We start from the raw sequence: 172,186 nt of genomic DNA on the forward strand, positions 1-172,186 counted from the left end.
ACGGAATCTGCATCGCAATCTGAAATCCGATGATGATCGCAATGACACCGAGAAGAGCCAGCAGCGCCGTCTGCCACTTCGGGTTCACCGCGTAGCTGTGCATGTGCTTCTTCCGCGATGTCAGGAGCAGAATGCAGACGACGATGATCGGCAAGCTGAGCACGGTCGAGATCGCGGTGCCGACGATGTTGAGTGAGATCAGATCCGGTGCGCCCGGTATGGTCGAGGCCAAGGGAACGATGATGAAGACGATCGCCTGAATCCAACGGAACGCAGGGTTCTCCTCATCTCGGCCGAGGAACTTCCGCATCGAGGGCACCGAATGGTTGATGCCGTTGATCGCAAGCTGCGCGAACCCACGAGACTGCGGTGGGAAGCTCGTCATCGCGGCGAAGAAGATGCACATCCACAGCAGGAAGGGACCCGCCGGCCCCACCGCGACGGAGAGCATGTGCGAGAGATCGAACTCATCAGCGATCGAGAATCCTGGATGTGCGGCGCTGAACTCGGCGGCGACGATCCAGAACAGAAGGTTGATGACGAGCAGAGGTGCCATTCCGGCGATGAGGTCGAACTGCTGAAGGCGACGATATTTCGGTCCGACCCAGCCTTTGTCCCGCATGAAGCCGGAATACAGCAGGTTCGGCATGTTGCCGGCAATCGTGCCGATGGTTGCCGAAGCGATGACGATGGGAGCGAAGGCGGAGGTGTTCTGCTCCTCAGGGATCTCGAATGCGAGTCCCTGGACGAAGCCCCCGATGTCGAAGGTGCCGATCTTGATCAGCGCATAGACGAACGCAACGATCATAGCGACCGAGGCGAAGCGCGCGAAGTACTCGAGGACGACGAACTGCTTACGCAGCATCACCAGCGACAAGGTCAGCACTACGATGATGATCGCGCAGAAGAAGCGGCCCCAGCCACCGCCCCATTGACCACCGGTGAGCTCATGCAGTCCGGTGGACGCCGCGAGAACGAAGGTCGCCTGGGTGATGAAGCCGGCAACGATGACGACAGCGGCCATGATCCCAGGAAGCACTGGGGCCAGTCGTGCGAACCCGTCGAGGATCTGCGTGTCTCCGTGCCGATTCATCAGCGTGTACTTGGCGATGGAGGAGATGATGAAGGTGCGAGCGATCAAGGACAGCACCAGAGTCCACAACAGCGCATATCCGTACGATGCACCTGAGACCGAGGAGCTGACGAGGTCACCTGTGCCGAGGAAGGACATTGCCAGCACGAGGCCAGGCCCCACCGACGTGACGAGCCCGAGGCCGCGGGGCAGAGGAAGCTGACTCGGCTTCGGAGAGCCGGAACTGCCGTTCATGCTATGGACGTCCGTGGCCATGGCGTGCACTCCAGTGTGTAGACGATTGTATGGCTGGTGACCGCGGTCTCAGGATCGCTGACACAGCGTAGCGATGCAGCAAACAATCTGCGCGGTCTACGTAGAGAGTAGACCATAGTTGCGTGTTTCGCGCAACAATTAGTCCAGATGCCGGACGTTTGGCTCATTTTGCGCACAGTGGTGGAAGACTGTTGGCTTGATAAGAGCTCGAGGTTGATTCCGCAGTTGAGTTCGCGGCGTTCCCCCGTCTCGACGACGCAATGCGAAGGAGCAGAGTCCCGATGGAGTTGATCCACTACCTCATCATCGGCGCAGTGGTGCTGGGGTCTTCCTGCGTGCAGGGTTCCGTCGGGTTCGGGCTGGGAATGATTACGGCCCCGGTGCTCGTACTGCTCAAACCGAACCTGCTTCCTGCCGCACTGCTTCTGCTCGCCACTCTCACTTCGTTCACCGCCTTCATCCGCGAACGTGCCGACGTCGACTGGAAGCTCGTCGGCTGGGGCGCGCTTGGCCGATTGCCGGGAATCGTCATCGGCACGACTGCAGTGGTGCTGCTGCCAGATCAAGGACTGTCCCTGCTCCTAGCGGTCACAGTCCTGGCCGGAGTCGGTTTCAGCCTGGTGGGCTGGTCGCCGGCTGCCAGCAGCCGCAACATGTTCTTCGCCAGCAGCGTCTCTGGCATCTTCGGCACGTCGACAAGCATCGGCGGCCCGCCCATCGCCCTGGTCCTGCGCTCTCTGGATCCTTCATCGATGCGGTCCACTATGAGCGCCTACTTCACCATCGGCAGCATCCTGTCCCTGACCGGTCTGACGATCGGAGGCGAGGTCCGAAGTGAACACCTGATCGCGGCGGCCACTCTGCTGCCATTCATGCTTGCAGGATTGTGGCTGTCGAACCTGGTGATCCGACGAGCGAACAAGACAGTTCTCTATCGTGTGGCCGTCGGCGCATCGATCCTTGGGGCGATCCTGGTCATCGGCGAGGTTGCGGCTTCCCTGCTCAGACCTTGAGGTACGACAGAAACATCGACACCAATGTCGCAACGACGACCGAGTTGAAGCCGAAGGCGACGATGACGTTCGAGCGGACCAGTCTCCATCCTGCGCGAGTCACGGCCCGGCCCGGCAGAGCTGCCGTCATCGTCGAGGACAGCACCGCGAACGTGAGGTAGTCACTGAAGACTCTCTCCTCTGGCATGTCGAATTCGAGTTGTCTGGCACCGGGACTTCCACCGCCGCCGAAGTCGAGCCGCATGAATTCGAGAGCGAACGAATACACCATGACCGACCACGAGGCGACGACATTTGCCAGGCCGAGGGTGACTGCGAGGCCGATGTTGGTTTCGGACCCCATGGTGACGAGGTAGACGTTGAGGATGATCGCGACATACGCAGCGATGGCAGCCCACGACACTGCCCCTCCCATGCTGAAATATCGTGCCCAGAATGTTCGCCTTCGCGCGAGCGCCCATCGAGAGTGGACCATCAGTTCGGTCTCGCTCAATTCGTTCAGCCCGGCGTGGGTCCACAGGAGGTAGACGAGGGCGAACACCGGCCAGGCCACGAGGAAGAGCGCGATGAGCTTCGCGAAGAGCTCACCCAGCTGCGAGGACTCAGGTCCGAGTGGGCTGAAGCCGAACCCCAAGACCAGAACAAGTCCGACGATGAGTGCCGGCACCATGGCCACGTTCGCGCGCGTGTCGTCGGAGATCGTGATGACTTGACTGTGCGTGGGCCTCATGACAGGACGGTTCCGCTTCGGTTGTGGCTGATGAGCTCGATTTCAGCTTAGCCCAAGGAGTGGTCCGAGCATCCGGCTTCCTTGCCCAATCCGTCTTCGGCTCAGAGCATGGAGACAAACGCGAGGAGCTTCTCGTCGCTGTGCGGAGAGCCGACGATCTGCACCGACTCGGGTCTCGCGGGCCTTGTCGACGCAGTTTCGTCTCCTCCCACGACCACCCCGATCGGCACCGTCACTGCCGGCCACCCGAGAACGTTGAACGGCAGCGAGTAGCGCATGAATTTCGCGGCCGAGTCTGATCCGAGTTCATCCCACGCGATCACGTCACCGTCCATGGCCGGTGTGATGATGAAGTCAACGTCGTCGAAGAACGATTCGGCGGAGGCACGCAGCTCTTCGAGCGCGGCAACATTGGACTGGTATTCAGCCTCGGTGATGTTCTGCCCCGACAAGATCTTCGCCCAGACCCCCGGCTGGTACTGCTCTCCCTGGTCACCCAGGAACTGCTTGTGCAGAACATAGGCTTCATAGCGGCGCACAATGTCGTAGTAGTCGATTCCTCGCTCAATGAGCTCCGTCAAGTGTTCAGTATTCTCTGAGGTGATTGAGGCGATCGCTGAATCACCGAGGTGCTTGTCGACCCACGTCAGCACTTCTGCCGATGACTCGTCGGTGGGGTTGAGCAGGCTCAGATCGACGGTCGGCAACTTCGCCGGTGAGGAATCTGCTGGGGTTGAGCCAGACCTGTTCCCACACATCACTCTGAATGCGGCGGTGAGCAGCCGCAGATCGCGTGCGAACAGGCCCACAGTGTCGAAGGACGGCGACAGAGGGAACACTCCCTCGACCGGAACCATGCCGAAGGTCGGCTTGAACCCGATGACGCCCTGGCAAGCGGCCGGAACTCTCACGGAACCCGCAGTATCCGTCCCCAGTGCCAGCGGCACCACCCCGGCAGCGACAAGGGCTGCCGAACCCGAGCTCGACCCGCCAGTGCACAGCGTGGGGTCGATCGGGTTGATGACTCGCCCGAAGGCGCTTTCATCGCCGAGGATGCCGTAGGAGTACTCCTGGCAGTTCGTCTTCACCACCGGCAGCGCGCCCGCCTTCTCTAGGAGGCTCACGACGGGGGCGCTCGTGCTGGGGTCAGGTCCGCTGCTGACGTTCGACCCCATTGTCGTGGGGATGCCCGCCACATCGATGACGTCTTTGATGGCGACGGGAACACCATCGAGAAGACGATTCGGCTCACCGACTGCGGCGCGCTCCGCAGACTTCCGCTCAAGGGCACGTGCGCGCCCCCGCATCACCGAGGTGACCGCATTGAGTTCTCGCCCGATTCCTTCGACTGCGGCCAGTGTCTGTTCGAGGCTCTGCATTGAACCCTGCTCCCCTAGTGTTCCGTTGGATTCGCCCACGATCCTCATCGTGCCAGAAGGCTGAATTCCGTATCGGACGACATGCCAGCACTCACCCCGGCGCGAGCCCCGTCCACGGCACCAATTGCTCGACCGCGGCCGCAACGTCGAACGCGGCGCGGTCGTCGAAGGCGTGGGCGATGACCTGCAGGCCTGTTGGGATCCCGCAGTCAGCCATGCCGCTGGGCACGTTGACGATCGGCACCCGGTTGCAGATATTGAACGGCATCGTCATGTGCGCCTGCCAATAGTGCTCGAGCCGCACTCCCTCACTGCCGACACCCCCAGCGCCGACGCCGGTGCCGACGCCAGTGCCCTGAACACCCCCGGAGGACTCACGCCCGATACCCGACGAGTCGACCGTGATCCCGTCCAAGTAGCTCGAATCGGCCTCTAGACCTGCCACCGCCGAGGTGGGAGCCAGGAGGACATCGAATCCCTCAATTGCGGTCGCGAGTTCCGCCTGAATCTGTGCCTCCGCGGCCAGCCCCTCGTAGAAGGTATGACGGCTGGCGACCGCCTCGGCGTCGGCCATGAACTGCAGCGTGTAATCGGCGAGAGTATCCTCATGCCCGCGGGTCGAAGTCCGCATCGCAGGCGCGAGGAGATGGCCGAAGTGAGTGAAGGCGGTTTCGAAGATCCGCTCCGCCGTCCACGGCAACTCGATCTCCTCGACGATGGCACCCGCAGCTTCCAGCGCCGAGGCGACTGCACTGGTATTGGTAATGATGTCCTCACCGACGGGGAAGTCGCCCAATCGCAGGCACATTGCGATCCGTGTTCCCTTCAATCCGTCGACCACCTCGGCGGAAGAGGCGTCGAAGCCGTCGAGGAATCCAGACGATTCGATCGTTGCGTGATCACTGGGATCGACACCGACCATCACACGGGCCAGCAGGGCGGTGTCGGCGACGGTGCGCGCCATCGGCCCGTCCCCGCGGTACCAGTCCGCGGCCAATGGCTGCAGGCCGGGGATCCGGCCGTAGGGTGCCTTGAACCCGACCGTGCCGGTGAATGCGGCGGGCAGCCTCGTCGATCCGGCGATGTCCGATGCCGTCGCCATGGGACCGTATCCCGCTGCCAGGGCGGCACCGGAACCGCCCGATGACCCTCCGGGTGAGAGTTCGGGGTTCCACGGGTTGCGGGTCACGCCCCACATCGGCGAATGGGTGATCGTCGCACAGCTGAGTTCCGGAGACGTCGCCCTGGCATGCACGAACCCCCCGGCCAGACGGATGCGGCGGATGATCGCAGCCTCGGCGGCGGCCACCGTATCTCGTTCGTGCATGAGGCCCTGGGTGAGTGTGCGGTTGGTGATCGCGTGCTTTTCCTTGGCGATCACAGGCAAGCCGAGCAGGGGCTGGGAATCGGCCGCCTCGGTGAGGTTATCGGGTGTCGCTGATGCGTAGAACGCCTCCGCCTCCCGCGCCGAGGTGACCGCCTCCTCCACGACCTCCGTGACCGCATTGATGCGATCGTCTTCGGTGGTGATGCGTCCGATCTGCGCGCTGAGGTACTCGACCGGGGAGAGTTCCTTCGACCGGAACATCGCGAGCGCTTCAGTCGCGGACAGCGCCCACGTTTCGCTGCCGCTCATGCCCGGGCCTCGGCGACGGACTTACCGACCCACACATCGCCTTCGCGTTCCTCACTGAGTTCACCGTTGACCAACTCCGTGGCGACCGAAGTCAGTACCCCGAGACCGCGGATCATGTCCTCGTCGGTGGTGAACTCGCGTTCGCAGTGGGAGACGCCGTCGACGCTGGGCACGAACATCATCACGGCGGGTACCCGGTGGTTCATGGCCACGGAATCGTGTCCGGCCATGGTCTCGAGGCGCCGGATCGACAGCCCCTCATTGGCCACGGCCTTCTCGGCCAGCTCGACACCGGTCTCCGGGAAGTAGAGCTTGCCGCGGACATCGAAATCCTCAACCTTGATGGTGATGTCGTGTTCCAAGGCGATGTTCGCGATCTGCTGGTGCAGGGAGTCCCGGGCAGCCTTGACGATGTCCGGGTCGGAGGAACGGAGGTCGGCGACCATGTGCACTCGGCGGGGTACGACGATGGGTGAGTTGGGTTCGACGACATGCTGGCCGACCGAGGACACGAGCGCCTCGTCGGCGAACTCGTTGACCACCTCGGCGACGGCCAGGACGATCTTGGAACCTGCGACGAGCGCATCGTGGCGATCGGCCATGGCGGTGGCGCCGGTATGGGACTGTTCGCCGAGGACGTCGATGTCGAGCTTCTGCGTGTACCAGCTGGATTCGACGACGCCGATGTCTGTGGCCTCGCGCTCCAAGATGCGGCCCTGTTCGATGTGGATCTCTGCGTAGGAGATCGCCTCGGGCGGGGTGTCGGTGCCGTCGTAGCCGATGGCGGCGAGCGCCTCGGCGACGGAAGTGCCCTGGAGATCCTCCACGGCGAGCATCTCTCTAAGGTCGAAGAGTCCGGCGTAGACGGAACTGCCCATGATGGATGGGGCGAAGCGTCCGCCCTCCTCGTTGAACCAATTGACGACAGCGATGTTGAACCGAGGCTTCTGCCCGGACTCGGCGACGTTCTCCTTGACCCGCAGAGCTGCGAAAAGGGCAGCGATGACTCCGTAGGCACCGTCGAAGCGACCGCCAAGGGGCTGGGAGTCCAGGTGTGAGCCGATGAGGATGTAGGGGGCTTCGGGGACGAGTTCGAGGCAGGCGAACATGTTGCCGATCGCATCCACGCGGATCTCGAAGCCGTTGCCTTCGGCCCAGCCATGCATCCAGTCACGCGTCTGCTTGTCCTCCACCGTCAGCGCCTGCCGGTCGACGCCGTCGTTGTCGGTTGCGCCGATTGCGGCGACCTGATGGAAGTCGGTGAGGAAGGCGGCATCGGACGAAGAAGCCGGGGTCGAGTCCGGGGTCGAGTCGCTTGCTGTCGTGGATACGTCGCTCGTGGCCGAGGGGGAGGGGGAACGGTCGGAGGCGTCACGCACTGTCGAGGGGCGAGAGGATGGTTCTGTCATGGTGCTTCTCTTTCACTGGTACTCAGAAGTGGATGGTGAAGCGGCGCCGATCACCTTTGGTGCAGGCGATGATCACCTTTGGTGCAGGAAGGCAGTTTGCAGACTGGCCCCCTGCACCAAAGGTGATCGAGGTCCGCGGAAACGTAGGGCTCGTGAGCATCTGTCGCTCATCCCAGCCGGCCCCGGGTCTCCGGGAGGCGGGTGATGAAGATGAGGACGAGGACGATCACGGCGCAGATGGTCATGTAGTAACCGGGAGCGGTGTTGACTCCGGTGATGTCGACGAGCCAGGTGCCGACGAACGGAGCGGTTCCGCCGAGGACGGCGTAGGAGACGTTGTAGCTGATCGCTGCCGAGGTGAACCGGGTCTTCGTTGAGAAGCGTTCGCAGAAGAAGGTGTAGCAGCCTCCGCCGTAGCAGCACAGGGAGATGACGAAGATCGTCTGCCCGAGGAACGCCAGGCCCATATTTCCGCTGGTCACCAACCCGAAGGCGGGAACAGAGGTGACGGCCAGAAGGATGGAGCCTGCGATGAGCATCGGCTTGCGCCCGACCCGATCTCCTATGGCTCCGGCGATGGGCAGGAAGATCGTATAGCTGGCCATGGCGATGGCGTTCGTCAGCAGCGACTGTTCGCGAGTGAGGTCGCCGGTGGTCTGGATGTAGGTGACGAAGTAGGCGGAGAGCATGTAGAAGCCCAGGGCGGTCAATCCCAGGACGAAGAAGACCTGGAGCATTCCCACCGAGTTCTCGCGGAAGGAGTCGCGGATGGGGCTGAATTCCTTGGGGCGTTCGGCCGCGGTCTTCTTGAAGAGTTCGGACTCGTCGGTGCGCGAGCGGATCCAGAGACCGACAGCTGAGAGCGGCAGAGCCAGGAGGAAGGGGATCCGCCAGCCCCAGGAGTCGAAGGAGGCATCGCTCATCACCGTCGAGAGCAGCAGGATGAGGCCGCCGGCGAAGACCGAGGGTAGTGCGGTGGCTGCCAGGGTGATGTTGATCCACAGGCCGCGCTTGCCTACCGGTGCGTGTTCGTAGACGAAGGAGGGTCCGCCGACCGATTCGCCGCCGGCGGAGAAGCCCTGGCCCAGGCGGGCGAGGATGAGCAGGATGGGTGCGAACCAGCCGATCTGGTCGAAGCCGGGCAGTACGCCGATGAGGGCGGTGCAGATCCCGACGAGGAAGATCGTGATGGTCAAGGTCTTGCGCCTGCCGACCTTGTCACCGAGGGCACCGAAGAACAGTCCACCCAGCGGCCGCATGACGAAGGCGACGCCGAAGGTGGCGAAGATGACGAGCAGACCAGTGACCTTGTCGCCGTTGGGGAAGAAGTACTCGGAGAGGATGACGGCCGAGAGCCCGTAGAGCGTGAAGTCGTAGAACTCGACGAACTGGCCGATGCTGCCGCCGACGAGAACCTTCTTCTGCATGCTCGTGGTCTTGCCGGTGTGTTTCGGTTGTGTCTTCGGCGTCGCAGGTGTCGCGGACATAGAAGCTCCCTTGCCTAGTCCTCAGGTGTGGGAACCATTGTTGCCTGCCACCAGAAATCAGTCCAACAGATACTAGTTGGATCAGGCATCAGCTCAATCTATGAGCCTGCGGCTGCGGGTCCCAGGATTTCGCGGGTCAGTTCGTTGAAGGCGCGTGCGCGCTTGCTCAAACGCACTTCCTTGGGCCACACCATGGACAGGTCGATGCTCGGGAAATCGTCGAGCAGCGGTACGTCGACCGTCATCGACCCGATGTACGTTCCCGAGGACACGCTCTGGCTCAGCAGCGAATACCCGTGGCCCATCGCGACGAACGACCGGACCGTCTCGTAGCCCGCGAAGCTGTGCCGCACCCTCGGCACGATGCCGGCGATGCGGAAGAGCTCATCGTAGTACTGACGGGAGAACGGCAGATCGAGCTGCACGTAGTCTTCGTCGGCGAGCTCACGCAGATGGACCGGACGCGGTCCCTCCGCTCCCCCAGCGAGGCGGTGATCGAGAGAGACGAGTGCGTGCGGTTCGACGACGTCGACGAGGAATGAATCGAATCGGTCGGTCAGTCCCAGCGTATAGGTCAGTGCGATGTCGCAGACTCCGGCGATGACCGCTGTCTGCAGTTCGTGGAGGTCGGCCTCGAAGTAATTGACTCTCACGTCGGGGTAGCGTTTTTCGAACTCCGCGTGGATGAGCGGCAGTCGGGTCGGGGCGATGGGTGAGAAGACCCCGACCGTGAGGTTTCCGCTCAGCGACTGGGCCAGTCCGTGCGCGGTCTCCCCCAGTGCGTCGGAAGATTCGAGGAATGGATTGACTTCGAAGAGAAAACGCCTGCCTGCTGGTGAGAGAACCACGGAGCGGTTCTTCTGCCGGATGAACAGGTCGATGCCCAGGGTCCTCTCGAGCTGAGCCATGGCTGTCGAGATCGCCGACTGGGTGACGTTGAGATGCTTGGCCGCCTCCGTCATGTTCTCGCGGCGGGCAACCTCTTGGAAGTACCGGAGTTGAACGAGGGTGAAGTCGAGGGCCATAGTTCACATCTTCCCATGAGCAAGCTGCGGAGGTCGCTCAACTGTCGGTCTGAGGGGGTTGGAAATAGACTGACCACGTGCTTGCCTTTTCAGCGGTCAATGACCTGCCCACGCTGCCCCATGATGTCCTGGCCTCCATTCCGAGCCCGAGTGTCTCCAGCTTCTCGCTGGGCCCTCTGACGATCCACTTCTATGCGCTGTGCATCCTCGCCGGAATCGTCATCGCCATCGTGCTGACCAATCACCGTCTGACCAAGCGCGGAGTCGAGGAATGGCAGGTCCTCGACATTGCAACTCTGGCCGTCCCGATGGCCATCATCGGAGCCAGGATCTATCACGTCATCACGCACTACACGGACTACTTCGGCCCTGGTCGCAATCCGTGGAACCCCTTTGAGCCGGGCTCCGTGTGGGCGATCTGGGAGGGTGGAATCGCCATCTTCGGATCGTTGATCGGCGGAACCTTGGGCGCGCTGATCATGTGCCGCCGACTCAACATCAAGCTGACGGCACTCCTCGACGCCATCGCCCCGGGACTCATTCTCGCCCAGGCCTGTGGACGCTTCGGCAACTGGTTCAATCAGGAGCTCTTCGGTCAGCCGACGACTCTGCCCTGGGGTCTGGAGATCGACCCGCACAATCCGGCCTTCCCTCCCGGACTGCCCGTCGACACCCTCTTCCACCCGACGTTCCTCTACGAAGTCATCTGGAACAGCCTCGGCGCCCTGGTTCTGCTGTGGCTGGGACGCCACCTGTTCTTCCAGTGGGGACGCCTCTTCGGCATGTACCTCGTCTGGTACGGCGCCGGCCGCATCGTGTGGGAATCCATCCGCCTCGACCCCAGCTTCGTCGTCCTGGGTCTGCGCACCAATGTGTGGGCAGCGATCGGTGCGGTGGCCCTCGGTGTCCTCATCATCGGTGTGCAGCGACTGCGCCACCCTGAACCCGAAGAGTCACCCTTCGTCAATGACCGGAAACCCGAGGCCGAAACCGCCGACTGAACTGCACCACTGATGGACTCAGCTCGCGTTGCCCGACCCAACACCACGCCTGAAGGTACCAACCAGTAACATACATGTTATGCACTTCACGCGAATGCTCTTTCACCTGCTCAGATCCCGCCGCCGCCCCGCGCAGGACATCTGGGATGGCTACTCCCTCCCTCTGCGGGTCCTGCCGTCCGAGATCGACATCTTCATGCACGTCAACAACGGCATGTACTTCTCGATCATGGATCTGGGTCGGATTGACCTGATGGTCCGCAGCGGAGTCTGGAACGCCCTCCGCGGCAAGGGGTGGAGCGGCGTCGTCAGCGCCGAGACCATCAGCTTCCGCAAGTCGCTCAAGCTCGGCCAGCGCTACAGCGTGGAAACCAAGATCATCGGGATCGATGAACGTGCCGTGTACTTTGAGCACCGCATCGTGGTCGACGGTGAGATCTATGCCCGCGCCTTCGTTGCCACACGGCTGCTCTCCGAGAACGGCACGGTCTCCAAGGACGAAGCCATCGAGGTCTTCGGGCCGCCACCGGAGGGTCTGGAACTGCCCGAATGGATCCACGACTGGCGACTGCACAATTCACTGCCCAGTTCCAGGCGGCCGGCCTCACATAGTTGGGCCTAGCCGCACGACCTACTCGTGCACAGCAGACACTGCAGAACCAGCGGCAGACTTCACCCCTGTGTGATCCAGTCGCGCAGCTTACCGAGACCCTCGTTGATCTCGTCGAGTCCGATGCCCGAGTAGGCCAGGCGAATGTAGGACTGGTCCTCCCCCGGCTGCGCTGACCCGAAGTGCTCACGGGTGCAGAAGGAGACTCCGGTGTTGTGCAGCGCCTCGGTCGAGAAGTCGGCCAGGGTGGCAATCCCCTTGGCCTCCATCGCCTCGGTGACATCGGGGAAGACGTAGAATGTCGACCCGGGAGTAGCTACGCTCATTCCGGGGATCGAGTTGATGATCGAGCATGTGGCATCACGGCGTTTGCGCAGCACCTCGAGCATCCGCCCGACGGAGTCCTGCGGTCCTTGGAGCGCGGCGATGCCCGCCCACTGGACGTATTGTGTGGTGCAGGATTCGTCGTTGGTATTCATCGTCGAAATCGCCTCGGCCACCTCCGGTGGTGCGACCGCGCAGCCGAGTCGGGAGCCGGTCATCGCGAACTTCTTGCTGAATGTGTAGAGGATGACGGTGCGCTCGCGCATACCGTCGAGTGAGGCGATGGACGTCGAACGGCCCTTGTAGCGCATCTCGAAATAGGCTTCGTCGGACAGAACCCAGAGGTCGAATTCCTGTGCGATCGCGGCGATCGCCTCACGTTCGGCATCGGTGGACTCGGCCGAGATCGGGTTCTGCAGGTCGTTGTAGATGATGGCCACTGTCTTGTCATCGATGGAGGCCCGAAGATGGTCCAGGTCGATGGCGAACCCGTCGTCAGTGGGCACATACCTGTAGGGAAGCGCGGTCCCGCCGAGGTACTCGATCTGGGATTCATAGATCGGGAACCCTGGGTTGGGGTAGAGCACGCCTTCGCCCGGATCCATGACCGCCTGGAGGAACTTCGTGATCACCGGCTTGCCACCGGTTGTGACGATCACCTCGGCGGGGTCGATGCTCATGCCGCGCCGGGATCCGATGTCTGCTGCCAGTGCCGCACGCAGCTCCGGAATTCCGGGGCCTGGGCAGTACCCGGTCTTGCCATCTTTGATGGCCTGATCCATGGCCTCGACGATGTGCCCGGCCATGGGGAAATTGAGGTCGCCGAGGTGGAAGGGATAGACCTGGTTGCCCTGAGCCTTCCAATCGGCGGCGGCCTGGGCGACCCGGAACGCGGTCTCGGTGCCCAGGTTGTCCAGGCGTTGAGCAGTCTTCATTGTCGGCTCCTTCGTGCAGATCACTGACGGTCCGGTTGTCCCGGGTCTTGAGTCCGTTTCCCGTCGCTTCCCTCACGATAGAGCACAGTCGCCCCGGATGTCAGCGGCGACCAGGCCATTAGTTCACGGCCAGCGCGCTGCGACCGGCCAACAGGCACCACAGACCGATGGCAAGGAACACTGGCGCACCGATCATCCCGCCCCAGAAACTCGCGGCAGCGACGTCTCGGGGCAGTAGAAACGCCACGACCGCGAGCAGCGTGATGATCACTCCGGTGAGGTGGAGGACTGGCTGACCGAAAACGACGGCCAGAGCGAAGAAGTGGATTCCAACCATCGCGAGGATCAGTGGCGCGACCCAGTCCGAGTGGCCGGAGCGGATCGCCAGAACACTCAGCACCCCTCCGCCGATGATCTCCGCCCAGACCACCACGATGTAGACGATGAAGGCCGTCGTGCCAGTGCTGATCGCACTCGGCTGGCTCCAATGACTGATCGCCAGGAGAACGCTGGGCACCGTCAGCGCCAGTCCGGCCACCGAGAGACCGCCGAGGATGAATCGGCAGGAAGGGTGACTTGGCGGCTCCTCCTGCGCCCACCCTGACCAGATGAAGGCTGCGAGTCCGAATACCGCCCCGATCATTACGAGGTCGCGCGGATAGGACAGGTCGATCATCATTGACCCTTTCAGTAAGGTCGGCCGTGCCTCGAGTCTAGCCAGAGTTGACGCGGATGCGCAGGATGCCGGGACGACCGTGCAGAATGCCGCCGAGGCGACCGCACAGATCACTGCCTAGACTGGCGACCATGGATCTCACAATTTCCACCTTGGATCAGCGCCCAGATCTCAAGGATGAACTCCTCGACCTGGAGAATACGTGGCCGGAATTTATCCGGCACGATCCTCTCGGCAACCTCTACTATCATCCGGATGTTCTCGCCCAGTTTGCCGATCACTTACTCATCGCTCACACCTCGGCGGACGGGATCGTGGGCAAGGCCCATGGGATACCCTTGCTTTTCCAGGGTGAGTGCCTGCCCGAAGACGGATGGGACGGGGCGATCCGACGCGGAATCCAGACAAAGGTTTTGGGCGCTGCACCGAACATGTTGGCCGCGCTCGAGATCTTCGTTCGTTCTGACAAGCAAGGGCTGGGACTGTCCGGAAAGATACTCACCGCACTGCGAGAACATGCGAAGGACCAAGGATTCGCCGAGGTGGTCGTTCCGGTCCGCCCCAATGGCAAGGACGACATCCACGATCCAATGATGTCGTATGCCTATCGCACACGGGAGGACGGCCTGCCCGTCGACCCGTGGTTGCGCACCCATATTCGCGCCGGCGGGACGATCGAGGGCGTGGCGCACCGCTCGATGGTCATCGCCGGGACTCTTGAGGAATGGCGGAACTGGACCGGTCTGCCGATGGACACCTCGGGGCCGGTCGAGGTTCCGCAGGCGCTCACACCCGTACTCTGCGATGTCGAGCACGGCACTGCGGTCTACATCGAACCGAACGTGTGGGTGCGGCACCGAACTGGGGTGTAAAGAGTAGGTTGCTTGGTTCGGGCTCTCAGTATTCTGACGATCCGATTCTTCGGCGCAGACATGACATACGCAGAGCCACCATCGAAGAATTTTCGATGGCGGCTCTGCGTAGGATTGTGCGCTCAGCAGGACAGATCCGACGAGAACCGCGGAACCTGACAACGGATCTATCTCATTGGAGCTTTATGAAATCAGAGCGCCATTGTCACAGACTTCACCTGTGTATAAAGCTCAATGCTCTCAGGCCCGAGCTCACGTCCCCAACCCGACTGGTGGAACCCGCCGAACGGAAGTGCACTATCGAGTGCATGGTAGGTATTGACCCACACCGAGCCGGCATTCAATCTGCTTGCGACTCGATGTGCCCGGCTGAGATCTGTGGTCCATAGTCCCGCAGCCAGTCCGTATTCGCTCTTATTGGCAGCCTTGATCACTTCGCTCTCGTCGGAGAAGGGAATTGAGACGGCAACCGGCCCGAAGATCTCTTCTCGCACGATCGACATGTCCTCAGTCGTGTTCGTAAAGATAGTCGGTTCCACGAAGTAGCCTGAATCGCCGTGGCGATTGCCGCCCACCAACGCGTGCGCTCCCTCCTCCTTACCCGCATTGAGGTAGCCAACGACCCTGTTCAGCTGTTCTTCCGACACCAGCGGCGTGATTGCGGATTCGGGGTCGTTGCCCGGGCCCACTTTCAAGGTCCCGAACGACTCTCTACCGGCGGCTGCGGAGCTTGAAGATCGACTCCTAGTCTCGACGGTCCGGACGTGGCCTTGTTCCGTTGAGCAGATCGCCTGCTCGGCAGCGTTTACATTGCCGTCCGCGATGGGATGGAACCGGTTCCATGTTCTCGAAATACCCGTGGGTCCACGATCAGGCGATGCTCCAGGTCCTCCCTCAACGGTGAGGCGTCCCGCTGGCTGTCGTAGTCGCCCGCCGAGGCACTCGACCGCGGCTTCGGCGATCCGACCGCACTGTCACAAGTCCGAGATGCCGACAGCGAGTACACCGCTGGTCGCAGCCTGCTCATTGAAGCTCTCGACACCCACGGGATCGAGTCTCACGGTAGCAGTGGAATGAATGTCTTGGTTCCCGTCGACGATGAGACTGCCATCAGCTCTCACCTGCTGGTGGCCTGCTGGAGCGTCCGGTCCGGAGCGCCCTTCCGATTGTCGGCTTCTCCCTTCCTTCGCGTCAGTGTCTCTCAGCTCGCTCACCATGAGATTGAGGACTTCGCCGATACTTTTGCCGGCATCATGGCCAGTGGTCGTTCCTCGAGGTACTGAAGCCACTCGAGGTACTGACCTCACGGGGCGTCCACCGCCTCAGGCCGACAGCGCGCGGACGACCGAGGAAGGAGATGTGCGGCGGAGGAGCTTCGCCATCCACTCGCTGGTCGCGGCCAGGGTCGACAGATCAACTCCCGTGGAGATTCCCATCCCCTCAAGCATCCAAACGAGGTCCTCGGTAGCCAGGTTCCCCGTCGCGCTTCCGGCGAACGGGCATCCTCCCAAACCGCCTGCCGCAGAGTCGAAGACCCGGACTCCGGCGTCGAGTCCGGCGAGAACATTGGCAAGTGCCTGTCCGTATGTGTCGTGGGTGTGAAGAGCGAGACGATCCCGCTCCTGCCCGGTGAAGCCCCCAAGCAGCTCTCGCACATGGCCGGGAGTGCCGACCCCGATCGTGTCCCCCAGACTGACCTCATAACATCCGGCAGCCAACAGGCGGCGAGTCACGGACAGGACGTCCTCGATCGGCACCCTCCCCTCCCACGGATCACCGAAGCACATGGATACGTAACCGCGCACCGAGATGCCGGACCCGAGTGCCTCGGCGGTGATATGTTCGGCATCAGCCAGGGCATCCTCCCTGTCGGTGTTGAGATTCTTCCGTGCGAAGGTCTCCGTTGCGCTCACGAAGACGGCGATCGTCTGCGCGTCGGCCTCCTGCGCACGCTCAAGCCCACGAGCATTGGGCACCAGCACCGGCATGCGCAGAGGCGCAAGGTCGCGAACGCCGGCGAGCACCTCGGCGGAATCCGCAAGCTGCGGGACCCAGGCAGGTGAGACGAAGCTGGTCACCTCGATCGGATCGAGACCGGTGGCAGCGAGACGTTGGATGAAGTCGATCTTGTCAACCGTCGCCACCGATTGCGCCTCTGCCTGCAGACCATCGCGGGGCCCGACCTCGTAGATGCTCACCTCCGGGCGCTCTGTGCCACCGGGATGAGGATCCGGGAAGGCAGGGTTCATTGCCGAATCCCAGTCAGAATCTCGGTGGCATGTTCAACCCTGACCGCGCCGTCGGCAATGAGCCGTTTGACCACCAGGTCGACCTCCTCGCCTTCTGCCCCCGCGGCGACAGCGACGTTGCGGGCGTGTAGAGACATGTGGCCGCGCTGGATGCCTTCGGTGGCCAGGGCTCGCAGCGCCGCGGCGTTCTGGGCCAGGCCGACCGCCATGATCACCGAGGCGAGCTCAGCGGCGGTTTCGACTCCCAGCACCGATACGGCGGTCTTTGCCCCGGGATGCACGCTCGTCGCACCGCCGACCAGCCCGACAGGCATCGGCAGCTCCATCGTTCCGACGAGGTTGCCCTGCGCATCGGCTTCGTAGCGAGACATCGCGGTGTAGAGTCCATCTGCCCCGACGGCATGAGAATGAGCCCCGGCCTCAACGGCTCGTGTGTCATTGCCCGTGGCGAGGACGGCCGCGGTGATGCCATTCATGATCCCCTTGTTGTGCGTCGCCGCCCGGTAGGGATCGGCAACGGCGAATTCCGCGGCGTCAAGCATGTTCTCCACCACCTCGGGGCCGCCGAGGAGTTCAGCATCGAAGACTGCGCGAACACGAGTCAGTCTCCGGTCCGCCTTGTTCGTGAGTATTCGTAGGAGCGTCCGGCCGCCAGCGATCTCGGCCAGTCGTGGCGCCACCGCCTCGGCCATTGTGTTGACCGCATTCGCACCCATCGCATCCTTGACGTCGACGACCAGGTGGACGACGACGTAGGTCTGCCGTCTGCTCGGCACGAGGCGAACGATGATGTCGCGCACACCGCCTCCGACCTCGACGAGTCGCGTGTCCTGAGCGTCGGCAAGTGCACTGATCTCCTCGCTCGCTTCGAGAAGACGCAGGCGAGCTGCCTCGGGATCGGCGACATCGAGAATCTGTATCTGGGCCTGCATGAGCGGCGGTGTCTGCGAAGTCTGAAATCCGCCGAGTTCGCGGGTCATCCGGGCAAGGTTGCTCGCGGCAGCAACGACCGATGGCTCCTCAGTGGCCATCGGAATGAGCACCTCCCGACCGTCGACACGAAAGTTCGTCGCGATGCCGATCGGAATCCCCAGCACTCCGAGAACGTTCTCAATCATCCGATCGGCCTGCTCGAGGGACAGCCCCGTCTCCGGACTCCAGGCTTCCAGCGCGGTGACCGGCACTCCCGAGATCCTCGCCACCTCAGCGCGCCGTTGCTCGATCGAGTACTTCCTGAATCCTGAAATCCTGCTGCTGTGCGCCGCTTCGCTGCTCACGCTTGCCCTCCGGTGACGTATCGATGGCCTCAGTTGTGGTTACCCAGCTCACTGTAGGTGCCGATCCGGGCCCATCGGTATGGTCTATTGCCCAAGCCCAAGCCCGTCGAGGTGGTCGCTCGTCTATAGGTTCTTCGGTGCTGGCTTGGAACCATGGCACCGTCCCCTGCCTATCGAACCATCTCAATGAGGAGAATCATGACAGCGAACATCGCCGACGAACCGGCGGACAGGACCAGCAGACGGTCGAGCGAATCGGAGGGTGCCGACAACCAGGCACATCAGCCCAGCATGCGGACCATTGCCCTGTCGAGTCTGCTGGGCACCACCGTCGAGTGGTTCGATTTCTTCGCCTATTCGACGGCCGCCGCGCTTGTCGTCAATACGCTGTTCTTCCCCGAATATGATCCGCTGGTCGGCACAATACTTGCCTTCGGTGGAATCGCCGTCGGCTATTTCGGACGGCCCCTCGGGTCGATCGTCTTCGGCCACTTCGGTGATCGCATCGGTCGCAAGACCATGCTCGTGCTGTCCCTGATGCTCATGGGAGGGGCGACCTTCGCCATCGGTCTGCTTCCCACATACGCTCAGATCGGTGTGGCCGCTCCGCTGCTGCTCATGTCTCTGCGCTTCATCCAGGGATTCGCCCTCGGCGGTGAATGGGGTGGAGCCGTGCTCATCGTCGTCGAGCATGCACCCGCCAATCGCAAGGGTCTCTACGGGAGCGTCCCTCAGATCGGGCTCGCTCTCGGGCTCACATTGGCAACGCTGATCTATCTGGGACTCAATCAGCTCCCCGCTGCCGCATTCGAATCATGGGGCTGGCGTGTGCCGTTCCTCGCGAGCGCCGTGCTCGTGGTTCTTGGGCTCCTTATTCGACTGAGAATCTCCGAGACGCCTGAGTTCGAGGCAATCCGAGCTCAGGGGCGAAGCGCTCGGGTGCCGATCGCGGAGACGCTGAGCACTCATTGGCGCGAGGTCTGCCTCGCGGCGCTGAGCTTTGCGGGGATCGGCGCGGTCTTCTACATGCTCTTCACCTTCAGCCTGACCTACGGCACCGAGTACATCGGTTTCGATCGCGGCCAGATGCTGCTCATGGCGACTCTGTGTTCGGTCGGTGCCGCGATCGGCATTCCGATTGCCGGTCATCTGGCGGACAAGCATGGTGCTCGCCGGATCTTCACCATCGGCTCGGCGGCCATCGTCATCACCGCGTTTCCCTCATTCTGGCTCATCGACACGGGCAACCTCATGCTCGCTTTCTTCGGCTACGTGCTTGCCACCATTGCCTTCTGCGCCTCCTATGGCACCCTCGGGGTCCTCTATTCTGACGCGTTCGACGTGCGCATCCGCTACACCGGAATTTCGCTCGCCCTGGGCATCGGAACCATTATCGGGTCTGCGTTCGTCCCGATCATCTACCTCGAGCTGCTCTCAACATACGGTGGCTCATGGGCCATCAGCCTCTACATGATCATCGCCGGAGCAATCTCGATGATCTCAGCGCGGCTTCTGCGCCAGCGCGGACTCTAAGAGCTCTCCTCGGAGACGCAGGAGACGAACGGCCGCATTCAACCGGAACCGATATTCCGGGTCGGACAGTGCACCACCGGTGAGTTCGTGGATCCGTTCGAGGCGCTGCTGGATGGTGTTCTTATGGACCTGGAGCATTCGTCCGGCTCCGCTGCCGCTCTCGCCGGCGTCGAAATAGGCGCCGAGGGTGGCGATGAGTTCTGTCCCTCGGCGTTCGTCCCAGGCAATGATCGGATCGAGCATCTGCGCGATGAACTGCACCGCCGCATCTGGATCCGTTGACACCAACGCCTGGTAGGGGACAAAGGAACCGGCAGAAACACTCACTCCGCCGATCCCCAACGACGGGAGAATTTCCAGGCAACGCGCAGATCGTTCGGCCGAGGCCACGAGAGAGTCACCGTGGACGGGCGCGAAGACCGCTGTGATGGCCGAAGGCATCTCGGCAGCAAGCTGTCGTCGCAGCCGTTCCGTACGCTCCGGCCCGTCCGCGACCGCCCACAGGACGATCAGCTGGTTGCCTCGCAGGGTGAAAATTGCCTCATCACCGACGAGCTGGGCGATCCGTCGTGTCGGGCGGACCGTCTCACCACCGGGGATGCTCAGTGCCGATGCCCATCGAATCTGACCGGCGAGCGTTGAGATCTCCGAGGTGGGATCGGCTCGTTCGAGTTCGGTTCCGTCAAGGAGATCCCGGAGGATGCGTGATCGACGGTCCGCGCGAGCGGTGTCCACGGCGTCGCGTTTCAATGACAGCAGCGCCGCCACATGCGCCGCACGCTCGAGGAGTCGATATTGGACGGCACTGTGACTGCCGGACTCCGCCGGCATGATGAGGGCTCCAGTCAGGGAGTCGGCTCCCACGATCGCGATGGTGATCCAATGAGTGTCGTCGATCGTCGCCTCTGCGCAGTGCCCGGTCTCCCGGCTCTCTGCCACCGCGGCGGCGAGCTTGTGTCCGGCCGGCACGGGAACCTCGTCGTTCGGATTGGCCGTGAGTCGGCGCAGGCGGGCGTCTAGGGCGATCACCGGATTCGCGAGGGCCTGTGACATCGTGGTCACGATCTCCCCGATCGAACCACCCGCGACCACGGCTGCCGTGAGCGTCTCATGGACTTGATTCGCCCGCTCCATCTGCGCCACGTGTTCGGCGAGCTCACGGTAGGCGGTTTCGGCCGCCTCGGCGGCATGGTGACTGTTGCGCAGGTGACGGGCGGAATTCAGGGCGACCGTGGCATGATCGGCGAAGGCCGACAGCAATGCGACCTGATCCGGAGTGAAATCGTGTCCGAAACGGTTGCAGGCGAACAGGGCACCGAGGACCTCATTTCCGACGATCATCGGGACACCGAGGAAGGAGCTCAGTCCCTCAGCCTCGACCGCTGCATCGATACCGGGATCACGAGGCGCCTCGATCATCTCCTCGTAACGGGAAACCCACACTGGAGCACGCGCCTCGACAACCTTGCTGGCCAGCCCTTTCCCCATGGGAACGACGAGGTCGCGGAAGAGTTCTGAGACGGTGCCGACGGAATGGCGCACGCGCATTCCACCGGTGCCAGCCTCGATCTCGGACAGATAGGTGACATCCGTTCCGATCAGGTCATGGGCGCGCTGGACCAGACGCTGGAGCACCGTATCGACATCGTGCAGCGCCACGAGTTCTCGGGCAGAAGACAACAGCCCCGCGAGCTCCTGAGATCGGCGGTGCAGATGCGAGTGCGTATTCTGCAGCTGTCGCGCCTCGGCGGTGATCCGCTGCGCCGCACCGGGGTCAAGACCTTCAGCGCGGATGCGCGAGTCGATCTCCTCGATCGCAGCAGTGTGGTCCGCAGATGTCGCTCTGAGGAGCGCCAGCACCGCGTCGGCCGATACCTCATCGTTGAGTTGAGATGCTCCTACAGGTCCGTGGTGATCCATGCCCTCATGATAGATCGCCGCATCCTCCGCCCGGTTCGACTATTCACCATCCCTGTCGTCGATCCCGGGCTCGGACGCCGAGGCTCGACTGGGGAACTGTGGGGTGCGACCCTCGGCGAACGCGGCGAGGCCCTCCTTGGCATCGGGGCTGGCGAAGGCCTGCTGCCCGTAGAGCGCTTCCGCGTGAAATGCGGCGCTCAGCGGCATCTCCGCCAGTTGCGAGACCGAGGATTTGATGACCGAGAGCGAGTTCCCGCTGCGTTGCAGCAGCCGGTTCGCCAAGCTCACCGCATTGTCAAGAAGATCGGCCGCAGGCACCACTCTGTTGACCAGACCGCGCTGCAGTGCCGTGTCCGCATTGATCGGATCGCCCGTGAGCAGCAGCTCCATGGCCCACGGATATGGCATCTGCCGAGTCAGCCGCGCCAGGGTCCCACCTGCAGGAACGACTCCGACGCCGGGCTCGGGCAGCCCGAAGCTCGCCGAATCGGCGGCGATCCGCAGATCGGTGGAGAGCATGATCTCGAAGCCGCCTCCCAAGCAGAGACCGTTCACCGCGGCGATGACCGGCTTGAACAGCCTGCTGTGCTTCTGGTGAGCGCCGTCCCATTCGGAGATGTCGAACCGCCCCTCGGCGAGTGCCGGGATCGACTCCTTGAGATCGGCGCCGACACAGAACGCCCGCTCACCGGCGCCGGTGAGGATGGCCACTCCGAGGTTCGGATCATCGCGAACCTCGTCGAACGCCGCAGACAGCTCTTCGTACATCGCCAGCGTCAGCGAGTTGAGCTTCTCGGGCCGGTCTATTGTGATGATCCCGATCCCCTCAGAGCGTTCGAACCGGATCCCACTCATCGCACTGTCCCCGAGGCCCGCAGAATCGCAATGGCGTCGTCATCGAGTCCCGCCAGTTCACGCAGCACGGCATCGGAGTGCTCACCGGTCCCGGGGGCGAGTGCTCGCGTGAGCGGCGGTGTGTGGCTGAGTTTGATCGGTGAACCGAACATCCGCACCGAACCATGGTCCGGGTAGTCGACCTCGACGACCATGTCGCGAGCAATGATCTGGGGATCGTCGATCACCTCGCCGATGTCCTTGACCGCACTGAGGGGAACAAGATCACCGGCCATCTCCTCGAGCTCGACCTTCGTGAGATCGGCGAACCATTCGTTGATGATCGGTCTGATCCGACGCTCGTAGGTCTCCTCGTCGAATCGTTTGGCCATCGAGTCGATCTCAGGATCAACGGCCTGGTCAGCGGTGCCGAAGATCTCGCAGCTCAATGTCCAGAACTTGTCGGTGTACCCGCCGAAGAAGACATAGCCATCCTGGCAGGGGAATAGTTCATAGGGGCGCACGAAGGGATGCTGGTTACCCAACGGCTCCGGCACAGTGCCTTCCGCGGTGTAGGAGACAACGGCATTCTCGGTCAGGCTGAGAACCGAATCCTGTTGGGAGATGTCCACCAGCTGGCCCTCGCCGGTCGCCTCGGCATGTCGAAGCGCGGCCAAGGTGCCGATGACGCCATAGAGACTAGCCGAGAGATCGCCGATGATCGTGCCTACGCGGGTTGGCGGTCCCTCGCGCTCACCGTTCATCGACCACAGTCCTCCCGTGGCCTGTGCACTGTTGTCATAGGCGGGTTTGCGCCGATAGGGACCGGTCTGGCCGTATCCGGAGAGAGCGGTGTAGATGAGTTTCGGATTGACCTCACGCAGCTCGGTCCACCCGAGTCCCAGTCTGTCCATGGTTCCAGCCCGAAAGTTCTCCACGAGCACATCGGCACGTTCGACAAGCCTGCGCAAAGCATCCTTGCCCTCTTCGTGACGAAGGTTGAGTGTGAGACCGAGCTTGTTGCGGTTGTACTGGGCGAAGAACCCGCTCACCGACTCCCCGTCTGCCTCGCTCGGCAGTTCCGGAGGAAACGCCCTGGTGTAGTCCGGATCGTCGGGGTGTTCGATCTTCACCACGGTTGCTCCGAGGTCGGCGAGCATCGTGGAACAGTACGGTCCTGCCACGACGCGGGTGATGTCAAGGACAATGACGCCGTTGAGCGCTCCCGGGCTCACTGCTTCCTGGCGCAGCTGACCAAGCAGCGAATCGATCTCGCTCATGCTCTGACCTCCTCTGATTCGATGACGACCCGCGCCGAGAGCAGCGTGCCGCACTCCGGACTGAACAGCTCTTCGACGAGGAGGCTTTCCGTGTCCGATTTGCGTTCACGTGCGCGTACACCGAGTTCCTTGAGTCGACGTGCCGCAGGGGTGAGAGTCCGTACGGCCGATGACCGCCAGTCCTCTCCAGTACCCAGTCGAGCGCCCGAGGCGGGGCAGTACCATCCGCTGCCATCGTGCTTCGGCGCGGAGAACTCCCCCGTGGCGGCTGGGTGCGATGTCTCTATCGTGAGGAGATCCCCTGGTGCTTTCGACACACGCGATGCGCGAATGCGAGTCCGTTCTGCGGCCGTCGCCTCGACATCGACGACGACCTCGGAACCGACACGACCAGGGGCAGAATCGTCCGGGCTCAGAATGACGCCATAGACGTCATGGGCGACGGCCGGGGTAACGTATCGGTCGACGAGGTCGGACCGGACCGCTTCGGGATCGCGAAGCAATGGGTCTCCATAGCCTCCGCCTCCGGCGATCCACTGGACGAGCACGTCGTTCTTCCGAATCGGCACCGACTGCTGGTTGATCTCGAGCAGCTCGTCCGCGCTGTAGCGCAGGTGCTCGAGCTGGGGCACTCGCCCTTCCCGGTAGCCGTCTGCGGCGTCGGTTTCACGCAGGACTCGGTGTCCGCTGCCTCCTCCGGGCAGTCCGCCGGCAAACCCATCGGCGACGACCGCCGAATTCGGTGCGAATACGGTCTGGGTGACTTCCTGAGCTCCGTGCAGCGTCCATGCGAACTCGAGTCCGAGCCCGCCTCGGTGCGCTCCGTGCCCGGCGCTGTCGATGTTGAGTCGCTTCCACAGGTAGAGAACGGGATAGAGCATCTCATTCATCTCGACATCGGGAAGCATGTTGTTGACCTGCGTCATCATTCCGGCGCAGTCAAGGCCGTCGCGCACGGGTTGCGCCCCGGCTCCCATTCCTCCGCCGTCCATGTTGAACAGGACGAAGAACTCATCGTTGTCGTCGGTTCCGGCAGAGATCCCGCCGGTCCAGGAGTCGGCCCACACTCCCTGTGACCGGCCGAGGATCTCCTCATCGCTGCTTCGGCTGCAGGCTTCGCTGAGCAGCTTCGTGATCACCCGGCTGACTCGGGCGCCTGTGGTCAGATGCCCGTTGCTGATCGGCGCTGGGGGGACGGGATTGACGATTGATCCTGTCTCGGCCTTGACCTCGAATGCTGTCATCACTCCCTCGTTGAAGGGAACGTCCCAGGCGAGGATCGGCACCACGGCAGAGGCGACGCTGCCGACGAGGGCACCGTAGCTGCAGTTGACGAATCCGTCTGTCTGGGGGCTCGAACCGGTGAAGTCGAAGTCGATCTGTCCACCGGATTTGGTCATGGTGCAGGCGACTCGGAACAGTTCGTCGACGTGCCCGTTGTGTTCGGTCCATTCTTCGGCGCTGTAGACGCCGTCGGGGATCTCGGAAATACGTGAGCGGACAACCTTCTCGGCAAGCTCGAAGCTCAACCGAGTGCATTCTTTGAACTCCGTGATCCCGAATTCGTCGATCGTCTCCAGCAGGCGCCTGATGCCCGTGTTGTTGCTCGCAATGAGAGAGCGGACGTCGTTCCAGAACAGCGCCGGCACGCGAACATTGTTGAGTATCAGTCGCCTGATCGCATCCACCGGTTCGCCGCGGTCGAAGATCTTCACTCCTGGAGGCAGGCGAATCGCTTCGCTGTAGCAGTCATAGGCTCCGGGAGCGAAGCCGCCTGCGGTCATGCCGCCGACGTCGACGAGGTGGGCCTGGGACTGTGCCCATCCGATGAGTTCCTCCCCGGCGAAGATCGGAGAGATGATGTTGGTATCCGGCGGGTGGCTCGCCCCCGAGGTGTGGGGGTCATTGCTGATGAATGCGTCGCCGGGGTAGATCGGATCGTCTCCGATGACTTTGACGAGTTCCTCGACCGCGACGCTGCCGGAACCGATATGGAACTGTACGAAATCCGAATAGGCGTAGATTCGGCCCGTCGGGTCGAACAGCGCGGTGTTGAAGTCACCTGCTTCGGTGATGACCGGGGATCCGGAGGAACGGATCATTGCAATGCCCATTTCCTCAACTATCGAATCCAGGCGCATGCGGATGACTTCGAGGCGAACAGGGTCAACCTTTGAGTGCTGGTGTGTCGTGGTCATGGTGTGCTCCTAACGGACGATGAGTCAGGCCTTGGCGCCGAGGCGGATGAGGAAGTGTCCTTGCGGTGTCATCTCGACCGAGGCACCTGAAGGGACGTAGATGGTGGTGTCGGGTTCTTCGAGCAGGCACGGGCCCTGCGCGGAACCGATTGCGGAGAAGTCCCGATAGACATCGGCCTCGACCCGATCTCCGTGTGGTTCGAGGATTGTGCGGGTGAAGGTGGCCGCATCATTGCGTTGATCCACGACCGAGGACAGGGACTGCGTGCTTTGGATTTCGCTGTGGCCCACCGCCCTGACCCGCGAGTTCACGAGAAGCAGTTCGGCTTCTGTCCACGCTGTTCCAGTTCCGAACTCGGACTCGTAGTCTTCGACGAAGCGTCGGTGCAGTTCGGCCTTGTCCGCTTCGGTGAATGGTCCCGGTGGGAGGGTCGTGGTCACCTCGAAGATCTGACCGACGAACTTCATATCGGCCTCGCGGGTGAGTTCTCTGCGCTGGGTCGGAATGTTCTCGGAGGTGAACCATGCCTCAGCGTGGTCCTCGAGCTGGGAGAATTCCGATTCGAGAGCCTCGGCGTCCATCCCCATCGTCCACGGACTCGTTCGTACGGCCGAGTACACCGAATCGGCGTGCATGAGACCGTATGCGGAGAACACTGCGGCATTGCGGGGTATGACGATCTCGGACACCCCGGCCTCCTTCGCCAGGGCGGCAGCGAACAGGCCCGTCGCTCCGCCGAATCCGACGAGAGTGAACTCGCGCGGATCGTGACCGCGGTTCACGGTGATCTTGCGCAGTGCGTTCGACATCTGAGAGCTGGCAAGTCGATAGATGCCCTGGGCAGCTTCATCGACATCGAGCCCCAGCGGGGTCGCCACATGCGATGCGATGGCATCGCGTGAAAGCTCCGGGTACAACGGCACCGTACCCGCCAGGTAGTACTCGGGATTGATGAGCCCCAAGGCGAGTGCTGCATCGGTCACGGCGGGATGATCTCCGCCGGATCCGTAGCATGCTGGACCTGGAACCGAGCCTGCACTGTGCGGCCCGACGCGCATGAGTCCGCGCCCGTCGACCCAGGCGAGACTTCCACCGCCGGCGCCGATAGTCTCGATGTCCACGGCCGTCAGGCTCGTCGGCATTCCTCCGACCTCAGCGCGGGGAAGGACCCGGAACTCACCGTCCATGATCGCTGCGGCGTCGAGGCTCGTTCCGCCCATGTCTGCTGTGAGGATGCGTGATCGGCCTAGTTGCTCACCGAGGAGCCGGGCACCTGTCACGCCTCCCACAGGTCCGGAGTTGAACATGGAGATCGGCGCCTTGGACGTCTCTTCGATGGAGAGGAACCCGCCGTGGACCTGCATGATCTGGACCGGCGCTTGGAGTCCGGCCTTCTTCAATTGGGCGTCGAGCTCCCGGAAATGTTCGGTGACCAGCGGTTTCACGGCGGCGTCGAGTGTCGTGGTCACCATTCGCTCGTACTCGCGATAGACCGGGGTGAGGCGACTCGAGAGCGTATAGGGAACATCAGGGTGATGCTCGTCGAGGTAGCGTGCGATCGCCTCTTCGTGTGCCGAATTCCGAAATGACCACAGCAGGCACACGGCGACCGACTCCGCACCGGTCGACAGTGCGCTTTCGACCGCTATGCCCACGGCCTCGTCAGTCAGTTCGAGCAGCACCGAGCCTTGGGCGTCGATGCGTTCTGGGACTTCGACGATGCGCCTGCGTTCGACGACGTCCGGAGGGGACGTCATCGCGTGGGGGTTTCGTTCATCGGTTCGGGCGGACCGTGCGATGCGCAGCGTGTCGCGGAATCCGGCGGTGGTGAGCAATGCGACTGGCGCGTACTTCTGCTCGTCGACGGCGTTCGTCACGATCGTGTTGCCGAGGACGAACCGATCGATCTCGGGGACAAACTCCGATTCGCTGCGTCCCAGTCGGCCCCGCAGCACCTCAAGAGCCTTGAGGATTCCTGTTGTGACATCTCGGGTGGAGAATGCCTTTGCCGTGTACGCGTGTCCGTCGTCGAGTGCCACGGCGTCGGTGAATGTTCCCCCGACATCGATTCCCACATGCAGCGTCATGCTGTACTCCTGTCTCGCCTTTGAGGTCGCATCTTCCGTCGAGCAATACGTTCAACTGCTCAGACAAGTCGAGCCTAGAATGGAAAGACCTCGTTGAGTATGTGACAAAACCACAGGGTCGACCATAGGAATATGGGCAATCTTCTAAACAACGTCGTTTACCAGGGAATCCCTGATGGAGCCGAGGCCCTATGGAAGGTGGAATCGAACCACCCTCGCTGACATTTAGCTATTGATTTGAGGGCCCGTCTGAGCTTGAGCCAATAACCGTGCACCTGCATACCGAGCGGTTAGATAGAGCGCTTCTAGTCAATCGCGCGGAGAGATGAAGAGCTTGCGCAGCGGTGCCGCGTTGACGTACCACCGGGTCTTCATTCCAGGTTCGAGGCGGACGAGCCTTCCCGGTGATAGCACGACCGGTGACAGTTCCGGTGAGTCGAATTCGATCCGACCGGTTCCGCTGATGACGAGGAAGACTTCCTCGCCTTCGACGTCGCGCATCGCCCCGGCACTCATCTCCCACAACCCGTATTCGGCTCCGGCGATCGTGCCCAACTCTGCGAATGCTGTCGTCGTGCCCGCGGCAGTCTTTGCGCGCCGGAAGTCGTGAAATCAGAACCCTTCGGGGCGGATTTCATATGGCAATACACGGCCCCGCGACCATTTACTTCGCGTCAGACGTGAGATAGAACTGTTTCCGTACACTGTCAGCACGACAAGCCGTCATCGCTCGCCAGTACCCACAATCAGGAGAGAATGAATGTCGTACCTCAACGGTGAGGCGTCCCACTGGCTGTCGCAGTCCCCCGCCGAGACCACCGCCCCTTCCCCGCTTCCCACCGAAAAGCAGGACCTCGTCATCGTCGGCGGCGGAATGACCGGTCTATGGTCGGCCTACTATGCCCGCCGGGCTCATCCTGACTGGCAGATCACCATCATCGAAGCCAAGCACATCGGCTATGGCGCATCGGGTCGCAATGGCGGGTGGCTCTCGACTCTGCTACCCGGCAACCGAGCCAAGTACGCCGAGGCGGTCGACCATGCCCGCACCACCGACCCCACGGGTCCGGTGGGCTCGGCAGACCACGACGGGGTGGAATCGGTGAGGTCGTTCCAATCAGCCCTGTTCGAATCGATCGACGAGGTCCTCGAGATTCTCGATCGGGAGACTATCGACGCACACCAGGTCCGCGGTGGCCACATCGACATCGCGCAGACCGAAGCGGGAATGACCAGAGTCCACGAACTTTTCGACGCCAACCAGAAATACGGCTATGGCCCGCAGGACATGCAGCTCCTCGATGCGGAGGAGACACGGGCACGCATCAATGTCGATGGCGCGCATGGCAGCGTATTCGTCCCCGGCACGGCCCGCATCGACCCGGCGCTGCTGGCCCAGGGACTCGCACGCGTGCTCCGGGCTCAGGGAGTGACGATCTGCGAAGACACGACCGCCGGCCACATCGGCAAAGGCGTCGTGTCGACAGATCGCGGTCCGGTCACCGGGAACACGATCTTCGTGTGCCTCGAGGGCTACTCGGACACCGTCACCGGCGACCTGCCGGGGCTGGAAGGGCGCCAGTTCATTCCCGTGTTCTCGTCGATGATCGCGACCAACCCGCTCCCCGCCTCGGCGTGGGAGGACATCGGTTGGCAAGGCAGGGAATGTCTGGGCGATACCGCGCACACCTTCATCTACGCCCAGCGCACCGACGACGACCGGATCGCCCTGGGCGGGCGCGGGGCACCGTACGCATTCGGTTCCGGTCTGCCCGGTCAGGGTCAGATTCCCGCCGAAGTGGTCGACCTCCTCCGCACGCGACTGTCCTCACTCTTCTCCGACCTCGAGTTCGAAGTCGCCCATGCGTGGAGAGGAGCACTTGGGGTCACGCGGGACTGGTGTGCCGGGATCTTCTTCGACAGCAGTCAACGCATCGGTGTCGCCCGCGGCTACGCCGGACACGGTGTCACGGCCACACACCTGGCGGCGAAGACCCTGATCGACCGGGCAGCGGGCGTCTCAACTCCTCTGACCGCTCTGCCGTGGAACGACCATTATTCGGGGCAGTGGGAACCGGAGCCGATCCGGTGGCTGGGCATCCGCTCGATGTACAAGATCCTCAACATCGCCGACGACTGGGAACGCATCACCGGCGCAAAGAAGACGAGCCTCCTCGCGCAGTTCGGCTCACGGCTGGCCGGACTGCACGAGTAGCGACATCAGCGGGCCTCGCCGTGGAGCAGTTCACCGCCGATGACGGTCGCGGAGGCAACGACCGAAGAGATCTCAGGGGAGTCAACGGCAAGAATGTCCTGGCTCAGGCAGACGAAGTCGGCGAGCTGTCCGACCTGAAGTGTCCCGACCTCGTTCTCCCGATCGACGGCATAAGCGGATCCATAGGTGTAGGCCCGAAGCGCCTCGGCAATCGTCACCTTCTCGCTGGGTGCGAAGTCCGCGCCTGAGGAGGTCTTCCGGTTGACGAGGTCGTGCATGGACACGAAGGGGTTCGCATCGGAGACCGGCGAATCGGTCGAACCCGGCACGACGATTCCGGCATCGAGAAGAGACCTCATGCGATAGGTGCCCTGGGAGCGTTCGGCACCGATGGCGGAGAGGATCCCATCGCCGAATTCGGAGATGAAGACGCCCTGCGGAACGGGAATGACACCCAGATCGGCGGCGCGTTTGACCTGCTCATCGGTGGCGATCGCGAAGTGCTCGATGCGGTGTCTGACAGTCCTCGGTGAGTCCGCGAGCGCGGCGGCGATTCCGTCGAGAGCATGGTCGATCGCCCGGTCCCCGATGGCATGAGTGGCCACGGTCCAGCCGGCGCGGTGGTAGGCCGGGATGATCGTCAGCAGCTCTTCGGGTTCGACGACCATGAGTCCTCGGTTCGCGTTCTCCCCGCAGTAGCATTCGTGCACGGCAGCGGACCGGCCGATGAGTGAGCCGTCGGAGACGATCTTGACCGGGCCGAATTTCAGTCGTTCGTCGCCGAAGCCGGTGCGAATACCCAGGTCGAGTGTCTTCATGCCGTCGGCATTGAGCTCGAGTTCGTGAAGGACCTGGTGGAAGGGCATGACCGTCATGCGCGGTCGCAGGACGTTCTCAGCAATGGCCTTCTGGTAGATGCTGAGGACCGGGGAATTGATGCCCGTCGCTCCGCCGACAAGGATCCCGGGCTCGGTGAGACTGGTCAGTCCGTACTCGAGCGACTGCTGGGATGCCAGTTGCAGGGCATTGATCGATTCCGCCTCGGTGACCTTTGCCGCTTCGAATTGGATCGGCTCACCGGCGGTCTCCTGCAGCAGACCTTCGGCACGTCCCTCACCGTCGCGGACGACCCGTCCGCCGGGGATGTCCGCATAGTTCCTTCGCCCCGTGGCTCCGACGCGTTCGAACGCCGCCGTGTTCGCGACGATCATGTGGTGCGAGACATGTTCGATGATCGCCGGGCGCCCACCGGTGACCTTGTCCAGGCCCTCGGCGGTGGGATGTCCGCCGAGGCGGTTCTGATCGTAACCGCTGCCCCGCACCCAGGCACCGGCGGGCAGTGACTGCGCCCGCTTCTCCAATACCGCATAGAGTTCGTCGAGGTTCGTGACGGCTGGGTAGCGCAGGTCGACGTTGGCGAGCTGTTCACCTGTGCCCATCGTGTGGTGGTGGGCATCATGGAGACCAGGGATGACACGTGCGTCACCGAAGCTGAACTCCGCCCTCGCGCTCAGACCGTCCACCTCGTCGATGGCGATGATTCGACCGTTGTGGACGGCGACGGTCTTTGCTTCTGGCCGTTGGGGATCACCAGTCCAAAAACGTCCGTGCCAGATGCTGTCGATCTTCATTCCTGCCCTGCTTTCTTCATTTGACGCACTGACGGTGCAGATTTCGAGTGAGTCAGACCGATGAGGTCTGTGCAGTCTCCGATTGTTGCCGAGACTTCGTTCGATACAGTCCGATGACCCCGACAATCGAGAGCACGACTTGGATGATGTAGAAGGCCATCACCGACCAAGGACTGTTTCCGGTCGAGTTGAGAAGCCATTGCGCGACGATCGGCGTGGACCCACCGAAGATCGTCGCACAGAGCTGATAGGCCAGGGAGACTCCCGTATAGCGAATCCGTGCCGGGAAGGCATCGGATAGGGCGGTGGCAAGCATTGCATAGTACGCGGTCGCGCCGATCGTGTTGATGACAAGAGTGATCGCCAGGAAAAGTTCGTTCTTCGACTGGATCGCCATGAAGAACGGTGGGGTGACGATCAGGGTGAGGACGAGACCCCAGATGAGAATCGTCTGAATCCCATACTTCTCCGACAGTTTCGCGGCCACGGGTTGCCAGAGGAACTGAACGACTGCAGCGAGCAGGATGAGATTGAGGATGACCGTGCGATCCATGCCGAGGATCCCAGTCGTCCACGACAGCATGAACGTGTTATTGAAGTACGCCGAGGCGATTCCCACTATCGAGGCGAGGACGCCGAAGAATATGAAGAGTCCGGCAACACTGAAGGCCTCGACCAAGGGAACCTTCGGGGTCTCACCGGCGGCCTTCACTTCGCTGAACTCCTGAGATTCCTCGACCCGAGACCGGATCAGGAGGGCCACGATGACGAGAACTGCGGAGAACAGGAACGGGACTCGCCATCCCCAGGTCATGAACTGGTCGTCGGGAAGCAGACCGACGAGCATGAACGCAGCCGTCGAGAGGATCGATCCTGCGGGTGAGCCCTGCTGCACCCAGGCTCCGGCGAGTCCTCGTTTGTCCGACCTCGAGTTCTCGGTCGCCAGGACGACCGCGCCTCCCCATTCACCGCCCACAGCGAGACCTTGGACGGCGCGGAGGACGACGAGGAGGATGGGCGCGGCGAGTCCGATCTGCCCGTAGGTGGGCAGGAGGCCGATGCAGGTCGTGGCGATGCCCATCATGAGCAGGGTGACGATGAGAGTGTTCTTGCGTCCGAATCGGTCACCGAAGTGGCTGAAGATCAGACCGCCGATGGGGCGAGCGAGGAACCCGACCCAGAAGGTGGCAAAGGAGGCGAGCAGCCCCGATCCCTGCGCCATGTCAGGGTAGAACACGGTGCTGAAGACGAGAGCGGCGGCCGTGCCGAAGGCAAAGAAGTCGTACCATTCGATGGCGGTACCGACGAAGGCGCCGGCGATCGACCGTTTCTGACGCTGCTGGGCACTCTGGGCAGTCTGGGCTGTCGCTGACATGGGTGGTGGTCTCCGTTGACGAATGGCTGAGTGAACATGCGAATGGTTGAGTCAAAGCACGTTGGACAGCCCCACTCTAGAGTCAACCCTTCCATACACTCCAATACTAATTACTGAGGATTGTGATAACTTCCGTGCATGGATATTGCTGCATGCGAGAGTTTCCTCGCGGTCTTCGACACCGGCACTGCCACCGCAGCCGCGACCGCGCGTTTCGTTTCTCAACCGGCGCTCTCCCGCCAGATCCACGCCCTGGAACAGCGATGTCGAACGGTGTTGTTCACACGGTCGAAGACCGGAATGAAACCCACCCATGCGGCGCGCCAACTCGAGCCGGTCTTTCGGCGACTCATCGAGGAGGTGCGAACGGCTGAGTCGGCGATCTCGACCTTCGGCCAGGAGCGGGTTCCCCTCTCAATCGCGTGCCCGACGATGGTCGCCGAAGGTGTGATCCTTCCCTTTGTCGCTGATTCGAGAACCGAGGTGGCGAATATCGTCGAACGTCCCACAAACACAATCTTCGACGCTCTGGCTCGGCGCGAGGCCGATCTCGCTCTTGCCCCAGCGGTCCCGCCCCCGGAATTCACGTCCAGAATGATCTACCGGATCCCCTTCACGGTCCAGGTCGCAGAGTCCTCGCAGCTGGCCGAGCGTGATTCGCTCGATATCCGCGAACTCGACTCTCTGCCGGTGATTGTGCCGGACAAGTCCAATGGCACACGAATCAACCTCGACCGGCAGCTATCTCGAGCACACGTCAACTACCGTCCACTGCAGGATGTCTCACGTGCTCACATTGGCCAAGCTATGGTCAAAGCCGGGAAAGGGGTCGTCATCACGGTCGACCCGCCCAAATACGGTCTTGTCGCACTCATGCTCACCGACGGCAATTCCCCGCTGTCGATGGAAGAGTGGGCCGCCTGGCCGTCCGAACATTTCGCGGAGGACTCCATCGACCATTTCATCGACGAACTCCTTGACTGGATGCAGACCAGGCCACTGTTCGACAACTTGGACTTCTCGCCTTCTGCCCGGGCCGAGCCGGATCGTGAGGAATCGGACGCGGGAGACCAGCCTCCGGAGGTCAAGATACCGTTGCAATCACCGATGCCTGCAGAAGGAAGAGTGACCCAATGACGCACACATACCGCCGCATCGCCCCGATGGCACAGAACTACCCGGCCTCTAATATCCGCAAGATGTTCAATCTGGCACTGGAGTACCCCGACGCTGTGAAGCTGACGGTCGGCGAGCCCGACTTCAATACTCCCGACCACATCAAGGCCGCCGGCGTCCGCGGGATCGAGAACAACCAGACCCGGTACGTGGCCAACGCCGGGATCCCACCGTTGCGCATAGCGATCGCGGCGAAGTACGCGGGCCGGTGGAATCGCGAAGTGACGGCCGACAACGTCATGGTCTCCTTCGGTGCGATGGAGGCGCTGACCTTCGCCCTCGACGTCACTGTCTCCCCTGGTGAGGAGGTGATCATCCCCGATCCCAGCTTTCCGAACTACGTGGGACAGATCCACCGCCTCGGCGGAGTTGCGGTGCCGGTGCCGGTTCGTGAGGATGCGGGGTTCAAGCTTCGCGCCGAGGATATCCGTGGCGCGATCAGCGACAAGACCGCGGCGATCATCATCAACAGCCCGTCGAATCCCCTGGGATCGGTCATGGACCGGGCCGAGTTGGAGACGATCGCCGATCTGGCCGAGGAATTCGGCTTCACGGTCATCTCCGATGAGGTCTATGACCAGATCACCTTCGACGATGCCCAGTTCACCTCTATCGCCGAGGTGCGACCTGGCTTCGATCGGTTCCTCGTCGTCAACAGCTTCTCGAAGACCTATGCAATGACCGGGTGGCGCTGCGGTTTCGTCATCGGATCGGTCGATCTCATCGCACCGATGGCCTTTCTCCAGGAGGGAATCACCTCGAGCCTGCCCGGATTCGTGCAGGAGGCGGCACTCGCTGCGATCGAAGGTCCACAGTCCGACGTCGACATGATGGTGCAGTCCTATGCGCGACGCCGCGACCTCATCACCGAACGCATTGCAGCCATCGACGGGATCAGCATGCTGCGCCCCGAGGCCACGTTCTACGCCTTCGCCAACATCAAGGACTGGGGACTGACCTCGTGGGAGGCGGCCACCGCACTGCTTGAGAACCATGGGCTGGCGACGATTCCCGGTTCGGCGTTCGGCGCCCAGGGCGAGGGTTACCTGCGGCTGACGTTCTCTGTGTCTCCGGAGACCATCAATGAGGCGTGCGACCGAATTGCCGACTTCGCTGCAATGCGGTGAGCACAACGGCTCTGTGGAATACACCGACGCTCATCTGCCTTGATACCAGTGAGACCAATAAACGCACCCAAGCATTCGAGAGGCAAACATGTCGACAATCACCATCATCGGCGGCCACGGAAAAATAGCGCTCCTTACGGCACCGCTGCTCAACAAGGCGGGCCACACGGTTCGTTCGGTCATCCGCAAGGAGGAGCAGTCGGCCGATATCGAGGCAGCGAACGCGACGCCGATCGTCGCCGACGTCGAACAGCTCGGCGCTGACGACATCGCCGAGGTGCTGGCTGGCAGTGACGCAATCGTCTGGTCGGCGGGTGCTGGCGGAAGCGGTGAGGACCGCACCTGGGCGATGGATCGCGACACTGCCATCCGGGTGATGGGTGCTGCCCAGAAATCGGGTATCCGCCGCTTCGTGATGGTGTCCTACTTCAATTCCCGCCTCGTCGACGGCGAGGTTCCCGGTGTTGAGAAGGGCGATGGAATGTACGCCTACTACAACGCGAAGTCGCAGGCAGACGAGCATCTGCGCACGAAGACCGATCTCGACTGGACGGTCCTCGGGCCCTCGGTCCTGACCCTGGAACCCGCGACACATTCGATCACCGTGGACAGCTCCGGGGAGACCCGCGATCTGGAGGTGCCCTCGACGTCTCGGGAGAACGTCGCTCATGTCATCGCTGCGGCCCTCGGTGAGCCCGCTGCTATCGGCAAGACGCTCAACTTCCACGACGGTGACACTCCGGTCGCCGAGGCGGTCGCTCAGGGGGTCTGAGACCTGACCGTTCCCCGGTCACCCCGGCAGCAACTCCCGCGGGTCTTCGCCCGCCGCAATCCTCGCCAACATCAAAGACTTGGGACTGGCCTCGCGGGAGGCGGCTGCTGCCCTGCTGGAGAACTACGAGCCGGTGCGACCGGCTGGAGAGGCTCGCTGCCACGCGGTGAGGGCCTGACGGCGAGTTTGCTGCGAGATTCAGACTGAGCTCAGTGTCGAGTGCCCTGTGGCGAGAAGACGTCCGGGATGGCTCCGCGTTTGCCACCCGCTACGCCGGCGTACTCGCCTTCAGACAGTCCCCTGCTCTGAATTGATCAACGAGTTTCGACCCCATCTCCCACCCGTCGGTCATATTCTGCTCTCACATGTGGGAATTCTCTGCGCGATTCTGAAAGTAATTACATTCGATCTATTGCAATGACATATATCGGTGACTAGGGTCACAGTATGGCCGCAGCGAAGCACCTGGAAATCCGCGAGAGCATCGAATCCGACATCCACCGCGGAATCTATGAGGTCGGTCAGAAGCTGCCACCTGAACGCGAAATCATGGAACGCTTCGGGGTCAGCCGAAACCCGGTCCAAAAGGCTATGAGCGCGTTAGTCGAGGCTGGTTTGGTGACCAGGCGGCGAGGTGCAGGCACGGTAGTCGCCTCTGCAGGCCTAAGAAGCAACCTGCTCAGGATGATGGACCCAACGCTCACAGGTCCCGAACTCGACGGCGACCACCGCGTTCTCAATGTGCAAGTCTCCTCTGCGGAGTCCTTCGATCTGAGCCGGTTCGTGTTCGATCACGGTCAGCCGACTGCCTTGCTGACTCGCTTGAAATTGAGCGGCGAGGGCGCACCCTTGGCTCTCGAGAGGTGCGTCATCAATTTGGTTCACGCACCTGAACTTCTCTCCCAGAATCTCGAGTCGCTGACGACCATCGCCTATTACAACTCTTTGGGGCTTGGGATTCGCCGCGCCAACACAGTGCTCACAGCGGTACATCTGAGCTCGAGTGATGCCGGAAATCTGGAGATCTCCACAAAGGAGCCAGTGATTCGACAGGAACGCACAACACATCTGCTTGACGAGTCCGTCGTCGAAGTTGCCGAGTTCCTCATCCATCCGCACAACATGACCTTGGAGGTCAGCCAAATTGACAACAGTTGAGAAGCAGAAGATCGCCGTCATCGGAGCCGGCATCATCGGCACGATGTCGGCATGGCAACTGGCCAAACGCGGATTCGATGTCACCGTGTTCGAACAATGGAACTCTCCCAATGACCGCGGAGCCTCCGCCGGTGAGTCCCGCATTTTCCGGACCATCTACAAAGAGGGACCACAATACGTTCCGATCCTGAAGAAGTCGCACGACTTGTGGCAGGAGTTGGAACACAACCAGTCCTCGCAGGTCTTGCAGATGTGCGGCGGGCTGATGATCGGCCACCCCGATCAGGCAGATGTGGCCGCCGTGATCTCATGTGCGCAGTCAGCCGATCTCGACCATCGGGTCCTCGATGCCACCGACATGTCAGCAGAGTTCCCTCAGTACCGACTTGACGACGATGAGGTCGGGGTCTTCGATCCGGCCTCCGGGGTCTTTCGTCCAGAGGCCGCCGTCCTGTCCGCACGCAAGGAAGCCGAACGCCTCGGCGCCGTTTTCCATCCTTATACTCGCGCGCTCAACATTCGCAGCCACAGCACCGCTGTCATGATCGACACTCAGAACGGGGCCCAAGCCTTCGACAAGGTCGTGGTGTCGACAGGACCATGGGCAAATGAGCTGACGGGCTTTGACCATAAGGTCCTCACACCTCAGCGCTTGGTCGCACTCTGGTTCCTGGCCAGGGACGTTCCGCTGCACGCTCCCGAGCACATGCCGGTCTCCATCCGACGCCACGCCGAAGGCGGATTCTCCTGCTTCCCGGCCCTCGACGGATTGTCCGTGAAGATCTTGCCCCATCACCTGGCCTGGACGGAACTCGACACCGTCGAAGACCTACCCCGGTTCATCGAACCCGATTTCGTCAGGGCCGCAGAACGCGCTGTGGCCCGCCTGATGCCCGGGCTCGAACCGATCCCTATCCGTGTCTCGACGTGGACCGAAGGCTTCACCGTCGATGAGACACCGATCCTCGGCCCGATCGATGCCGATCCTCGCATCATCCTTGCCGTCGGCATGTCCGGCCAGGGATTCAAGTTCTCTCCCATGATGGGATCCATCGTCACCGACATGGTGGAATCGGGCACATCGGCCGACACTCTCGCGGCCATGGATGCGAACCGATTCGAGGGGAGCCGATCATGAACCTGGGCACTACCCTCCTCATCTCTCTCACTGCTGCCCTTGTCATCGGCATCGGCGCGTTCATCTCCTTCAGCGTCGCGAAGAAGGCGAACTCCAATGACTCCTGGGTCGTCGGGGGCCGGAACCTCCCGCTCTACGTCATCGCTTTCACGCAATATGCCACGGCAGTCGGTGGCGGTGTCCTCGTCGCCCACGTTGGAATCGCCTACGCTTGGGGCTTCTCCGTCTTCTGGTACGAATTGTTCGTCGTCGTGGGCATGCTCATCATCTCGCTGTTCGCAGGATGGCTGCGCCGTCGTACCTTCTCGACCATCCCCGAGGTCTTCACCAGGCTCTACGGGGAACATCGGCTCATGCTCACCCTCGTCGCGCTCGCCGTGATTGTGGTCCCTTTCGGCTGGCTGACCACCCAGTTCATCGCGTTCGCGAATCTCTTCAACGCGGTGACCGGCATCGGCATAACACCGCTGATCATCATCATGGCCATCGTCAGCATCGCCTTCGTTCTTCCAGGCGGACTGACCTCGGTGGCCTGGTCGGACTTCTTCTTCGGCGTGTTCATGGTCATCGCATCAATCGTGGTCGGCGGCTATGCCATTGTCCGGGCTGGCGGCCCCTCCACCATCATGGAGAATCTTCCGGCGGATCTCATCACGATGCCTACGGGGCTGACCGCGGCCGGTGGAATGACAATTCTTCTCTGGCTGTTCGCAATCCTGCCCGGGACCCTGACGAATCAGCTCTACTACCAGCGAATCTTCGCCGCGAGCAGTGTGAAGCAGGCACGCCAGGGAATCTATCTCAGCAGCGCCCTCATCGCAGTCTCCGGCGTCTATGCCCTCATCATCGGTCTGTCAGTGCGCAGCATGACCGACCAGTTCGGCATCGACGGAAGAGAAGGGGCCGCCGGCTGGTTCCTGTCCGAGCTTCCGCTCTGGTTGATCGCGATCTATGGAGCCTTCTTGATGGCGACCATCGTGTCGACCACCGGCTCGGCACTCCATTCAGTCGTCGTTAACCTCGTCAACGATCTCCGACCTGCATTTGTGAAAACGAAGGACACGGCGTCCGACCTCGTCAAAGTCTCGCGGTGGTCGACAGTCATCGTATCCGCATTGGCCGCCGTTCTCTCCATCGTTTATCCGTCCGCTCTGAATTGGCTGGTCGCCACCTATGCATATTCGGCCGCCATGCTTGCGGTTCCGTTCCTCTTTGGAATGGTGCTGGCGAACAAATGGGTCATCCACGTGTCCGTCGGGTATTTCTCGATGCTCGCCGGGCTCCTAGCCTGCGCGATCTCGCAGATCGCCTCCACTACTATTCCGTACGCCGTCTTCGGCATCCTAGGAAGCCTCGTCGCCTACCTCGTCATGCTTGCCATCAGGAAACCACAACGTCGAGCCATCAATGTTCAAGGAGTCACCTCATGAAAACACTCGTCATCGGTGCAGGAGTCCTGGGGCTCGTCACTGCATGGAACCTGCAGAAGGACGGTCACGATGTGACCATCGTCGACAAGGTCGGAAAGTACGCGGGAGCCAGTCATCGATCATTTGCCTGGATCAATGCGAATCACAAGCTCCCGGAGTCCTATCACCGCCTCAACGCCGCAGGCGTTGAGGCTCACGAGCGACTCCAGGAGGAGCTGGCGGAACATGGCAGGTGGTTCCACCAGCTCGGATGCATTCTGTCCGATTCCACGCAGGACGCGAGCGAGAACTACGCGGCCCGAGCTCAGGAATCACAGGAGTTCGGGTACCCGGTCGAATCAGTCGATCGGGCCCAGCTGGGTGAGTTGGAGCCCGAAATCAAATGGCCCAACGACACCGCACTGTTCTTCCCAAAAGACGGGCATCTGGACAACTTCACGTTCGGTGATCTGGTGCACCGCCTGCTCACCGAGTCCGGCGTGGACGTCCTCATCCGCGAAGTTGGGAGCATCAACACGACCCCCTCGTCCGCAGACGTCGCATTCGTCGATGGAAGCACCGAATCGTTCGATCAAGTGGTCATAGCCGCGGGTGCGGAGTCCGGGCCCATCGCGCAGCGCTCGGGCATGACCCTGCCGGTCGCTCCGTTGGACTCCCCCGGGCCGCGCACCCACAGTCTCCTCGGAATCACCACCCCCACCGAGGTGGAGCTCGGTCGCGTCGTCATCTCCGACCGCATCAATGTTCGGCCCCGAAGCGACGGCAGCATGTTCGTCCAGATTCCTTCGGTCGAGCACCGGACTGAAGAGGGCGAGAGCCCAGACCTGCTGGAAGAGATCCGAGTGGTGATGGAAACGTCACTGAAGGAGCTCTTCGGAACCCCTGTCCCCGTGGAAGAAGTGATATTCAGCGGTCGCAGCTTCCCAGAGGATGGATTGAGCATCGTCGGCTACCTCGATGACTCTCACCGGGTCTATTCGCTGGTCACTCACAGCGGCATGACCTTGGGCCCACTGCTGGGACGGCTGGTCGCCAATGAGCTCAACGGCGGGCAGGAAGAGCTGCTCGATGAGTTCCGCCCGTCCCGGTTCCGCAACGGGGTCGTTCCGGAGACGCCTGATAACTTCATCGGCCGACAGTAGGAGGCTGCCAGTTGAGTCCGACGCGAGTCTGGCGCCGCCCGGATCAGGGCAGCGCCAGACTGTTTTCACACCGGCAGCTTCTTCGTAGAAGCCAAGAGAACAGTCACGAAGCTGCGAACCGGTTCAGCGCGAACGGTCTGAGCTCTCGTGGCTTCTCACCAGTGGTCAGCCACTGAGCGACGAGGGTGCCCACAGCCGGGGAGATTGCGAAACCGTGGCCGCTCCACCCGGTGCTGAAATGGATTCCAGGATGGCCAGGGACCTCATCGATAATCGGGACTCCATCGACGCAGAGTGAATCTGCTCGTGAGGCATCGGTCATGACAATCTCTGCGTCGACGAATTCTTCGAACAGCTCGGCAGCATCGGCGACAGACATCTGGGCGGTGATTTCACGGGGATGACCTTCATCCGCGGAGTAGTCCCAATCACCGGTACGACCTCCAGAGAGCATCACCTGACCGTCTCCGATCGTCTTTGCCGCGAACGGCAGCGAATGGTGGGACAGCAGGTGGGAGAAGGTGAATCCGGACCGGGTCCGCACCGGCGTCATCTGAGGATTGAAGCGAGTGATCGGCAGATCGAGCCCGAATGATTCTCGCAACAGCGTGCGAGAATAGCTGTTCGCGGTGACCAATACCTGCGCGCTTTGATGGACGTCTCCGCCACTAGTGGTCACTGTATAGCCGTCACCGTCAGCGGCGATGGCGACGACTTCTTCATTCTCACGAACGTCTGCCCCGAGCCGCGCGGCGGCAGCTGCATAGCCGCGGGTCACCTCGGTGTGATCGCCTACCCCATCCTTAGGACTGTAGATGGCCCCGGCTACGGAGGACGCGGCTCCCGGCTCAAGTTCGTCTAAACCTTCCCGGTCGAGGAGCTCCGTGGGGATTCCAAACGAGGACTGGACCGCGATCCGGGTTTCGATCTGCTCGCGCACACTTTGGTCACTCAGATCTTCGTCGCTCAACAACTCGAGTCCGCCGAGACGCTGGTAGCCGGGTTCGATCGAGAGCTCAGCATTGAGATCCGGCCATAGGTCATAGGCCAGGGCCATGAGTGGGAGTTCACGAATATCTCTGTTGTTTGCGCGAACACCGCGGTATCCGACTCCACCTGAAGCTCCAGAAGCGACTTGGTTTCGTTCGAGGAGGAGTACCCGCTTGCCTAGTTTGGATAGATAGTAGGTGGCGGCACTGCCGTGGACACCGGCACCGATGACAATGTGGTCGAATTCCATATTCGTTTCTCTTTCTTTGAGGGTGAATTGGTGAGGAGCTGCGACTTTGTCCCGCTGCCGCGGAGAACAGCGGACGACCGCTGGGATCAGTGGATACGTGAGATGAACTGTCGGGTGCGTGCTTCGACAGGGTGCTCGAGCACAGATGTCGGATCGCCGGTCTCCACGATCTTCCCGTCGGCCATGAACACAACGACATCGGCGACCTCTCGTGCGAAGCCGAGTTCATGGGTGACCACCAGCATCGTCATTCCTGATGCAGCGAGTTTCTTCATGACGACAAGAACGTCATCGACCAGCTCGGGGTCCAGCGCCGAGGTGGGCTCATCAAAGAGCATGACTTGTGGATCCAGCGCCAATGCTCGGGCGATTGCCACTCTCTGCTGTTGGCCCCCGGACAGCGACGACGGATAGGCATCGCCTTTCTCCCCCAACCCGACACGGGCCAGGAGGTCATCAGCGGTAGTCGTGGCCTCGGTGCGCGAGCGCTTGAGGACGTGAGTCTGGGAGAAGGTCACGTTCTCTCTCACCGTCATATGCGGAAAGAGGTTGAACTGCTGGAAGACCATTCCCACCGCACGCCGCTGCTTCGCAGCCGCATACTCGGATAGCTTATGGAGTCCGTCCTTCTCACGCCGGTAGCCGATGTATTGTCCCGCCGTTTTGATTGAGCCGGAATCGATGGGCTCAAGATGGTTCACACAGTTGAGCAGTGTGCTCTTGCCTGATCCGGAGGGTCCGATGATGCACACAACCTGTCCCTTCTCGACCTGGAGTGAGACATCCTTGAGCACTTCGTTTGAGCCGAATGACTTCGATACCCGGCTGATGTCAACGAGGGGAGTGTGGGCGTTCCTGCTCGATCCGACGTCATCCACGGTTGTAGTGTTTTTCAATGTAATGCTGTCCAATCGAGAGTAATGAAACAATGACCAGGTACCACAGGGTTGCGACTATGAGCAGTGGAATGGTCTCGAAGTTTCGCGAGTAGATGAGTTGGGCCGAGTACAGGAGATCTGCCAGCGCGATCGTGGACACCAATGCCGTGTTCTTCACCATCGAAATCAGCTCATTGCCGACCGGTGGAATGATCACGCGCATGGCCTGCGGGAAGATGATCCTGAAGAATGAGAGCATCGGGGTCATGCCCTGCGCCTTGGCCGCTCGCCGCTGACCATCAGGCACTGAGTTGATTCCGGCTCGCATGACCTCGCCGGTGTAGGCCGCCTGGCTGAGACCGAACCCCAAGATCGCTGCGCTCCACGGTGTGATGATGTCGTTGGTGTTCCAAGCGAAGAGCTCCGGGCCGAAGGGAATGCCGACGACGATCGAGCGATACAGCGCCGCGAAGTTGAACCAGAAGATCAGCTGCACGAGCTGTGGAATGCTGCGGAAGAACCAGGTGTAGAGCCAACTCACCGACTGCAGGACCACATTGTCTGAGAGCCGCATCACTGCCAGAACGACACCGAGGATGATGCCGATGGACATGGCCACCGAGGTCAGCAGCACCGTCCTTCCCAGTCCTTCCAAGATCTGAATGTTGAAGAAGTACTGTGCGACGACGGGCCATCCGAAGTTCTCGTTTCCGAACACGGAGACGGCTGCGAACATCGCGATCACCACGAGGAGGCCGGCGAACATCCACGAGAGTCGAGTCTTTCGGCGATGGATCGCCAGTGGTTCTGGGAGTGCCTTCTGTGGAGTCTGAACTGCAGTCATGGGCGCCTACTGGTCCTTTACCTTGGGATTGACGACAGCCTCATCGATGATGCTGTCTGGGATTCCCCACTTGTTCATGATCTTTTCGTAGGTTCCGTCCTCGATGAGGGCGTTCACGGCGTCAGCATAGGACTGGGAGAATTCGGAGTCCTTCGACAGCGCCCCGCCCAATGGGTACGGCTGAAGATGGTGGCCCACGATGTCGGCTTTGCCCTTGCTGACCTTGACGAAGTAGTTCATCGACGTCGAACCGCTCCAGCTGACGTCGGCACGGCCACTGAGCATGGCAAGATTGGCCTTCGTCCCATCGTCGTAGACCTGGATTGCTATGGGCTCCTTGCCTTCGGTGGTGCACTTCTTCGTCTGCGCCTCGGCGAATTCCTGTTGGCGGGAGCCGCGTGTGATGCCGATTGCCCTTCCGCAGAGTGCGCTGATGTCCGGGACCACGGTGTCGGAGTCGCTGGGTGCAGCGAAGGCCTGATTGCCCAGCCCTGTCGCCACCTGATCGATCTTCTTCATGCGTTCGTTCGTGATGCCGATCTGACCGAAGGCAATGTCGTAGCGCTGAGCTTGCAGCCCGGGGATGATCGAATCGAAGCTGATCTCGGAGAATTCCGGGTTCAGGTCGAGCTTGTCCGTCGCAGCTTTGGCCACATCGACCTCCCATCCCACCAGGTTGCCGAATTCATCTTGAAATACGTCGGGTGCGCTTCCCACTGCAACGGCGATGTTCAGTTTCCCCTTGTCCTCGATCGGATCAGGGAGGTCACGGACGAGCTCTTTGTCTGCACTGACGTCGAAGGTCTGTTTCGGCACCGGATTGTCTTCCACGCCGATGCCGCAGGAACTGAGCAGAATACCGGAGAGGACAATGATCGATCCCACCGAAATCTGACGCTTGAGGGTAATCGACGGTAGTTTCAAGGTACCTCCTCGGCTGGTGGGCACCGTTGCTCACCGGGTAATGTAGTAGAACATACATCAAGAACGGCGCGTGTATCAATGGTTACATCGGAATCCTTTTCGACCCGAGTCACCCGGCTCGCCGGAGCGCTGACGCCAAATCAGCTCAAGGCAGCCCGATATTTTCGGCAGAACGCCACTATGACGCTTACTTCCTCGACGAGTCTCATAGCGAGCAAGGTCGGGGTCAGCACCGCCTCGGTGATTCGAACGGCCCAGTCTTTGGGGTATGCAGGTTTTCCCGAGCTCAAGCAGGCCCTCGCCGACGAGCTCAGCGACACCGGCACGGAACCTCGCAAGCTCATCGGGCGCCGGGTCAGCGCTCGCCAAGCGGGACGCAACAGTCTGATGTCGGTGATTGAGGATTCGATCACCACCCTGGATGAAGCGACCACGACGATCGACCGGACCGTCTGGGATGAGGCGGTGGGAGCGCTGGCAGGGGCGTCCGAAACCTTCACCTACGGTGTCGAGGAAGCAGGACATCTCGCCGAGATCTTCGCTCATCACATGCGAACATTCGGCTTCAAGGCTCAGGCCAACCGGCACACGGGCCGCTCTTTGGCACCGTTCGTGACTTCTCTTGGGGCCGACGACTGTATTGTGCTCTTCGCGCCGCTGCGTGTCTTCCCGGAGATCAAGGAGATCTTCGCCTATGCGAAGGACCGCAGCATTCGAACGATCCTTGTCACGGAGATCGTCGACACCTCGTTCGCAAACGACGATTCGCTCGTGCTGGCAACACCGAGCACCGTTCTCACCGACACGGAGAACATCATGGCACCGCTGGTCGTTGCGTTTTCCCTTGCCCACGATGTCGCCAACCGCAGTTCCTCAAGCTCGATGGATGCCTACAACGAGATGGTCGAACGCCGCGAACGTCTCTGAACGCCTATCCCGGCAGCAGACCCCGCAGGTCTTCGCCCGCCGCAATCCTCGCCAACAGCGCTGGCTCTCCACGATCGGAGGCCAGCGCCGCCTGAAGGATTTCGTCTCCCGGTCCTGCAGGAGGAAGAACCAGCACACCCTGACGATCGCCGAGCACCAGGTCACCCGACTTCACCATGACGCCGTCGATGTCGACCTCACAATCGAGTGCATCATCGCCGAGGCTGCCGGTGCGTTTCGTCGTCCGAGCTGACAGTCCCGTGGCGAAGACCGGAAGCTTGTCCTGCACGATCCGCAGCGCGTCGGCGTCGGTGACGGGGCCGTCGACGACGATGCCTGCGGCACCCTTCGCGATCGCTGCAGCCGCAGTGACCGCCCCGACCGGGGCGTGGCTGCCACTTGCGACCCGGATGACGAGGACGTCACCTGGGTTCAGTCCGTGCAGTGCCCGGTTGACGGCGAGAGCATCGGGTTCGCGCAGGTCGAGAGTTCGGGCCGGACCGACCATCTGCGGTCCTTCGTTGATCGGGACCATGCGCGGAGTGCAGAAACCGTCCTCGAGGAAGTGACCGAGCGTCGGCAGCTCGACCTCCCGGAGTGCCTCGATCAATTCAGTTGAGATCGCAGCGCTCATGCAGCCCCACCCTTGGCTTCGGACAAATCTCCCAGGACCGCCACGCATTCGACCTCGAGAGAGATGTCCCAGATCGCGACGCACACGGTGGTCCGCGCCGGCTTCGCCTCATTAAAGAATTCGGCGTAAACAGTGTTGAAGGGATCGCGCTGCTCGGGAGATGTCAGATAGGCGTTGACCTTGACGACCTGGTCAATCCCGCTGCCCGCCTCGTCAAGGACCGATCGTAGGTTGGTCAGACATGTTCTCACCTGGTCTTCGAACGCTTCTGGGGTGACACCGTCGGCGCCGAAGGGCACCTGCCCGGTGGTGAAGACGAACCCATTGGCGACCACCGCCTGTGAGTACGGACCGATGCTCGGGGCCAGCCCCGGCGCGGTCTCGATGTGACGGATCATCGGTTCTCCACCCCCACCTCGGCGGACGTGCCGCTATCGACTCTCGCCTCGGCGGTATCCGCCTGGTCGATGCTCTGCAGACGGTTTTCGGTGAGCAGGAACAGGGCGATGAGGGACAGGACCGCGGAGCCGGCGATGTACCAGGCCATCGAGTCGGACTTGCCGGTGACGTCGAGCAGCCACACGGTGATCGCGGGGGTGATGGCCGAGCCCAGCAGGCCCGAAAGCATGTAGGACACGGACAGCCCGGAGTAGCGGATCTTCGCGCCGAAGAGCTCGGCGAGGAAGGTCGCGATCGGGCCGTAGTTCGCGCAGAATGCGATCATCATCAGCCCGTAGGCGAGGAATACTGCGGCGGCGTTTCCGGTGTTGATGAGCCAGAAGAACGGAAAGGCGAGGATCACTTCGCCGGCGATTCCTGCGGCGATGATCGGGCGCCGTCCGACCTTGTCGGAGAGACGACCGAAGACCGGGATGAAAATGAGTCCGACGATGCACGCGACGAGGACGACCCAGAGCATGAAGTTACTCGACAACCCCTTCTCCTGGGTGCCGTAGTTGACGCCGGAGGCGACCATGAGCGTGAAGGTTGACCCGGTCGACAGGGTGGCGATGCCGCCCAAGATGACGGGCTTCCAGTAGTGGCGCATGAGGTGAGCGAAGGGCAGTTTGGCCTTCGCCCCCTGTTCGCGGACCTGCTGGAAGCTCGGGGTCTCTTCGATGTTGAGGCGGATGTAGATGCCAACGGCGACAAGCAGCACGGAGGCGATGAACGGAACCCTCCAGCCCCAGGAGATGAGCGCTTCCTCGGACACGAGACCGGTGACGATGAGGAAGGCGAGGTTGGCCAGCAGCGTACCCACGGGGACTCCCACCTGGACCATCGACCCGTACCAGCCTCGACGCTCCTCGGGTGCGTGTTCGACGGTCATGAGAACCGCTCCGCCCCATTCGCCACCGAGTGCCAGCCCTTGGATGATGCGCAGGGTGAGCAGGATGAACGGTGCGGCGATGCCGATCGTGTTGAAGTCGGGGACCAAACCGATGGCCAGAGTCGCACCACCCATGACGAGGAGGGAGACGAGCAGCATCGACTTGCGTCCGAGGCGGTCGCCGAAGTGTCCGAACAGGACCGCTCCCACCGTGCGCGCAAGGTAGGCGGCGGCGAAGGTGAGGAACGCGAGGATCGTACCCAAAGCCGGTGAGAGCTCGGGGAAGAACACCTGATTGAACACCAGCGCCGAGGCGGTGCCGAAGAGGAACAGGTCGTACCATTCCACGGTGGTGCCGATGACGCTGGCGGTCGCGATCTTGCGCATCTTCGCGCGATCGAGGCGAGCGCTGGCGGCTGTGCCGGTGCCCGGGTTGTCGACGGATCCGTCGTCGGTGCGAGTTGGCGAACTCATGGTGGTGCCTCCAGAAGTGCAGATGAACAGGGTTGAAAGTGACTGTCATCACTCTTCCCTGTGCGCACTTCGGCGACAATGAAATTTCACACCAGTGTCGTTGCCGAAATTGTGTATTTGCACATTTGCGGTGTTGGGCCGCCCTTGTGCCATCGGCTACTCGAACCTGCAGGACCACTCCACCTGCACCGCGCTTTTGCAGGTTCGGGTAGCCGATGGCGACCGGTGGCTCAGCTGATGGCGGCGAGCGCCTTGTTCCAAGTGCCGTAGAACTTCCGGACCGCCGCTGCGGAGGGCACCTCGCCCTTGTGTTCAGCGGCGTATTCGCCGTAGGCCTTGTAGGTGGCGCCGACGCCTCGGGATTCGCAGTCGCTCGCGAACTCGGCGATCGCCTTCTCATAGGCCGCGGCGTCGAAGCGCAGCTGACCCTTTGCGCGGCCGACTGTGCTCGTGGCCAGCCCGGCGGCCTTGAGCGCCTCGTTCCAGGAGCCGAAGCGCTGCACCGCGGTCTGGCTGGTCGGCGGCCACACGCTGGCCCCCTTGGTCGAGGCGACACCGAGTTCTGCAAGAACTGCGGTGCGCTGCTTCTCGTATTTCGCCGCGGTCAGGGAGGGCACATCGGCGCAGGTGCGCACGCCCGCCAGGGACGCGGCCACCTCGGCGAGAGCCTTCTTCACTTGTCGCTCGGCCTGCATCTGCGTGCGGAGTGCGACCTCAACCTCGGCGAGGATCTCCTGGTCAGCGGGGCGAAGCGCGGCTGCAGACGAAGCGCCGGGAGTGAGTTCAGCACCTCGGGCGGCCAGATGGAGCAGCGCCCCGATGAGCGCGGGGGACGCGGTATGGGATTTCTCGGTGCCGGAGTCAGTCATCCGCTTCATCTTACGCGGGATGTTCGGGGCGCGGGATGTTCGGGGAGTGTCCTCGACCAGTCCCGATGCTCCGTCAGCGAACCCAGCACGAACAGCAGTCCGCAGACCGCAACCGACATGACCAGCGACACCACGAACGAGTCGACGATGAGGAAATAGCCGCCGCCCAAAAGCACCATCGAGGCTCCGGTCGAGACCAAACGTCCGGTGAGGGTGCCGCCGATGTCGCTGCTGTCGAGGATGACGTCGATGAGGCGGGAGACGACGAACCAGGCGAAGAAGACACCGAGTGTGGCCAGCAGTGACTCGGACATGGCTAATCGCATCGGCAGCTCCAGTGCCCAGCCGATGAGCGTGGCCGAGAACGGAATGAGGAACGGAAGCAGGAGGGCAACCACGGTGAGTGCCGAATAGGTGAGGACGGCCCTGTGTCGATATGAGGTGTTCATGGTTCTTCCTTTCCGTTCGCTGCAGTCGGCTCAGAGAGTCGGGGTGCTCAACCGGCGAACAGCGTGAGCGCTCCGGTGGCGATGAGTGTGGTCAGTGTTGTCCATACCGCGATGGCGATGCCCTGCCACAGCAGGATCCACGAAGTCTTCACTCCGGCTCCGACGAGAATGGAGGATGTGATCTGCGTCGGAATGGCAAGGGGACCCAGCAGGCTGGCGCCGGGAACACCGAAGCGCGTGAGAAACCGCTTGAACTTGATCCGGCCCTTCGACTCCGGCTTCCCGCCTGCGGCTGCTCCTGTTCCGGCCGTCATCCCCTCGCCGAGGTGGGGGTCGACGTCTCCCCGGTCCACGCCGTTCTCGTCGGTGTGGGTCTCGGTCACTCCCACCTCGGCGATCTCTGTTCCATTGGAATCCACGGCCGCTCGTACGGTCTCACGCTTCTGCGCCCGGCGAGCAACGACGGCCCGGCGGGCCCTGGCTCCGAGGAGGACGATGACGCTCACGCAGATGAAGTTGCCGATGGCTCCGGCGATGCCCGCGACGACGGGGTTCATGCCGGCCCAGACGCCGATGACCGAGGAGACTTCACCTTCGATGAAGGGAATGGCACCGGCTGCCGCGATGATGAAGGGCTGGAGCAGGTCGGGGACGTGGGAGGCCATGTCCTGAAAGAATGCGATGAGCGTATTCATGATGTCCTTTGAACGAAGATTCTCCGACGCCGACTCGGTTGAGTCGACTCCGATTGCTATCTACGTTCAGTACAGACTGTGTTCTCGGAACAGGGTCAAGCGGTGGTCGGCGAACTCAGGAAATCTTCAGGTACCGTCCGGAATCTCGCTGCTGCCGTCGATTTCCACTCCTTCGTCACGCGCCATCTCCGTGATGAAGGCAATGAACCGTGCTCGGTCCTCGTCGGGGATGTCGAGCGTCGGGAAGACCTGGAGGAAGGCCCGCTGGATGACGTCGATCTGAGCCGGATTGTAGAGCTCAGTGATCGAGCCGATGATCGCCGCCTGCCCCATCTTCGCGTCCCCGTGCATCCGGTGCGTCGGCGCGAGCATCCACGGTTTGGCTTCCAGGTTGGACTTCATGCTCGGCACGATCTGCTCGGCCAGCCGTACCCGGGTGGCCTCGTCGGCGTCATCGGGCAGTTCGTCGACCTCCTGATCGTAGGGCGTGGAATCGGACATGATCGACTTCATCTCGGCCATCGCCGATTCGTCGTAAAGGTTCGAATACAGGCTCATCAGGCTGCGGTCTGCGGCCGACATTCGTGCGGCGATGTCGATGAATCCCGAGGCCGTGTCGATCGGGGCGCCGTAGGTCACCATCTCGGCGATCTCCGTTCGCGCCTTCTCCAGCTCAGCGATGCGTTCGCCGAGGTCGCGGTCGAGCTGCTTGAGCGCGAGCTGCTGCTGTTCATGATCGCTGGCGACGGAGTCGATGTCGGTCAGGGGAATCCCGAGATCACGCATCCGTCGAATCTGGAGGAGTCTGAGCAGGTGGGCCGCCCCGTACTGTTTGTATCCGTTGCTCATGCGTTCGGGCTCGGCGAGCAGATCGAGCTTGTGATAGTGCCGGATCGTGTTGACCGTGGTACCGGTCAGACGCGCCAGTTCGCTCGTGCTCCACCCCACCGGACATTCCCCTCGTCGCTGCTGCGCCGGAATCGGACACTCACCAGTGTATTGCTCAGCAGCGGATCGGGTATTTGTCGGTGACTTCAGGCGAACTAGTGTGAAGTCATGAGTACAGGTTTCGGTGAGGTTCAGGCTTTGGTCTTCGACATGTTCGGCACCGTCGTTGACTGGCGCGAAAGCATTGCCGCCGAGGTGGCCGACCGCCTGAGTGCGCATCTGCCCCATGTCGATGCGCACGAGTTCGCCGATCTGTGGCGGGCCGAGTATCAGCCGTCGATGGAGCTCATCCGCAACGGCAGTCGGAGCTTCGAACGACTCGACGTGCTTCATCGGGAGAATCTCGACACCGTTCTCGAGCGCCTTGGAGTGGGCGCAGAGACGATCCCGAAAGCGGAGCTCGATGAGCTCAACCTCGCGTGGCACCGCCTGGATCCGTGGCCCGATGCCGTCGCAGGGCTGAGCCGGCTGAAGGAGCGGTTCATCATCGCACCGCTGTCGAACGCGAATGTCCGTTTGGCCCTCGACGTAGCCAAACGGGCGCGCCTGCCCTGGGATGCCGTCCTCGGCGCGGAGGTTGCCGGCGCCTACAAACCCGAACCCGCGGCGTACCTGCGCACCGTGGGGATCCTCGGCCTTGAGCCTCACCAGGTGGCCATGGTCGCCGCCCACAACAGTGATCTCTCGGCGGCTCGGGCGGTGGGCCTGCGCACAGCATTCGTCCACCGCCCCACCGAACACGGGCCTGCCCAGACGACCGACCTCGCAGCGGAGAGCGACTGGGACGCAGTCGCCGATGACTTCGAGGATCTCGCCGATCAGATCGCGTGAGAGGTGACCGGCGACGCGCAGATCGGCGGCTGGCCGGGACCGTGTTTAGACTGAAGCATGAATGACTTCAGCATCGGCGACACTGTCCAGATCACCACAGGTCCGATGGAGCACAGCGTCGGCACCGTCGTCTACTTCTACGAGAAGCAAGGCAAGTACCTCGTACGCGTCGGAGCTTCGATGCAGGACTACTACGCGCCCGACGAAATCGAGCTCTTCAACCCCTGAGCCCACGCCATCCTTCGTCAGGCGACGAAGATGCAGAACGGGTGCCCAGCAAGGTCGGCGAAGACGTAGAGTGGCTCCTCGTCGTCGGCTCGGTCCAGGATCAGTCGAGCGCCGAGCCTTTCGGCGCGTTCTCGCTGCTTTTCGAGAGCTTTTCGATCCGTGACCGTGAAATCAAGATGGAGCTGCATGGGCACAGTGGGATCAGGCCACGTACTCCGTTCGAGCCTCTCGGTCTTCTGGAAGGTGATCATCCGCCGGCCCGCCTGGTCTGTGAGGACCAACCAGACGTCATCATCGGGGTCAGTGCCCTCAGGCGGTTCGTCACCGGGGCGGTAGACATAGCCGAACAGCTGCCGATAGAACTCGGCGAGCTCGCGTGGTTCGGTGGAATCGATGACGGTGTGCAGCAGTTGAGGATGGTCGCCGGTGCCTGACTTCTCCCCCTGCTCGTCGAGCGCCAGCGGAGTGAGTACGCCGATCTTCCAGTCGTCACCGACTCGCACGAGTTGGTACATGTTCCGCTCGTCCGGCGCACCGCCGTGATACCGCCAGGTGATGTCGGCCCAGATACTGTGACCAGCCTCGGCGACCACCTCGACGGCGACCTCAGCCTCGGTGACATCCGCGTACTGGCTGAAGGCCCCTGCGAAGAACTCTTCGGTCTGCCGCGCATCGGTCACAGCGATGCGCTGCCCGGGGAATTCGATCTGCGCCGGCACCGCGTAATGGTCGGCGATCGCGGCAGCATCCCGGTCGAGCAGAGCACGCCGGTAGCCGTCGAAGAATACTGTCGGAACATCGTTGTTCTCATCCATGTCGCCAAGGATAGCGCGCGGCACTGACATCGCTGATTCCCGCGTCGGGCTCAAGGAGCCGTCGCTCGGCGGCTGGCACGAGTTCGCCTGACTGCGAGTACCAACGCAACGATGAGGAATGTGAGGGAGAGGCCCCACAACACGATCGCGGAATAAGGAAAGATCGGCACGGAGGCGAGCGCCAGAGCTCCGACCGTCAGCATCAGCAGGGCGAGGATCCACCTGGTCAGCGGCGTCGCTTGCATGACTGGCCCCCTTGATTTCAGTGCCAGACCCATCGAGTCCTCCGAGTCAGCATGGATCCTTGTCGACATTCCGATGCCAGCTTAGGCAGGGGAGCCGATCACTGGCAAGCAGTGTCAGCTCCCAATGAGAGGATGGCGTCGTGCCCGAGAACCGACCTGCCGCCCCTGCCGACTGGCGTGCCGCCTTCGCACCCCTCGCCGATGCGGTCCCGCAGTCTCACACGCCTGTGGCCCTGGGATTCGAACTCGTGGAGGTCGTGGCTCGCACCTGGTTCGAGCCGAAGCACTCGAATCTCCTGGCCAAGAACGAGGTCACTCCGGGCGCCAACCCCAGTCTGGCCATCCGTCCGCTCGTCCTCAGCGACTCCGGCAACTGGGTGAAGAAGTCTCTGACCTGGCGCAACATCGATCGCATGGCCCGACAGTTCGGCGCCGATCCTCGCCACCAGGAATGGTTCTCCCAGCTCGCCGGCCTGCGGACCCGGGACAAGACGGACTTCATTCCCGATGGTGCGCCGTACAACCTCGGCGACTTCCACACTCCCCTGCTGTGGCAGATGTTCACTCAGGGGAGGGAACTCGGCGTCGAGTTCGTCGGCGTCAATCAGGGCATGAGCATCCACATCGGGCGCCAGTCCAATGCAGTCATCGACGTCAACCGCGCGCAGGGGCAGCTGCGGGTCCAGCCGCGCGCCACCATCGACGAACGCGACTATATACCCGGCCTCATCAAACCGATCTGGACGCACGGGTTCTTCGGCGTCGACATCCGTTCAGGCTTCACCGTGACCCTGGCCCCAGCCGCCGAACCGACGACGGAATCCGCGCTGTCGGTGTTCGACTCCCCCGGGCCGATCACCATCCCGGTTGACGAGGCCGAAGAGTTCTTCGAGGAGTACTACCCGCAGCTGCGCACCAGCGCCGAGGTCGTCAGCACCGACGACACAGTGAAGTTCCCCCAGTTCAATCAGCCGCGACTTGTCCTGTTCATGGCGTTCGGGGCGAAAGACATCCTGAGTCTGCAGTGGTACTGGGAGTACTCGGGACCCAGGCGCACCCTGCCCGTGGTGCCACTGACCGAGCTCGGCACCTCCGCCATCCGCAGCACTGCAGCCGGTCGAAGCACTGCAACGACCCCGACACCGAACCCCCGCGACAACCGTGACCTCGAGCATGAGGCCTCCGTCCTCAGGCAGGTCGAATCGATCCTCGCCGAGACCCAGCCACCCGGCCACCCCCGTGACATGGAACTCACGGACGCCGACACTGCGGACTTCGTCGTCAACGTCCTGCCCGAACTCGAGGAGATCGAGCACGTCAAGGTCATCACGAGCGGGAAGAAGCAGCCCTACCGTGAGCTCGGCGGCGAACCGAACATCACGATCACCTCGGTCGAGTCGGAGAAGAACGATTGGTTCGACCTGGGATTCCAGATCACCATCGACGGCAAACCCATCCCCTTCGTCAAGCTCTACAAGGCCCTGGCTGCGGGGACGAAGAAGATCAAGCTCGTCGACCACACGTTTCTGTCGCTGAACAAGCCCGCCTTCGACAAGCTCAAGGCGCTCCTGGCTGAAGCAGATCTCATCCCCGAGTGGGAGCCGGAGTCCCCGAAGATCACTCGCCTGCATGTGGGGCTGTGGTCGGAGTTCGAGGAACTCGCCGATGAGACGCTTCCGGCCCCGTCTTGGCAGGAGTCCGCACAGGCCCTGCTCGACCTCGACCATCTGCCTGCCACCCAGGTGCCACATCTGGGTGGGGTCACTATGCGTCCCTATCAGGTGCAGGGTTTCCGGTGGTTGGCACTGCTGTACAGGTGCCACCTCGGCGGGATTCTGGCCGACGATATGGGACTGGGCAAGACTCTGCAGACTCTGGCGCTGATCGCTCATGCGCAGGCAGAGCTTCCGTTCCTCGTCGTCGCGCCCACCTCGGTGGTCGACAATTGGGCGACGGAAGCCGCGAAGTTCACCCCTGACCTCGACGTTCGTGTCGTTTCCGAGTCGACTCAGAAGAGGAAGGCCGCCCTCGCCGAGGTGGTCGCCGGTGCCGATGTCATCATCATGTCCTATGCGATGCTCCGACTGGACGAAGACCCAGTCTCTCGCCTCAGATGGGCTGGGTTCGTCCTCGATGAGGCGCAGTTCGTGAAGAACAGCTCCTCTCAGGTTCATCAGGCGGCGAAGTCGGTCAATGCACCGTTCCGCCTGGCCCTGACGGGCACGCCGATGGAGAATTCTCTGCGCGATGTGTGGTCGCTGTTCGCCATCACAGCACCTGGACTGCTCCCCAGCGCCCACCGTTTCGAGAAGGAGTATGTCCGGCCTATCGAAGTTGGTGAGGACCCCGGTCGGCTGAGGGGCCTGCAGAAGCGGATCAGACCGTTCATGCTGCGCCGGAACAAGGATCTCGTTGCTGCGGATCTGCCAGAGAAGCAGGAGCAGGTCATCAATGTCGAGCTCACTGCCGCTCATCGCAAGCTCTATGATCGAGTGCTGCAGAAAGAGCGGAAGAAGATCCTCGGCTTCATCGACAGCGAGTACGACAAGCAGCGCTTCATCGTCTTCCGTTCACTGACTCTTCTGCGCATGCTGGCGCTGGATCCGCGCATCGTCGACGGTGAGCACGAAGGCGTACCGTCGAGCAAGCTTGCGGCCCTGATGGACCGACTCGAGGATGTCGTTGCCGAAGGTCACCGCTCGATCGTGTTCAGCCAGTTCACGTCGTTTCTGACCAAGATCGCCGAAGACCTCGATCACCGAGGCATTCCCTACGTCGTCCTCGACGGCTCCACCAGGAACCGGGGCAGAATCGTCGAAGAGTTCCGGACCGGTGCGGCACCGGTGTTCCTCATCAGCCTCAAGGCCGGCGGGTTCGGCCTCAACCTCACCGAGGCCGACTATGTCTTCCTCATGGACCCGTGGTGGAATCCCGCGACAGAGAATCAGGCGATCGACCGTGCCCATCGGATCGGGCAGACGAAGAACGTCATGGTCTACCGCTACGTTGCCGAGGGCACGATCGAGGAGAAGGTCCTCGCCCTGCAGAAGAAGAAGGCCGAACTCTTCGATTCCCTCATGACAGACGGCGGGGCCTTCGACGGTCGCAGTCCAAACGGTCAGGCGTTCAGCCAGACGGTGACGGCCGAGGACATTCGGGGGCTGTTGGAGGGGTAGGGGCTCAGTGCCTGAGCAGCCGTTCGATGATCTCGGGCACGCGCACAGTGACCGCGTCCCAAAACAGGTCGTCATTCATCACCGCATAGCCAGCGTGTGCGGCAATATTCCGAATCGCTCGAATCGCAGCAAGTTCATCTCGGCTGAGCACCTGAGCCCACGGTTCAAACTCAGAACGCTCAGTCAGCGATGCCAACCGGATGATCACCATGCTCGCAATGTCATAAGACGCGTCTCCATCGAAGAAGTCATCTCTCTCACCGGAAGCCACAGATTTCGCCCGATTCAGAATTCGTCTCAGCTCTTCTCGAATGTTTGACTCGTCATGAGTTGAGATCCTCGGCACTCGGCGCCGTGGCAGCGGAGAAAACCGCGCGTTCGAGCGCTCCTCGCCAGTCACAGTGGAATCGCTTCCCGTTTGGCTTCCCAGCCCGGGGGCTGCGGGCCGCTGTCGACGACAGCATCGACAGGGAACCCCGTGAGCCGCTGAACGTCATCCATGAAGAGTGCAAGATCGAAGAGATCGATACCTTCATCTGGAGTGACGAGAAGATCGATGTCACTGTCGAACCCATCCTCCCCACGCGCCACCGAGCCAAAGACTCTTACGTTGCGCAGTCCTCGAGAGGCAGCAATAGCGAGAATTTCGTCAAAGTACTGAGCCAGAGCAAGCGACGGCCGGTAGTCCGCTGCTTCGAGCACTCGATCGAGCATTTCTTCCGAAACGTTCCGGGACCCAGATTCCATCTGAGCCAAACTTGGTTGGCGCAATCCAGCACGCCGAGCCAACTGTGTCTGCGTGAGTCCTGCATCAAGGCGCGCTTCGCGAATGAGTTCGCCCGGATTCTGCACTTGAAACCGTCCCATACACTCAAATATAGCGCGATGCTATCGACGGCACCAGGTCACCAATTTGCAAGATCGTCGCACTCGCCTCAATTTCCCCTGGCCTTTGACTTCGACCTCATCGAGCCGAGGGCACGATCGAGGAGAAGGTCCTCGCCCTGCAGAAGAGGAAGGCTGAACTCTTCGACTCCATCCTGACCGACGGCGGGGCCTTCGACGGTCGCAGTCCAAACGGGCAGGCTTTCAGCCAGACGGTGACGGCCGAGGACATTCGGGGGCTGTTCGAGGGGTAGGACTGCGATGCCAGCCGTCCGACCAAGATCCGCAATCTACATCAACAACGTCAGACACTCGCTTCAATATTTACTTTAGATACACTAAAGTAAATATTGAAGCGAAGTGTTCACACTTACGCCCGCCCCGAGAGGAGGCCGTCCCATGCCAAACACCGTCGAATGCCATTGGACGCCTCCAAACCCAGCCGGTCTGAGCAAGAAGGACAGAGCGAGCCTCCGGGACGTATCGCGCGTACGTGCCCGATGAGCTGGCCAACACGCTCCCAGAACTCGGCCCCGAAGCGAAGCGTGCGGCAGACGACGCGGCGGTAGTCCTCGCTCGACTCGACGAGCGGATCAACGCATCCGGTAGCACCTACCTCAACCATCTGCTTATCCGGTCCGAAAGCATCTCCTCCTCGTGGATCGAGGGCAATCGACTCAGTCCGAAGAAACTGGCGGTTGCCGAGCGTCTGAAGTACGGCGATCGTGTGGCTCTCGATGTCATCGCCAACGTACGGGCAACTGAAAACGCCATCGCCGAGATCGCCGACCCACTTCGGCCGATCAGCGTCAAGGACATCGAAGACCTCCAGCACTCGATCGAGCCGCGGCTTGCCATTGGCCTGCGAGAAGTCCAGAACTGGGTGGGCGGCCCGGGCAACAGCCCGCTGTGCGCAGACTTCGTACCTCCACCACCGGCTGAGGTTCCACGGCTCGTCGCGAATTTGGCTGGGTTCATCACAGCCACGGAGGGCAACCCGGTCATCCGTGCAGCAATCGCCCATGCTCAGTTCGAGACGATCCACCCCTTCACCGATGGGAACGGCCGAACTGGGCGAGCGCTCGTCCACACGGTCCTCAAACGTTCCGATGCACTCCGCACTGTGCTCGTACCGATCAGCACGGTCTTCGCCTCCAACACGAACGCCTATATCGGCGGCTTGACCGCATATCGCAAAGACCCGTCCGACCTTGATCAGTGGGTCATCGCCTTCGCCGAGGCGGTTGAAGCAGCCGCCGCAAGCGCTGCCCTCCTGGCCGAGGACATCGAAGCGCTGGATCAGACAGTTCGGTTCGATCTCGCCGAGCACCGTCGCGAAATCGGCAAGTCACCGGTCCACCCGAGGGCCGGTGGTCACCATCGATTCGGTGGCGGTCGAGCACGGAGTCACTCGCGCTGCTGCCCATCGGGCTCTCGTCGAGCTCGCCGAGGCAGGAGTCCTCAGGAAAACCAAGAATCACAAAGGCAAGATCGTCTGCTATTCGGCAGACCAGCACCTAGCGTATGTTGAGTTGACGGAGGCGAACCACCGGAGCCGAAAGGGCTGAGCCTCAGCCTTATCGCTGGTCGACCTCGCCGAGGCGGTCGACGAGTCGAGCGATGATCCTGGCCCTTGCCTCATCGCTGTGTGCAGTGAGAATCGGCAGCATTGCTGAGTACCGCTCTGCACGAGTAAAGCGATCGAACGCGGCCTGGGCGGCTGGCGCCCCGACGAGAGCATCGCGAAGATCATCGGGAATGGTCACCTGCGCCTGTCCAAGGTACGCATTGGCCCAGCGTCCATCCGCTTTGGCAGCAGCGACCTCGGCGGCACCGCGCTCCCGCATTCGTCGGTCGTCGATCAGGCGTTGGACGATCTCAACATTGCGCTTCGACCAGTTCGAGCGGGAACGGCGGGGAGTGAAGGGCTGGACGAATGCCGTTTCGTCGAACTTTCGACGTTGTCCGTCGATCCAACCGCTGCACAGGGCTTCTTCGAGAGCCGCCTGGTAGCTCAGAGATGTCCGTGGTGACGTTCTTCTTTGCAAGCAGCAGCCACACGCCGTCTGATGTGCCGTCATTGCGCGCCAGCCAGTCTCGCCACTCGGCAGTATCGGCGAGGATGAGCGGGTGGTGCTGGGGGTGCTCGGTCATGACTCCATCCTGCCGGATGAATCCAGATCGGACATGTCGAGGACGAATCGGTACCGCACGTCGTTTCCTGCGAGTCGTTCAAGCGCCGTGTCGACCTGTGAAGACGGCAGCACCTCGACGTCGGGGACGACTCCGTTGTCGGCACAGAACTGCAGCATTTCAGCGGTCGAAGGTCGACCCCCGCTGCCTGCGGAACTGAGATTCTTTCGGCCGATGAGCAGGTCGGTGACCTCCACGGTGAGCGCGCCCAGATAGCCGAGGACGCTGAGAGCCCCGTCCAGCCCGACCAGCTTGAGATAGGGTGTGACCTCGTGTGGTGCCGAGACGGTGTCGATGACGACGTCGAAACCCTCCCGTGCCGCGGTCATCTGCGCAGAGTCGGTGGAGACAATGAAACCATCCGCGCCGAGTCGGCGGGCATCGTCGGCCTTGTCCGAGGTGCGGCTGATCACGGTCGCGGTGGCACCGAGTGCGACCGCGAGCTTGACTGCGAGATGGCCGAGGCCTCCGAGGCCGACCACGGCAGCGCGTACACCCGGCCCGACATCCAACGCGCGCAGCGGCTCCCAGACGGTGACGCCCGCACACATCAGCGGTGCCGTCGCGGCCGGATCCAGCCCCTCGGGGAGCAGGTAGGCGAAGTCTTCGCGGACAACGTACTCCCGCGAGAACCCGCCCAGGGTCGTCGATCCGTCGACACGATCCTTCCCGCCATAGGTCAGTGTGGGAAACTCGTGGCAGAAGTTCTCCTGTCCTGCCCGGCACATCGGGCACTGACCGCAGGAATCGACGATGTTGCCCACCGCGACACTGTCGCCGACGGAGAAGGCTGCCACCTCGAGCCCAACCTCGCTGACGACGCCGGTGAACTCGTGCCCCGGGATGAGGCGCGAGTGGCCATCATGGTCACGCAGTGCCTGCAGGTCGCTGTGGCAGACCCCGCAGTAGTCAACCCTCACAGCGATGTCATCCGGGCGCAGTTCGCGCCGCTCCAACAGGCCTGCACTCAATTCCGAGGAGCCAGTCGCCTGCCACCCAGTGGTCGTTCGCATCACAGATCCCCCTAAACAGACTATTCGGTCTATTTAGCGTACTGCCGCACTCCGGGCGACGCAAACCAACTGGTCTGTTTGATACTGTGACTGCATGCCCGAGCAACCCCAGACCCCCCGCGGGGCAGCGACCTACCAGCGCATCCTCGACGCAGCCACCGAGGAGTTCGCCCAGCACGGCATCGCCGGGGCCCGTGTCGACCGGATCGTGTCGGCCGCACGGACGAACAAGGCTCAGCTCTACTCCTACTTCGGCGACAAGGGCCAGCTCTTCGACGCCATCTTCCTCGACTCCCTCGACAGCATCACCAACACGGTGCCCATCGATGCCGAGGACCTCGCCGATTGGGCCGTGCGTCTCTACGACGAATACCTGCGCCGTCCCGACCTCATCCGACTGGCCACCTGGACGCGATTGGAGCGACGGCCCACGGGCCACCTCGCCGAATCCCACGATGACTACGATGACCACAAACTCTCGGCCATCGCCGCTGCTCAGAAGGCGGGGCAGGTCCGGGACGGCGACCCGTTCGACATCATGGCGATGGTCATCGCGATGTCGATGGCGTGGTCACCGGTGAGCAATGTCTACGCCGCCGACAGCAGTGAACCCGCCAAGGTGCACTCCTCCCGCCGGAGTTTGCTGCGCGAGTGCGTCTCCCAGGCCATGAGACCCCATTGACGCATGGTCAGACGCGGGCGGCAGTCCCCTTCGGAGCCTGCTGAGCAAGGATGCGCGTCCGATACCTGTGCGGAGATTCGCCGACGCTGCGCTTGAACGCGGAACTGAAGGAACTCTCCGAGGAGTACCCGAGCTTGAGCGCGAGCAGTTTCATCCTCGAGTCGGCTGACTGCAGTTCGCGCTTGGCCAAGAGCATCCGCCACCGCACGAGGTAGGTCAGCGGCGGCATGCCCGCGACCTCGCGGAAGCGAACGGCGAAGGCCGTGCGCGACATCGCTGCGGCTCGGGCGAGGTCGTTGAGCCCCCAGGCCACCTCGGGACGTTCATGGATGAGGTCGAGAGCAGGCTTCAGCCGATCGTCTCCCAGCAGCCTCAGCCACCCCGATGGAACGGCGGGCTGATCGGCGAACGCCCGCAGGACGTCGAGAATGAGCAGTTGGCTGTACTCACGGACGGCGAAGTCCACGCCGGGTCGCTTCGCGGAGATCTCCTCGAAGAGTCGATCAATGGTCCCGCTCACGCGAGAGGACGATGGAGAGGAGGTGCGGATGTGGGCCACAGGCGGCAGCGCATCAAACAGGAGCTCATGGCCGGCGGAATCAAGGTCGATCCGTCCGCCGATGAAGATGTCCGAATTCTCAGGGTCAGCGACGTCGAGGTGAGCGATCTCTGCGTTCGCCGGCTGCGCCACCCGGGTCAGCGGACCGTCACCGGCGCCCCCGCGCAGGGACAGCCATGACCGGGCATTGAGGATCGCCACTTCTCCTTCAACCAGCGTGATCGGAGAGTCGATCCCATCGGTGCTCAGTGTGGCCCGTCCGCGCACAATCGCGCAGAATTTCAATTCCTCGTCGACATCTGATTCCGCCAACCACTGGCCGCTGACAGCAGCACCACCGGAGACCACACCACGCACCGAGATGAGGTCTAGCACTTCCGAGAGATGATCGCCGGCCATGTCTGAACTATAGAGCATGATTTGCGGACTCTGCATTATTCCAGGTACTAAAGGAACCCGTCAGAGTAGGAGACATGAATACAGAAACCACTGCCCCATCATCGACCGAATCAACACCAGTCGCTCTCATCAGCGGCGCGAACAGAGGAATCGGGCTGCAGGTCGCCAAGGATCTTGCAGCCGCTGGCTTAACCGTCCTTCTCGGGTCCCGTAACGAGACGAGCGGGCGTGAGGCCGCTGCTGAGATCGGCGCCGGCACCATCGCCCTCCAGCTCGACGTCACCGACGAAGACTCCGTCATTGCGGCCGCAGAGCGCATCAATGCTGAGTACGGCCGCCTCGATCTGCTGGTCAACAATGCTGGAGTGTCATTCCTCGGAGATCGCAGCACACCGCTGCCTGAGAGAGCCCGCTCCGGACTGCTGACCAATGCGCCGCTTGAGACAGTGCGGGACATGTACGAGATCAACGTCTTCGGAGTCATTGCGCTCACCCAGGCTCTCCTTCCTCTGCTGCGCTCCACACCCGGATCACGCGTGGTCAACGTCGGCAGCGGCGGCGGATCATTGGCGGCGAATGCCGATCCCGAGAACCCGCATCGGCGGATGTTCGGCCTCTACTCCGTGACCAAGACCGCCCTGCACGCGGTCTCTCTGGCCTTCGCCACAGCGCTCGAACCCGAGGGCATTCCGGTCAACACCGTCGACCCGGGAATGACGTCGACTGCACTCAATGATTTCCAGGGAACGAAGACTGTCGAACAGGGTGCGGCCCATATCGTCGCCGTGGCACTGCGCGGGACCGACGGACCGACCGGAACGTTCACCAGCGACGAAGGCACGGTGCCGTGGTGATCGGCAGCTGAACGCCTGCCATCACTCCTGGTACAGGGCTGAAGCAGAGCCCGAGTGACTGGTGAGAACTGTCATCATATGTGATCGTGCACGTTCGATGCCCTGCAATGCGGTATTGCGGATGACGTCGGGATCACGGCCTTCGATGGCGTCGACCAAGCGGCCGTGATTGACCGCCTTGTAGGGTCGTCCCAGCTCCTTGCGCAGGTTGAGGCAGCGTTCGATCTCCTCATGGATCGAGCGCACGGTTTTCGCAAGCACAGGAACACCGGACAGTTCGGCGATCCGGACGTGCAGCTGCCCGTTGCGCTCATTGAGCACGTGTTTCTCGACGGACGGGTCGATGCTCAGATCGCTCAACTCCGCCAGATCTTCGAGTTCAGCCGACGAGGCGCGCTCCGAAGCAAGAACGGCCGCTTCCGGTTCGACCATCTTGCGCAGGGCGTAGAGATCCTGAATCTCGCTGAAGTCGATCGGCTTGATGAACGTGCCCCGTCGAGGCATGACCACGACTAGACCCTCACGACGCAGGCTGTTGATCGCTTCCCGAACCGGAGTGCGACTCATCTCGTATTCTTCGGCGATCGCCGAATCCGAGATCATGGTGCCAGGACGCAGCGTCGTTTTCACGATGTCTCTCTTCAACTGCGCGTAGGCCTGGTCGGCCATTGAAGTCTTTGTCACCGCCGAACAACCTTTCAGATCACTGTGCTGAGACTCGTCCTACCGAAGAACAAGTTGACTTCCGATCGGTGCCACTCTAGCATCCTTGTTATATATCAGACGGATACTTTACGGATACACGATACTGATATTGCGCCTGAGAGGGCCTCACACAATGAAGTGCACATCGCCTCACCTGAAAGGCATCGAATGACAGCCACCACGGAAGACCACGCGGTTGCCAACCCAGACAATCGCTTCTATCGCATTCTGACTTCGATCGAGCGGGCAGGGAACAAGCTTCCGCATCCGTTCTGGCTGTTCGTCATTCTCTGCCTGGCGCTCGGAACGACGAGTGCGATCCTGGCAGGACTCGGAGTGTCGGTGACTCTGCCCGTTGACGGAGAGACAGTCGCGGTCAACAACCTCTTCTCAATCGATGGAGCACTCTTCGCCATCGAGAACGCCCTGACGAACTACGCGACGTTCCCGCCATTGGCCATGATCGTCGTCGTGTTGCTCGGCGTCAGCGTCGCAGAGCGCAGCGGCTTGCTGACTGCTCTGCTGCGTGTGACGGTGGGCAGGCTTCCGAAAGCTTGGCTGACCTTCTCGATCGCCTTCGCCTCGATGATTGCGCACGTCATGTCGGATTCTGCGTACCTCGTGATGATCCCATTGGGTGCCCTGGCCTTCCGCGCTGCCGGACGGAGTCCGTTGCTCGGTCTCATGGTCGCCTATGCGGCCACGGCCGTCGGTTTCAATGCGAGTCCGCTCGTCACACCCTCGGACGCCATTCGCGCTTCACTGTCGATGGCGGCGTCCCACATTGTCGACAAGGACTATGTCGTCACACCGTTCGCCACCTACTTTTTCACGGCCGCGTCGTCAGTGGTGCTGTCGATCACCATCGCCGTCGTCGTCGACAAAGTGATCAGCCGCCGTCCTGAGTTCTCACCCGAACGCCTCTCAAGTGACTTCCGAGTCTCGGACAAACTGTTCAATACGGAGTCCACCAACCATGAATCCGTCGAGCTGAGCGCTGAGGAGCGTCGGGGCCTCATCGTGTCCGCTGTCGTCTTCGTCGTCGCAGCCGTCGGGATCGCGTTGATGCTCATGCCGGGCTCGCCGTTTCGCGGGGAAGGCGGAAGCATCATTCAGTCGCCCGTGCTCAAGAACATCGCCATCTTCATTTCGCTGGTCTTCGCCCTGCTCGGCATCGTGTACGGGCGGATCACACGATCGATCCCCCATCTCGGCGATGTTCCTCCGGCAATGGCCGAAGGCATCCGAACCTTGGCGCCAGTCCTCGTGCTCTTCTTCGTCGTCTCCCAGTTCCTCGCGTATTTCGAATGGACGAACATCGGGTCGGTCATCAGCGTCAACGGTGCCGCGCTGTTCAAACAACTCAACGCTGCGCATCTGGTTCTGCTGCTCATCATCGTTCTTGCCATCTGCGTGCTCAACATGCTGATCACCAGCGGCTCCGCGATGTGGTCGATCCTCGCTCCCGTCGTAGTTCCGCTCGTCATGTACATCGGAATGCGGCCGGAATCGGCAATGGTCGCGTTCATGATCGGCGATTCGGTCACCAACTGCCTGACGCCGCTCAACGGCTACTTCGTCCTCGCGCTCGGCTATGTCCAGCACTTCCGTAAGGGCGCCGGAGTCGGGACCATGCTCTCCTTCACCCTGCCCCTGGCCTTGGCAGTGCTCATCGTCTGGTCCATCTTCTTCGTCATCTGGTATCTCGTCGGAATCCCACTGGGGCCAGGGGTGCCGGTTCGATGACGGATGCGTTCAATCGTGACAACAGAGACTCTCGAAAGGAAACAACACATATGGGAACAATCACCGTCATCGGTGCGGGCAACGTTGGCCAGACGATCGCCGGGCATATGGCATTGCTGGGACATTCTGTGCGGATGTTCTCGCGCTGGGACAAAGAGTTTCAGCCGATCAGGGATCGAGGAGGAATCGAACTCTTCGGCGAAATCAACGGGATCGGCATACCGGACCTGCTCACCACCGACATCGGCACAGCTACGGAGAACGCAGATGTGGTTGTGGTCGCCGCACCCGCGTTCGCACACCCGGGCCTCTCTGAGTCGCTCGCTTCCACCCTGGAACCCGATCAACTCGTCGTCTTCCAACCCACAGTTCTGGGCAGCGGTGTGGAGCTGTCCCGCCACTTCGCGCTGGCCGACCGGCAACCATGCCTGATCGCAGAGAGCGCGACCAGCTTATACACGTGCCGGCTCAAGGAGCCCGCCAAGGTCTACGTCGGCGCAGTGAAGGACTCGATCGGCATTTCGAGCATTCCCAACAGCAGGACACAGGAGGTCATCGGTCGCCTCGTCCCCTTCTTCGGCGAACACTACAGCCCGGCAGCTGACAGTTTGGCGGTCGGCCTGAGCAATTCGAATCCGATCTATCACGTTCCGCCGGCAGTCCTGAACTTCAAGACTGTCGAAGACGCCGAACGTCTGCCACAGCACGAGCTCGTGACCCCGAGAATCGCCGAAGCCATCGATGCTCTCGATCAGGAACGACTTTCGCTGTCGACAGTGCTACATACTCACACCACGGGATTCTGGCAGTTCCTGGACGATGCCTATGGAGTCAGCGAAGGCTCGTTCGTCGACAGAGTCGTACAGGGATACGGCCGACAGGCGTTTCCTGAACCGGACTCCCTGACACATCGGTACTTCACGGAAGATATCCCCTTCGGACTGGTCATCTGGAGTTCTATTGCCCGACAGATCGGTGTACCCATGCCGCTGACCGATGGCTTCATCACCATCAGCAGCGTGCTCTGCGGGGTCGATTTCTCTGCAAACGGCCGCACTGCAGAGTCCCTCGGCCTCGCAGACGCCGAGGTGGACGACATACTCGATGTCTTCCGCAATGGAGTGCGCTGACCCTTTCGGGCCAAAAACGTGGAAGGGCCGGGCACACGTAGAGCCGTTCGGCCCTCCACGCGAATGTCTAGTCGACTGCGGCGCTGCAGGCCAGAACAGCGCCGGCTGGGTCAGCAATGACGACATTCCGGTGGCTCTCGGTGTCGAAGGGCTCGAGCACGACCGTGCCGCCCAGCGACTCAACGAGCGCCGCGGTGGTGTCTGCGTCGTTGATGGCAACGTTGATGGCCCAGTGAGATGGTGCGTTACCTGCGTCGGATAGCAGACCGATGGTGTGCCCGTCGAGACTCCACCGTGAGAACGGTGCTCCCGACACCTCGTGGAGTTCCCAGCCGAAAAGCGCACCATAGAAATCCTGCGACGCTCGAGCGTCAGGACTGTGGAGCGAGGACATTGACCAGGTGTTGGTCTCGCCGGCAACCTCGACCCCCTCGGCGCTCTGGTCATCATTGACGCAGAAGGGGATTCCACTTGGATCGGCGAGGATCGCGACTCGTCCGCCCGAACGTTGTTCCAGAGACGGCAGGAGACAGCTGCCGCCCGCAGCTTCAGACTCGGCGATCGATCTGTCGATGTCATCGACGCGGACGTGGATCAACCACCCGGCAGGAACTGCCTCCGGTGCCTGAACGATACCGGCGACTCTCTGCCCGTCTAACCGCGCCACGTGGACACTGTCATCCTCGCCGAGGCCCTCGACAGTCCATCCGAAGAGCTGGCTGTAGAACTCGATCGCTTCCGACACATTGGGTTGGAGGGCTTCGATCCAGAACGGAGTTCCGATTCCGTGGGTGCTGTCGTGGGGCATCATTGCTTCCCGATCTCCAGTTTTTCCTGTCCCTGCGCGGAAGGCGTGAGGACGACCTCCTGGACAGCCTCGAGCTTCTCGATCTCCACCTCGGTCCTGCGCAGACGGTCTGCCAACTGACTCTCCCGATCGTCACCGGTGAGGTCGACGGCGGCGACGAGGAAGACGCTCCCTGGCCCGACGTATTCGATGTGGAGGTAGCTGATGCTGTCGATGGAGGGTACTTCGAGCATTGCTGTCAGGAAGTCATCGCGGATCTCCGGGGTGACGGTCTCTCCCACGAGGAAACGACGATTGCGGTCGATGAGGACGATTGCGACGATGCCGAGGAGGATGCCGACGAGGATCGATCCTATGGCATCGAATGCGGCGATTCCAGTGAGCTGGTGGGCGAGCATGGCGGCGAACGCGATGACGATGCCGATGAGGGCCGAGGCATCCTCGGCGAAGACGGCGCGCAGAGTCGGGTTCGGACCGTTCATCACGTATTCGACCGTATTTCGATCCAGTTTGTCGGCGCGAGCTCGGCCCTGTCGGAGTGACTGAATGAATGAGGTGCCTTCGAAGAGGAAGGAGACCCCGAGCACGATGTATCCGACGAGGTAGCTGCTCTCAGCCTCTTCGGCGAAGAGCGATGAGATGCCATGCCAGATTGAGACGGCCGAGCCCACCGAGAAGAGCCCGAATGCGGCGAACATGGACCACACGTAGGCTTCCCGCCCATGGCCGGTCGGATGCTTGGCATCGGCCGGTTTCTTCCCTCGCCGTTCGGCGATGAGAAGGAAGATCTGGTTGCCGGTATCGGCCCAGGAGTGGGCCGACTCGGCCACAAGGGAAGCCGATCCGGTGAGAACAGCAGCAACCGTCTTGGCGATGGCAACGGCAAGATTCGCGCAGAAGGCAATGATGACGGTGAGCATACTGCCGCCGTTGTCCTTCTTCTCGTTCGAGACGTCGCTCATCGTCGATGTCCGAACGGGATGGTGGTCATGGCTGGTCCTTCTTCCTCGGCTGCGTGGCAGGTCATCAGAATCCAGCTTACGACCGACGATCGCTCCCGACGCTGTTCTACGTCAGATCCAACGTCGACGACCTCTCACACCGCTTGGCCCGCTGACGCTAGTCCGATCCCTCGCCGAGGCGGTCGACGAGTCGCGCGATGATCCGGGCCTTGGCCTCATCGCTGCGGGCGGTGAGGATCGGAAGCATCGCCGTAAAGCGCTGTGAGCGGGTGAACCGCTCGAATGCAGCCTGGGCCGCCGGCACCCGGGCGAGGGCGTCTCGGAGGTCAACGGGGACTGTCATCTCTGACTGTCTTGGGTACGCGCTCTCCCAGCGTCCGTCCGCCTTGGCAGCTGCCACCTCGGCGGCGCCGCGCTCGCGCAGTCTGCCCTCAGCGATGAGTCGCTCGACGATGTCGACATTGCGCTTCGACCAGTTCGACCGTTGCCGGCGGGGAGTGAACCGTTGGATGAAAGTCGCCTCGTCGAAGCTGCGTCGCTGTCCGTCGATCCATCCGCTGCACAGGGCTTCTTCCAAGGCGTCCTGGTAGTTCAGTGATGTCGGCGTGGTGGCGTTCTTCTTCGCCAGCAGCACCCACGCGCCGTTCGAGTAGTCCTCGTTGGCCAGAAGCCAGGCGTTCCACGCGTCGAGGTCCGTGAGAACGAGCGGAGATTCCTGCGAGTAGTCGTTCACGATCATTGCCTTTCCTCGGCTTCTGCGGTGCCTTGTCGGGCGGCGAGAAGTCTCTGCTCTTGGACCTTCGCCTCCGCAAGGAGTTCATCTGGTCCGATGAGGCGAAATGGTGCATCGAACCGAAGGACCCAGGCCAGCAGTCCGGCCCATGACCATGAGCCGACGGTGATGCGACACGTCTGCCCACCCAGCTCCTGAAGTTGCGCGTCACCGATCCAGGGGAGGATCTCGCGTGCGGGAAGATCGACGTCGACGACTCCGGTGCAGGGCCATGCGTTGTCCCCGGACGATCCCTTGAAACGTGCTTCGAGCATCGCCAGAAGACCCGCGTCCGGAGGCTGGCGAGGAAAAAATCGTGGACCGGTCGGCGTGCGCGGCGACATCCGATCGGCGCGGAAGATGCGCCAGTCGTCGACGTCGAGGTCCCACGCGATGAGGTACCAGTGTCGACGCCGAGCGACGATCTCGTAGGGCTCGACCTTCCGGGGCGAAGCCGACGTCGACTCGGCGGGGTCCCCGTAGTCGAAGCGAAGAATCATCCGGTCCCTGACGGCGGCGCTGATCGCCTCGAGGACTTCGGGGACGACCCGCTGCTCACCGCCGGCGACGGTCGAGAATCTCATGGCATCGATCCTGGTCCGCAGTCGGGAGGGCAGCAGCTGCCGAATCGTCGCCAGGGCCCGGTCGGAAGCCTCGACATTGTCGACTCCGGCCAACGGCGCGTTCTGAAGTGCCACGGCGATCGCCACAGCCTGTTCGTCGTCGAACTTCAAAGGCGGCAGTTCCGAACCTGCTTCGAGCCGGTAGCCGCCGTCGGGGCCCTTGAGTGCATCAATCCGATACCCGAGTTCCCGCAGCCGGTCGACATCGCGGCGCACGGTCCGCGTCGTCACGCCGAGGCGCTCGGCAAGGACGTGCCCTGCCCAGTCGCGTCGGACCTGGAGCAGCGACAGCAGCGCCAGCATTCGCGATGAGGATCCCGTCATAACGTCCATTGTTCCCCAAATAGAGGACCGAAACTGTCCTGTTCTGCTGTGAGAGTGGGTTCCGGCGGCAGCCCCGTCGCCGATGGAGCACTGACGAGGGCAGACAAGAGAAGAAGAGGACCGATCATGACCATCACAACCACCACCCACCTCAATTTCCCCGGCACGGCGCGAGCCGCACTCGATTTCTACCAGTCGGTGTTCGGCGGCGAAGTCGATGCCACGACCTACGGTCAGCTGGGAATGCCAGAGACCGCACCGGACGCGCAGAAGGTCGTCTTCGGGCGGCTCACCTCGCCCGAGGGCTTCGATGTCATGGCCTACGACGTCCCCGGAAACACTCCCGCCGAGGCGGTGCCAGCCTCGGGCACGCGTCGTAATCAGGGAATGACGATCACCGACCAGCCGTTCTTCCTCTCCATCCGCGGCAACACCCTCGCCGAGGTGGCCAAGTACTGGGAGGGGCTGAGCGAGGGAGCCTCGATCATCGAACCGCTGGCCGCCTCCGAGTGGAGCCCCGGATTCGGCATGCTCACCGACCGTTTCGGCGTCACCTGGGTTCTCGACGTGCAGGCAGCGCCCGAGGGCTGATCAACGCGGTGGGGTCCATGATTTGGGCCCCACCGGGGCGGACCCCGGTGCCCGGCCGAATGGCCCTGGGGCAACCTCGGCGCTATGCGAATCCGGGGTGGCCGGCCGGGGTGGGAATCGGTCGGTCGACGACGACTTCGTACACGAGGTCGGTGGTGATCGACCCCACCCGGGCGAGGTCGGTGGTGATCCGCTCCAGGTCGGCCATATCGGTCGCGAGGATCTCAAGGTTGTAGCAGGACTCCCCTGTGATGCGCAGACAGCGCACGATCTGCGGTTGTCGGGCGAGGACCTCGGAGACTTGGTCGTAGAGTGCCCCGTGAACCTTCATCCGCACCACCGCCCGCAATGTGTACCCAAGTGCCGCGGGTGAGACCTGCGCAGTGTGATTGACGATCACGCCACGTGCCTCGAGCGTCGGTCATACGCTGATTCTGCCGCAGATTCTGCGGTCCGGGAAGGCAAAGACCGTTGATAGGCACTTCAGCGGCTCAATGGGGCCACATAGGCTTGAAGGAGACCGGCAATCAGAGGAGCGTCGGCGACCAGAGGAGTCAGCGGCACATGACGACACAGATACCCTTCGCCTTCGTTGACGTCTTCGCCAGGGAGCCGCTGTCCGGCAATCCCCTCGCGTTGATCCCCGAGGCAGACGGCCTGGAGGTTGCCCAGATGCGAGCGATCGCCCGCGAATTCAACCAGTCCGAAACGACGTTCCTCGTGTCGCCGACGATGCCGACGGCGCAGTGGCAGCTGCGCTCGTTCACACCCGATGGCACCGAGGTGCTCGGCGCCGGGCATAACGCGATGGGAGCGTGGATCTGGCTGGCCATCACCGGATGCCTCCCCGTCGGGACGAAGGATTTCACTCAGCAGATCGGCGATGAACTGCTGCCGGTGCACGTGTCCCGGGACGATGGAGGGCGTTACACAGTCACCATGGTCCAGCCGCCTCCCGAGTTCGGGAAGGTCGTCCCTGACAGGCGAGCACTCGCACGATCCTTGGGCCTCGAGGAGGTCGATCTCGATTCGGACCGTCCCGCTCAGGTCGTGTCGACCGGTGCGGGTCACCTGCTGGTTCCGGTCCGCAATCGCAGGATCGTGGACCGTGTCGTCCCGGATTCGGCGCTGCTTTTGGCAGAGCTGCGCAACGCCGGCGGCGAGGGATGCTACGTCTACAGCCGAGACCCGATCGATGCCGACGGCGGGTCCGTCGCCTATGCACGATTCTTCAATCCGACGGTGGGGATCGCCGAGGACCCGGCCACCGGAACCGCTGCCGGACCACTCGTCGCGGCTCTGGTTCGCGCCGGCGAGATCGATCAGGATGTCGAAGCCACCGTGGAGCAGGGCGACCGGCTCGGTCGACCAAGCAGACTCCGAGTCACGGTGACGGGGCCACAGGTGAGCCTGAGCGGTTCCGGGCTCTTCGTGGCAGACGGCGTACTCCATCTCTGAGGAGAAAGACCATGGACGATCATGAATACCTGCGGCGGGCCATCGCCCTGGCAGAGGAGGCTCGAGAGCAAGGCAACCCGCCCTTCGGTTCTCTGCTGGTCTCGGATTCCGGTGTCGTGCTTGCCGAGGACCGCAACACGACTGCGACGGCTCGGGACCTGACGGCCCACCCCGAGCTCAAACTCGCGCGGTGGGCGGGCCGCGAGTTGCCTGCTGAGCAGGCCCGCACAACCACGATGTATACGAGCTGCGAACCCTGCCCGATGTGCGCGAGCGTCATCACCCGCGCCAACCTCGGACGAGTCGTCTACGCACTTTCCGGCGAGCAGCTCGACGAACTCAAATCCCGCGGAATCGCCCACCAGGGCACGGCTGGCGTCGATTACAGCGGGCCGCATCTGCCAGACGAAGCCACCGCTCCCTTTACGGGCTACTACGGCTGAGCCCTTGAACGAGCGAGCGGAGCCTCGTCGCGTGCGAACCCGAGCGGATAGGCTTGGGTTCGCACGCGGACGGTTCACCGCAGCGCGGAGAAGAACGCCCGGATGTCACCGACGAGGAGTTCGGGCCGCTCGAGGGCGGCGAAGTGTCCGCCCTCGTCGAAGTAGCTCCAGTGCACGATGTTCGAGTTGTCACGCTCGGCGAAGGTGCGGATGGTCCGGAAATCGTCCTTGAATACGGCGACCCCGGTCGGTGCGGCATTGATCTGCGGTTCGGTGCCTCCGGCCGACCCGGCGCGGGCGTTCTCCAGGTAGCTGCGGCCCATCCCGGAGGCAGCGTTGGCGAACCAGTTGACGCTGACTTCGAGCAGAATCGTCTCCAAGGGAACTAGCGAGGTGCCGTTCCCGAAGGAATTGAACAGTTCGCTGTAGGCGAGCAGTCCGATCGGTGAGTCACTGAGTCCGACGGCGACCGTCTGGGGGCGAGAGGCGTTCATCGTGTTGTATCCGCCAACGGATTGGAACCACGTGAGGTACTCGAGCCCGGCGTAGTCGGCGGGCTCAAGCTTCTCGAACTCGGTCGGGTCCCCGGAGGGAAACGAGTACAACTGCAGCACGTGGAGTCCCAGGAAGCCCTCGGGGTTGAGCAGGCCCAGCTCCCGAGCGACCATCGCACCGTTGTCCGAGCCGTGGATGCCGTAGCTGTCGTAGCCGAGACCGCGCATGAGCTGATCATAGGCGGCCGCGACCCGCGCGGTGGTCCAGCCCGCAGACGCAAGCGGTTGCGACAAGCCGTAGCCTGGCGCATCGGGAATCACGACGTCAAAGGCATCCTCGGCTCGACCGCCGTGGGCAACGGGGTTGACGAGGCGGTCGATCAGGTCGAGGTAATCCACGGAGGACCCGGGATAGGTGTGGGCGAGCACCAGTGGTGTTGCATCCTCATGGGCAGAGCGGACGTGGATGAAATGGATCGTCTGCCCGTCGATCTCGGTGAGGAAGTGCGGGACGGCATTGATCCTGTCCTGGGCGCCCGCCCAGTCGAAGTTGCTCCAGGCATCGACTGCCTCACGAAGATACGAATTGGGCGTTCCCGCATCCCAGTCATCGTGAGGCGAAGGCTGAGGAAGGCGGGTGCGAGCGAGGCGATCTCGGAGGTCAGCGACCTCCGCTGCTGACACGGAAACTGTGAAGGGACGGGTGGCCAGGGTGTTCTCTGTTGTGTTCATACTTCGACAATAGAGGCCCATTAGGTAGGATCTGTTCCTAATTGAGAAACGACTTTTCGGAGGATGCCGTGGCCGATCCGACCGCCCGATTGCTGTCTCTGCTGGCGCTGCTCCAAGTAGGTCCGGAACGCTCTGGCCGCGAGCTCGCAGAACGCCTTGGTGTCTCCGACCGCACCGTCCGTCATGATGTGGATCGCCTCCGCGAACTGGGCTACCCCGTCGATGCGACGCGTGGTGCGATCGGCGGCTACCGCCTCGGCGCGGGTGGGAAGCTGCCTCCGCTGCTGCTCGACGATGAGGAGGCGGTTGCTGTCACGGTTGGACTGCGCGCAGCAGCCGGTATTGCCGGAGTCGAGGAGGCAGGTGCACGGGCTCTCGCGAAGCTCGAACAAGTGTTGCCTTCTCGTCTGCGCCCCACGGTCGAAGCGATCCGTTCGAGCGTCGAACATGGACCCGAGAACACCGACACCGACGCTCCCGATCCCGAGGTTCATGCTTCGGTTCTGCAGTCCATCGCAAGCGCTATCCGCGACCACGAATGGCTGCGATTCGATCTTGACGGGCAACCGCGACTCGTCGAGCCCTACCGGCTGCTGAGCTGGCAGCGGCGTTGGCATCTCGTCGCCCGCGATCCCGAAGACGGTTCCTGGGCGACCTATCGTGTGGACCTGATCGAACCGCGAATGCCGACTCGTAGCCGATTCGTCCCACAGCCTCTGGAAGGGGGCGACTACACAGGCTTCGCGATGCGAACGATCGCCGCGAGCGGTTGGAGCGTCCACGCACGCCTGCGCATCGACGCGCCTGCCGACGAGGTCCTCGCGCGTATCAATCCCGCGGTCGGTGTCGTTGAACCCATCGACGACCAGCGCTGTGTGCTCGTGACCGGCGCCGACAGTCTCGACACCCTCGCGGTGTATGCGGGGATGCTGATGATGGACTTCACCGTCGAGTCCCCGGCCGAGCTTATTCCTCTGCTCGAGCAGCTCTCCGACCGCTATCGACGCGCGGCGGACCAATCGACGTCAAGCCTGTAGGTCACCCGGCGAAGTAGTAGTCCGAGTGTGCCGCGCACCGTGGATTGAACGGTGCCGCGCACTCCGGGCAGGAGTCGACGCGTTTGTACGTCTCGATCGTCAGCTGGGTCCAGCACATCCCGCAGAGGATGGCGGGCTGGTCCCACTTGTCTCGTGGCCACTGCTGGGCGGGGTGATCTGCGGTTTCACTGTGGCACAGGTGGCACGGGTAGTACCGGTCGCAGCAGGCGAAGCGGATGGCGATGATGTCGAGCTCGGTCGCGTAGTGCTCGCACCGAGTGTGCTCGTCGACCGTCTTGCCGAAGACGAGCGGACTTGTGGTCACCGCGCACTTGTCCTTCGCTGTTGGGGTCCTGGTTTCGTCCAGACTAGTTGGTCGTACAGGCCAGCTGCACCGGTCGTCCAGATAGGTCCCAGACGTGACTCGGCTGGTCGTGAAAGTATGGTGGAGAACCCGAGCCGAGGAGGATCTATGCCGCAGCCTGACGATTTCGTCCACCCGTTCGCCCAGGTGGCCCTGGCCAACATCACCCGTGACTACCCGTACGCTGCGCATCACGTCACGCGTTCCGCCGATGACATCGTCGAACCGCGGGAGAAGAATCCGGCGTTCGCGAACTCCTTCGACTGGCATTCCAGCGTCCACATGCACTTCCTGCTCGTGTCATTGCTGAGCACCGAGACCGCCCAGACCGCGCCGTGGCGCGACGAGGCCATCGATACCCTGAGCGCTCATCTCAGCCGGGAGAAGCTCACCGCCGAGGCGGCTTTCCTGCGCGAGAATCCCACGTGGGAACGTCCCTATGGCTGGGCATGGGCCGTCGAGCTCGTGCGTGCGCTGAAGGTCAGCACCGAACCGCGAATGCGGGATCTGGCCCCCGGCGCCGAGGTGCTTGCGCAGACGGTCTTCGACCTGACCGTGGCATGGCTGCCGAAGATGGCAGTACCCGTTCGGCACGGACTGCATTCGAACACGGCGTTCGGTCTGCGCCGAATCCTCCTCGGCGCCCGAGTCCTGGAACGTCACGATATCGTCGATGCCATCGCCGCCTCGGCGAGGCGCTGCTTTTCCGATGATCATGCGTGGAACTTCCATCAGGAGCGCAGCGGCCAGGACTTCCTCTCCCCCGGCCTGTGCGAAGCCGACCTCATGGCAGAGGTCCTGACCGAGGATGAGCTCGCCGTGTGGTTGCCGGACTTCTTGTCGGAACTGACGCCGGAATCACCCGCGCTCAAACCCGTCGAGGTCCTCGATCCCACGGACGGATATCAGAGCCACCTCTATGGCCTGGGGCTGTCTGTCGCCGCATCGCTCATGCGCCTGGCGCCCAAGTTGCTCTCATCCGCCGAGCACTCGGGCAATCACGAGGTGGCCGACCACGCGAAAGGATTCCTCACAACGGTCGACCGTCTCATGGCGCCGGGAATCGAAGCGGCAGTCTCCGACGAATATATGGCGTCCCACTGGGTCGCGACGTTTGCGTGGGAGGCGCTGGAGCTGCGAGTGAAATGACGAACCCTGAATTCTCTTACCCGCCGATCGACCTTCCAATCCGTGAAGCGATCTGGGCCCAGCCCAGCCCCGTCCCCCAGCAACAGGTAGTGGCCGTGGGAGCATGGTGCTTCCCGGGTGAAGCGTCGGATGATGGCGAAGATCGCTCGATGCTGACGATAGATGCGGACGAGTTCGTCGAGCTGGCAGACGGGTCGCGACTCTCTCTTCGTTGGGACCGAGGGGTCACCATCTCGTGGCATAACGAAGATTCGCTGACTGAGTCCGGTGCCCGTCATAACATCAACATGGCGCTTCTGCCGGATGAGGGCGAAGTCGAAGATGACGGAGAAGAGCGGTCCTGGCACGAATACGCGCATTTGCTCGCGGCCATGGGTCTGACCGTTTCCCCCGACGCGCTGAAAGCACTCCCATTGCTCACCGAGTTTTCGCCCGCCTTGCACGAGCTCCTCTCGAACTAGCGAAGTCGGCTCATCCCGAGGTCTACCCCAACAGGGCAACCCAACTCACTGTGCCGGCGGCACTATCGGAGCCTCCGGCACCACGGGGATCTCCGATGTCATCTCATCTCGGGGAACCGCCTCGGCGCTGTCGGCCGAGTTCTCCACACCGTGATCGGCAGGTAGGCCGGTCAGACGCTCAGGCTTGAGGATCTCCTCGAGCTGGGTTCGGTCGAGGAGCCCCTGCTTCACGACGAGGTCAGAGATCGGTTCGTTCGTCGCCAGCGCCTGCTTGGCCAGCTGCGCGGCCGGGGCATAGCCGATGACCGGGGCGAGAGCAGTGATGACGGTGACGGAACGGGCCACCGTGTCCTCAAGGGCCGCCTCGTTGGCGGTGATGCCGTTGACACAATTGACGCGGAAGGTCTGGCAGGCACGCTCGAGCCAGGTGATCGACTGGAACAGGGAATGGGCGATGACCGGCTCGAAGGCGTTGAGCTGGAGCTGGCCGGCCTCGACGGCCATGGACACGGTGACGTCGGCACCGGCGACCGAGTAGGCGACCTGAGAGACCGCCTCAGGAATGACGGGGTTGACCTTTCCGGGCATGATCGATGAGCCCGCCTGCCGGGCCGGCAGATTGATCTCACCGAAGCCGGCCTGTGGCCCCGAGGACAGCAGACGCAGGTCGTTGGCGATCTTCGACATCTTCAGAGCGCTGCGCTTGAGCGCCCCGGAGAAGGTGATGAAGACCCCGGTGTCCGAGGTGGATTCGACGAGGTCGCCGGCGGTGACAAGTTTGAGTCCGGTGATGATGCGCAGGTGCTTGATCACCGCTTCCTTGTACCCGACGGGTGCGTTGATCGCCGTTCCGATCGCAGTGGCGCCCATGTTGACCTCGCCGAGGAGTGCCACCGCGTCTTCGAGACGCTGCACGTCCTCACGCAAGGTAGTGGCGAAGGCGTTGAATTCCTGGCCCAGGGTCATCGGCACCGCGTCCTGGAGCTGGGTGCGACCGACCTTGATGATGTGGGAGAACTCGCGACCCTTCGCGGCAAAGGCATCGGCTAGAAGCGTGAGTTCGCCGAGGAGGTTCTGCAGTGAGAAGGCCAGTGCAATCTTGATCGCCGTCGGGTAGGTGTCGTTCGTCGACTGGCTGTGGTTCGTGTGGTCATTGGGGTTGATGAACGAGTAGTCGCCCTTCGCGTGCCCACCGATCTCGAGCGCACGGTTCGTGATCACCTCGTTGGCGTTCATGTTCGTCGAGGTGCCAGCGCCGCCCTGGATCACTCCGACGGTGAACTGGTCGTGGAGATTGCCGGCCTTGATCTCTTCGCAGGCTGAGTCGATGAGGTTGGCTCGCTGTTCGTCGAGTGCCCCGATCTCCAGGTTCGCCCGCGCTGCCGCCTGCTTCACACAGGCGAAGGCACGGATGAAGTCGGGGTAGACGTTGATCGGGCGACGGGTGATCGGGAAGTTCTCATTCGCTCGGGCGGTGTGCACACCCCAATACACTGCAGCGGGGATTTCGAGGCTGCCGATCGAATCGGTCTCGGTACGGGTTGGGGCGGAAGCGCTGTCGGTCACCGCTGGTGCCTTCTTTCGTCGTGAGGATGCGTCATGATCGCCGAGGTTGTCCCTCGGTAATCACCGTACTGCGGCTTCAAGCAGGGCGTTATGATCTGGCTCATAGTCGCGGTACTTCCGCTGGATCTCGATCTGATCGGCGAGGTATTTCGCGTCGTGCCACACGCCCCAGATGAAGCTCGATCCGCGACGCGACAACCACGGCAGACCAAGGAAGTACATACCGGGAACAGGGGTGACGCCGCGCTGCTGGACCGGGTAGCCGCGCTCGTCAAGGACACCCTCGACCTGCAGCCAGGAGTAGTCGACTCCGAATCCGGTCGCCCAGATGATGGTTCGCACGTTCGCCTCGGCGAGGTCGAGTTCGAGGATCGGGTTGCTCACGCACTCGGGGTCAGGACCGAGCTCATGAGCCTCTGGTTCAGGGGGCAGATCGAGGCCGTTGCGTTCGATGTAGTCATCGGCCTCACGCAGCAGGGAGAGGTAGTTGTCGTCGCCGCGGGCGATGTTTGTGCCCAGGTCGGAACCGATCTGCAGTTTGCCGTCAGCGAAGGAGTTGGCGCGTCCCAGCAGGGTGATTCCCGCGGCCGCGAGGTCACGGAAGTCCACGGTGTGTCCGCCTTCGGCACCGCTGACGGCGATGGTGACGTGGTCGGCGCCCACAGGTGGGGCTGCAAGGTCCCATTTGCCCAGGGCTCCGAGCCACCAGCAGAAGTCGCGATTGCGGTATGCCCGCGGCGGGCGATCGTGTGGGCCCACGGCCAGGTAGACCTTCTTGCCGGACTTCTGGATCTCCGCGGCAATCTGGACACCCGAAGAGCCTGCACCGACGACGAGCACAGCACCTTCGTCGAGCTGCGCGGGGTTCTTGTACGAGTTCGAGTGGATCTGGGTGATGCCGGAGCTCTGGGGGACGATGGCCGGAATGCTCGGAGTCTGGAACGGGCCCGTCGCGGCAACGACATAGCCGGCCTCGATGGTGCCGTGGTCGGTTTCGACGAGGTAGCCGCGGGCATGCTCCCGTTCGGTCACTGTGGTCACGGTGACTCCGGTGCGCACTGGCAGGTTGTTGCGTTCAACCAGCGTGCGGAAGTATTCGGCCACCTGGTCTTTGGTTGCGAATCCGTCGGGGTCGACGTCGGCGAATTCCTGGGTGGGGAACCTGTCGTGCCAGGCGGGGCCATTGGCGACGAGGGAGTCCCAACGCCTGGACTGCCATGCCTCGGCGATCCGGTTCTTCTCCAGAACGATGTGGGGTACTCCCCTGGACTGCAGATGCTCGCTCATCGCGATTCCGGCTTGGCCCGCGCCGATGATGACGACTTCGGTGGTCTCAGTTTCCTTGCCCGGCATGGGACACTCCTGTTCTCGAAAACCGCGTCTGAGCTGCAGATACGGCACTTGCGTCTTTGCTCGTGGGGCGACGATGGTGTCCGCCCTCTCGTGATCCAGCAAACCGCAGGCGAGAGTGTCAATGCCAATAGTTGTTGACGGTCAATTGCATCTACCGAATAGATGTAGCCGTATGGAGTCAATCATTTCCGGGTATCTCGAAGCTCCGCCGAAAGCACCGAACTCAGCCGAATCGACTAGGTCAGACGGAATCCTTGCCTGAGGCCGCCTCGGCGAGGATCTCGCGCATCATCGTCGTCACGGCTTTCGCCTTCGCAGTCCCGGCCGCCTGCGACAATGCCGAGACGACGAGATGAAGGCTGGGTGCAGGGTCGGCGATTTCGAGGATCGAGGTCTTGGCCCCCGTATAGGTCTGTTCGATGTCGGGGCGCTGGTTGAGGATCGAGAATCCCAGCCCCATTGCGACCATCGAACGCACGGTCTCGTAGTTCGAGGATTTGTACTTGACCTTGGGAGTGATGCCGGCCGTACGCAGCATAGTGAGGAAGTACTCCCGGCTGTCGGGCAGATCGAGGAGGACGAGCGGGTCCTCGGCGAGCGCGGACAGCTTCACCTTCTTCTTCCCGGCCAGCCGGTGGTTCGTGTCGACGATGACGTGCGGCCTCACCTCGCCGACCCTCTGGGCTTGGATGCCTTCGGCATCGGTGAGGTCGTAGTTGATCGCGATCTCCGCCCGCCCGCTGCGCAGTGCGGCCACGCACTCCTCGTGATCACCCTCGACGACTTCGATGCTCAGCTCCGGGTGCCGTTCGTTGAGCCGCCCGATGAGCTGCGGAAGAATGAAGGGGGCCAGGGTCTTGAAGCAGGCAAGGACGATCGTGCCGCGAACCTCGTTCTGCCCGGCCTGGATCGATTCGACCGCATCGGTGATGAGCCCGAAGATCTGGCGGGTCTCGTGAAGCAGCCCTTCTCCGGCGGGAGTGAGGACGAGGCCCTTAGAATGCTGGCGGACGAAGAGAGGTGCGCCGAGCGCCTTCTCCAGCTGATTGATCGCCGTGGACACCGCCGATTGGGCAATGTGGAGCTCCTGGCTCGCCGTCGTCATGTTCAACGTCTTCGCGCATTCTGCGAAGTACGAGAGCTGGGTGAGCGTGATCGAGAATCTGTGGACCATGGCGACCTCTTCGTCATTGGAATCTATTATTCAGATTTGGAATCTGTTTTTCAGATGGAGTCTCTAGATAATAACTATTTCACAGATACTCCGATCTTTCCGAGAATGGAACCACACACCGAACGGCCCCACAACCCGTTTGACATGTTCCGATCAGCTCGAAGAGGAGACCGCAGTGGCCGAACCCACGCACACACGTCTGAGAATGTTCAACACCAAAGAGACCTACCCCGAACAGAATCTCGACAACGATCTGTGCCAGGCCGTCGTCGCCGGTGGTGTCGTCTATCTCCGCGGGCAGATCGGCCAGGACCTTGAGACTCGCGAGTCCGTGGGCATCGGCGACGTCACTGCGCAGGCGGAGAAGGCCATGTCCAATATCGCCATGCTCCTCGAAGAAGCGGGCAGTCGGCTCGAGGACATCGTCAAGGTCACCATCTACATCATCGATCCCCGCTACCGCGAGGATGTCTACCGCACCGTGGGCAAGTGGCTCAAGGGCGTCTACCCAGTCTCGACGGGCATCGTCGTTCAGGCTCTCGCCCGCCCCGAGTGGCTCGTCGAAATCGACGCCACCGCCGTCATCAGCGAACCCAGCACCGCGATCACAGCCCCCACCGAGGTGGCCAAGTGACCTTCTCCCTGCTCCTCCACGATCCCGACACCGGCGAATTCGGTGCCGCGATCGCCTCGTCCTCTCCCGCGGTCTCCGCCCGGTGCCTCAACCTGGCCGACGGCATCGGCGGAGTGAACTCGCAGAACATCACGGATCCCCGCCTCGGCGGACGGATTCTCGACGAGATGGCAACCGGAAAGCCCGCGCAGTTGGCCCTGGATTCCATCGTCGACCAAGTCGAGTCCGAGATCATCGCCTACCGCCAGATCCTCGTCATCGACGGCGGCGGCAACACCGCTGCCCATTCCGGTGCCGAGACTCTCGGGATCTTCGGTGCCCGCACCGAGCAGAATGCCGTGGCCGGTGGAAACATGCTCAAATCACTCGACGTCCTCGATGCCTTCATCGAGACCGCCCTGGAATCGACTGGGCCGATCGAACGTCGCCTCTTCGCAGCCTTCCAGGCCGCCTTCGACGCCGGAGGAGAGGCCGGTCCCGTGCATTCGGCCGGGCTCGCCGTCGTCAGCGACGCCGGGTGGAGGGTGACTGATCTGCGCGTGGACTGGGCCGAGGAGGACCCCATCGGTGAGCTGGGCGAACTTCTCGACATCTGGATGCCCCAACGCGAGGACTACATCACCCGCGGTCTCAATCCCGTGGCCTCACCGTCCTACGGAGTCCCCGGAGACGAGCGATGAGCCAGCCCACCGACCTCGAACAGCCCACGAGACCAGGCGCCGGTTCAGTGATGACTGCCGATCAGTCCGTGAAGGACCGGATCGCGGCCCGCCTCGCCGAGGTGGGCCCGGCTCTCATCGGTCTGTCCGATTCGCTCCACGACTACCCCGAACTGGGGTGGCAGGAGTTTCGGTCCTCCGCCTCGGTGGCCGGCGTCTTGGCCGCTCACGGTTTCACCGTCGAACATCCCTACCTCGGACTCGAGACCGCCTTTCGTGCAACATTCGGCACCAGCGACTTCACCATCGGATTCCTCGCCGAATACGACGCTCTGCCAGGACTCGGTCATGCCTGCGGGCACAATCTCATCTCCGCCATGAGCGTGGGAGGGGCCATCGGCCTTGCCGCAGTCGCCGATGAACTCGGCATCACGGTCGAGGTCCTCGGCACACCGGCCGAAGAAGGCGGCGGCGGGAAGATCGAACTCCTCGAACGCGGCGCGTTCACTGAGCTCGACTTCGCCCTCATGGCTCACCCCGCACCCGTCGATGTCGCCGAAGCCGAGCCCTTCGCCGTGACGCACTGGCATGTCGAATACACCGGCCGGGCTGCTCACGCCGCCGCCTACCCAGAGCGCGGCATCAACGCCAATGACGCATTCCTCGTCGCCCAGGTGGCCCTCGGTCTGCTGCGTCAACAACTGCCGAAGACGGTCAGGGTTCACGGTGTGATGACCAACGGCGGTGAAGCACCGAACGCGATCCCGGCGAAGACGGAGGGCCGATGGTACGTCCGAGCCGAATCGACCGACGAGCTGCTCGAAGTCGAGAAGCAGGTCATCAACTGCTTCGAGGCCGGGGCGCTGGCCACCGGAGCAAGCCTGTCGATCACTCCGGAGAGCAAACGGTACGCCGAGATGCGCACTGATGAGGAAGCACTGGAGTCCTACCGGACCAATGCCATCGCCCTGGGACGCAACTTCGACGTCGACCCGGTTGCGGCCACAATGAACCGCGCCTCGACGGATACGGGCAATGTGTCCCAGATCGTCAACGCCATTCACCCCTACATCGGGGTCGGGGGTGAGGCGAGCAACCACCAGGCTGCCTTCGCCGAATCCTGTGTCGGGGAAGAGGCCGAACGCACACTCCTCGACGGCGCAACGGCCCTGGCGTGGACTGCAGCAGACGTCAGCGCCCGACGTTCCTGAACCACCCGCACCATCGGTCTCAGCCAGAGGCCACACGCACAGCAAGCAACACCACACCACAAGGTCCCCGGCGGGCCTGAGGTTCCAAAGGAGGAACTCGATATGAGCGGTGCACACCCTGCCGACGCGAATGATCTGGCCTACAAGAAGGGCCTGCAGAAGAGCGTCGCCGCCGGATCCATCGGCGTGCTCGTCCACTGGTTCGACTGGGCCGTCTACGCCTATATGGCGACGACGATCGCAGCGATCTTCTTCCCTGAAGGCGACGAAACCGCGGGCCTGCTCGCAACCTTCGCCGTCTTCGCGGTCTCGTTTCTCGTTCGTCCGATCGGTGCGATCATCTTCGGTCGCCTCGGCGACAAACTCGGACGCAAGGTCACCCTCTCTGTCGTCATCCTTGCCATGGCGGCTTCGACTCTCGTCCTCGGCATTCTGCCGACCTACGAGACGATCGGGATGCTCGCTCCGATCCTCCTCATCGTCACCCGTATCGTCCAGGGCTTGGCCGCCGGTGGAGAGTTCGGCAGCGCGGCGGCGTTCCTCGGCGAGTTCTCACCCCGGAAGCGCCGAGGCTTCGGCTGCAGTTGGCTGGAATTCGGCTCCCTGCTCGGGTTCCTCCTCGCATCCCTCGTCGTCTTTCTGCTCACCCAGGCGCTCAGTCCCGAACAGGTGCTGGCGGGCGGCTGGAGGATTCCCTTCCTCATCACCGTTCCACTGGGTCTCGTCGGCCTCTACATCCGCCGCAAGATCGAGGACACTCCAGAGTTCGAGGCGCTGCAGAAGATGGAGACCGTCTCCGAGTCACCGCTGCGCGAGGTCTTCAAGCGCAACCCCAAACAGTTCCTCCAGACCTGTGGCATGGAGATCTTCATGAACGTCACGTTCTATGTCGTCCTCGTCTACCTGCTCACCTATCAGGAGACCGAGCTGGGCTTCGATCCCGGCCGAGCGGCCCTGCTCTCGACCCTAGCCTCGGCACTCGGACTCATCATCGTTCCGCTCTCGGGCATCGCCTCCGACAAATTCGGTCGCAAACCCGTGCTCATGACCGCCGCAGTCTCCCTGACAGTTCTCGCGATCCCGCTGTTCATGCTCATGCAGGTCCAGTCCGACCTGGCCGCGTTCGTCTCGACCTTCGGGCTGGCGTTCATCCTCGCCATCATCCTCGGCACTCACGCCGTGACCGTCGTCGAGCTCTTCCCGACGCGGACCAGACAGACCGGGCTCTCGATCGCCTATGCACTCACCGCTGCTCTGTTCGCCGGCACCGCGCCTTACGCCCTGACCTGGCTGATCGAGAACACTGGCAGCATGCTCAGCCCCGGCTTCTTCTTGGCCGTCGTCGGCGTCGTCGGCATCATCACCGTGGTCTCGATTCCAGAGACCAAAGGCATCGACCTCCTCAAGGACGATGATCTCGATACCCCGGCAACCGCCTCGGCGAGCGCTTAGCCACCCATACCACCACACACGACTGGAGACTCTCCCATGACTGACACCGCCTCAGCGCCCGCCGCCGTCGCCACAACCTGGCATGACAAGGCAGCGAAGCTGACCATCGACGGACGCCCCGTGATCAACGGCAAACGCGTCGACGCGCGCTCGGGCCAGACCCAGGCGAAGACGAACCCTGCCAACGGTGAGACGATCTCGCAGCTCCACCTCGGCGGGCAGGCCGATGTCGATGCTGCGGTGAGTGCGGCACGTGCCGCCTACGAATCCGGGGAGTGGTCACGAACCTCGGCCACCCATCGCCGTGAAGTGCTGCTGCGCCTGGCTAATCTCATTGAGGCTCGGGCCGACGAATTCGCTCTGCTCGACACTCTCGACATGGGCAAGCCGATCGGGGAATCTTCGACGATCGATGCTCCTGGTTCCGCCGCGCTCTACCGTTTCTACGGGGAGGCGATTGAGAAGACCGCGGACGAAATCCCGGTCACGCCGGTAGGATCGACCGCTCTGGTGACCCGTGAGCCGCTCGGGGTCATCGGCATCATCGTGCCGTGGAACTACCCGTTGGAAATCGCGACGTGGAAGATCGCTCCGGCCCTGGCGGCAGGCAATGCGCTCGTCGTCAAACCCCCGGTCGAAGCCTCGCACTCGATCCTGCTGTTGGCCGAACTCGCTGCCGACGCGGGAGTTCCGGCAGGCATCCTCAACGTCGTCCCCGGTCGCGGATCGGTCGTGGGCAAGGCACTGGGCATGCACATGGACGTCGACATGCTCGGCTTCACCGGTTCTACCGAGGTGGCCATGCAGCTCCAGCAGTATGCCGGGACATCGAACATGAAACGTCTGGCCCTGGAAGCCGGCGGGAAGAGTTCGAACATCGTCTTCGCCGACTGCGACGACCTCGAAGCCGCAGCCCGGAAGTCGGCATTCGGTGCCTTCTACAACCAAGGCGAGGTGTGCTCGGCAAACTCACGCATCTTCGTCGAACGCCCCGTGTACGAGGAGTTCCTCGAACTTTTCAAAGCTGCGGCTGATGGCTTCCAGCCCGGCGATCCGCTGGACCCTGAGACGGCGATCGGTTCACTGGTCTCTGAGAAGCATGCTGACCAGGTGTGGGAGTGTGTCGAGGAGGCTCGGATGGACGGCACCATCATCAAGGGCGGCAATCGCCCGGAGATCAACGGGTCCAAGGCATTCATCGACCCCACGATCGTCACCGACCTGCCCGCCGACCACCGCCTCCACCAGCACGAGATCTTCGGTCCCGTCGCTCTCGTCGCTCCCTTCGACACCGAGGGCGAAGCGATCGAGAAGGCGAACGGAACGCCCTATGGGCTCGCGGCCTCACTGTGGACCGGCAGCATGGCCCGGGCCCACCGCGTCTCGTCCCGCCTCGTCGCCGGCACGGTGTCGGTGAACACCGTCGATGCCCTCGGTTTCACGACACCCTTCGGCGGGTTCAAGCAGTCCGGGTTCGGTCGGGATCTGTCGGTACATGCACTGGAGAACTACTCGGACTTCAAGACCACCTGGTTGCAGTGGGGGTGATTGCCCTTCACACGGGCCTTATGTCTCGGGCTTGTGTGGTCTTAATCAATCAGTCGGCGTCGGAATCTTCCGGCGCCGACTGGATCTCCGTCTGAGGGCCTGCTCGATCGAGAGCGTCATGGAGTACACAGATGACGCCAAGCCTGCATCTATCCATAACCTTCGGAATAGTCAGCGCGTATGACAAGATTTCAGATAGCTCAGGAAGGATGCTTGCAGACCGGTCACATGTGTTTCTCGCAGGATTGCCCGTGACACGTCCTGGGACCAACCCTTGCTATGCAACCGCTCCAAGAGGTCGAGTACGCTACGCGCCAGTCCTCGGTAGATCGCAATGTCACCTAGAATCTCGTCTTCGTTCAAGGTGATGTGCAGCTTCTTGCCTGATGAGTCCTTGGTCCGTTGCTGAAGGTCCGAAACGAGGTCGAACACCCGGCTCTCCGGCGATATCACGCCGGGGCTGCCCGCGCCGAAAGTCGCGAATGTGGTGGAACCGCGCAGCCATGCATAAAGGGCAAAGAGGCCTCCATATGAGGAACCGAAGAGTCCGTGCCCTGCCTGACTCACATTCAACCGCGACTGCAGTACAGGGTGAAGCTCATCAGTAATAAAGTCGAGGAAGACGTCCGCGTGTGTATCTGCGAGCAGTGAGAGATATGCGTCTACTTGTTCTTGTGTCATTGCGCCGGAGTCTCGGGCCGACGACAGGGTGGATACCATCTCGTCACTGACAGGCTCGCCCGGAGGCACCAGATCACGATTGCGCAGTGATGCCCAGTCTGCTGCCTCAACGCCGGCATAGCCGATGCTGACCTGTATGTACGGCGCGATCGATAGGTAAGGATCCGCCTGCGTGACGTTGAGTGGCGCGGTGAGGCCTACCGACCAGTTGCCATCGACCACATAGATCAGCGGCAAGCGTTCCGTGGAATCTCCGTAGTTCGGCGGGGTGGTCACCCAGATTCCGTAGCTGTTGCCAGTCTTTGACGTGATCTCAAAATACTCCGTGTCGGGCAAGCTGCCGTGCAGTACTCCGCTCATCAGTTCTCCTTCTTCACTATTCGACCGGCTTTGATGACAATTGCGGCCATATCTGGATCGGCGAAATTGTTCGCATTCTGCAACGGGTCTTGTTGCCACACGACCAAGTCGGCCAACATCCCTTCACCGATCATTCCCACAGTTTCCTTGAGACCAAGAATCTCAGCGTTGATACTTGTCGCAGACACGAGTGCTTGCATGGGCGTCTGCAATTCGGCGCGCAATCGCAGCTCCTCGCCTCGGCGCCCCTGATTGGGGCCGATAAGGTCTGAGCCCAAGCCAACGCGAAGGCCCGCCTCGGTAGCGAGGGTGAGCGCCGATGCCATTCGTTCACGAACCCCAGAGATGCGTTCGCGAGCATCAGCTTCGAGTCCCATACCTTCTGTATCAGCGAGTTGCTCGATGACTGCGAATGTAGGAACCAATGCCACATCATGTTCGCGCATGAGCTCGGCCGTCGGCGCGTCGATGTCAGTCCCGTGTTCGACACAGCGCACGCCGGCAAGCACGGCATTGCGAATGCCTGCGTTATTGTGAGCGTGCACTGTGACATAAGATCCTCGAGCTTGAGCTTCTTCCACCGCTACCGAGATCTCGTCAACAGAGAATTGAGTGTCATTGAGGTGATCGTTTCCGCCGACGACGCCTCCGGTGACACAGAGCTTGATAAACGTCGCACCACGCCGAAATGACTCTCGAACATTGCGACGCAGTTCACCGGCGTCACCCGACATCAACGACAGCGCGCACAGGCCGGGCACGTGGTGCGCCGTCCACAGCTCCGTCGGTTCCCATGCACTGCCGTAGTACCCGTGTCCGCCGGTCTGGCACTGGACCGGGCCACAACTTAGTACGCGTGGTCCTCTAACCTTGCCCTTCTCAATGACGTCGACTACTCCGCCATCGATACCGCCAGTGTCGCGTACCGTGGTGAAACCCGCATCGAGAGCGGCGCCGGCGGACGAGAATATGTCCGCCGCGATCTCCGCCGCCGACATCTGGAATCCAAACTGAGCCCTGATCGGACTCGAAAGACCGAGGTGGACGTGCGCGTCGATAAGGCCCGGAGTGAGGAGTCTCCCCTTCAGATCTAGAGTCTTCGCTCCTGAAGGAGCATGTCCCAGTTCGGAGATTTTTCCGTTTGTGACACGCACGTCGACCGCGGAGGGAACTGTTCCCACACCATCGGCAACAATGCCACCAATCAACCAGTAGTCGTTCATGATGTCCTCCTTGACTATCGAACGTAACTAAACAGTGGTGAATTCAATATGAGGTAACCTACTCAACAGTGGTGAGTCTATCAAGGGAGGCATTGTGCGATCACCAGTGGGGCAAGGGCGAGAGCGATTGATGCAGGCACTTTTCGATGAGTTCGGTGGCAATGGCCCTGCCTCGAATCTCTCCATGCGTCAGATAGCCGAGCGCATGGATGTGCATCACACTCTCCTGACCTATCACTTCGGATCACGGCCGGGCCTTTTGGCCGCGGTCTTGTCTGAGGCTCGCCGACGGGACAATCTCGTTTTCGCCACAACGAAGAATGACTTTGGCTTCACACGCTTATGTCGTAGTCTGTGGAGCTTCTACTCGAATGAGGCAGTGGAAGGGCGCAGCCGTGGCTTCTTTCACTTGGCTGGCCTAGCCGTATACGATCGCGAGGCATTTGACGAGTTCATCTCAGACATCGATGAATTGGCCAACCTACTGAACTCAGCAGCCCTTCGGGACGGCCACTCGAAGGAGGACGCTCAGCAGCAGAGCATCATCGCAATCGCCGGACTTCGAGGACTGCTTCTGCAAAAGCTGTTGACCCCGTCAGCTGACATCGACGCGGCAGCGGAACGCTTCATCAGCTCGCTGGATAGTCTCTGAGACGACGATCGGGACCAGCGGGCTAGCTACTCATTCTATCCACAGTGCAGGGGCGCCGCGCACTGCGACGAGGTTGCGGCGGGGCCTTCACCTAAGCTTCGGGAATGAGCCGGAACGTTGATGGGTAGTCCGGATCGACGATCGCAGGACGGGTCAGGCTGAACGCGTCTATGTCGTGTTCAATCTGCCGACCTGTCGTCAGGTCGGCCAGAATCTGGCCGACTAAACTGGCGAATTTGCCAGCATGTCCTGCGCCATTGAACACAGCGATATGCGGATGACCAGGAACTGTGTCGAGGACGAAGTCGCGATCAGGGGGCATGTCGTAGACACAGGTCTTCTTCATCAAGGGCGGTCCTGCTGCTTCAGGCAGATGTTCGCGTAAGAATGCGCTGAGAACTCGAGTTTCGTTCTTGCTGCCTTCGTATACCCGTTCCTCGGCGGTAATGAAGCTGCCTCGCATGTCTCGAGCGATTTTGATTGCAGCTTCCCCATAAACCGGGAAGCCGTAGTGGACCTCGTCGCCGTGGTAGATCCACACTGGGAACTTATCGGGGGTGTAGTCACTCAGATTCCGGGCAGTGAAATAGCCGACCTCCTCTTGGGAGAGGGCCAAGTGGAAGTTGAGCCCGAGATCGGGCATGAGTTCACCTAGCCACGAGGCAGCCGCCACGACTAGATGGTCAGCATCGAATGCGCCGCGGTCAGTTCTCACAGTGACTCCACGGTCACGAATGTCTATCTGCGTTGCTTTAGTGCGAGCGAGGAAATCAACTCCGTTGCTCATCGCCAACGAGGTATGGGCGGATACTGATTTGCGGATATCGAGTATTCCCCCGGCCTCTTGGTACAAGCCGATTGTGTCCTCGGATAAATTCCACTGCGGGTAGCGTCCTCTGATCTGATCAATGTCGAGTTCCTCATAGCTGATTCCCGCGGAATCCATTGCACGCTTGTAACCGTTGATCTCGGTGAAGCCTGGGCCGCTGCTGGCAGATAGATCGAGTCCACCTGTCTTCGTGTACAGGGTCAGTCCCGACCTCTTCTCTACCTGCTTCCACGCTTTGAACATTGCGGGAGTCAGTTTTGTGTAGTTCTCATGATGATATGCATGGCGGATAATCCGGGAGTGGTCCCCAGACGAGCCGAAGGTATTGACCAGGTTGAACTGTTCGATGACGAGGATGCGTTCAGCTCCCTGTCCTGAGAGCCAATAGGCGGCAGCAGAGCCGATCGCTCCGGCCCCGATGACGATATGTGAGTACCCCTTGTGCACCTTTGCCTCCTTGTATGAGTTCTAGTTCTGACATGCTTTCAGCCCTTCACTGAGCAGCCGATAGTATGATGTCGAAGTTTGAAGAGCTTCTTCCTACAGATGTTGCAGCCATGATGAGGTGGGGGCGTTGTTGATGTTCGAACCGATCCAGGAACTGATTGAGCAGACTGCGGCGAAGCTCCATAGGTCCATTGCTGTCGACGATTCGGAATTGGCGCTTCTTGGTTCGAGTACGCATTTTGAGGAAGTCGACGAGGCGAGGCTATCGTCCTTAGTCGGGCGGAAGATCACCGGGCCGCTGCGGGACTACATCATGGACCAAGGCGCAAAGAACTGGCGCCAGGTCACTTTCGTTTCGGCTCGCCCAGACATCGGAATTGAGCGGGATCGGCTCTGCTTTCCGCTTCGTTCACGTTATGAGCTCCTCGGATTCATGTGGATCATCGGCAAGGATCTTGACGAGGAATCACTTGCGATTGCCGCTGAGGCAGCCGAACGTATCGGCCAAGCGCTTGCCCGGCGGGCGCAGTCTCAAGTGGACTCCGAACGGGAGTCCGAATCGTTGATCTCCGACCTGCTCTCTGCGCACGCACTCGAACGATTGCAAGCCGCACGGTTCATGCGAGAGCGCAAGATCTTGGTCGGCTTCGAAGAATATGTCGTTCTTGTGGTCGCCATGAAGGCAGACCTGAGGTCCTCTCTAGGAGAACCGCCCGAGGACATCGTGCGCAGAGCAGTGGCCGCTGCGAAGACAGGACGGTGGCAAGACGCATGTGCTTTCACCCCTGGCGCATCGCAGTCGACGATTGTCCTGGGCTCACGTACCTCGACGAGTTATGAAGCTGTTCAATCGTTCGCACACAGAATCCACGAAGAAGTTCGGCTGCTCGACAAGAAGCTTGCAGCAGAGACCACCATCGGGATCGGCTCGGACCAGCCTGATTTGGAGACGATTGCTGAGTCTCACGCTCAAGCGCTAGTCGCCGTGAAAGTTGGGAGGGCGTACCATCGGAAGATCACCTCGTGGTCCGACAACCCAACTGACGTAATGATCGGTGCCATGGTGGGGCCCAGTTATGACGACTGGCTCATCCCTCCAGCGCTCCGCCGACTGCAGGTCTCTCAGCCGGAATCAACGTTGCAGTTGATTGAGACGTTCCTCGACCAGGCAGGCAATGCTATCCGCACCGCAGAGGAACTCAACATTCACCGCACCACCGTGTATTACCGGATCAACAGATTCCAAGAGTCCACCGGACTCGATCTCGAGAATGGTTCAACGCGGCTTGTCCTTCATCTTTGGTTGCGCAGCCGCCGGTTCATCAATTCTTGATCACATGAACCTCGAATCATCATTTGTGGTGATCACCGTAGCGTTCAGCAGCCGACTAGACGGAGGTGCTGGTCGTTTGGCCAAACTTCGGCTCTCGATACCAGAACACCACAACGGCCAGTGCGATGACAGCGGTCACCGCGACGCATATAGGAAACGCGAGATGAGAGTTGGCAGATTGAGTCAGCCACGCCGCCATGTAGGGGGTGAACCCGCCCACGATTACAGTGAGATTGTAGGCCGCAGCACCAGCGGTGACGCGCACCTCAGTCGGAAAGAGTTCTGCCACGTTAATGATTGCCGGTGTGATGAAAACCGACAAGGGCACAACGAAGATCAGTGCGCCAAGCAAACCTAGTCCGAAAGCTCCGGTTGCGCCCAGAAGGAAAGCTGGGATAACGACCACAGCCATGGTGGCGGAGCAGACGATCAGGATTTGTCTTCTGCCGAAATGGTCCGCCAATCCGCCAGTGATCAGAATCCCCGCAATGATGACTAAGCCAGCGATCGTGTTGATGGCCAAGGCTGTGCCTGTGGCCATGCCATTGATCAGTAGGAAAGCGAAGTACGCTGAGAAGCTTACATATACAGCGATTGAGTAGAAACCACCGAACCCCAGGTAGAGCAGGATCGATTTGCGATTGTCTCGAAACACGCGCCATAGGCTCTCCGTTTGCGGCACATGTGTGTTTGTCGCCTTCTGGTCTTGGAGCTTCTGAAAGTCTGGGGTCTCCGCCAGGTGTCGGCGAATGTAGATCCCGATGAATCCAAGTGGAAGTGCCGTTGCGAAGACTATCCGCCACCCCCATGTCTGCATTGCACCATCGGATAAAGTGAAGGTCAAAAGCGTCGCCAAAGCTGATCCGGAAACAGTCGCACAGAAAGAACTCACCCCAAGGTAGCTGATCGTTCTTGCACGGCGGTTGACTGGCGCATGCTCATAGAGAAACGCAGCGGCTCCAGAGAACTCCCCTCCCGCAGCGATCCCTTGGGCAACGCGGACACAGATGAGAATAACTGGTGCCGCGAGTCCGATTGTCGAATACGAAGGTATCAAGGCCATGGAGAAGGTCGCGACGGACATCATCGTAATCGTCACGAACAGAATTTGACGTCGTCCAAGGCGGTCACCTAAACGTGCAAGAAGCACTCCACCGATCGGTCGGACGAGGAAGGCCACACCGAATGCCGCCCAAGTGTTCAGCATGGCTGCCGAAGGGTCGTCTGTAGGAAACATTGCCTGCGAGATGTATGCGGCTAGCACTCCATAGACGGCGAATTCGTACCATTCCACAAAGTTTCCGACCGACGCACCGAGAATGGTACGTCGGAGGCTGGGTTGAGGCTGACGGACAGTTTCGGCGGTTCCGTTGTTAGGCAGGGTCATCGCTGGTCTCCTTTGACAGATCGAGTGATGCCATCATTCCGGTTAACGATCGAGGAGCCAATAACGTTAAGTCGAAGAAGACCACAACTATTCTCAACATATGTCGGATGAGAAGCCTCGGCGACCTGAAAACCCTCCATTTTTGTCAAACGGATTTCATGGGCGCCTCAAAGACACTGAATATCCGATAGATCTGTCGTGCAGGGCAGCGCCTAAAACTGCAGCGAATCTCCTGAGCGGATCCACCAGTTCTCCATCGCCCGAAATGTTTGTTGGAGATCGCTCATAACTTCCCCACGGTCTTGCCTATATATACGTGGGAGGCTCGCGTCCGGCGTTGAACGCAAGAGATTTTGGACGCAATTCCAACCCGCAATGCGCGAGAGATGAGGCTTCCAGCCGATTGGAGTCGACACAGTATTTCCAATCACACTCAGATGCATAGATCGCACGTCAACGCACCAGGTCCATTCGCAGCCTGGCCGCTATTCCCCCAGCCGGCACCCCGCCATGACTTCGGCATTGGCGGCGATCATCCGATAGATATCGTCGGCGTCGAGCGGTGTTCCGCCCATGAAGTGCAGGCCATAGGCGTCTTCCATCGCCACCAGATTGCTCGCCGCTGTCTCGACCGGCAATGCCATCGTGAACTCACCCGCAACAACGCCTTCGCTCAGCACATCGATGTACAGCGAGACCTCGAGGCGGTAGAGCTCTGCCATGAGTTCGGCGTGGAAGGCGTCCCGATGAGCGTGAGTGTGCAGCTCATTGAGCACCTGAAAGTCAATGTCATCAAGCGACGTCGGAATTCCGCTGCGGATCGTACGCCGCAGCCTGACCGCTGGGTCCTCTCCCTCGGCCCTCTGCTGCCTCCGGTTCCAGTAGAACCGTGAAACAGCGTCCTCGTGGACATCGCGCACCAGATCGCCGAGGTCCGGGTAGTAGTACGCAACCGACCCGGCACCTAGCTCCGAATAGGCGGCAACATCGATCGCGCGCAGGCCGTTGAGGCCCCGTGCAACGATGGCCTGCTTGGCCGAGTGGACCAGCTGTTCACGACGCGCCTTCTGATTCTTCGGTCTCGCCATACCCTCATTATCTCCTGAAGTGATCTAGATCAACACTGATCGCTATGGCGATAGCGCCACTTTCCTCTGTTCATCGCTGGCCGTCCATGCCATTCTTTTGGGTGTAACCCAAAGAATCAAATGGACGCCCACTCACAAGGAGGTGGATGGTGTCTTCACACGAACAGACCACCGCATACGCGGACGAACAGAAGCAGCATCTGAAGAAGACTCTCGGTCGCTTCGACATCGTGCTCATTGTCATGTCGGCTGTGCTCAGCATCGAAGTCCTCGCTGAGACAGCAGGCTTCGGCGCAGAAACCTTCACCTGGACACTCGTTCTCGCTGTCTTCTTCCTCGTGCCCTATGCCCTCGTCTTCGCCGAGACCGGCAGCTCGTTCGTCGGCGAGGGCGGTGCCTATCTGTGGGTCCGCCAAGCCTTCGGCCGGCCCGCCGGCGCAATCGCGTCCATCCTCAGCTGGGTCACTCAGCCGGTGTGGGTCGGCGGCTCCATGGCGTTCTTGGCCACCGGAACATGGAACCAGTTCATCAGCCCGCTTGAGGCAGGATCGGTCGGCGATTGGGTCTTCAAGATCGTCTTCATCTGGATCACTGTGCTCGCCGCGATCGTGTCACTGTCGAAAGCCAAGTGGCTGCCCACTCTCGGCGGTGCCCTCAAAGTCATCTTCATCGCGTTCTTCCTCTTCACCACGATCATCTACGCAGCACAGCACGGTGTGCAGCCACTGCACCTCTCCGACTTCAGCCCCAGCCTCGGCGGATTCCTCGGCCTCGTTCCGCTGCTGCTCTTCTCTTACCTCGGCTTCGAGGCATCAAACAGCGCATCGGATGAGATGAAGGACCCAAAAAAGGACATCCCGGCCGCAATCGCACGCTCGGGCTTCATCTCGGCTCTCTGCTACCTCCTGCCCGTCCTGGCCATGCTGCTCGTACTTCCCACCGAGACCATCACGGGAATCGGCGGCATGCTCGATGCAGTCAAGACCGTCTTTACGATCTACGGTCCCGCCGCCGATGTCATGGTCGTCGTCGCAGCTCTGCTGTTCGTCATCATCCTCGCTTCACAGGGCGCTGCCTGGATGATCATGAGTGACCGCATGCAGGCGCTCACCGCCGCAGACGGCGCCTTCTTCGGCGGGTTCTTCGGCAAGATCTCCCGAGGACTGGGCACTCCTGTCAACGTCAATCTGCTTTCGGGGGTCGTTGCCACCGTCTTCCTCATCGCCGCCATGCAACTCAGTGGTGACGCAGGAGCGCTGTTCGGCGTCGTGCTCTCGATTTCCATCTCGACCTTCCTGCTCAGTTACCTCCTCATCATCCCGGCAGCCATCAGACTGCGGTGGAAGCACCCGGACATCGAGCGCCCGTTCCGCGTGCCCGTGAGCAACATCGGCTTCACCATCCTCGGCGGCATCGCCTTCCTCTGGATCCTGCTCGGCTCGTGGGTCGCCATCTTCCCTGGCACTCTCGATCGGCTCTTCGGCCTCGACTACAACTTCCTCGACGAATGGGGTGTCGACCAGGGACCGTTCACCGCGCTCACCCTCGGCACTCTCATCGTTCTTGCCGCTCTCGCGATCGTCGGCTATATCCGCGGTGCCAAGATCCGCGAATACCGGCCCGCTCTTGACCCCGAGACGCTGCAAGCCAGCCTCGACAAGCCACTCACTACCCCGGAAGGTGTCTGAACGAAATGACCACGACCACCTCAACGACGTCTCCCACGTCGACCGCTTCACACCCCCTCGACCGCCTGACCGGCGAGGAGATTGAACTCAGCCGAGCCATCATCGTCGACGCTGGCCACGTCAGCGAGCAGACGCTGTTCGCTCTGGTCAGCCTCGTCGAACCTGAAAAGCGTGATGTGATCGCCGGCGCAACCCATCTTGATCGGCGAGTTCGATCACTCCTAGTCGAACGCGGCAGTGGAGAACAGACTGAGGTTCTCGTGTCTCTGACCGATCGCAAGGTTCTGCTCGCTCGCGTACTCGACGTCGCGACCGAAGGTCAGGCCCCGATCACGATGACCGAGTACGAATCGGCCGAACAGATGATCCGCAACGACACCACGTTCCGTGCTGCCGTCGAAGCGCGCGGCATCACCGACATGGAGACAGTGCGCATCTGTGCACTCTCGGCCGGCCGCTTCGACATTCCCGGCGAGAAGGGCCGTCGCCTCGTCCGCGGTTCCTCCTTCATCCAGTCCGACCCACAGGACAACGCCTGGGCGCACCCGCTCGAGGGACTCGTCGCCTACCTCGACCTCAACACCGGCGAGGTCATCGACGTCATCGACACCGACATTGTCCCGGTGCCCAAGGAACGCTTCGACTACCATCTCGACTCGTGGCTGCCCGAACCACGCACGACGCAGAAACCGATCGAGATCTCTCAGCCCGAAGGCGTCAGCTTCTCTCTCGACGGTGACGTGCTGACGTGGGAGAAGTGGCAGGTTCGCCTCGGCTTCGATCCGGTCGAGGGACTCGTCCTCCACCAGATCGGCTTCGACGACAACGGCGAGCATCGCCCCATCGTCTACCGCGCATCTGTCGCCGAGATGGTCGTCCCCTACGGCGACCCCAGCCCAGTGCGCTTCTGGCAGAACTACTTTGACGCCGGTGAGTACTCGATGGGCAAGAGCGCGAACTCGCTCGAACTCGGCTGCGACTGCCTCGGCGAGATCCAGTACTCCGACGCTGTGCTCGCCGACGAACAGGGTCACGCACACACGATCAAGAACGCGATCTGCATCCATGAAGAGGACGCCGGTATTCTCTTCAAGCACACCGATGAGTTCACCGGAGCCGCCGATGTGCGCCGCAACCGGCGCATCGTCATCTCCTTCTTCATCACCGTCGGCAACTACGACTACGGCTTCTACTGGTACCTCTATCTTGACGGCACAATCGAACTCGAGTGCAAGGCCACAGGTATCGTCTACACCGCCGCCTACGGCGATGAGCCCCAGCGTCAGCGCTGGTCATCACCGCTCGGCGACGAAGGCCTCGGCATGCCCTTCCACCAGCACATGTTCTGTGCCCGCCTGGACATGCAGGTCGACGGCATCGAGAATGCGGTCGACGAACAGGAAGTCGTGCGCGTTCCCTTCGGTGACGACAACCCTTACGGCAATGCGTTCACCCGCAAGCAGACCCGCCTGACCGAGGAGGGCGGCAGGCTCGCCAATGGAGAAGTCGGTCGAGTCTGGCACGTCATCAACCCGGAGAAGCAGAACCGTCATGGGTTCCCCGTCGGTTACCAGCTGCACATGCCCGACGAGCCGACGATGATGGCCGCCGAGGGATCGTCGATCTCGAAGCGCGCCGGATTCGGGTCGAGGCACGTGTGGCTGACTCAGTTCGACGAGAACGAGCGTTTCCCATCCGGGACCTATCCGAACCAGAACCCGGGACAGGGCACCATCACCCAGTGGGTCGAGCAGCAGCGTCCGGTCGACGGTGATGACATCGTCCTCTGGCCCTCGTTTGCGATGACCCACTTCCCGCGGCCCGAAGACTGGCCGATCATGCCTGTCGACCGCCTCGGCTTCTCGATGAAGCCCTACGGCTTCTTCGATCAGAACCCCGCACTCGATGTGCCACGACCCAAGTCGGGCCACTGCACCTCGGAAGGCGGCAGTTCCTGCGAGTGCGGCTGACATTCGCGTACAGGGCGGTGTTCGAGACCGAGTGCTCGAACACCGCCCTTTCCGGTACTCTCACAAAGACCTGGTCGTCTGTAGGCAAACAAGAACGACCGATGCCCAAAGGAGGGCGAACATCACATGGGCCCCATCGCATCCATTCTCATGGTCGCCGCGGCAGTTCCCTGTGTCATCGGGGCCATCAATTCACGGAGTCGCATGGCGATCACCGCATCATCGGTGATGTTGCTGGCCATGGTGGACCTGGCGTTCGTCAGTGCTCTGCCACCCGTCCTTTGGTCGGGGCTGCTGCTCCTCGTCGGATTGTGTGTTGCGGTGAGGCTCGGGTCGAGGCTGAAGGAGAAGCCGACAGCGAAAGCAATGAGTTCCTTGCCCGAAAAAGTTCTTGTCAGAGCCAATGTCGCCCACTCCCCCGCTCACATTTCCATGGACAGTACGGCCGAGTCATCGTCGCTGGAGCACCCGACCGACTGGCACAAAGCCCGCCCGGTCCCTCACTTGGGAAGATCGTCCGCGATCCTCTCCGCGGCCGCTTATCCGATCATGGCCTGGCAGGCCCTCAACCATGGCGCCCATCATGCTGCTGCGGGTGCCGATGCACACGCCGTTCATCAGCACCACGGGCAGTCCTTCGACGGCTCTCTCGCCACCGGTGTCATCACGTTGAGCGTCATCGTCGTATCGCTGCTGCTTGCGCTCTGCGCGGTACAGGCTCTGACCCGCAAACGGCCCACGCTGATGTTCGAAAGCCTTGGCATGGCCACGATGCTGACAGTCATGCAGTTCATGCACTGAACCTGTCCGTTGTTGGCACTATGAGTCAGATGTTCGAAAAACTCGTGCCGAAAAGACGACGAATGCGCCTTAGAGCCCGGTGGTGAATTGCGCAGTGCACCTCGGCCACGCGCCCACCCCATATAAGCCTCGAACGTCAGCTGCGTCCAGCACACACCACAGAGAATGGCACACCGGTTCCACTCTTCGCGGGGCCATTGCTTCGCGAGGTGCCCGGCGCATTCGGTATGGCAGAGATGGCACGGATAGTACAGCCCACAGCAAGCGAAACAAATGGCAACGATGTCGAGCTCGGTCGAGTCATGCGCGCAAGATGCCTGGCCCGCCCGTTTTACCCAGTACTTGCGGCGACATCGCCATTGTCTCTGTCGTCCGTCAGGGAAACACTCGGTCCACAACCTACTCTGCGGCGAATATCCCGACCACAGTCGTCAACGGCTCATCCTTCAGGAAAAGGAATCAACTCCGCTGATAGACAACCTCTCCCGCAGACACTGTAGTCTCCACCAGAATGTCACCAAGATCCCCCGGCACCACCTCGAACGGGTCCCGGTCAAGGATCGCGAAGTCCGCTGACTTGCCCACCGTGATGCTTCCCGAAACATCGTCGAACCCATTCGCATAGGCAGAGTCGAGTGTGTAGGCCCGCAGTGCCTGCTGCACAGTGATTCTCTCGTCGCCGAGCAGCGGTTCATTCTGCGCGACATCGTCCTGACCATGGGGATCATTGTGTGGGGCCGTCCGGTTGACTGCAACATGCATGCCCCAGATCGGATCGGGGCTCGAGACCGGCCAGTCGCTGCCGAAAGACAGCCGGACTCCGGCGTCCCTCATCGAGGCGAAGATGAAGTGATGGGACTGCTGATCCTCGTGGAGCAGCGGCAACTTAGTGTCGACGAGAACCGAGTCACGCCTGGCCCACAAGGGCTGCACATTGGCGATGATCCCGGCCTTCGCCATCCTGGCGAGTTCGGCGGGGTCGGCGATGTCGAGATGGGCGACCTGATGGCGACGCGCCGGCGACGGTCCACCGTTCTGGGTCAGTGCGTCAACAGCCAGTTTGAGCGCGTTGTCGCCCACGGCATGGATGTGGACGTCGAAGTCGTTAGCTTCGAGGCCGCTGACGATCTCGTTGAGTTCATCGGCCTCGAACATGAGCAGACCATGTTCGTGATCGTGACCGCGGTAGGAGCGTTTGAGAGCGCCGGTGAGGTTCTCACAGACACCGTCGAGCATGATCTTGACGACCGTGGCCTGCAGACCACCTCGGCGCCGGTTGCCGTCGATGCCTTGGAACGTGGCTCGCCGTTCCTTGACGGTCTCGATCTGCTGGGCATAGGGGACGGCACGGTCCCACCACAGCGCGGCGGTGACCTTACTGGCAAATCCGCCGTCTTCGGCAGTCGAGATGTATGGGTGAAAGGTATCGATCGGTGAGCCCGTGAGGACCCCGACGCCGGCATCTTGCCAGCCGACAATGCCCAGCGAATGGAAGTAGTCCTGCGAGTTCCTCAGTGCCAGTTCCACATCCGCCGGGGTGTTCGGAGGGAACAGGCCTGTGACGAGTTCCGCTGCGCTTTCGAAGAGCAGCCCCGTGGGATTGCCCTCGGCGTCCTTGACGATACGTCCGCCATCAGGGTCAGGAGTATCGCGAGTGATCCCCGCGACCTCGAGGGCACGGGTGTTGACCCAAGTGCCGTGAGCATCGTGGCTGGTGATCGAGGCAGGGCGATCGCTGACAACGGAGTCCAGATCGCGGCGGTGAGGGAATCCATCGGTGAAAACGTCCCCGTACCACCCGGACCCGAGCACCCATTCGTCGTCTGGATGTTCATCAGCGTACTCGGCGATTCGATCGAGATAAGGCTGGTAGCCGTGGATGTCGTCGAGGTTGCATTCCACCATCCCCAACCCGCCGAGGACGGGGTGGGCGTGAGCGTCATGGAACCCGGGGATCAGTGTCCGACCGTTCAAATCGATCACTTCGGTGTCGGGACCGGTCGCTGTCGTGCAGTTGGCATCGCCGATGGCGATGATTGTTCCCGCGTCGATGGCGACGGCGTCTGTTGTTGGTGTCATCGGATCCATCGTATGAATGGTTCCGCCGCGGTAGATACGGTCAGCGACAGGCATGAGGAACTCCTTGGTCGTGGGAAGGTGCAGAGCTGTGGAAGGTCAGGCGACGCCAAGCTTCCGCAGTGGGCCGCGGATTGCGTAGAGGAAGATTGCCGTGAGCAGACTGATCACGGTCATGAGGGCAAAGAATCCGACTTCGCTGGTCTCGGAGTACAGCTGTCCCATGAAGCCGGAGAGACTGGCACCGGCGGCTGTGGTCAAACCCCATAGGGCCATCATCTGGGAGTTGAAGGCAACGGGAGACAGCTGGGAGGCCACTGACATGCCGATCGGTGCGTAGGTCACCTCGGTGATGCCCATGACGATCATGCCGGCGATGACAGCGACGAGAGGAATCAGGCCGGAGAAGATCAATGGGAAGATCGCGAAGAGCCCGAACGTCAGAGTCATCAACACGAAACCGAATGCGAGCTTCGACGTCGTGCTCGGAATGCGACGGTTGGGTCGGTTCGCCAGCTTCTGCCCATACGCGGCGATGATCGGCCCCGCGATGATGCCGGCGATGACTTCGAATGTGCTGATATAAGCGGCGGGCATCGAGTAGCTGCCGATGTTCAGTTCCACCCGTGAATCAGCGTAGACGGCGAATGTGGTGAAGAGTTGGAGGATCATAGTCCAGAAAATCGCGCCGGTGATGAAGAGCGGGATGAACGCCTTGACCTTCAGGCGCTCGTCCACGGTCACGTTCTTCGATCGCAGCATGGCCACGAAGTACACGACGGCGACGATGAGGATCGTCCCGAGCACGTAGTTGTTGAGATTGCCGGTGGACATGAGTCCCGTGCTCACGAGCATGGCGATGACGGCAACCACAACGATGCCGAACCCTGCAGCTTTCCACTTGCCCTGCGAACTCACCGGGTTCGGGACGATCCGAGATTCTTCGGGCACTGTGTTGCGACCGAGGAAATATGTGATGAGACCGATTGCCATGCCGACTGCCGCGGCACCGAACCCATAGTGGAACCCTAGTTCGACCTGGAGGTACCCGGTAGCAAGTGGGCCAAACAGGGCACCGATGAGGATACCTGTGTAGAAGATCGCATAACCGGAATCCCGCCGAGGTGATGGTTGAGCGTACAGCCGACCCACCATGGCATGAGTGTTGGGCGCGAGCGCACCCGTGCCGATCGTGATGAGCGCCAGGCCCGTGAGAAGCCCCGCCATTCCCGGTAGGGCCGCGAGGCTGATGTGCCCCGCCATGATGATAGCGCCGCCGGCCATCACCATCGTTCGAGCCGCGACCAGTCGATCGGCGAACCAGGCTCCCACGGGCTGACCGAGGTAGACGGCACCACCGTAGGCGCCGGCAATGGCCAGGGCTTCGGTTTCGGTCAGTCCCAATCCACCGTCGCCGGCCGAGTAGTATATGTAATAGGCGAGGATGACTTGGAGTCCGTAGAAGCTGAAGCGCTCCCACATCTCGATGGACGAGAGGGTGAAGAGTCCGATCGGCTGTTTTTGCTGAGTAGGACTCGCATCCGACGAGCTGGCCGGTCCCGCAGGGTCGGCAATCTGAGAATTGAACATGACTTCCTCGGCATGTTGAGTGCCCTGTCGAGCACAAGATTGTGTGTGGATGGGTGAAGTGAAAGGGCCACCGCTCTCCGGCTGAGGTGGTGCTTCGAGCCTAATGACGTCGCTTGATCGATTCCAATAGTCGTTCTGTATGTCCACTGTCTGATTTTCAGATGGGCGACGACCCAGGGTGGCAGAATCGTTCTCATGACATCGGCTGCTGACTTCGTCCACCCCTTCGCCGAGGCGGCCCTGGCCAACATCACCCGCGAGTATCCGTTCGCCGCCCACCATGTCGCACGCGGATTGATCGACATCGTGCCGGCAAGCGAGAAGAACCCGGCCTTCGCGAACTCATTCGACTGGCACTCCAGCGTGCACATGCACTATCTGTTGGCGTCACTTCTGGGCACCGAGTCTGCCCATAGCGCGAATTGGCGAGACGAAGCCATCGAGACAGTCTCCACCCACCTCAGCGAGGATAATATGCGCGCCGAGGCGGATTTCCTCCGAGACAACCCGAGCTGGGAACGACCATACGGTTGGGCATGGACCATCGACCTCCGAAGCCATCGCCGAGGCGGCCCGTCGCTTCTATGCCGTGGACCAGGCGTGGGACTTCCGTCAGGAGCGCAGCGGCCATGACTTCCTCTCCCCCAGACTCTGCGAGGCCGACCTCATGGCCGAAGTCCTGCACGAGGATGAACTCGCTGTCTGGTTGCCGGACGTCTTGTCGGAACTGACACCTGAAATACCGGCACTGACGCCGGTTGAAGTCATCGACCCCACCAACACTGTGTCGTCTACATGATGCCCGCCGTCATGTTTCTCAAGTCATCCGGGTCAAACTGTGCGCAATTTGCTCCCACCTGACTCCACCGCAGCTATGAGTTCTTCACCGACGATCAGAGAATGAATCGCTTCGATATCCTTGTGGACCTGGCGGTCTCTCTCAAGCTTCGGGACCACTGCTCGAATTGTGTCGTGAGCAGCGCCCACACCCCGTCCGATGGGTTCAGAGGAGATGAACTCCACCGCTTGGCATGCACACAAAAACTCGATCGCAAGCACGTGCGCTACATTCTCGATGACTTCGAGACTCTTGAGCGCAGAAGAGGTACCCATGCTCACATGGTCCTCCTGACCCGCTGCCGATGGGATGGAATCCACCGAGGCAGGCTGAGCCAACCGCTTGTTGTCCGAGACCAGCGCAGCGGCCGTGTACTGAGGAATCATGTACCCCGAGTCGGTGCCCGGATTCGGCGACAAGAATGGTGGAAGTCCGCTATGGTGGGCGGAAGTCAGCCGGAATGTCCGCCGTTCCGAGATGCTGGAGAGTTCTGTAAGTGCTATTGCGAGCATGTCCAGAGCCATCGCCACAGATTCACCATGACAATTCGACGACGACAATGACATCTCATCCTCGGCGAAGATCAGCGGGTTATCGGTCGCGGAGTTCATTTCGTCTTCGATCACAGACTTGACGAATCGAATCATATCTTTGGCGGCACCGTGTACTTGAGGAATTGATCTCAGGCTCAGCGCGTCCTGCACCTTGCGCTGGGTATCCGCGTCCTCCAAGTTGCTTCCCTGCAACAATGTTCGGAGGTTTTCGGCCGTCGCCCCGACGCCCTCGTGCTTCTTCACAGCGCCGATGCGGGCATCGAATGCGGAAAGGTTCCCGCGAAGTCCCTCAACCGAAACGGAGCTTGCGATGTCTGCAGTCTTCAGCAGCGACACGGCATCGTGCACGGCAAGGCCTCCGAGTGCGACCATGTCGCACGTGCCGTTGAGCAGGCTCAGTCCCTCTTTTGCCTGCAGGACGACCGGCCTCAGTCCCCGGCGTTTGAGCGCTTCTGCACCAGAGACCTCCGAACCATCCACGCACGCTTCGCCCTCATCGATGAGAACCAACGCGATGTGGGCTTGGTACGACAGGTACCCGAGCGACCCCTTGCGAGGAACTCGCGGGATCACGTCTTCGTTCAACATGCCAAGAAGCAGATCCACGACTTCTTCCCTGATCCCGGAGTACCCGAGCGAAAGGTTTCGGACCATCATTGTCATCACCGCACGCGTTTCGACCGCAGAAAGAAGGTCTCCCACTCCGCTGGCGTGGCTGCGGACAAGGCTGAGCTGCAGTTGGGCTGATTCCTCCGGGCTGATTCGGATCTTGCTGTTATCGCCGACGCCGGTCGTAATTCCATAGACAATTGCATCCTGGCTCAGCAGATCGTCGACGACTCGCCGGGACTCCCGAATCCCGCGACGCGCATCATCTGAAAGCCGCACCAGGTGTCGATCTCGGGCGATGCGATGCAGGTCATCGACGTTGAACCCAGAGGGACTGATGGTCACATATTCTTGCGTGTTGATCTCATGCTCCTTCGCTCGAAAAGACATTGTTGATGCTTTCGGTCTGACGGCAGAAACGGGAACAGGCTCAGTTCTCGAGTTGCGCAGCTTCAGCCGGGTCATCCCTCGGTTCACCCATCACTTTCGTGTCCGACCGAAGGTATTTAACGGCAGAGAAGGAGATGAGGATGATCAGGAACAATACGGGGAATCCTGCAAGGGTTGCGGTCTGTTTGACCGCGTCGATGCCCGAAATCTCCCCTCCAGTCCCGGCCGTCACGGTAAGAATCGCCAGAATACCGATCAGCCCGCCCCAGAAGATCTTGACGATAGCCGGTGGCTCCGGATTCTTGAGGTCGTTTCCGGTAGTTGTCAGAGACGACATCGTGGTGGTCAGTGAATCAGCCAGAGTGGTGAAGGAGATAAAGATTGCGATCAGCATCAGGATGCCAAAGAGCAGCGATAGTGGGAGTTCGTCCAGGAAAGCGAACAGGGACAGTGGCACACCGCCTTCGCCGTTAATGATGTCCCAGAGTTTGCCGTCGCCCTTCCAGTCGAAGTACATCGCCGCTCCACCGAATACCCAAAACCAGAATGCGCCGAAGGCCGCTGGTAACAGCATATTGACCGTGACGAACTCACGGATCGTACGCCCATAAGAGACCCGAGCGATGAACATACCGATCAAAGGCGCATTGGCTCCCCACAGCGCCCATTCGAAAATTGGCCAATCGCGAGGCCACGATTCACCATCCATCGGGCTGAACCACAGATGCATCTCCGCGAAATCGGAAAAGTACTTTCCAGTTCCTTGAGTACCAATGGTCATGATGTAGGCCGTTGGGCCAACCACGAGCACGAAGACCAAAAGCAAGAGGAAGAGCCTGGTGTTCTGCTCGGCCAGGAATTTGATTCCTTTTTGGAGACCGGTGTAGCTCGACAGAATATAGGTGATGGTGATGAGAATGGCGATGGCAGCCCACAGAGTGGGCCCGTTGACGATGTCCGTATAGTGCGAGACGCCGCTGCCGATCTGCAACACCCCTTCACCGAGGATCGCGGACATGGCACCAGCAATGGCGAACATGCAGACATTGTCAACGACAGTTCCGATGCCCCCAAGCGCCCGCTTTCCGAAAATGGGATACAGAGCAGAGCTGACTGCATAAGGCATGCCCTTGTTGTAATGTGCGTATCCGATTGCTATTCCGCAGATGACGTACAAGGCATATGGGGCAATCGTCCACTGCATCGTCACGGCCGCAATCGAAAAAGTTGCTGCCTGTTCAGAACCTGGCTCCAGCCCGAGCGCCGCCGGAGGGTTCATAAAATGAGTCAACGGTTCGGCGGTACCCCAGAACAGGATGCCCGTACCGATGCCGCTGGTCAGAGAGATCGCAAACCATTGCCATTTCGACAAGTTCGGTTTGGCTGAGTCACCACCGATTTTGATCTTTCCGAATTTCGAGAAGCCCAGATACAGACAGACGAAGATCAAGACGAAAACGGTCAAACTGAACAGCCAGCCGAAGTTGCTGAAGGCGAACTCAACCACCGTCGACTGTATGTTGTAGAACCACTGAGGGGCTGCGATTCCCAGGACTGCGGTAGCGACCAGCAGGACCGCCATCGGGGCAAATACTCCCCATCGCATCTTCTTATTGTTCATCATTGACTCCGGTGGATTGTCCATCAATTACGACCAACCAACAGCACCGGGAAAACACCAGCTCTGTACCGTCCTTGGTGACTCAGGTGCTGATGCAAACATTGGCGTTAGAAGGGCCTTCGGCCATGCTGGCAGGTCGTTATCTGGCTCACAATGCGTTCCAGGAGAATTGTGTCCGACATATCGGACAATATTCTCAGATCTCCGACGGTGCTCACCACCACCGCTGGCCACTTGCCCGATCTAGTCTGTAGTCGGGCCATGGAAGTTCGATAGGTGGAACGAAGTCTGCTGGCAATAGCGCCGGCATCGGATCAACGACAGCACGCGACTCGAACTCGCTTGTCGCCTCGGCGAGGACGTCGGGCTTGGTGAGCAGGTCGAGGAAGGTTCCCGAAACTGTCTTTCCAGCGGTGAGGATCGTCGGGGCGATCGTCTCGCGCATTCCACCCAGCGCATTCATCACCCACGCGGGATACGGGCCGGCACCGGGCGCCGGGGCCAGGGCTGGCCGCGAGACGTAGAACCGCACGAGGGGTGCATAGTGGCTCATCTCCACGTAGTCGTCGCTCGTCCAGTTTCGCTGCCATGCCGGCATCTGCTCGCGCAGCAGCCGCTCGGCTTCCTGCGGTTCGATGAGGTGCTCTGTTTCTGCGAGGAACGGCGTCTCCGTGACCTTGATTCCAAGTTCCCGCTGCACCTCTTGGGCGAGCGCCACCGCTTCGGAATCGTAGGTCGGTGGCCCCACCTCGGCGAGGTTGTCGTAGAGCGCCTGCGCGAGAACGTGGTTTGTCCGTCCTGGTCGACTTCTGGCCACCCAGCGGTCTTCAACGTCACAGTGGCCCATCATCGCTGCTGCCTGTGCATTGCGATCCAGGATAGCCAGGATGTGCTCAGCCATCTCAAGGTCTGGTGTGCGCCAGGAGAACTGAATTCGCGCGACTCTCTGGGGCAGATTGTCTGCAGTTGCTTGACCGTCGGTGAGGATCGCGTCGGAGAAGCTCCAGCCGCCGGCCGCTGGCAGCATTGCGTCAAGCATCGACCGCGAAGAGGTCAGCATCTGCATCAGCGACAGATTCGCACCCGGTGCACGAGCCGCTGAATGCGATGCAGGGATGGGCGAATGTGGGTCAGAACTAGAGCGCTGCCAGGTTTCTGGAGCATCGCAGACGAACGAATAGACCTTGCTGTAGTAGGCCCCGCACTGGGTGTCCCAGCGAGCGGTATTGCACAGTGGCAGCATGTAGAAGGGATGGAAAGACACGATCGCGTCTGCATCGTCGTAATACCCGCGCAGTCCGTGGACGACCTTCGATCCATGCATCTTCTCCGCCGGTTCTCCTGTGTAGAGAAGTGTCCCGGTGATTCTGTGGGTTGTCATCGCGTGTTTGGTCGCAAGGAGCCCGGCCAACGTGGAGATACCCAGCGCCGAATGCGGATCCGTGTGCCCGGGCGCAAAGCGCGATAGCCCCTCGCGCGGCTCCTCCCGAGTGGTTGCAGCCTGCGAGTTGCCGGGGACTGCGTCGTATTCGGCGTAAGTGAGCAGCGTAGGTCCTGAACCGTTGGACCAGCGCGCACTGAAGGCCGTGGGCATGCCGCCGGAACCGTCTTCGACCTCGAAGCCTTCCTCCCGCAGCCGTTGCACGTACCAGGCTTGGGAGTCGTACTCCCGCCAGGCCGGTTCCGCCAGTTCCCAGATGTGAGTATGCCAGTCGAGAAGATCGCCGAGGTGGTTGTCGATCCATTCCTTGGCCGTTGCCTTCGCGTTCATGCACTAGCACCTTCCTGCGCTGATCCCGAAATATCACTCGCACTCAGCCTGCGCACCCCGTCGACCCAGGTCTCGAGCACAGGAATGGCAGCGATCTCTCCACCCGGCACGGTCAGAGGGTCAGTTCCGAGGACAGTGAAGTCCGCTCGCTTACCGACGCTCAGGGATCCGAATTCGTTCTCTCGGCCCAGGGTGATCGCTCCTTCGAGAGTGTGTGCCCGCAGTGCCTCCTCAGCGGAAATCCGCAGTGCGTCTGGTCCCAGCTTGTGCCCGCGTCTGGTCACCCGGGTCACTGCGGTCTGGATCGCTTCAAGCGGGCGGGGCTCGGCGACCGGAGCGTCCGAGGACAGAGTGATGGGCACGCCGGCGTCACGAAACTCGCCGAGCGGATTGAATCGTTCCCCGGGAGTGCCGATGGCCTGCTCGACTCCTTCGCCCCAGTTGTAATAGTGCTGAGTCTGGTTGACCGGTCTGATTCCCAACTCGGCCATGCGTTTCACTTCGACAGGATCAGGGAGTCCGCAGTGTTCGATCCGGTGGCGCGCATCGGAATCGGGGCGCACTTGCAGTGCGGCTTCGATGGCGTCGACGACCATTTTGATGGCTATCGGCGACTGCGCGTGGGTTGCAGTCTGCAGGCCGGCGGCATGTGCTCGATGCACAAGCCCGGTGTACTCCTCCGGCGAGTGATAGAGCTGCCCGGTCCGGCACGGGTCACCGACATACCCGTCCGGGAAGTAAGCGGTCCACCCCCCTAAGGTGCCATCAGCGTAGAGCTTGATTCCAGCAGCGGAGAGGAAGGCATTGCCGAAGGGACCTGTGAGGCCGAGATCGAGAACGGCGTCGAGCAGGTGGGAGAGGAAGTACATCGATACCCGCATCTGAAGCCCGCCCCGTTCGGCCATGGCAAGGTAGGCGGCGAACTCGCGTTTCGAGACCTGCGCATCCCCGATCGCGGTCACGCCGCCTGTGAGGAACTCGCGTTGAACGATGTCGAGTTGGTTCTGGTGTTCGGCTGCTTCGTCGCCGAGGTGGAAGTTCGGCCCGTGGCGTCCGATCTTGACCCCGCCCAGCCCGGTGAGGACATTGCATGCCGCGTCTGAGAGCTCTCCTGTCAGGTCTCCGTCAGAGTTGCGGAAGAATTCGCCGCCCTCAGGGTTGGGAGTGTCACGGGTGATGCCGAATTTCTCGAAGGTGAACGTGTTGACGACTCCCCCGTGGCCAGAAGCGTTCATGATGTACACCTCACGGTCGCGGGCGACTTCGTCGAGTTCGTGTCGGGTCGGGTGCCGACGTTCGATGAGATTGCGTTGTTCGTAGCCGTATCCACGGATGGGCACATCGGCGGGAAGTTTCGCTGATTCCCGTCGCAGAACCTCGACGATCTCGGGGATCGACATTGCCGCATTCGGGGAGACATCAATCCAGGTGTGCAGCTGACCGTACATGAGCGGATGGGCATGTGGGTCAACGAACCCCGGAACGATTGTGGAGTCGGGAAAATCGACACGGACAGGATCAAGGCTACGATTGACGGCGGCCTCCTCGGCGTCGGTCGCCGTTCCCACTTCGAGAATCTTCCCTCCGGCGATGAGCATCGCAGAGGCATCGCGAGCGGTGTCGTCGACCGTGTGAATCACGTTCGCAGTGATCAGTGTGGCTGCGGAATCGCGGTCGTCAAAGGTGGCCAATTGTCGCACGGGCGTCTCCTTGGATAGTGGTGTCGAGTGGGTCAGGTGTTGGGAGTTTCAGGTTCGTCGCTGTGTTGCGGTGCCAGTGCGGTGGCAACCCAGGCAACCGTGGAGAGGAAACCAAAGAGACCGATGACGGACCAGATGGAACCGGTCGCTGCCATGAGGGAGGTCGCAACAATCGGTGAGAGCCCGCCCCACACCGCCGCGCCGACGCCGTAGGCCAAGGACATGGAAGTGTAACGAGCCTGGGGGCGATACATCTGTGTGAGAAGGGCGGACAGTGGCGCCCAAGTCGCGCTCATCGTCACTCGTATCGCACAGACGAAGATGTAGATCAGTGTCACTGTGTGATTCTCGATGGCGAGGATGAGCGGGATGGAACAGAGGAAGGACAGACCGACGCCGAGGTACATGAGGCGTTTTCCTCCCCACTTGTCACCGAGCAATGCCAGCGGAAGCGTCACGAGAGCTTCGAGGAAGGACGCGAGCGTCATTGCCCCGAGGATGATGGAAGCGGCGAGCCCGATCTCTTCACTGGTGGCATAGCTCTGAACGTAGGAAGTGGCGAGGTAGTAGCCGCCCGAAGCGATGGCGACCATGCCAAATCCCAGAAGCACGGGGTACCAGTTGAAGCGCAGAGTGTGGATGATCGGTGTCGTCTCGCTGGCGCCGCTTTGCTTGAAGACGGGGGTCTCTTCGATACGCAGCCGAACCCAGATGCCAACCGCGATGAGGACGATGCTGATGAGGAATGGCACACGCCATCCCCAGCTGAAGAGTACATCGTCACCCATGAGGGAGAGCACCCAGAAAGCGCCAGAGGAGAGAAGCGCGCCGAGGGGGTTGCCCAGTTGGGTGAAACCGCCGTAGAACGTCTTGAACTTCGGTGGAGCGCTCTCGACGGCCATCAGGCTCGCGCCGCCCCACTCGCCACCGACTGCCAATCCTTGGATGATGCGGAGGAAGATAAGGAGCACCGCTGCGGTCATGCCCCACGTGTCGTAGCCGGGCAGGCAGCCGACGAGGACGGTCGCCACACCCATCATCAGCAAGGTGATGGTCAATGCCGGCTTGCGGCCGAGCCGGTCGCCGATGTGCCCGAAGATGATGCCGCCCAGAGGTCGGACGAAGAACGCAACCGCGTAGGTGCCAAACGATGCGAGGGTGCCCAGAGTTCGGTCGACCTCCGGGAAGAAGATTTGAGGGAAGACGATTGCGGCGGCCGTGGCGTAGACATAGAAGTCGTACCACTCAATTGTCGTGCCGACGGCTGCGGCAAATCCGGATTTGAGCGCGCGACGATGCGTGCGCTCGGGGACGCTTGATGCGGGTGCGGTCATGGTGAGCTCCTTTGCTCGGATCGCCACGATGACTTAGCTGTGCGGCGAGTGTTGTGGCCTTGCAGTGATGGTAGGTCTGTTCGGGCGCAGTGTCACCGACAATAGTTCACCCGGGATGGGCCGGCAGCCGCTGATTTGCGACTTCTGGAGACAGAATGCGCGAGAATAGAGAACAAATACTCACAGCTACTGCACGATTGGAGCAACCATGGGGCATACGGAGGATTCTCAACTCGATGCTGCGATCATCCGTGCGCTTCAGCGCGATGGACGCACGAGCGTGCTTGACCTAGCTCGTGCCCATGGAGTCTCGCGACATGTCATCTCCGAACGACTGCGTGTGCTCACAGAACGCGAAGGATTGCGAGTGGTCGCAGCGCTCGACCCCGGAGTTGCCGGCCATCATGTGCTGACGCATTCCATGGTCCGCGTCGATGGCCCCGTATCCCCTGTCGCCGAGGCGGTGGGCCGATTACCGAATGCTGTGTTCGTGTCCATAGCAAGCGGAGAGCGCCCGTTGGTATTCGAGTCTCGACACGGTTCGAGCCGGGAGCTTTTAGACACACTCGATGCGGTCAGAACGATCTCCGGCGTCCGTGAGATTCGAGTGACCACCTACGTCGAAGTCCTGCGCGGCTTCTTCGTTCCCCAAAGACGCGATGACATCGCGTTGGATGAACTCGACTTCGAACTCATCGCTGCGCTGCAAGCCGATGGCCGGACAAGCTATCGTACTCTCGCCGAGGTTGTTCACCGCTCACCGTCAGCTGTGCGGTCCAGGGTTCAACGGCTCATTTCTGCCGGCGTCATCCGTATCGCTGCGATCAAATCCGGTGGACTCTCTACCAGTCGCTTCGCAACGGGGCTGGGCATCACCCTTGCAGGCAACTTTGAATCAGTTCGCCAGTTCATCCTGGAATCAGACTCGATCGAGTTCGCCGCACGATCTCATGGCGCCCATGATTTCATTGCCACTGCGGTCGGGTCTTCCTCCACCGCGGTGCTTGCAACAGTCGAAGCTCTGCGCGCGCTCGACGATGTTGCCGCCGTCGAGACCTGGGCCCACTTCGACCTCATCAAGGAAGACTATGCCCGGGCGATGAGGCAGTGAACGAAGAATCCTATACAAATCTCCAACCCAGGTCTCATCCAGCTGCCGGCATGTGCATCAATCAATGCATACCGAACAGCCAGTTGAACGGGAATCTCCCTATAGTGTGGGTTCATGAGTAAAACTCTGCGCGTAGTGGCGGCAATTTTCCACAGCGAGGGCCGTGTCTTGGCATGCCGCCGCAATCCTGAGAAGGCGGCCGGCGGTAAGTGGGAATTTCCAGGCGGCAAGGTCGAACCCGGAGAATCCCCCGAAGAGGCATTGCTTCGAGAGCTGGCAGAAGAACTCAACGTCGGGGACGCCACGATCGGGAGTCTCGTTTCGCGAGCCACAACTACCACCGGCGAAGCCACTATTGATCTTGCTTGCTATTGGGCAGAAGCCGAGCCAGTCCCTCAGTCAAGCACGGACCATGACGAGCTTCGTTGGACCGCAATTAACGAACTCAGTGAACTTGATTGGACTGCACCCGACTTACCCGCAGTGCGTGAACTACAACAATCAACAATCCCCTCGGGAAAACAGGAAGAGTGCTAACTGTGGTCGAACCAGACGGTCTACGCGAAGCAGCAATCTCATGGCTACAAATGAGGACGGACGATGGCCGCGATCCCCTCACTCGAGACGAGATCCAAGATTTCGAGTTTGGTGGTGAACAATTCAAACTGCAATCAACACAACAAGGAATTCGGAAGCCCGCGGGGTTCTCAGCGGCCCTTTCAATACAAACCGTATTCCGAAGGCCGGGCCAAGAACGCCCTTATGAGGACCTCATCGGAGACGACGGTCTATTGAGATACATGTGGCGCGGCAACGATCCGACGTTTCCTGAAAACGTTGGCCTTCGTAACGCAATGGAACAAAAGCTCCCCCTCATCTGGTTCTGGGGTATTGCAATGCAACCGGCTCGATTTCAGGTGATCGCACCTGTGTATGTTGTCGGAGAAGAGCCACACGAGCAACGATTTCTTCTCACGGCAACCGAACCGGCCGCCGACATCTCTGAGATAGATTTTTCGGCTCACGAGTATGTGGCAAAAAGGTACCTCACGCGAATGGCTAAAGTCAGGGTCCACCAACCTGTTTTTAGAGCAACGGTTCTTACTGCATACGAAAATCACTGTGCAGTCTGCAATCTGGCCCACCCGTCGTTACTCGACGCTGCTCATATAGTCGCAGATAGAGAGGAAAAGGGAATCGCCTCAGTTGTGAATGGACTAGCTATGTGCAAGATCCACCATGCGGCTTTTGACAGGTACTTCCTTGGGGTCCGGCCAGACTATACCGTTGAAATACGCCATGATCTTCTCGAAGAGGTCGACGGACCAATGCTCCGTCACGGCCTACAAGAACTTCACGGCCAAAAGCTAATGACGGTTCCAAAAGTTCGTCAAGATCGCCCGCAGGCTGATCTACTCAAATTCAAATACGATGCGTTTCGTTCTGCCACGAATCTCGACGTGCTCTGACTTCTCCGCTGCATGCGAACGCCGCGGGGATGCTTTAACAACGGCTACCTATTTGCCGGTCTGCATTCCTTGCAGAACCGCATCAGTATCCCCACCCAGCTGCGGAGCCGGAACAGCATCAGCCACAGGCGACCCACCGAACGACAAGGGCACCCGAGGCGCCAGCACGCGGCCCACACCTGGCTGATCGATCTCCCCAAACAGCGGATTCTCCAACGAGCACCACGGATCGTTTTTGACGAGTTCTTCAAAGGTCTGGAACTCCCCATGAAGGACACCTGCTCCACTCAATGCAGAAGCAGCCTCGGCGACGGTGTGGGCTTCGAACCATGGCCGCAGCACTGCATCGATGGCCTCGCGAGCTTCGAACCGACCGCCTTCGGTCGTGAGATCAACGTCGAGCATGGGCCCGATCATCTCAAGCTTCTCGGACAGCCCAGTCGCCTTGCCCAGTCCGCGCCAGTGCTTGTTCGAGATGACGGCAACCATGATCTCGCGTTCATCCGAGGTCTTGAACGACTGCCCGTAGGCGCCATAAAGGCCATTGCCCAGCGGTCCACGAGTCTTACCGGTCGACTGCACCTCGGCGATGTAGCCGAGGTTGCCGACGGTTGCGAGCATCGCATCGGACAGGGCGAGGTTGATCTCCTGCCCCTTGCCCGAGGTCCGGCGATCGAGCTCAGCGGCAGTAATGCCATTGGCAATGTACAGGCCGGCGATGACGTCCCACGCCGGGATGGCATTGTTGACGGGACTCTTGTCATCGCCGGTGATGATCGGGAACCCGCTGGCCGCATTGATCGTGTAGTCCACGGCCGGCTTCCCATCATGGGACCCGTTGAGCCGCAGCATGACCAGATCTTCACGGTGCTGGACGAGGTTCTCGTAGCTCAGCCATCCGCGAGCGGGCAGGTTCGTCACCAGGGTGCCCGCCTCAGCGATGAGGTCGGTGGCGATCTTCTGTCCCTCTTCGGACTTGAGATCGAGGGTGACCGAGCGCTTGCCCTTATTCAGGCTCGCCCAGTAGATGCTCGTGCCGTCATCGCTGATCGGCCAGCGGTTGGCGTCGATGTTGCCGCCGATCGGGTCGATGCGGATGACGTCGGCACCCAACTGTGCCAGAGTCATCGCACCCAAAGGTGCTGCGATGAAGGCAGAGATCTCGACGACTTTCAATCCGGTCAGTGGTGCCGGTCGTGTCTCAGACATGGGAGCTCCTCAGCTTTCCGTGGTCGTCACAGTTGCCGCGATCGCGGTCTGACCATCAGGTCCGATGGCTTCGAGTTCATGAGTGTTTGCTCCGGTGCTGCGACCGACGAGGTGGATCTGCTCGTTGGCGAACAGGGGTGACTTCGCGCGGAAGTCGTACGTCGCGACGCTCGCCTCTGGATGGTTCTTCATGAATGCGTCGAGCAGAAGCGTGGCCGTCAGCGGGCCGTGGGTGACGAGTCCCGGATACCCTTCGACGCCCGTCACATACGGGTGGTCGTAGTGGATGCGGTGGGAGTTGAACGTCAGAGCTGAGTAGCGGAAGAGCGTGACCTCGTTGGGACGCACCGAGCGCACCCAGTCCCAACCTTCGGGTGCCGGGGAATCCGCACGCGCTGGTGCTGCGGAGGATCCTTCAGGCGCCGAGGTGGCTTCCCGGTAGACGATCGTGTGCCGATCCGTCGTCGCGAGGTTTCCATCGGCGGAGACCTCGTGGCGCAGCACAACGAAGCAGAGGGATCCGCTGCCGCCGGTCTTCTCCGTAATCGATTCGATAGTTGTCGTCCGCGACAACTTCTGCCCGGCGAGAATCGGTAAATGGAACTGCAGCTTGCTGCCGGCCCACATGCGCCGAGGCAGTCCGACCGGTGGCATGAATCCGCCGAGCTTCACGTGACCATCGTTGCCCAGTTCGCTCATCGGCACATCGTCTTCCGCGAAGTGCAGCCAATGTCCCACCGGGAACAGTTTCTGTGGGCCCGAACCTCCGGAAACATCCTGTTCAAGCAGCGTGGCCAGTCGGGCCGCGCTGATCGGAGAGGCAATGTCTTCCTCGGTGCTGCTTCGTCCGACCCAGTCCTGCAGATTGATCTCAGTCATTTCAACGTCCTAACAGTTCATCGGAAATGATGCGCATCTGAATCTCTGACGAGCCCTCGAAGATCTTCGTCAGTCGGGCGTCACGCCAGTGGCGTTCCACTGCGAAGTCCTTCGTGTACCCGGCACCACCATGGATCTGCACGGCCTCCGAGGTCACTTTCTCCGCCATCTCGGCGGCCAGGTACTTCACCATCGCGGCTTCCTTGTCACAGCGGCGACCGGAGTCGATTTCGGTGCACACGTGATACATCAAAGCACGGCTGGCCTCGATCTGGGCCGCCATGTCGGCAACCTTGAACCGCAGATGCTGGAAGTCCGCCAGCGGATGCCCGAACTGGACCCGCTGCTTCAAGTACGCGATCGAGTCTTCCAGCGCGGCCTGTGCCAGGCCGATCGACCGAGCCGCAGTGTGCGCACGTCCGACCTCGAGACCCGAGACTGCTTGGTAGAAGCCTCGGTCTTCCTCACCCAACAGAGCTTCGGCGGGGAGATGGAAGTCGTCGAAGTTCAGGTCCCAGGTCTTCCATCCGAAGTACCCGATCTTCTTCACAGCAGTGCCAGACATGCCCTCGGGGAAGGAACCGCGTTCCTTCTCCACGAGGAAGGCCGAGATCCCGCGATGACGCTTGGCCTCGTCGGTCGAGGTGCGGGCGAAGAGGATCAAATAGTTGGCTTGGTCGGCGAACGTGCACCACATCTTCGTGCCGTTGATGACCCAGCCCCCGTCATCGGCGCGGGTGGCCTTGCAGCGAATGTTGGCAACATCTGAGCCCGCTTCAGCCTCAGAGAGAGAATAGGCGCCTAGGTATTCGCCGGTGGCGACCTTCGGCAGCATTCTGGCTTCCTGTTCGGGAGAGAAGTTGCCACCCATCCCGTTGCCACGAGCCAGGAGCCCACCAACACTCATCCAGGCTCTGGAGAGTTCTTCGGCGACGAGGCAGTACTCGAATACGCCGAGCCCCAGGCCCCCGTATTCTTCGGGGATCAAAATGCCGAAGAACCCCATGTCGGCCATCTGTTTGATGAACCAGTCCGGGAACTGTCCCTCAATAGGGTCAAGCTCATTGGCCAGCGGGAGGACGACATCGTGGGCGAACTCGCGGGCGAGCGCCTGGATCTCCAACCGTTCCTCGGTCATGAAATGCGGGGTGTTCGGCCTGGGCCTGGGTTTGTGCGTCATGGCGAGTCTCCCTCTCAGGCCTTGTTCCGGCCGATGAGCTGTTTGGCGATGACGTTCAGCTGGATTTCGTTGGTGCCTTCGCCGACGATCATCAGCGGTGCGTCACGGTAGTAACGTTCGACGTCGTACTCGGTGGAGTATCCGTAACCGCCATGGACACGGATCGCGTCAAGGGCCACCTCGGCTGCCATCTCTGAGGCGTAGTACTTGGCCATGCCGGCCTCCATGTCCACGCGCTCACCCGAGTCATAGGTGCGAGCCGCGTGGAGGACGAGCTGCCGGGCGGCCTCGAGCTTGGTGGCCATCTTCGCCAGCTGATTGCCCACGGCCTGGTGACGCCAGATCGGCTTGCCCATCGACTCGCGCTCCTGCGAGTACTTCACTGCGTCGTTGAGCGCAGCCTGGGCCACGCCGAGCGAGCGGGACGCGACCTGGATGCGGCCGATCTCCAGGCCCTTCATCATCTGTTTGAAGCCCACGCCTTCGACCGAGCCGAGCAGCTGGGACTGCGGCTGACGCAGGTTCTCGAACACGAGCTCGCAGGTTTCGACACCCTTGTAACCGAGCTTCGAGAGGTTCTTCGACACCGTGAAACCCTCGCCCTTCTCGACAAGGATGATCGAGATGCCTTTGTGGCGGGGGTCGGCGGACGGGTCGGTCTTGCACAGCAGTGCGATGAGATCGGACTTGCGGGCATTGGTGATCCAGGTCTTCGACCCGTTGATGACGTAGTCCTCGCCGTCCTTGGCCGCGGCCGTGCGCATAGCCTGCAGGTCAGAGCCGCCGCCGGGTTCGGTCAGGGCCATGGTCGCACGCAGCTCACCGGTGGCCATGCGCGGCAGGTACTGATCCTTCTGCTCGGCGGTGCCGTATTCGGCGATGAGCTTGGCCACGACGGTGTGCCCGCCCATGGCACCGGCTAAGGACATCCACCCGCGGGCCAGTTCCTGCGTGATGAGTGCATAGGCCTCGGTCGAGACTTTGCCGTCACCCCAGGGCTCGTCGATCGCGAGACCGTAGATGCCCATGTCCTTCATGGTCTGGATCCACTTCTCCGGATATTCGTCGGCATGCTCGACCCGGTTGACGTGTGGTTTGACGTCGTGGTCGATGAACTCGGCGACCGTGTCGATCATCATCTGCTCTTCGCTGCTGACTGCCATCTCGAATTCCTTTTCCTCTGCTGCTGAAGTTGTGATTATCTGCCTCGCCGAGGTGGCCCGACGTGGCTGTGTCCGTGGTCGGTTCAGTCCAGCTGGGCGCCGTCCTTGGCCGTTCTGGTTCGTCCGAGACTGATTGTGGTGTCGGGTCCGGTGGTGTCAAAGAAGTCGTGGCCCTTGTCGTCGGTGACGATGAACGCGGGGAAGTCCTCAACCTTGATGCGCCATACCGCTTCCATCCCCAGGTCTTCCATATCGAGGACCTCGACTTCGGTGATGCAGTCCTGGGCCAGACGTGCCGCGGGTCCGCCGATGGAGCCTAGGTAGAAGCCACCGAATTCCGCACAGGAGTTCTTGACCTGGGCCGAGCGGTTGCCCTTGGCGAGCATGATCATCGACCCGCCGGCTTCCTGGAACTCGCGCACATAGGTGTCCATCCGTGAGGCGGTGGTCGGCCCGAAGGATCCCGAGGGCATTCCCTCCGGGGTCTTGGCCGGGCCCGCGTAATAGATCGGATGGTCTTTGAAGTAGTCGGGCAGCTGACCACCCTCAGCCAGTCGCTGGCGCAGATTCGCGTGGACGATGTCTCGGGCGACGATCATCGTGCCTGTCAGTGAGAGCCTGTCGCCGACGGCCAATTGGCTCAGCTGGGACTGGAGCTCTGGCATGGGCCGGTCGAGGTCGACGGCGGTGACGTTGCCGGATTCGATCTCATCGACGCGACCCATCGACGGCAGGAACCGAGCCGGATCGTGTTCGAGTTCTTCGATGAACACACCGTCTGCGTTGATGCGGGCAATGATCTGCCGGTCCGCCGAACAGCTCACGGCGATGGCGATCGGCAGAGACCCGTTGTGGCGTGGGAGCCTGACGACGCGCACGTCGTGGCAGAAGTACTTACCCCCGAACTGTGCCCCGAACCCGAGCGTCTGCGTCAGCGTGAACACGGTGTCTTCGAAGTCCGTGTCGCGGAATCCGTGGCCCCGTCTCGCGTCCCCGGCCGTCGGCAGGTCATCGAGGTAGTGGGCGCTGGCTAGTTTCGCGGTCTTGAGCGTGAACTCCGCCGAGGGCCCGCCGATGACCACTGCCAGGTGGTAGGGAGGGCAGGCTGCTGTGCCCAGCGTCGAGATCTTCTCTGCCAGGAAGTCGAGCATCGATGACTCGTTGAGCACGGCCTTCGTCTCCTGGTAGAGGAAGGACTTGTTCGCACTTCCCCCGCCCTTGGCCATGAACAGCAGCTCATAGTCATCGTCTGGACTGAGGCCCACTTCGATCTGTGCGGGCAGGTTGGTGCCCGTGTTCTTCTCTTCGAAGAGGCTGACCGGAGCCAACTGTGAGTAGCGAAGGTTGAGTTCCTCGTACGCCTTGTGGATGCCGGCCGAGAGGTGCCTCGCATCGTCACCATCGGTGAGCACATTGGGGCCACGTTTGGCGGAGACGATCGCTGTGCCGGTGTCCTGGCACATCGGCAGGACCTCCCCGGCAGAGACCGAAGCGTTCTGCAGCAGGTCGAGGGCGACGAAGACGTCGTTGGCGCTGGCCTCCGGATCGTCGATGATGGCGCGCAGGCTGGCCAGGTGGTCGGTGCGCAGGTAGTGCGAGACCTCTTTGAAGGCCACCTCGGCGAGGGCGGTGAGCGTTGAGGGCGCCACCTGCAGGAAGGACCTGGACTGGTCGGCCACCTCGGCGTGGATCTGCTTCACACCGTCGATGTCGAGGCGGCGCATGGCCGGCCCCGCACCGCTGGTGGGCAGCAGAGACGTATACGCGAAGGCCGGTGTTGTGTCAGGTTGTTCGGCCATGGTGATCAGACTGCTCCTTCACGATGGAGTTCGGCAACCTTCTCCGGGCTGAATCCCAGATCGCCGAGGATGGTGTCCGTATGGTCTCCGACATCGGGAATCGGATCCATCCGAGGTTCAACCCCGGACATGCCGACCGGAGGCAGCAGCATCGGGATCGGCCCGACCGGGGAACCGACGTCCTGCCAGCGATCGCGCTCGACCAGCTGGGGGTGATCGGCGATCTCAGTCATGTCCCGCTGCCGCGAGTGTGCGACCTTGGCGGTTTCGAGGAGCTCGTCGCATTGCGCGCCGGTGAAGTCGGCGAAGACTGCTTCGATGATGGTTTGCAGCTCATCGCGGTGGGCGTAGCGGTGGGCTGCCCGGTCGAAGCGTTCGTCGGTGACCATGTCCTCTCGACCAAGGACCTGGGTGGCGAAGCTCTTCCATTCGCGTTCGTTCTGGATCGCCAGCATGATCTGAGTGCCATCGCCGCAGGTGAAGGCGCCATAGGGGGCGATGGCAGCGTGCGAGGTTCCGGCCCGAGTGGGGCGGGTGCCGCTGCCGTGGGTGAAGTAGAGGGGGTAGCCCATCCATTCGACGAGGGAGTCGAAGAGGCTGATCTGCAAGGTGGCGCCCTCGCCGGTGCGTTCACGGTTGAACAGCGCGGTGAGGATGCCGGAATACGCGTACATTCCGGCGGAGATGTCCGCCGTTGAGATTCCCGTCTTCGCGGGATGATCCTCGGTCCCCGTTACGGAGACCAAACCTGCCTCGGCCTGCACAAGTGCATCGTAAGCCTTGGCATTCTTGTACGGCCCGTCTGGTCCGTATCCGGAGATCGAGGCGTAGATGAGTCGATCGTTCATGTCGCGCAGCTCTTCAGCACTGAAGCCCAAGCGCTCGGCGGCGCCGGGGGCGAAGTTCTGGATGAACACGTCGGCCTCGGCGACGAGGTTCTTGAGGATCGCCTTGCCCTCCGGGTGTTTGAGGTCGACGCTCAGGCTCTCCTTGTTGCGGTTGAGCCACACGAAGTGACTCGCCATTCCGTTGACCGTCGTGTCATAGCCGCGAGCGAAGTCCCCAGTCCCGGGGCGTTCGATCTTGATCACACGAGCACCGAGATCGGCGAGCTGCCTGGAGGCGAAGGGCGCCGCCACAGCCTGCTCGCAGCTGATGACGGTGATCCCGGACAAGGGAAGTTCGGCGTGCACGGGGCCTCCACAACGAGATTTCATAAGCTTTCCCCGACAGAATACATCATTCCGATAATCATGCATTGTTCACTCTGAAACCGTGCACCGGGATACACTTCACTGAGCGAAGGTAATCGACGACAGACGACGAGCGGCAACGGAAGGCTGTGGAGTGGATCAGGAATCAGCATCGACGAAGCGGGACAAAATCGTCCTCGGCCTGCGCCGGAAGATCCTCGGCCGCGAACTCGATCGCGGCGAGCGCCTGCGCCAGGACCAGGTCGCCGACTGGTTCAGCGCCTCGATCACCCCTGTGCGCGAGGCATTGCGCATCCTCGAATCCGAAGGCCTCGTGTCCTCCGAAGCCCACCGCGGCGTTCGCGTGGCCGGGGTCGACATCGACCGCCTCAAATCACTCTTCGTCACCCGCAAGCTCACAGAGACCTTCGCCATCGCTCGCGCCACGACAAGGATCTCCCGCCACGAGCTGCGCCAGGCCGAGAAGCTCCTCGAGGCCCTGGATGCCGCCAGTGAAGAAGGCGATGCCATGGGCCGCAACACCCGCAATGAGGAGTTCCACTTCTTCTTCTACGACCGGTGCGGACTGCCGGCCCTGCGTGATGACATCGCGACCAGGTGGCGAGCCTTCCCCTGGGATCTCACGCTCGACAGCTCGGACCGACTCAATCAGGTCCACAGCGAACATCAGTCCATCGTCGATGCCGTGAAACGGATCGATCCCGACGCTGCGGCGACCCACCTCGGCGATCACATCACCAATGGATTCCTGCGCCTGGCCGAATCGACGACGGGCGAGCCGATCACTGACCCCTTCGACTTCGACGCGGACTGAGCAACCCCACTCCCCCGTTCTCTGTATCCATCGCCCTTGGATTCCCACATCTCAAGAAATAATGCATTCTTTGGTAGATAATATTGGAAATCGACTGATTCTCGTCTAAGCTCAAATCGTTTGACTCCTTGTGTGACTCAGCGCACCGCCAAGGCACGTTGCCGTGCATTGTGCAGCAGACTGCGATGTCTGCACTGGTCACCTCGGAGACTGACATGACACTGGTCTCGATTACTGGAGCTGACGATGACGTCGATACGACGACCCAGGTGGAAACCGCTGGTTGCCTGCCTGTCGATCTGCCTGCTCGCTCTGAGCGGCTGCAATCCCGCGCGCAGCGGCAAGCAGGAGAAGTTCGAACTGCGCTTTGCCCATGTGACGTCGACGGGTACGCCGAAGGGACTCGCCGCCGACTACTTTGCGAAGCAGATCGAGGAGAAATCCGACGGTCGCATTCAGGTCGAGGTGTTCCCGAACTCGGAGCTCTACGGCGACAAGGATGAGATGCAGGCACTGCAGTCCAACGCCGTGCAGATGCTCGCCCCGGCGAGCGCGAAGTTCACGACGATCGCACCGAGCCTGCAGGTCCTTGACCTGCCGTTCATCTTCGACGAACCCGATGAGATACCGGATATCGTCAGTCCCGACACCGAAATCGGCAAGGCGATCTACGCCAACCCGGATCTTGAGGCCAATGGGCTCAAAGTGCTGGGTCTGTGGGACTCCGGAATGAAGCAGATCCACTCGAACAGCCCAACGCTCTCGCCCAAGGACATGAAGGGCAAGAAGTACCGCATCCAGCCCTCCGACGTCCTGCGCACCCAGTTCGAGACTTGGGGCGGAATCCCGTCTCCCCTGGCCTTCGCGGAGGTCTACAACGGCCTTCAGCAGGGACTCATCGACGGCGGTGAGAACACTTACTCGAACATTGAGTCACAGAAGATGCATACGGTCCAGAAGTACGTGACCGAACTCGACCACGGTTACATCGGCTACATCCTCACTGTGAACAAGCGTTGGTACGACGAACTGCCGGATGATCTGCAGGCAGTCGTCGACGAATCCGCGGACGAGGCTTCCGCATTCAACCGGCAGGAGTCGCAGAAGGTCAATGCGGAGTCGAAGCGACTCATCGAGGAATCCGGTGGCACGACAATCGTCGTGCCCACGAAGAAGGAGCGCCAGTCGTTTAAGGACCGGGTGGTGCCCTCCGAGTACGAGAAGTACCGGGATGTCATCGGCCCCGAGGTCGTTGATGAGCTCCTGCTGCGTGACAAGGAACGGGAGTGACGATGAGAACCTTCGACAAGTATCTGAGCCGGGTGGAGAACTTCCTGGCCGGCGCCAGTCTCATCGGCGCCACAGCACTCGCGGTCTTCGCCGTGCTTCTGCGCAACATCACCGGTGATGTCCTGTTCTGGTCCGAAGAGGCCATCATCTACCTCATCATCTGTTCGACCTTCTTCGGCGCGGTCGTGACCCTGCGCCACAACGAGCACGTGGCCGTGGACATCATGCCGACGCTTCTCAAAGGCAAGAAGAAGAAGTTCTTCGTTGTCCTCGGCGGCCTCATGACGCTGATCTACGCGGGCTTCATCGCCTACCTGTCCTGGGCGCTCATCAGCGAACCGTTCTCGCGCACCACGATCACCCCGGCTCTCAAGCTGCCGCTGTGGGTCGTCGAACTCTCGCTGGCGATCGGCATGACGCTGTTCTTCATCCGCGCCGCCGAAATGCTCATCCGTGCGGTGAAGACACCACCGGAGGCACTCGACAAAGACGTGTTCGCTGAAGAGGCCGCGGCCGTCGGCATCAACGTGAAGGATGTCGCCATCGATGACGATCCGTCCACGACGCCGAACAACCGTACGACCGGGGACGACAACCTCGGCGACGGAGACGGCACGAAGGAAGGGGATCGCTGATGCTCGAAGCAACATTCGTTCTCATTGCAGTCCTCATTCTGCTGCTCGTCACCTCGGCGCCCATCGCGGTGGCCCTTGGCCTGACCAGCCTCGTCTACTTCTACTACTTCACGCTCATCCCGATGACTCAGGTCTCGGAACGGCTGTTCAATGCGCTCAACTCATTCCCGCTCATGGCGATCCCGTTCTTCATCCTCGCGGCAAACATCATGTCCCGCGGCGGAATCTCGCGGCGGCTGACCGATTTCGGTGCCGCGATGGTCGGGCATCTGCGCGGCGGAATGGCGATCACCACGGTGCTCGCGTGCATGTTCTTCGCCGCGGTCTCCGGTTCCTCGCCTGCCACGGTCGTCGCCGTCGGCGCGCTGATGATCCCTGCCATGATGCGAAACGGCTATCCGAAGGAGTTCTCCACAGGACTCGTGGCCACTTCGGGGTCCTTGGGCATCCTCATTCCCCCGTCGATTCCGCTCATCGTCTTCGGCATCGCCACCGAACAGAACATCGGCGATCTCTTCCTCGCCGGTATCCTGCCGGGCATCCTTGCCGGCGTCATGCTGCTGGCCATGGCCGTGTTCGTGGCATGGAAGAAGGGGTACGGTCACGCGGGAGCCGGCTTCAAATTGTCGAATGCCGACAAACTCAAGGCCTTCCGCGACGCTATCCTCGCGCTGGCGCTGCCGTTCCTCGTCCTCGGCGGAATCTACTCCGGCTGGTTCACCCCCACCGAGGCGGCGGCCGTCGCAGTCGCCTACTCCCTGGTGGTGTCCCTGGTGATCTACCGCGAGATCAAGATCTCGCAGCTGTGGGAAGTCACGCTCTCGTCGGTGAAGACCTCGGCGATGGTCATGTTCATCATCGCCAACGGCATCCTCTTCACCTTCGTGCTGGCCAGCGAACGGATCCCGGGGTCGATATCGGCAACGATCACCGACTGGGACCTGCAGCCCTGGCAGTTCCTCATCCTCGTCAACATCCTGCTGCTGTTCGTGGGCTGTGTGATGGAGACGTCCTCAGCGATCCTCATCCTCGCGCCAATCCTGCTGCCGATCGCCATGGAGCTGGGCATCGACCCGATCCACTTCGGCATCATCGTCGTGATGAACCTGGAGATCGGCATGATCACGCCGCCGCTGGGGCTCAACCTGTTCGTCGCCTCCGGTATGTCGGGCATGAGCGTGATGAGCGTGGCGAAGGCTGCCATCCCGAGCGCCCTGGTGCTCTTGGCCGCCCTAGCGCTGGTGACCTTCGTGCCGTTCTTCGCGACGGCGTTCGTGGGGTCGTAGGGCCCGAGGACGTAGGGCCCGAGGACGTAGGGCCCGAGGACGATCGATCACTTGTGGTGCAGGTGGCCAGTTTGCAAACTGGCCACCTGCACCACAAGTGTTCAGTGGTCATAGAAGCGTGGCGAGAGTCGTCACCTCGTCGCAGCACCCACCCACAGCGCGCTGCCAGCTTTCATCTGGATAATCGTAGTCAGCCGCCTACATGCAGACTTCCGGAAGGAACATGGACGACTATCGAAGTCCCGGCTGGGACATCATTGGCAGTATCAGACCTCAGCAACATCTCGCGCGGGCAGGTGAACTCCGTTGACCTGGCTTCTCTCGCTTCTCATCGGCCTGCTCGTCGTCCTGCTCATCACAGTGGCCACCGGCTACTTCGTGGCCCAGGAATTCGCCTATATGGCCGTCGACCGTTCTCGCCTGGCTGCCCGGTCGGCCGCCGGTGACAAAGCCGCCGAGCGCGCTCAATCGATCACTCGCCGCACCTCGTTTATGCTCTCCGGTGCTCAGCTGGGTATCACCGTCACCGGACTGCTGGTCGGCTATGTCGCCGAACCCCTCATCGGCACTGCCGTCGGTGAGGCCCTCGGCGGGACCGCGATCCCCACCGGCACCGGAGTCGTCATCGGCACTGTGCTCGCCCTGGTGGTGGCGACGATCATCCAGATGGTCTTCGGTGAACTGTTTCCGAAGAACCTCGCGATCGCCCGGCCTGAGCCCCTGGCTATCTGGCTTGCGCGATCGACTGCGATCTATCTCGCCGTATTCGGTTGGCTCATCACGATCTTCGACAAGGCTTCGAACGCCCTGCTCAAGGTCCTCGGGATCGAACCTGTCCACGATGTCGACCACTCCGCGACCCGTCGCGATCTCAAACATATCGTCGCGGACTCACGACAGAGTGGGGATCTCGTCGACGAAGATTCCCTTATCCTCGACCGCATCCTCGACTTCCCACAACAGAGCGTCGACCACGCCACCGTGCCCCGCTCACGGGTCGACGTCATCCGCGAGGACACGCCGCTTCATCAGGTGCGAACTCTCATGCAGACCGGTCATTCCCGGTACCCGGTACTCAACGACGCCGAGGAAGTGGTGGGCACGATCGATCTCCTCGACGTCCTCTCCGCCGCTGACGGAGACGATCTGCGTCCCTTGCTCAAATCGCCGGTCTTCGTTCCCGAGTCCCTGCCCCTGCCCGACGCCGTGCGCACCTTGACTGAGAACCGGGCCCAGATGGGCTGCGTCGTCGATGAGTACGGAGGGTTCTCCGGCATCGTCACGGTCGAGGACCTCGGCGAGGAACTCGTCGGTGACATCGTCGACGAACACGATGAGGCGATCGAGGAGATCGTCGCAGATGATGACGGCACCTGGACGGCTCCGGGGGCGATGCCCCTCGACGAGCTCTCCCGCGCGCTCGAACGCGACCTGCCCGCCACCTCGGCGCAGACGCTTTCAGGCCTTGTCATCGAAGAGGCCAAGGGCTTCCCCGAGGTCGGTGACCGGATCGAGATCACCTTGCCTATCGATCCTGCCGAGCTCGCCGGCACACAAGCCCCGAGTCCGGTCAAGCTCACCGTCGACGTCCTCGAGGTGGCCTCCCACGTGCCCTCCCAGCTGCGGATCGGAATCGAGGTTCAGCGATGAGCAACCCCTGGGTCATTGTCGCCCTCACTGTCCTCTTCATCGGCCTCAGCGCGTTCTTCGTCGCCGTGGAATTCGCTCTCATCGCCGCCAAACGCCACCGGCTGGAAGATGCGGCGGCCGACAGCCGCTCGGCCAGAGCGGCGCTGCGCAGCTCCACCGAGCTCTCCGTCCTCCTCGCCGGTTCCCAGCTGGGCATCACGGCGTGCACCCTGGCGCTGGGTGCGATCACGAAGCCTGCGGTTCATCATTGGATCACGCCGGTCGCCGAGGCTCTGGGTCTTCCGCTGTGGATCGCCGACCTCACGGGATTCGTCCTCGCCCTCATCATCGTCACGTTCCTCCATCTCGTCGTCGGTGAGATGGCCCCGAAATCGTGGGCTGTGGCGCACCCGGAGCGCTCCGCGATCCTACTCGCGCTGCCGATGCGGGCGTTCATGTTCCTCACCCGGCCCCTGCTCCACGTGCTCAACAACGCGGCCAACGCCTGCCTGCGACTCGTCGGCGTCGAACCCGTCGACGAGGTCGATCAGGGCCACACCTCGGACGATCTGCGAGAGCTGCTGCGCCATTCGGCGCAGGCGGGAACCATCGAACGGGAGTCCTCGGATGCACTGCTCGGCGCTCTCGAGCTGACTCAGCTCAGCCTCGGCGAACTGGTGGCGAAGCGCGGGAATCCGACTGCTGTCGGACCGGATGCGACAGTGGCTCAGGTACGAGACGCCGCACAGCGCGATCGCCACCGACGCATCCTCGTGCACACCGTGTCTGAGCAGCCACCGACTCACGTGGTCCATGTCCGCGATGTCCTCGGCCTCGCCGGAGGAGACACCATCACCGAGGTGACCCGCCCGGTCGAAGTCCTGCCAGCAACCATGACCGTCGGCCGCGCCTTCGGAGCAATGAAGGATGCAGGAACACAGCTGGCACTGGTCGAGCGATCTGATGGCAGCCATGCGGTGGTCACGGTCACCGACGTGCTCAGCTATCTGCTCTCGGCAGACGATTCCGGCAGACGTGGTGCCGGGTCCTAGGGTTCACCACCTCGGCGATCTTCGAGCCTGGATCGCTCGTCCGCGTCGGCCTTATGGTCAATATGCGACACTGGCCCGTATGGTCCCTGGCACCGTGAACGAACTCTCCGCGCATGACCGCATGATCCTCGACCTGGAGAAGACAGAGCACACGTCAGCTGCTCGCGATGCGCTGTGTCGGCACATAGAACTGCCACTCGATAAGTACACCGTCGTGCTCGAGGGGATTGTTGATACGGATGCGGCCTATAGCTACGCCCCGGACGTCGTGAATCGAGTCAGGCATCTGAGGGCGGAGAGGTTTGCTTTCGAACGACGGCACGGGCGGTGGAAGAGCCGCGCATTTCAGTGAGTGTAAGGAACATAGAAAATAGTAGGCTGACCTGAATCGAGTCCGATCAGAGTTCCTGCGGATTCGCGGTCAGGACTGTGAGCAGAATTTTCCGCTCGGATTGGATAAAGATTGAGAGAGCACGCACTCGCCGCCAAGCACACAATCGAGGTCGGTGATCAGTGAGAGTGAGTGAATCTGCTCGTCGTTCAGTCCTGCTCACCGGCTTGAGCTACCCGCTCCTGGTTGCGGGAATCATCCTTCTCTTGACCGGGGTGACCGTAGCTGGCGCCGTCCTGCTGGCATCAGGCGTCTTTCTGATTGGTGTGAACGAGATCTGCCTTTACATCGCCAGAAGCAACGTGGTGCCACAAGACTCCCACTCGTAGTCCCTTGCATCGCAACTAGAGTCTCTCCCCACTCCGGGAGTGACCTCTCGATCAACGTGATCTACTCGGACGTGTGAGGCGTTGGCCCGTCCACGACCCGGTAGGTCGTCTGGACCATCCCGCCGTCGAGGACTGTGGTGCGCACGTGCTCGAGATCCACATCTCCGCCAAGTGATCCGAACAGTGATGGCCCATCGCCGATGAGCACAGGTACTTGGGAGAGCGTGAGCTCGTCGACAAGCTTGGCGGCAAGGAACCACCGGACGGTCGCCCCACCGTCGACGTAGACGCGCTTGCAGCCGCTTAGCTCCGCTGCGTCGATGGCCACCTCGGGTGAGCGGTGCACGATGATGCGAGGGTCGGCATCTGCGTCGAGGGTCGTACTGATGACGTGGATCGGGCGACCGAGGTAGGGCCACTCCTGGATGGAAGCGATCGCCTCGTACGTCTTCCGGCCCATCATCACCGCGTCAACCGACTCAACGAACGGCGTGAAGCCCGCATCTCCGGCGGCCTCGCCGCGGCTGGTCAGCCACTCCAAGTCCCCGTCCGGCCGCGCAATGCGGCCATCGACACTCAACCCAAGAAAGACAACGGCACGGAGGGACTGCTGCGACGCGGACATAGGGTCAAGTATCCAGCCACTAGCGAGGACAATCAAGGAAAAGCCAACTCAGGCACCGCCACCTGAGGCTAGCGATGAGTTTCTCCCAAACCCCTTGACTTAGAGTGCACTCACAGTCGTAGGTTTGTTTCCATGACCCAGCACACGGCAGACGTCTCACGCCCTTCAGATCTGAGGCAGGCTCTGTCGGTCGATCCCGACAGGGTTCTCTCGATCTCCGAGGTCAGCGAAGTCCTCGGCATCACGGCGCACACCGCCCGCTACTACGAGCGGGCCGGCCTGCTTGAAGTGGCCCGATCCCATTCCGGGCACAGGGTCTACGATTCGGCGACCGTCGAACGCCTGGACTTCCTCGTGCGCATGCGCACCTCCGGCATGGGCATCAGCCAGCTCAAGCGCTATGTTGAACTGGTCCGAGCCGGGGAGGCAACGACACCGCAGCGTCTTCAGATCATGGTCGACCAACGAGAACACATTCTCACCCAGATCCACGAACTGGAGCTGGCCCTGACCACCACGGACTACAAGATCGCCAAATACGCAGGCACAGCCGGCGACGACTCAACAACGGCCACTATCCCATCACGTACAACCGCCTCAGTAGGAGATCCATCATGACCACCACACACCTCGGCGACCTCACCGTCTCCCCCATCGGCTTCGGCTGCATGGCCTTGTCCCACGTCTACGGCGGCACCACCGATGAAGCGGCACGGGAAACCCTGAGCACCGCTGTCGACGCTGGTATCACCTTCCTCGACACCTCTGATGTCTACGGCAAACCTCGCGACGGCGCTTCCGGACCGGCCGGAACGAACGAAGAGATGCTCGCACCGTTCTTGGCCAAGCGCCGCGACGAGGTCCAGTTGGCCACGAAGTTCGGAATCACCGCTCCCAGGGACGGGACGGATGCCCCGGCCAAACGCACCGATGGACGCCCGGAATATGCTCGCTCAGCCTGCGATGCTTCGTTGGCCCGCCTCGGCGTGGACACGATCGATCTCTACTACCACCATCGCCCGGATCCCGATGTTCCGATCGAGGAGACCGTCGGCGCCATGGCCGAGCTGGTCGAGGCGGGCAAAATCCGCCACATCGGCCTCTCGGAGGTCACCTCCGAGGAGCTGCGGCGAGCGCACGCGGTCCACCCGATCGCCGCTCTCCAGTCCGAGTGGAGCCTATGGTCTCGCGACGTCGAGGACCGTGTCGTTCCTGCCTGTGCCGAGCTCGGGGTCGGCTTCGTGCCCTACAGCCCCCTGGGCCGCGGCTTCCTCACCGGCACGCTGACCAAGGAGCAGGTCGCCGGCGACTTCCGCGGCGGCACTTCCCGCATGGGCGAGGCGTGGGATGCCAATCAGAAGATCGTCGAGATCGTCGCCGAGGTGGCTCGACGTCACGACGCCACCAACGCTCAGGTCGCACTGGCCTGGCTCCTCCACCGCGCCGCCCAGATGGGAGTCTCCGCCGTTCCGATTCCCGGCTCGCGCAAACCCGAGCGTGCGCTGGAGAACCTTGGGGCCGTGGATCTGCGTCTCGACGCCGATGACATGACTCAGCTCGATTCCATCCGGTCATTGGTCGAGGGCAGCCGTAACATCGTCAACAATCCGACGTGGATCAGCTCCGGGAGGGAGTAGTGCCAGCCTTCAGCCCACAGGCCCGGGAAGTTCGAGGACGTGGGAGTTGCGCAGCCGCCACCTGAGCACGCTGATGCCCAACCGGGTTCTGTTGTACCCGGTGAGCGGGTCGTAGCCGAGGCAGCGAGCGAGCTGCTCGACTCTGCCCTGCACGGTGCTGTGATGGAGACCGAGGTCTCTGGCCGCCTGCCTGATCGTCGGTGCCTCGAGGACAACACGCACCGTCGACTCCGCCCAGGGTGCTTCCATGATCTCGTCGATGCGGGCGGCATCGGGGTCGACAGCGTCGGGCGATTCGGCGAGCAGTTCGACGAGGCCGCCGAAATTCTCCGCGCGCACGAGGCCCTCCTCGGGAGGACGGCTGAGACGCAGTGCCACCACGGCGGCGCGCAGCGAACGGGGCAGGTCGCCGATCAAGCCGACGGGGCCAAGGCCAGCCGGTGTCACGGCGATGTTCTCAGCTTGGTCGGCGACGATGAGGACCTGCAGGGCGCCGTACTCGCTGGCGACGACATCGGTGGGACCGGCGGGACGTCTGTCGAAGACGGCAAACAACGGAGCGACGAGCACCCGGTACCCGTGTCCGGCCACGAGTCCGAGCCGAACCGCCGCGGCAACCCGCTCCTCGGTGGGCGCGGTGGTGTCCAATGCGAGCGCCACGTCCCGCGGAGTCTCCAGCTGCTGTCGTTCGAATCCGAACCTCACCCCGATGGCCAGGCCGAACCGTTCGAGGATGAGGTCGTCGTTCGGCAGGGCTTGCCCCCCTCTCTCGAGCCAGACCTCGGAGGCATCCGGCAGGACCAGTGCGCTCACCTCGGCGGGGCGGGCACCCGCGCCCGGGCTCCCTGACGGATCGATGCGCAGCTGTCTGCTCCTGTCGCCGTTGCGAAACCCTGCCGGGCAGCCGGCAAGGGCCGCGGCGGCCGCGGCGAGGGCACGGGAATTGACCTCGCCGACCATGAGTTCGTCGAAGCAGGCGATGACGCGCAGGCCAAGACTCGCCTGGGGGTCCAGGTTGGCTATGCGACCCAACAGTTCCTGCACGTCATCGCCTCCTTGCGGGTGTTCGTCTCATCGCGGAGTCGATTCGCACCGCGATGCGAATCAGCCCTTCAGAGCATCGTAGACCGCTGTCTCCATCTCGAGGTAGCCCCCGACCGATGCTGGGTCCGCGAAGGGGAAGATCTGCGTCGCCCAGTAGCCGCCGATGTTGTTCTCCCGATCGATCCAGTAGAAGAGGTTGGCAAGTCCCGCCCAGGCTACGGCTCCTGCCGGACGCCCGGTCGGCGCGTCCTCCTCGTTGATCATGAACGTGTACCCCCACGACTTCGGCATGCCGGGGAAGAACTCCGCATCGTTGGACAGACTCGGGATGACACCGGGCAGCATCTTCACCTTGAGATCGGCGAGGTGGTTCTTGGTGGCCAGGTCCACCGTTTCGGGGCGTAGAACGACGGTGCCATCGTCTGCCTGACCGTCATTGAGCCACATCCTGATGAACGTGAGGTAGTCGTCGACGGTCGAGAAGAGGCCGTGACCTCCCATCTCCACCTCCGGCTCGGGCAGCATGAAGTCGGTGGCGGCCAGCTGACCGTCGGTGCGCTGGTGCATCGTCGCCTGCCGCTGCCGCATCGACGCCGATGTCCGGAAGCTGCTGTCCTTCATCCCCAGCGGGTCGAGGACCCGAGTCTGCATCGCCTGACCCAGGGTGGTTCCGGTGATGCCTTCGATGACCTGACCGACCCAGTCCATGTTCGATCCGTACTCCCATTGGGTGCCTGGGTCGAAGAGCAGCGGCGTCTGCAGGGCCTGCTTGGTGCTGCTGACGATGCTCGGCTGGCCCTGCTCACGGGCAAGGCGCTCATACTTCTCGTTGAAGAAGTCGTAGCCGAATCCCGCCGTGTGCAGCAGCAGCTGCTTGGTCGTCGGTTCGCTTGCCGGAGCCCGCAGAATCGGGGAGCCATCGACGTCGAAGCCCTCGATGACCTGCACATCGGCCAGGCCGGGGGCATATTCGCGGGCCGGTGCGTCGAGGTCGAGGTCGCCCGACTCCACCAGCTGCAGAGCCACCGTGCCGGTCAGCGCCTTAGTCGTGGAGAAGATCATGAACACCGAATCGGTGGTCATCGGCTGCGGATCGTTAAGCGAGCGGACTCCTGCGGAGGTGAGACTGATCGTCTCCTTGTCGGTGGTGACTCCGGCGACGACGCCGGGGACCCCGCCGCTCTCGACCTTCTCTGAGGCCACACGAGCAACGGCATCATTGACAGCTCGGTTCTGGGACATGGTTGTGCCTTTCGGTCAGTCGGCCAGGACCTTCTCGATCCAGGCCATTCGGGTACTGATCATTCCTTGCGCAAGGTGTGTATGGGCGGCGAAGATGTCGAAGGCGTGGAAGCCTCCGGGCCAGACGTGCAGCTCCGCCTCACTGCCGTCGTTCCACAGCGCCGAGGCGTAGGCAACGGCTTCGTCGCGGAAGATCTCTGCCGAACCGACGTCAATGTAGGCCGGCGGCAGGTCGGAGAGATCGTGGGCGCGTGATGGCGCGATGTAGGGCAAGACGGCTTTTGTGCGATAGTCATCGCCGAGCATCGCCTGCCAGCCGGTCTCGTTGCTCACCCGGTCCCAGACACCGATGCCGTCGAATTGGTTGGTCGAGGCGGTGATCCCGCGATCATCGAGCATCGGGTAGATGAGCAGCTGACCGCGCAGCTTCGGACCCCCGCGGTCGCGGGCGGCGAGCGCCATCCCTGCGGCCAGTCCCCCACCGGCACTGGCGCCGGCGACGATGAGTCGGTCGAGGTCGACCCCGAGACGCTCGGCATTATCAGCCGTCCACTCCAGGCTGGCGTACATGTCCTCACGGGCGTAGGGATCCTGGAATTCGGGGGCGAGGCGGTATTCGGGACTGATGAGGATGGCCCCGATGCGCTCGACCCAGTCGAGGTTGAGTCCGAGTGCGCTGAAGCGGTCACCGAACATCAGTCCACCGGAATGGGCGTAGACGATCGTGGGGCGGCGCCCCGTGTCACCCGCGCGCCTGAAGACCGACACGGTGATCGCCTCGCCATGGTGTCCGATCACCTGATGTTCTGAATGTTCGACACTGCGCCCCTTGAGAGTCTCCGCGAGAGGCTCGGACGCATAGGAGATGCGCATGAAATCGATGAGAGACGGGGTGATGGTCGGCGGGAAGACCCCACCGACGACGGACAGACTCGCGGCAAGTTCCGCGTCGAATCGTGACCGTCGTCGTGTCATGTCTCTAAGTATGCAGACTCCGACTCGGTGCCGCTACCGCCACGACAACGCGATTACCGATCCTTCACCCGCCAATTGTCGGGTTGGGTTTCCCAGCCTCGCCTCAGCCCAGTAGCCCCATCACCGACTCCTTGACCTGGAGGACGGCGAGGAAGCCGAACAGCAGGAAGCAGATCGTCAGCAGCACATTCGACACCTCCTTGTTCCGCAGCGCCGCCGGCACCGATGAACGGTTGAGGATGACGAGGAGCGCGATCGCGAGCACGGGCAGGATGAAGGCGCTGATCGCGGCGTAGATGAGGACCAGGGTGACCGGTTTGCCCAGGCCCATGATGACCAGAGTCGCGATGGAGAGGTAGACGATTGCTGCGCGGAATTCGACGGACTTCGCCGACATCTCGTGTTCGAGCTTGTCCTGGTGCGGGTAGCGTCGCAGCACCCGTATGCAGTCGGCAGTGACGTAGGCGATGCCGGAGAATCCGCCGAGCACGCTGGTGTAGACGACGGCGAGGAAGCTGATGAGGAAGACGATTCGTCCTACTTCGCCGATGCGTGAGACCAGGCTGTCGGCGATGGCGAACAATGAGTCGTTATCAGCGATCGTGAAGCCCTGGCCATAGAGGATGAAGGCACCAACGGCACTCATCGCCACGGCGAAGACGAACACCAGTGCGTAGCTGATGAACAGGTCGATGCGCACGACGGGTTTCCATTCGGCGTCGCGCCAGGACTTCTCGCGGATCCAGTATGAGTAGGCCAGTATTCCGGTGGCTCCGCCGACCCCGCCGATGAGTGACATGACGGTGATGATCGACCCGTTCGGGAAGGTCGGGGCCATGGTCTCCACAGCCACCGCCTGAGCTTCCTGACCCTGGAGCACTGAGATCGCCAGCGCAACGATTCCGAAGAACATGATGATGCCGAAGCCGATCATCGCTTTCTCCACCAGACCGTAGCGTCCGATGCCGACGAGGATCGCGGCCGAAAGCAGCACGACGACCGCGGTCGGCCAGAACGGCAGAACGGGAAAGAGCGCCTGCAGGATGTTCGTCGTCACAGCGATGACGCCCGCGCCGAAGAAGAGACCGACGAGCAGCTCGGCGATGAGGAACAGGGCTGGGAAGAGACGCCCGCCGAATGAGGTCAGGTGGGACAGCAGCGATCGGTCCCCGCTCATCTGCAGGCGGGAGACCGCCTCGGAGAGGACGAATTTGAGGAGGATGCCGACGGTGAAGACCCAGATGAGCGCGAGCCCGTACTCGGCACCCGAGTTCATCGTTGTGATCATGTCCGAGGCTCCGACGCTGGCCAGGGCCAGGACGATGCCCGGTCCGATCAGCCGCAGCCGTCCGGTCAATGATGCCGGCGCCGAGGTGGTGGCGCCCTTGGTCTGCGGTGTCGTGTCGGCGGACATAGGCGGGGTGAGGCTCCTTCACGTGTGTTCGTCGACGACGGCACTGGCGTCGTTCGTCCGGGCGTCGTCTGCTCAGGTGAGTATGGCCGATCCTGCCTCATGTCGGGATACAAGTCTCAGGAAACGAAACTCCCACAGTCGATACGAAAGTTATCGAACCGTGGCTGAATATGGTCAGACCACCGCAGGTACTACATCTATGATCTAGATATGACTCCGGGTCGGAGCTTCCGAGCTTGAAGGAAAATCTCTTGACGTACTACCAGCCATACCCTGTCCAGCTGCAACCCCAACCGAAGAACGGATTTGGCGTCACTGCGCTGGTCCTCGGCATCATCGCGCTCCTCATGGGATTCATACCATTCGTCTCTTTGTTCACTTCAATACCTTTGGGCCTCCTGGGTGTAATTTTCGGTATCATCGGTCTAGTTCGTGTTTCAAAACGAGTCGCGACCAACAAGGTCATGACCATCTTCGGCCTCATCGCATCGGCCCTCGCCATTCTTCTTGCTCTGACGTCGAGCATCGCGACCGGCGCCTTCATCGGCTCACTGGGTTCGGAGGACTCCACAACCACTTCCGCCCCCGTCGCCGATGGAGATAGCGCAAAAGCTCAGCAAGAGGAGTCGGAACTCGACGCGTTCCCCGGTCAAACTGAAGACGACGTAGTGGGCAAAGCAGGCGAAGAGCTGGCCATACGAGGAGTGAAGATCACCGCCTCCGAGGTCACGCCCAAGAACGATACGTTCGGCAATCTCGTGTGTTCGAAAGTCGTTCTCAAAAACGACGGAGACTCTGAAGTCAGCTACAACGTCTTCGACTGGAAATTGCAGTATCCGTCGGGAGACATCAAAGACCAAAGCATCTCGGGTGGTGACTCGCTGAACAGCGGTGAGATCGCGCCAGGCGGAACCGCCGAGGGGGATGTCTGCTTCGAAGATAACGGCGAAGACGGCCAGTACATCCTCATCAGCGAGGGGCTTTTCAGCTTCAGTAGTGAACGCGGTGCCTGGATCACTGAGCGATAGCCCAGCTACTTGCCTGAAGGCGATTCTGTCTTTCTGAACCGAGCCCCTTCTGTAGGCTCAGAATGTCGATTCGGCCAATGACCTCCTGACCTCAGGGTCCAATTCGACCTAGCGGCCCGAGGTCGTTGTGAACCACAATTGCTCCACGGCTCTCCCGGTTGGCGCGGGCCTGGCAGCGGAGATCGCCGTCAGACGTCTGCCCCGCTCGGAGTACAGTAGTCCAGCGTGAGTACTGTCGCTGTCCCACCAGGCCCGACGCGGCCTCCGGTGCCCGTCTCCTTAGCCGCGTTCGTCAGCAGCTTCGACCGTTTCGCGATCAGTCCCCTGATCGTTCTCGTCGCGGCCGATCTGGGAGCGACCCTCACCGAGGCTCTAACGATCGCCAGCGCCTATTTCCTGGCGTACGGCATCAGTCAGCCCGTGTGGGGCGTCCTCTCAGATCGCATCGGGCGCGTCCGGCTGATGAAGGCGACTCTCGTGGCCGCGGCCGTGGCGGGAGCGGTGGCGACCTTCGCCCCGAATCTCACGATCCTCGTGATTGCGCGTGCCCTCTCCGGTGCGTTCTACGGAGCCATCGTCCCCACTTCGATGACCTATGTCGGAGACACCGTCGCCGAGGCGCATCGGCAGCCGGCACTGACCGATCTCATGGCTGCGATCGCCGTCGGAACCGCCAGCGCCACAGCCTTGGCCGGAGTTCTGGCCCACTTCGCCGACTGGCGAATCGTCTTCGCCATTCCTGCGGTTCTCGCGATCGCCAGTGCCATCGGACTACGTGGCCTCCCGGAACCGGCACGTGAGGCGACCGGCGGAGTCATCTCAACGCTTCGGGCCGCCCTGACCCACCGTTGGGTTCTCGTCGTCATCGGTCTGGCCTTCGTCGAAGGTGCCGTGGTTCTCGGCGTCCTGACCCTGCTCGCCCCAGCTCTGCAGTCACAGGGCATCGGCGCGGCCGTCGCCGGCCTGGCCACCGCGGCCTACGGCGTCGGCGTCATCATCACCACCCGCATGGTCAAGACCCTCAGCCGCCGGTTGAGCATGCCACGGCTCATGGTCATCGGCGGTTCGGCCACTGTGATCGGATTCGCCGTCCTCACCATCCACCTGTCGACGGTCACGGTCATCATCGCAGCCCTGCTTCTCGGAACGACCTGGTCGTTTCAACACTCGTCGCTGCAGACCTGGGCCACTGCGGTCCTCCCCCGGGCACGCGGGACCGTCGTGGCACTGTTCGCAGGGTGCCTGTTCGCCGGCAGTGCCCTGGGCACATCGATCGGAGGCACTCTCGGCGACAATGATCAGTGGACGTTGCTGTTCGCGATGACCGGTCTCGTGGCACTCGGGCTCACGGTCACCATCGTCATCAGCCGCCGCACCTTTGCCCGGCCGCGGAACGGCTGAGCGGACGAAGAGACTACCGCCCGAAGTACTCCTTGCACGCCCGTCTGACTCGCTCGATCGCTTCATCGTCGATGTCGAGATGCGTCACCCAGCGCAGCTTCCCGTGTCCACCGCCGGTGGCGATGCCACGTTCGGCCAGGAATGCTGCGAAGACGGGCATGTCAACACCCTCCGGGCTCAGGAAGACCATATTCGTGCGCGCCTCACCGGCGCCGAGCTCCGGGAAGTCTGCGAAGACTTCTGCCAGGCGGGTCGCACGGTCGTGGTCCTCACGCAGACGGTGCACGTTGTTCTCGAGCGCATAGATCCCGGCTGCAGCGAGCACCCCGGTCTGGCGCATTCCGCCGCCGAGCAGCTTGCGGATGCGCTTGGCTCGATGAACAAGGTCTCTGGGACCGGCGAAGACAGCACCGACGGGTGCGCCGAGGCCCTTCGACAGACACAGAGTGGCCGAGTCGAAGTCACCCGCGACGGATGAAGGTCCGCTGTCCGCGGCCACGGCCGCGTTCATCATTCGCGCCCCGTCGAGGTGGGTCGACAAGCCGTGGCTGCGCGCCAGCTCGGTCGCATCCTTCACGTAGTCCTCGGGCAGAAGGCGACCGTTGAAGGTGTTCTCCACCGTCAGCAGCCGGGTGATCGGATTGTGGAAGTCATCGGGCTTGATCGCCGAGGTGATTGCATCCAATTCGATGATGCCGTCGGGTTCGTTGGGCAATGGCTGCGGTTGGATCGATCCCAGGACCGCTGCTCCCCCACCTTCGTCGCGGTAGGCGTGCGCGGTCTGGCCGACGATGTACTCATCGCCGCGTCCGCAGTGGGCCATGATCCCGGCGAGGTTGGCCTGCGTGGCCGATGGGAAGAACAGTCCCGCTTCCTTGCCGAGGATTTCGGCGGTCATGGCCTCGAGCCGGTTGGTCGTCGGATCTTCGTCGTAGACCGCATCGCCCACCTCGGCGTCGGCCATGGCCTTGCGCATTCCGGCGCTGGGTTTGGTCACGGTGTCTGAGCGGAAATCGACCCGCGGACCAACTGTTGCGTTCATGCGCTCAGACCTCCGCCTTCCGGGGGTGGGCGACCGGGTGGTTGCTGGCGATCGAGATGCGGTTGAACGAGTTGATAAGGATCACGGTCCATTCGACCGCGGAGATCTGCTCTGCGGAGAGAAACTCACCAGCCTCGGTGGCGATCGCATCACGATCGGCGGCTTTGTCGATGATGGTCAGTGTCTCAGCCAGAAGCAGTGCGGCCTTCTCCTGATCGTCGAAGATCTCTGCCTCACGCCACGTCGGAAGCACGTCGAGTTTGATCTCGTCGACGCCGGCCTTCCTGGCGGCCGGGGCGTGGATGCTCAAGCACGTGCGGCATCCGTTGATCTGGGAGACCCGCATGTTGACCAGTTCGAGGAGTCCATCGCTCAGGCCCGCGGCTCGCGCGGCCTTCCGCGAGGCGGCCGCGGCCTGGACCATGGATTTGTAGACCTCGGGGTGGGCCTTGTCGATGTAGGGACGATTGACGTTGACTCCAGCCACCGTTCAAGCCTCCCGTTTGACGAGGTCGATGTCTGCTCCGGTGGCCTTGCGGAAACGACCGCCTTCGGCCACGTAGTCGTCGCCGGTCTCGTTGAGCTTCTTGACGAACAGGGGGCAGACCGGCACGACCGTCACGCCCTTCTCTCGGCTGTCAGCCAGCGCCTGGGCGAGGAGGACCTTGGAGAGTCCACGTCCGCCGAAGGCCTCGTCGACGACCGTGTGGTAGAAGATCCTCTCGGTCTCGGCCTCCGGGCCGGGCAGGAAGTAGGCGTGTCCGGCGACCTTTCCGTCCTCAACGGTGATGACGTAGGACTGACCCTGTTCGTCGAGGTCCACCCGCACGGGTGCGCCGGTGGAATCCTTGAGTGCTTCGCTCATTGTTCTGTCTCCTTCTTCGCTGTGGTTTCGGGCCCGCCCTGGACCTGCGGCGGCGGATTTCTACGCGCTTTGATGGTCACGTCGGGCAGCCTCGGCGCGGGAAGCCTTCCGAGACCCTCGGCGTTGACTCCTGGCCCGCCTTTGCCGACGTATCCCTCGACTTCGCCGAACTGGTCCCCCTCGTCCTGCCATTCCTGCCGGAACCGGCTGATCTCCTCGTGGGTGCGGCCCACGAAGTTCCACCACATGACGATCTGTTCGGGGAAGGGTTCCCCGCCGAGGAGGACGATCCTGGCCATAGACTCTCCGCGGTTGCTGATCCGCATTTCTGTGATTCCGACCCCGGTGTAGCCGATTGCATTGACCGGCAGCGGAACGTTCTCGAGGGTGATGTCACCGGAGTCGACGAGGACGCCGTGTTCGAAGGTCTCATCGATGGGCAGGTCGATGCTCGCGCCGGCATCCAGGCGGATCTCCGCACCGAGGAGGGGCGAATGGGTGCTCACCGGTGAGGACGAACCCCACAGCTCACCGAGGAAGACGAGGAATTCGCCGCCGTCGAAACGAGTGGCCTCGGGCGCGAAGTGCTCGAATTCGCGTGCTTCCTGATGGCGGGAGCTCTCGGGCAGGGCCAGCCACAGCTGCACACCGTGGAGGGTCGAGGTGGACGCCGTCGAGACCTCGGAGTGGCAGATGCCGCGGCCGGCAGTCATGAGGTTGACCTCCCCGGGCAGCACGAGCCCGGTGTGCCCACCGGAGTCGATGTGCTCGATGGCACCGTCGAAGAGCCAGCTCACGGTCTGCAGACCCGTATGCGGGTGAGGGGCGACGTCCATGCCGCCCGAAAGCCCCACGTCGTCGGGACCGTAGTGGTCGACGAAACACCACGGGCCGATGAGCGACCGTTGCCGCTGCGGCAGAGTCCGGCGCACGGTCATCGCCCGGGGGCCGCCGAGGGGGACGTCCCTGGCCGTGATGACCTCGACCGGGGCTCGGCCCTGCACATCGCATTGCGGTCCGGGCAGGCCGCCTGCCCGGCAGACCACTTGGTCCGGTTGAGCTTCGACGTTGCTCATTGCGGTCTCCTTCTCACTGCCGAACCACCTCGGCGGTCACTGCCTGATGTGTCGTCATTGCTCGATGGGCTCTGTCGGTTGCGGATGGATCCTGTCGATCAGTCGGAGAAGCTCGCCGAGGTTGTCCTCCGTGAGTGCGGAAAAGGCGGCCCGGACGACATCGGCATTGGTGCGTGCGGAATCGCGTTTCAGTCTCAGCCCTTCGGGTGTCAGCGCTACGCACACACCGCGCTGATCGGCGGAATCGGCTGACTGGCAGACCAGTCCGCGCGTCTCCAGGCGGCGCAGCAGGCGTGAGAGTGCGCTGCGGCTGAGCACGATCTCATCCAGCAGCTCACGGTGACGGATCGTGGTCGTCGAGGGAATGTTGACGAGGACGTCGAACTCGGTGGCGGTGAGGCCGTGATCGGCTCGGAACCGGGTCTCCAAGGCGTCGACGAGGCCCGCATGCGTCTCCAGCATGCGTCGCCAGACCCCGATGGCGCCGGGCAGCTCCGTGGATCGTCCCCTGGTCATCTCGGCACCCCATCATGAATCGCGGTCGAACCGACTGTTCGGCTCGGCGCATCTGCACAATTTGTTGCATCAACAACAATTCCACAGTCGGATGCCGAAGTCCAGGGTCACACCGGCCGCAGCAATGGACGGCGAGGGCCGGGTGTGACCGGGTCAGACGTTCTGCTTCACATACTCCAGGTCAGCCTCGGTGGCCCAGCGGAAACGGCCGCCGATGGCGAGGAAGTCGTTGCCGTGCTCTTTGAGGCGTTCGGCGAACAGCGGACAGACAGGCACCACAGTCTTCATGCTGTCGCTGCTCTCCTTGAGCGCGTGGGAGACGAGGATCTTCGCCAGGCCACGACCGGAGAATTCCTCGCCGACTTCCGTGTGATACATGATCCTCTCGGTCCCCGCTCCGGCTTCGGCACCTGACCCGGGACCGACGAGGTAATGGGCTCGTCCGGCCACCTCACCTGAGTCGTCTCTGACCACGAACGCCGAGTTCTGCTCATCGTGTTCCACTCTGACCCTGGCTCCGGTGGAATCCTGCACTGTTTCAGACATGTTCCAGCCTCCTCGATCGGCATCACTTCCATTGTGCATGGGTGAGGCGGCCCTGCCCATCCCCCTGCGGGAATCGCTTCGGGCTCGCCTACGCGTCGTCGATCGGAATGCGCTTCCGCCACGGCCACCAGACGCTTCGCCCGATGTCGTGGACGAGTGCCGGGACCACGAGCGAACGCACGAGGATCGCGTCGAGCAGGACTCCGAAAGTGACGATGAAGGCGAGCTGGAACAGGAACATGACCGGGATGACCGCGAGTGCCGCGAAGGTCGCGGCGAGGACGATCCCCGCCGAAGTGATGACCCCGCCGGTCGCGACGAGCCCGGAGAGCACGCCCTTGCGGGTGCCGAATCGCAGCGATTCCTCACGGACCCTGGACATGAGGAAGATGTTGTAATCGATGCCCAGCGCCACGAGGAAGACGAACGCGTACAGCGGCACCGAAGGGTCGGCTCCGGAGAATCCGATGATGTGGTTGAACACCAAGGCGGAGACGCCGAGTGCGGTGCCGAAGGACAGAACCGTCAGCGCCACCAGCAGCAGCGGAGCGAGGAGGGACCTCAGCAGCAGGATGAGGATGACGGTGATGACGAGGAGGATGAGCGGGATCGCCAGGGTCCGGTCCGCCTCGGCGGTGGTGTTCGTGTCGAGGTCGACGGCTGTCTCCCCACCCACGAGGGCCTGGGCGTCGACATCATGGACGGCGTCGCGGATCGAGGTGACGGTGTCCTCGGCCGCGAGTGAGTCGGCCGCATCGGACAGGGTGACCTCGAGCAGGACCTGCCCGTCGACCTCGGTGGGTGCCGGTGGGGACGACTGCGGCGCCTCGGCCGCGTCCGGTCCTCCCCCGCCCTGGGGTGACTGGAGAGTGCCTTCGTCGTCGATGGCGATGGTCCCGCTCGGGACGTCATTGGCGACGACGGTCATCGATTCGACCCCGCCGAGGCTGCCGACGGCCTGCGCTGCCTCCTTGAGCTGGCCGTCGGCCACGACGATCTGAGTCGGCGAACCGGAACCGCCGGGGAAATGTTCGGCGAGGACGTCCTGGCCATCGCGGGCCTGGGATTCGCCGAGGACGAAGTCACTCTGCGCCACTCCGGAGGCCTTGAACTGCGGGAAAGCGATCAGGGGCAGGGCGAGGAGGACGACGAGACCGATCCAGATTGCCCGCGGACGCCGGGCGACCACCTCGGCGATGCGGTTCCACACGCCCTTCTTCGGTGCAGCGGTCCTCTCCGTGCGGACCTTCGGGAGGAAGGGCCAGAAGACAGCGCGGCCGATGACGATGAGGGCGGCAGGCAGGAATGTCAGTGCCGCACACATCGCCACGAGGATGCCGATCGCCGCCACGGGGCCAAGGGCTCGGGTCGAGGCCAGGTCGGTGAGCAGGAGGACGAGGAGGCCGGCGATGACCGTGCCACCCGATGCTGCGATCGGCTCGAGGACGCCTTTGAGCGCTTTGAGTCCGGCCCGGACGCGGTCGCGTTCGGTCAGCAGCGCATCGCGGAAACGGGCGACGACGAGGAGGGAATAGTCGGTGGTCGCACCGACGACGAGGATGAAGAGAATGCCCTGGACCTGGCCGTTGATGAGGAGGATCCCGGCATCGGCGAGGTGCCAGATGACGAAGATCGAGGCCGAGAGTGCTGCCACCGAGGTGAAGAGCACGATGACCGGAAGCAGCGGTGAGCGGTAGACGATGATGAGGATGACGAAGACCGCGATCAGCGCGACGAGCAGGAGGATGCCGTCGATGCCGGCGAATGCCTCAGAGAGATCGGCAGAGAATCCAGCCGGACCCGTGACCTGCACATTCGCCGAGGTGGTGGCGTCGTTGGCCTCGTCGTCGACGGTTGCCGCTTCAGCTGCGATAGGGAATGTCTCGGCGATGATCGAGCGGATCTGCTCGACATCATCGGCAGTAGTCTCCGTAGAGACCGGGAGGATGAGCTCAAGGGCGTCGCCGTCCTCGGAGGGAATGATCGGTGAGGCATCGGCCGCGAGCAGCTCCTTGTCCTCGAGCGTCGCGGTCAGGTCATCGAGATCGCGACGGTCGCTGTCGCTGACCCCGTCCTTGTTCTCGAGCACGACGATGGCCGGAACATAGTCCAGGTCGCTGAACTGATCGATGAGCGCCTGGGCCTTCGTCGACTCAGCCGATTCGGGCAGGAACGACGAGCGATCGTTCGTGGCCACCTCGGAGATCTTGCCGAAGTAGGGCCCGCCGACTCCCGCGATGGCCACCCAGGCGACCAGGAGGACGGCGAAGAGAGCGATGAGTGAGCGGCGGGCGGGGACTGGTCGGGTGTGAGTTTTGCCTGCACTTGGGGCTGTGCTGGCTGGGGACTGGATCGAGCCTGGGGTCGGCTCCGGAGGGGTGCTGGTCAGCAGGTGGCGGGGCATAGTCTCAGACTACGCCAGTAGACGCTTCACCTCGACGTTCACAGCCCGTGGGCCTGCACGAAGTTCTTGAGGATCTGACGGATCCAGTTGTTCTCAATAAGACCGTCCACCTCCGTCTTCCAGATAGCTGAAATACCCCTCCGGCGGTCGTCCGGAAGATTGATGCACGAGATCTAGCAGTGTGGGGATAATTCCACCTACGAGTCATCCTCATGTGCAAAGAGCTCACGCCTATTGCGCAGACCCAACTTCTGAAACGCATTGGATACGTGAGACTTCACAGTAGTGACACTGATATAGAGTTCGCGAGCTATCTCGGCATTGCTGAATCGCTGCAGCACGAATCCAACAACTTCCGATTCACGTTTGGTGAGCAATGAAGAATTGATCCGGTCATCGAGGTCACGCGCTGTGGTATCAGAATCCAGTCCAGTGATCCACACCTTTTTGCCTACCGCTGTCGACCTGATGGTCTCCAGCAGGCTTGCTTGGGATTGATTCTTCGTAAGAAAGCTGTCGGCACCGGATAGAAATGCGAGAGTCGCGTCGCTCGGAGACGTGAACGAGGTGTACATCAGCACCTTCGTCGCCCGTGGCATCGCCTTGATCTCACGGCAGATCTCGAGCCCCTTGTTCTCTCCTTCGAAGCGAAGAGGAATAATCACGAGATCAACCGCTAGCGTCGACAACTGATCGAAGACTTCTTCGGTCCGGGCGGCCTGTCCGGCAACACTCATATCTTCTTGTGCCGAAACAACGGTAGTCAGACCAAGGCTGACGATGGGGTGGTCTTCGACAATCAGCACCGCAATGCTCGTCATTCCTGGCTGTCCGTTCTACTCACCCGAATTCCATTGGGCACCACTCCGACGGAATGGTGATGCGTGCAGTGTGAAGTGGATTGACCAGTTGGCTGATTTCGGCGTTGGAGACAATGCTGGTCAAACGATAGGCATCCTCCCATCCCAGGTCATGCCATAGCCGCATGAGGTCAACCGCTTCTTCGAAACCCGCCCGAACGGCTTCGTGTATGTCCTCTGCACTGGAGAGCACACTCATTCCTGCAGAATGGATCACCACAGGCAGATGTCCTTCGTGGTCGACTTTACGGATGCTCAGTTGGATCTCCCCCGAGATCTCGATGCCAGTTCCGCCGAGTTCTCCATCACCTTGTGCTGCATGCAGATCACCGGCAGACACAAGGCCCCCGTCATGCTGCGCCTGAAGCAGAAGCCCGCTGCCGGGCCTCAACGTACGAGTATCGAGATTGCCACCGTGGACTCCAGGCAACTCGGTATTGATCTCTCCGACCCGAGGCGCAACTCCGAGGACGCCGACCATTGGTGCAATTTCCACCGCCAGTGTGTCCGTGATCCACGCCCGCCCATCATCAACAGGCACGATCCGTGAGCTGGCCTGTTCGATCTTGTCGCCCAGAATGCCCAACCCCGGGGACAGAGCCATGACGCCCCATCGACCGACACTCACACGTTCGATTTCGATCAAGATCCAGTCGCCGGCCTGAACTCGCTCAACCGCGACAGGACCTGTCGCGCGATTGAACTTGGCCATGTCGACATCCGGCCGCAGAACCCGCTCCGAATCGATCTGTCCTGCGTAGCAGTCAAATGTCTCCAGGACAAAGGATTGGCCAGTCGCAACCGTTGCCACCACATTGTTGATGCCCGATAACGCCGACGATGATTCTGTGTTTGGAATCCTCAGCATCAGGCCCACCCATCGGGAATCAGACCGACCGCATTCAACAGTGAGTAGATGAATGCCAAACCGAAGACGATGATGAGCAGCGCCTGTATCAGCGGATGTGCGATCCACCCGGCTGTCCATGCGGGCTCCTGGTCACCGAATCTGCGTGCACGATGCAACATGAGCACGGGAACTACGGACATGATGGCTCCGGCGAACCCTCCCGCATAACCAAGCGCCGCAACGAATCCGGTGAGATGGAATACACCGACCAGAAACGGTGGGATCGCGACAAGAGCCAATGCGGCGATGCGGTACCCGTTGGCGTTCTCCGCCGGCCATTTGAAACGGTCGAAGATGTTCGTCATCAAGGTCAGAGCGATTGCCCAGAATGACGTCATCATCGCCAACAGAGCGAAGACGTTTGAGAGCACATAGGCAACCGGCCCCAGACTCTGGCCCCACCCGATTGTGACCACTTCGGTGATGCTGTCTGGTCCCAGCATTCCCAGTGCCGCCAATGGGACGATCGCCAGAAGGAATCCTGTGATCCCCATGCCGACGATGACTGCTCGTGGAAGACCCTGCGGATTCGTCTCAGCCAAGCCACGCGCCAATTCCGGAACAGTGTACTGAGCGATGAACGAGAACACCGCCAGGTTCACGATCGGAATGATGAAGAAGGGGTGCACATATGTCAGATGCTCGAGGTGGATCCCCGGCCCGATGAACGTCCAGGCACACAAGAAGAGGATCAGCGCTATCATCGCGATCGACAGCCCCTGCTCAGATCGCCCCGTCGCCTTGAGCCCGAACCATACGACAACGAGACCCGGGATGAAGAACAGGAAGCTGCCGACGGTTACCGGTATCCCCAGAAGGTCGGCGAGAACATTGCCGCTGCCCGAGGTATAGGCGATGAGCGCACCCAAACCGTTGATCACGACACCGGCGAAGATCAGCCAGGATCCGGCCTGCCCAAGATACTTCTCTGCCAGCCCTGACAGTTGCAGCGGTTCTTTCGTGCGCAGGGCGATCTCTGCCACGTAGAGCATCGAGGCCGTGGTCAAGAAGCCTGCCACCAGGAGGGCCACAAGAAGGGCGAAGAACCCGCCGTTCTTCGCCCCGTACGGAAGACTGAGAATTCCCGCACCGATATTCGCGCCGACGATGATTGAGACACCCTGCCAAAAGGTGATCGTTTCGCTCTTGCGAATATTCACATTCTGTCTGGGTTGGTCAAACGTCTCACTCATTACCAAGCTCCTCCGGCGGTCCGATTCAGGGCGAGAGATCACGCCGAGGTGACGGTGCTCTCCGCAGCTTTCTGCTCATCAGGGTCAAGCATCGTTGCTTTATCAGTTCTCCACTCTATGTGTTCGACGCCACGTCCTTCTTCCTACCTCAGGGAGGAGATTGAGTTCACGAGCAACTGGGGTGAAGAACCCGCCACCTCCAACTTTTCGTACCCCCTGGTCGAATCCGGACAAATCCTATAGGATCCATGAAATAGGAATCAGTTCGAAGGGGAACTCGTGACCCGATTATTCAATGACCCGAATGACTTCGTCTCCGACATGTCGCGTGGTTTTGCGCTCGCCTCGTCCCGCTGGGTGCGAGCCGTCAACGGCGGAGTCGTGCGTTCCACCGCAGCAAGTGAGCCGACGGTCTCGCTCGTCATCGGAGGCGGCAGCGGCCACTTCCCTGCCTTCTCTGGACTCGTCGGCCCGGGACTGGCCCACGGCACCGCCATGGGCAACGTCTTCGCCTCACCGTCGACGAAGCAGATCATGTCCGTGGCCCGCGCCTGCGACCAAGGGCGGGGCGTCCTCTTCAGCTACGGCAACTACGCCGGAGACGTCCTCAACTTCGACCAGGCCCAGGAACAGCTGCGGGCAGAAGGCATCGATGCGCGCACGGTCGTCGTCACCGACGACATCTTCAGCGCCCCCAGCGGAGAGATCGAGAAACGTCGCGGCATCGCCGGTGACCTCGTCGTCTTCAAGGTCGCCGGAGCCGCCGCCGAGGCGGGCCTCGATATCGCCGACGTCGAACGATTGGCGTCCTCGGCGAACGATCGCACCCGATCGATCGGAGTCGCGTTCTCCGGCTGCACCCTTCCCGGGGCCGATGAGCCTCTGTTCACAGTGCCAGACGGGCAGATGGCCATCGGGTTGGGTATCCATGGAGAACCAGGGATCGACGAGGTCCCCCTCCCCAGCGCAATCCAGCTGGCCGAGCTTCTCGTCTCACGACTCCTCGCCGAGGCACCCGATCGGTCGAAACGAGTGGTTCCCATCCTCAACGGCCTGGGAACGGTCAAATATGAAGAGCTCTACCTTCTCTACGGGCTCATCGACCCCTTGCTGCGCACCGCCGGCTACGAGCTTGTCGATCCGGAGGTCGGAGAATTCTGCACGAGCTTCGACATGGCTGGCCTCTCACTGACTCTCCTGTGGCTTGACGATGAACTCGAACCGCTGTGGGCTGCCCCCTGCTCATCGGCCGCGTTCACCCGCGGGGAGCTCGGGACCGCGCATCTGCCGACAGGCCTCGCCGGACAGGAGCTCCCACAGGAACAGGTGAACACCGCAGCACCGGCTCCCGCTTCGGAGGCTTCACAGCAGCTGGGCAGAGAAGCCTCCGCCGCCTTCACTCGAATCGCCGCCGTCCTCGATGACGCTGCCGGAGAACTCGGTCGCCTGGACAGCGTTGCCGGAGACGGCGACCACGGAATCGGAATGCAGCGCGGATCGAAGGCGGCAGCACGCGCCGCAGCTGACGCAACGGCCGCCGGCCACGGTGCCGAGGCGGTGCTGGCCTCGGCCGGTGAAGCCTGGGCCGACGTCGGCGGAGGCACCTCCGGAGCGATTTGGGGACGGATCATCGGCACACTTGCGGCAGGGTTCGCTGGCGACTCCCGCCCAACTCCCACTTCGATGGCTGCTGCCATCGATGCCGCAGTCGATGAGGTTCGCATGTTCGGCGGAGTCGAGGTCGGCGAGAAGACACTTCTCGATGCACTCGTCCCCTTCGCCACCGAGTTCTCCCGTACCGTCAGCTCCTCGGGCGACGACTCCTCGCCGCTGGTTCTCGCCCGGGCGACCACGTGTGCCGCGCACGCAGCGACTCAAGCGGCCCAATCCACTGCAGACCTCGTCGCGATGCGCGGCCGGGCCCGCTCCCACGGTGATCGCAGTGTGGGCACGCCGGATCCCGGCGCGATCTCCCTGGCGATGATCGCCTCGGCGATCGCTGAACAGTTCACCTCCAACACACCCCTATCTACACCCACCGAGCGAAAGGCAGCGCGATCATGACACTGCGAGTGGTCGTCGGATCCGACGATGCGGGATTCGACTACAAAGAGATCATCAAGTCTGACCTCGGAGATGACGCACGCATCACCTCGGTCGTCGACGTCGGAGTCGACTCCGAGTCGCACACCTTCTATCCCTCCATCGCGACCACCGCGGCTGAGATGGTCGCCCGAGGTGACGCCGATCGCGCGATACTCATCTGCGGCACCGGGCTCGGTGTCGCGATCGCGGCGAACAAGGTCAAGGGCATCCGAGCCGCCACCGCACACGACTCGTTCAGCGTCGAACGCTCGGTCCTGTCCAACGACGCCCAGATCCTCTGCATGGGCCAACGCGTCATCGGCCTCGAACTCGCCCGTCGTCTGGCCCGGGAATGGATCGGCTACACCTTCGATCCGGCGAGCGCCTCAAATGACAAAGTGGCACAGATCAGCGCCTACGAGTCCCGCTGATCCATGCCTGAGACCTACTCGCTCGCACGCTCTTCGCCACCGTCACCCGCTCTCCCGGACCGGCTCATCGGTATCAGCCTGAAGATGTACATGTCACACGCGCAGACAGTGGACTGGGCCCACAGGGTCACCGAACTCACGCACGCCCACCCGGCAGTAACCTCGGGGGCGGCAGGACTGGCCCTCCTCCCCCAGTTTCCGTCGATCCCCGCTTGTCTCGACGTACCCGGGCCGCTGCAGATCGGAGCCCAGAACCTGTCCGCCGAGGATGCCGGTGCATGGACCGGGGAAGTCTCCGGAGCGGTACTTGCCGAACTCGGCTGCCGCTATGTCGAAGTGGGTCATGCCGAACGTCGTCGCCACTTCCATGAGACCGATGACATCGTCCGCGCGAAGATCGCCGCCGCACTGCGCCACCGCTTGGTCCCGGTCCTGTGCGTCGGGGAGGAGACTGCCGGTACACCGGAATCTGCCGCCGCCGAGGTGACCGCCCAGATCCGCTCGGCCCTGCCCACAACGGCTGGTGACCTGCCACCCCAGAGCGGCGTCGTCATCGCCTATGAGCCGATCTGGGCGATCGGTGCGCAGCAGCCAGCCGCCCCGGATTACATCATCGCCGTCTGCGAAGCGGTGCGTGCCCGCACTCGCACCCACTTTCCCAATCTCGACTTCCGCCTCATCTACGGCGGAAGCGCGGGACCCGGCCTCCTCACCCGCCTCGACCCCAGCGTCGACGGACTCTTCCTCGGCCGCTTCGCCCATGACCCCGATTCAGTGCCGAGGATCCTCGATGAACTCGCCGATGTCATTATGCTGAAATCATGAATGCACAGCCTCCGATCCCCCGCGCAGACATCGAACGTCGCGGACTCCGCGACCTCGTCTACGAACACATCCTCGAAATCCTTCTCACCGGAGAGATCTCCCCAGGCGAAAGAGTGTCCATCGACGGATTGGCCAGACAGCTCAATGTCTCTCCCACCCCCGTGCGTGAAGCACTCGTCGACCTCGAACGCACCGGCCTCGTCGTCCGCGAGGCCCTGCGCGGCTACCGCGTCTCACCTCCTCTGGAACGCGGACAGCTGCAAGAACTCTTCATCGCCCGAGAAACGGTGGAAACCGCGGCGACACGACTGGCCACACCGGCCGATGACGAACTGCTCAGAGCACTGGCAGCCGCCCACTCCGAGCATGAGAAGGCCGGTGACCGGGTGCGGGAGACAGCGGAGCAGGGCAACGAGGCGACAGACAGTCCCGAAGAGGCGCGCCGGATCCAGGTGAGCGCAGCTCAGGAGTACTTCGCCCGCGACCGGGACTTCCACGACAGCATCCTCGAGCACTGCGGCAACCGCTACCTCGTCAAGATGTCGCAGGACCTGGGGGCACAGGTCCACCGCCTGCGACAGGCCCTGCCCCACGGCATCACCGACGTCGACGAAGCTCTGGCCGAACATCACGCCATCATCGAGGCCTTCGCCTCACCGGACCCGACTGCACCCGAGGCGGCCATGCGCCACCACATCAGGATGGTCGCTCACCGCGCACTCGTCGAAGACCCTCAAACTCCCACCCAAGAGAACCACGAGGACCCATGAGCCCCACCCATCACACCATCGCCTGCTGCATGCACGGCTTCTCCCCCACCGATTCCGACGGCCGGCCGCTCCAGGAGGCTGCCCCGCAGACGTGGGCCGGAATCTTCTCGACACTGACCGGCCTCGGCTTCACGGCCATCGAGATCGCCGACAGCCATATCCGTCCCGCCGATCTCTCAACTGAACGCCGCGTCCTCCTCAAAGATCTTGCCGCCTCGGCGGGGGTCGAGCTCACCTCCATCCATGTCCAACGCCAGTCGATCATCGACCCCGACCATGGGGAGGCCAACCTCGACTACGCGCACCGAACGATCGATGCGGCCGCAGAACTCGGCTGCCAGGTCTTCTCCACCGGACTCCATCAGCCCTTCTCACAGGCCCAACGCGAGGCCCTGTGGTTCTGGACGGCGAAAGGCTGGACCGACCCCATCGACCCAGAGGTCCGCGCCCTGGCCGTCCGACGACTGCGGGAATTGGGCCGGCACGCCGCCGAGGTGGGCCTGCCCATGTCCTTGGAGATGTACGAGGACACGTATCTGGGCACCGCCGACTCCGCTGTCCGTCTCATTGAGGAGATCGGACTCGACAACGTCGGCCTCAATCCCGACATCGGCAATCTCATCCGCCTGCACCGCCCCATCGATGACTGGCGGGAGATGCACGAACTCACACTGCCCTACGCGAACTACTGGCACATGAAGAACTACCAGCGCGACGAGGCCGCTGACGGCTCCTGGTTCACGTCCCATCCGACGACGATGCGCAACGGACTCATCAACTACCGCGCAATGGTCACCCGCGCCGTGGAGCTCGGCTTCAACGGCCCCTTCCTCATGGAGCAGTACGGGGGCGACAGCCTCGGCGTCTGCGCGGAGAACAGAACCTACCTCGCAGGGCTCCTCTCCACCGCCCCATCAACGAAAGGCACGACAGGCTCATGACACCCTCTTCTCCTGGTTCCCAGTCATCGATTTCTCTGGGACCGGCTTTCCCTGCCGAACGCACCGCGGTTCTCACCGGTGTCGGCAGCAGAAACGGAATTGGCCGCCATACCGCGCACCGCTTGGCACGGACCGGCTGGAACCTCGGACTCATTGCCCGCCGCACGGACGAAGCCCAGAAACTTGCCGCAGAGATCACCGAAGAATATGGAGTGGCCGCCCTCGGCATGGGCGTGGACGTGACTCGATCAGCGGAGATCGCAGAGGCGGCAGCGGCCTTCGAAGCGGGCCTGCCCCAGATCGTTGGGCTGGCGAACTTCGCCGGAGTCTCATCCTCGACGACCTACTTCGAGATCACCGACGACGAGTGGGCCCGGGTGATGACGAACAACCTCACCTCGACGCACCTCGTCACTCAGGCTTTCGGACGCATCATGGCGAACAACGGCGTGGGCCGCATCATCGGCCTGTCCTCGGTCACGGCGCAGAAGGGCGGTGGAACATTCTCGAAGACCGCCTACGCCGCGGCCAAGGCTGGGATCGTCGGCCTCATGCGCGGTGTCGCCCTGGAACTCGGCCCCTACGGGGTCACCGCGAACTCGGTGTCCCCGGGCCCGGTCGATACTGACATCATGGGCGGCCCGCTCGATGACGAACGCCGCGAGGCGATGGGTGCCGCGACCGCTCTGGGACGAATCTCTGTGCCCGAGGATGTCTCTGCGACCGTCGAATTCCTCATCAGCGAGGGCGCCGGACACATCACGGGCCAGACCCTGAGCATCAATGGCGGGCTCTACTTCCACTGATTTCCCACGCTCACATCACACCGATCCAATGGAGGATCCATGACCGTCAGCACAGATCACATCACGTTCGTCGGCATCGGGGCCATCGGCCTGCCCATGGCCCTGCGACTGCAGCAGGCAGGATTCCATGTCACGGGCGTCGACCCGTTCCCGGGGCCCCGGAAACGTGCCGCTGCGGAGGGACTGCCGACCGAGGAGCGACCGCTGTCTGCAGACTCAGCAGGCACGGTCATCGTCATGGTGGCTGACGGCAATCAGCTCAAGCAGGCACTCGATGGGGACGAGCAGACCGGGTCTCCCGGATTGCTCTCACTCATGTCGCCGGAAGCGGTGCTCATCATCATGAGCACCGTGGGCCCCGACGCGGTGCGAGCTGCAGCAGAACGCGCCGAAGAGCGTGGCATCGGCGTCCTCGACGTTCCCGTCACCGGGGGCATTGCCGGTGTTCTGGCGGGGACCCTGCGGATGCTCACCTCCGGCCCACACGAGGTGCTCGAGTCGCGACGGACAGTCCTCGAATCCCTCGGAACGATCATCGACTGCGGCGAGAGAATCGGAGACGGGCAGTCGTTCAAAACGGTGAATCAGCTGCTGTGCTCAGTCCACGTCGTGGCCGCCGCCGAGGCACTGTCACTGGCCGAACGGCTGGGACTTGACCAGGCAAAGGTCCTCGAGGCCATGACTGCCGGTGCCGCAAACTCGTGGATGCTCGGTGATCGCGGCCCCCGGATGCTCGAAAGTATTGATGTCGAGGTGGCCAGCGCCGTCGGCATCCTCGTCAAGGACACTGCCATCGTCGCCGAAGTGGCCGAAGACCTCGACATCGATCTCGCACTGCTTCCTGTGGCAGCCCGGAAATTCGGCGAGGCGGCAGAACTGGGCCACCTCCGCCGCGACGACTCGCAGGTGATGCGGACCTACGAGGTGTGAGGGGCGCCCACAGCCGCAGCAGTGCGCCCACACGGTCGCTCGGGCCTTCCCTGCTGACGTCTCGACATGCGTTCAGACGGGCACGACTACCGCCGCCGTCTTGCCGGTGTCATCGGCCTCAACGCCGGCGGGAAGACACTGACGACGAGCACACTCACATGGGCCATGATTTCGAAGCGCAAAGGCATGTCTCGCGCGACAGTCGGCTTCCACGAGGCCGGCTTGATCGGCCGAGTCACCGCCAAACGCAGCGCTTCAGCCAAGCTGGTCGCAGGATGGAAAGGCGACGACGCCTTCCTCAACGACGTCTCAGGCTACGCACTCACGCAACCAGTTGACGAACTCGTTGTGGATGTAAGTGGCACCCCTCACACCGTAAATGGCTATAAGGAATTCCCTGCACGCGCCCACGAGACAGGAACTCCACCAGGACCCGCTACGCGGCCCTCACCCACCAAGGCGGCCGATGGCCGCCCGAACACTATCCCAGCACATGCGGAACTCGCCATTCTCTGACCTATTCTTCCGTTCGCCCACAATCTCATCTGTTCGTGTGATGTGCTCGACTGATTCAAGCCATAGTCTCGTTGCACCCACTGCAATCTTCGGAAAGAACCAAATGAAAAAGTTGACCATTGGCCTAGGCCTAGTGACCCCTACGACTTCGCGAAACCGCGCATACAGATTCATAGCAATGCTGGCAGCTTGCGCCATCCTCTTCACCGGTGTCGGGCTATCGGCCGACATTTAGCCTGTCGAGGCTAAACCTAAGTCATCCACTGTTATGTGGACGGCCAAAATAAAGGGGAAAACGGCAATTCTTCGTTACGGAACGAAGAACTGGGGCTACACGCATATCAAGCGAGGTGGCACACACGGCCGCAAATTCAACCATGAGCTGACCAGAGCTGCTCAGAAGCAGTGGAAGCGCGCTCTGAACGGCCCCAAGTACACTAAGGGAACCAAGAGGATCTACCGCTCGCACTACGCTGTCGGTAAGAAGAAGGAAAAGCGCACCATGTGCGTCATTTACTCCACCAACAAAAAGATTGGCATGATTACTGCCTACTGGGGAAGGGGACATATCAGTGCCAGCAAATGCTGAACCTCTAGACAGGCCAGGCGAAGGCGACATAGTGGCAGCAGTAGCCAACGGCGTCAGCGCCAAAATGAAGGCACGTGTTCTTAAAAAAGGGTTGGTGATTGGCGTCCTGTCGATGTATGACAGCCAGGGGCAAGCTCACATCGATGATGCGAACGGCAGCCCCTATGTAGTCGATGCAAGAACCGTCCGTGTAGCCACTGACCTGGAGCGTCTGAACGCCGGATTCGACGAACCAGACTTCTAGAGACTAGAGACAATCCACGCATAAGCGGTCAACATGGTGACCGCTTATGCGTGGGCTTTGACCCGACCGTCTGGGTAGTTTATGAACCGGGCGGCTGTCGCAGCGTTCCCACCGGCGTCCGCCGGTACGGGAAGACAGCCCACAAGAATGTTGCTGCGGTTCCTACAGTAGCGATCCAGTCGGATACTGCCCCCCAAGTAGTTTCCATGACGGCACTCTACCCACTTCCTCAATGATGTCGGCCGGCGAGACCTTCCATTCTCGGCTGAGCCATATTCGGGAGCATGAACCGCAAAAACCGAGCCCACCCGCTCCTACGCCTGACATCGGCGCGTTCAAGCTCGCCGGTGTCGAGCCCTGCCCGACGCAGGTACTCAAAACACGAGTCATGAGCGAGGCGGCCAGGCACGTCCGGTGACGGACAGAACGCCCAAAGCTGAACGGCCCGCGGCCTAGTCTCGCTCAGTCGCCTGACGCCCTAAGGTGTGACTGTCTATTGGGTATACCCGTCTGGCACCCGAACCCGACTACGAAGAAGTGCTGTTAAGCGGGTTGCAGTTTCGATAATTGGACACATGTGCTTTCCAGTCCGAGAACCAAGCTGACACGTTATTCGGACAGTAGATTTGCTACGCACAAGTGACCGCAACTGATCAGAAACGCGGCCGGCAGTGTGAGATACTCGGCGCCGGGATAAGTATCTCCCGGATAAGCTCAGAGGAGAATTTCGTGCAACAGCTCCAGTCAGCAAAGTGCACGTAGAGGCATGCCAAGCAATGGTTGATATGGGAATTTCCGAACCTAAGTCGGCCGGGCGTTATGACGGCCCCGGCAAACACTTTGTAGTGCGTCGAGATCGTGGGGTTTAGTCCCGTACAGGTTTGCTCCGTCGCGTCCCACCACAAGCCGGTGCCCCACAGGGACGAAGAAGGCTTCTTCTCAAACGAGAAGAAGCCTTCGTTGCGACCGTTGCAGTCGCAGGGATCCGTGATCGGATCAGGCGAGGCCGAGTGCCCCGAGGATGGCGTTAAGGATATCTGGGAGATTGAGGTTGATCATGATTTTCCTTTCGTCAAGACGCTTCACTTTTGTGAAGGCACCTTGATTTAATCAGTGATGTTTCCCCAGGTCAAAAGTCATGCGCCTCCAATCGGCTACCTACCGGATAGTAGTGTTTCCGATGCGGTCTCGGACCTGCCCGGAATCGACTCATCGCCCGCGCCATTCATAGGGAGTCTTATCGATGAACGCGTGCACGGCACTGTGGAAGTCCTGCGAACCATAGATACGCTCGACGATGTCCTCATCGTCGACGGAACCGCCAGCATCCGAGAGCCTGCGCACGACTTCCTTGACCGACCACATCGTCAGCGGTGCGTGCCCTTTGAGCGTATTCGCCCACTCTGCGGTCGCCTCGGCGATGTCCTCGGTCACGAGTCCGACGAAGCCTGCGGTCAGGGCCTCATCGGATTCGATGAACCGGGCACGCAGCAGCATGTCGACCACACGGGCACGGCCGAGCAGCTCGATGAGCAAGCTCAGGGTGTCCCCGGACAGACAGTTGCCGAGGGTCCGCGCGATCGGCACCCCGAAGCGTGCCCGCGGTGAGGCGATGCGCACGTCGGCACAGGCGGCGATGCCGAGCCCTCCGCCGACACAGTAGCCGTCGATCGCCGCGATGACCGGGACGTTCACGGCTCGCAGTCGAGCGAGCACCTCGGAGATGCGCTTTTCGTATGCGACACCTGCGGGGCCGTCAAACTCGGCGAACTGAGCGATGTCCGTTCCGGCGACGAAGGCCTTCCCGCCCGCTCCGCGCAGGACCATGACGCGGATGGAGTCATCTCCATCGGCCGTTTCACACGCCTCGGCGAGACCCATGTACATGCCCCAGGTCATCGCGTTGCGCGCCTCGGGCCGGTTGAAGGTGACGGTGAGGACGCCGTCCTCGCGCTCGACGATCAGGTTGTCTGTCTTCGCCTCTGCGTCTGCTGCTTCGGTCATTGTCGCGCCTTTCCCTGTTCGCATCTCATTGTGACTTCAGTTCCACCAGCTCGGCTTCTGAGAACCCGAGCTCATCGAGAATCGAGTTGTCGGCACCGAGAGAGGGGCCGGCAGGTCCTCGCCTGGCCGGCGTTCGCGACAATCGCATCGGAGAGCCGATCTGCCGAACGGTGCCGGCCACCGGATGCTCAGAGTCCCAGAAGAAATCGCGGCTGGCCAGGTGCTCATCCGTGAACACCTGCGAATAGTCGCTGATCGGTGCGCAGGGCACCCCCGCCTCATTGAGGACTTCGACGACCTCGTCGGTCGTCATCGTCCTCGTCTTCTCTTCGATGAGATCGATGAGCGCGCCTCTGTGAGTGAGCCTGTCATAGGACTCTTGGAAGCGTTCGTCGTCGAGCAGTTCCGCCAGGCCGAGGCCCTGACAGAACCTCACCCAGTTGCGAGGAGTGTTCGCACCGATGGTCACGTACCCATCGGCTGAGTGGACCGCCTGATAGGGGGCTTGGTTCTGGTGTGCGGAACCGTTCGGTCGGCCCACCTTTCCATCGACGAAGTATCCCGCCGCCTCCCACACGGCGTAGGAGACTCCGCTTTCGAAGAGCGAGACGTCGATGTACTGACCCTCCCCTGATCGGTTCCGTTCATAGAGCGCCGAGGTGAGAGCAAGCGCCACATACATCGCCGAGGTGAGATCGCAGATAGGCACTCCCACCTTGGCCGGTGGCGAATCGGGCTGGCCGGTGATGCTCATCAGCCCGCTGCGGGCCTGGGCCATGATGTCGAGCCCGGCCAGTTTCGCCAGCGGACCGTCCTGGCCCCACCCCGATGCCGAGGCGTAGATGATCCCGGGGTTGCGCTCGCGGACGTTCTCGTAGGCGACACCGAGGCGCTGCATGACTCCGGGCCGCATGTTCTCCACCACGACGTCGGCCGTCTCCGCCAGTCGCATGAAGGCCTCCTGCCCGACCTCGCTCTTGAGATCGAGGGTGATGGATTCCTTGTTCCGGTTGATGAGCATGTACGGGGCGCTCTCTCCGTTGATGAAGGGCCCCGTGCTCCGAGTCTGATCACCGCCGGTCGGGTTTTCGATCTTGATCACCCGTGCACCGAGGTCGGCCAACTGCATCGTGGCGAACGGTCCGGCCATGAAGACTCCGAGTTCAAGAACGGTCACCCCGGAGAGGGGCCCTTTGCCACCGCCAGTCGAGCCGGATTCGGTTTCATCCATGAGATCCTCCTCTGTAATTCATCGATCCTGTAGGAATCACGTGCCCAACCTTGGACAAACCATTGATTTGCTGGTGTGATCCGCGTTACAGTCTTCACACTACTGTATACAAAAGAGGATCTATCCGGAAGTGGTAACTCTCATCGCATCTCAGCCCAGTTTGGCGACATTGGCCAGGCAAGCACTCGAAGGGACGATCCTGGCAGGAAACTACATGCCCGGAGAACGACTCGTGGAGGAGCGCCTGTGTGAAGAACTGGGCATCTCACGCCCTCCGCTGCGTGAAGCACTCAAAGAACTCGCTCACACCGGTCTCGTCGAGCATGTGCCGCGCAAGGGCGTGAGGATCATGTCGATCTCCCAACACGATGTCTTCGAGATCGCCACCCTGCGCCGCGAACTCGAACGAATGGCCATGAACCTGACGCTGCCCGAGCTCGCTCCGGACAGGGTCGAACGTTGCCGCGAGACGCTGCGCACGATGGAAGTGATCGCAGAATCCGGCACCGAAGGCGACATGGTCACTGCCGGGTTCGAATTCCACTATGCGGTCGTCGGCCTGGCCGGCCACGCGAGGATCGAATCGACGTACCGGGCGATGGCGATGCAGCTGCAGATGTGCATGGCCCTGAACAACCAGGCCAGGCGGGAGATCGAGGATCTCGACGGCAACGTCGCCAGGCATGCGCGCATGCTCGACGTCATCCTCCGTCGCGACCCTGAAGAGATCGAACGCGAATTCGACGACCACGGAAACCTGTCGTTCCTCGTCGACACCGTCGACCAGCTCGATGGAGCCACCCCGGAATCCGATCGTTGGCTCGAGGAGGTACGCGCTTCGCTGTCTGCGACCAATTGAGTTGTCGACTCTGACACCAGCCGACTGCACATCAGCAACGCACTATCTGGCACCACAGAAAATTCTGTCAAGGGAGATGGAAATGCATTCGAAGAAACTGCTCACCACCGCGGCCGTGACCGGCACTCTCGCATTGGGTCTCAGCGCCTGCGGCCAAGCCTCGGGAGATACCGCCGGCGGAGAATTCGAGCCGAAGGGCAATGTCACGATGATCGTACCCTTCGCCGCTGGCGGCGGAAGCGATATCGCCGGCCGTGCCACCGCCTCGGGGCTGGAGGAGGCCACCGACAAGACCATCACGGTTCAGAACATCGATGGCGGCTCGGGAGCCGTCGGCTATTCGGAGTTCCTCGGGCGCAGCGGCGATCCGAACTACCTCCTCGCCACGGAGACGGCGATGCTCGCTCTGCCGGCAACCCAGGATGTGGAGTTCACCCACGAGAGCTTCACTCCGATCATGAAGCTCGGAGATGACTACACTCTCGTCGTCACCAAGGCGGACTCTCCTCTGAAGACCTGTTCCGATCTCACGGATAAGGCTAAGAAGGAGCGTACTGTCGTCGCCATCTCCGGGGCCACTGGTCTCGATAACATCACGTTCACCTTGATGGAGAAGGCCACCAAGGCGAAATTCGATCGAGTGCCCTTCGAGTCCGGAGCCGAGGCCATCACCGCGGCTCTCGGCGGCCAGGTCGAAGCGATCTCAGTCAATCCAGGCGAGGTCTCCGGCCAGTTGGAATCGGGGGACCTCAAACCTCTGTGCGCCGCGGCCGATATGCGCTACGAATATCCGGAGCTCAAGGATATTCCGACGGCAAAGGAACAGGGCATCGACGTCGCCTTCGCCCAGTTCCGTGGTGTCATCGCTCCCGGAGACATTCCCGAGGAGGCAAAGGAGTACTGGATCAAGAAGGCGAAGGAGTTTGAGAAGTCGGACGCATATACGACCTACATCGAAGACAACATGATGCAGCCCAACGCGGCCTACGGCGATGACTTCGCCACATACCTCTCGGACAACGACAAAGAGCTTCGGGAAGCGATCGGGAAATGATCATGACGTCAGACATCCCCCGAATCGTTCTCGTTCCCGGAGATCTCTCCGGAGTCGGCCCCGAGCTCATGGCTCGGCTCCTCGCCGATCCCGCCAATCGCGCTCGGGCGCGATTGCTCGTCACAGCGACGGCGGAGGAACTGGACTCCTTCGCCACAAGGGCGGCGGTGACGATTGCCGATCGCGATGACATCGAGTATCTCGGCACCGACTACCGCGGGCCTGCCATTCCCGTCGGTGAAGTCAGCATCGCCGCAGGCGAGCGCGCTCTGGCCGATCTGGCCACAGCGCTCGACCTGTGCGCCGGCGGTGAAGCAGACGGTGTGATGTTCCTGCCTCTGAACAAAGGTGCCATGGGGCAGGCAGGCATGACCGAGGAAGACGAGCTGCGCTGGTTCGCAAAGCGGCTCGACTTCGACGGCTTCACCTCGGAGCTGAACTTCATCGAGGCGCTCGTCACAGCACGTGTCACTTCGCATGTTCCGGTCTCGGAGATCGCCGACGGCATCAGAGCCGGCAAGGTTCTCGAGACCATCGAGCTGCTCAATCGTGTTGTGGCGCAGACGCGTACCTCGACGCCGCGCCTGGCTGTCTGTGCGCTCAACCCCCATGCAGGTGAGGGCGGGAAATTCGGCAGAGAGGAGATCGACGACATCGCCCCGGCCATCGAGTTGGCCCGCTCGCGTGGAATCGATGTCGAGGGGCCGTTCCCCTGCGATACTCTCTTCGCCCGCGCGGTCGGTGGGGACTACGACGGGGTGGTGACGATGTATCACGATCAGGGCCAGATCGCGATGAAGCTGCTCGGGTTCGATCAGGGAGTCACTGTCCACGGTGGAATCCCGATTCCTATCGCTACCCCTGCACACGGCACCGCTCACAACATCGTCGGCACAGGCAAGGCCGACCTCGGGCCGAGCACCCATGCCTTCGACCTGGCGGTGCGAATGGCTGAAAGCCGTCGAGACACGGCAGATACCGACACTGCAGTCGCGGGAGCGGCGGCGGGAATGCAGGTGAGTCCACGATGAGCACGACAATCGAAACGGAGAAGCTTCCGCCTCGGAACAAGCCGGACCTCGCCGATGTCGTCGGGACTTCGATTCTCGGAGTCATCGGAGGAACGGCCGCCATCATGGGATTCGGCTACGGTCTCACCGTGGAGGGCGGACAGGTCGGACCGGGAATGCTTCCCTTCCTCACCGGCGCATTCATCTTCCTCGCCTCAGCGGCTGAGATCTTCCGGCTCTTCTTCGCCCGTGTGGGCACCTCCGGAGGTCGCATCATGTCTGCGGTCGAGGACATCGAGGCAACGGCCGCAGAGTCGATCGACGCCGTCGCAGAATCTCGTCCCGATGACGATTCGAGCGGTGACCTCGACACCTTCGGTCGTACTGAGAAGCAGCGTAACCGCGCCCCCTTCTACATATTCCTCACCTTCGGAGTCGCCCTCGCGCTCATACCCGTCATCGGCCTCATCATCTCTTTGGCCGCCGCAATCCTGTTCCTGCTCCTCGTCGTTGAGAAGCAGAAATGGTGGACTTCCGCTGCCACAACCATCGGCGCAGCCATCTTCGTCTACATCGTCTTCGGGCTCGTCTTGTCGGTTCCCATGCCGGCCGGACTGCTCGGACTGATCTGAGGAACTTCCATGATCGACAATCTCATGCTCGGGCTGGAAACCGCAGTCAGCCCTGAAAATCTCCTGTGGTGCTTCGTCGGCGTTCTCCTCGGAACGGTCATCGGGCTGCTGCCGGGCCTCGGTTCGACCACGGGTGTGGCCATTCTCCTGCCGGTGACGCTGGCATTCGAGCCGGTCACAGCTCTCATCATGCTGGCTGGAATCTACTACGGATCCCAGTACGGGTCCTCGATCAGCTCGATCCTCATCTCCACCCCCGGAGACGCATCGAGCGTCGTGCTCACCCTCGACGGCTATCAGATGGCACGCAAAGGTCGAGCGGGAGCAGCCTTGGCGATCTCCGCCCTGGCGTCCTTCTTCGCTGCGATCATCTCGCTCATCGGCCTCATGGCCTTGGCCCAACCGATCGCACATTTCGCGCTCAACTTCGGACCTGCGGAGAATCTCGCGATCATATTGTTGGGTATGGCCACGATCGTGTCCTTTGCCGGCGAGAACATTCTGCGCGGCATCACAATGGCCGCAGCAGGACTCCTCGTGTCGATGGTCGGTGTGGCATCCGGGTTCTCCACAGCACGGTTCACCTTCGGCAGCGTGAACCTGCTCTCCGGGCTCGATTTCGTTGCCGTGATGATCGGAATCTTCGCCGTCGGTGAGGTTCTCCACCAGATCCGCCGAGGCGGTGAGAAACCCATCCGTGCACGTTTCAAGGATCTGCTGGTGACGAAGGAGGAGCTGACCCGCTCCGCCCCTGCGGCCACGCGCGGCACCGTCTTGGGCTTTGCCGTCGGTGTCCTTCCCGGCGCCGGAGCCACTCTGGCCACATTCCTCGCCTACGGCGTGGAGAAGCAGGTGAGCAAGTTCAAGCATCTCATCGGGAAGGGTGCCCCGGAGGCTGTGGCGTCCCCGGAGGCTGCGAACAACGCTGCCGCCAATGCGAGCTTCATCCCCACTCTCGCACTCGGCATTCCCGGCAGCGGAACGACTGCGGTGCTGCTGGGTGCCTTCGTCATCTTCGGACTCCAGCCCGGTCCTCTGCTCTTTCAACAGGAACCTGACCTGGTGTGGGGTCTGCTGGTGAGCTTCTTCTTCGGCAACCTCATCCTGCTGGTGCTCAACCTGCCGCTGGCTCCGGTCTTCGCTCAGATTCTCAGGATTCCGTACGTCTTCCTCTACCCCATCGTGCTCATGATGAGCTTCGTCGGTGCCTTCGCTCTGGGAAACAACACATTCACACTGTGGATCGTGTTCTTTGCCGGGCTGCTCGGTTACTTCATGAAGCGTTTCGACTTCCCGGCGGCGCCATTCGTGCTCGGCCTGGTGCTGGGCCCACTGTTGGAGAAGTACCTGGTCCAAACCTCAGCGATGGGCGATGGGAACCTCTTCATCATGTTCCAGCGTCCGTTTTCGCTCATTCTCACGGTCGCGGCCCTCATCGCCCTCGCCTACCCATTGGTGACCGCGGTGATCCGTAACCTCAGAACACGGAAGGCTGGCGCGAAGGCGAAGGAGAATGTCGCTTCGTAGCCATCATCCAGTTCAAAATCAACCGGTGGATTCGTCAGCTCAGATGACGAATCCACTGCGTATGCCACAATTTTGCAGCTCCAGACTTCCTGATCGGACACCGGCTGAATATTTTGGACCCACGACTCAGCGAGGCCAATAGAGGACACAACATTCGGCGCAGTGTACGGACTGTCCTAGTGTGTCGTAATGTTAACTTCATACCCGAACACACATTCAGCCGTTGTGACAACGAGGAAAGTCTCATGCAGAAACCTCTCAAGCGACGCGGCATGTCCGATGACGTCGCTGACCGAATACGCGAATCGATTCTTGACGGCAGTCTCTCCCCAGGCGAACGCATCAACGAAGTCGAGTTGGCAAAGGTTCTGTCTGTGAGCCGTGGGCCGGTAAGGGACGCCATCACGATCTTGCGGCAGGAGGGGCTGTTGCAGGGTGAGTGGCATCGTGGTTCCTTCGTCACCGAGTTCGAAGAGCACGATCTCGAGGAAATCTACTCCGTCCGCTTTGCCATCGAGCTTGTCGCCATTCGCGCGCTCATCGCCAATCGAACTGATGACGATCTCTTACTCATCGAGTCACATGCAAAAGCTGTTGACGACGCTGTTCGACGAGGCAACCAGCGTGAGATGCTGAGTGCAGACATTGCGTTCCATGATGCAATCTATGAACGTTCAGGCAACCGTCGGCTCGAATTGGTATGGCTGAGTCTGCGGTCCCAGATTGCACTGCTCCTAGGGACAAGACAACGCAATCATGACGACTATCGCACTCGAATCAGCTCGGAGCACTGGGAACTGTTTACGGCAATCCGGGACCGCAATGGAGAGGCTGCTGAAGGCCTTGTGCGCGATCACATCAGAACCGCGTTCGAGCGCCTCCGAACCGATCTCGGCGCCGATGAGGAGCCGGCTTCACTCGTCGAAATCCATTTCGACTCGCCATCGACGGCACCCTTCTTGTGATGCATCGACGCTGGTTTCCGGTGCACGGCGACATGCCCACAGGTAGTCGTGTAGTGCAACTGGGCGGCGAGCCGCAAGATCGATTCTCACCTGTGGGACTCATAGATTGTTGGCACATGTTTCAGGATGCCGTTCTGCAGAGCAGCCACGATTGAAACCGCTGGCCGAGGATGACGGGATCCATGAGCAGAAGCGGAGTCGAGGCAGCATTGCCAGGTTCGATTCGGGCATGAAGGAACCACGGGCCCGCCTCATTTCTCGATGCGGTCAGGGCTGCCGCAAGTTCGGCCTCGCCCTCGGGCCGAAGCACCCTGAGCCCCGCGGCTTCAGCGATCGCGCCAAGGTCGAGGTCGCGTGCCTGAGTTGGGATTCCTGCGGTTGAGGCGTAGACGCCATTGTCGAGAACAATGATTACCAGGTTCTCCTGTCGGAGATAGCCCGCGGTCAGTGCAGCTCCAGGATTCATCAGCATCGAGCCGTCTCCTTCAATGACAAAGCATCGCGCTTCCGAGTTGGCTTGGATGCACTGTGCTATCCCGTTCCCCACTGAAATCGCGAGGCCCATGGCGTCGAGAAGATAGAGATGGTTGTCGCGGTCATCAATTGAGGCCAGTTCTCTGCTTGTCGCCGCACAGGTGGCAACAACGGGTTCATTGGCTGTGGATTCGATGATGGTGCGGAGTGCATCGATGCGTTTCATGCTTTGGCCTTTTCATCGGTGTGGTCGAAGAATTCCATGAGGACGACGACGGGGCGATACGTCATCTGAGAATGCTTGCCGGCTTCCACGATCGTCGCTGCCCAATCGTCTGCAGAGTTGCGGCGGTCCAGTGAGAAGACAGGGATGTTCGTCGAGCGGAGCAGTTCCGGCACCGGTGCTGAAATATTGTGGATCATCGAGTTGTACTCGCCCAGGCCGCCACGGGTATTGGCGATGATCAGGAGAGGAAGATGGTACGAGACCGCGAAAGTCGTCAGGGCCGTGAGCGCGTTGCCGAAGCCATTGTCTTGCATGACGATTACCCCGAATTTTCCGGCAAGGGGATAGGCACCGACAATGCCGATGGCTTCCTCTTCACGAGAGACGGGGAAGATGAGAGGCAAGGTACCCTCCTCTTCGGCTGAGAGCAGCCCATTGATGATCGGCGCTATGCTGGCGCTTGGTACGTATGCGACACCGTCGGGCTCCAGCCGGGTGATGGCATCGATTACCGAGCGGTGCCGCTCGTGGGTGATGGTTGTCATCGGTTTGTCTCTCCTTGTTTCGTTGTCAATGCGTGCGTGATTCTGGTGAGGCCTTCGCGTAGGTCGTCGACGTGACAGGCGTAGGAGATTCTCAGGGCATACGTGCCGCCTTCGGGGTCGAACGCCGTGCCAGGGATAACCGCAACGTTGTCCTCGCTCAACAGGCGCAGCGCAAGTTCGTCAGCAGGTTCGGCAATAGCCGGGTCATAGGTGAGGTAGAGGTAGAAGGCACCATCAGGGCGAGTGACATGGACGCCAGGTATGCCGGTCAACAGTTCCAGTCCGACGTTCCTGCGACGTTCGAATTCAGCCCGCATGCCCTCGGCCTCCTCTCGGGCACTGCGAAGAGCCGTCGCAGCCGCTGGCTGCAGGAACGCTGGAGGGCAGACAGTGGTGAATTGGCGGACGCGGAGCGCGGGAGTGATGAGTTCGCGCGGTCCGGCCAGCCATCCCAGTCGCCATCCGTCCATGGCGAATGCTTTGGCGAAGCCGCCGATGCTCAGCGTTCGGTCGCGTAGGTCCGGAAGGGCGGCTGGTGAATGGTGGACAGCATCGCCGTATATGAGGTCAGCATAGATTTCGTCTGAGAGAAGCAGCGCGTCGGTTCCTTTGAGTACGTCATTGAGCATATTGAGTTCGTCCTCGCCGACCACGGTTCCGCTTGGATTGTTCGGAGTGCAAATGACAACCATTCGCGTCGCTGACGTCACGTGCGCAGCGATGGCCTCGACATCGAGGTTGTAGTTGTCTTCGGCATCGAGTTCAACAGGTATCGGTGTCGCTCCTGCAAGGCGCACGCATTCTCGATAATGGGCCCAGGCCGGTACTGGAATGATCACTTCGTCACCAGGGTCGCAGAAGGCCATGATGGCAAGAAAGACGGCTTCATTCGCCCCGATTGTGACGAGGACTTCTCCGTCGGCTTCGTAGTGCAAAAGGCGACGCTGGGCAAGGTCGTCAGCAATAGCTGAGCGCAGATCAAGAGTCCCAGCATTCGGCCCATAGTGGACATCGCCTCGATTGAGCGCGGTTATCGCGCTCTCCTTCACCGTCGCCGGAGTATCGAAGTCTGGTCTCCCGATTTCGAAGTGGTAGACCTTTTCACCGTCAGCCTCTAACTCAGCCGCCTTGTCAAAGATGGCTCTGATTGGTGAGGGACGTATCTCACTTAGTCGCGAGGCGGGTCGAAACCCTCTCTCGCTCGTGGAAGTAGCCATTGACGACCTCTTTCTTGACTCTTGTGGACTTGAGGATGGAGCAATTCGGTCCCTGTGCCCAGACCCCGATGTCTCATCGATGTATGAATGTTAACATTCATACAGATCGCAGATTCGCCTGTAAACTGATCGCCCCGGTTGAGCGAACGAGAAGCGCATAGACCTCCTCGCCAACTTCGCCGACACCAGTACCGTCACACTGAGAAGGAGTACACATTGAATATCTCGTCTGTTCTGATCATCGGAGCGACCGGCAGCATGGGCCGCCTGGTTGCTGCCGAAGCTCTCCGGCAGGGCTATCGCACACTGGCACTTGTTCGTACCCCGTCTCGAGCTTCTGTACTGCCGGAGGGGGTAGAGCCTGTTCGGGGTGATCTCACCGATCGCGAGAGTATGCGTGCGGCTCTCGAGGGCGCGGACGCGGTGATTTTCGCGCATGGCGCTGAGGGGAGCGAGGAGACGATCCGGCAAGTCGAATACAACGGTGTTCGCAACGTGCTGGACCTGATCGCTCATAGTGAGGTGCGGATCGTGCTGACGACCGGAGTCGGTGTCACTGCACGAACCAGTTGGTACAACACCTCACACATAGCCGATTGGAAACGACGTGCTGAGCGCTTGGTCCGCTCCAGCGGCCAGCCATACACCATCGTGCGACCCGGCTGGTTCGATGAGAACGGCCCGGACGAGCAGCAGCTCGTCCTCCGCCAGGATGACCGCCAGTATGCAGGTGGCCCTTCTGATGGAACAGTCTCCCGCGAACAGCTCGCCCAGGTGCTCGTCTCGGCTGTGACGGCACCGGAAGCAGCAGGCAAGACCTTCGAACTCGTTGCGGAGCACGGTCCTGCGACGATCGATCTCAATGCGCTCTTCGATGGCGCACTTGCGGATACCCCGCACGGCCTCGACAGCGTCGGCGACAGAGCCGATATGCCTCTCGAGGACGAGCCCGCAGATGTCGTCGAGGACCTCCGCCGCCTCAGCGACACGACACAGGAATGAAAAAGAATGTTTGAAGGGTGGGATGTTCTGGTGTGATGTCGAGCTACCTGGTTCAGCGCTGCACGAAACCAGGAGCTCCACGCTCATGTTGCTCTAAGTACACGCGCACTTCTCACATGGCGCGCCCGATCATCGATGCAGGCGCGCCCGCCTCTGTCCTCGCGACCGGCAATCGCTTCGCTCGAGCGGAATATTCGACGCTGGCCGCCCCACCTGTCAGCAGTTGGGACAGGGTCATGCCCTGCACCTCGGCCAGATCATTCGCCTGGGTTCTGCACGAGTAGCCATCGGCCAGGAAGATCGAGTTCTCCGGTGCGTCACGCAGTCCCGGCAGCAGCGCGTTCTCGGCCACAGCGACGGAGACTTCGTAGTGACCGGCCTCCATTCCGAAGTTGCCTGCCAGCCCGCAGCACCCTGCCAGTTCGCGAATGGTGGCCCCGGTGCGTTCGAGGATCTTTCGATCCGCGGCGAAGCCCATGACCGAATGCTGATGGCAGTGCGGCTGGACGACGATGGTCCGGCCGGACAGATCGGGCACGTCGATGTCCGACTCCACCAGCACCTCGGCGATGGTGGAGGTGCGCGCCGCGATCAGGCTGGCCCGTGTGTCATCGGGGAACAGATCCTTCAGGTCGCTACGCAGTACGGCTGTGCAGCTCGGCTCGATGCCGACGATGGGGACCCCCTTCTGCGCATACGGGACCAGCACCTCCATGGTGTGGGTCAGCCGGGCCCGTGCCGCATCAAGCTGACCGGTGGAGATCAGAGTCAGGCCGCAGCATGCCTGTGACTCCGGCAGCAGGACCTCGAATCCGGCGGCCTCCAGCACTGCGACGGTCGCTCGGGCCCCGGCATCCGAGAGGTACTCAGAGAATGAGTCCGCCCAGAGCAGGACCTGCGGCCGGTGTCCGCGTTGCACCGTTGAGCTGCGCACATAGTGTTCTCCCACCAGTTCGTCGCGGGCCTGGGCCTCCGTGACGTTCTTCTTCGCCCAGCGGGAGAAGCGCTGAGTGTTGAAGCTGACCATGCCGCGCCGGGTGTCCATCCCGCCACCTGCCAGCACGAGTTTGGCCAACGGCCTCAGCGACAGTGCCGCGTTCGCGATTGCACTGACGCCCGGAACCGCGGTCAGGGCCTTGCCCCAGATGGGCAGCCAACCCAGCGAGTAATGCGAGAGCGGTCGGACCTTTCCCTTGTACGTGCGGTGGAGGACTTCCGACTTGTATTGGGCCATGTCGACACCGGCAGGGCAGTCGCTGCCACACGCCTTGCAGCTCAGGCACAGGTCCAGCGATTCGTGCACGGCTGCGGAGTTCCAGTCGTTGATGAGGCCGCCGTTGGTGACCTCCTGAAGCACGCGGGCGCGTCCCCGAGTGCTGTCCTTCTCATCGCGCGTGGCCAGATAGGACGGGCACATGAAACCACCGGAACCAGTGGTATCCGCACGGCACTTGCCGACCCCCACACAGCGGTGCACCGCATCGGTGAAGCTTCCCTTGTCATGGGAGAAGGAGAACCCGCCTGCCGCCTGGATCGAGATCGCCTGCGGCCGGCGCAGATCCTGGTCGAGTGGCAGCGGATCGACGATGACGCCGGGGTTGAGCAGCGCCTCCGGGTCGAAAAGGCGCTTGACCTGTTCCAATGCGGTGACGGCTTCGGTGGAGTGCTGCAGAGCCAGCAGTTCGGAGCGGGCGCGACCGTCACCGTGTTCACCGGAGGCAGATCCTCCGAACTTGGTGACCAGGCGACCGGCGTCCATGAGGAAGCTGCGGAAGATCTCGGTGCCCTCCGGCTGGTCGAAGGGGAAGTTCGTGCGCATGTGCACGCACCCGTCGCCGAAATGGCCATAGGGCAGTCCGACGACCCCGTAGCTGTTCATCAGCTCGTCCTGCTCACGCAGGTAGTCGCCGAGGACGTCCGGGGGAACCGCGGCATCTTCCCATCCTGTCCAGGCCGGGTCGCCCTTCTCGGTGCGGCCGGCCAGTCCCCCGGCGTCGGCCCGGATGCCCCACAGAGTCGAGGCCTCTGGGCCGGCGGGAATGATCCGGTAGGAATCTGTGCCCGAATCGTCGGCGATGACCTGGGCGTTCGCAACAGCCTCGGCGGCGGTGGCTCCGGCGACCTCGATGAGCAGCCACCCGGAACCAGCGGGCAGTTCCGGTACCGCGTCCTTGCCCTTGTGGGCGCGGACCATGTCCATGAGGCGGGAGTCGATGCCTTCGACGGCAAGTGGTCCGTGGGGCAGGACTCGTGGGACCGCGTCGGCGGCGACGAACATGTCCGGGTAGCCCAGGGCCAGGACGGTCGGTGAGTTCGGCACGTCCCCGAGGGACACCACGGCTTCCATCGTCGTCGTCAGAGTGCCCTCGCTGCCGACGAGGAACCGCGCGAGATTGGGCCCGTTCTCCGGCAGCAGGTGTTCCAGCGCATAGGCCGAGGCCTGTCGGCTGAAGCGGCCGAATTCGGTGCGGATGACGCCGAGGTGGCTCGACGCAAGATCGGACAGCCCGGGTACTGGGTCGAGTCCTTCTCCAGCGGTGAAGCGTCGTCCCAGCCCATCGATGACGTCGAGTTCGACGACGTTGTCAACGGTGCGTCCCGCGGAGATCGCGTGTGGTCCGCAGGAGTTGTTGCCGATCATGCCCGCGATCGTGGCCCGGTTCTTCGTCGACGGATCGGGTCCGAAGCGCAGACCGTGCGGGGCACCGGCCTTCTGCAGATCGCTCATGAGAAACACCGGGCTCAACACGTGCGGTCTTGGCGACGGGGTCGATGTCGAGGACCCGATTGAGGTGCCGGGAGAAGTCGATGACGACTCCGGTTCCGATGGCATTGCCTGCCTGAGACGTGCCTCCACCGCGGGAGGTGATCGGCACGCTATGGGACCGTGCCACGTCGAGGATGGCAGCGACATCGGCCGTCGTCGTCGGGAAGACGACGGCCCGCGGCGGCACGCGGTAGTTCGAGGCGTCGACCGCGTATTCGGCTCGCCTGCGCGCCGAGGTGTCGACCGTGCCTGCAATGCTGTGGGTCAGGTCTGCGATGAAGTCGCCCATTGTCTTCTCACCAATCGATCGTGCGGAGGCTGACTCATTGAGTGAAGCGTTGCTGTGCAGGTGGGGCCGCCCCTCACGTGTCCCGGAGGATGTCGAGCACGGCCTCCACGCCCGAAGGATCGACCTTGATGCCTGCCAGCTGCAGGCCCATCTGCACGCCGGAGAGGGTTCCGGCCAGAGTCAGATCGCTGAGATCGCCGAGGTGGCCGATCCGGAAGATCTTTCCCTTGAGTTTCGACAGTCCCGCACCCAGAGACATGTTGAACCTCTCAAGGATGATTCCCCTCAGTTCGTCGGCGTCGAAGCCCTCGGGCATGAGCACGGCGGTGAGGACCGGTGAGTGTTCGTTCTCGTTCGTGCACAGCACCTCGAGCCCCCACGCTTCTACCGCTGCTCCGGGTTGCCTCGCCGAAGCGGATATGCGGGGCGAAGACGTTTGTCCATTCCCTCCTCGTTGAGAATGCGCAGAGCTTCCTTGAGTCCGTAGAGGAGGTTCGTGTTCGGGGTGTAGGGGGTCTGTCCGTTCTTCCGGATGCAAAGCATCTCGGTCCAGTTCCAGAAGGACTTGGGCAAGAGTTTTGAGCGTTCGTGAGCTTCGAGA

At 61.8% G+C, this 172,186-nt stretch carries 162 protein-coding genes (1 of these 162 only partly in view); 71 read left to right on the forward strand and 91 right to left on the reverse strand.

The window, feature by feature from the left end; genetic code table 11:
- On the reverse strand, positions 1 to 1,348 hold the 5' portion of the coding sequence (locus tag HX613_RS16175) for an Nramp family divalent metal transporter (protein ID WP_235346257.1). The gene continues 26 nt to the left of window position 1, outside the view; 1,348 of the gene's 1,374 nt are visible here — the first part of the coding sequence; it begins with the start codon at positions 1,346 to 1,348; the stop codon falls past the left edge of the window.
- Between the two features lie 281 nt (positions 1,349 to 1,629).
- On the opposite strand from HX613_RS16175, the gene HX613_RS16180 reads away from it, so the two are divergent.
- On the forward strand, positions 1,630 to 2,361 hold the full coding sequence (locus HX613_RS16180) for a sulfite exporter TauE/SafE family protein (RefSeq protein ID WP_235346258.1): 732 nt from the start codon (positions 1,630 to 1,632) through the stop codon (positions 2,359 to 2,361).
- On the opposite strand, the gene HX613_RS16185 is transcribed toward HX613_RS16180, so the two are convergent.
- From HX613_RS16185 to HX613_RS16210, 6 genes are all read right to left on the reverse strand, one after another.
- Positions 2,351 to 3,091, reverse strand: coding sequence for a DUF1345 domain-containing protein (locus HX613_RS16185; protein ID WP_235346259.1), 741 nt, complete (start codon positions 3,089 to 3,091; stop codon positions 2,351 to 2,353). The genes HX613_RS16180 and HX613_RS16185 overlap by 11 nt on opposite strands.
- Positions 3,092 to 3,192: 101 nt before the next feature.
- Complete coding sequence (locus HX613_RS16190; protein ID WP_235346260.1) at positions 3,193 to 4,470, reverse strand: amidase; 1,278 nt, start codon at positions 4,468 to 4,470, stop codon at positions 3,193 to 3,195.
- 91 nt (positions 4,471 to 4,561) lie between these two features.
- Positions 4,562 to 6,106 carry an amidase gene (locus HX613_RS16195; RefSeq protein WP_235346261.1) on the reverse strand — a complete coding sequence of 515 codons (1,545 nt, stop codon included), beginning with the start codon at positions 6,104 to 6,106 and terminating at the stop codon, positions 4,562 to 4,564.
- Positions 6,103 to 7,515: a M20 family metallo-hydrolase gene (locus tag HX613_RS16200; RefSeq protein ID WP_235346262.1), complete on the reverse strand. Its 1,413-nt coding sequence runs from the start codon at positions 7,513 to 7,515 to the stop codon at positions 6,103 to 6,105. Before HX613_RS16200 ends, HX613_RS16195 begins: the two co-directional genes overlap by 4 nt.
- Before the next feature lie 167 nt (positions 7,516 to 7,682).
- Positions 7,683 to 9,002 carry an MFS transporter gene (locus HX613_RS16205; RefSeq protein ID WP_235346263.1) on the reverse strand — a complete coding sequence of 440 codons (1,320 nt, stop codon included), beginning with the start codon at positions 9,000 to 9,002 and terminating at the stop codon, positions 7,683 to 7,685.
- 98 nt (positions 9,003 to 9,100) lie between these two features.
- Positions 9,101 to 10,027 (reverse strand): LysR family transcriptional regulator, encoded by a 927-nt coding sequence (locus HX613_RS16210; protein WP_235346264.1) that lies wholly within the window; start codon positions 10,025 to 10,027, stop codon positions 9,101 to 9,103.
- A 77-nt stretch (positions 10,028 to 10,104) separates the two neighbouring features.
- Between HX613_RS16210 and lgt the strand changes: the two genes are divergently transcribed.
- Together lgt and HX613_RS16220 are read left to right on the forward strand one after the other, a co-directional pair.
- Complete coding sequence (lgt, locus tag HX613_RS16215; RefSeq protein ID WP_235346265.1) at positions 10,105 to 11,028, forward strand: prolipoprotein diacylglyceryl transferase; 924 nt, start codon at positions 10,105 to 10,107, stop codon at positions 11,026 to 11,028.
- A gap of 79 nt (positions 11,029 to 11,107) precedes the next feature.
- Entirely contained in the window at positions 11,108 to 11,650 is a 543-nt protein-coding gene (locus HX613_RS16220) for an acyl-CoA thioesterase (protein WP_235346266.1), read from the forward strand.
- Positions 11,651 to 11,700: 50 nt separating this feature from the next.
- Here HX613_RS16220 and HX613_RS16225 read toward each other — a convergent pair whose 3' ends face one another.
- The gene (locus HX613_RS16225) at positions 11,701 to 12,897 is read right to left on the reverse strand and encodes a pyridoxal phosphate-dependent aminotransferase (RefSeq protein ID WP_235346267.1); all 1,197 of its coding nucleotides are present in this window, start codon (positions 12,895 to 12,897) and stop codon (positions 11,701 to 11,703) included.
- Positions 12,898 to 13,015: 118 nt separating this feature from the next.
- Complete coding sequence (locus HX613_RS16230) at positions 13,016 to 13,576, reverse strand: hypothetical protein (protein ID WP_235346268.1); 561 nt, start codon at positions 13,574 to 13,576, stop codon at positions 13,016 to 13,018.
- 128 nt (positions 13,577 to 13,704) lie between these two features.
- Here HX613_RS16230 and HX613_RS16235 point away from each other — a divergent pair, with 128 nt between their 5' ends.
- Positions 13,705 to 14,445: an N-acetyltransferase gene (locus HX613_RS16235; RefSeq protein ID WP_235346269.1), complete on the forward strand. Its 741-nt coding sequence runs from the start codon at positions 13,705 to 13,707 to the stop codon at positions 14,443 to 14,445.
- Positions 14,446 to 14,636: 191 nt separating this feature from the next.
- Here the strand turns inward: HX613_RS16235 and HX613_RS16240 are convergent, their stop codons facing one another.
- From HX613_RS16240 to HX613_RS16250, 3 genes are all read right to left on the reverse strand, one after another.
- A complete protein-coding gene (locus tag HX613_RS16240) occupies positions 14,637 to 15,407 on the reverse strand; it encodes an aldehyde dehydrogenase family protein (RefSeq protein ID WP_328284979.1) in 771 nt (256 codons plus the stop codon).
- Positions 15,408 to 15,767: 360 nt separating this feature from the next.
- Positions 15,768 to 16,694 (reverse strand): hydroxymethylglutaryl-CoA lyase, encoded by a 927-nt coding sequence (locus tag HX613_RS16245; protein ID WP_235346270.1) that lies wholly within the window; start codon positions 16,692 to 16,694, stop codon positions 15,768 to 15,770.
- A complete protein-coding gene (locus tag HX613_RS16250) occupies positions 16,691 to 18,004 on the reverse strand; it encodes a hydroxymethylglutaryl-CoA reductase, degradative (protein ID WP_268826987.1) in 1,314 nt (437 codons plus the stop codon). The genes HX613_RS16245 and HX613_RS16250 overlap by 4 nt, the downstream gene beginning before the upstream one ends.
- A gap of 165 nt (positions 18,005 to 18,169) precedes the next feature.
- Between HX613_RS16250 and HX613_RS16255 the strand changes: the two genes are divergently transcribed.
- Complete coding sequence (locus tag HX613_RS16255) at positions 18,170 to 19,504, forward strand: MFS transporter (protein WP_235346272.1); 1,335 nt, start codon at positions 18,170 to 18,172, stop codon at positions 19,502 to 19,504.
- On the opposite strand, the gene HX613_RS16260 is transcribed toward HX613_RS16255, so the two are convergent.
- From HX613_RS16260 to HX613_RS16285, 6 genes are all read right to left on the reverse strand, one after another.
- Positions 19,472 to 21,424, reverse strand: coding sequence for a helix-turn-helix domain-containing protein (locus tag HX613_RS16260; protein ID WP_235346273.1), 1,953 nt, complete (start codon positions 21,422 to 21,424; stop codon positions 19,472 to 19,474). The genes HX613_RS16255 and HX613_RS16260 overlap by 33 nt on opposite strands.
- A gap of 39 nt (positions 21,425 to 21,463) precedes the next feature.
- Positions 21,464 to 22,279 carry an enoyl-CoA hydratase/isomerase family protein gene (locus HX613_RS16265; RefSeq protein ID WP_235346274.1) on the reverse strand — a complete coding sequence of 272 codons (816 nt, stop codon included), beginning with the start codon at positions 22,277 to 22,279 and terminating at the stop codon, positions 21,464 to 21,466.
- Positions 22,276 to 23,538 (reverse strand): CaiB/BaiF CoA transferase family protein, encoded by a 1,263-nt coding sequence (locus HX613_RS16270; RefSeq protein WP_235346275.1) that lies wholly within the window; start codon positions 23,536 to 23,538, stop codon positions 22,276 to 22,278. The genes HX613_RS16265 and HX613_RS16270 overlap by 4 nt, the downstream gene beginning before the upstream one ends.
- Positions 23,535 to 25,736, reverse strand: coding sequence for a hydantoinase B/oxoprolinase family protein (locus HX613_RS16275; RefSeq protein WP_235346276.1), 2,202 nt, complete (start codon positions 25,734 to 25,736; stop codon positions 23,535 to 23,537). The genes HX613_RS16270 and HX613_RS16275 overlap by 4 nt, the downstream gene beginning before the upstream one ends.
- Before the next feature lie 24 nt (positions 25,737 to 25,760).
- Positions 25,761 to 27,824 (reverse strand): hydantoinase/oxoprolinase family protein, encoded by a 2,064-nt coding sequence (locus HX613_RS16280; RefSeq protein WP_235346277.1) that lies wholly within the window; start codon positions 27,822 to 27,824, stop codon positions 25,761 to 25,763.
- Between the two features lie 309 nt (positions 27,825 to 28,133).
- On the reverse strand, positions 28,134 to 28,379 hold the full coding sequence (locus HX613_RS16285) for a cupin domain-containing protein (RefSeq protein WP_235346278.1): 246 nt from the start codon (positions 28,377 to 28,379) through the stop codon (positions 28,134 to 28,136).
- Positions 28,380 to 28,584: 205 nt separating this feature from the next.
- On the opposite strand from HX613_RS16285, the gene HX613_RS16290 reads away from it, so the two are divergent.
- Positions 28,585 to 30,039 carry an NAD(P)/FAD-dependent oxidoreductase gene (locus HX613_RS16290; RefSeq protein WP_235346279.1) on the forward strand — a complete coding sequence of 485 codons (1,455 nt, stop codon included), beginning with the start codon at positions 28,585 to 28,587 and terminating at the stop codon, positions 30,037 to 30,039.
- 5 nt (positions 30,040 to 30,044) lie between these two features.
- Here HX613_RS16290 and HX613_RS16295 read toward each other — a convergent pair whose 3' ends face one another.
- Both HX613_RS16295 and HX613_RS16300 read right to left on the reverse strand, forming a co-directional pair.
- Complete coding sequence (locus HX613_RS16295) at positions 30,045 to 31,670, reverse strand: amidohydrolase (RefSeq protein ID WP_235346280.1); 1,626 nt, start codon at positions 31,668 to 31,670, stop codon at positions 30,045 to 30,047.
- A 52-nt stretch (positions 31,671 to 31,722) separates the two neighbouring features.
- The gene (locus tag HX613_RS16300) at positions 31,723 to 33,045 is read right to left on the reverse strand and encodes an MFS transporter (protein ID WP_235346281.1); all 1,323 of its coding nucleotides are present in this window, start codon (positions 33,043 to 33,045) and stop codon (positions 31,723 to 31,725) included.
- 138 nt (positions 33,046 to 33,183) lie between these two features.
- Here HX613_RS16300 and HX613_RS16305 point away from each other — a divergent pair, with 138 nt between their 5' ends.
- From HX613_RS16305 to HX613_RS16335, 7 genes are all read left to right on the forward strand, one after another.
- Entirely contained in the window at positions 33,184 to 34,182 is a 999-nt protein-coding gene (locus HX613_RS16305) for a LysR family transcriptional regulator (protein WP_235346282.1), read from the forward strand.
- Positions 34,179 to 35,348: a pyridoxal phosphate-dependent aminotransferase gene (locus HX613_RS16310; protein ID WP_235346283.1), complete on the forward strand. Its 1,170-nt coding sequence runs from the start codon at positions 34,179 to 34,181 to the stop codon at positions 35,346 to 35,348. The genes HX613_RS16305 and HX613_RS16310 overlap by 4 nt, the downstream gene beginning before the upstream one ends.
- Positions 35,349 to 35,436: 88 nt before the next feature.
- A complete protein-coding gene (locus HX613_RS16315) occupies positions 35,437 to 36,120 on the forward strand; it encodes an SDR family oxidoreductase (protein ID WP_235346284.1) in 684 nt (227 codons plus the stop codon).
- A gap of 447 nt (positions 36,121 to 36,567) precedes the next feature.
- Positions 36,568 to 37,278 (forward strand): GntR family transcriptional regulator, encoded by a 711-nt coding sequence (locus HX613_RS16320; RefSeq protein WP_235346285.1) that lies wholly within the window; start codon positions 36,568 to 36,570, stop codon positions 37,276 to 37,278.
- Positions 37,265 to 38,416: an N-methyl-L-tryptophan oxidase gene (gene solA, locus HX613_RS16325; protein ID WP_235346286.1), complete on the forward strand. Its 1,152-nt coding sequence runs from the start codon at positions 37,265 to 37,267 to the stop codon at positions 38,414 to 38,416. The genes HX613_RS16320 and solA (HX613_RS16325) overlap by 14 nt, the downstream gene beginning before the upstream one ends.
- Positions 38,413 to 39,846 carry a sodium:solute symporter family protein gene (locus HX613_RS16330; RefSeq protein WP_235346287.1) on the forward strand — a complete coding sequence of 478 codons (1,434 nt, stop codon included), beginning with the start codon at positions 38,413 to 38,415 and terminating at the stop codon, positions 39,844 to 39,846. Before solA (HX613_RS16325) ends, HX613_RS16330 begins: the two co-directional genes overlap by 4 nt.
- Positions 39,843 to 40,988 (forward strand): NAD(P)/FAD-dependent oxidoreductase, encoded by a 1,146-nt coding sequence (locus HX613_RS16335; RefSeq protein ID WP_235346288.1) that lies wholly within the window; start codon positions 39,843 to 39,845, stop codon positions 40,986 to 40,988. The genes HX613_RS16330 and HX613_RS16335 overlap by 4 nt, the downstream gene beginning before the upstream one ends.
- Before the next feature lie 103 nt (positions 40,989 to 41,091).
- Here HX613_RS16335 and HX613_RS16340 read toward each other — a convergent pair whose 3' ends face one another.
- From HX613_RS16340 to HX613_RS16355, 4 genes are all read right to left on the reverse strand, one after another.
- Positions 41,092 to 42,228 carry an NAD(P)/FAD-dependent oxidoreductase gene (locus tag HX613_RS16340; RefSeq protein ID WP_235346289.1) on the reverse strand — a complete coding sequence of 379 codons (1,137 nt, stop codon included), beginning with the start codon at positions 42,226 to 42,228 and terminating at the stop codon, positions 41,092 to 41,094.
- Between the two features lie 86 nt (positions 42,229 to 42,314).
- Positions 42,315 to 43,106: an amino acid ABC transporter ATP-binding protein gene (locus HX613_RS16345; protein ID WP_235346290.1), complete on the reverse strand. Its 792-nt coding sequence runs from the start codon at positions 43,104 to 43,106 to the stop codon at positions 42,315 to 42,317.
- Positions 43,099 to 43,950 (reverse strand): amino acid ABC transporter permease, encoded by an 852-nt coding sequence (locus HX613_RS16350; protein ID WP_235346291.1) that lies wholly within the window; start codon positions 43,948 to 43,950, stop codon positions 43,099 to 43,101. The genes HX613_RS16345 and HX613_RS16350 overlap by 8 nt, the downstream gene beginning before the upstream one ends.
- 6 nt (positions 43,951 to 43,956) lie before the next feature.
- A complete protein-coding gene (locus HX613_RS16355; RefSeq protein ID WP_235346292.1) occupies positions 43,957 to 44,874 on the reverse strand; it encodes an ABC transporter substrate-binding protein in 918 nt (305 codons plus the stop codon).
- Between the two features lie 78 nt (positions 44,875 to 44,952).
- On the opposite strand from HX613_RS16355, the gene HX613_RS16360 reads away from it, so the two are divergent.
- Entirely contained in the window at positions 44,953 to 45,801 is an 849-nt protein-coding gene (locus tag HX613_RS16360; RefSeq protein WP_268826974.1) for a MurR/RpiR family transcriptional regulator, read from the forward strand.
- A 4-nt stretch (positions 45,802 to 45,805) separates the two neighbouring features.
- Here HX613_RS16360 and HX613_RS16365 read toward each other — a convergent pair whose 3' ends face one another.
- From HX613_RS16365 to HX613_RS16395, 7 genes are all read right to left on the reverse strand, one after another.
- Positions 45,806 to 46,435 (reverse strand): RraA family protein, encoded by a 630-nt coding sequence (locus HX613_RS16365; RefSeq protein ID WP_235346294.1) that lies wholly within the window; start codon positions 46,433 to 46,435, stop codon positions 45,806 to 45,808.
- Positions 46,432 to 46,833: a RidA family protein gene (locus HX613_RS16370; RefSeq protein WP_235346295.1), complete on the reverse strand. Its 402-nt coding sequence runs from the start codon at positions 46,831 to 46,833 to the stop codon at positions 46,432 to 46,434. Before HX613_RS16370 ends, HX613_RS16365 begins: the two co-directional genes overlap by 4 nt.
- Positions 46,830 to 48,239 (reverse strand): MFS transporter, encoded by a 1,410-nt coding sequence (locus tag HX613_RS16375; RefSeq protein ID WP_235346296.1) that lies wholly within the window; start codon positions 48,237 to 48,239, stop codon positions 46,830 to 46,832. The genes HX613_RS16370 and HX613_RS16375 overlap by 4 nt, the downstream gene beginning before the upstream one ends.
- Positions 48,240 to 48,469: 230 nt before the next feature.
- On the reverse strand, positions 48,470 to 49,108 hold the full coding sequence (locus HX613_RS16380) for a homing endonuclease associated repeat-containing protein (protein ID WP_235346297.1): 639 nt from the start codon (positions 49,106 to 49,108) through the stop codon (positions 48,470 to 48,472).
- Between the two features lie 5 nt (positions 49,109 to 49,113).
- On the reverse strand, positions 49,114 to 49,557 hold the full coding sequence (locus HX613_RS16385; protein ID WP_235346298.1) for a hypothetical protein: 444 nt from the start codon (positions 49,555 to 49,557) through the stop codon (positions 49,114 to 49,116).
- Positions 49,558 to 49,604: 47 nt separating this feature from the next.
- On the reverse strand, positions 49,605 to 50,252 hold the full coding sequence (locus HX613_RS16390; RefSeq protein WP_235346299.1) for a small multidrug efflux protein: 648 nt from the start codon (positions 50,250 to 50,252) through the stop codon (positions 49,605 to 49,607).
- A gap of 126 nt (positions 50,253 to 50,378) precedes the next feature.
- Positions 50,379 to 51,200, reverse strand: a complete 822-nt coding sequence (locus tag HX613_RS16395) for a helix-turn-helix domain-containing protein (protein ID WP_235346300.1) — start codon at positions 51,198 to 51,200, stop codon at positions 50,379 to 50,381.
- A gap of 108 nt (positions 51,201 to 51,308) precedes the next feature.
- On the opposite strand from HX613_RS16395, the gene HX613_RS16400 reads away from it, so the two are divergent.
- Both HX613_RS16400 and HX613_RS16405 read left to right on the forward strand, forming a co-directional pair.
- Positions 51,309 to 52,031: a haloacid dehalogenase type II gene (locus HX613_RS16400; protein ID WP_235346301.1), complete on the forward strand. Its 723-nt coding sequence runs from the start codon at positions 51,309 to 51,311 to the stop codon at positions 52,029 to 52,031.
- Positions 52,032 to 52,088: 57 nt separating this feature from the next.
- A complete protein-coding gene (locus tag HX613_RS16405) occupies positions 52,089 to 52,259 on the forward strand; it encodes a hypothetical protein (protein WP_180959021.1) in 171 nt (56 codons plus the stop codon).
- A gap of 17 nt (positions 52,260 to 52,276) precedes the next feature.
- On the opposite strand, the gene HX613_RS22755 is transcribed toward HX613_RS16405, so the two are convergent.
- Entirely contained in the window at positions 52,277 to 53,074 is a 798-nt protein-coding gene (locus HX613_RS22755; protein WP_328284974.1) for a VOC family protein, read from the reverse strand.
- 50 nt (positions 53,075 to 53,124) lie between these two features.
- Positions 53,125 to 53,388, reverse strand: a complete 264-nt coding sequence (locus HX613_RS16415; protein WP_235346302.1) for a hypothetical protein — start codon at positions 53,386 to 53,388, stop codon at positions 53,125 to 53,127.
- A 71-nt stretch (positions 53,389 to 53,459) separates the two neighbouring features.
- Between HX613_RS16415 and HX613_RS16420 the strand changes: the two genes are divergently transcribed.
- Positions 53,460 to 56,495 carry a DEAD/DEAH box helicase gene (locus HX613_RS16420; protein WP_235346303.1) on the forward strand — a complete coding sequence of 1,012 codons (3,036 nt, stop codon included), beginning with the start codon at positions 53,460 to 53,462 and terminating at the stop codon, positions 56,493 to 56,495.
- Positions 56,496 to 56,499: 4 nt separating this feature from the next.
- Here HX613_RS16420 and HX613_RS16425 read toward each other — a convergent pair whose 3' ends face one another.
- Positions 56,500 to 56,706: a hypothetical protein gene (locus HX613_RS16425; RefSeq protein WP_235346304.1), complete on the reverse strand. Its 207-nt coding sequence runs from the start codon at positions 56,704 to 56,706 to the stop codon at positions 56,500 to 56,502.
- 185 nt (positions 56,707 to 56,891) lie between these two features.
- The gene (locus HX613_RS16430; protein ID WP_235346305.1) at positions 56,892 to 57,362 is read right to left on the reverse strand and encodes a helix-turn-helix domain-containing protein; all 471 of its coding nucleotides are present in this window, start codon (positions 57,360 to 57,362) and stop codon (positions 56,892 to 56,894) included.
- A 511-nt stretch (positions 57,363 to 57,873) separates the two neighbouring features.
- On the opposite strand from HX613_RS16430, the gene HX613_RS22760 reads away from it, so the two are divergent.
- On the forward strand, positions 57,874 to 58,911 hold the full coding sequence (locus HX613_RS22760; protein WP_235346306.1) for a Fic family protein: 1,038 nt from the start codon (positions 57,874 to 57,876) through the stop codon (positions 58,909 to 58,911).
- 46 nt (positions 58,912 to 58,957) lie between these two features.
- Here HX613_RS22760 and HX613_RS16440 read toward each other — a convergent pair whose 3' ends face one another.
- Positions 58,958 to 59,428: a YdeI/OmpD-associated family protein gene (locus HX613_RS16440; protein ID WP_235346307.1), complete on the reverse strand. Its 471-nt coding sequence runs from the start codon at positions 59,426 to 59,428 to the stop codon at positions 58,958 to 58,960.
- 102 nt (positions 59,429 to 59,530) lie between these two features.
- Entirely contained in the window at positions 59,531 to 60,586 is a 1,056-nt protein-coding gene (locus HX613_RS16445) for an NAD(P)-dependent alcohol dehydrogenase (RefSeq protein ID WP_235346308.1), read from the reverse strand.
- A gap of 94 nt (positions 60,587 to 60,680) precedes the next feature.
- Here HX613_RS16445 and HX613_RS16450 point away from each other — a divergent pair, with 94 nt between their 5' ends.
- The gene (locus tag HX613_RS16450; protein WP_235346309.1) at positions 60,681 to 61,268 is read left to right on the forward strand and encodes a TetR/AcrR family transcriptional regulator; all 588 of its coding nucleotides are present in this window, start codon (positions 60,681 to 60,683) and stop codon (positions 61,266 to 61,268) included.
- Positions 61,269 to 61,275: 7 nt separating this feature from the next.
- On the opposite strand, the gene HX613_RS16455 is transcribed toward HX613_RS16450, so the two are convergent.
- Positions 61,276 to 62,226: an AraC family transcriptional regulator gene (locus HX613_RS16455; RefSeq protein WP_235346310.1), complete on the reverse strand. Its 951-nt coding sequence runs from the start codon at positions 62,224 to 62,226 to the stop codon at positions 61,276 to 61,278.
- Between the two features lie 74 nt (positions 62,227 to 62,300).
- Here HX613_RS16455 and HX613_RS16460 point away from each other — a divergent pair, with 74 nt between their 5' ends.
- Entirely contained in the window at positions 62,301 to 63,080 is a 780-nt protein-coding gene (locus HX613_RS16460; protein WP_235346311.1) for an SDR family NAD(P)-dependent oxidoreductase, read from the forward strand.
- Between the two features lie 21 nt (positions 63,081 to 63,101).
- On the opposite strand, the gene HX613_RS16465 is transcribed toward HX613_RS16460, so the two are convergent.
- Positions 63,102 to 63,764 carry a GntR family transcriptional regulator gene (locus HX613_RS16465; protein ID WP_204234556.1) on the reverse strand — a complete coding sequence of 221 codons (663 nt, stop codon included), beginning with the start codon at positions 63,762 to 63,764 and terminating at the stop codon, positions 63,102 to 63,104.
- Positions 63,765 to 63,953: 189 nt separating this feature from the next.
- On the opposite strand from HX613_RS16465, the gene HX613_RS16470 reads away from it, so the two are divergent.
- Together HX613_RS16470 and HX613_RS16475 are read left to right on the forward strand one after the other, a co-directional pair.
- Complete coding sequence (locus HX613_RS16470; RefSeq protein ID WP_235346312.1) at positions 63,954 to 65,531, forward strand: AbgT family transporter; 1,578 nt, start codon at positions 63,954 to 63,956, stop codon at positions 65,529 to 65,531.
- Between the two features lie 50 nt (positions 65,532 to 65,581).
- Positions 65,582 to 66,661: an NAD/NADP octopine/nopaline dehydrogenase family protein gene (locus HX613_RS16475; RefSeq protein WP_204234558.1), complete on the forward strand. Its 1,080-nt coding sequence runs from the start codon at positions 65,582 to 65,584 to the stop codon at positions 66,659 to 66,661.
- Between the two features lie 67 nt (positions 66,662 to 66,728).
- On the opposite strand, the gene HX613_RS16480 is transcribed toward HX613_RS16475, so the two are convergent.
- From HX613_RS16480 to HX613_RS16495, 4 genes are all read right to left on the reverse strand, one after another.
- Positions 66,729 to 67,472 carry a VOC family protein gene (locus HX613_RS16480; protein ID WP_235346313.1) on the reverse strand — a complete coding sequence of 248 codons (744 nt, stop codon included), beginning with the start codon at positions 67,470 to 67,472 and terminating at the stop codon, positions 66,729 to 66,731.
- A complete protein-coding gene (locus HX613_RS16485) occupies positions 67,469 to 68,431 on the reverse strand; it encodes a cation diffusion facilitator family transporter (protein ID WP_235346314.1) in 963 nt (320 codons plus the stop codon). The genes HX613_RS16480 and HX613_RS16485 overlap by 4 nt, the downstream gene beginning before the upstream one ends.
- 157 nt (positions 68,432 to 68,588) lie before the next feature.
- The gene (locus HX613_RS16490; protein WP_235346315.1) at positions 68,589 to 69,170 is read right to left on the reverse strand and encodes a YdeI/OmpD-associated family protein; all 582 of its coding nucleotides are present in this window, start codon (positions 69,168 to 69,170) and stop codon (positions 68,589 to 68,591) included.
- A complete protein-coding gene (locus HX613_RS16495) occupies positions 69,167 to 70,150 on the reverse strand; it encodes a helix-turn-helix transcriptional regulator (protein ID WP_235346316.1) in 984 nt (327 codons plus the stop codon). Before HX613_RS16495 ends, HX613_RS16490 begins: the two co-directional genes overlap by 4 nt.
- 126 nt (positions 70,151 to 70,276) lie before the next feature.
- Here HX613_RS16495 and HX613_RS16500 point away from each other — a divergent pair, with 126 nt between their 5' ends.
- Complete coding sequence (locus HX613_RS16500) at positions 70,277 to 70,741, forward strand: VOC family protein (RefSeq protein WP_235346317.1); 465 nt, start codon at positions 70,277 to 70,279, stop codon at positions 70,739 to 70,741.
- 82 nt (positions 70,742 to 70,823) lie between these two features.
- On the opposite strand, the gene HX613_RS16505 is transcribed toward HX613_RS16500, so the two are convergent.
- Entirely contained in the window at positions 70,824 to 71,141 is a 318-nt protein-coding gene (locus tag HX613_RS16505; protein WP_235346318.1) for an Lrp/AsnC family transcriptional regulator, read from the reverse strand.
- Between the two features lie 164 nt (positions 71,142 to 71,305).
- Between HX613_RS16505 and HX613_RS16510 the strand changes: the two genes are divergently transcribed.
- Both HX613_RS16510 and HX613_RS16515 read left to right on the forward strand, forming a co-directional pair.
- A complete protein-coding gene (locus HX613_RS16510; protein WP_235346319.1) occupies positions 71,306 to 72,199 on the forward strand; it encodes a PhzF family phenazine biosynthesis protein in 894 nt (297 codons plus the stop codon).
- An 11-nt stretch (positions 72,200 to 72,210) separates the two neighbouring features.
- Positions 72,211 to 72,642 carry a nucleoside deaminase gene (locus HX613_RS16515; RefSeq protein WP_235346320.1) on the forward strand — a complete coding sequence of 144 codons (432 nt, stop codon included), beginning with the start codon at positions 72,211 to 72,213 and terminating at the stop codon, positions 72,640 to 72,642.
- A 74-nt stretch (positions 72,643 to 72,716) separates the two neighbouring features.
- Here HX613_RS16515 and HX613_RS16520 read toward each other — a convergent pair whose 3' ends face one another.
- A complete protein-coding gene (locus HX613_RS16520; RefSeq protein ID WP_235346321.1) occupies positions 72,717 to 73,868 on the reverse strand; it encodes an epoxide hydrolase family protein in 1,152 nt (383 codons plus the stop codon).
- Positions 73,869 to 73,909: 41 nt separating this feature from the next.
- Between HX613_RS16520 and HX613_RS16525 the strand changes: the two genes are divergently transcribed.
- Positions 73,910 to 74,905: an HTH domain-containing protein gene (locus HX613_RS16525; RefSeq protein ID WP_235346322.1), complete on the forward strand. Its 996-nt coding sequence runs from the start codon at positions 73,910 to 73,912 to the stop codon at positions 74,903 to 74,905.
- Position 74,906: 1 nt separating this feature from the next.
- On the opposite strand, the gene HX613_RS16530 is transcribed toward HX613_RS16525, so the two are convergent.
- Positions 74,907 to 75,230: a CHY zinc finger protein gene (locus HX613_RS16530; protein ID WP_235346323.1), complete on the reverse strand. Its 324-nt coding sequence runs from the start codon at positions 75,228 to 75,230 to the stop codon at positions 74,907 to 74,909.
- 147 nt (positions 75,231 to 75,377) lie between these two features.
- Here HX613_RS16530 and HX613_RS16535 point away from each other — a divergent pair, with 147 nt between their 5' ends.
- Positions 75,378 to 76,418, forward strand: coding sequence for a DUF2891 family protein (locus tag HX613_RS16535; protein WP_235346324.1), 1,041 nt, complete (start codon positions 75,378 to 75,380; stop codon positions 76,416 to 76,418).
- The gene (locus HX613_RS16540) at positions 76,415 to 76,879 is read left to right on the forward strand and encodes a hypothetical protein (protein ID WP_235346325.1); all 465 of its coding nucleotides are present in this window, start codon (positions 76,415 to 76,417) and stop codon (positions 76,877 to 76,879) included. Before HX613_RS16535 ends, HX613_RS16540 begins: the two co-directional genes overlap by 4 nt.
- A 45-nt stretch (positions 76,880 to 76,924) precedes the next feature.
- Here HX613_RS16540 and HX613_RS16545 read toward each other — a convergent pair whose 3' ends face one another.
- From HX613_RS16545 to HX613_RS16555, 3 genes are all read right to left on the reverse strand, one after another.
- A complete protein-coding gene (locus HX613_RS16545; protein WP_235346326.1) occupies positions 76,925 to 78,445 on the reverse strand; it encodes an aspartate ammonia-lyase in 1,521 nt (506 codons plus the stop codon).
- 60 nt (positions 78,446 to 78,505) lie between these two features.
- Positions 78,506 to 79,798, reverse strand: coding sequence for a flavin-containing monooxygenase (locus HX613_RS16550; RefSeq protein ID WP_235346327.1), 1,293 nt, complete (start codon positions 79,796 to 79,798; stop codon positions 78,506 to 78,508).
- Positions 79,799 to 80,039: 241 nt separating this feature from the next.
- Positions 80,040 to 80,972, reverse strand: a complete 933-nt coding sequence (locus HX613_RS16555) for a LysR substrate-binding domain-containing protein (protein ID WP_235346328.1) — start codon at positions 80,970 to 80,972, stop codon at positions 80,040 to 80,042.
- Between the two features lie 205 nt (positions 80,973 to 81,177).
- Between HX613_RS16555 and HX613_RS16560 the strand changes: the two genes are divergently transcribed.
- The 5 genes from HX613_RS16560 (at position 81,178) to HX613_RS16580 (ending at position 86,476) form a co-directional block, all read left to right on the forward strand.
- Positions 81,178 to 81,606, forward strand: coding sequence for a RidA family protein (locus tag HX613_RS16560; protein WP_135447548.1), 429 nt, complete (start codon positions 81,178 to 81,180; stop codon positions 81,604 to 81,606).
- Positions 81,603 to 82,286 carry a DUF1028 domain-containing protein gene (locus HX613_RS16565; RefSeq protein WP_235346330.1) on the forward strand — a complete coding sequence of 228 codons (684 nt, stop codon included), beginning with the start codon at positions 81,603 to 81,605 and terminating at the stop codon, positions 82,284 to 82,286. The genes HX613_RS16560 and HX613_RS16565 overlap by 4 nt, the downstream gene beginning before the upstream one ends.
- Entirely contained in the window at positions 82,283 to 83,476 is a 1,194-nt protein-coding gene (locus tag HX613_RS16570) for a M20 family metallopeptidase (protein WP_442862610.1), read from the forward strand. The genes HX613_RS16565 and HX613_RS16570 overlap by 4 nt, the downstream gene beginning before the upstream one ends.
- 102 nt (positions 83,477 to 83,578) lie before the next feature.
- Positions 83,579 to 84,928: an MFS transporter gene (locus tag HX613_RS16575; RefSeq protein WP_235346331.1), complete on the forward strand. Its 1,350-nt coding sequence runs from the start codon at positions 83,579 to 83,581 to the stop codon at positions 84,926 to 84,928.
- A gap of 36 nt (positions 84,929 to 84,964) precedes the next feature.
- On the forward strand, positions 84,965 to 86,476 hold the full coding sequence (locus HX613_RS16580) for an aldehyde dehydrogenase family protein (protein ID WP_235346332.1): 1,512 nt from the start codon (positions 84,965 to 84,967) through the stop codon (positions 86,474 to 86,476).
- Positions 86,477 to 86,647: 171 nt separating this feature from the next.
- Here HX613_RS16580 and HX613_RS16585 read toward each other — a convergent pair whose 3' ends face one another.
- Positions 86,648 to 87,517, reverse strand: coding sequence for an alpha/beta hydrolase (locus tag HX613_RS16585; RefSeq protein WP_235346333.1), 870 nt, complete (start codon positions 87,515 to 87,517; stop codon positions 86,648 to 86,650).
- The gene (locus HX613_RS16590) at positions 87,517 to 88,740 is read right to left on the reverse strand and encodes a metal-dependent hydrolase family protein (RefSeq protein ID WP_235346334.1); all 1,224 of its coding nucleotides are present in this window, start codon (positions 88,738 to 88,740) and stop codon (positions 87,517 to 87,519) included. The genes HX613_RS16585 and HX613_RS16590 overlap by 1 nt, the downstream gene beginning before the upstream one ends.
- 127 nt (positions 88,741 to 88,867) lie before the next feature.
- Here HX613_RS16590 and HX613_RS16595 point away from each other — a divergent pair, with 127 nt between their 5' ends.
- Positions 88,868 to 89,392 carry a TetR/AcrR family transcriptional regulator gene (locus HX613_RS16595; protein WP_328284976.1) on the forward strand — a complete coding sequence of 175 codons (525 nt, stop codon included), beginning with the start codon at positions 88,868 to 88,870 and terminating at the stop codon, positions 89,390 to 89,392.
- Between the two features lie 91 nt (positions 89,393 to 89,483).
- On the opposite strand, the gene solA (HX613_RS16600) is transcribed toward HX613_RS16595, so the two are convergent.
- Entirely contained in the window at positions 89,484 to 90,668 is a 1,185-nt protein-coding gene (gene solA / locus HX613_RS16600) for an N-methyl-L-tryptophan oxidase (protein WP_235346335.1), read from the reverse strand.
- Positions 90,669 to 90,801: 133 nt separating this feature from the next.
- Here solA (HX613_RS16600) and HX613_RS16605 point away from each other — a divergent pair, with 133 nt between their 5' ends.
- A complete protein-coding gene (locus HX613_RS16605; protein ID WP_235346336.1) occupies positions 90,802 to 92,001 on the forward strand; it encodes a PucR family transcriptional regulator in 1,200 nt (399 codons plus the stop codon).
- Positions 92,002 to 92,056: 55 nt separating this feature from the next.
- Here the strand turns inward: HX613_RS16605 and HX613_RS16610 are convergent, their stop codons facing one another.
- The gene (locus tag HX613_RS16610; protein ID WP_235346337.1) at positions 92,057 to 93,388 is read right to left on the reverse strand and encodes an MFS transporter; all 1,332 of its coding nucleotides are present in this window, start codon (positions 93,386 to 93,388) and stop codon (positions 92,057 to 92,059) included.
- 485 nt (positions 93,389 to 93,873) lie between these two features.
- A complete protein-coding gene (locus HX613_RS16615; protein WP_235346338.1) occupies positions 93,874 to 94,476 on the reverse strand; it encodes a TetR/AcrR family transcriptional regulator in 603 nt (200 codons plus the stop codon).
- 146 nt (positions 94,477 to 94,622) lie between these two features.
- Here HX613_RS16615 and HX613_RS16620 point away from each other — a divergent pair, with 146 nt between their 5' ends.
- From HX613_RS16620 to HX613_RS16630, 3 genes are all read left to right on the forward strand, one after another.
- Entirely contained in the window at positions 94,623 to 96,164 is a 1,542-nt protein-coding gene (locus HX613_RS16620) for an APC family permease (RefSeq protein WP_235346339.1), read from the forward strand.
- A gap of 5 nt (positions 96,165 to 96,169) precedes the next feature.
- A complete protein-coding gene (locus HX613_RS16625) occupies positions 96,170 to 98,134 on the forward strand; it encodes a primary-amine oxidase (RefSeq protein WP_235346340.1) in 1,965 nt (654 codons plus the stop codon).
- Between the two features lie 126 nt (positions 98,135 to 98,260).
- On the forward strand, positions 98,261 to 98,935 hold the full coding sequence (locus HX613_RS16630; protein WP_235346341.1) for a hypothetical protein: 675 nt from the start codon (positions 98,261 to 98,263) through the stop codon (positions 98,933 to 98,935).
- Positions 98,936 to 99,394: 459 nt separating this feature from the next.
- Here the strand turns inward: HX613_RS16630 and HX613_RS16635 are convergent, their stop codons facing one another.
- Positions 99,395 to 101,068 (reverse strand): amidohydrolase, encoded by a 1,674-nt coding sequence (locus HX613_RS16635; protein ID WP_235346342.1) that lies wholly within the window; start codon positions 101,066 to 101,068, stop codon positions 99,395 to 99,397.
- A 42-nt stretch (positions 101,069 to 101,110) separates the two neighbouring features.
- Positions 101,111 to 102,601 (reverse strand): peptide MFS transporter, encoded by a 1,491-nt coding sequence (locus HX613_RS16640; protein ID WP_235346343.1) that lies wholly within the window; start codon positions 102,599 to 102,601, stop codon positions 101,111 to 101,113.
- A gap of 195 nt (positions 102,602 to 102,796) precedes the next feature.
- Between HX613_RS16640 and HX613_RS16645 the strand changes: the two genes are divergently transcribed.
- Positions 102,797 to 103,234, forward strand: coding sequence for a DUF2891 family protein (locus HX613_RS16645; RefSeq protein WP_235346344.1), 438 nt, complete (start codon positions 102,797 to 102,799; stop codon positions 103,232 to 103,234).
- Positions 103,191 to 103,400, forward strand: a complete 210-nt coding sequence (locus HX613_RS22765; protein ID WP_235346345.1) for a DUF2891 family protein — start codon at positions 103,191 to 103,193, stop codon at positions 103,398 to 103,400. The genes HX613_RS16645 and HX613_RS22765 overlap by 44 nt, the downstream gene beginning before the upstream one ends.
- 32 nt (positions 103,401 to 103,432) lie before the next feature.
- Here the strand turns inward: HX613_RS22765 and hutH are convergent, their stop codons facing one another.
- The 5 genes from hutH to HX613_RS16675 all read right to left on the reverse strand — a co-directional run bounded on the left by hutH (position 103,433) and on the right by HX613_RS16675 (position 111,418).
- Positions 103,433 to 105,067, reverse strand: a complete 1,635-nt coding sequence (gene hutH / locus HX613_RS16655; RefSeq protein WP_235346346.1) for a histidine ammonia-lyase — start codon at positions 105,065 to 105,067, stop codon at positions 103,433 to 103,435.
- A complete protein-coding gene (locus HX613_RS16660; protein WP_235346347.1) occupies positions 105,033 to 106,637 on the reverse strand; it encodes a BCCT family transporter in 1,605 nt (534 codons plus the stop codon). Before HX613_RS16660 ends, hutH begins: the two co-directional genes overlap by 35 nt.
- A 190-nt stretch (positions 106,638 to 106,827) precedes the next feature.
- Entirely contained in the window at positions 106,828 to 108,384 is a 1,557-nt protein-coding gene (locus tag HX613_RS16665; protein ID WP_235346348.1) for an amidohydrolase, read from the reverse strand.
- Entirely contained in the window at positions 108,381 to 110,084 is a 1,704-nt protein-coding gene (locus HX613_RS16670) for an amidohydrolase (protein ID WP_235346349.1), read from the reverse strand. Before HX613_RS16670 ends, HX613_RS16665 begins: the two co-directional genes overlap by 4 nt.
- Before the next feature lie 32 nt (positions 110,085 to 110,116).
- Complete coding sequence (locus HX613_RS16675) at positions 110,117 to 111,418, reverse strand: MFS transporter (protein WP_235346350.1); 1,302 nt, start codon at positions 111,416 to 111,418, stop codon at positions 110,117 to 110,119.
- A gap of 208 nt (positions 111,419 to 111,626) precedes the next feature.
- On the opposite strand from HX613_RS16675, the gene HX613_RS16680 reads away from it, so the two are divergent.
- The 3 genes from HX613_RS16680 to HX613_RS16690 all read left to right on the forward strand — a co-directional run bounded on the left by HX613_RS16680 (position 111,627) and on the right by HX613_RS16690 (position 113,998).
- Complete coding sequence (locus HX613_RS16680; RefSeq protein WP_235346351.1) at positions 111,627 to 112,529, forward strand: Lrp/AsnC family transcriptional regulator; 903 nt, start codon at positions 111,627 to 111,629, stop codon at positions 112,527 to 112,529.
- A gap of 114 nt (positions 112,530 to 112,643) precedes the next feature.
- Positions 112,644 to 113,066 carry a (deoxy)nucleoside triphosphate pyrophosphohydrolase gene (locus HX613_RS16685; protein WP_235346352.1) on the forward strand — a complete coding sequence of 141 codons (423 nt, stop codon included), beginning with the start codon at positions 112,644 to 112,646 and terminating at the stop codon, positions 113,064 to 113,066.
- Positions 113,067 to 113,068: 2 nt separating this feature from the next.
- Positions 113,069 to 113,998 carry an HNH endonuclease gene (locus tag HX613_RS16690; protein ID WP_235346353.1) on the forward strand — a complete coding sequence of 310 codons (930 nt, stop codon included), beginning with the start codon at positions 113,069 to 113,071 and terminating at the stop codon, positions 113,996 to 113,998.
- 48 nt (positions 113,999 to 114,046) lie between these two features.
- Here the strand turns inward: HX613_RS16690 and HX613_RS16695 are convergent, their stop codons facing one another.
- From HX613_RS16695 to HX613_RS16720, 6 genes are all read right to left on the reverse strand, one after another.
- Entirely contained in the window at positions 114,047 to 115,207 is a 1,161-nt protein-coding gene (locus HX613_RS16695; protein WP_235346354.1) for a CoA transferase, read from the reverse strand.
- 9 nt (positions 115,208 to 115,216) lie between these two features.
- Positions 115,217 to 116,086 carry an FAS1-like dehydratase domain-containing protein gene (locus HX613_RS16700; RefSeq protein ID WP_235346355.1) on the reverse strand — a complete coding sequence of 290 codons (870 nt, stop codon included), beginning with the start codon at positions 116,084 to 116,086 and terminating at the stop codon, positions 115,217 to 115,219.
- 1 nt (position 116,087) lies between these two features.
- A complete protein-coding gene (locus HX613_RS16705; protein WP_235346356.1) occupies positions 116,088 to 117,266 on the reverse strand; it encodes an acyl-CoA dehydrogenase family protein in 1,179 nt (392 codons plus the stop codon).
- A 14-nt stretch (positions 117,267 to 117,280) separates the two neighbouring features.
- On the reverse strand, positions 117,281 to 118,429 hold the full coding sequence (locus HX613_RS16710) for an acyl-CoA dehydrogenase family protein (protein WP_235346357.1): 1,149 nt from the start codon (positions 118,427 to 118,429) through the stop codon (positions 117,281 to 117,283).
- 83 nt (positions 118,430 to 118,512) lie between these two features.
- Positions 118,513 to 120,228 (reverse strand): FumA C-terminus/TtdB family hydratase beta subunit, encoded by a 1,716-nt coding sequence (locus HX613_RS16715; protein WP_442862611.1) that lies wholly within the window; start codon positions 120,226 to 120,228, stop codon positions 118,513 to 118,515.
- 5 nt (positions 120,229 to 120,233) lie between these two features.
- Entirely contained in the window at positions 120,234 to 121,421 is a 1,188-nt protein-coding gene (locus tag HX613_RS16720) for a CaiB/BaiF CoA transferase family protein (RefSeq protein WP_235346358.1), read from the reverse strand.
- 154 nt (positions 121,422 to 121,575) lie between these two features.
- Between HX613_RS16720 and HX613_RS16725 the strand changes: the two genes are divergently transcribed.
- The 7 genes from HX613_RS16725 to HX613_RS16755 all read left to right on the forward strand — a co-directional run bounded on the left by HX613_RS16725 (position 121,576) and on the right by HX613_RS16755 (position 128,500).
- The gene (locus HX613_RS16725; protein ID WP_235346359.1) at positions 121,576 to 122,256 is read left to right on the forward strand and encodes a GntR family transcriptional regulator; all 681 of its coding nucleotides are present in this window, start codon (positions 121,576 to 121,578) and stop codon (positions 122,254 to 122,256) included.
- 246 nt (positions 122,257 to 122,502) lie between these two features.
- Positions 122,503 to 123,546: a DctP family TRAP transporter solute-binding subunit gene (locus HX613_RS16730; RefSeq protein ID WP_235346360.1), complete on the forward strand. Its 1,044-nt coding sequence runs from the start codon at positions 122,503 to 122,505 to the stop codon at positions 123,544 to 123,546.
- 2 nt (positions 123,547 to 123,548) lie between these two features.
- On the forward strand, positions 123,549 to 124,181 hold the full coding sequence (locus HX613_RS16735) for a TRAP transporter small permease (RefSeq protein WP_235346407.1): 633 nt from the start codon (positions 123,549 to 123,551) through the stop codon (positions 124,179 to 124,181).
- Positions 124,181 to 125,467: a TRAP transporter large permease gene (locus HX613_RS16740; RefSeq protein ID WP_143924114.1), complete on the forward strand. Its 1,287-nt coding sequence runs from the start codon at positions 124,181 to 124,183 to the stop codon at positions 125,465 to 125,467. Before HX613_RS16735 ends, HX613_RS16740 begins: the two co-directional genes overlap by 1 nt.
- A 306-nt stretch (positions 125,468 to 125,773) precedes the next feature.
- Positions 125,774 to 127,117, forward strand: coding sequence for a hemolysin family protein (locus HX613_RS16745; RefSeq protein WP_235346361.1), 1,344 nt, complete (start codon positions 125,774 to 125,776; stop codon positions 127,115 to 127,117).
- On the forward strand, positions 127,114 to 128,148 hold the full coding sequence (locus HX613_RS16750) for a CNNM domain-containing protein (RefSeq protein WP_235346362.1): 1,035 nt from the start codon (positions 127,114 to 127,116) through the stop codon (positions 128,146 to 128,148). Before HX613_RS16745 ends, HX613_RS16750 begins: the two co-directional genes overlap by 4 nt.
- A 79-nt stretch (positions 128,149 to 128,227) precedes the next feature.
- Positions 128,228 to 128,500 (forward strand): DUF3263 domain-containing protein, encoded by a 273-nt coding sequence (locus HX613_RS16755; protein WP_009882183.1) that lies wholly within the window; start codon positions 128,228 to 128,230, stop codon positions 128,498 to 128,500.
- 429 nt (positions 128,501 to 128,929) lie between these two features.
- Here the strand turns inward: HX613_RS16755 and HX613_RS16760 are convergent, their stop codons facing one another.
- The gene (locus tag HX613_RS16760; RefSeq protein WP_235346363.1) at positions 128,930 to 129,493 is read right to left on the reverse strand and encodes a dihydrofolate reductase family protein; all 564 of its coding nucleotides are present in this window, start codon (positions 129,491 to 129,493) and stop codon (positions 128,930 to 128,932) included.
- 132 nt (positions 129,494 to 129,625) lie between these two features.
- Here HX613_RS16760 and HX613_RS16765 point away from each other — a divergent pair, with 132 nt between their 5' ends.
- Complete coding sequence (locus HX613_RS16765) at positions 129,626 to 130,111, forward strand: MerR family transcriptional regulator (RefSeq protein ID WP_235346364.1); 486 nt, start codon at positions 129,626 to 129,628, stop codon at positions 130,109 to 130,111.
- Positions 130,108 to 131,130 carry an aldo/keto reductase gene (locus tag HX613_RS16770; RefSeq protein ID WP_125240317.1) on the forward strand — a complete coding sequence of 341 codons (1,023 nt, stop codon included), beginning with the start codon at positions 130,108 to 130,110 and terminating at the stop codon, positions 131,128 to 131,130. Before HX613_RS16765 ends, HX613_RS16770 begins: the two co-directional genes overlap by 4 nt.
- 9 nt (positions 131,131 to 131,139) lie before the next feature.
- Here HX613_RS16770 and HX613_RS16775 read toward each other — a convergent pair whose 3' ends face one another.
- From HX613_RS16775 to HX613_RS16790, 4 genes are all read right to left on the reverse strand, one after another.
- Complete coding sequence (locus tag HX613_RS16775; protein ID WP_235346365.1) at positions 131,140 to 132,174, reverse strand: helix-turn-helix domain-containing protein; 1,035 nt, start codon at positions 132,172 to 132,174, stop codon at positions 131,140 to 131,142.
- 60 nt (positions 132,175 to 132,234) lie between these two features.
- Positions 132,235 to 133,416 (reverse strand): serine hydrolase domain-containing protein, encoded by a 1,182-nt coding sequence (locus HX613_RS16780; protein ID WP_235346366.1) that lies wholly within the window; start codon positions 133,414 to 133,416, stop codon positions 132,235 to 132,237.
- 15 nt (positions 133,417 to 133,431) lie between these two features.
- Positions 133,432 to 134,391 (reverse strand): alpha/beta hydrolase, encoded by a 960-nt coding sequence (locus tag HX613_RS16785; RefSeq protein WP_235346367.1) that lies wholly within the window; start codon positions 134,389 to 134,391, stop codon positions 133,432 to 133,434.
- 103 nt (positions 134,392 to 134,494) lie between these two features.
- Entirely contained in the window at positions 134,495 to 135,805 is a 1,311-nt protein-coding gene (locus HX613_RS16790) for an Nramp family divalent metal transporter (RefSeq protein WP_235346368.1), read from the reverse strand.
- 251 nt (positions 135,806 to 136,056) lie between these two features.
- Between HX613_RS16790 and HX613_RS16795 the strand changes: the two genes are divergently transcribed.
- Together HX613_RS16795 and HX613_RS16800 are read left to right on the forward strand one after the other, a co-directional pair.
- Positions 136,057 to 136,833 (forward strand): DUF4190 domain-containing protein, encoded by a 777-nt coding sequence (locus tag HX613_RS16795; protein WP_235346369.1) that lies wholly within the window; start codon positions 136,057 to 136,059, stop codon positions 136,831 to 136,833.
- A 225-nt stretch (positions 136,834 to 137,058) separates the two neighbouring features.
- The gene (locus tag HX613_RS16800) at positions 137,059 to 138,234 is read left to right on the forward strand and encodes an MFS transporter (protein WP_235346370.1); all 1,176 of its coding nucleotides are present in this window, start codon (positions 137,059 to 137,061) and stop codon (positions 138,232 to 138,234) included.
- A 13-nt stretch (positions 138,235 to 138,247) separates the two neighbouring features.
- On the opposite strand, the gene ltaE is transcribed toward HX613_RS16800, so the two are convergent.
- The 10 genes from ltaE to HX613_RS16850 form a co-directional block, all read right to left on the reverse strand.
- Positions 138,248 to 139,276: a low-specificity L-threonine aldolase gene (ltaE, locus tag HX613_RS16805; RefSeq protein ID WP_235346371.1), complete on the reverse strand. Its 1,029-nt coding sequence runs from the start codon at positions 139,274 to 139,276 to the stop codon at positions 138,248 to 138,250.
- Positions 139,277 to 139,280: 4 nt separating this feature from the next.
- Positions 139,281 to 139,763: a carboxymuconolactone decarboxylase family protein gene (locus HX613_RS16810; protein ID WP_235346372.1), complete on the reverse strand. Its 483-nt coding sequence runs from the start codon at positions 139,761 to 139,763 to the stop codon at positions 139,281 to 139,283.
- A gap of 3 nt (positions 139,764 to 139,766) precedes the next feature.
- Positions 139,767 to 140,141, reverse strand: a complete 375-nt coding sequence (locus HX613_RS16815) for a GNAT family N-acetyltransferase (protein WP_235346373.1) — start codon at positions 140,139 to 140,141, stop codon at positions 139,767 to 139,769.
- Positions 140,138 to 141,217 carry a pirin family protein gene (locus HX613_RS16820; RefSeq protein WP_235346374.1) on the reverse strand — a complete coding sequence of 360 codons (1,080 nt, stop codon included), beginning with the start codon at positions 141,215 to 141,217 and terminating at the stop codon, positions 140,138 to 140,140. Before HX613_RS16820 ends, HX613_RS16815 begins: the two co-directional genes overlap by 4 nt.
- Positions 141,218 to 141,271: 54 nt before the next feature.
- Complete coding sequence (locus tag HX613_RS16825; protein ID WP_235346375.1) at positions 141,272 to 141,733, reverse strand: MarR family winged helix-turn-helix transcriptional regulator; 462 nt, start codon at positions 141,731 to 141,733, stop codon at positions 141,272 to 141,274.
- Between the two features lie 153 nt (positions 141,734 to 141,886).
- On the reverse strand, positions 141,887 to 142,279 hold the full coding sequence (locus tag HX613_RS16830; protein ID WP_235346376.1) for a GNAT family N-acetyltransferase: 393 nt from the start codon (positions 142,277 to 142,279) through the stop codon (positions 141,887 to 141,889).
- Positions 142,280 to 142,367: 88 nt separating this feature from the next.
- A complete protein-coding gene (locus HX613_RS16835; RefSeq protein WP_235346377.1) occupies positions 142,368 to 144,683 on the reverse strand; it encodes an MMPL family transporter in 2,316 nt (771 codons plus the stop codon).
- A 197-nt stretch (positions 144,684 to 144,880) separates the two neighbouring features.
- Positions 144,881 to 145,504, reverse strand: a complete 624-nt coding sequence (locus HX613_RS16840; RefSeq protein WP_235346378.1) for a response regulator transcription factor — start codon at positions 145,502 to 145,504, stop codon at positions 144,881 to 144,883.
- 19 nt (positions 145,505 to 145,523) lie between these two features.
- The gene (locus tag HX613_RS16845) at positions 145,524 to 146,411 is read right to left on the reverse strand and encodes an acetamidase/formamidase family protein (RefSeq protein WP_235346379.1); all 888 of its coding nucleotides are present in this window, start codon (positions 146,409 to 146,411) and stop codon (positions 145,524 to 145,526) included.
- The gene (locus HX613_RS16850; RefSeq protein ID WP_235346380.1) at positions 146,411 to 147,646 is read right to left on the reverse strand and encodes an aromatic amino acid transport family protein; all 1,236 of its coding nucleotides are present in this window, start codon (positions 147,644 to 147,646) and stop codon (positions 146,411 to 146,413) included. Before HX613_RS16850 ends, HX613_RS16845 begins: the two co-directional genes overlap by 1 nt.
- A 279-nt stretch (positions 147,647 to 147,925) precedes the next feature.
- Between HX613_RS16850 and HX613_RS16855 the strand changes: the two genes are divergently transcribed.
- The 10 genes from HX613_RS16855 to HX613_RS16900 all read left to right on the forward strand — a co-directional run bounded on the left by HX613_RS16855 (position 147,926) and on the right by HX613_RS16900 (position 155,783).
- Positions 147,926 to 149,710 carry a dihydroxyacetone kinase family protein gene (locus HX613_RS16855; RefSeq protein ID WP_235346381.1) on the forward strand — a complete coding sequence of 595 codons (1,785 nt, stop codon included), beginning with the start codon at positions 147,926 to 147,928 and terminating at the stop codon, positions 149,708 to 149,710.
- Positions 149,707 to 150,162, forward strand: coding sequence for a ribose-5-phosphate isomerase (locus HX613_RS16860; protein ID WP_143924083.1), 456 nt, complete (start codon positions 149,707 to 149,709; stop codon positions 150,160 to 150,162). Before HX613_RS16855 ends, HX613_RS16860 begins: the two co-directional genes overlap by 4 nt.
- A 3-nt stretch (positions 150,163 to 150,165) precedes the next feature.
- A complete protein-coding gene (locus HX613_RS16865; protein ID WP_268825786.1) occupies positions 150,166 to 150,987 on the forward strand; it encodes a triose-phosphate isomerase family protein in 822 nt (273 codons plus the stop codon).
- The gene (locus tag HX613_RS16870) at positions 150,984 to 151,757 is read left to right on the forward strand and encodes a GntR family transcriptional regulator (protein WP_235346383.1); all 774 of its coding nucleotides are present in this window, start codon (positions 150,984 to 150,986) and stop codon (positions 151,755 to 151,757) included. Before HX613_RS16865 ends, HX613_RS16870 begins: the two co-directional genes overlap by 4 nt.
- On the forward strand, positions 151,754 to 152,698 hold the full coding sequence (locus HX613_RS16875; protein ID WP_235346384.1) for a sugar phosphate isomerase/epimerase family protein: 945 nt from the start codon (positions 151,754 to 151,756) through the stop codon (positions 152,696 to 152,698). Before HX613_RS16870 ends, HX613_RS16875 begins: the two co-directional genes overlap by 4 nt.
- Positions 152,695 to 153,504 (forward strand): SDR family NAD(P)-dependent oxidoreductase, encoded by an 810-nt coding sequence (locus HX613_RS16880; RefSeq protein ID WP_235346385.1) that lies wholly within the window; start codon positions 152,695 to 152,697, stop codon positions 153,502 to 153,504. Before HX613_RS16875 ends, HX613_RS16880 begins: the two co-directional genes overlap by 4 nt.
- A 39-nt stretch (positions 153,505 to 153,543) precedes the next feature.
- Entirely contained in the window at positions 153,544 to 154,434 is an 891-nt protein-coding gene (locus tag HX613_RS16885; RefSeq protein ID WP_235346386.1) for an NAD(P)-dependent oxidoreductase, read from the forward strand.
- Between the two features lie 66 nt (positions 154,435 to 154,500).
- Positions 154,501 to 154,950, forward strand: a complete 450-nt coding sequence (locus HX613_RS16890) for a hypothetical protein (protein ID WP_143924077.1) — start codon at positions 154,501 to 154,503, stop codon at positions 154,948 to 154,950.
- Positions 154,951 to 155,218: 268 nt separating this feature from the next.
- Complete coding sequence (locus HX613_RS16895) at positions 155,219 to 155,539, forward strand: hypothetical protein (protein WP_235346387.1); 321 nt, start codon at positions 155,219 to 155,221, stop codon at positions 155,537 to 155,539.
- A gap of 31 nt (positions 155,540 to 155,570) precedes the next feature.
- Entirely contained in the window at positions 155,571 to 155,783 is a 213-nt protein-coding gene (locus HX613_RS16900; RefSeq protein ID WP_198397235.1) for a hypothetical protein, read from the forward strand.
- Between the two features lie 1,209 nt (positions 155,784 to 156,992).
- Here the strand turns inward: HX613_RS16900 and HX613_RS16905 are convergent.
- Together HX613_RS16905 and HX613_RS16910 are read right to left on the reverse strand one after the other, a co-directional pair.
- Complete coding sequence (locus tag HX613_RS16905; RefSeq protein ID WP_235346388.1) at positions 156,993 to 157,787, reverse strand: enoyl-CoA hydratase/isomerase family protein; 795 nt, start codon at positions 157,785 to 157,787, stop codon at positions 156,993 to 156,995.
- A 25-nt stretch (positions 157,788 to 157,812) separates the two neighbouring features.
- The gene (locus HX613_RS16910; protein ID WP_235346389.1) at positions 157,813 to 159,018 is read right to left on the reverse strand and encodes a CaiB/BaiF CoA transferase family protein; all 1,206 of its coding nucleotides are present in this window, start codon (positions 159,016 to 159,018) and stop codon (positions 157,813 to 157,815) included.
- A 130-nt stretch (positions 159,019 to 159,148) separates the two neighbouring features.
- Here HX613_RS16910 and HX613_RS22315 point away from each other — a divergent pair, with 130 nt between their 5' ends.
- From HX613_RS22315 to HX613_RS16945, 6 genes are all read left to right on the forward strand, one after another.
- The gene (locus tag HX613_RS22315) at positions 159,149 to 159,877 is read left to right on the forward strand and encodes a GntR family transcriptional regulator (RefSeq protein WP_328284977.1); all 729 of its coding nucleotides are present in this window, start codon (positions 159,149 to 159,151) and stop codon (positions 159,875 to 159,877) included.
- 82 nt (positions 159,878 to 159,959) lie between these two features.
- Positions 159,960 to 160,931, forward strand: coding sequence for a tripartite tricarboxylate transporter substrate binding protein (locus HX613_RS16925; RefSeq protein WP_235346390.1), 972 nt, complete (start codon positions 159,960 to 159,962; stop codon positions 160,929 to 160,931).
- Between the two features lie 2 nt (positions 160,932 to 160,933).
- Positions 160,934 to 161,962, forward strand: coding sequence for a 4-hydroxythreonine-4-phosphate dehydrogenase PdxA (locus tag HX613_RS16930; protein WP_235346391.1), 1,029 nt, complete (start codon positions 160,934 to 160,936; stop codon positions 161,960 to 161,962).
- Positions 161,959 to 162,573: a tripartite tricarboxylate transporter TctB family protein gene (locus tag HX613_RS16935; protein ID WP_235346392.1), complete on the forward strand. Its 615-nt coding sequence runs from the start codon at positions 161,959 to 161,961 to the stop codon at positions 162,571 to 162,573. The genes HX613_RS16930 and HX613_RS16935 overlap by 4 nt, the downstream gene beginning before the upstream one ends.
- A 9-nt stretch (positions 162,574 to 162,582) precedes the next feature.
- Entirely contained in the window at positions 162,583 to 164,100 is a 1,518-nt protein-coding gene (locus HX613_RS16940) for a tripartite tricarboxylate transporter permease (RefSeq protein WP_235346393.1), read from the forward strand.
- A 272-nt stretch (positions 164,101 to 164,372) separates the two neighbouring features.
- The gene (locus HX613_RS16945; RefSeq protein WP_235346409.1) at positions 164,373 to 165,065 is read left to right on the forward strand and encodes a GntR family transcriptional regulator; all 693 of its coding nucleotides are present in this window, start codon (positions 164,373 to 164,375) and stop codon (positions 165,063 to 165,065) included.
- A gap of 121 nt (positions 165,066 to 165,186) precedes the next feature.
- On the opposite strand, the gene HX613_RS16950 is transcribed toward HX613_RS16945, so the two are convergent.
- From HX613_RS16950 to HX613_RS16960, 3 genes are read right to left on the reverse strand one after another with little or no spacing between them, the layout of a single operon-like run.
- Complete coding sequence (locus tag HX613_RS16950) at positions 165,187 to 165,765, reverse strand: thiamine pyrophosphate-dependent enzyme (protein ID WP_235346394.1); 579 nt, start codon at positions 165,763 to 165,765, stop codon at positions 165,187 to 165,189.
- Positions 165,762 to 166,310 (reverse strand): thiamine pyrophosphate-binding protein, encoded by a 549-nt coding sequence (locus tag HX613_RS16955; RefSeq protein WP_235346395.1) that lies wholly within the window; start codon positions 166,308 to 166,310, stop codon positions 165,762 to 165,764. Before HX613_RS16955 ends, HX613_RS16950 begins: the two co-directional genes overlap by 4 nt.
- On the reverse strand, positions 166,307 to 167,527 hold the full coding sequence (locus tag HX613_RS16960) for a pyridoxal phosphate-dependent aminotransferase (protein WP_268826976.1): 1,221 nt from the start codon (positions 167,525 to 167,527) through the stop codon (positions 166,307 to 166,309). Before HX613_RS16960 ends, HX613_RS16955 begins: the two co-directional genes overlap by 4 nt.
- A 216-nt stretch (positions 167,528 to 167,743) precedes the next feature.
- On the opposite strand from HX613_RS16960, the gene HX613_RS16965 reads away from it, so the two are divergent.
- Entirely contained in the window at positions 167,744 to 168,529 is a 786-nt protein-coding gene (locus HX613_RS16965) for an SDR family oxidoreductase (protein ID WP_235345554.1), read from the forward strand.
- Positions 168,530 to 168,641: 112 nt separating this feature from the next.
- On the opposite strand, the gene HX613_RS16970 is transcribed toward HX613_RS16965, so the two are convergent.
- The 4 genes from HX613_RS16970 to HX613_RS16980 form a co-directional block, all read right to left on the reverse strand.
- On the reverse strand, positions 168,642 to 171,221 hold the full coding sequence (locus HX613_RS16970) for an FAD-binding and (Fe-S)-binding domain-containing protein (RefSeq protein WP_328284981.1): 2,580 nt from the start codon (positions 171,219 to 171,221) through the stop codon (positions 168,642 to 168,644).
- Positions 171,115 to 171,585 (reverse strand): FAD-binding oxidoreductase, encoded by a 471-nt coding sequence (locus HX613_RS22770; RefSeq protein ID WP_328284978.1) that lies wholly within the window; start codon positions 171,583 to 171,585, stop codon positions 171,115 to 171,117. Before HX613_RS22770 ends, HX613_RS16970 begins: the two co-directional genes overlap by 107 nt.
- A gap of 73 nt (positions 171,586 to 171,658) precedes the next feature.
- Positions 171,659 to 171,952, reverse strand: a complete 294-nt coding sequence (locus tag HX613_RS16975) for a hypothetical protein (protein WP_235346397.1) — start codon at positions 171,950 to 171,952, stop codon at positions 171,659 to 171,661.
- A 17-nt stretch (positions 171,953 to 171,969) separates the two neighbouring features.
- Positions 171,970 to 172,186 (reverse strand): hypothetical protein (locus HX613_RS16980; protein WP_235346398.1); only part of this gene is annotated, 217 nt, incomplete at its 5' end.

It is taken from the genome of Brevibacterium sp. UCMA 11754, assembly GCF_021532275.1.
GTDB lineage: Bacteria > Actinomycetota > Actinomycetes > Actinomycetales > Brevibacteriaceae > Brevibacterium.

Excerpts from the sequence above, each read along its gene's own strand:
- HX613_RS16305 (WP_235346282.1), top strand. The coding sequence starts at position 33,184 with ATGGATATTGCTGCATGCGAGAGTTTCCTCGCGGTCTTCGACACCGGC.
- HX613_RS16640 (WP_235346343.1), bottom strand. The coding sequence starts at position 102,601 with ATGTTCAATTCTCAGATTGCCGACCCTGCGGGACCGGCCAGCTCGTCG.
- HX613_RS16330 (WP_235346287.1), top strand. The coding sequence starts at position 38,413 with ATGAACCTGGGCACTACCCTCCTCATCTCTCTCACTGCTGCCCTTGTC.
- HX613_RS16235 (WP_235346269.1), top strand. The coding sequence starts at position 13,705 with ATGGATCTCACAATTTCCACCTTGGATCAGCGCCCAGATCTCAAGGAT.
- HX613_RS16705 (WP_235346356.1), bottom strand. The coding sequence starts at position 117,266 with ATGACGCACAAACCCAGGCCCAGGCCGAACACCCCGCATTTCATGACC.
- HX613_RS16865 (WP_268825786.1), top strand. The coding sequence starts at position 150,166 with ATGCCTGAGACCTACTCGCTCGCACGCTCTTCGCCACCGTCACCCGCT.
- HX613_RS16535 (WP_235346324.1), top strand. The coding sequence starts at position 75,378 with ATGCCGCAGCCTGACGATTTCGTCCACCCGTTCGCCCAGGTGGCCCTG.
- HX613_RS16265 (WP_235346274.1), bottom strand. The coding sequence starts at position 22,279 with ATGAGTGGGATCCGGTTCGAACGCTCTGAGGGGATCGGGATCATCACA.
- HX613_RS16340 (WP_235346289.1), bottom strand. The coding sequence starts at position 42,228 with ATGGAATTCGACCACATTGTCATCGGTGCCGGTGTCCACGGCAGTGCC.
- HX613_RS16425 (WP_235346304.1), bottom strand. The coding sequence starts at position 56,706 with ATGGTGATCATCCGGTTGGCATCGCTGACTGAGCGTTCTGAGTTTGAA.
- HX613_RS16755 (WP_009882183.1), top strand. The coding sequence starts at position 128,228 with ATGGTCCCTGGCACCGTGAACGAACTCTCCGCGCATGACCGCATGATC.
- HX613_RS16860 (WP_143924083.1), top strand. The coding sequence starts at position 149,707 with ATGACACTGCGAGTGGTCGTCGGATCCGACGATGCGGGATTCGACTAC.
- HX613_RS16770 (WP_125240317.1), top strand. The coding sequence starts at position 130,108 with ATGACCACCACACACCTCGGCGACCTCACCGTCTCCCCCATCGGCTTC.
- HX613_RS16550 (WP_235346327.1), bottom strand. The coding sequence starts at position 79,798 with ATGCCGGGCAAGGAAACTGAGACCACCGAAGTCGTCATCATCGGCGCG.
- HX613_RS16280 (WP_235346277.1), bottom strand. The coding sequence starts at position 27,824 with ATGACGCTGCATGTGGGAATCGATGTCGGGGGAACATTCACCGACGCC.
- HX613_RS16315 (WP_235346284.1), top strand. The coding sequence starts at position 35,437 with ATGTCGACAATCACCATCATCGGCGGCCACGGAAAAATAGCGCTCCTT.
- HX613_RS16620 (WP_235346339.1), top strand. The coding sequence starts at position 94,623 with ATGGTGTCTTCACACGAACAGACCACCGCATACGCGGACGAACAGAAG.
- HX613_RS16300 (WP_235346281.1), bottom strand. The coding sequence starts at position 33,045 with ATGTCAGCGACAGCCCAGACTGCCCAGAGTGCCCAGCAGCGTCAGAAA.
- HX613_RS16835 (WP_235346377.1), bottom strand. The coding sequence starts at position 144,683 with ATGCCCCGCCACCTGCTGACCAGCACCCCTCCGGAGCCGACCCCAGGC.
- HX613_RS16185 (WP_235346259.1), bottom strand. The coding sequence starts at position 3,091 with ATGAGGCCCACGCACAGTCAAGTCATCACGATCTCCGACGACACGCGC.
- HX613_RS16585 (WP_235346333.1), bottom strand. The coding sequence starts at position 87,517 with ATGAGCGGAGTACTGCACGGCAGCTTGCCCGACACGGAGTATTTTGAG.
- HX613_RS16210 (WP_235346264.1), bottom strand. The coding sequence starts at position 10,027 with ATGGCCCTCGACTTCACCCTCGTTCAACTCCGGTACTTCCAAGAGGTT.
- HX613_RS16575 (WP_235346331.1), top strand. The coding sequence starts at position 83,579 with ATGAGCGGTGCACACCCTGCCGACGCGAATGATCTGGCCTACAAGAAG.
- HX613_RS16375 (WP_235346296.1), bottom strand. The coding sequence starts at position 48,239 with ATGAGTTCGCCAACTCGCACCGACGACGGATCCGTCGACAACCCGGGC.
- HX613_RS16610 (WP_235346337.1), bottom strand. The coding sequence starts at position 93,388 with ATGACCCTGCCTAACAACGGAACCGCCGAAACTGTCCGTCAGCCTCAA.
- HX613_RS16750 (WP_235346362.1), top strand. The coding sequence starts at position 127,114 with ATGAGCAACCCCTGGGTCATTGTCGCCCTCACTGTCCTCTTCATCGGC.
- HX613_RS16405 (WP_180959021.1), top strand. The coding sequence starts at position 52,089 with ATGAATGACTTCAGCATCGGCGACACTGTCCAGATCACCACAGGTCCG.
- HX613_RS16960 (WP_268826976.1), bottom strand. The coding sequence starts at position 167,527 with ATGGCTACTTCCACGAGCGAGAGAGGGTTTCGACCCGCCTCGCGACTA.
- HX613_RS16455 (WP_235346310.1), bottom strand. The coding sequence starts at position 62,226 with ATGGCCGGCGATCATCTCTCGGAAGTGCTAGACCTCATCTCGGTGCGT.
- HX613_RS16645 (WP_235346344.1), top strand. The coding sequence starts at position 102,797 with ATGACATCGGCTGCTGACTTCGTCCACCCCTTCGCCGAGGCGGCCCTG.
- HX613_RS16895 (WP_235346387.1), top strand. The coding sequence starts at position 155,219 with ATGTGGACGGCCAAAATAAAGGGGAAAACGGCAATTCTTCGTTACGGA.
- HX613_RS16500 (WP_235346317.1), top strand. The coding sequence starts at position 70,277 with ATGACCATCACAACCACCACCCACCTCAATTTCCCCGGCACGGCGCGA.
- HX613_RS16685 (WP_235346352.1), top strand. The coding sequence starts at position 112,644 with ATGAGTAAAACTCTGCGCGTAGTGGCGGCAATTTTCCACAGCGAGGGC.
- HX613_RS16190 (WP_235346260.1), bottom strand. The coding sequence starts at position 4,470 with ATGCAGAGCCTCGAACAGACACTGGCCGCAGTCGAAGGAATCGGGCGA.
- HX613_RS16480 (WP_235346313.1), bottom strand. The coding sequence starts at position 67,472 with ATGATGCCCCACGACAGCACCCACGGAATCGGAACTCCGTTCTGGATC.
- HX613_RS16475 (WP_204234558.1), top strand. The coding sequence starts at position 65,582 with ATGGGAACAATCACCGTCATCGGTGCGGGCAACGTTGGCCAGACGATC.
- HX613_RS16320 (WP_235346285.1), top strand. The coding sequence starts at position 36,568 with ATGGCCGCAGCGAAGCACCTGGAAATCCGCGAGAGCATCGAATCCGAC.
- HX613_RS16510 (WP_235346319.1), top strand. The coding sequence starts at position 71,306 with ATGACGACACAGATACCCTTCGCCTTCGTTGACGTCTTCGCCAGGGAG.
- HX613_RS16780 (WP_235346366.1), bottom strand. The coding sequence starts at position 133,416 with ATGTCCCAGAACCGAGCTGTCAATGATGCCGTTGCTCGTGTGGCCTCA.
- HX613_RS16845 (WP_235346379.1), bottom strand. The coding sequence starts at position 146,411 with ATGCTGAGGATTCCAAACACAGAATCATCGTCGGCGTTATCGGGCATC.
- ltaE (WP_235346371.1), bottom strand. The coding sequence starts at position 139,276 with ATGAACGCAACAGTTGGTCCGCGGGTCGATTTCCGCTCAGACACCGTG.
- HX613_RS16665 (WP_235346348.1), bottom strand. The coding sequence starts at position 108,384 with ATGAACGCGAAGGCAACGGCCAAGGAATGGATCGACAACCACCTCGGC.
- HX613_RS16560 (WP_135447548.1), top strand. The coding sequence starts at position 81,178 with ATGTTCAACACCAAAGAGACCTACCCCGAACAGAATCTCGACAACGAT.
- HX613_RS16220 (WP_235346266.1), top strand. The coding sequence starts at position 11,108 with ATGCACTTCACGCGAATGCTCTTTCACCTGCTCAGATCCCGCCGCCGC.
- HX613_RS16910 (WP_235346389.1), bottom strand. The coding sequence starts at position 159,018 with ATGGATGAAACCGAATCCGGCTCGACTGGCGGTGGCAAAGGGCCCCTC.
- HX613_RS16615 (WP_235346338.1), bottom strand. The coding sequence starts at position 94,476 with ATGGCGAGACCGAAGAATCAGAAGGCGCGTCGTGAACAGCTGGTCCAC.
- HX613_RS16515 (WP_235346320.1), top strand. The coding sequence starts at position 72,211 with ATGGACGATCATGAATACCTGCGGCGGGCCATCGCCCTGGCAGAGGAG.
- HX613_RS16630 (WP_235346341.1), top strand. The coding sequence starts at position 98,261 with ATGGGCCCCATCGCATCCATTCTCATGGTCGCCGCGGCAGTTCCCTGT.
- HX613_RS16695 (WP_235346354.1), bottom strand. The coding sequence starts at position 115,207 with ATGTCTGAGACACGACCGGCACCACTGACCGGATTGAAAGTCGTCGAG.
- HX613_RS16760 (WP_235346363.1), bottom strand. The coding sequence starts at position 129,493 with ATGTCCGCGTCGCAGCAGTCCCTCCGTGCCGTTGTCTTTCTTGGGTTG.
- HX613_RS16520 (WP_235346321.1), bottom strand. The coding sequence starts at position 73,868 with ATGAACACAACAGAGAACACCCTGGCCACCCGTCCCTTCACAGTTTCC.
- HX613_RS16295 (WP_235346280.1), bottom strand. The coding sequence starts at position 31,670 with ATGAAGATCGACAGCATCTGGCACGGACGTTTTTGGACTGGTGATCCC.
- HX613_RS16825 (WP_235346375.1), bottom strand. The coding sequence starts at position 141,733 with ATGACCAGGGGACGATCCACGGAGCTGCCCGGCGCCATCGGGGTCTGG.
- HX613_RS16365 (WP_235346294.1), bottom strand. The coding sequence starts at position 46,435 with ATGAGCGCTGCGATCTCAACTGAATTGATCGAGGCACTCCGGGAGGTC.
- HX613_RS16940 (WP_235346393.1), top strand. The coding sequence starts at position 162,583 with ATGATCGACAATCTCATGCTCGGGCTGGAAACCGCAGTCAGCCCTGAA.
- HX613_RS16945 (WP_235346409.1), top strand. The coding sequence starts at position 164,373 with ATGTCCGATGACGTCGCTGACCGAATACGCGAATCGATTCTTGACGGC.
- HX613_RS16485 (WP_235346314.1), bottom strand. The coding sequence starts at position 68,431 with ATGAGCGACGTCTCGAACGAGAAGAAGGACAACGGCGGCAGTATGCTC.
- HX613_RS16230 (WP_235346268.1), bottom strand. The coding sequence starts at position 13,576 with ATGATGATCGACCTGTCCTATCCGCGCGACCTCGTAATGATCGGGGCG.
- HX613_RS16450 (WP_235346309.1), top strand. The coding sequence starts at position 60,681 with ATGCCCGAGCAACCCCAGACCCCCCGCGGGGCAGCGACCTACCAGCGC.
- HX613_RS16700 (WP_235346355.1), bottom strand. The coding sequence starts at position 116,086 with ATGACTGAGATCAATCTGCAGGACTGGGTCGGACGAAGCAGCACCGAG.
- HX613_RS16765 (WP_235346364.1), top strand. The coding sequence starts at position 129,626 with ATGACCCAGCACACGGCAGACGTCTCACGCCCTTCAGATCTGAGGCAG.
- HX613_RS16290 (WP_235346279.1), top strand. The coding sequence starts at position 28,585 with ATGTCGTACCTCAACGGTGAGGCGTCCCACTGGCTGTCGCAGTCCCCC.
- HX613_RS16335 (WP_235346288.1), top strand. The coding sequence starts at position 39,843 with ATGAAAACACTCGTCATCGGTGCAGGAGTCCTGGGGCTCGTCACTGCA.
- HX613_RS16625 (WP_235346340.1), top strand. The coding sequence starts at position 96,170 with ATGACCACGACCACCTCAACGACGTCTCCCACGTCGACCGCTTCACAC.
- HX613_RS16925 (WP_235346390.1), top strand. The coding sequence starts at position 159,960 with ATGCATTCGAAGAAACTGCTCACCACCGCGGCCGTGACCGGCACTCTC.
- HX613_RS16955 (WP_235346395.1), bottom strand. The coding sequence starts at position 166,310 with ATGACAACCATCACCCACGAGCGGCACCGCTCGGTAATCGATGCCATC.
- HX613_RS16555 (WP_235346328.1), bottom strand. The coding sequence starts at position 80,972 with ATGGTCCACAGATTCTCGATCACGCTCACCCAGCTCTCGTACTTCGCA.
- HX613_RS16590 (WP_235346334.1), bottom strand. The coding sequence starts at position 88,740 with ATGAACGACTACTGGTTGATTGGTGGCATTGTTGCCGATGGTGTGGGA.
- HX613_RS16370 (WP_235346295.1), bottom strand. The coding sequence starts at position 46,833 with ATGATCCGTCACATCGAGACCGCGCCGGGGCTGGCCCCGAGCATCGGT.
- HX613_RS16785 (WP_235346367.1), bottom strand. The coding sequence starts at position 134,391 with ATGACACGACGACGGTCACGATTCGACGCGGAACTTGCCGCGAGTCTG.
- HX613_RS16255 (WP_235346272.1), top strand. The coding sequence starts at position 18,170 with ATGACAGCGAACATCGCCGACGAACCGGCGGACAGGACCAGCAGACGG.
- HX613_RS16950 (WP_235346394.1), bottom strand. The coding sequence starts at position 165,765 with ATGAAACGCATCGATGCACTCCGCACCATCATCGAATCCACAGCCAAT.
- HX613_RS16385 (WP_235346298.1), bottom strand. The coding sequence starts at position 49,557 with ATGAACACCTCATATCGACACAGGGCCGTCCTCACCTATTCGGCACTC.
- HX613_RS16870 (WP_235346383.1), top strand. The coding sequence starts at position 150,984 with ATGAATGCACAGCCTCCGATCCCCCGCGCAGACATCGAACGTCGCGGA.
- HX613_RS22755 (WP_328284974.1), bottom strand. The coding sequence starts at position 53,074 with ATGGATGAGAACAACGATGTTCCGACAGTATTCTTCGACGGCTACCGG.
- HX613_RS16260 (WP_235346273.1), bottom strand. The coding sequence starts at position 21,424 with ATGGATCACCACGGACCTGTAGGAGCATCTCAACTCAACGATGAGGTA.
- HX613_RS16225 (WP_235346267.1), bottom strand. The coding sequence starts at position 12,897 with ATGAAGACTGCTCAACGCCTGGACAACCTGGGCACCGAGACCGCGTTC.
- HX613_RS16400 (WP_235346301.1), top strand. The coding sequence starts at position 51,309 with ATGAGTACAGGTTTCGGTGAGGTTCAGGCTTTGGTCTTCGACATGTTC.
- HX613_RS16360 (WP_268826974.1), top strand. The coding sequence starts at position 44,953 with ATGGTTACATCGGAATCCTTTTCGACCCGAGTCACCCGGCTCGCCGGA.
- HX613_RS16495 (WP_235346316.1), bottom strand. The coding sequence starts at position 70,150 with ATGACGGGATCCTCATCGCGAATGCTGGCGCTGCTGTCGCTGCTCCAG.
- HX613_RS16270 (WP_235346275.1), bottom strand. The coding sequence starts at position 23,538 with ATGAGCGAGATCGATTCGCTGCTTGGTCAGCTGCGCCAGGAAGCAGTG.
- HX613_RS16820 (WP_235346374.1), bottom strand. The coding sequence starts at position 141,217 with ATGAGCAACGTCGAAGCTCAACCGGACCAAGTGGTCTGCCGGGCAGGC.
- HX613_RS16875 (WP_235346384.1), top strand. The coding sequence starts at position 151,754 with ATGAGCCCCACCCATCACACCATCGCCTGCTGCATGCACGGCTTCTCC.
- HX613_RS16890 (WP_143924077.1), top strand. The coding sequence starts at position 154,501 with ATGCGTTCAGACGGGCACGACTACCGCCGCCGTCTTGCCGGTGTCATC.
- HX613_RS16885 (WP_235346386.1), top strand. The coding sequence starts at position 153,544 with ATGACCGTCAGCACAGATCACATCACGTTCGTCGGCATCGGGGCCATC.
- HX613_RS16350 (WP_235346291.1), bottom strand. The coding sequence starts at position 43,950 with ATGACTGCAGTTCAGACTCCACAGAAGGCACTCCCAGAACCACTGGCG.
- HX613_RS16635 (WP_235346342.1), bottom strand. The coding sequence starts at position 101,068 with ATGCCTGTCGCTGACCGTATCTACCGCGGCGGAACCATTCATACGATG.
- HX613_RS16905 (WP_235346388.1), bottom strand. The coding sequence starts at position 157,787 with ATGACCGAAGCAGCAGACGCAGAGGCGAAGACAGACAACCTGATCGTC.
- HX613_RS16880 (WP_235346385.1), top strand. The coding sequence starts at position 152,695 with ATGACACCCTCTTCTCCTGGTTCCCAGTCATCGATTTCTCTGGGACCG.
- HX613_RS22770 (WP_328284978.1), bottom strand. The coding sequence starts at position 171,585 with ATGGGCGACTTCATCGCAGACCTGACCCACAGCATTGCAGGCACGGTC.
- HX613_RS16715 (WP_442862611.1), bottom strand. The coding sequence starts at position 120,228 with ATGGCCGAACAACCTGACACAACACCGGCCTTCGCGTATACGTCTCTG.
- HX613_RS16935 (WP_235346392.1), top strand. The coding sequence starts at position 161,959 with ATGAGCACGACAATCGAAACGGAGAAGCTTCCGCCTCGGAACAAGCCG.
- HX613_RS16470 (WP_235346312.1), top strand. The coding sequence starts at position 63,954 with ATGACAGCCACCACGGAAGACCACGCGGTTGCCAACCCAGACAATCGC.
- HX613_RS16850 (WP_235346380.1), bottom strand. The coding sequence starts at position 147,646 with ATGAGTGAGACGTTTGACCAACCCAGACAGAATGTGAATATTCGCAAG.
- HX613_RS16275 (WP_235346276.1), bottom strand. The coding sequence starts at position 25,736 with ATGACCACGACACACCAGCACTCAAAGGTTGACCCTGTTCGCCTCGAA.
- HX613_RS16180 (WP_235346258.1), top strand. The coding sequence starts at position 1,630 with ATGGAGTTGATCCACTACCTCATCATCGGCGCAGTGGTGCTGGGGTCT.
- HX613_RS16580 (WP_235346332.1), top strand. The coding sequence starts at position 84,965 with ATGACTGACACCGCCTCAGCGCCCGCCGCCGTCGCCACAACCTGGCAT.
- HX613_RS16740 (WP_143924114.1), top strand. The coding sequence starts at position 124,181 with ATGCTCGAAGCAACATTCGTTCTCATTGCAGTCCTCATTCTGCTGCTC.
- HX613_RS16460 (WP_235346311.1), top strand. The coding sequence starts at position 62,301 with ATGAATACAGAAACCACTGCCCCATCATCGACCGAATCAACACCAGTC.
- HX613_RS16675 (WP_235346350.1), bottom strand. The coding sequence starts at position 111,418 with ATGACCGCACCCGCATCAAGCGTCCCCGAGCGCACGCATCGTCGCGCG.
- HX613_RS16735 (WP_235346407.1), top strand. The coding sequence starts at position 123,549 with ATGAGAACCTTCGACAAGTATCTGAGCCGGGTGGAGAACTTCCTGGCC.
- HX613_RS16490 (WP_235346315.1), bottom strand. The coding sequence starts at position 69,170 with ATGATCGTGAACGACTACTCGCAGGAATCTCCGCTCGTTCTCACGGAC.
- HX613_RS16445 (WP_235346308.1), bottom strand. The coding sequence starts at position 60,586 with ATGCGAACGACCACTGGGTGGCAGGCGACTGGCTCCTCGGAATTGAGT.
- HX613_RS16830 (WP_235346376.1), bottom strand. The coding sequence starts at position 142,279 with ATGTCTGAAACAGTGCAGGATTCCACCGGAGCCAGGGTCAGAGTGGAA.
- HX613_RS16730 (WP_235346360.1), top strand. The coding sequence starts at position 122,503 with ATGACGTCGATACGACGACCCAGGTGGAAACCGCTGGTTGCCTGCCTG.
- HX613_RS16710 (WP_235346357.1), bottom strand. The coding sequence starts at position 118,429 with ATGGCAGTCAGCAGCGAAGAGCAGATGATGATCGACACGGTCGCCGAG.
- hutH (WP_235346346.1), bottom strand. The coding sequence starts at position 105,067 with ATGACCCGGCTGAAGCTGCGCAACTCGAGAACTGAGCCTGTTCCCGTT.
- HX613_RS16815 (WP_235346373.1), bottom strand. The coding sequence starts at position 140,141 with ATGAGCGAAGCACTCAAGGATTCCACCGGCGCACCCGTGCGGGTGGAC.
- HX613_RS16390 (WP_235346299.1), bottom strand. The coding sequence starts at position 50,252 with ATGAATACGCTCATCGCATTCTTTCAGGACATGGCCTCCCACGTCCCC.
- HX613_RS16680 (WP_235346351.1), top strand. The coding sequence starts at position 111,627 with ATGGGGCATACGGAGGATTCTCAACTCGATGCTGCGATCATCCGTGCG.
- HX613_RS16310 (WP_235346283.1), top strand. The coding sequence starts at position 34,179 with ATGACGCACACATACCGCCGCATCGCCCCGATGGCACAGAACTACCCG.
- HX613_RS16245 (WP_235346270.1), bottom strand. The coding sequence starts at position 16,694 with ATGAACCCTGCCTTCCCGGATCCTCATCCCGGTGGCACAGAGCGCCCG.
- HX613_RS16570 (WP_442862610.1), top strand. The coding sequence starts at position 82,283 with ATGAGCCAGCCCACCGACCTCGAACAGCCCACGAGACCAGGCGCCGGT.
- HX613_RS16605 (WP_235346336.1), top strand. The coding sequence starts at position 90,802 with ATGTTCGAACCGATCCAGGAACTGATTGAGCAGACTGCGGCGAAGCTC.
- HX613_RS16415 (WP_235346302.1), bottom strand. The coding sequence starts at position 53,388 with ATGTCGACAAGGATCCATGCTGACTCGGAGGACTCGATGGGTCTGGCA.
- HX613_RS16430 (WP_235346305.1), bottom strand. The coding sequence starts at position 57,362 with ATGGGACGGTTTCAAGTGCAGAATCCGGGCGAACTCATTCGCGAAGCG.
- HX613_RS16200 (WP_235346262.1), bottom strand. The coding sequence starts at position 7,515 with ATGACAGAACCATCCTCTCGCCCCTCGACAGTGCGTGACGCCTCCGAC.
- HX613_RS16930 (WP_235346391.1), top strand. The coding sequence starts at position 160,934 with ATGACGTCAGACATCCCCCGAATCGTTCTCGTTCCCGGAGATCTCTCC.
- HX613_RS16195 (WP_235346261.1), bottom strand. The coding sequence starts at position 6,106 with ATGAGCGGCAGCGAAACGTGGGCGCTGTCCGCGACTGAAGCGCTCGCG.
- HX613_RS16380 (WP_235346297.1), bottom strand. The coding sequence starts at position 49,108 with ATGACTGACTCCGGCACCGAGAAATCCCATACCGCGTCCCCCGCGCTC.
- HX613_RS16540 (WP_235346325.1), top strand. The coding sequence starts at position 76,415 with ATGACGAACCCTGAATTCTCTTACCCGCCGATCGACCTTCCAATCCGT.
- HX613_RS16840 (WP_235346378.1), bottom strand. The coding sequence starts at position 145,504 with ATGACGAGCATTGCGGTGCTGATTGTCGAAGACCACCCCATCGTCAGC.
- HX613_RS16790 (WP_235346368.1), bottom strand. The coding sequence starts at position 135,805 with ATGTCCGCCGACACGACACCGCAGACCAAGGGCGCCACCACCTCGGCG.
- HX613_RS16205 (WP_235346263.1), bottom strand. The coding sequence starts at position 9,002 with ATGTCCGCGACACCTGCGACGCCGAAGACACAACCGAAACACACCGGC.
- HX613_RS16660 (WP_235346347.1), bottom strand. The coding sequence starts at position 106,637 with ATGGACAATCCACCGGAGTCAATGATGAACAATAAGAAGATGCGATGG.